194 protein-coding genes (1 of these 194 only partly in view) are annotated in these 230,686 nt (G+C 49.6%); 78 read left to right on the top strand and 116 right to left on the bottom strand.

Annotation, left to right across the window (positions count from 1 at the left end; genetic code table 11):
- The first annotated feature begins 106 nt into the window (after positions 1–106).
- The 3 genes from ACXAG2_RS03595 (at position 107) to ACXAG2_RS03605 (ending at position 3,067) form a co-directional block, all read left to right on the top strand.
- Positions 107–1,003 (top strand): DUF2608 domain-containing protein, encoded by an 897-nt coding sequence (locus tag ACXAG2_RS03595; protein WP_474864624.1) that lies wholly within the window; start codon positions 107–109, stop codon positions 1,001–1,003.
- A 5-nt stretch (positions 1,004–1,008) separates the two neighbouring features.
- Positions 1,009–1,422, top strand: a complete 414-nt coding sequence (arfB, locus tag ACXAG2_RS03600) for an alternative ribosome rescue aminoacyl-tRNA hydrolase ArfB (protein ID WP_474842383.1) — start codon at positions 1,009–1,011, stop codon at positions 1,420–1,422.
- A gap of 139 nt (positions 1,423–1,561) precedes the next feature.
- Positions 1,562–3,067, top strand: coding sequence for a S10 family peptidase (locus tag ACXAG2_RS03605; RefSeq protein WP_474864625.1), 1,506 nt, complete (start codon positions 1,562–1,564; stop codon positions 3,065–3,067).
- A 93-nt stretch (positions 3,068–3,160) separates the two neighbouring features.
- Here the strand turns inward: ACXAG2_RS03605 and ACXAG2_RS03610 are convergent, their stop codons facing one another.
- The 3 genes from ACXAG2_RS03610 to ACXAG2_RS03620 form a co-directional block, all read right to left on the bottom strand.
- On the bottom strand, positions 3,161–5,494 hold the full coding sequence (locus ACXAG2_RS03610) for a glycosyltransferase family 61 protein (RefSeq protein WP_474864627.1): 2,334 nt from the start codon (positions 5,492–5,494) through the stop codon (positions 3,161–3,163).
- A 118-nt stretch (positions 5,495–5,612) separates the two neighbouring features.
- Positions 5,613–6,905 (bottom strand): NAD(P)/FAD-dependent oxidoreductase, encoded by a 1,293-nt coding sequence (locus ACXAG2_RS03615; protein WP_474841785.1) that lies wholly within the window; start codon positions 6,903–6,905, stop codon positions 5,613–5,615.
- 295 nt (positions 6,906–7,200) lie between these two features.
- Entirely contained in the window at positions 7,201–9,294 is a 2,094-nt protein-coding gene (locus ACXAG2_RS03620) for a TonB-dependent receptor (RefSeq protein ID WP_474864629.1), read from the bottom strand.
- A 371-nt stretch (positions 9,295–9,665) separates the two neighbouring features.
- On the opposite strand from ACXAG2_RS03620, the gene ACXAG2_RS03625 reads away from it, so the two are divergent.
- From ACXAG2_RS03625 to ACXAG2_RS03655, 7 genes are all read left to right on the top strand, one after another.
- A complete protein-coding gene (locus ACXAG2_RS03625; protein ID WP_119502933.1) occupies positions 9,666–10,832 on the top strand; it encodes a porin in 1,167 nt (388 codons plus the stop codon).
- A gap of 141 nt (positions 10,833–10,973) precedes the next feature.
- Positions 10,974–12,491 carry an acetaldehyde dehydrogenase ExaC gene (gene exaC / locus ACXAG2_RS03630; RefSeq protein ID WP_474864631.1) on the top strand — a complete coding sequence of 506 codons (1,518 nt, stop codon included), beginning with the start codon at positions 10,974–10,976 and terminating at the stop codon, positions 12,489–12,491.
- Between the two features lie 116 nt (positions 12,492–12,607).
- Complete coding sequence (locus ACXAG2_RS03635; RefSeq protein ID WP_474864634.1) at positions 12,608–13,576, top strand: ABC transporter substrate-binding protein; 969 nt, start codon at positions 12,608–12,610, stop codon at positions 13,574–13,576.
- The gene (locus ACXAG2_RS03640; protein WP_474864636.1) at positions 13,518–14,354 is read left to right on the top strand and encodes an ABC transporter permease; all 837 of its coding nucleotides are present in this window, start codon (positions 13,518–13,520) and stop codon (positions 14,352–14,354) included. The genes ACXAG2_RS03635 and ACXAG2_RS03640 overlap by 59 nt, the downstream gene beginning before the upstream one ends.
- Positions 14,351–15,082 carry an ABC transporter ATP-binding protein gene (locus tag ACXAG2_RS03645; protein WP_474864638.1) on the top strand — a complete coding sequence of 244 codons (732 nt, stop codon included), beginning with the start codon at positions 14,351–14,353 and terminating at the stop codon, positions 15,080–15,082. The genes ACXAG2_RS03640 and ACXAG2_RS03645 overlap by 4 nt, the downstream gene beginning before the upstream one ends.
- Before the next feature lie 67 nt (positions 15,083–15,149).
- A complete protein-coding gene (gene nosP, locus ACXAG2_RS03650) occupies positions 15,150–16,361 on the top strand; it encodes a nitric oxide-sensing protein NosP (RefSeq protein ID WP_474841797.1) in 1,212 nt (403 codons plus the stop codon).
- A complete protein-coding gene (locus ACXAG2_RS03655; RefSeq protein WP_474864640.1) occupies positions 16,327–19,020 on the top strand; it encodes a hybrid sensor histidine kinase/response regulator in 2,694 nt (897 codons plus the stop codon). Before nosP ends, ACXAG2_RS03655 begins: the two co-directional genes overlap by 35 nt.
- A 21-nt stretch (positions 19,021–19,041) precedes the next feature.
- On the opposite strand, the gene ACXAG2_RS03660 is transcribed toward ACXAG2_RS03655, so the two are convergent.
- Positions 19,042–19,929 (bottom strand): LysR family transcriptional regulator ArgP, encoded by an 888-nt coding sequence (locus ACXAG2_RS03660; protein WP_474864642.1) that lies wholly within the window; start codon positions 19,927–19,929, stop codon positions 19,042–19,044.
- A 112-nt stretch (positions 19,930–20,041) separates the two neighbouring features.
- On the opposite strand from ACXAG2_RS03660, the gene ACXAG2_RS03665 reads away from it, so the two are divergent.
- The 3 genes from ACXAG2_RS03665 (at position 20,042) to ACXAG2_RS03675 (ending at position 21,290) form a co-directional block, all read left to right on the top strand.
- Entirely contained in the window at positions 20,042–20,650 is a 609-nt protein-coding gene (locus ACXAG2_RS03665; RefSeq protein WP_474864643.1) for a LysE/ArgO family amino acid transporter, read from the top strand.
- A 92-nt stretch (positions 20,651–20,742) separates the two neighbouring features.
- On the top strand, positions 20,743–21,000 hold the full coding sequence (locus tag ACXAG2_RS03670) for a type II toxin-antitoxin system Phd/YefM family antitoxin (RefSeq protein WP_474864645.1): 258 nt from the start codon (positions 20,743–20,745) through the stop codon (positions 20,998–21,000).
- A complete protein-coding gene (locus tag ACXAG2_RS03675; RefSeq protein ID WP_474864647.1) occupies positions 20,988–21,290 on the top strand; it encodes a type II toxin-antitoxin system RelE/ParE family toxin in 303 nt (100 codons plus the stop codon). The genes ACXAG2_RS03670 and ACXAG2_RS03675 overlap by 13 nt, the downstream gene beginning before the upstream one ends.
- Before the next feature lie 57 nt (positions 21,291–21,347).
- On the opposite strand, the gene ACXAG2_RS03680 is transcribed toward ACXAG2_RS03675, so the two are convergent.
- The 5 genes from ACXAG2_RS03680 to ACXAG2_RS03700 form a co-directional block, all read right to left on the bottom strand.
- On the bottom strand, positions 21,348–22,013 hold the full coding sequence (locus ACXAG2_RS03680; protein WP_119502941.1) for a response regulator: 666 nt from the start codon (positions 22,011–22,013) through the stop codon (positions 21,348–21,350).
- 74 nt (positions 22,014–22,087) lie between these two features.
- The gene (locus ACXAG2_RS03685) at positions 22,088–22,885 is read right to left on the bottom strand and encodes an ABC transporter permease (protein ID WP_474841804.1); all 798 of its coding nucleotides are present in this window, start codon (positions 22,883–22,885) and stop codon (positions 22,088–22,090) included.
- On the bottom strand, positions 22,882–23,619 hold the full coding sequence (locus ACXAG2_RS03690) for an ATP-binding cassette domain-containing protein (protein WP_474841806.1): 738 nt from the start codon (positions 23,617–23,619) through the stop codon (positions 22,882–22,884). Before ACXAG2_RS03690 ends, ACXAG2_RS03685 begins: the two co-directional genes overlap by 4 nt.
- Positions 23,616–24,572, bottom strand: a complete 957-nt coding sequence (locus ACXAG2_RS03695) for a YVTN family beta-propeller repeat protein (protein WP_474841808.1) — start codon at positions 24,570–24,572, stop codon at positions 23,616–23,618. Before ACXAG2_RS03695 ends, ACXAG2_RS03690 begins: the two co-directional genes overlap by 4 nt.
- 2 nt (positions 24,573–24,574) lie before the next feature.
- Positions 24,575–25,822 (bottom strand): ABC transporter substrate-binding protein, encoded by a 1,248-nt coding sequence (locus ACXAG2_RS03700; protein WP_474864649.1) that lies wholly within the window; start codon positions 25,820–25,822, stop codon positions 24,575–24,577.
- 230 nt (positions 25,823–26,052) lie between these two features.
- On the opposite strand from ACXAG2_RS03700, the gene pedF reads away from it, so the two are divergent.
- The 4 genes from pedF (at position 26,053) to ACXAG2_RS03720 (ending at position 31,839) form a co-directional block, all read left to right on the top strand.
- Positions 26,053–26,499, top strand: coding sequence for a cytochrome c-550 PedF (gene pedF / locus ACXAG2_RS03705; protein WP_303572225.1), 447 nt, complete (start codon positions 26,053–26,055; stop codon positions 26,497–26,499).
- 5 nt (positions 26,500–26,504) lie between these two features.
- Positions 26,505–27,392 carry a substrate-binding periplasmic protein gene (locus ACXAG2_RS03710; RefSeq protein ID WP_474848418.1) on the top strand — a complete coding sequence of 296 codons (888 nt, stop codon included), beginning with the start codon at positions 26,505–26,507 and terminating at the stop codon, positions 27,390–27,392.
- Between the two features lie 446 nt (positions 27,393–27,838).
- A complete protein-coding gene (locus ACXAG2_RS03715) occupies positions 27,839–29,605 on the top strand; it encodes a methanol/ethanol family PQQ-dependent dehydrogenase (RefSeq protein ID WP_474864651.1) in 1,767 nt (588 codons plus the stop codon).
- A 104-nt stretch (positions 29,606–29,709) separates the two neighbouring features.
- Entirely contained in the window at positions 29,710–31,839 is a 2,130-nt protein-coding gene (locus ACXAG2_RS03720; protein ID WP_474864653.1) for a 4Fe-4S binding protein, read from the top strand.
- A gap of 21 nt (positions 31,840–31,860) precedes the next feature.
- Here ACXAG2_RS03720 and ACXAG2_RS03725 read toward each other — a convergent pair whose 3' ends face one another.
- The 3 genes from ACXAG2_RS03725 to ACXAG2_RS03735 all read right to left on the bottom strand — a co-directional run bounded on the left by ACXAG2_RS03725 (position 31,861) and on the right by ACXAG2_RS03735 (position 34,517).
- Positions 31,861–32,880 carry a proline iminopeptidase-family hydrolase gene (locus ACXAG2_RS03725; protein ID WP_474864654.1) on the bottom strand — a complete coding sequence of 340 codons (1,020 nt, stop codon included), beginning with the start codon at positions 32,878–32,880 and terminating at the stop codon, positions 31,861–31,863.
- Positions 32,881–32,927: 47 nt separating this feature from the next.
- Positions 32,928–33,401 carry a LabA-like NYN domain-containing protein gene (locus tag ACXAG2_RS03730; protein WP_474864656.1) on the bottom strand — a complete coding sequence of 158 codons (474 nt, stop codon included), beginning with the start codon at positions 33,399–33,401 and terminating at the stop codon, positions 32,928–32,930.
- Between the two features lie 210 nt (positions 33,402–33,611).
- Positions 33,612–34,517, bottom strand: coding sequence for a LysR family transcriptional regulator (locus ACXAG2_RS03735; RefSeq protein ID WP_474864658.1), 906 nt, complete (start codon positions 34,515–34,517; stop codon positions 33,612–33,614).
- Between the two features lie 100 nt (positions 34,518–34,617).
- On the opposite strand from ACXAG2_RS03735, the gene ACXAG2_RS03740 reads away from it, so the two are divergent.
- On the top strand, positions 34,618–35,790 hold the full coding sequence (locus ACXAG2_RS03740; protein ID WP_474864659.1) for an MFS transporter: 1,173 nt from the start codon (positions 34,618–34,620) through the stop codon (positions 35,788–35,790).
- Between the two features lie 256 nt (positions 35,791–36,046).
- On the top strand, positions 36,047–37,303 hold the full coding sequence (locus tag ACXAG2_RS03745) for an aminotransferase class V-fold PLP-dependent enzyme (protein WP_474864661.1): 1,257 nt from the start codon (positions 36,047–36,049) through the stop codon (positions 37,301–37,303).
- Between the two features lie 24 nt (positions 37,304–37,327).
- On the opposite strand, the gene ACXAG2_RS03750 is transcribed toward ACXAG2_RS03745, so the two are convergent.
- Complete coding sequence (locus ACXAG2_RS03750) at positions 37,328–39,199, bottom strand: metallophosphoesterase family protein (RefSeq protein ID WP_474864662.1); 1,872 nt, start codon at positions 39,197–39,199, stop codon at positions 37,328–37,330.
- Between the two features lie 227 nt (positions 39,200–39,426).
- Here ACXAG2_RS03750 and ACXAG2_RS03755 point away from each other — a divergent pair, with 227 nt between their 5' ends.
- Both ACXAG2_RS03755 and ACXAG2_RS03760 read left to right on the top strand, forming a co-directional pair.
- Positions 39,427–40,482 carry a Ca2+-dependent phosphoinositide-specific phospholipase C gene (locus ACXAG2_RS03755; protein WP_474864663.1) on the top strand — a complete coding sequence of 352 codons (1,056 nt, stop codon included), beginning with the start codon at positions 39,427–39,429 and terminating at the stop codon, positions 40,480–40,482.
- 36 nt (positions 40,483–40,518) lie between these two features.
- Positions 40,519–43,269, top strand: a complete 2,751-nt coding sequence (locus ACXAG2_RS03760) for a TonB-dependent receptor (protein ID WP_474864664.1) — start codon at positions 40,519–40,521, stop codon at positions 43,267–43,269.
- A 104-nt stretch (positions 43,270–43,373) separates the two neighbouring features.
- Here ACXAG2_RS03760 and ACXAG2_RS03765 read toward each other — a convergent pair whose 3' ends face one another.
- From ACXAG2_RS03765 to ACXAG2_RS03800, 8 genes are all read right to left on the bottom strand, one after another.
- On the bottom strand, positions 43,374–46,313 hold the full coding sequence (locus tag ACXAG2_RS03765) for a TonB-dependent receptor (RefSeq protein ID WP_474864665.1): 2,940 nt from the start codon (positions 46,311–46,313) through the stop codon (positions 43,374–43,376).
- Between the two features lie 11 nt (positions 46,314–46,324).
- Entirely contained in the window at positions 46,325–47,311 is a 987-nt protein-coding gene (locus tag ACXAG2_RS03770) for a FecR family protein (protein ID WP_474864667.1), read from the bottom strand.
- Between the two features lie 69 nt (positions 47,312–47,380).
- Complete coding sequence (locus tag ACXAG2_RS03775) at positions 47,381–47,950, bottom strand: RNA polymerase sigma factor (protein ID WP_474841838.1); 570 nt, start codon at positions 47,948–47,950, stop codon at positions 47,381–47,383.
- Between the two features lie 48 nt (positions 47,951–47,998).
- On the bottom strand, positions 47,999–49,276 hold the full coding sequence (locus tag ACXAG2_RS03780; RefSeq protein ID WP_474864669.1) for a sensor histidine kinase: 1,278 nt from the start codon (positions 49,274–49,276) through the stop codon (positions 47,999–48,001).
- Position 49,277: 1 nt separating this feature from the next.
- Positions 49,278–49,949, bottom strand: coding sequence for a response regulator transcription factor (locus tag ACXAG2_RS03785; protein WP_474864671.1), 672 nt, complete (start codon positions 49,947–49,949; stop codon positions 49,278–49,280).
- Positions 49,927–53,088 carry an efflux RND transporter permease subunit gene (locus ACXAG2_RS03790; RefSeq protein WP_474864673.1) on the bottom strand — a complete coding sequence of 1,054 codons (3,162 nt, stop codon included), beginning with the start codon at positions 53,086–53,088 and terminating at the stop codon, positions 49,927–49,929. Before ACXAG2_RS03790 ends, ACXAG2_RS03785 begins: the two co-directional genes overlap by 23 nt.
- Positions 53,075–54,343 carry an efflux RND transporter periplasmic adaptor subunit gene (locus ACXAG2_RS03795; RefSeq protein ID WP_474864675.1) on the bottom strand — a complete coding sequence of 423 codons (1,269 nt, stop codon included), beginning with the start codon at positions 54,341–54,343 and terminating at the stop codon, positions 53,075–53,077. Before ACXAG2_RS03795 ends, ACXAG2_RS03790 begins: the two co-directional genes overlap by 14 nt.
- Positions 54,340–55,683, bottom strand: a complete 1,344-nt coding sequence (locus tag ACXAG2_RS03800; RefSeq protein ID WP_474864677.1) for a TolC family protein — start codon at positions 55,681–55,683, stop codon at positions 54,340–54,342. Before ACXAG2_RS03800 ends, ACXAG2_RS03795 begins: the two co-directional genes overlap by 4 nt.
- A gap of 196 nt (positions 55,684–55,879) precedes the next feature.
- Between ACXAG2_RS03800 and ACXAG2_RS03805 the strand changes: the two genes are divergently transcribed.
- Positions 55,880–56,323, top strand: a complete 444-nt coding sequence (locus tag ACXAG2_RS03805; protein WP_119502960.1) for a DUF2721 domain-containing protein — start codon at positions 55,880–55,882, stop codon at positions 56,321–56,323.
- A 360-nt stretch (positions 56,324–56,683) separates the two neighbouring features.
- Here ACXAG2_RS03805 and ACXAG2_RS03810 read toward each other — a convergent pair whose 3' ends face one another.
- From ACXAG2_RS03810 to ACXAG2_RS03825, 4 genes are all read right to left on the bottom strand, one after another.
- A complete protein-coding gene (locus ACXAG2_RS03810; RefSeq protein WP_474864679.1) occupies positions 56,684–57,916 on the bottom strand; it encodes a diguanylate cyclase in 1,233 nt (410 codons plus the stop codon).
- Positions 57,917–58,017: 101 nt separating this feature from the next.
- Entirely contained in the window at positions 58,018–59,061 is a 1,044-nt protein-coding gene (locus tag ACXAG2_RS03815) for a 5'-methylthioadenosine/S-adenosylhomocysteine nucleosidase family protein (protein ID WP_474864681.1), read from the bottom strand.
- A gap of 123 nt (positions 59,062–59,184) precedes the next feature.
- Positions 59,185–60,012, bottom strand: a complete 828-nt coding sequence (locus ACXAG2_RS03820) for a DUF4198 domain-containing protein (RefSeq protein WP_119502963.1) — start codon at positions 60,010–60,012, stop codon at positions 59,185–59,187.
- Positions 60,013–60,558, bottom strand: a complete 546-nt coding sequence (locus ACXAG2_RS03825) for a DUF2271 domain-containing protein (protein ID WP_474841857.1) — start codon at positions 60,556–60,558, stop codon at positions 60,013–60,015.
- A 286-nt stretch (positions 60,559–60,844) separates the two neighbouring features.
- On the opposite strand from ACXAG2_RS03825, the gene ACXAG2_RS03830 reads away from it, so the two are divergent.
- On the top strand, positions 60,845–61,729 hold the full coding sequence (locus ACXAG2_RS03830; RefSeq protein ID WP_349590303.1) for a LysR family transcriptional regulator: 885 nt from the start codon (positions 60,845–60,847) through the stop codon (positions 61,727–61,729).
- A gap of 46 nt (positions 61,730–61,775) precedes the next feature.
- Here ACXAG2_RS03830 and ACXAG2_RS03835 read toward each other — a convergent pair whose 3' ends face one another.
- A complete protein-coding gene (locus ACXAG2_RS03835; protein ID WP_474864683.1) occupies positions 61,776–61,952 on the bottom strand; it encodes a hypothetical protein in 177 nt (58 codons plus the stop codon).
- 376 nt (positions 61,953–62,328) lie between these two features.
- Between ACXAG2_RS03835 and gpmA the strand changes: the two genes are divergently transcribed.
- The 4 genes from gpmA to ACXAG2_RS03855 all read left to right on the top strand — a co-directional run bounded on the left by gpmA (position 62,329) and on the right by ACXAG2_RS03855 (position 66,405).
- On the top strand, positions 62,329–63,075 hold the full coding sequence (gene gpmA, locus ACXAG2_RS03840; RefSeq protein ID WP_119502966.1) for a 2,3-diphosphoglycerate-dependent phosphoglycerate mutase: 747 nt from the start codon (positions 62,329–62,331) through the stop codon (positions 63,073–63,075).
- A gap of 128 nt (positions 63,076–63,203) precedes the next feature.
- On the top strand, positions 63,204–63,923 hold the full coding sequence (locus ACXAG2_RS03845; protein ID WP_474864685.1) for a glycosyltransferase family 2 protein: 720 nt from the start codon (positions 63,204–63,206) through the stop codon (positions 63,921–63,923).
- Between the two features lie 19 nt (positions 63,924–63,942).
- The gene (locus ACXAG2_RS03850) at positions 63,943–64,671 is read left to right on the top strand and encodes a TVP38/TMEM64 family protein (RefSeq protein WP_474864687.1); all 729 of its coding nucleotides are present in this window, start codon (positions 63,943–63,945) and stop codon (positions 64,669–64,671) included.
- Between the two features lie 3 nt (positions 64,672–64,674).
- Positions 64,675–66,405, top strand: a complete 1,731-nt coding sequence (locus ACXAG2_RS03855) for an ArnT family glycosyltransferase (RefSeq protein WP_474864689.1) — start codon at positions 64,675–64,677, stop codon at positions 66,403–66,405.
- A gap of 6 nt (positions 66,406–66,411) precedes the next feature.
- On the opposite strand, the gene ACXAG2_RS03860 is transcribed toward ACXAG2_RS03855, so the two are convergent.
- Both ACXAG2_RS03860 and ACXAG2_RS03865 read right to left on the bottom strand, forming a co-directional pair.
- Positions 66,412–67,971 carry a serine hydrolase domain-containing protein gene (locus tag ACXAG2_RS03860; protein WP_474864690.1) on the bottom strand — a complete coding sequence of 520 codons (1,560 nt, stop codon included), beginning with the start codon at positions 67,969–67,971 and terminating at the stop codon, positions 66,412–66,414.
- On the bottom strand, positions 67,964–69,760 hold the full coding sequence (locus tag ACXAG2_RS03865; protein WP_474864692.1) for a glycoside hydrolase family 3 protein: 1,797 nt from the start codon (positions 69,758–69,760) through the stop codon (positions 67,964–67,966). Before ACXAG2_RS03865 ends, ACXAG2_RS03860 begins: the two co-directional genes overlap by 8 nt.
- 296 nt (positions 69,761–70,056) lie before the next feature.
- Between ACXAG2_RS03865 and ACXAG2_RS03870 the strand changes: the two genes are divergently transcribed.
- Positions 70,057–71,256, top strand: coding sequence for an anhydro-N-acetylmuramic acid kinase (locus tag ACXAG2_RS03870; RefSeq protein WP_474864694.1), 1,200 nt, complete (start codon positions 70,057–70,059; stop codon positions 71,254–71,256).
- A gap of 102 nt (positions 71,257–71,358) precedes the next feature.
- On the opposite strand, the gene ACXAG2_RS03875 is transcribed toward ACXAG2_RS03870, so the two are convergent.
- Complete coding sequence (locus tag ACXAG2_RS03875) at positions 71,359–71,922, bottom strand: cytochrome b (RefSeq protein WP_474864695.1); 564 nt, start codon at positions 71,920–71,922, stop codon at positions 71,359–71,361.
- A gap of 242 nt (positions 71,923–72,164) precedes the next feature.
- On the opposite strand from ACXAG2_RS03875, the gene ACXAG2_RS03880 reads away from it, so the two are divergent.
- Entirely contained in the window at positions 72,165–73,472 is a 1,308-nt protein-coding gene (locus ACXAG2_RS03880) for a methyl-accepting chemotaxis protein (RefSeq protein WP_474864696.1), read from the top strand.
- A 65-nt stretch (positions 73,473–73,537) separates the two neighbouring features.
- Here ACXAG2_RS03880 and ACXAG2_RS03885 read toward each other — a convergent pair whose 3' ends face one another.
- A complete protein-coding gene (locus ACXAG2_RS03885) occupies positions 73,538–74,665 on the bottom strand; it encodes an S-(hydroxymethyl)glutathione dehydrogenase/class III alcohol dehydrogenase (RefSeq protein ID WP_474864698.1) in 1,128 nt (375 codons plus the stop codon).
- Between the two features lie 127 nt (positions 74,666–74,792).
- Between ACXAG2_RS03885 and ACXAG2_RS03890 the strand changes: the two genes are divergently transcribed.
- Complete coding sequence (locus ACXAG2_RS03890) at positions 74,793–75,671, top strand: LysR family transcriptional regulator (RefSeq protein WP_474864699.1); 879 nt, start codon at positions 74,793–74,795, stop codon at positions 75,669–75,671.
- A 36-nt stretch (positions 75,672–75,707) separates the two neighbouring features.
- On the opposite strand, the gene ACXAG2_RS03895 is transcribed toward ACXAG2_RS03890, so the two are convergent.
- Positions 75,708–77,045 (bottom strand): patatin-like phospholipase family protein, encoded by a 1,338-nt coding sequence (locus ACXAG2_RS03895; RefSeq protein WP_474864701.1) that lies wholly within the window; start codon positions 77,043–77,045, stop codon positions 75,708–75,710.
- Between the two features lie 88 nt (positions 77,046–77,133).
- On the opposite strand from ACXAG2_RS03895, the gene ACXAG2_RS03900 reads away from it, so the two are divergent.
- Positions 77,134–78,000, top strand: a complete 867-nt coding sequence (locus ACXAG2_RS03900; protein ID WP_474864702.1) for a polyphosphate kinase 2 family protein — start codon at positions 77,134–77,136, stop codon at positions 77,998–78,000.
- Here the strand turns inward: ACXAG2_RS03900 and ACXAG2_RS03905 are convergent.
- From ACXAG2_RS03905 to ACXAG2_RS03915, 3 genes are all read right to left on the bottom strand, one after another.
- Positions 77,997–78,722, bottom strand: coding sequence for a sulfotransferase-like domain-containing protein (locus ACXAG2_RS03905; protein WP_474864704.1), 726 nt, complete (start codon positions 78,720–78,722; stop codon positions 77,997–77,999). The two genes, ACXAG2_RS03900 and ACXAG2_RS03905, sit on opposite strands and share 4 nt — an antisense overlap.
- Complete coding sequence (locus ACXAG2_RS03910) at positions 78,722–79,630, bottom strand: D-amino acid aminotransferase (RefSeq protein WP_474864705.1); 909 nt, start codon at positions 79,628–79,630, stop codon at positions 78,722–78,724. Before ACXAG2_RS03910 ends, ACXAG2_RS03905 begins: the two co-directional genes overlap by 1 nt.
- Positions 79,631–79,735: 105 nt before the next feature.
- A complete protein-coding gene (locus ACXAG2_RS03915) occupies positions 79,736–80,515 on the bottom strand; it encodes an AsmA family protein (protein WP_303572265.1) in 780 nt (259 codons plus the stop codon).
- A gap of 207 nt (positions 80,516–80,722) precedes the next feature.
- Here ACXAG2_RS03915 and ACXAG2_RS03920 point away from each other — a divergent pair, with 207 nt between their 5' ends.
- Both ACXAG2_RS03920 and ACXAG2_RS03925 read left to right on the top strand, forming a co-directional pair.
- The gene (locus tag ACXAG2_RS03920; protein WP_474864706.1) at positions 80,723–82,624 is read left to right on the top strand and encodes a M1 family metallopeptidase; all 1,902 of its coding nucleotides are present in this window, start codon (positions 80,723–80,725) and stop codon (positions 82,622–82,624) included.
- 219 nt (positions 82,625–82,843) lie between these two features.
- A complete protein-coding gene (locus tag ACXAG2_RS03925; protein ID WP_474841888.1) occupies positions 82,844–83,455 on the top strand; it encodes a Yip1 family protein in 612 nt (203 codons plus the stop codon).
- A 123-nt stretch (positions 83,456–83,578) separates the two neighbouring features.
- Here ACXAG2_RS03925 and glf read toward each other — a convergent pair whose 3' ends face one another.
- Positions 83,579–84,700 carry a UDP-galactopyranose mutase gene (gene glf / locus ACXAG2_RS03930; protein WP_474864708.1) on the bottom strand — a complete coding sequence of 374 codons (1,122 nt, stop codon included), beginning with the start codon at positions 84,698–84,700 and terminating at the stop codon, positions 83,579–83,581.
- 67 nt (positions 84,701–84,767) lie between these two features.
- Entirely contained in the window at positions 84,768–85,643 is an 876-nt protein-coding gene (locus ACXAG2_RS03935; protein WP_474864709.1) for a LysR family transcriptional regulator, read from the bottom strand.
- A gap of 168 nt (positions 85,644–85,811) precedes the next feature.
- Here ACXAG2_RS03935 and ACXAG2_RS03940 point away from each other — a divergent pair, with 168 nt between their 5' ends.
- Both ACXAG2_RS03940 and ACXAG2_RS03945 read left to right on the top strand, forming a co-directional pair.
- Entirely contained in the window at positions 85,812–86,501 is a 690-nt protein-coding gene (locus ACXAG2_RS03940) for a haloacid dehalogenase type II (RefSeq protein ID WP_474864710.1), read from the top strand.
- Between the two features lie 163 nt (positions 86,502–86,664).
- Positions 86,665–88,614, top strand: coding sequence for a HAMP domain-containing methyl-accepting chemotaxis protein (locus ACXAG2_RS03945; RefSeq protein ID WP_474864712.1), 1,950 nt, complete (start codon positions 86,665–86,667; stop codon positions 88,612–88,614).
- 4 nt (positions 88,615–88,618) lie between these two features.
- On the opposite strand, the gene ACXAG2_RS03950 is transcribed toward ACXAG2_RS03945, so the two are convergent.
- From ACXAG2_RS03950 to ACXAG2_RS03965, 4 genes are all read right to left on the bottom strand, one after another.
- A complete protein-coding gene (locus ACXAG2_RS03950; RefSeq protein WP_474864713.1) occupies positions 88,619–89,650 on the bottom strand; it encodes a TonB-dependent receptor domain-containing protein in 1,032 nt (343 codons plus the stop codon).
- A gap of 27 nt (positions 89,651–89,677) precedes the next feature.
- On the bottom strand, positions 89,678–91,582 hold the full coding sequence (locus ACXAG2_RS03955) for a TonB-dependent receptor plug domain-containing protein (RefSeq protein WP_474864715.1): 1,905 nt from the start codon (positions 91,580–91,582) through the stop codon (positions 89,678–89,680).
- A 123-nt stretch (positions 91,583–91,705) separates the two neighbouring features.
- Positions 91,706–92,578, bottom strand: coding sequence for a FecR family protein (locus tag ACXAG2_RS03960; RefSeq protein ID WP_474864717.1), 873 nt, complete (start codon positions 92,576–92,578; stop codon positions 91,706–91,708).
- A gap of 35 nt (positions 92,579–92,613) precedes the next feature.
- Entirely contained in the window at positions 92,614–93,213 is a 600-nt protein-coding gene (locus ACXAG2_RS03965; RefSeq protein WP_474864718.1) for an RNA polymerase sigma factor, read from the bottom strand.
- A 234-nt stretch (positions 93,214–93,447) separates the two neighbouring features.
- Here ACXAG2_RS03965 and ACXAG2_RS03970 point away from each other — a divergent pair, with 234 nt between their 5' ends.
- Positions 93,448–96,216, top strand: coding sequence for a TonB-dependent receptor (locus ACXAG2_RS03970; RefSeq protein ID WP_474864720.1), 2,769 nt, complete (start codon positions 93,448–93,450; stop codon positions 96,214–96,216).
- 88 nt (positions 96,217–96,304) lie between these two features.
- Here the strand turns inward: ACXAG2_RS03970 and ACXAG2_RS03975 are convergent, their stop codons facing one another.
- Together ACXAG2_RS03975 and ACXAG2_RS03980 are read right to left on the bottom strand one after the other, a co-directional pair.
- On the bottom strand, positions 96,305–97,858 hold the full coding sequence (locus ACXAG2_RS03975; RefSeq protein WP_474864722.1) for an ATP-binding cassette domain-containing protein: 1,554 nt from the start codon (positions 97,856–97,858) through the stop codon (positions 96,305–96,307).
- On the bottom strand, positions 97,858–99,444 hold the full coding sequence (locus ACXAG2_RS03980) for an ATP-binding cassette domain-containing protein (protein WP_474864723.1): 1,587 nt from the start codon (positions 99,442–99,444) through the stop codon (positions 97,858–97,860). The genes ACXAG2_RS03975 and ACXAG2_RS03980 overlap by 1 nt, the downstream gene beginning before the upstream one ends.
- A 301-nt stretch (positions 99,445–99,745) precedes the next feature.
- Between ACXAG2_RS03980 and ACXAG2_RS03985 the strand changes: the two genes are divergently transcribed.
- The 6 genes from ACXAG2_RS03985 (at position 99,746) to ACXAG2_RS04010 (ending at position 106,369) form a co-directional block, all read left to right on the top strand.
- A complete protein-coding gene (locus tag ACXAG2_RS03985) occupies positions 99,746–101,854 on the top strand; it encodes a TonB-dependent receptor (protein WP_474864725.1) in 2,109 nt (702 codons plus the stop codon).
- Between the two features lie 88 nt (positions 101,855–101,942).
- Entirely contained in the window at positions 101,943–102,653 is a 711-nt protein-coding gene (locus ACXAG2_RS03990; protein WP_474864727.1) for a TetR/AcrR family transcriptional regulator, read from the top strand.
- A 66-nt stretch (positions 102,654–102,719) separates the two neighbouring features.
- The gene (locus ACXAG2_RS03995) at positions 102,720–103,649 is read left to right on the top strand and encodes an ABC transporter permease (protein ID WP_474864988.1); all 930 of its coding nucleotides are present in this window, start codon (positions 102,720–102,722) and stop codon (positions 103,647–103,649) included.
- Positions 103,646–104,596, top strand: a complete 951-nt coding sequence (locus tag ACXAG2_RS04000) for an iron chelate uptake ABC transporter family permease subunit (protein WP_474864729.1) — start codon at positions 103,646–103,648, stop codon at positions 104,594–104,596. Before ACXAG2_RS03995 ends, ACXAG2_RS04000 begins: the two co-directional genes overlap by 4 nt.
- Positions 104,593–105,357: an iron ABC transporter ATP-binding protein gene (locus ACXAG2_RS04005; protein WP_474864731.1), complete on the top strand. Its 765-nt coding sequence runs from the start codon at positions 104,593–104,595 to the stop codon at positions 105,355–105,357. Before ACXAG2_RS04000 ends, ACXAG2_RS04005 begins: the two co-directional genes overlap by 4 nt.
- A gap of 13 nt (positions 105,358–105,370) precedes the next feature.
- Positions 105,371–106,369: a siderophore ABC transporter substrate-binding protein gene (locus ACXAG2_RS04010; protein ID WP_474864733.1), complete on the top strand. Its 999-nt coding sequence runs from the start codon at positions 105,371–105,373 to the stop codon at positions 106,367–106,369.
- A gap of 122 nt (positions 106,370–106,491) precedes the next feature.
- On the opposite strand, the gene ACXAG2_RS04015 is transcribed toward ACXAG2_RS04010, so the two are convergent.
- Positions 106,492–108,750, bottom strand: coding sequence for a TonB-dependent receptor (locus ACXAG2_RS04015; RefSeq protein ID WP_474864735.1), 2,259 nt, complete (start codon positions 108,748–108,750; stop codon positions 106,492–106,494).
- Positions 108,751–108,873: 123 nt separating this feature from the next.
- Here ACXAG2_RS04015 and ACXAG2_RS04020 point away from each other — a divergent pair, with 123 nt between their 5' ends.
- The 8 genes from ACXAG2_RS04020 to ACXAG2_RS04055 all read left to right on the top strand — a co-directional run bounded on the left by ACXAG2_RS04020 (position 108,874) and on the right by ACXAG2_RS04055 (position 118,358).
- Entirely contained in the window at positions 108,874–109,722 is an 849-nt protein-coding gene (locus tag ACXAG2_RS04020; RefSeq protein WP_474864736.1) for a helix-turn-helix domain-containing protein, read from the top strand.
- Positions 109,723–109,843: 121 nt separating this feature from the next.
- Positions 109,844–110,374 (top strand): RNA polymerase sigma factor, encoded by a 531-nt coding sequence (locus ACXAG2_RS04025; protein ID WP_474864738.1) that lies wholly within the window; start codon positions 109,844–109,846, stop codon positions 110,372–110,374.
- The gene (locus ACXAG2_RS04030; protein WP_474864739.1) at positions 110,374–111,375 is read left to right on the top strand and encodes a FecR family protein; all 1,002 of its coding nucleotides are present in this window, start codon (positions 110,374–110,376) and stop codon (positions 111,373–111,375) included. The genes ACXAG2_RS04025 and ACXAG2_RS04030 overlap by 1 nt, the downstream gene beginning before the upstream one ends.
- Before the next feature lie 82 nt (positions 111,376–111,457).
- Complete coding sequence (locus ACXAG2_RS04035; protein WP_474864741.1) at positions 111,458–113,953, top strand: TonB-dependent siderophore receptor; 2,496 nt, start codon at positions 111,458–111,460, stop codon at positions 113,951–113,953.
- 87 nt (positions 113,954–114,040) lie between these two features.
- Positions 114,041–115,603 (top strand): PepSY-associated TM helix domain-containing protein, encoded by a 1,563-nt coding sequence (locus ACXAG2_RS04040; RefSeq protein ID WP_474864742.1) that lies wholly within the window; start codon positions 114,041–114,043, stop codon positions 115,601–115,603.
- Positions 115,600–115,944 (top strand): hypothetical protein, encoded by a 345-nt coding sequence (locus ACXAG2_RS04045; protein ID WP_474864744.1) that lies wholly within the window; start codon positions 115,600–115,602, stop codon positions 115,942–115,944. Before ACXAG2_RS04040 ends, ACXAG2_RS04045 begins: the two co-directional genes overlap by 4 nt.
- Positions 115,944–116,210, top strand: coding sequence for a DUF3325 family protein (locus ACXAG2_RS04050; RefSeq protein WP_474864990.1), 267 nt, complete (start codon positions 115,944–115,946; stop codon positions 116,208–116,210). The genes ACXAG2_RS04045 and ACXAG2_RS04050 overlap by 1 nt, the downstream gene beginning before the upstream one ends.
- A gap of 252 nt (positions 116,211–116,462) precedes the next feature.
- The gene (locus tag ACXAG2_RS04055; protein WP_474864746.1) at positions 116,463–118,358 is read left to right on the top strand and encodes a metallophosphoesterase; all 1,896 of its coding nucleotides are present in this window, start codon (positions 116,463–116,465) and stop codon (positions 118,356–118,358) included.
- Between the two features lie 178 nt (positions 118,359–118,536).
- Here ACXAG2_RS04055 and ACXAG2_RS04060 read toward each other — a convergent pair whose 3' ends face one another.
- Positions 118,537–119,181: an HAD family hydrolase gene (locus tag ACXAG2_RS04060; RefSeq protein WP_474864748.1), complete on the bottom strand. Its 645-nt coding sequence runs from the start codon at positions 119,179–119,181 to the stop codon at positions 118,537–118,539.
- 232 nt (positions 119,182–119,413) lie between these two features.
- Here ACXAG2_RS04060 and ACXAG2_RS04065 point away from each other — a divergent pair, with 232 nt between their 5' ends.
- Complete coding sequence (locus ACXAG2_RS04065; RefSeq protein WP_474864749.1) at positions 119,414–119,950, top strand: pilus assembly FimT family protein; 537 nt, start codon at positions 119,414–119,416, stop codon at positions 119,948–119,950.
- 50 nt (positions 119,951–120,000) lie between these two features.
- Here the strand turns inward: ACXAG2_RS04065 and ACXAG2_RS04070 are convergent, their stop codons facing one another.
- The 30 genes from ACXAG2_RS04070 to ACXAG2_RS04215 all read right to left on the bottom strand — a co-directional run bounded on the left by ACXAG2_RS04070 (position 120,001) and on the right by ACXAG2_RS04215 (position 146,823).
- Positions 120,001–120,552, bottom strand: a complete 552-nt coding sequence (locus ACXAG2_RS04070) for a hypothetical protein (protein WP_474848488.1) — start codon at positions 120,550–120,552, stop codon at positions 120,001–120,003.
- 77 nt (positions 120,553–120,629) lie between these two features.
- Positions 120,630–122,054: an alkaline phosphatase PhoX gene (locus tag ACXAG2_RS04075; protein ID WP_474864751.1), complete on the bottom strand. Its 1,425-nt coding sequence runs from the start codon at positions 122,052–122,054 to the stop codon at positions 120,630–120,632.
- Positions 122,055–122,214: 160 nt separating this feature from the next.
- Positions 122,215–123,000, bottom strand: coding sequence for a twin-arginine translocase subunit TatC (gene tatC, locus ACXAG2_RS04080; protein WP_474864752.1), 786 nt, complete (start codon positions 122,998–123,000; stop codon positions 122,215–122,217).
- A 16-nt stretch (positions 123,001–123,016) separates the two neighbouring features.
- A complete protein-coding gene (locus ACXAG2_RS04085) occupies positions 123,017–123,361 on the bottom strand; it encodes a Sec-independent protein translocase subunit TatA/TatB (RefSeq protein ID WP_474864754.1) in 345 nt (114 codons plus the stop codon).
- Complete coding sequence (tatA, locus tag ACXAG2_RS04090; RefSeq protein WP_474864756.1) at positions 123,354–123,596, bottom strand: twin-arginine translocase TatA/TatE family subunit; 243 nt, start codon at positions 123,594–123,596, stop codon at positions 123,354–123,356. Before tatA ends, ACXAG2_RS04085 begins: the two co-directional genes overlap by 8 nt.
- A gap of 172 nt (positions 123,597–123,768) precedes the next feature.
- A complete protein-coding gene (locus tag ACXAG2_RS04095; RefSeq protein WP_474864758.1) occupies positions 123,769–125,016 on the bottom strand; it encodes a hypothetical protein in 1,248 nt (415 codons plus the stop codon).
- A 16-nt stretch (positions 125,017–125,032) separates the two neighbouring features.
- Positions 125,033–125,578, bottom strand: coding sequence for a hypothetical protein (locus ACXAG2_RS04100; protein WP_474864760.1), 546 nt, complete (start codon positions 125,576–125,578; stop codon positions 125,033–125,035).
- Positions 125,568–127,199, bottom strand: coding sequence for a hypothetical protein (locus tag ACXAG2_RS04105; RefSeq protein WP_474864762.1), 1,632 nt, complete (start codon positions 127,197–127,199; stop codon positions 125,568–125,570). Before ACXAG2_RS04105 ends, ACXAG2_RS04100 begins: the two co-directional genes overlap by 11 nt.
- Before the next feature lie 52 nt (positions 127,200–127,251).
- Positions 127,252–128,037 (bottom strand): lytic transglycosylase domain-containing protein, encoded by a 786-nt coding sequence (locus tag ACXAG2_RS04110; RefSeq protein ID WP_474864764.1) that lies wholly within the window; start codon positions 128,035–128,037, stop codon positions 127,252–127,254.
- Positions 128,034–128,501 (bottom strand): hypothetical protein, encoded by a 468-nt coding sequence (locus tag ACXAG2_RS04115; protein WP_474864766.1) that lies wholly within the window; start codon positions 128,499–128,501, stop codon positions 128,034–128,036. The genes ACXAG2_RS04110 and ACXAG2_RS04115 overlap by 4 nt, the downstream gene beginning before the upstream one ends.
- 148 nt (positions 128,502–128,649) lie before the next feature.
- Complete coding sequence (locus ACXAG2_RS04120) at positions 128,650–130,935, bottom strand: SUMF1/EgtB/PvdO family nonheme iron enzyme (protein WP_474864768.1); 2,286 nt, start codon at positions 130,933–130,935, stop codon at positions 128,650–128,652.
- A gap of 27 nt (positions 130,936–130,962) precedes the next feature.
- The gene (locus ACXAG2_RS04125; RefSeq protein ID WP_474864992.1) at positions 130,963–131,745 is read right to left on the bottom strand and encodes a serine/threonine protein kinase; all 783 of its coding nucleotides are present in this window, start codon (positions 131,743–131,745) and stop codon (positions 130,963–130,965) included.
- Positions 131,746–131,803: 58 nt separating this feature from the next.
- Positions 131,804–132,667, bottom strand: a complete 864-nt coding sequence (locus ACXAG2_RS04130; protein ID WP_474864770.1) for a hypothetical protein — start codon at positions 132,665–132,667, stop codon at positions 131,804–131,806.
- Positions 132,667–133,128, bottom strand: coding sequence for a hypothetical protein (locus tag ACXAG2_RS04135; RefSeq protein WP_474864772.1), 462 nt, complete (start codon positions 133,126–133,128; stop codon positions 132,667–132,669). The genes ACXAG2_RS04130 and ACXAG2_RS04135 overlap by 1 nt, the downstream gene beginning before the upstream one ends.
- Positions 133,128–133,622 (bottom strand): hypothetical protein, encoded by a 495-nt coding sequence (locus tag ACXAG2_RS04140; RefSeq protein ID WP_474841940.1) that lies wholly within the window; start codon positions 133,620–133,622, stop codon positions 133,128–133,130. The genes ACXAG2_RS04135 and ACXAG2_RS04140 overlap by 1 nt, the downstream gene beginning before the upstream one ends.
- A complete protein-coding gene (locus tag ACXAG2_RS04145) occupies positions 133,622–134,017 on the bottom strand; it encodes a hypothetical protein (protein WP_474841942.1) in 396 nt (131 codons plus the stop codon). Before ACXAG2_RS04145 ends, ACXAG2_RS04140 begins: the two co-directional genes overlap by 1 nt.
- A gap of 10 nt (positions 134,018–134,027) precedes the next feature.
- The gene (locus ACXAG2_RS04150; protein WP_474864773.1) at positions 134,028–134,909 is read right to left on the bottom strand and encodes a hypothetical protein; all 882 of its coding nucleotides are present in this window, start codon (positions 134,907–134,909) and stop codon (positions 134,028–134,030) included.
- Between the two features lie 10 nt (positions 134,910–134,919).
- Positions 134,920–135,450: a hypothetical protein gene (locus tag ACXAG2_RS04155; RefSeq protein ID WP_474864775.1), complete on the bottom strand. Its 531-nt coding sequence runs from the start codon at positions 135,448–135,450 to the stop codon at positions 134,920–134,922.
- A 75-nt stretch (positions 135,451–135,525) separates the two neighbouring features.
- Complete coding sequence (locus ACXAG2_RS04160) at positions 135,526–136,743, bottom strand: hypothetical protein (protein ID WP_474864777.1); 1,218 nt, start codon at positions 136,741–136,743, stop codon at positions 135,526–135,528.
- A gap of 63 nt (positions 136,744–136,806) precedes the next feature.
- The gene (locus ACXAG2_RS04165) at positions 136,807–137,385 is read right to left on the bottom strand and encodes a hypothetical protein (RefSeq protein ID WP_474864778.1); all 579 of its coding nucleotides are present in this window, start codon (positions 137,383–137,385) and stop codon (positions 136,807–136,809) included.
- A gap of 273 nt (positions 137,386–137,658) precedes the next feature.
- Positions 137,659–138,546: a hypothetical protein gene (locus tag ACXAG2_RS04170; protein WP_474864780.1), complete on the bottom strand. Its 888-nt coding sequence runs from the start codon at positions 138,544–138,546 to the stop codon at positions 137,659–137,661.
- Between the two features lie 138 nt (positions 138,547–138,684).
- Positions 138,685–139,584, bottom strand: a complete 900-nt coding sequence (locus ACXAG2_RS04175; protein ID WP_474864781.1) for a hypothetical protein — start codon at positions 139,582–139,584, stop codon at positions 138,685–138,687.
- A gap of 67 nt (positions 139,585–139,651) precedes the next feature.
- Positions 139,652–140,671 (bottom strand): trypsin-like serine peptidase, encoded by a 1,020-nt coding sequence (locus ACXAG2_RS04180; RefSeq protein ID WP_474864783.1) that lies wholly within the window; start codon positions 140,669–140,671, stop codon positions 139,652–139,654.
- Positions 140,672–140,687: 16 nt separating this feature from the next.
- A complete protein-coding gene (locus tag ACXAG2_RS04185) occupies positions 140,688–141,140 on the bottom strand; it encodes a hypothetical protein (protein WP_474864785.1) in 453 nt (150 codons plus the stop codon).
- 9 nt (positions 141,141–141,149) lie between these two features.
- Complete coding sequence (locus ACXAG2_RS04190; protein ID WP_474864787.1) at positions 141,150–141,476, bottom strand: hypothetical protein; 327 nt, start codon at positions 141,474–141,476, stop codon at positions 141,150–141,152.
- On the bottom strand, positions 141,470–142,930 hold the full coding sequence (locus tag ACXAG2_RS04195; RefSeq protein WP_474864789.1) for a S8 family peptidase: 1,461 nt from the start codon (positions 142,928–142,930) through the stop codon (positions 141,470–141,472). The genes ACXAG2_RS04190 and ACXAG2_RS04195 overlap by 7 nt, the downstream gene beginning before the upstream one ends.
- Positions 142,931–142,987: 57 nt before the next feature.
- The gene (locus tag ACXAG2_RS04200) at positions 142,988–143,788 is read right to left on the bottom strand and encodes a hypothetical protein (protein ID WP_474864790.1); all 801 of its coding nucleotides are present in this window, start codon (positions 143,786–143,788) and stop codon (positions 142,988–142,990) included.
- A 92-nt stretch (positions 143,789–143,880) separates the two neighbouring features.
- Positions 143,881–144,627 carry a hypothetical protein gene (locus ACXAG2_RS04205; RefSeq protein WP_474864792.1) on the bottom strand — a complete coding sequence of 249 codons (747 nt, stop codon included), beginning with the start codon at positions 144,625–144,627 and terminating at the stop codon, positions 143,881–143,883.
- Between the two features lie 13 nt (positions 144,628–144,640).
- Entirely contained in the window at positions 144,641–145,540 is a 900-nt protein-coding gene (locus ACXAG2_RS04210) for a hypothetical protein (RefSeq protein ID WP_474864794.1), read from the bottom strand.
- Positions 145,528–146,823, bottom strand: coding sequence for a hypothetical protein (locus ACXAG2_RS04215; protein ID WP_474864796.1), 1,296 nt, complete (start codon positions 146,821–146,823; stop codon positions 145,528–145,530). Before ACXAG2_RS04215 ends, ACXAG2_RS04210 begins: the two co-directional genes overlap by 13 nt.
- Positions 146,824–147,069: 246 nt before the next feature.
- Between ACXAG2_RS04215 and ACXAG2_RS04220 the strand changes: the two genes are divergently transcribed.
- The gene (locus ACXAG2_RS04220; RefSeq protein ID WP_474864797.1) at positions 147,070–148,413 is read left to right on the top strand and encodes a DUF1593 domain-containing protein; all 1,344 of its coding nucleotides are present in this window, start codon (positions 147,070–147,072) and stop codon (positions 148,411–148,413) included.
- A 22-nt stretch (positions 148,414–148,435) separates the two neighbouring features.
- On the opposite strand, the gene ACXAG2_RS04225 is transcribed toward ACXAG2_RS04220, so the two are convergent.
- Positions 148,436–149,596, bottom strand: a complete 1,161-nt coding sequence (locus tag ACXAG2_RS04225) for an ROK family protein (protein ID WP_474864798.1) — start codon at positions 149,594–149,596, stop codon at positions 148,436–148,438.
- A gap of 245 nt (positions 149,597–149,841) precedes the next feature.
- Between ACXAG2_RS04225 and ACXAG2_RS04230 the strand changes: the two genes are divergently transcribed.
- Entirely contained in the window at positions 149,842–150,762 is a 921-nt protein-coding gene (locus ACXAG2_RS04230) for a carbon-nitrogen hydrolase family protein (protein ID WP_474848500.1), read from the top strand.
- A gap of 22 nt (positions 150,763–150,784) precedes the next feature.
- Here ACXAG2_RS04230 and ACXAG2_RS04235 read toward each other — a convergent pair whose 3' ends face one another.
- The 4 genes from ACXAG2_RS04235 to ACXAG2_RS04250 all read right to left on the bottom strand — a co-directional run bounded on the left by ACXAG2_RS04235 (position 150,785) and on the right by ACXAG2_RS04250 (position 156,556).
- Positions 150,785–152,530: a P-loop ATPase, Sll1717 family gene (locus tag ACXAG2_RS04235; protein WP_349590424.1), complete on the bottom strand. Its 1,746-nt coding sequence runs from the start codon at positions 152,528–152,530 to the stop codon at positions 150,785–150,787.
- Positions 152,531–152,823: 293 nt separating this feature from the next.
- Positions 152,824–154,656, bottom strand: a complete 1,833-nt coding sequence (gene glmS / locus ACXAG2_RS04240; RefSeq protein WP_474864800.1) for a glutamine--fructose-6-phosphate transaminase (isomerizing) — start codon at positions 154,654–154,656, stop codon at positions 152,824–152,826.
- A 2-nt stretch (positions 154,657–154,658) separates the two neighbouring features.
- A complete protein-coding gene (locus ACXAG2_RS04245) occupies positions 154,659–155,444 on the bottom strand; it encodes a DeoR/GlpR family DNA-binding transcription regulator (protein WP_474864801.1) in 786 nt (261 codons plus the stop codon).
- 65 nt (positions 155,445–155,509) lie between these two features.
- Positions 155,510–156,556: a Gfo/Idh/MocA family oxidoreductase gene (locus ACXAG2_RS04250; RefSeq protein ID WP_474864802.1), complete on the bottom strand. Its 1,047-nt coding sequence runs from the start codon at positions 156,554–156,556 to the stop codon at positions 155,510–155,512.
- A 223-nt stretch (positions 156,557–156,779) separates the two neighbouring features.
- On the opposite strand from ACXAG2_RS04250, the gene ACXAG2_RS04255 reads away from it, so the two are divergent.
- Positions 156,780–157,262 carry an acyl-CoA thioesterase gene (locus ACXAG2_RS04255; protein WP_119503009.1) on the top strand — a complete coding sequence of 161 codons (483 nt, stop codon included), beginning with the start codon at positions 156,780–156,782 and terminating at the stop codon, positions 157,260–157,262.
- A 43-nt stretch (positions 157,263–157,305) separates the two neighbouring features.
- Here the strand turns inward: ACXAG2_RS04255 and ACXAG2_RS04260 are convergent, their stop codons facing one another.
- Complete coding sequence (locus ACXAG2_RS04260; RefSeq protein WP_474848507.1) at positions 157,306–158,061, bottom strand: hypothetical protein; 756 nt, start codon at positions 158,059–158,061, stop codon at positions 157,306–157,308.
- Positions 158,062–158,197: 136 nt separating this feature from the next.
- Here ACXAG2_RS04260 and ACXAG2_RS04265 point away from each other — a divergent pair, with 136 nt between their 5' ends.
- The gene (locus ACXAG2_RS04265; protein WP_474848509.1) at positions 158,198–159,316 is read left to right on the top strand and encodes a sensor histidine kinase; all 1,119 of its coding nucleotides are present in this window, start codon (positions 158,198–158,200) and stop codon (positions 159,314–159,316) included.
- Entirely contained in the window at positions 159,313–159,957 is a 645-nt protein-coding gene (locus tag ACXAG2_RS04270; RefSeq protein ID WP_474848511.1) for a response regulator transcription factor, read from the top strand. Before ACXAG2_RS04265 ends, ACXAG2_RS04270 begins: the two co-directional genes overlap by 4 nt.
- 36 nt (positions 159,958–159,993) lie before the next feature.
- On the opposite strand, the gene glmU is transcribed toward ACXAG2_RS04270, so the two are convergent.
- A complete protein-coding gene (gene glmU, locus ACXAG2_RS04275; protein ID WP_474864804.1) occupies positions 159,994–161,352 on the bottom strand; it encodes a bifunctional UDP-N-acetylglucosamine diphosphorylase/glucosamine-1-phosphate N-acetyltransferase GlmU in 1,359 nt (452 codons plus the stop codon).
- A gap of 234 nt (positions 161,353–161,586) precedes the next feature.
- Here glmU and ACXAG2_RS04280 point away from each other — a divergent pair, with 234 nt between their 5' ends.
- A complete protein-coding gene (locus ACXAG2_RS04280) occupies positions 161,587–163,008 on the top strand; it encodes a sensor domain-containing diguanylate cyclase (RefSeq protein ID WP_474848515.1) in 1,422 nt (473 codons plus the stop codon).
- Between the two features lie 16 nt (positions 163,009–163,024).
- On the opposite strand, the gene ACXAG2_RS04285 is transcribed toward ACXAG2_RS04280, so the two are convergent.
- The 7 genes from ACXAG2_RS04285 to ACXAG2_RS04315 form a co-directional block, all read right to left on the bottom strand.
- Entirely contained in the window at positions 163,025–163,927 is a 903-nt protein-coding gene (locus tag ACXAG2_RS04285; RefSeq protein WP_474848517.1) for a DMT family transporter, read from the bottom strand.
- A 3-nt stretch (positions 163,928–163,930) separates the two neighbouring features.
- A complete protein-coding gene (locus tag ACXAG2_RS04290; protein WP_474864806.1) occupies positions 163,931–164,401 on the bottom strand; it encodes a methylated-DNA--[protein]-cysteine S-methyltransferase in 471 nt (156 codons plus the stop codon).
- A complete protein-coding gene (locus tag ACXAG2_RS04295) occupies positions 164,394–165,821 on the bottom strand; it encodes an Ada metal-binding domain-containing protein (RefSeq protein ID WP_474864808.1) in 1,428 nt (475 codons plus the stop codon). The genes ACXAG2_RS04290 and ACXAG2_RS04295 overlap by 8 nt, the downstream gene beginning before the upstream one ends.
- A 112-nt stretch (positions 165,822–165,933) precedes the next feature.
- Positions 165,934–166,350, bottom strand: a complete 417-nt coding sequence (locus ACXAG2_RS04300) for a group I truncated hemoglobin (protein WP_474864810.1) — start codon at positions 166,348–166,350, stop codon at positions 165,934–165,936.
- Positions 166,344–167,180, bottom strand: a complete 837-nt coding sequence (locus ACXAG2_RS04305) for a DUF3034 family protein (protein WP_474864811.1) — start codon at positions 167,178–167,180, stop codon at positions 166,344–166,346. The genes ACXAG2_RS04300 and ACXAG2_RS04305 overlap by 7 nt, the downstream gene beginning before the upstream one ends.
- The gene (locus ACXAG2_RS04310; protein WP_474864813.1) at positions 167,177–169,510 is read right to left on the bottom strand and encodes a putative bifunctional diguanylate cyclase/phosphodiesterase; all 2,334 of its coding nucleotides are present in this window, start codon (positions 169,508–169,510) and stop codon (positions 167,177–167,179) included. The genes ACXAG2_RS04305 and ACXAG2_RS04310 overlap by 4 nt, the downstream gene beginning before the upstream one ends.
- On the bottom strand, positions 169,510–170,148 hold the full coding sequence (locus ACXAG2_RS04315; RefSeq protein ID WP_474864815.1) for a methylamine utilization protein: 639 nt from the start codon (positions 170,146–170,148) through the stop codon (positions 169,510–169,512). Before ACXAG2_RS04315 ends, ACXAG2_RS04310 begins: the two co-directional genes overlap by 1 nt.
- Positions 170,149–170,372: 224 nt before the next feature.
- Here ACXAG2_RS04315 and ACXAG2_RS04320 point away from each other — a divergent pair, with 224 nt between their 5' ends.
- Complete coding sequence (locus ACXAG2_RS04320) at positions 170,373–171,521, top strand: serine hydrolase domain-containing protein (protein WP_474842389.1); 1,149 nt, start codon at positions 170,373–170,375, stop codon at positions 171,519–171,521.
- An 83-nt stretch (positions 171,522–171,604) separates the two neighbouring features.
- Here the strand turns inward: ACXAG2_RS04320 and speA are convergent, their stop codons facing one another.
- Positions 171,605–173,521 (bottom strand): biosynthetic arginine decarboxylase, encoded by a 1,917-nt coding sequence (speA, locus tag ACXAG2_RS04325; protein WP_474842000.1) that lies wholly within the window; start codon positions 173,519–173,521, stop codon positions 171,605–171,607.
- Positions 173,522–173,863: 342 nt separating this feature from the next.
- On the opposite strand from speA, the gene glpK reads away from it, so the two are divergent.
- From glpK to ACXAG2_RS04340, 3 genes are all read left to right on the top strand, one after another.
- A complete protein-coding gene (gene glpK, locus ACXAG2_RS04330; protein ID WP_474864817.1) occupies positions 173,864–175,390 on the top strand; it encodes a glycerol kinase GlpK in 1,527 nt (508 codons plus the stop codon).
- A gap of 108 nt (positions 175,391–175,498) precedes the next feature.
- Positions 175,499–177,097 (top strand): M28 family metallopeptidase, encoded by a 1,599-nt coding sequence (locus ACXAG2_RS04335; protein WP_474864819.1) that lies wholly within the window; start codon positions 175,499–175,501, stop codon positions 177,095–177,097.
- Between the two features lie 378 nt (positions 177,098–177,475).
- Entirely contained in the window at positions 177,476–179,875 is a 2,400-nt protein-coding gene (locus tag ACXAG2_RS04340) for a TonB-dependent receptor domain-containing protein (protein ID WP_474864821.1), read from the top strand.
- Positions 179,876–179,936: 61 nt separating this feature from the next.
- Here the strand turns inward: ACXAG2_RS04340 and ACXAG2_RS04345 are convergent, their stop codons facing one another.
- Positions 179,937–180,569, bottom strand: coding sequence for a nitroreductase family protein (locus ACXAG2_RS04345; RefSeq protein ID WP_161599193.1), 633 nt, complete (start codon positions 180,567–180,569; stop codon positions 179,937–179,939).
- 196 nt (positions 180,570–180,765) lie between these two features.
- Between ACXAG2_RS04345 and ACXAG2_RS04350 the strand changes: the two genes are divergently transcribed.
- Genes ACXAG2_RS04350 through ACXAG2_RS04360 form a run of 3 tightly spaced genes read left to right on the top strand, consistent with a single transcriptional unit; the run spans position 180,766 to position 183,102 of the window.
- Positions 180,766–181,602, top strand: a complete 837-nt coding sequence (locus ACXAG2_RS04350) for an arylamine N-acetyltransferase family protein (RefSeq protein WP_474864823.1) — start codon at positions 180,766–180,768, stop codon at positions 181,600–181,602.
- Positions 181,602–182,525, top strand: a complete 924-nt coding sequence (locus ACXAG2_RS04355; protein ID WP_474864825.1) for a DMT family transporter — start codon at positions 181,602–181,604, stop codon at positions 182,523–182,525. The genes ACXAG2_RS04350 and ACXAG2_RS04355 overlap by 1 nt, the downstream gene beginning before the upstream one ends.
- On the top strand, positions 182,494–183,102 hold the full coding sequence (locus tag ACXAG2_RS04360) for a Crp/Fnr family transcriptional regulator (RefSeq protein WP_474864827.1): 609 nt from the start codon (positions 182,494–182,496) through the stop codon (positions 183,100–183,102). The genes ACXAG2_RS04355 and ACXAG2_RS04360 overlap by 32 nt, the downstream gene beginning before the upstream one ends.
- Positions 183,103–183,165: 63 nt before the next feature.
- Here ACXAG2_RS04360 and ACXAG2_RS04365 read toward each other — a convergent pair whose 3' ends face one another.
- From ACXAG2_RS04365 to ppiC, 6 genes are all read right to left on the bottom strand, one after another.
- On the bottom strand, positions 183,166–184,350 hold the full coding sequence (locus ACXAG2_RS04365; RefSeq protein ID WP_474864828.1) for an FAD-dependent oxidoreductase: 1,185 nt from the start codon (positions 184,348–184,350) through the stop codon (positions 183,166–183,168).
- Positions 184,351–184,582: 232 nt separating this feature from the next.
- Positions 184,583–185,269, bottom strand: coding sequence for a hypothetical protein (locus tag ACXAG2_RS04370; RefSeq protein ID WP_474864830.1), 687 nt, complete (start codon positions 185,267–185,269; stop codon positions 184,583–184,585).
- Between the two features lie 397 nt (positions 185,270–185,666).
- Entirely contained in the window at positions 185,667–187,055 is a 1,389-nt protein-coding gene (locus ACXAG2_RS04375; RefSeq protein ID WP_119503052.1) for an NAD(P)(+) transhydrogenase (Re/Si-specific) subunit beta, read from the bottom strand.
- Between the two features lie 12 nt (positions 187,056–187,067).
- Positions 187,068–187,352 (bottom strand): NAD(P) transhydrogenase subunit alpha part 2, encoded by a 285-nt coding sequence (locus ACXAG2_RS04380; RefSeq protein ID WP_119503053.1) that lies wholly within the window; start codon positions 187,350–187,352, stop codon positions 187,068–187,070.
- Positions 187,353–187,354: 2 nt separating this feature from the next.
- Complete coding sequence (locus ACXAG2_RS04385) at positions 187,355–188,506, bottom strand: NAD(P) transhydrogenase subunit alpha (RefSeq protein ID WP_474848547.1); 1,152 nt, start codon at positions 188,504–188,506, stop codon at positions 187,355–187,357.
- 579 nt (positions 188,507–189,085) lie between these two features.
- Positions 189,086–189,364, bottom strand: coding sequence for a peptidylprolyl isomerase PpiC (ppiC, locus tag ACXAG2_RS04390; protein ID WP_070123477.1), 279 nt, complete (start codon positions 189,362–189,364; stop codon positions 189,086–189,088).
- 164 nt (positions 189,365–189,528) lie between these two features.
- On the opposite strand from ppiC, the gene ACXAG2_RS04395 reads away from it, so the two are divergent.
- Both ACXAG2_RS04395 and ACXAG2_RS04400 read left to right on the top strand, forming a co-directional pair.
- Positions 189,529–190,353 (top strand): phosphate/phosphite/phosphonate ABC transporter substrate-binding protein, encoded by an 825-nt coding sequence (locus ACXAG2_RS04395; protein ID WP_474864832.1) that lies wholly within the window; start codon positions 189,529–189,531, stop codon positions 190,351–190,353.
- A 5-nt stretch (positions 190,354–190,358) separates the two neighbouring features.
- Positions 190,359–192,005: a sensor histidine kinase gene (locus ACXAG2_RS04400; RefSeq protein WP_474864834.1), complete on the top strand. Its 1,647-nt coding sequence runs from the start codon at positions 190,359–190,361 to the stop codon at positions 192,003–192,005.
- A gap of 114 nt (positions 192,006–192,119) precedes the next feature.
- Here the strand turns inward: ACXAG2_RS04400 and ACXAG2_RS04405 are convergent, their stop codons facing one another.
- The 4 genes from ACXAG2_RS04405 to ACXAG2_RS04420 form a co-directional block, all read right to left on the bottom strand.
- On the bottom strand, positions 192,120–195,692 hold the full coding sequence (locus ACXAG2_RS04405; RefSeq protein WP_474864836.1) for an FG-GAP-like repeat-containing protein: 3,573 nt from the start codon (positions 195,690–195,692) through the stop codon (positions 192,120–192,122).
- 164 nt (positions 195,693–195,856) lie between these two features.
- Entirely contained in the window at positions 195,857–196,537 is a 681-nt protein-coding gene (locus ACXAG2_RS04410) for an HAD family hydrolase (protein ID WP_474864838.1), read from the bottom strand.
- Between the two features lie 15 nt (positions 196,538–196,552).
- A complete protein-coding gene (locus ACXAG2_RS04415) occupies positions 196,553–198,580 on the bottom strand; it encodes a phosphocholine-specific phospholipase C (protein WP_474864840.1) in 2,028 nt (675 codons plus the stop codon).
- Positions 198,581–198,672: 92 nt separating this feature from the next.
- Positions 198,673–201,009 carry a TonB-dependent receptor gene (locus tag ACXAG2_RS04420; protein ID WP_474864842.1) on the bottom strand — a complete coding sequence of 779 codons (2,337 nt, stop codon included), beginning with the start codon at positions 201,007–201,009 and terminating at the stop codon, positions 198,673–198,675.
- Positions 201,010–201,209: 200 nt separating this feature from the next.
- On the opposite strand from ACXAG2_RS04420, the gene ACXAG2_RS04425 reads away from it, so the two are divergent.
- Positions 201,210–201,965 (top strand): DeoR/GlpR family DNA-binding transcription regulator, encoded by a 756-nt coding sequence (locus ACXAG2_RS04425; protein ID WP_474864844.1) that lies wholly within the window; start codon positions 201,210–201,212, stop codon positions 201,963–201,965.
- A 72-nt stretch (positions 201,966–202,037) separates the two neighbouring features.
- Positions 202,038–203,348 carry a DUF5690 family protein gene (locus tag ACXAG2_RS04430; RefSeq protein ID WP_474842037.1) on the top strand — a complete coding sequence of 437 codons (1,311 nt, stop codon included), beginning with the start codon at positions 202,038–202,040 and terminating at the stop codon, positions 203,346–203,348.
- Positions 203,349–203,369: 21 nt separating this feature from the next.
- On the opposite strand, the gene ACXAG2_RS04435 is transcribed toward ACXAG2_RS04430, so the two are convergent.
- The 4 genes from ACXAG2_RS04435 to ACXAG2_RS04450 all read right to left on the bottom strand — a co-directional run bounded on the left by ACXAG2_RS04435 (position 203,370) and on the right by ACXAG2_RS04450 (position 209,404).
- Positions 203,370–206,102 (bottom strand): TonB-dependent receptor domain-containing protein, encoded by a 2,733-nt coding sequence (locus tag ACXAG2_RS04435; protein ID WP_474864846.1) that lies wholly within the window; start codon positions 206,100–206,102, stop codon positions 203,370–203,372.
- A 545-nt stretch (positions 206,103–206,647) separates the two neighbouring features.
- Positions 206,648–208,294 carry a chaperonin GroEL gene (gene groL, locus ACXAG2_RS04440; RefSeq protein WP_474842047.1) on the bottom strand — a complete coding sequence of 549 codons (1,647 nt, stop codon included), beginning with the start codon at positions 208,292–208,294 and terminating at the stop codon, positions 206,648–206,650.
- Positions 208,295–208,335: 41 nt separating this feature from the next.
- Positions 208,336–208,626 (bottom strand): co-chaperone GroES, encoded by a 291-nt coding sequence (locus tag ACXAG2_RS04445; protein ID WP_119503059.1) that lies wholly within the window; start codon positions 208,624–208,626, stop codon positions 208,336–208,338.
- Between the two features lie 262 nt (positions 208,627–208,888).
- Positions 208,889–209,404: an FxsA family protein gene (locus ACXAG2_RS04450; protein WP_119503060.1), complete on the bottom strand. Its 516-nt coding sequence runs from the start codon at positions 209,402–209,404 to the stop codon at positions 208,889–208,891.
- 296 nt (positions 209,405–209,700) lie between these two features.
- Here ACXAG2_RS04450 and ACXAG2_RS04455 point away from each other — a divergent pair, with 296 nt between their 5' ends.
- Entirely contained in the window at positions 209,701–211,518 is a 1,818-nt protein-coding gene (locus ACXAG2_RS04455) for a protein-disulfide reductase DsbD (protein ID WP_474864848.1), read from the top strand.
- 77 nt (positions 211,519–211,595) lie between these two features.
- Here ACXAG2_RS04455 and ACXAG2_RS04460 read toward each other — a convergent pair whose 3' ends face one another.
- Positions 211,596–213,119, bottom strand: a complete 1,524-nt coding sequence (locus ACXAG2_RS04460; RefSeq protein WP_474864850.1) for a TonB-dependent receptor — start codon at positions 213,117–213,119, stop codon at positions 211,596–211,598.
- 298 nt (positions 213,120–213,417) lie between these two features.
- Between ACXAG2_RS04460 and aroQ the strand changes: the two genes are divergently transcribed.
- From aroQ to ACXAG2_RS04490, 6 genes are all read left to right on the top strand, one after another.
- A complete protein-coding gene (aroQ, locus tag ACXAG2_RS04465; RefSeq protein ID WP_303572374.1) occupies positions 213,418–213,849 on the top strand; it encodes a type II 3-dehydroquinate dehydratase in 432 nt (143 codons plus the stop codon).
- 20 nt (positions 213,850–213,869) lie between these two features.
- Entirely contained in the window at positions 213,870–214,343 is a 474-nt protein-coding gene (gene accB / locus ACXAG2_RS04470; RefSeq protein WP_474864852.1) for an acetyl-CoA carboxylase biotin carboxyl carrier protein, read from the top strand.
- 13 nt (positions 214,344–214,356) lie between these two features.
- A complete protein-coding gene (gene accC, locus ACXAG2_RS04475; protein WP_119503065.1) occupies positions 214,357–215,700 on the top strand; it encodes an acetyl-CoA carboxylase biotin carboxylase subunit in 1,344 nt (447 codons plus the stop codon).
- 126 nt (positions 215,701–215,826) lie between these two features.
- On the top strand, positions 215,827–216,324 hold the full coding sequence (locus tag ACXAG2_RS04480; RefSeq protein WP_474864994.1) for a DUF3750 domain-containing protein: 498 nt from the start codon (positions 215,827–215,829) through the stop codon (positions 216,322–216,324).
- 129 nt (positions 216,325–216,453) lie between these two features.
- Positions 216,454–217,008, top strand: a complete 555-nt coding sequence (locus tag ACXAG2_RS04485) for an outer membrane beta-barrel protein (protein WP_474864854.1) — start codon at positions 216,454–216,456, stop codon at positions 217,006–217,008.
- Between the two features lie 334 nt (positions 217,009–217,342).
- Positions 217,343–218,263: a hypothetical protein gene (locus ACXAG2_RS04490; protein ID WP_474864856.1), complete on the top strand. Its 921-nt coding sequence runs from the start codon at positions 217,343–217,345 to the stop codon at positions 218,261–218,263.
- Between the two features lie 116 nt (positions 218,264–218,379).
- Here ACXAG2_RS04490 and ACXAG2_RS04495 read toward each other — a convergent pair whose 3' ends face one another.
- Positions 218,380–220,503, bottom strand: coding sequence for an exonuclease domain-containing protein (locus tag ACXAG2_RS04495; RefSeq protein WP_474864858.1), 2,124 nt, complete (start codon positions 220,501–220,503; stop codon positions 218,380–218,382).
- Between the two features lie 151 nt (positions 220,504–220,654).
- Between ACXAG2_RS04495 and ACXAG2_RS04500 the strand changes: the two genes are divergently transcribed.
- From ACXAG2_RS04500 to ACXAG2_RS04510, 3 genes are all read left to right on the top strand, one after another.
- A complete protein-coding gene (locus tag ACXAG2_RS04500; RefSeq protein WP_474864859.1) occupies positions 220,655–220,846 on the top strand; it encodes a zinc ribbon domain-containing protein in 192 nt (63 codons plus the stop codon).
- A gap of 1 nt (position 220,847) precedes the next feature.
- Entirely contained in the window at positions 220,848–221,504 is a 657-nt protein-coding gene (locus ACXAG2_RS04505; RefSeq protein WP_474864861.1) for a flavin reductase family protein, read from the top strand.
- A gap of 183 nt (positions 221,505–221,687) precedes the next feature.
- Positions 221,688–221,981 carry a high-potential iron-sulfur protein gene (locus ACXAG2_RS04510; RefSeq protein ID WP_119503070.1) on the top strand — a complete coding sequence of 98 codons (294 nt, stop codon included), beginning with the start codon at positions 221,688–221,690 and terminating at the stop codon, positions 221,979–221,981.
- A 21-nt stretch (positions 221,982–222,002) separates the two neighbouring features.
- Here ACXAG2_RS04510 and ACXAG2_RS04515 read toward each other — a convergent pair whose 3' ends face one another.
- The 10 genes in view from ACXAG2_RS04515 to ACXAG2_RS04560 are tightly spaced (at most 60 nt apart) and all read right to left on the bottom strand, a layout consistent with a single transcriptional unit that may run on beyond the window.
- Positions 222,003–222,341, bottom strand: coding sequence for a DUF3325 domain-containing protein (locus ACXAG2_RS04515; RefSeq protein WP_474864863.1), 339 nt, complete (start codon positions 222,339–222,341; stop codon positions 222,003–222,005).
- Entirely contained in the window at positions 222,338–223,960 is a 1,623-nt protein-coding gene (locus ACXAG2_RS04520; protein WP_474864865.1) for a PepSY-associated TM helix domain-containing protein, read from the bottom strand. The genes ACXAG2_RS04515 and ACXAG2_RS04520 overlap by 4 nt, the downstream gene beginning before the upstream one ends.
- Before the next feature lie 13 nt (positions 223,961–223,973).
- Positions 223,974–224,270 (bottom strand): hypothetical protein, encoded by a 297-nt coding sequence (locus ACXAG2_RS04525; protein WP_303572385.1) that lies wholly within the window; start codon positions 224,268–224,270, stop codon positions 223,974–223,976.
- On the bottom strand, positions 224,270–225,640 hold the full coding sequence (locus tag ACXAG2_RS04530; RefSeq protein ID WP_474864867.1) for a tetratricopeptide repeat protein: 1,371 nt from the start codon (positions 225,638–225,640) through the stop codon (positions 224,270–224,272). Before ACXAG2_RS04530 ends, ACXAG2_RS04525 begins: the two co-directional genes overlap by 1 nt.
- Positions 225,640–226,263, bottom strand: coding sequence for an energy transducer TonB (locus tag ACXAG2_RS04535; protein ID WP_474864869.1), 624 nt, complete (start codon positions 226,261–226,263; stop codon positions 225,640–225,642). Before ACXAG2_RS04535 ends, ACXAG2_RS04530 begins: the two co-directional genes overlap by 1 nt.
- Positions 226,264–226,272: 9 nt before the next feature.
- Entirely contained in the window at positions 226,273–226,680 is a 408-nt protein-coding gene (locus tag ACXAG2_RS04540; RefSeq protein WP_119503075.1) for an ExbD/TolR family protein, read from the bottom strand.
- Positions 226,673–227,056, bottom strand: coding sequence for a MotA/TolQ/ExbB proton channel family protein (locus ACXAG2_RS04545; protein ID WP_119503076.1), 384 nt, complete (start codon positions 227,054–227,056; stop codon positions 226,673–226,675). The genes ACXAG2_RS04540 and ACXAG2_RS04545 overlap by 8 nt, the downstream gene beginning before the upstream one ends.
- Entirely contained in the window at positions 227,056–228,384 is a 1,329-nt protein-coding gene (locus tag ACXAG2_RS04550; RefSeq protein ID WP_474842078.1) for a MotA/TolQ/ExbB proton channel family protein, read from the bottom strand. The genes ACXAG2_RS04545 and ACXAG2_RS04550 overlap by 1 nt, the downstream gene beginning before the upstream one ends.
- A 1-nt stretch (position 228,385) precedes the next feature.
- Positions 228,386–229,198, bottom strand: coding sequence for a DUF3450 family protein (locus ACXAG2_RS04555; RefSeq protein WP_474842080.1), 813 nt, complete (start codon positions 229,196–229,198; stop codon positions 228,386–228,388).
- 60 nt (positions 229,199–229,258) lie between these two features.
- Positions 229,259–230,686 carry the 3' portion of a FepA family TonB-dependent siderophore receptor gene (locus ACXAG2_RS04560; RefSeq protein WP_474864871.1) on the bottom strand. 789 nt of this gene lie beyond the right edge of the window, so 1,428 of the gene's 2,217 nt are visible here — the last part of the coding sequence; the start codon falls outside the window, past its right edge — the gene reads right to left on this strand; it ends in the stop codon at positions 229,259–229,261.

The raw sequence follows: 230,686 nt of genomic DNA on the forward strand, positions 1-230,686 counted from the left end.
AGTCAATACACAGACAGCCCCGGTAAATTTGTTCTACCGGGGCTTTTCACTCCTGAAGACAACCTGATAGAGTAATGGGCTTTGCCATTTTAAATTGTCATTTTTCATGTTGAAGCAACGGATTTACTCATCATTAATGCCGCTGATCGTGGCGGCAACCTTATCGGCCTGCAGTGCCACACCACCGCCCCCGGTAACCGGCTCTGCGACCATTACGGAAACAGCAAATTTCGCTGAAGTGAACCTGGCTGTAGAAACCCTGAATGCCCGCTACGGTGCGGCGAATGTACTGATTGTGTCGGACATTGATAATACCCTGCTGACCAGCGCCTCCGATCTGGGTGGCGATATCTGGTATCAGTGGCAACGGGGAAAGCTGGATGTAAAACCCACACCGGCGCAGAAAGTATCGTGTTTGTTTGAAGATACCATCGGCATGTTATATGAACTCAACCCGATGACAGTCACCGACCCGCTGGTACCCGAAATTGTGGCCAGCTGGCAGCTTGCGGGCAATACGGTGATGGCACTGACATCGCGGGATCCCCGCTACCGCTCAGCGACCGAACGGGAACTCAAAAGTAACGGTATTGAGCTTGGTCAGTCTGCTTTGACGCTGGAAAGCGGCGTCATGCCGGAATACCGCCACCAGATGGACCGGGAGCTGACTTACAGTCAGGGCGTAATGATGACCACCGGCATGGACAAAGGAAAAATGCTGCACTGGATCCTGAATAAAACCGGCAGACATTTCGATGCCGTGATTTTCATTGACGATTCACGCAAAAATATCGACAACATGTATACCGCCTGGAAAGACGGCAACACAGACATGGATATTTTTTATTACACCAGTGTTGAAGATGCCAGAATTGCCCGTCACGGTAGCGTACTCACCCAAGCGCAGGCGGATAAAATGGCTGCAGACTACGATAAGCTGAATAAAACCCTGCTGGACGTGTTTCCGGGCCGTTCAGATGGTCTGTGTCTCACGGTGAACTGATGGCAATGCTGGAAATCACACCGTCCCTGCGTATTGATGAAGCCGAATTGGAGATGACGGCTATCCGCGCGCAGGGTTCGGGGGGACAGAACGTCAATAAGGTGAGCAGTGCTATTCATTTACGTTTTGATGTGAACGCCTCCTCGCTGCCGGACAATATAAAGTCCCGTTTGTTGTCGGTGGCCGACACCCGGCTGACGTCTGACGGCGTGTTTGTGATTAAGGCGCAAAACTTCCGCACTCAGGAGCAAAACCGGCAGGACGCACAGGCACGTCTGATTGAGTGGATTGCTCAGGCGACAAAAGTGCAGAAAAAACGCAGGCCTACACGCATCGGTAAAGGCGTTAAACAGCGCCGTGAAACCTCTAAGAAACAACAAAGTGAGCGTAAACAGATGCGCAAAAAAGTGGACTTCTGACCCCCTGCTCTGCTGCACAACTGTAATTAGCCGCACCCACAGGTAAAGATAAAGATTCCCCCTGTACGCCCGTTTCCGGCTGTGATTATCTTATTGTTTTGTGCCGGTATGGCACGGGTTCAACAACCGGAATATAACAATGAAAACACTTTTCCTCGCCGGAATGCTGGCTGCAAGCCTGTGTTCTCCTGTGTTCGCCGCAGACAAACCTGCTGAGGACACGAAGACGGAAGTCCCTGAACTGACGTCCTTTGTCACCAAACATAAAGGTAAGTTTAACGGCAAAACTGTCTCATACACTGCGACGGTGAGTAATATGCACCTGACTAACAAAGAGGGTGACGTGACCGGCGATGCAGTGACAACGTCCTATGTGGCAGAATCAGATGAAAACCGGCCGGTTACCTTTGTTTTTAACGGTGGTCCGGGCTCATCTTCAGTATGGCTGCACATGGGTATTTTCGGCCCTAAATATGTGGAAGTACCCAGCGATGCGCAGGATGCAGGCAATGCGCCTTACAAAATTCTTCACAACCCGTTAAGCCCGCTGGATAAAACCGATTTAGTGTTTATTGATCCCATCGGCACAGGCTTCAGCCAGCTTGCCGGAGAAGGCACGGCTAAAGATTTCTGGAGCATTGCTGCCGATGCTGAAAGCGTCAGTGCAGTGGTAAAGCAGTGGATAGCGAAAAACAACCGCTGGAATTCACCTAAGTTTATCGCCGGTGAGAGTTACGGTACCACCCGTGCCGCCGCCATGCTGCCGTATCTTAACGACAGAAAAAGTCCCCTGCGCATCAACGGCCTTATTCTTATCAGCCAGGCACTGGATTACGCCGGCAGCACCCCAGAAGCCGACAACATGATTTCATTTGTGACCTACCTGCCAACGATGGCAGCGACCGCCTGGTATCACGGGAAAATAGACAAGAACAGTATTTCACTGGAAAAACTGGTGGAAGATGCAAAAGCGTTTGCCACTGACGAATACCTGCCGGCTCTGTTTAAAGGCTCAGCCCTGCCTGCTGCAGAATTCGATAAAATCGCAGCAAAACTTGCCTATTTTACCGGATTGAATGAGACGCTGATCAAGCGGGGTAACCTGCGTGTGGATGCAACCCGTCAGCGCAAATTGTTACTGGCAGACCAGGGCATCGCACTGGGCCGCAGTGACTCCCGCTACACCATTGATGAAATTGACGATCTGGACATCACGCCCAAGTATGACGCCTCAAGCACTGGTGTTTCCGGTGCCTACAATGCGGCACTCAGACACTATCTGATGAATGATTTAAAAGTGACCTGGGACAGAGACTACCTGGTCAGCAACCGTGATGTAGGCCGCAACTGGGTTTACTACCGCGATTCAGGCAGAGAACCTCATACAGTCAATACCTCTGCAGATCTGGCTGAGGGAATGCGGGTTAATCCGTCTATGAAAGTGATGCTGGCCAGTGGCTACTATGACTACGCTACGCCACTGTTTGACGGCGATTACACTTTCGGCCGTTACGGTATTGATAACAGTCGCGTTATCAAACACAACTACGAAGCGGGCCATATGATGTATCTGCACAAGCCGGACATGGAAAAGCTGGCGAAAGATATCAGCGCTTTTTACGACGACATGAAAGGCAATCGCTAATCTAAACCTCGATTACCTGTATTTGTTGACTCAGATGTCCGGCGAAAAACCGCCGGGCATCCCTGTCCAGTGTCACTGGCAGTGTTTACAAGCTCAGTTTTTCCAGTTAGCGGGAAGGTCCAGCTTACCCTCACCTATCATCACGTTAACCCTCTGCTCAAAGCGGCTGAGATATTGTTTCGTCGCCGGCTTTGTGGCCAGCGCAGTGGCATACTGCCTGTAGTAACGCACCACATCCCCGGCTGAGGCCTGCCTTAAAGCAGGCACATCAAGGGTTTCGCATTTAAGGCGTTCAGCAAGAAAATCTGCCAGCGCATCCGCATCAAGAAATGACAACGCACTGCCGTGAGCGGCACTGTTTTGCTTTGGCGGCACATACAAAGACTGCAATTCAACCAGATCACCAAAAAAGGCCACATCCTGACAGCGTGCAGTTAATAACGGCCGGAACAGCACATCAGTCTGATTACGCCGTTGCAGAACAGTAATTTTTGCTTGGATTTCGCCCATCAGCTCGAGCACATGCAAAGCCGCCCCTTCGGCAAATACGATTTCTTCTGCGCTTTTGTAGTATTTCAGCTGAGTCACAATATCTGCGCTCTCAGGCTTAAAAATAGTGAAGCCCTGTCGCGCCATGAATGCAGCAAGATAACCTTCTCCGGCAAATGCTCCTCTCATGAGGAATGATTCACGGCTGACGTATAACCGCTTAGGAAGAGAAGGATCCGCCACCACCCCCGATGCTTTTTCACGTGCAGTTAAAAAAGACAAATATTCCACTGAAACCGGGTTCCTTGCGCGGAAAAAACTCTGCTGGGGTGAGACCCACAGTGATTCCGTACGAATATTTTTACCGGGTAAGACGATATTTTTTTTACTTACTCCAAGATATTCGAGAATTTCGTAAAAACGGGGAGGCAACACCGCTTTTTTAATAAATGATTTTTGTCTGAACCTTTGTGGCAGGAAGATAACCGGCATGTCACCGTAGCTTTGTCTTATCTGCTGTAGCGGTGCCAGACGATGAACCGACTCTGCCAGAAAATGCCCGAAGTTACTGAAAACCGGACCGCCGTAGAAGAACTCTCCCTTCTTAACCGCGTGTGTTTCAGGCTGAGCAGCTAAAAACTCCCCGTCAGTCACGTTTTGAGGAACAGGATCCTCAGAGCGGGCATTGGAACACCGGAACTGGGCGGCGAATTGAGGAACTTCCTGCGCAGAGCGGATCCCGCCTTTGACAATACCCGGGTTGGATCCCGGGCCTTGTCTGATAATCTCTGCCCGTTTCACGCAAGCCAGCTTCCCTTTAACCGGTTTGATTCCGGCCAGGGCACTGCGTCCCGACAGTGCGTCTTTCAGGCGCTTAATCGTGCCGGCTGCAAGCATCTTTCCTGTTCCCAGCACATAATGAAAACCTTTAAGGCGAAACTGCGCTCTAAGCTGCGCGTCTCCTTCAACAGATTCCGCCGAAGAAATAACAGATGCAAGAGACCGGAAAAGACCGGGCTTGTCCTGCTTCAGTTGTTGCAGCATATCACTGACAACAGAACCGTTCTCCTGCTGATCCCGCACTGGTAAAGCTTCAATTTTTTCATGCGCCCCGGCTAACCATTCCCACTCATGTTCGCTAAGCAGCGAACTGAAACCGGAGGCAGTCGAAGACAACTGGCTTTTATAGTCTGCCAGCAGGTTGTCATCAATGAGACGGTAACGTGATTTGCCATCACTGACTGACTGCAAATAAGCATCCAGTTCAGCCTGAACAGCAGAGATTGGAAACTGATTTAACCAGCGTTTTAATTCCAGTGCCGGATATGAGTATGAAGTGTTAATCGCGCCCCGGCCTGTGTCTGCCGGCATATCAATATCCAGCACACCGAGTAAGTCCTGAATGATGCTTCCGTTGTCTTCAGGCAACTTAAATGCGAAACAGTGAAAACAGGACGGACTGACCCGCTTCTGAAGACTCTGCAATCGCTGCCACTGCCCGAGATTCAATCTCCTGCCGGCGCTGAAATGCTTCGTATTGCCGTGTCTTTTCACCGACTGATTATAAATTGAGAGCTGATACTCGATGGGATTACGAATAAAGCAAAGGATCTCAACATCGGGAAGCGCATCGACAATGTCTGTGGCAATTCTGAAAAAGGACTCTGAACTGAAAAGCAAAATTTGATGTTCAGGCGAAGCGCGAAATTTGTTGATAACAGCCTTCAGCTTTTGCTCATCGAGCGCCAGTTTCCCGTGCTCATCAACCCTACAGACAACTCTGGCATTCCCTGAACTGATACCATTCCCGTCTATGTCGTGTTTCGGATAATCCACCCCGAGACGGGAAAGGGTATCGCGACGGGAATGAAGAAAATGTTGGATCGCCGAACTTCCTGTTTTCGGAGGACCAATATGAAAAATAACGCGCTTACTCAATACTTCTGCTCTATCCGGTTTGAACGGCGCAATATTAGCACATCCCTGTTTGAGGTGGATGCTCTGACTTCAAACATAATAAAAAAATGCCGGGTGGTTCACCCGGCATATCTCACTATCAATGCAGCTTCAACTTCGGCCCCACAAAGTTACTCACTTTGCGGCCCAGTAAGGTCATTGTGCCTTTAAACCACCCGTGCACTGAATACTGATGCATGTTGTACAAAGAGATATACACCAGCCGCGCCAGACGCCCTTCAATGAACATACTGGAGTTAACCAGTGCGCCCATCAAACTGCCCACAGTACTGTATTTACTGAGGTGTACCAGCGAACCATAGTCACGGTATTCATAGTTTTTAAGGGGCGCGCCTTTAAAGATATTGATGATATTGGCCGCCGCCACACTGGCCATCTGATGGGCTGACTGGGCACGTGGCGGCACCCAAGAACCATCTTTCTGTTTAAAGCCGCAGCAGTCGCCAATCACAAAAATATCGTTATCGACGGTGCTTTGCAGATGTTCATTGACCAGAATCTGGTTGGCACGGTTAGTTTCGAAAATATCCATCTCAACAAGGAAATCCGGCGCTTTTACCCCTGCTGACCACACCAGCAGATCGGCATCGATTTCTTTACCGTCTTTAGTTTTAAAGCCATTTTCTGTGGCTTCAGACACCATGGCACCTTCCAGTACGTCGATCCCTAAGTCTGTCAGCGCTTTTTTCGCTGACCCGGCAATACGTTCGGGCAATGCAGGTAAAATACGGGGACCGGCTTCTAAAATAGACACTTTTAAACGTTCAGCAGACATCTCCGGCATGCCGTAAGCACGGGCAAGATTGGCTACGTGGTGAAGTTGTGCCGCCAGCTCTGTGCCTGTGGCACCGCCACCAACAATGGCCACATGAATAACTTCCTGGTCAGTACAGGATTGATTCACTCTGAGCAATTGATTGAGCAGTGCCTTGTGAAAGCGCTCGGCCTGCGACAGGGAGTCGAGGAAATAACAGTGGTCTGCCACACCCGGCGTGCCAAAATCGTTACATACACTGCCCATGGAAAGTACGAGGTAATCGTATTCGATGGTACGCTCCGGCAGAATTTGATGCCCGTCTTCGTCATAGAGAGGGTCTAACACAATGCGTTTGTTCTCTTTGTCTAGACGTTGCATATTACCAAGCTGGAATTGATACTTGTTGCGCACCGCATGCATACGGTAATCGACACCGTCTGAGTTTTTATCGATAACGCCCGCAGCGACTTCGTGAAGTAATGGCTTCCACACGTGAGTTTTACTGCGATCGACCAGAATCACCTCAGCTAACCCTTTCCGGCCCAGTTTCTTACTCAACCGGGTAACCAGCTCCAGGCCTCCTGCACCACCGCCTACAACGACGATCTTTTTCATAATGTTTCCTTAAAGCAATTTTTCCAGCTATTGAATGTCTTGAGGACGGTGTCATCCAATAGCTCGAAAAACTGCAGGTGGCCGTGTTGCGGAAACTTATGGCGCTTCTGGCTGAGGGGAGCGTTGATTTTCAGAACACGGCGTAAACCCATCCATGGGGCCTCGGCAGCCGCTTCCCTGCGGCTGACGGTTCTGAGAAATCAACGCTCCCCCCATCCGCGCGCCAAACGTACTTCGAATCAACGCCTTCCCCGGCCAGAAGCGCCGGATACCACCTTACATACGGCTGGAAATATTATTCCCAACGATAAACGAGACTAACCATATAGTTTCTCAGACGACCGGGAAAATAACGGTCGCCGCTGAACGACGTGTAGTCTGCCCGCTCTGCATATGCTTCATCAAACAGGTTATTAATGCGGCCGTAAACCGTCAGTGCCGGATTAATGTCCCAGCTTGACCGTAAATCCACCACATCATGGCCGTCATATTTATGTGCATTTTCGGGGTCAGTATAATAACTGCCCATGTGTTGCCATGCTAATTCCGCCGTAATGGCTTCCGTGGGTGTGTACCGCAATTGGGTATTCGCGACGTGGCGGGGAGCGGTATCCATATCATTGCCGCGAATATCAATATCACCGGAAAGTTCTGAATGGCGATAGGTGTGCTTTGCCACGGTTCCGGCCACAATCAGCGCCCATTCGGGGTTTATTTGCCATTCCAGTTCTGCCTCTGCGCCCACGTGACGGCTTTTACCATTGTTAACGTAATAGTAATCACTGTCGCGATAGATAAAGTTGTCTTTATCCATGTGATATACGGCAATATTGTAGCGCAGCGACCCGCCCTTTCCTTTCAGGCCAAGCTCAATATTGTCGGCCACTTCAGGCTTTAACTCTGCAACGGTTTGAGCGCGCTGAAGGCGATACAATTCAGTCGCCTGGGGGGCACGGTAACCACGTGAAATGTTGGCATAAACCAGCGTATTATCATCTATCGAATAGGCTGCACCGAGTTTCGGTGAGAAATTGCTGAACGTGTCTTCACGGCTTTCCGGGCGGGTATAACGACAGCCGCCCATTCCGCATGCTGTGCCGTCTTCACGCACCCTGCCGCTGTTCATGTTGTTGGTATAATCGTAGCGCATGTGCTCGTAACGGGCACCTGCCGACCATGCCCAGGGGCCATACTCCCGGGTCACCATGGCAAAAGGGGCAATCACAGCAGCATCAACGCTGTAATCGTAGTGCTTACCCGACGGGATAGTTTCTATCAGAAACGCGGAGCCAGTTGTAGCGCCGTCCTGATATTGCAGTAAGTTACCTTCGGTGAATTCACCGTCAATACCGGTGCGCAGGGTTATATTGTCAGAAATGCTGTGCCGCCAGAGGGACTGTATACCGGCGCCGCGCTGGCTATTTTGTTCAACCGGCTGACCGGGCAAAAAGTGCATGAGAAAGTCCATGTCCTGGTCTCTCACAAACGGGGTCACAATGATGTCGTCACCATTGTCCAGCGACAAAGACACTTTCGACCACAGTCTAAACGATCGCGCATTGCGGTAAGCTTCGGGGTTTTCATTCCCCTGTGCCAGCGCCTTGTCTTTATAACTGTCTGTACCGCTGATGTAGCCGGCGGTGTCCTGCTCCAGATTAGTATAGGTGAGACCGGAATTGACCGAAAAAGCCTTACCGTCATAGCGATGTCGTAAGTTTACTTTTTCCTGATCGACGCCTTCATCAACCCGGTATCCCGTATCACGGGTCACACTGGCGTTGATGCCTGCCCCGGTGTTTCCGGCATCATAGCCGGAACGTAATTTATAACGGCTGTATCCGTAAGAGCCGTAATCAACACCCGCCATACCACCGCCACGGGTAGTATCAGGCGTGATCACGTTAATCACGCCATGTACGGCGTTAGAGCCGTACAATACAGAACCGGGCCCTTTTAGTACTTCGATGCGCTGCGCCATTTCGCTGTGAGCTTCAAACAGCTCGTTAATGTTACAAAAGCCAGCGGCTCTTAACGGAATACCGTCTTCAGCGGTAAGCAACCCGCCACAGGCGCCAGCGCCTGAAAATACCGGTGAACGTAATGCCGGCAGATATTCCTGTCCGTTACCCCGTTGTAATTGAGCACCGGCAATCTGGTTCAGGGCTTCTTCAATATGGGTGGCAGAAAGAAGTGTCAGAGCGTTCCCATCCACCGCACTGACGGAAAAAGGCTGTCTGAAGGCTGAGGTCTCTGTGCGTGTTGCCGTGGTGGTAATGCGTTCAATGGAAGACTCGCTCTCTGCAGCGATTGCCGGTGAGACCGTTGCGGCAAACAGTACGGCCTGAGCAAGCACGGTAAGCCGTGATGTGAAGGGATATCTTGCGGTCATAACTCTCTCATACATGGTGTTCTGACACTATGAATCAGTCTCATAGTAGGTGGAAAAATTCAGCCGGAGAAGCCCGTCTCACGGGCACTTTATGGCATTTTGTCCTGCTACTTTGCAGTCCCCCCGGAAGCCACTGACATAACTACTACTTTGGAACTACTCCTTCGGATGCATTTCACTGGCGGACTAAAGTGTAACGGATTCCACCCTATCGACGAGTTTCCAATTTTGCCCCTGACAACAATACTCGAAACATCAAAAAAGTTCGCTGGCAACGAATCAGCGGACAATGGGCATGAGTAACCCGGGATCGATGTGAATTGTTGCTCCGCCTATACGAAAACTAAACAATCAGAAGATAGGTGAAACACATGAACAACAAGAACGTAAGCCTCAAGCCTCTTGCCTTAGCCGTATCCGCACTGGTTTGCTCAAGCGCAAACGCTGCCGTTACTTTGTACGACGACAAAGAAGTCGCCACGGTATCAGTAGACGCGTCTTTCAACACATTTTACGTGAACAGCAGCTCTGAAAGCGATGCTGCCGGTACTTCACGTGATCAGTCACGGGTCAAAATGGGCTTTCTGCCAAACTGGCTGGGCATGAACTTCAGCAAAGAAGTTAACGGTCTTAAAATCGGTGGCCGCTCATCTTTCTGGGTCACAATCAACGACAGTAACACAGGTGTTACCTCTACCGGTATCGATGTGCGTCAGTTCTACGCCACTTTAGGTTCAGACTGGGGGGAAGTGTTGCTGGGTAAAGATTTTACATTGTTTAACCGTAACAACATCTTCCTCGACGAAATCCTGCTTGGTTACGGCAACGTGAATGACACACTGGGCCTGATTGACGGACAGGGCGTGTCATTCGGTAACATCGGCAGCGGTTATACCTATCCGATGCCGGCATCTCAAATTCGTTATACCTCACCTACTTTCGCAGGTGGCCTGCAAGTCGCCATCGCTGCAATCGATCCTTCACCAGTTAATGCCGCCGACGACCGTCAGGAATCAGCTCCGCGCATTGAAGCTCAGGCAACGTACAGCACAGACTTTGACGGCGGTAACGTGACAGCCTGGGTGGGCTTCCTGAATCAAACTTCAGAGTCAGACACCATGGGTGACATCGACTCTACAGGTACTTCTTACGGCGTCAAAGTAGGTCTGGGTGACTTTACTCTGCACGCATCAGGTTACACAGGGGAAGGCATCGGCATCCTGCTTGGCCCAACCGAAGCAGCGCTTGGCCTTGGCCCTGTGACCATGTACGACATGAATATGAATGAGCTGGACAGTTCGGGTTACCTCGTTCAGGGCTCTTACAAAATGGACGCGCACCGCTTTGTTGTGTCTTACGGCGAAAACGAAATCGAAAATGCCGACTATATTGGACATGAGGGGATGCAGGTTGCGTGGTTCTACAACTACAACAGCAACGTGACATTTGCCGTTGAATACGCCACCAGCGAGTTTACCGGCATCTTAGGTGATGAAGAAGCCGACACTATCGCAATCGGCGGTATCGTGAATTTCTAAGCCCTTAGTTTCAATGCCAGAGAAACAAAGGACACGTATTTCCGGTCACTGGGACCGGAGCCGCGACAGCGCATTCTCTGCCTGCAGGCTGAATCCCGGTATCTGGCAACGCTTTTAAAATTGAAAACCGGAGTAATAACTATGATTTACGCAGCACCTGGACAACAAGACTCGGTTGTAACGTTTAAAGAACAGTATGGCAACTACATCGGCGGCGACTGGGTCGCGCCTGTAAAAGGCCAGTATTTCGATAACGTTTCACCGGTAAACAACGAAGTATTCTGTTCTATCCCGCGCTCTACCGCTGAAGATATCGAACTGGCGCTGGACGCCGCTCACAAAGCAAAAGCTGCCTGGGGTTCAACCTCAACGACTGAGCGCTCTAACCTGCTCCTGAAAATTGCAGACCGTATCGAAGCGAATCTGGAAAAGCTCGCAGTGGCTGAAACCTGGGATAACGGAAAGGCTGTACGTGAAACCCTGAATGCCGATATTCCTCTTTCTGCTGATCACTTCCGTTATTTTGCCGGCTGTGTTCGTGCACAGGAAGGTTCAATCGGTGAAATCGACAACAATACTGTGGCTTATCACTTCCATGAACCTCTGGGCGTTGTAGGCCAAATCATTCCGTGGAACTTCCCGCTGCTGATGGCTGCATGGAAAATTGCACCGGCACTGGCTGCAGGTAACTGTATCGTTCTGAAACCTGCAGAGCAGACACCTGCTTCAATTCTGGTACTGATGGAAGTAATCGGTGACCTCCTGCCTCCTGGCGTACTTAACGTGGTCAACGGTTACGGTGCTGAAGCGGGTCAGGCACTGGCAACCAGTAAGCGGATCGCAAAAATTGCTTTTACCGGATCCACCCCGGTTGGTTCTCACATCCTGAAGTGTGCGGCGGAGAACATCATTCCTTCAACCGTAGAACTGGGTGGAAAGTCGCCTAACATCTATTTCAGCGATGTTATGAAGCACGAAGACGAATTCCTGAGCAAGTGTGTGGAAGGTATGGTCCTCGCCTTCTTCAACCAGGGTGAAGTATGTACCTGTCCTTCACGTGCCCTTATCCAGGAAGATATGTACGATGACTTCATCTCTCTGGTTATCGCCCGTACTCAGCAAATCAAGCGTGGCAACCCGCTGGATACAGAAACTCAGGTAGGTGCGCAGGCATCTGCTGAGCAGTACGACAAAATCCTGGGCTATCTGGAAATTGGTAAGAAAGAAGGCGCGGAGGTACTTATCGGTGGCGGCCCTGCCAGCATTGAAGGCTTCAACAAAGGCTTCTATATCGAGCCTACGTTGTTGAAAGGTAACAATAAAATGCGTGTGTTCCAGGAAGAAATCTTCGGCCCTGTGGTTGGCGTAACAACCTTTAAAGATGAAGCCGAAGCTCTGGCCATTGCCAATGATACTGAGTTTGGTCTGGGTGCAGGTTTGTGGACCCGTGATATGAACCGTGCATATCGCATGGGTCGTGGTATTGAAGCTGGCCGGGTCTGGACCAACTGTTACCACCACTATCCTGCACATGCTGCATTCGGTGGCTACAAAAAATCTGGTGTAGGTCGTGAGAATCATAAAATGATGCTGGATCACTACCAACAGACTAAGAACTTACTGGTTAGCTACGACGTTAACCCGCTGGGCTTTTTCTAAAAGCGTTGCCTGAAAAGGCGTAAGTCCGGTACCCGTCGCTCTGGCGGGTACCTTTTTCAAAATCTGGTCTACGCTTTGTAAGGTATTCCAAGCATTTTCGACACGTAACCTATTCTATGACGTCACTGTTCAGAATCCTTATCATTGCCTGCTTTCTGCTGTTTTCCGGCCTCACTGTGGCCAAAGAGACGGTGCGCGTGGGGGTACTGCAATACGGAACGGTGAACTGGGAAATGCAGGCCATCAGCAACACCGGTTTGCAGAACAATTATGATATTCAGGTAGAGACTGTTCCTCTGGCATCCACTCAGGCATTACTGGTTGCCCTTCAGGGTGGCAAAGTCGACGTTATCCTCAATGACTGGCTATGGGTCGCCCGTCAAAAAGCCCTCTCCCGCGACTACCGTTTCGCGCCCTGGTCAACTAACGGCGGTCAACTGGTGGTGCGTAACGATCGTAATATTCAAACCCTGAAAGACTTAAAAGGGAAAACCTTAGGCATCGCGGGTGGCAAAACCAACAAGAACTGGGTGTTGTACAAGGCATACATTCAGCAGACCGCCGGCCTCGAGCTGGGTAAAGATATTCAGGTAAAATTTGCTGCGCCCCCCATGTTAAACGCACTGGTTCAGCAAGGTGAACTGGACGGCGTGATTAACTTCTGGCACTTTGCAGCGCAACTTAACGCGCAGGGCATGCGCACTCTGCTCACCATGCAAACCCTGCTGAACAACAGTGGAATAAAAGCACCTGCACCGTTACTGGGCTGGATATTTTCTGCAGCATGGGCCTCACAGCACAGCAAGGCAATTAACGACTTTCTCGCCATGTCGGCAGAAATCAGGCAACGCATGCAAACCGATGACAGTCTTTGGGCGACACTGCCGGCTTTTACGAAATACCCGGCTTCGTCGCAGCCCTGGCTGATGGACGGATTCCGCACCGGTGCGATGACAACAACGCCCCCGGACACACAGGCATCGCTGAATGCGGTGTTCGAAATGCTTTCCCGCAATCAGGAAGAGAATGATGTCACCGGCCCGCTCAACGCACTGCCAGCAGACATACTCTGGCAGCGACACTGACGTGCATTGTCTTCCTGAAGACACCGTACGCTGGTATCAACTGCCGTTTTTCAAACGGCTCACATCCGTTGTGCTTTTGCTTATCAGCTGGCAACTCGCCGTTGCCGTTTTTAATCCCGCTTTGCTTCCGGCTCCCTCTGAGGTATTCATCAGACTGGCAGAAGAGTGGCAGGGAACCATGCCTCTGCATCTTTCACAAACCCTGCTCAGGGTCGCCATCGCTTTCTCTGCCGCCATGATACTTGGCACTGCACTGGGGCTGGCGATGGGCCACAACCGCAAAGTGGACGCATGGACTGACAGTTTACTGACGCTGATGCTGAACGTACCTGCTCTGGTTACTATTATTCTGTGTTTTATCTGGTTTGGTCTGAACGAATCAGCCGCCATTATTGCAGTCATCCTCAATAAAGTGCCCAATGTTGCCGTCACGTTACGGGAAGGCGCCCGGGCCATCGACCCGAAACTCATGGATGTTGCCTGGGTTTACCGTCTGGGGCGGCTGCGCACTTTCAGAAAAGTATATCTGCCTCAAATTACGCCATATCTGATTGCCGCGGCACGGGGCGGACTGGCGCTGGTGTGGAAAATTGTGCTGGTGGTTGAACTGATTGGCTGCAGTGATGGCGTCGGCTTTCAGTTATCCAGCTATTTTCAGCTATTCGATATCACAGCCATTCTGGCCTACACCCTTGCCTTCGTTACTGTGGTGTACGGGATTGAAGCCCTTGCCCTGCGCCCGCTGGAAAACAGGCTGTCGGGGTGGCGTAAATCATGAACATTCATATCCGCCACAAGGCATTTGCAGCAACAACACTGATTTCAGACCTGACTATTCATACTGGCGAGAATGAAATTGTTGCCCTGGTGGGGCCATCCGGAGCGGGGAAAAGTACCCTGTTAAACATTATTGCCGGTCTTGATAAAGACTTCAGCGGCGACATCATTTTTGATGATCAACGTCCGCCCGGACTCATGTTTCAGGAAGCCCGCCTGATGCCCTGGCTCACCGTGCTGGAAAACGTCACTCTGGTCGCGCCGCCTGACCACCAGGATCCCACCGGCGAAGCCTTGTCTTTACTCACACTCACCGGCCTCGAGTCACAGGCTGAGAAGTATCCGTCACAGCTCTCCGGCGGTATGAGCAAAAGGCTGGCACTGGCACGGGCGATGATGTTCAAACCCGGTGTCCTGCTGATGGATGAACCCTTTTCGTCTCTTGACGCACCGGCTGCAGAGAGTTTGCGCCAGTGCGTACTATCGCTGAAGGCAACTTCGCCTTTCAGCATTATTTATGTTACCCACGATTTGAAGGAGGCCGTTGCTATTGCCGATCGCGTACTGATTTTAGACGCGAATCCTATGACATTGAAACATCAGGAATTTATCACTTTGCCCCGCCCCAGATATTTACATGACAAAGCCGTCAGCGATGTTTGTGAGCCTTTGTATCGTGCCTGGCCGGGACTGTTGTACGGGAATGCTGATGAACGCAAAACCATGTAAACCAACACATCATTGTTGTTAAGCAATTGTGAAACAGATATTATTCCTCCATACCTCTGGAGGACACATGAGTCGTCAACAAGCACAACTGGCTGTCGCGCAGGACATCGTCAGCGGTGTAGCCCGCGCCGGGAGTGAACAACAAGACCCGGTGAGAGCTGCCGCGGAGATTTACCGTGCACTTGCTCCCTGTGAGCCAACCTGTGTAGTTTTTTACTGCTGCACCCGCTATCCGCTGGAATTATTAGCGCGGGAGTTATCCCGTTATTTTCCGGACATTACGGTGATCGGCTGTACTTCTGCAGGTGAAATTACCCCGCTGGGCTACAAAAAACACAGCATCAGTGCATTCGGGCTGAGTCAGTCCCTGTTTGCTGTGGAATCTGTGCTGATTGAAAATCTTGCTGCGTTTACCAAAAGCGATGCGGATACGCTGGTTGACGGTATGCTGAATAACCTGCGCAAAAAGGCTGTCACGTCTTCACCCATTGATAAGCAATGTTTTGCACTGTCGCTGCTCGACGGTTTATCTGTGCGTGAGGAACTGGTGATTAATGCATTGAGCGAGAGCCTGCATGAAATCCCGCTGGTAGGTGGTTCCGCCGGTGACGATCAACATTTTGTTGATACTCAGGTGTTTTACAACGGCAAGTTTTACAGCGACGCTGCGGTGTTTATGTTGGTGAATACGGCCTGCAATTTCGAAGTATTCAGTCAGCATCATCTTGCTCCCATGCAGGAAAAGCTGGTCGTGACTCAGGTCTCGCCGGATTTACGGGTAGTGCAGGAATTTAATGCCGAACCCGCTGCGCTGGAATACTGCCGTATTAACAATCTGAAGCTGGAAGATTTGAATTCCCGCACCTTTGCCATGTATCCGCTGGCAGTTCAGATTGGTGATCATCTGTATATCCGCAGCATTCAACAGGTAAATGATGATTTAAGCCTTACCTTCTTCTGCGCCATCGATGCCGGTGTTGTGCTTACCCAGATGACATCGCCGGGCTTGCTGTCGCATACATCAATGATTTTCAATTTGCTGGAAGAATCAGTCGGTGAAATTCAGTTACTCATCGGTTTTGACTGTATTCACCGCCGGGCGGAAATCGACGAGTATCAGCTTGAAGAAGATATGTCTGAACTGTACATGGAACACAATGTCATTGGCTTTAGCACTTACGGTGAACAAATCAACGGGTTACATCTGAACCATACCTTTACCGGTGTTGCTATAGGATATCCACGTGACCAGGCCAACCCAGACCTTACCCTCACATAGCCCTTATCCGGCAGTCAATAACGACGTCGCTTCAGACGAGCTGGAGCGCCTGCGTTACGAAAATGAAAAGCTGACCAAAATAAACGCAGTGCTGATGCGCCGTGTTGAAATGGGATGGGGCAACCACAGCGATGCCTATCAATCTTTCGAAGATGCCGCTCTGCTTGCTGACAAAGTCAAAGAACGGACATTTAAGTTACAGCAAACGCTGCACCGTCTGGAAGAATCGAACCAGCAGTTAGACCAGGCCCGCCATGACGCTGAATTAAGCCGGATTTCTTCTGATCAGGACCGCCAGCGTCTTACAGATGCCATAGAAAGTATCTCCGAATCCTTTGTTCTGTTTGATGCCGACCGCAAAATGGTACTGGTGAACAACCGCTGCCGTGAATTCTGGACCCGCTTTGGCATTGCTTTTGAGATTGGCGTTACCACCTTTCAGCAAATTACCGCAGCATCACTGCCTCTGGTTGATCACAGCTGTAAAGTACAGAGAAAAGTCAGTGCTTTTCCTGAGTCCATTACCCAGACCATTTTCAAACTGAAAGACGGCACATGGATCCAGATGTCTGAGCGTAAAACCGCTGAGAACGGCCTGGTGGTGGTATACACCGATATCACCAACATCAAAAAGACAGAAGAGTTGCGTTATCAGACGGCCATGGCTGAGCAGGCCCAGTTGCTGAAGTCGACGCTGGAAAACATGACAGAAGCGGTGGCCCTGATCAACGAAAACAACGAGCTGGAAACCTGGAATCAGCAGTTCCTGGAGTTCGCCGGCTTGAAAGAAGCCGACGTAAAACGGGGTGTAAAATACAACCAGTTGCTGGCAAACAGCGCCCTGCGTGAAGTGCCGGCCTTACCCATGGACGAATGCCTGAACGATGATGGCTTTGGTGAAACAGAGGTGGTGCTGGAAAACGGCATCGTATTGCTGTTCAAAAGCCACCTCATTCCTTCCGGCGGCATGCTGAACACCTTTACCGACATCACTGAACGCAGTCATCATCAACGTGCGCTGCAGGAAAGTGAGCAACGCATCCGTCTGATTACCGATGCTATGCCGGCACTGATTTCTTACGTCAATAAAGACATGTGCTATGAATTCGTGAACCGGGAGTTTGAAAAATGGTATCACCGCTCCCGCTCGGAAATCATCAGTCACCATCTGCGTAACGTACTGGGCGAGCAAACGTTCAGTAACCTGCAAATATATATTGAACGGGCAATGCTAGGGCAATCAGTCAATTTTGAAGTTGAAAGTACACTGGATAACGGCAACAGCCGGATTTCCAACAAAACCTACATTCCTCACTTCGATCAGGAGCGCAATGTAGTCGGCTTCTTCGCACTGGAGCAGGACGTTACCGAGCAGCGGCGCACCGCTAAGGCACTTAAGCATGCTTACGATTACATGGAACAGCGTGTAAACCAGCGTACCAAGAAGATTTCTGAGATAAATGCCCAGTTGCGCAAAGAAATTGAAGACCGTCAACTGGCGCAAATCCACTTGCTGGAAGCCAAGCGGGAAGCAGAGCACGCTAACGAGTCAAAAAGTAAATTTCTCGCTGCAACCAGCCACGACCTGTTGCAGCCAATGAATTCAGCCCGTTTATTTGTCAGTGCACTGGCAGAGCAGACGCTGCAACCGGAAGCACAGAAACTGACCAGTTCACTGAGCTATTCGCTGGAGAATCTGGAGTCGCTGATCACGGCACTTGTGGATATCTCCAAGCTTGAGGCCGGTTTGATAGAGCCGGTGCTGGACGACTTTGCTGTGGAAGATCTCATGAACAACCTTGAGAATGAATTCCGTCAACAGGCAGAAGCCAGAGGCCTGAAATTCCGTTTCCGCAACTCTTCCCGTGTAGTGAACTCGGATGGCTATCTGCTCGCCCGTATTCTTCGCAACCTGCTCAGTAACGCTATCCGGTATACCAATGAAGGCGCAATCCTTTTAGGTGCCCGCAGACGGGCACATGGTCTGGAAATTCAGGTGTGCGATACCGGGATCGGCATTCCCGAAGATAAACTGAGTGATATCTTCCAGGAATTTAACCGTGTTGAAGCGAAGAAACGGCGTCATGACCAGGGACTGGGCTTAGGTCTGGCTATTGTGGATAAACTTTCCACCGTGATGAACCATAAAATCCATGTGACGTCCGTTGAAGGCAAAGGCTCCTGCTTTACCGTTACCCTGCCCTACGGCACCCAACGATTAACGTCTGACTTGCCCCGTAAATCCGCCGTACAGGACAGATTTAACAGTCATCTTGAAGGCGCAAACCTGCTTATCATTGATAACGATGAAGCCATTTGCGCCGGTATGGAAGAGTTGCTTGGCGGCTGGGGAATTCAGGTGACCAGTGTGCAGACACTTGAAGATTTGGGTAAAGAGGGCTGGCTGAAAGACTTGCAACCCGACATCATAGTCGCTGACTACCACCTTGATGACGGCGACACCGGTTTCGACGCCCTTGAAATCGTTGAGCGGGAACTGGGAACCGGCACGCCGGTCATTATGATTACGGCGAATTACACCAATGAATTACGACAGTCTGTGCGGGCAAAAGGCTACTCATTACTTAATAAACCGGTGAAACCCCATAAAATGAAACTGGCCTTAAGCAACCTGATGTCGAAGAAGGCCGGGGAATAACTTCAGGCGCCATGACGTGAACTAAGCCAACCGCTTTGCAGATTCGCGCAGGGCAAACTCCCGAAGTGTTTTAAGTTGCGGGCTTTCTGTTTGCCAGTAATGCCAGTACAGAGGCGTATCCACGTGATAACCCGGCATCAGGTCGACTAACTCGCCGTTTTCCAGTTCTTTATTCAGTTGCAGCACAGGTAACAAGCCGTATCCTATACCCGCCAGCATAGCTTGTTTAAACCCTTCAGAGGATGGACACAGATGCACCAGAGAGGGTGTGGTGCCGTTTACTTCCTGTAAAAAATCGTGCTGAAGCCTGTCGTGTTCATTAAACACCAGGCAAGGGGCATCGCTGAGCTGTTCAGGACCGGAAATGTTGTACCGGCGAATAAACGCAGGGCTCGCAATCACTTTATACCGGAGTGCGCCCAGTGAGCTCACTTTGCCCCCGTTTACCGCTTCTGCTGATGAGCATATGCAAACCATAACCTCTCCCGCTTTCATGCGCTGCAAGGCGATGGACTGATCTTCCGTGATGATTTCAAACTGAAACTGACACCCCGGTTCTTCTTCCGTAATTGCCAGTGCCGCCGGTAACCAGGTGGCCAGTGAATCCACGTTAGCCACAAGCTTTACAGTCAACGGACCGGATTGAACATCGTGACCGGCAATACCCTGAACGTTCAGAGCCACTTCAAGTTGTCTGACTTGCTGCAGATGATTAAGCAGTCTTTTGCCCAGTGCCGTTGCAGAAGGAGGCTGTGTCCGCACCAGTACCGGCTGTCCCAGCAGTGCTTCTAACTGATGAATGCGTTTACTGACCGCCGACTGGGTCAGAAACATTTTCTTCGCCGCTCTCTCAAAGCCTTTTTCCGCAACCACATGGGACAGCGCATCAAGTAACTGATAATCGATCATGAATTTCAGGAATGTATAGATAGATATAGTCATTAGATTAATAGTAAAAATGCCATTAATCTAGCGCCTGTGTGTTGTCATCAACTGTTGAATTACTGACCGGGAGCCCGTTGTGCAATCATTTTTATCCGGAATGGGATTAGGTATGAGCCTGATCATTGCTATTGGTGCACAAAATATCTGGGTGCTCAGTCAAAGCATGGCCGGTGCTAACCGGCTGGCAATTGCCCTGACCTGCATACTCTGTGATGCCGTACTGATTTTTCTCGGCGTTTTTACCGCCAGTGAAATCAAAACCTGGATCCCGGGACTCATTCCCTGGCTGACCTGGGCAGGTGTAACATTTCTGCTTTATCTTGCTTTTGGTGCGGCCAAACGGGCTTACGAAGGGTCGTCGGGCCTGACTCTTCATGCAGAAAAAGCTGCCAAAGCATGGTGGAAAACCAGCCTTGCCGCGCTGGCAATCAGCTTACTCAACCCTCACGTATATCTGGATACCGTTGTTCTGCTGGGCAGTATCGGTGCGCTGCAACCTGAACCGCTGGTATTTGCATTTGGGGCGACAACCGGTTCAGTATTGTGGTTCGGCAGTCTGGTGCTGTTTTCTCCGGCACTGAAAAAGCTGCTGAAATCCCCGCTTCGCTGGCGTATTTTCGACAGCATTATTGCTGTAGCACTCTGCGCCATCGCCTGGCAGTTATACAACACACCTGCTGGCTGAACCCGGCAAAGTCTCTTTCCAGTTTGTCAAAGTGTGAGCGATAGAATAGTATCACTTAAGTGATACTTGAGGATCCACCGGAGACAGAGTGTATGAAAGTAGAATTGGTCACATCGCTTAAGCGGCAGGCGACAAAAATTCTTGCTGATTTACGTGATACAAAAGAACCTGTTTTGATAACAGAGCATGGCATACCTTCAGCTTATCTAGTAGATGTAAGTGACTATGAGTTTATGCAAAACCGCTTGTCTCTTCTTGAAGGCATAGCGCGGGGAGAGCGTGCTCTCTCTGACGGTAAAATTATCAGTCATTCAGAAGCTCAAGATAGCATGTCAAAATGGCTGAAATAATATGGACAGAACCAGCGTTATCAGAGCTGAATGATATTGCTGAATATATTGCGTTAGAAAATGTCGCTGCGGCTAAACAACTTGTTCAATCAGTTTTTTTTAAAGTAGAGCGCCTGGAAGCCTTTCCTGAATCCGGACGAATTCCGCCAGAACTTGAGCATTTAAATTATCGTGAAGTTGTTGTGAGTCCCTGCCGGATTTTTTACAAACGGGAAGAAGACAAGGTGTTTGTTTTATACGTCATGCGGGAAGAACGGGATTTACGTAAATTTCTCTTAAGTAATAAATAATACCTAAGCGACCAGCCATGCCGGCCAGCCACTTCCGGTAAATTCTATTCTGTTTTTTCAACGCATCAGATAGTGATTGAAATCGATACTCGCCGCACACAATGCAGCCTGAATCCGGTTATGTACATTCAGCTTATTTAAGATGGCCGAAACATGGGCTTTAACGGTGGTCTCCGCAATATTCAGCTCGTAGGCGATTTGCTTGTTCGATTTGCCTTTCGCAATACACTCAAACACCAGCAGTTGTCTGCGAGTCAGTGCTGCAATTAATTTAGGGTCAATTTGCTGCGCGCTGTTCTCATCTTTCGGCTTGCCGGTACCACTTTTACGGATAATATCCGGTGGCAGATAAACCTGGCCGGAAAGCACCTGCTCTAACGCAGCGACAATCTGTTCACAGCTGGATGACTTGGTGATAAAACCCACTGCCCCATATGTAAATGCTTGCAGCACCACATTTTTATCTTCTTCCGCAGAGACAATCACAATAGGGATTTCGGGAAATTGATTACGAAACCGTACAATGCCGTTCAGGCCGTCCATACCCGGCATGTTCAGGTCTAACAGCACCAAATCAATATCAGGATTCTCTTCAGCCACTTCAATTGCAGCATCAAGGTCTGTACAGGTAATGGTTTTTGTTTCTGCTATATTCCGCTCGACAAAGTCGGTAATGGCATAGCGAAACAGTGGATGATCATCTGCAACCAGGATTTCTACCATAATTGTAAACCTTTTGTTAATTCATGACTGATAGTAGTAAATTCCGCACAGGCCTGTCGAGCACTATGCACGGGTTATTTACCCGGCTTCTTCTTTTGTTGCATTCCACGTTTAGGATCGTAGCCCCAAATTGCAATCCCGCAGAATACGACGGTAGTTGCAAAGGTGACCCAACCTGCGGTGGGATTCCAGCTCTCATATAACGCAAAGCGAATCAGTTCTACTGCATGGGTAAAAGGATTATGTTGCGAAATCCAGTATAACCACTCGTTCGACTCTTTCAGTTTCCACAACGGATACAGCGCAGATGAAAGAAAAAACATGGGAAACACCACGAAATTCATTACACCGGCAAAGTTCTCCAGTTGTTTGATGAAAGATGACAGCAAAAGCCCCAAAGCGCCAAGCATTAATGCACCAACCAGCAATGCCGGTGCTGCGTATATGTAGCCCATAACCGGTACTTCGATACCCAGCAGATACGCCAGCAAAAAGAAGGCATAGGCCTGCAGTAACGAAATAATAGCGCCGGCAATGAGCTTACTTATCAGTAAAAACGGGCGGGGAAGCGGGCTGGTGAGCAGCACTTTCATACTTCCCATTTCACGGTCGTACACCATGGACAGTGAGCTTTGCATGCCGTTGAACAGCAAAATAATGCCCGCCAGACCCGGCATAATGTACACGTCATAAGTAATGTAGGTGTCATATGGCGGGATAATAGCGATACCCAGTGCAGCTCTGAAACCGGCGGCAAAAACAATCAGCCACAATAACGGCCTCACAAGGGCACTGACCAGCCGCGCCTTCTGATGCCAGAAACGCCACATCTCCCGCACCACAATGCCTTTGAATGCCATCCAGTACTTCATGCTGCGTCATCCTGTGTAGTCAGTTGCCGGTACAGGGCTTTTACGTCACCGGCCTGATATTCAGTGAGTGCAGTCTGACAGGGCATATCCAGTAAAATGCTCCCCTGATGTAACAGGATAAGATTATCTTCAGGCAAGACTTCATCCACCAGATGGGTAGATGACAACACCGTAATGCCCTTCTCAGAGCACAGGTCGCGAATATGGCGGTTTATGCTGTCTCTGGTGGGCATATCCAACCCCACACTGGCCTCGTCGAGCAATAAAATGGCGGGTTCATGCAGCAACGCGCGGGCAATTTCTACTCTGCGGCGGTGGCCACCGTTTAATGAGCGCACTTTCTCATGCTGCCGCCCGGTCAAATCAAATCTGGCCAGTTCCCGCGCTATGGCGTCTTTCGTTGCAGAGGCAGACATGCCGTGCAAGCCAGCGTGGTAATTCAGGTTCTGGTAAACGGTTAAATCTAAGTCCAGCGTGCTTTGCTGAAACACGATACCCAATGCCGCTAACGCCTTGCGCGGGGCTTTGGCTGTATCATAACCGCCGACAAAAATGTCACCTTCCGCACTTTGCAGCAACTGACAAAGCAGGTTAAACAGCGTACTTTTACCCGCGCCATTCGGCCCAAGTAACGCGTAGAAACGGCCCTGTTCCAGGTTCAGGTTCACATTGTGCAGTACTGCCTTTTGCTGATAACCGAACTGCAAGCCAGCGACAGATAACGCTAAACTCATGGCTTCACCGCCACGCCCCAGGGATAACGTCCCACTTTCAGGGTTTTGATTACTTTTAATTTATCTGTATCGATGACTGATACATCGCCACTCACACCATTGGTGGTAAACAGTAAAGACTGATCGTTGGCGAAGGCCAGTTGCCATACGCGACGTCCCACCAGCAGATAATCCAGCACTTCATAGGTTTTCGCATCGACCACCGCTACGTGATTCGCCGGACCCAGTGCTACAAACGCATATTTACCGTTATCAGTCAGTTTCACGCCCACAGGCTGAATTTTATCCCTGTGTACACCCGGAATTTTGAAATTAATCACCTGCGTAATCGCTTTACTGTCCACATCAACAATGGAAACGGTTCCGCCAATTTCTGAAGAAGCCCAGACAGTTTTGCCGTCTTTGGTAAACTCCACGTGGCGGGGACGCTGATCGACCAGTGTGTTGTCTACCAGTTGCTGATTTGAGGCGTCAATCCAGTGCAGCATATTAGTGGTTTCAGAGGTATTAATAACCCATTTACCATCGGGACTGGCGGCCATGCCTTCAGGCTCTACACCCACGTCAATTTGTGCAATCACATCCCGTTTTTCCGTATCAACAACGGTGACTACGGCATCGTCTTCATTGGCGATATACAGATGATGGTTATTAGGATGCAGCGCGAACTGCTCGGGATCTTCGCCGGAAGGCAGGTTATGGATGATCCTGTTGGTACTCACATCCAATACCTGCACTGCGTCGGAATCGCTGGCGCAGATATACAGATATTTGTAGTCATTGCTGAAAATAATCCCCCTTGGCCGCATACCCACTTCGATGGTTTCAATTACTTCCAGTGAACCGGTATCAATGAGGGTCAATGTGTCATCTTTTTCGTTCGACACATAAGCAACACCCGCCAAAGCAGGGGTGGCGAACAGCATCATTGCGGGGAGAACCAACGACTTCATACTTACTCCTTGACCATGGAACAACGAACTTCCGGCTTGTCATACCCCAGCGTATCTAAATCCGTCACGGGATGAAGAAAACCTTCCTGAGGAGATTGGGAAACCAGAGATTCCGGCTGCACTAACGGGATGGGCTGACGCAGTTGTCCGTTCCACTGGCGGAAGGTCAGTTTGCGTCCTTTGAACGCTGCCAGCTCGAAGTTATCGCTCATAAGGTATTGATAAAGCGTAGCAGAGTTATTCGATTTTGTTCGGGTGACCGCTTCAGCAACGGCTCTGACAGCAAGCCAGGCGTTAAAGTCGTCGTCATTCATAGGGCGCTGATTCGCCTCAAAAAAGCGGTTTTGCAATTGGATAGCTCCCCACTGCTCAATACTGCGATGCCAGGAAGCGGCTTTGAGTCCGTGGGTACCGGCTACCGGACGGGGCAACCAGGTGTTATAGGGCAAATAAAAACCAAACAGGTTTTGTGTATCTGCCACCAGCACCACGTCATAATCTTCCCCCTGCGTCAGGGCGGGCACTTCCTGCTGGGAAGTACGGCGTAAATCCGTGTCGAAGGTCCAGGTTTTACGCCCGGTAATTTTGGTGCCAAAGCGCTTTGATGCCCGTTCAAAGGCCTGCGCCATGGCTGTATCGCCTTCACCGCTGCCAGAAACTAAAAACCATTCCCGCCAGCGTTTTGCCATCAGAAACTGACCCAGCGCATCGCCCAGCATGGCGTAACTCGGGGAAGTGTGCAGTAAACCGGCCCGGCATTGATTTAGCCGCCAATTGTCAGATTTGTTTGTTGCATTGAGCATCAGCCCGGCGTCCGCACCGGGCAGGGCCAGAATTGCCTGCAAGGTACTGTCGGGCACATCCAGGATCAGAGGCCCGTTATTGGCTGTCAGCCACGCCTGTACTTTGCCGGTAAGGGCTTCCCCGCTGGCATCTTCCAGTACCGTCAGCGCGTAGTGATGTTTAAGAAAGCGACCGGTGGTATTGGAATCATCCGTCCCCAGCAAAGCGCCGGCAACACCATTGTTCGCAGGAGTTTTAAACAGCGCCAGTGAGGCAGAAGACGTCAGTCCGGTTTGTTTTACATAGGCTATATTTACCGGTAATTCGTCAGCAAAGGATTGTGTGACGGGCACCAGCAGGCTTAGCAGACACGGCATAGCCAGCAACCGCATCACATAACTTGATGCAGCTTTCAGCGGTATTGCCAGGCCTGGTGTCGCCATTATCGTTATTAGTGGGGCGAACATACCGGTACTCCTTTTGCGAAGGTGAACTAAATACTAGTTGATGACCAGTCCATTATGAATGAGCACAAAGGATGAAAGGTTTACTACCTTAGTACAATTGGACGCATCCGGCATATCACCTACCTTTTAAAACGTGTCTGGTTATGTCGCAAACACAACAAAACCTACTCAAGTTGTCCGCCAACTCTAACCAGCATTGACACTATCTGACAACTTTTGGAGATGTATAAATGAAAAATTTCTCAACCATATTGCGTAGTACGCTGGCAGCGGTTATCGCTGTATCTTCAGCGCAGGCCCTTGCTCATGGCGATGTTACACCACAGGCAGTGGACACCAGCGCGTTACCTCAACTGGGCGAGGAATGGAAAGCCACAAACCCTTACACTGGTAATGAGCTGGCAATTAAAATTGGTGACTCTGCCTACAACCAGAACTGCGCCCGCTGCCACGGCCTGGAAGTTATTTCTGGCGGTATCACTCCGGATCTGCGTAAACTGAATGACGAAAACGAATTTTTTAGTCCGGAAGAAGCTGACGACTGGTTCATGATGCGTATCCGTAACGGTGCAGTTATCGACGGCCGTGTTTACATGCCGCCATTCGAAGGCATCCTTAGTCAGGAAGCAATGTGGGCAATCAAATCTTACATCGAAACTCGCGGCACCCCCGAGTAACAGCTATGGCTCGCTTATTACGTTGCTGGATAACGGGCCTTGCGCTGGCTGCCTTTATGGCAGGCAGCGCTTTTTCTGTTCAGGCCCGAAGCTATGACGATATTATTGAGTCAGGCTATATCACCATTGCGGTCTACAATAATTTCCCCCCTTATTCTTTTCTGGACGATGAATCTCCTGCCGGTGTCGACATTGAAGTAGGAAAAGCCATCGCTGCAGGATTAGGTGTTGAGCCACGCTGGATGTGGATTAATGCCGATGAAAATCTGGAAGATGATTTACGACAGGCAGTATGGAAAGGCCATATCATTACCCGCCAGAAAGCGGATTTGATGTTGCGTGTTCCTTACGACCGTAAATTCAGTTACGGCATTGACGGATACGGTCTGCCCCGTAATGAAATGGTGGTGATGTTCGGCCCTTATCACCGTGAAAAATGGGCCCTTCTGAAGAACACTGAAAAAACTAATGGCATCGACACACTGGCGATTTTCCAGTACGAGAAAATTGCCGTGGAAATCGACTCACTTCCCGACACCTTTTTAGGTTCGACCATTGGCGGCCGTTTGCGCAAGAACATGGTACACACAACAACCACCTTCGATGGCATAGACCTGTTCAAAAAAGGGGAAGTCGCCGCAGTCGCGGGCATGCAATCTCAGCTGGAGTGGGCACAGCCAGCCACTGATACTTTCACTATCAATGCTACCGGTCTTGCAGCAATGAGCATTAAAGCCTGGGATATTGGTATGGCGGTGAAAACGGATTACCGGCAGTTGGCTTATTCTATTGAAGACATCACCGTCCCTATGATCGAAGACGGTCGTATGAAGGCCATTTTTGACGACTACAAAATTACCTACACGGTACCCGGGTTATACGCCGGAGAATAACCGGGATAACGGGGAGCGTGGTCCCGGCATCAACACGCTTCCCATTTTTATATTAGATATTTCCCGTCTTTTTCAGTACTGATTCATCCCCAAACACACTGTTCCGCGATCATCATGATTTGTTATGCAGACCACATATTCTATTGACCTGAGGTTATTTACCTGTGCTTCTCACCCTCCCTTTTTGACCCGTTTTTCAGGGTACTACTACCAAGGGAGTAAAAATGATAATCCAAGGTTTAATGGTTGTTAAAAAAACATTAGCTAATACTGACCATGTCGTCGTCCGAAGATGTTCTATGCTTAGGGTCCGGAGGGCGGATTAACAATAATGCAAGGCCGTAAGAAGAACGTTCCCAACTAATACAACTGTTTTTCAGACGAGCCGCTTGTGTAAAAAGGTGGAAAGACCACCGAAGCACCTGTTGAACTACTGGAGAAACCTGATGAAAAGTCGAACAGTTTCACGTCACCTGATTAGCTCTGCTGTCGGTCTGGCCTTGTCTCTTAGCACCTTAGGCGGTGTTCAGGCGGCAGGCGTTACCGATAAAGACATACTTAACGACGCTAAAACCACCGGCGATATTTTAAGCTATGGCATGGGCCCGCGCGGACAGCGCTTCAGCCCGCTGGACACACTGAATACCAAAAACGTTAAGAAAATGCACCCTGTGTGGGCTTTCTCGCTAGGCGGTGAGAAGCAGCGCGGTCAGGAATCACAGCCTCTGGTACACGATGGCGTGATGTTCGTAACAGGTTCTTATTCACGTATTTATGCCATTGACGTTAAAACCGGTGATGAGCTGTGGCAATACGAAGCCCGTCTGCCAGACGGCATCATGCCTTGCTGTGACGTTATCAACCGTGGTGCAGCACTGTATGACGACCTGGTTATCTTCGGTACGCTGGATGCGATTCTGGTCGCCCTTGACCAGAAAACCGGTAAAGTGAAATGGCGTAAGAAAATGGGTGACTATAAAGCAGGTTACTCATTCACTGCTGCGCCTATGATTGTTAAAGGCATGGTTGTAACAGGTATCTCTGGTGGTGAATTCGGTATCGTAGGTAAAGTTGAAGCCCGCGATGCGAAAACCGGTGAACTGGTATGGACCCGTCCGACTGTTGAAGGTCACATGGGTTACCTGAACGGTGAAGAAAACGGCATCACCGGTGGTGAAGCAAACAAAACCTGGACTGGCGACCTGTGGAAAACCGGTGGTGCAGCAACATGGCTTGGCGGCACCTACGACCCTGACCAGGATCTGATTTTCATGGGTACAGGTAACCCTGCACCATGGAACTCTCACTTACGTCCCGGCGACAACCTTTACTCTTCTTCACGTCTGGCTATCGATCCTGACACAGGAAAAATCGTTTGGCACTTCCAGACCACACCACATGACGGCTGGGATTTCGACGGCGTAAACGAATTGATTGCGTTTGACTACAAAGAAAAAGGTAAAACCGTCAAAGCGGCCGCAACGGCTGACCGTAATGGTTTCTTCTATGTACTAAACCGTGAAAACGGCGAATTCCTCCGTGGCTTCCCGTTCGTAAGCGGTATCACATGGGCTGAAGGCCTGAATGATGATGGTACGCCAATTTACAAAGAGGGCGGTCGCCCGGGTAACCCTGCTGAAAGCGAGAACGGTGAGAAAGGTGAAACGGTATTCTCAGTACCTTCATTCCTGGGTGGTAAGAACTGGATGCCTATGGCGTATAGCCAGGACACCGGTCTGTTCTACGTTCCGTCTAACGAATGGGGCATGGACATCTGGAACGAGCCGGTAAGCTATAAAAAAGGTGCAGCTTACCTGGGTTCTGGTTTCACTATCAAATCTGTTTACGAAGATCACATCGGTTCACTGAAAGCCATCGATCCTAAAACCGGTAAAACCGTTTGGGAATATAAAAACAACGCACCTCTGTGGGGCGGTGTTCTGGCCACTGCGGGTAACCTGGTCTTTACCGGTACACCTGAAGGCTATCTGATGGGCTTCGATGCCAAAACAGGTGAAGAAGTTTACCGGTTCAATACAGGTTCAGGCATCGTAGGCTCTCCGGTTACATGGGAAATGGACGGTGAGCAATACCTGAGTATCTTGTCTGGCTGGGGCGGCGCAGTACCTCTTTGGGGTGGTGAAGTTGCCAAACGCGTAAAAGACATCAACCAGGGCGGCACTGTCTGGACCTTCAAGTTGCCTCGCTCGTAACGCGGGCATCGTAGCAGGGCTTTGGTCCCACAACCCTGTTACGAGTTTTTCTTCAAAGAGCTGGTATGGACCTGACGCCGGCTCTTTTTTTAAGGACCCGCCTCATGACAGGATTCATCCATACTGCCTTTTTAAGAACCTTCTTCTTTATTTCACTCTGCTTTAGCGCATGTGCTGTTCTGGCTGAAGAAGTCAGTATCGATGATTCCCTTATTCAATCCATTTTTCCTAAAGCCACGCTCATTGGCGAAAAGCAAACCGGTGTCCCCGTGCAACCGGTTTATCAGTTACAGGAATTGCTGGGCTATGTATTTGCCAGTAACGACCTGGTGAATCTGCCGGGCTTTTCCGGCACCCGCATCAACCTGCTAATTGGCATCGACACCGCCGGAAATGTAAAAGGCATTCGGATAATTAATCACCACGAGCCCATTTTCCTGCACGGGCTCGGCCCGGAACCCATGCTCAATTTCATAAATCAGTATGAAGGTCTGAATGTGGGACAGCGGGTGATTGTGGATTCCGCCGCAAAGAATAATCCCGACGACCCCTCTACGGTGCATGTGGATGGCGTAACCAAGGCCACGGTGTCGGTGATCATCATCAATGACACCATTTTGTTGTCTTCGCTGAAAGTCGCACGTCAGTTATTGTCCGGGTTCGCCAGCTCCCCGCTGGCCACACCGAAAGAGATGTATGAAGAAAAAAGCTGGCAGCAGTTACTGGAAGAAGGTCTGGTTCGTCAATGGCGTATCAGCCAGCAGAACATGGCTGACGGCTTCAACATTGAGCTTGATACATTCCCCGGCGATACCTTTGACCTTTCCTACGATAACTTCGACGTGTATTACGCCTACCTGAACGCCCCGACTATCGGGCGTAATTTGTTGGGTGACAGCGAATATCAACGTTTAATGGGTATTCTCAAACCCAATGAGCAGGCATTTCTGGTGATGTCGGAAGGTTTCTTCAGCTACCAGGAAGACGACTTCAAACCCGGCACGGTAGCCAACCGCATTTCGCTGACGCAGAATGATTTGCCCTTCCCCATGCGGGATTTAAACTTCTACAGTTATGCCGACCAGCAATTGAGCGCAGGCATGCCTGAGAGCGACGATGTACAGGTATTCGTGGTAAACACCCAGTCCGGATTCAACCCCGGCGATACCATGTCGCTGAATCTGAACATTGATATTGCCCGCAACCACCTCATCCGCAATCAATTGCACCTGCATGACGACTACAGCCTGCCTGAAAACCTGTTTGATTTTGCCGAAGCCGCGGTAGAGGAAGCGCCGAAAGCGCCCTGGGTACGCATCTGGGAAAACCGCATCGTCGATATTTCGGTACTGGTGGTGAGCCTGATTCTGGTCACGTTGATTTTTATCTTTCAGCATCGATTATCGGCGAATGAGAAGCTATTCCGCCGGGTTCGCTGGAGCTTCCTGACCTACACACTGATTTTCATCGGCTGGCTGTGGCAGGGACAGCTTTCTATCGTCAATATTTATCCAATCTTGCAAAGTGTGATCAATGGTTTCGACATCAATATGTACCTGATGGACCCCATTTTGTTCGTCCTCTGGAGCTACGTATTCGTCAGTCTGTTTATTGTTGGTCGCGGTATTTTTTGTGGTTGGCTGTGCCCGTTTGGCGCACTGCAGGAAATGGTGGGCTGGGTGGCGAAAAAGCTGCGCATCCGTCAGAAGAAAGTGCCTTTCGACGCTCACAGTAAACTCTGGTGGGTTAAGTACGCCATTCTGATTGGCCTGGTAATCACCTCTTTCGCCTCAGTGAGGGTAGCTGAAATTGCCTCAGAAGTGGAACCGTTCAAAACCGCTATTACACTCCAGTTTGTGCGTACCTGGCCATTTGTGCTGTATGCGGTTGCCCTGCTGGTCGCCGGGCTTTGGATCAATAAATTCTACTGCCGCTATGTCTGCCCGTTGGGCGCTGGTTTAGCGGTGCTCGGTTACTTCCACGCCGGTGAATGGCTCACCCGTCGCAAGGCCTGTGGCAACCCCTGTACGCTCTGTCATCACAAATGCGACATCAAAGCCATCACGCCTAAAGGTGATATCAATTACAACGAGTGCGTGCAGTGTCTGGAGTGTATTGTTTATTACAACAACGATGATTTATGCCCACCGCTTAAGAAAGCAAAGCGGCAGGAGAAAGCGGGGCGCAATGAAAAACAGCGCAAAGGCGATGTAGAAATTTATACGCCGGCCTGATTTCTGCCAGGGCACTTTTTGTTATTCAGGCTTAGCAGCTTGAGGATCTTTTCGGTCCAACCAGCTTTTCAACAATGCAAAAGTAATGCGTGGCCGGTCGTTATAGAAACCGTGTGCACCACCTGGCACCACAGCCAGTTCTGCTCCCGGTGTCAGAGCCAGATAATCCTGTACGGTATCGATACGAGCTGAATCGTACTGGCCAATCATGAACAAAGTATTCATCGGGTCAATGTCTGCCAGTAAATGGGTGGCATCGTAGCTTTTCAGCACGCCAGTAGATGAAAACTCACTCGGTCCCCACATCTTGTTGTAGATAAGCGGATTAAAGCCGTTGCCGCCTACGTTCCCGTAATAGGCTCTGGCCGCTTCGGTGCCAATACCCCGAGTGTAATAAACAGAATAAAGTTTGGTGTAAGCCTTACGACAAACGTCGCCTTCCGGTGGCTTCGCTGATTCACACTGTTTCAGCGTTGCCTGTACGTCTTGCGGGGCGGCTTTTACCAGCAGGTTTGCATCCATGATCCAATGTGGCGTCGAAATAAACGTGCCTCCTAAAACCGTAGATACGGTGTACTGCGGATATTTAGCCGAGTATTCCAGAGCCAGCGCCGAGCCCCAGCTATGGCCCACAACATGCCATTTGCTCAGCCCCAGCGTTTTGCGGATAGTTTCCAGAGCATTAACGAAGCGTTCTACCCGCCAGTTGACCGGGTCATTTGGCTGCTCTGATTTACCGCTGTCGAGTTGATCGTACATTATTACCATACGGTCGTTGGCCAGCTCCGTCATACCGGCAAAGCCATTATGCGTGCCACCCGGACCACCGTGAATAAATATCACAGGTATCGCGTTTTTATGTTCAAGGCCATTTAAGCGCACATAAATTTCGCCGCCTTCTACCGGTACCATCAGTTCCTTTTCAGGCTGAGCCCAGGCTGCGGTTTCTGCCACCGAATTGAAAGACGTTACACAATAAGAGAGAACAGTGAGTACTGATAAAGCCACAGCTTTGGCTGATGACGGGAGTTTGAAGCGCATGAACTAATCCGGTTTGTAGTCGTTATTCTGGGAACAAAAAAAGGCGCTTAGAGTAGCAGATTATCCATTACCGGCACAAAGCGGTCAGCCGCACGTTTCAGACTGTCGGCAGTCAGCGCTTCAACACCGTACACCTCCACTTCACATTGGTGCTTTTCCCGCGCACGCTGAACCAGCAAATCAAAATCACCGTCGCCGGATACCAGTACAAGTACGTCGCAATATTCCGCTGCTTCCATCATATCCAGCGTTAGGCCCACGTCCCAATCGCCTTTGGCACTGCCGTCGGCGCGTTGGATAAACGGCTTAAGCTTCACCTCAAAGCCAATAGCCCTGAGAATATTCTGAAACTGTTTCTGCTTTTCGTCGTTACGATTGATGGCATACGCATTGGCAGTCATCACTTCCCTGTCGTGAGTCACCTCAGCCCAAAAACGGTTGTAGTCGAAGTTGCGCTTAAACGCACTGCGGGTGGTGTAATAGACGTTTTGTACATCGACAAAAATACCGGTTTTTTTCACAACAGACCTTAAATACTTAAATACTTAAATACTTAAATACTTAAATACTTAAATAGCGTTAACCATCAGCAAACCCGGAGCAACCTGCGTAGCGCATACTGACTATAAAGGTTGTCATTCTAACAAAAACGCTCTCTGTCCGTTGCAAAAGAAAACCTTATTTGCAGTTCATGTGAAAACAGGCAGAGTGATATAGGCGATGAATGATCCTTAGGAATTAGAAGCCATTTTCTCAACCAGATAATCCACAAACACCCTCACTCTGGCCGGCATGTGTCGCCCGCCAATAAACACAGCGTGGATAACTTCTTTGTCTTGTGGATTGAAGTCTTCCAGCAGTGGAACAAGTTGTCCCGATGCGAGCGCCTGTTCGATATGAAAGTTGCCGACCCGGGTAATGCCAATATCAGCCATGGTAAGTTCAACCAACGTTTCACCATTGTTAGACGTCATATTTCCTTCTATGGGCAAAATATAATCTTCACCATTTTCACGAAAAGGCCAGCCGGGCTCTATGCGCTGGAAGCTGAAATCCAGGCAATTAAAGTGCTTTAAGTCGGCGGGGGTTTCAGGTATACCCGCCTGCGCTAAATAATTGGGTGATGCGACCACAGTTCTGCCGGTTTCACCTAAGCGCCTGGCGGTTAAATTGCTGTCAGGTAAAGGACCAAAGCGTATTGCGACATCGATGTGTCCGTCGGCCACATTACTGATTTTATCGCTCACTTCGACTTCTATTTTGATGTTGGGATAGCGCTCTAAAAACTCTTTGTACAAGGGAATCATGGTTAGACGACTGTAAGCCGTTGCGGTACTCACTTTAATCAAACCGCTTGGGCTGGCGCGATCAGCAATGGCGCGCTCGGTCTCTTCGACATCTTTTAAAATCCGCCTGGCAGCCAGGGCGTAAGATTCGCCTTCACTGGTTAAGTAAAGTTTGCGGGTAGAACGGACAAGCAGCCGTACACCTAAACGCTTTTCTATGCGGGTCATCATCCGGCTCACTGCCGATGGTGTCAGGCCCAGTTCTCTTGCTGCTCCGCTTAAACTGCCGAGTGTCGCCACCGTTAAAAAGGTTTCCATTTCAGCCGTTTTATCAGCTTTAACTTGTTTCATTTGTGAATCCAATGCAAAACAGATTAGCTTCTCACCCCACTACTCGGTGATTCTTTATGTCGTTATATTCCCTAACATCATAAATAAACCTGAGTTCAACATGAAGATTAACTTTCCACTGATGGCACTGGCCATTGGTGCTTTTGGAATTGGTGTAACGGAATTCTCTCCTATGGGAATGTTGCCTGTGATAGCAGATGACTTAGGCGTCTCTATTCCAACAGCGGGCATTCTCATTAGTGCATATGCTTTCGGGGTACTGGTGGGTGCGCCGGTCATGACTTTACTGTTTGCCAATATGCCGCGCCGTCGCCTGCTGGTTTTGTCCATGGGCATTTTTACCCTGGGTAATTTAATGAGCGCGCTGGCCGACAGTTACAGCGCATTGATGATTAGCCGCATTATTACCTCGTTCAATCATGGCGTATTCTTTGGTGTTGGTGCTGTGGTAGCAACTCAGTTAGTGCCGCCGAATCAACGCGCCGGGGCGGTTGCGGCAATGTTTTCAGGGCTTACTATCGCGACCGTTGGCGGTGTGCCGCTGGCAAGCTTTGTAGGCACAACGCTGGGCTGGCGAAATGCGTTTCTGGGCATTGCGGCAATCGGCTTAGTGGCAATGATAGCCTTGCGCTTTAGTTTGCCTCCGTTGGTGAATCAGGAGAAGGCGAACATTCGTAATGAATTAGCCGTGTTAAGCAAGGGTTCTGTATTGGCAGCGCTCCTGTTAACAGTGGTAGGTGCCAGTTCTATGTTCACGGTATTTACCTACATCGCGCCTATTCTGCAACAAGAAACCCATGCTTCAACCACCTTTGTAACGGCCATGCTGGTGCTTTACGGCGTGGGGCTTGCAGTAGGCAATGTGCTGGGCGGACGCTATGCCGATCGCACTTTGTACGGCACGTTAATCGTGTCATTAATCGCGGTTATTCTGCTGCTGGTGATCTTTACCGTTACCATGTCTTCTTCCGTTATCGTTGTGCCACTGATTTTCCTTTGGGGCATTGCCAGCTTCGCTGTGGTTCCACCGCTGCAATCACTGGTGGTTCAGGAAGCCAGCGAAGCGCCGAATCTGGCATCGGCAATGAACATTGGTGCGTTCAATCTTGGCAATGCGGTTGGCGCAGCTTTAGGTGGCGGCGTTATAAGTGCAGGTCTTGGATTACCTGCGGTGGCCTTAGCTGGCGCAGGCACCGCACTACTTGGGCTACTCATGGTGTTAGTTGCCAGCAGAAAGAAAACAAGCTTTGCTTTAAGCACCTGGCCGGAATGAATAATTAGATAACCGGCCAGCAACAGGATGCACCTGCCTTTCGTGCAGATGCCTTCAAGGGGCTGACAAACTTCTTCTCTCCCATACAACTTCCATATCCATCTCTCCGGCTACCGCATCTTCGGCTAAATTTTCCGCACATCCGTCTCAAAACCGGGACTTTTACATTTCAGGGTTATAGCGTAGGCAATGCAACACTATAACATTACTAAAAATAACAAGGTTCGGGGAACACATGTCATCCAGAAGACAGTTTTTGAAATATTCAGCGGCATTTGCCGCATCATCTACCGCTTTATCTTTATCTGCTCAGCAATTTGAAAGTCCGCTTGGTTCAGCTGCAACCGTGGCCCGAGATGAGAACTTTTGGCAAGTCGTACGCAGTCAGTTTGATGTGCAAAACGACATCATCAATCTGGAACAGGGCTACTGGGGCAAAATGGCTAACCCGGTTCAGCAAGCCTTCTTTGACCACACGAAGAAGGTCAATCATGCCATGTCCTGGTACGTGCGTAAGCAGTATAAAGCCGATTTTCTTGCCGCGCGGAAGTCTGTTGCTGACGCTTTAAAAGTTAAAGATCATGAGATCATGCTGACCCGCAACGCCACTGAATCATTTGTGAATTTGCTCACTCAGTTCAATGATTTTAAGGCAGGTGATGAAATCTTGTGGGCAGATATCGATTACCCCGCCTACCAGGACATGATGGTCTGGTTAAGTGACAGCAGAAACGTTAAAGGTCACGAGTTATCACTTCCGGCCTCCGGTACAGATGATGATTATATTGATGTGTATCGCAAAGCATTTGAGCGCAATCCACGTATAAAACTGATGCTGCTTACTCATGTGAGCAATCAGCATGGCCTTGTTATGCCGGTTAAGCGTATTGCACAACTCGCGCGGGAACATGGCATCTATGTTATCTGTGATACCGCTCAGTCCTGGGGATTACTCGACTTCACGCCGGATGAACTTGGTGTCGACTGGGCAATTTTCAATTTGCACAAATGGATTGGTTCACCGGTGGGTGTAGGCGCTCTGTATATGCGGGAACAAACCTTAGCTCCTGTAATGCCCTTTCCGGGCGAAGACCCGGGCGACAATGACGTGGCTAACCGCGTACATCTTGCAACGTCTGACTTCGCCAGTTTCTTAAGCGTGCCGGATGCACTGGCATTTCACCACAAAATTGGCGGCAAAAATAAAGAAGCGCGGTTGCGGTATTTGTGGGAAAGCTGGACGCTACCGCTGAGGGAAAACCCTGAAGTTGAAATACTTGGCGCAGCCAGCTCAGCTAATGCATCTGGTATGGGTGGCTTTCGTTTAAAAGGCAAAACCAGCCCCGAAGAAAATCAGGCGTTACAAAAACGCCTGGAAGAAGAATTCGATATTTTTACCGTTGTCAGAAACGACTTATCCAGCGGCAGTAATATTAGGGTGACACCGCAAATTTTTACGCCGGTTGCCCACATGCAGAAGCTGGCAGAAGCGATCACCACAATCGCAGGCTGATAACAGGGCGCACCAGCGCCCTTGTTAAACGCCCTTCACCGTAATTGACGTGACATCCCGTGATACCGCCACGTCGCTGAGCAGTTCGACAAAGCGCCTCACCTGTTGCGATTGCACAGGGGCGGCTTCTGGCAACTCACAATGTAACGTGGCATCACTAAGACGCTCGTACACGACTTCCCGTCCACCAAGGTCAGCAAACTGACCGGCATTCCTGATACGGTAATAATCATTAGCCAGTGTGATGGCGGGCATTGTAAACAATCCTTCATCTGTAACGCGACTGACATTGGCACATACCAGCGTTTCCAGTGCGTCACCAACCGTTTTGCTTTGAATGAAAGTAGCCAGCGGCTTAGGCCATTCACGACCCACATAGCGCTGTCGCACCACTTCTTTTAAATGCGCGTCGGTAAATCGCAGATAGTCCGGTGCATCCAGAATGGTGTTATCCCAGTTTATCAGTCCCGCCTGCTTGCGGTATTGCCACTCTTTAGCATACACAGGGAACAAAGTATCAAAACGGGCAACTTGCTGCTGAATGATGGTATCTACCTGAGCGCTGCCATCATTGTTCAGGGTAACCACGCTGTAACCCGGCTGATAGGCAGCCAGCGACGGCACCTGCACATTCACCAGCCCGCCGGTGTCTTCAGGTTTTGCAATGTCGTACAGGTGCATGTGCCCTGCCATGTGCAGCCGCAATCCGAGATCAGAGAGGATCTGCGTTGTCGATGCTGACGGCATACGTTTTAGTTGCATACCGGTGTCTCCGAACAGCTCAGCCAGTTGTTTTTGTGTGTTGTCGTAGAAGTCCGCCATGGGAAAATGGCTGAATGCAATCAGGCGCTTGTCTAGCTCTTCTGCCCGCTTTACCACGCCGGCGATCCAGTCAATGAGCTCAGGTTTATAGTCCATCAGCGCGTTGTAACCTGCATTCCCTGAACCATTGAACTCCAGCGACGAAACCTTACCTTTGGGCGTGTACACATTGGCGTCGATAGCCAGTAACCAAAGGCCCTCTACCGGTTCAATCAAATAGCTGGCATCCGGCATAAAAATACAAGATTCCCCGTTCTCTTCAGTCGGGTTGCTCTTCTCGCCCGTATTGCTTTCCTCACTTCCGTTGCCGGGGTCGCACCAGCGCCAGCCGCGCTTACTGACATCGGCTGTCCCAAAGGGTGTTTCATACAACACATCCTGCGATGACGGGCTGAAGCCCTGTGATTTGAGGGTTTCCATGATGTCAGCGTAGCCCCATTCCCGCAGTGCATTGCTGCATTGCCATGCAGATTTATTCAGGCAATCAGGGTGATCAGGACTCATCACCGCCACTTCTTTACCGTTGCGATGCAAGAAGTCTTTCTTTCCTCCGGCACGGGAGAAGGGTCGCACGGGGTCGTGGTTGCCGGTAATGGCAAAAAAGCGCATGTCGTATTTGCCCGAGTATTCAGCCAGAATGTCAGCCAGCGCCTTCACATTGGCGGGCTGGCCGTCATCAGAAAAATCTCCGGGCAACGCCACCAGCTTAATACCTTTGGCAGCAATCTCATCCAGAGCTGCGCGAAAAACAAAGTAGTTTTCATTAAACAGCCGGGTACTGTTGAGCTGTGCCTGCATACTGCGCATCAACACCGGCGTTTGTGCTCCCTGCGAGCTGTCACCTGAGATCGGGGTATCAGCTATCAGTGGCAGTTCAGATGCATCCAAATCTTTAGCTGCAGCGAAGAAATCATGCAAGTGAATGTCTGCAAGAAAGGCAATTTTTACTTCCTGTTCTTTCTCCTGATAATTAGTTTCCGGCGTTTCCGTTTTTGCCACATCTACGTCGCAGCCAGAAAGTAACAACATGGCAACCGTGCCAGCCAGCCATCTCATCAACAATGCACTTCCCATTTTTAGTCCTGAAAGCTGATAAACCAAAGTTAAAAACACATAAAAACTGCGTCCCAATTCACATAGACGCACACTTTGAGAAAACGGGGACAAATATTACCCAATGTCACAAAAACTTCATCTGCAATGTGACAATTTTATGAATATTAATAGGTTAGCAAGTTTTTGTTGTCCCCGAAATTTTGTTTTTCGCATCTTCCTCACACATGACCTGTGAGAGAAAACCAATGCGACTTTTAACTACCCTGCTTTTATCCATTGCGGCCACGCAACCCACGTTTGCAGATGCGCTGACGGACTATCAATGGATTGGCTCGCACAACAGTTATAAGCAAGGTTTACCAGCGTCGGTTTATCAGTTTTTGGCCAAAAACAATCCGCGAGCTGCCAAACAAATTAATTACGGCCATGGCACTCTTGAAGCACAGCTGGATTCCGGTTTGCGTCAGTTAGAAATTGACGTGGTGAATGACCCCACAGGCAATCAATATGACAAACCGGAACTGGCCACTCGCCTTGGCGAAACCTGGCTAAGTAATGAGGCTCAACGGGAGCTGGCACGACCGGGTTTTAAGGTACTGCACATACCTCACGTTGATGTGCAATCTCACTGCACCGGTTTTGCCGCTTGCCTGAACAAGTTAAAACGCTGGTCTGAGGCCCATGCTGACCACTTCCCTGTCGTGGTACTGATGAACACCAAAGAGAACCAGCCTTCTTTTGTAAATAGCCCTGCGCCTGCGCCGTTCACCGCCGCCACTTATGACCAATTGAATGACGTCATCCGCACAGTATTAAAAGAGCGCGTAATCACCCCTGACGATATCCGTGGTGATTTCAGCTCTCTGCGCGAAGCTGTGCTTGAACGCGGCTGGCCCGACGCTGACAGCCTGCGCGGCAAATTTATCTTCGTGTTCGATGGCAACTTTGAACAAAACGCGCGCTTCATGGAAAACCATGCAGGACTGAAAGGTCGCGTGATGTTTGCCTCGTTACCAGCAAGCGATGATGGCGCCGCTTTCATGATCATCAACGCCCCGATCACGCAACACACTGAAATTAAACAGCGTGTGGCAGAGGGGTTTCTGGTTCGCACCCGTGCCGATGCTGACTTTAGTGCCAGCAATGAAGAAAAAACAGCGCAAAAAATGGCGGCGTTTACCAGTGGCGCGCAAATGATTTCCACCGATTTTTATCCGGGTTCCCCTCAGGCAAAACGTGACGGCCACGTCGTCAGTTTTGCCGATGGCGCCCTGCGCCGGAATAACCCGGTTTCCCAATAATTCACATCACTCGACATTAAAAAATAGGAACACACTATGACAACCACGTTTAAAAAACACGTATTGGCGGCTTCCGTCATCAGCGTATTAGGCTCCGTTTCTTCTGCTGCCATGGCGCAAGAACAAGCCAGTGCCGACGACATTGAAAAAATTGAAGTGTCAGGCTTTCGTAGCTCACTCATTAAAGCAAAAGATCTGAAAAAAGATGCGCTGGGCACACAAGATACTATTCTTGCAGAAGACATTGCCGACTTCCCCAGCCTGAACCTGGCAGAATCCCTGCAGCGTGTACCGGGTGTCACCATTACCCGTGAAGCCGGCGAAGGCCGTCAGATTTCATTACGAGGTCTAAATGCTGACTTTACGCAAGTACAACTAAACGGCATGGAAGCGCTGGGCACGTCTTCTTCACCCATGGACAGCCGCGGTACCACAAACAACTCACGTTCTTTCGACTTCAACATTTTTGCGTCTGAACTGTTTAACCAAATCGACGTGAAGAAATCATACTCTGCAGACATGGATGAAGGCGGTATCGGCGGTACTGTTGGTCTGCATACTGCCAAACCTTTTGATTATGACGGCTTTAAAGGTGCTATCAGTGCACAAGCGGGTCAAAATTCAAATACCGAGGACACCAGTCCGCGCATCGCGGCTCTGGTTTCGAATACCTGGGACAAGTTCGGCGCACTGTTCTCCATTGCATACAGCAACCGCGATACCAGCGAACAGGGCTATAACACCTATCGCTGGCGTCCTCGTGATGCTCAAGGTTCTGATATTTCTGCGTTATCAGCGGAAGATCAAGACGCGGTAAACAGTGGTGATTTGCGCTTCTCCCGTGGTAGTCGCTATTCTTTGTTTAACAGCGATCAAACCCGTCTGGGGGCAACGGTTGCTTTGCAATACCGTCCTACCAGCGACCTCTCGTTCGGCTTAGATGCGCTGTACGGCAAACTGGATAACAAGCGCTCTGAATTCCACCTGCAAAGCCGTGGTTCCAGCTCAACCGCATTAGGCTGCACCGGGCCGGACTACGATGACGGTGCGCGCTACTACTGCTCTGAACTAACTGACATTGAATACAACACTAATAGTGAAGTGGTGTACTCAGAATGGCAAAACACGGCGCTGCATTCAGAAAGCCGCGATCAAACAGCGAAAACAGAAATTACCCAATTTGTATTCAATGCAGACTGGACAGTGAACTCTGATTTATCGCTATCTGCACTTGCTGGTCACATGAAAAGCGAATATGAAGACAACAGCGCTAAAGTGTATCTTGAGTCCTTCGCCGACATGACACTGGATTTCCGCCCAGACCGTTTCTATGGCCAGAACACCTATATCAACGATTACGATCCGACTAACATCGATGAATTCCGCTACCATGAAATTGACCTGCTTGAAAACGAAGTAGAGAACAGTTTCGACGTGGCTAAAATCGATGCCGATTTTTTCCTGAATGATATCAGCAGCGTGAAGTTTGGGTTGTCGTATAAGAAGTTCAAACACATGGACAACTACCTGCAGACCAATAACCTGCTGCGCAGTGAATGGCAGTCGGGTGAAGTGTCTGACATAGTTGACCCTGCCACTGTGTACGTGAACAACGGGCACGAGCGTCAGTCGTGGCTGAGTACTGATGTGAACGCCGTGCTTGCCGACTTCAATATCGACCGCAATGGCACCATGAGCCGTACGCCAAACAAGGTGGAAGAAGAAACCAAAGCAGCGTACGCGCTTTACGATGTGAACATGCTGTTAGGCGATACCGAACTGCGAGCAAACTTTGGTGTGCGTTATTACGAAACAGAAATTGCGTCTACCGGCCTGGTTAACGACACCAATTACGTTACCATTGAGAGTGACTACGACGGTTTCCTGCCAGCGATGAACCTGGCGTGGTATGCCACCGACAATCTGGTTTTACGCGCAAGTGCAGGTAAAAACCTTACTCGCCCAACACTGAATAACCTGGCCGTTGGCGGGAGCATCAACACCGATCCGCTGGCCGGTTCAAGTGGTTTGTCTATCAGCTCTGGTAACCCGTCACTGCGGCCATTCGAAACCCTGAACATGGAAACCGGCGTTGAATACTATTTTGATGATGTAGGCTACGCAGCCCTGTCTTACTTCCGCAAAGATATCGACAACTTTATTGCCACCACCACCATTCCTACACCTTACGGTGAGACCGGTTATCCTTCAGCCCTGATTGAAGGCGCGGTAGACGAAAACGGCGTGGCGCAGTCTGCCAGCACGCTATACAACGTGTCGCAGCCGCAGAATCTGGAAGACAGCGATTTCAGCGGTTGGGAAGTGGCGTTCCAGCGCGATTTCGACTTCCTGCCAGCTCCATTTGATAAGCTAGGCGCGATTGCCAACTACACCTATGCGGATGGCGAGTCGGTACACAATGTGCTGGTAGACGGCGAAAACGTGCAGGTATCCCGTCCGTTCTATGGACTGTCGAAAAACACCTATAACTTAACGGTTTACTATGAAACAGAAACCTGGGGTGCACGCATATCTGCTGCTCATCGTGATGACTACCTGACACAGGTAGAAACTTCCAGTGATGATCAAGATGAAGCGGGTTTCCACGGCACGACTTACTATGACTTCTCTGCGTTCTACAACATTAACGAGAAACTGAAAGTGAGCCTGGAAGGCATTAACCTCAGCAATGAGCGTGAAGAGCAGTACTCTGACTCTGATGACCGCCTGTACAACACCACACTAAGTGGCCGTACTGTATATCTGGGCGTGACTTACGTTATGTAACGTTCTCACTGAACAACCCAAAAGGGCCGGTTTCACGGCCCTTTTTTGTTTGTATCTGTTTTGTTTTTACCTATCTAGCCTTGATACACATTTTGTGTAGTGATTCAAAAACGATACGTTACGCCAACGTAGTAATCCCGCCCGCTTAGCGTGGTGTTGTAAGGGCGGTGAGAAGAATCCGAATACTGAATTTCCCGTTGATTGGTGAGGTTTGTAGCTTCCAGTCGTAGCTCCCAGTTATCCGCCACATACCAGGCAACGACGGCATCAACATACACGCTTTCTTCAAAGCCGGTTTCGTCTTCATCCTGCAAAGTCTGGCTATCGACCCTTGCGAGATAGTCGTCGCGATAGGTAGCGGAAAGACGAATACTTAAATCGTAGCTTTCCCAGTATGCAGTGATGTTTGCCAGCCAGGGCGAAAGAAAGGGTAAGCTTTTTACCGACAGCATTTCGCCGGTATTGGCATTATGGTAAGTAAGATCGCCCTGGATGTAACTCACATTCCCCACCACACCAAGATGATATTGGGGCGACCATGGCCAGAGTGTCTCAAGCTGAACACTGGCTTCTACACCGTAAAGCCAGGTTTGCCGGGCATTCTGTGCAGTGACCAGTGTCACATTGTCGCTTGCAGATAGCGAAAACAAGCCTTCGTATTCCGGAAGCTGACTGATGAGTAAGTTATCACTTACATAAACTATGTAGTCATCCAGATACTTTGTAAAGGCGCTCACTGCAAACCGGTTGGTGTCGGAAAGATATCGCTCCCAGGCCACATCGATGTTGTAAGCACTGTAGGGTTTCAGGCTGTCGTTGTAGCCATAGAGCGTATTTTCTTCGCTGTCATAGCGTACAGCAGCGGCCAGATCATCTAACTGCGGGCGGCCCAGCGTTTTACTCACACTCAGACGCAATGTGTTGTCTGTGGCCAGTCGATAACGCAGATTCACCGCAGGTAGCCAATGGGTGTGACGCAGTGTGCGGTTGCGGGCGAACTCGCTGTCAGAATCGCTGACACGGGTTTGCTCGCTTTCAATGCGTAAGCCTGCATCCAGCAACCAGTTTCCCCAATCTGTGCTGAATGACGAATACAGCGCCAGGCGCTGCTCGATGATGTCGTCTTGTTCGGTGCTATATTCACTTTCAGCGGCAGCATGGGTGCCCTTCAGTGCACTTACCTCATTGGGCAATCCGAAATAACCAAATATCGCGTTGGTATTGAGTGTCAGCCAGTTCAGCTTTGGATGAGCAGTGAGAGGGGTGCTGTAGCTTTCAGGCACCGTGCTGTCTCGTTGCCCGCTTGCCCAGTCTGCAGACAGGAGATCCTGAATATCATAGAAATCGGTCTGATTGCGAAAATGAACCAGCTCAAGGCCGGTCTTCCAGGTCGTGTTATCAGTCGGCTTGTAGGCTACCGTGTAGCGGGCATTGAAAAAATCCGTAGTGGCGAAATAGGCTTCCGCGTCCAGCTCTTTCATTTGCCAGAAAGTGGGTTGCGTCAGGTCGTCCTGATAGGTGATGTCAGCAAAGCGATCGTCCTGACGATAATCCACCGTAATATCGGTTTCCCCTTCCATATAGGCCTTGTTGCTGAGGGGCATATCGTAGCGGGCATGCTCCCAGCCAATCACACCGCTGCCGGTTAGCGACTCTGCCCAATGATGCTCAAAATTCATCACCCATTGGTTGTAAATGGTGGCCACTTGCTGATAACGGCTCTCTGTGCCAACCTGGGCCTGTTCATAGGCCGCGTAGATCAGTTCGTTCTGGTCGTTCACAGCGGCATCAACGATGCGGGTTTCCCCTTCAATCACCGGAGTCGAATTAAAGCCTCTTGGATATAAGTGATACTCGTAACGCTCACCAGCCAAACGTCCGTGCAACCAATCCAGGGTAACGTGGGCAAAGTCGGTTTTATATTCAATGGAGGCTCCCACTCCGGCGCGGTCCATGTCACTCTGCCATACCGAGTAGCGATTCCCCCGAGGTATGGTTAACTCGCCATTTTGCCATGCACTGGCAAGCGCTGTTGGTAAGGCGGAGATATCCGCCCCATCAGGCGGAATACTGCGCCACCGAAAGGTATTTGCGCCCATTTCCTGATAAGAACGGGTGCCGTAGGCCACAGAGAACAATGCGCCCCAGTGACCACGGGTATTCGACACCATGGCAGATACCCGCTTCGATAATGCGTCGGTAAACTGGTTCTCACCGGTTTGGGCAGACAGGTTCCAGTGTAAACCGGGGTGGTCGAAAGGGTGCGCGGTTTTAAGCGCCACAATGCCTGCCATTCCCCCTGTGGGTAATTCAGCATCGTAGGTTTTCAGCACTTGTATTTCACTGAACAAATCGGTGGCAAACAAATTCAGATCGAAAGAACGGTCCCGCTGCTTCTGAAGTCTGCTATCCATGGGCGAATCGTTGTTCGCCAACACTATCATGCCGTTCAGGGTAACCAGGGTGAAATCCGGGTTGAGCCCCCGCAGCATGATTTGACGGCCTTCCCCAGCTTCACGGGTAATCGACATACCGGGAATACGCTGCATCGATTCAGCCAGGTTACGGTCTGGATAACTGGCAATATCGTTTGCTGCAATCACATCGGAAATCACGTGATTCTCACGCTTACGCTGACGGGAGACATCCAGCGAAGCCCGTAATCCGGTAACTGCCACCTCTTCAATAGGCGCTTGGGGGAGCGATTCATCTGCCGGACTAATTACGATACCCTCGGCGGTGATGCGGTATTGCAATCCCGCGGGATGTAGCAGCGCTTCTAAGGCTTGCGGCAAGGTAAACTGGCCATTCAACGCTGGGGTGCTCATGGCCGTATTAACTGCAGCGTCAGTGACAAAAGACTGACCAAACCGCTCAGAGAGCGCACGCAAGCTGTCTTTAAGCGGTTGGGATGCAATAAAAACAGGAACAGGAGACGATGAAGAAACCGCAGCGCAGGTGGGTAAGGCAATGCACAAACCTGTCGCCACTGCGATGGCAGTGAACGAGAAGCGAGATAGCGTTAACGGCTTAAACACTTTCACAACCCGCCCTGCTAGTCGGACACCGTTATGACGTAGGCGTCATCCTTTTCCTCCAGTGAAAGCCCATCTGTCTGCGCCAACAATCGCAGGCTTTTCCCTGCTTCATTAAGATTAAACCGTCCGCTAATGCGTTGGTTACCGTTCCCTAACACGTGCACCGGCTTATTCAGATAGCGGGACAATTGCTCGGTTACAATGCCAAGCGGCTGATTATCTACATCCAGCCAGCCACTTCGCCATTCAGGCAGCAGGCTGTCGTCGATTCGGAATGTACGGCGCCAGTTGCCATCTTCCAATATCACGCCCTCACCTTTCACCAGCGTGAGCGACTTGTCAGCAAACACACGAACAACACCTTCGTACACTCTGATCACGGTTTGATGCGCAAGCTTATCGATATCGAACGCGGTACCGACGACCTGCACCCTGGTGGTATCGACATTAACTACGAAGGGGCGCTCCGGAGCGTGGGCAATATCAAAATAAGCCTGTCCCCGGGTAAGGCTCACTTCACGCAACGCCTGCGTGTGATTCACCTGCAATGATGAATTGCCGCTCAGATAGACCACCGAGCCATCTCGCAACACGGCCGATTCAGTTGAGCCTGCGGGCGTTTCGACGGTCAGCGTCTGAACCTGAGCCACAGTCACTGGCGACTCTGCTTGACCGGCATTATTGTGTTGTAATCCCAACCAGATAACCAGTACTGCCGCCACCGCCATGCTGGCTGCAATGGCAAACCACGGGCGTGCTGTACGGCGTATTTCGACGACCTCAGACGCAGTGGTGGTTGTTTTATTGTTTCGCTGTCGGTTGACAAGCTGTATTGCTGCCGCAGCCACCTCGGGTTGGCCAATCGCCGCTGCAATGCGCGTGAAAGCTTGTTGATGTTCAGGCACAGCAAGCCACAGCGACAATTCAACCTTGCCCTTTTCGTCCAGTTCATCAAAACGATCAAACCAGTCTGCGGCCTGATCTAAATGATCTGCGTGTGTCATCTGTGCCTCTGTTACTTACATTCAATTATATAGATGGTGATTCTATGCTTTCGGGGACAAAAAGAATGATTATTCTGCCGATTCTGTCCAACCTGCTTCTTCCAGTTTGAGCGTAAGCTCTACCATGGCCCGGGTAAGGTGCTTTTTCACCGCTTCGACGCTCAAATCCAGCGCGGCGGCGATGTCATCCCGGCTCATACCGTCTACCCGCCGCATAACAAAAACCTCCCGGCGCAACGGCGACATTTGCGCCAATACGCTTTCAATAAACGCCAGTTTGCTTGCATTGTGATAATGGGTTTCGGGACTGTCGTTGGCGGCTTCCAGTTCTTCATTCTGCCAGTCCACGGCATTCGGCACGGCTTTACGCTGAAAATCATACAGCACCGACTTCGCCACGGTAATCATGTAGGCAAGTGGATTTTCCAGTTCGGCGAAGCGCACACTTTTACTGGTGCGCAGCAGGGTTTCCTGCAGCACGTCTTCGGCTACCACCGGATCATTGGTAAGCCCGCGGATAAACGCTTTTAACGCGCTGCGGGACTGAACGGCTGCCGGGTCGGTAATGCCCTGCCAGTCAGCCGGAGAGTTGCTTTCGTTCAATGTTGCCTTCGCTGAAGAAATGAGAGATGACAACATTAATGCAGATTTATGACAGTGAGATGATACTCAAACAGCAAACTTTAATCAGGAAAGCACAATACTCACTTCACAGCCATCAGCAGTAAAGCGATGCTGATAGGTCCAGCCAAGCTTGGCTGTGACCCTTTTTACCAGTTCCAGGCCGAGACCGTAACCTAATTCGTCGTTTCCTGCAGGATCATCACACTGTTCCGCATCGTCTTCACGGTTGACGATCGTCAGGGTATGACCAGACTGGCTGATGGTAACTGTACCACTTTGTGTATGCTGAAATGCGTTACGGATAAGGTTACCGCATACAATGCGAAGGGCTGTCGGCGAAATAGAGCAAACAGCCTCATCAGTGGCAAGTTCCACGTTCACCTGTTTTCCGGTAAGCAAATACTGTAAATCCTGCACCAGCGCAGACAACATCCCTCCCGGCTGAATGTCAGATACGGCCAGGTCATCGTGATCCTGACGGCTAAGCCAGAGCAGGGTTTCAGTAAGATCGGTCATAGTGTGGGAAGCATGGTCAATGCGACGGATGGCGTTTGCGCCTTTTGACGGCCCTTTTTCTTCCAGTTTATGCAACAGCTCCACACTGGAACGGATCACCGCAATAGGTGTGCGAAGTTCATGGCTGGCGTGGGAAACAAACTCCCGCTCTCTCACCAGTCCTTCCCGCACATGTTGCAGGCTGGAATGGACAATACCCGCCAGCTCATTAAGCTCCTGATATTTGAATTCCGGCACGGGTTGTTCCAGTGTTTGCTCATTAAGCCCCTGTGCCCATAACCGCAATCGCTCTACAGGTCTCGATACGCTGCGCAGCAGGATCATCAGCACCCCGGCGAATAACACCAGCACACCCAGCCCCAGGAGCATGGACCAGCCTTCATGGGAAATCATGAATTCAGGTTCGTCATCGAGTTTAAGAGAGTCAAACACCTGAGCTACGTACCGGTCGGGATATCTGCCATGACGATCGGCAATTTTTACCACAAATACGGCACTGGACGGCCTGAAGAAGATAAACGATCGCTCAACGGCTTTATGTAAATGAAATGGCCGGAGTTTGTCCGGGTTGAATTTTGATTTCACGCTGTCCGGAAAGTCCTTCCAGTCGGCGACAATGACAAAACTTAAGACTTTTTGAGGTTTGCCCGGCTCAACTTGTGCCTCTCTGGCGGCAGATATCATGGTGCCACGCATGACGCCGTCCATGCCGGCAAAAAAATTCATCATTGCGAGCACACTAAAACCTGAGATGACGACTGTTCCCATTACCAGCAGGGCAATGAGAATATAGCGTCTCAAACTCAGACTGAAGCCACGAACCATACTATTGCGCTCCGGAAACTAATTTGAAACCTACACCGGTGGCAGACTGCACATCCAAACCGCTTTCTTTCCCCAGTGCCTTTCTCAAATGATAAATATGTACTTTCAGGCTATTGGAGTCCGGCCGGTTTTCTCCCCACACGGCCTGGGACAGCATTTCACGGGATACCGGCGCAGGATACGCCCGCACCAGCTGCTCGAGTACGATAAACGCTGTAGGACTTATTTTCACCGGCTCACCTGCCAGCGTAGCCGTTTTTCCGTTCACATCAACACACAGTTCACCACATCTCAGTTGCTTTACCTGCCCGCTTCGTCGTAGCGACAGCGCCTGCAAACGTGCCACCAGCTCGGCCATGGCGAAGGGTTTTACCAGATAATCATCAGCACCTTTAGCAAACCCTGCCAGCTTGTCATCTAACTGATCCCGTGCGGTGAGCATGATAACCGGCGTATCGTCACCCTTTTCACGTAGCCGTTCACACACAGACAGACCATCCAGTCTCGGCAGATTAATATCCAGGATCACCACGGCATATTCGTTTTCAGCCAAAAAATTCAGCGCCGCCACACCGTTACTGGCATGATCGCAGTCGAAATCTTCCAGTGCCAGATAATCAACAATGTTCCCGGCTAAATCTAAATCGTCTTCAACCAGCAGTAATGTGGTCATCACGGTCTCCGAAACGTTTTTTTAAATGCTCACGGCCACGCACCATCAGGCTTCGCACATCTTCATTAATTAACACCAGTGCAGGAATTAACAACAGGGTGATGACAGTAGCAAACAGAATACCATAGCCCAGCGATGCTGCAGCAGGGATCAGAAACTGTGCCTGTTTCGAGGTTTCCCCGAGAATAGGATACAGCCCGGCAAACGTCGTCACGGATGTCAGTAATACTGCCCGCAGGCGGCTGCTACACGACTCGATAATGGCGTCCTGCACATCGGCACCAAAACGGCGTAACTCGTTATAACGGGAAACCAGCAGCAACGAATCGTTCACCACCACGCCGCTGAGGGCAAGAATACCGTTCAGAGACAACAGACTCATCATCAAACCGTTACTCCAGTGACCGAGGATAGCGCCTACCACACCAAAGGGGATTGCCATCATAATGATCACCGGCTGAACATAAGATTTAAGCGGAATGGCAAGCAAAGCGTAAATGGCCACCAGTGCCAGGATAAACACCGTTTCCATAGAGCTTTGTGTTTCTTCCTGCTGTTCTGCTTCACCGGCAAAATGCACTGACAAATCCGGATACTGGCGGGTAAGCACCGGCACCAGTTCACTGTTCAGTTTTTCCACCAGCTCAGTTGAGGTGATTTCATCACTGACAACGGATGCAGAGACAGTAAGCGCCCGCAAACCATCAATCCGCGTGATTTGTTTCTGCTGGCTGTCAGGAATAATACGGGCAACCACATCCAGCGGCACCACGGTACCGTCGTTCAAACGCACACGGGCGTTCAGAATATCAGCAGGGTTTGCGCGATCAGCTTCAGGGTAACGTACCCGCACTTTTACTTCGTTTTTATCGCGCAAATAGCGCTGTACAATTTCACCGCCAAATGCCCGCAGCAGCTGCTGTGACAAGCTCTTTGTGTCCATGCCCAGTGCGCGGCCCTGCGGCGTCAATTCGAAACGCAACATAGCTTCACCTGGCGTCAGTGAGCTTTCTACACTGTGCACACCATCGATGTTCGCCAGCGCCTCGCGGAATGAAGCTTCTGCTGCCGTCAGCGTACTGTCACTTATGCTCTTCAGCTCCACCTGGAAGGCGTTTACCATTTCCCTGCGGGACTGAATTTTTAATTGCTTCACCCCCTCAGGTTCACCGGCAAGCTCACGCCATTTCGACGCCAGTTCATCCAGCGAGTAAGGTTGACCCTCTGCCAGTGAAACAATGATGCTGCCACTCTGATCACCCGACGCCGTCACCTGCAAATTGGCGATGCCTGAACCTTCAAGGCCCAGATTGTTCATCAGAAAATCATCCGCTTGATTAAGCGTGTTTTCGAGCCGAGTCAGGTTTTTCTCGTTCTGACCGAAGCTGGCATCACTCTGCAACGTCATTGACGCTTCCACTGTGTCACCGGGCATACTGGGGAAAAAGCCTACCCGCACCACACCGTTCATTGGCATACCAATCACCAGAATAAACAGGGCGACAAACAGCATGACGGCGGCATAGCGATATTGAATGGCTTTGCGCAGTGCCGGCTGATACATCCGTTCGTTGAAGAAACTTAAGCCGCGATCAGCACCCCGCTGCACTTTGCCCCACAGATCAGCAATGCCCTTACGGGGTTTTCTGTGCGTAGGTAAATGGGCCAGGTGAGAAGGTAAAATGAGTTTTGATTCCACCACCGACAGCAGCAGACAGATGGTAACAATCATGCCGAACTGGGAATAAAGCTTACCCAGCCCGCCTTCCACGTTAGACAATGCAAAGAATGTCGCAACAGTCGTCAATACCCCGAATAATGTGGGTACGGCAACCCGCATGGTGCCTTTGATGGTGTTTTGCAGTGTGTCTCCGTATTTTTGCCTGGTGGCGTATACACTTTCCCCCACCACCACGGCGTCGTCCACCACGATACCCAGCGCCATAATAAACCCGAAGGTAGTCATTTCGTTGATGGTCATATCAACGAAGCTGTCAGTCATGAAAAACAGGGTACCAAAGAAGATAAACGGCAGACCGGCGGCCACCCAGAATGCCACGCGAAGATTCAGAAACACTGCCAGCGTGATAAATACAAGCACGATGCCGGACAGCGCATTTTTAGTCAGCAGGGCGAGACGGTCGGTAATCATGGTGCTGCGGTCATACCAGGTTTCCAGCTCTACGCCTTCCGGTAACAGACCCCGCTCATGCCACTCTTCTACCACGCTTTTCGCCTGTGCCACCATGTTCACCACATCGCCGTTTTCATCCATCACGATTTGGATCCCATAGCCGTTCACACCATTGTACCGGGCCAGCGTGTAGGCATCATCGGCAAACATGTCGGTCACGTCAGCCACATCACCGATTGTCAGGAATGTGCCGCTGTCGTCGGCCAGTAGCGGAATGTTGGCAAAGTCCTCTGCATAATAGGCCTGCTCAGAGGCTTTAAGCCGGATCACCTTCTCTTTGTTCCGCAGGCTGGTTGTGAGGGCGGTAGCCGACTCCTGATTAATGGTATCGGCGATATCAGACATGGTCAGTCCGTATGCCTGTAACTTAGCCTCATCAATTTCGATGGACATCATGGGGTCAATAAAATTAGGCGTACTGACCTCACGAATTTCGTCTTTGGCGAGTAAATCCCGCTCCAGCTGATCGCCCAGTTGTTGCAATGTGGCGTGGTCAGTATCACCGTAGAGCTGCACCCAAATCACGTGATCCTGCCGCCGTCCTTTGGAGATCACCGGCTTTTCTGCATCAGACGGAAAATTGAAGATACTGTCTACCTTGGTTTTCACGTCCGTAAGCAGCGTATCGAGATCGTAATCACTTTCCTTTTCAATCTGGACGTTACTGCCACTGGCCGTAGACGTAGAGGTAATGCGCTTAATCCCGGGCACACCTTCCAGCGCATTTTCGATGTTAATCGCAATGCCCTCTTCGGCCTGAACCGCGTCACCGCTGTCGTAGGTCATGGAAACATTGATAAAGCGGGGATCCATACTGGGGAAAGCCTCTTTACGGATATCACCCAAAGACGCCAGCCCGACAATGATCATTCCCAGCATTAACAGATTTGCCGCCACCGGGTTGCGGGCAAACCAGCCGATGATACTGCTGTTATTCGCCGCCATTGCCGACCTCCGCTACCGGATTTACTTTCATATTGACCAGGTAACTGTTCAGCGGCCGCACGACCACTTTCGCGCTCTCCATACCGGCAACCGGCGTAATGTAGGCATGACCGTTTTCCATAAACAACACCTGCGGGGTAAATTTATCCAGCGTGTTGCTTTGCGTGACGTACCAGACTTCCTGCTTCTGCGAAATCGCAGAAGACGGAATTTGCCACACATCCTGCCATTCACGGCCGGCAATTTCTGCCACCACATACGTACCAAAATACAGCGGAGATGCCTGAGCAAGCGGGTCGTTGACCACCACGATCGCGCTTCGCTGTCGGGATGTGGTGTCCAGATGCTGCTCTACCCGCTCAACCACACCTTCCCAGCGGGTTAAACCGTCCATGTCGGTCAGTGTGACCGGCCAGGGCGCTTGTTTCAGTGTCGCCGGTGACGGCAGATTGTTCCACTGTGTCGCTGACAGCGGTATGGCGATTTCTGCCACATTCGTGGCATACAATGCGGCAACTTCAGCGCCGGATTGCACAAAGCTGCCGGGCTGAATGCTACGGGTTACCACCACACTGTTAAACGGTGAAGTAATTTGAGTAAAGGCCAGATCACGCTGCGCTTGCGCCAGCGCTTTTTCTGCCTGGGCAACTGTAGCTTCTGCCGCAGCGAGTTGCGGTCCGCGCAGAACCAGAGAAGATGATGGCTCTCCTTCCAGTCCGGAGCGTTGCCATTCAGACAGTGCCTGCTGGCCCTGTAAGCGCTCTTCTTCCAGCGCTACTTTTGCGTCTTCCAGCGTAGCCTGTGCTGCCGCTACAGCCTGTTCATAATCGGTATTATCGATGGTGGCCAGTACATCCCCTTTATTAAACTGTGCGCCGGTTTCAAACCGTTTGCTCAGCGACTGTACCTGTCCGGATACCTGCGCAGATAACGTCAGATTAAAACGGGGGTTTACCTGACCGTAACCTTCTACATTGGCCTTATGAGACTTTGTAGCCACACTGACCACACCCACTTCAGGAATGGTAGTGGTTTGCTGTTGCCCTGCGCCCGGCATCCTGCCTGCCGGTGCAGCCTGTTGTGTCTTCTCGTTACCATTTTCTGTGCCGGCAGTCTCAGGCTTTGCCGCAGTAGCAGAAGACGGCGCGCCAGGCGGTCCCGGTGGTGCACCATTCCCACCAATTAACATAACAGCGAGAATGACCACGCAGACTGCGCCCAGAGTGATGAAAAGGGTTTTACGTTGCTGACTCATGACGATACTCCAAGGCCGAGTGCCAGCCCTAAATCGATACGGTTTGAAAGTTGATTGCGCTGAAGCTGAACCAGTTGTGCTTCCAGAGAATAGGTAGTCTGGGTAACTGACAATAAATCGAGAATATCACTCAGCCCCTGACGATACTGACTGGTGTAGTTGTCCTGACTACGCCGTGAATTGCTGTAAGCCTGACTGATATGCTGTTGCCGGCGCTGATAGCTGTTTTCCAGATCCAGTGTTGCCTGCACTTCCTGTACCGCGGTAAGCAGTGTGTCCTGATAGTTCCACCAGCTGTTCAGTGTATCCAGCTCTGCCAGCGCGATATTTGCCCGCAGCTCACCGCCCTGAAACAGCGGTGCCGTAATACTGCTCAGTAAGCTCCACACGGGGTCTTTGAACAACGACAGCGCGGGTGTTGTACCAGAGTCACTCAGGGCTGCGGTAATATTCAGTGACGGCAATAATTGCTTGTACGCCACTTTTTCAGAGGATTCGTTAGCTTTAATCTGATAATACGCCGCCATCAGATCAGGACGCCGCGCCAGGTCCTGTTCCGGTAACGCAGCCAGCGGCAACACCACATCGGGGAACGACTCGCTGATGGCAACATCAGCCAGTGACATATCGCTGCGCCCCAGCAAGACCGCCAGTGCACGTTTTGAACTGGCCAGATTATTTTCATATTCAGCAATATTGGCCCGTGACGTTGCACTGCTGGTACGGGCTGTATCTAAATCTGCCAGCGTGCCCAGACCGGTACGGTAACGGTTTAAAATGATGCTCTCGCTGTTCTCAAGCGCGGCCAGCTTCTTCTTTTCAATATCCAGAATTTTCTGCTGGCTGATGATATCCAGGTAACCCTGCATCACACTGGCCGCCAGCGTGGCCCTTGCCGACTGCAACGCCGCCGCATTACTGCGGGTAGTAAAAGCCGCGGCATCAACACTGTCACCGATGCGGTTCCAGATATCAATTTCCCAACTGACATTCACCGAAGCACTGTAGGAGGTGTCAGTATTTTCACTGTTATTACCGGACAAGCTGGCCGATGCCTGTGGCAGGCGGGACGCATTGGCAGATGTCTCCCGTATTTTTGATTGCTTCAGTGTAATGAGTGTTTGCTGCAAACCGGGGTTATGCGCTATCGCTTCATCCACCAGCGCCTGCACGGCTTCTACCGGCAACAACTGGTCAAGACTGGCCGTTCTCACAGCGGAGTCTGACTGAGGCAACCAGGAAACCGTGTTCCCCATTTCCTCAGTCACCCGTTCACTTAATGCATTATCAGTAGTGTCTCCGGTGCTGGCACACCCCGACAGTATTAATGCGATGCTCACTGTGAGCACCGGCAAATTCCTCTTCATTACTACACCCAGTTTACTCGTATGCTGCAACATTACATCAGGCAGGGTTAAGGCCGGGTTAACGCCGGGATTGCGCCGTTTAACATGAGCCAGTCAGAACCCGGGCGGGTGAAATTACACGGGGCATAGGATAAACTTGCGCGGTTGTTGAATTAGCAGGTTTTATTCATTGGATACTTTAATCACCCCCCTTTCTGAACTCATTAAAATTGCCGTTGCGCCGGTATTTTTACTTGCCGGTATCGCCGGCTTTCTGAACGTGATGTCTGGCCGTCTGGGTCGTATTTCCGACCGCGTACGGGTAGCTGAACGGAATATCCAAACCTTTGCTGATGCTGAGCGGATCCAGAAAAATAAACGTGAAATTATTATGCTGTGGCGAAGAGTGGGGGTGATTAACTGGGCGATCGGCCTGTGTGTGACCGCAGGTTTACTGGTGTGCTCGGTGATTGTTACTTTGTTTTCCGGTGAATTATGGCGCATCAATCTCGATACGCTGGTCATCACACTGTTTATTCTGGCAATGGCGTCACTGATATCAGCCTTACTGGTATTTCTGGTAGAGGTGCGGCTTGCTACCAAAACCATCGAATATACCCGTAACGTACACTGAAAATGCGGGCTGACTGACAGCATTGCGCTGTCAGTCCTTACTGCTTATGTCCAGGAAACGATACCGGCAGCACTAAAATACGCAAGATAAGCGGCAACCATCAGCTGCAGCACAATGAATATCAGCACAAAACCCTTCAGCCAACGGGATGCATCTGAACGGCTGTAAATTACCGTTTGAATACAGGCACACTGTCACCGGCAGCACTGAGAGCAGGGAAAAGCATAATAAAAGCGAGCCAGCACATCGCCGGCAGACGGGAAAGACGGGTCATACAAATATCCTTTTGCAAATTGTAATTCTTTTACTGGTCAGTCCCGGACCAAAGACACCGCTATCTTTGCTGCTCAGAGAACAGCATCAATCCATATCGACAATCTGATCCTTGCCTGAATATTTAGCACGGTATAACCGCGCATCAGCTTTCTCTACCAGTTGTTCCAGATTCTGCATCTCTTCCGCACACACGCCTATGCTGCAGGTAAGATTGAGACGATGCTCGGTGAACTCATGCTCGCGGACTTTTGTCAGAAAGAGATTTAAATCGTCCAGCAAAGCAGCGTAATCGCGGGTGGAAATCACTGTGAATTCCTCGCCGCCATAGCGGGCATAGAGATCTTTACCGAAACAATCTCCCATCAGACTGGCAAATTCCTGCAGCAGATGGTCGCCTGCTTTGTGTCCGTAGGTATCATTAACCGGTTTAAAGTCATCAACGTCAATCATGGCTACGGTAAGCCCGCCCAGACGCCCTTCATTTTTGAACAGTGCTTCACCCTGTTCAAACAGGTAGCGCCGGTTGTACGTTTTTGTCAGTGCATCCAGATTCGCAGAATCACGGATGGTAACCAGCATCTCCTGGGCTTCGAGGTTTTGTAGCACCCGGCAGAAGAACTCTTCGTGATAAAACGGCTTACTCAGGAAGTCATTTGCGCCGCTTTTAATGAACTTGGCGGATAACACACTGTTACCGTTGGCAGATAAACCAATAAACACCAGGTCCTGGAAGTTACGATCCTGACGCACGGCTTTAACCAGTTCAAAGCCGTCCATATTCGGCATCATGTAGTCAGAGATAACCAGCTTGATATCCGGATTTTCAGCCAGTACCTGCAACGCTTCCACTCCGTCAAATGCTGACAACACCTGAAAACGGAATTTACGCAGAAAAGCACATAAGTAAGAGTTGCTGGTAGTGGAATCATCAACCACCAGTACTTTGGTGGTCAGATTTTTACGCAGGCGGTCAATCAGCTTGATAACCTGCATGTAAGAATAGCGGGATTCTTTGGTTATGTAGTCCAGTACGCCTTTGTCGATGAGAGAGGTACGTAATGTTTCATCAAAGTTACCGGTCAGTACGGCCGTGGGTACGTCATGAGAGAGCATCAGCTCTACGATTTCACCACGCGGAGCGTCGGGCAAATTCAGGTCGACAATCGCTGCCAGAAATTCTTCGCCGCTGTCCAGCTTTTGCCTTGCTTCAGCATAATCCGAACACAGCACACTGTGAAAGTGGGGGTTATCTTCCACCAGCTTATTTAAAATTTTACGGACTATCTGACTGTCTTCGACAACGAGAATTTTAAACATAACTACAACCTGAACAACTTGTCATACCAGCATAACCAATAAAAAAGAATAATGCGTTAACAAAATACGAAAGTTATACTGATGTATAACCTTCGCAGCCATTAATCTTCCCTGGCTAATGCGTCGAGTACAGCAAACAATACGTTTGCACCCACCCGCGACACTTCCTGATCGTAGATATGTTCTACATTTACGCCTTCCTGCCCGCCGGCAAGATCGCTGATTGCACGAATTATAACCCAATCTACATCATTTATCGTGCAAACCTGACCGACTGCAGCAGATTCCATTTCTGTCACTTCGGCCTTGAATACATCACGTGTCCACTGGCGGTATTCGCGGTTATCCAGAAATACCGAACCTGTCACGCCGTTACCGCCTACCGTTAATCTTGCTTTGCGTTCGCCCAGAATCATCTGGTCCGGTAAGGCCAGCATGGCACTTCTTGCTGCATCCAGCAAACGGGGGGTCGCAGAGAAATAAGCCGTATCCACCGGCTCATCCAGGCCGTCTTTAATGATCAGCACTTCGTCGGGCTGGATGAAGTGAAAGTTCTTGTATGCCGGCAGATGCGGGTCCACTTGTCTGCGCTCCGGCTGTTCTTGCAAAAATCTGGCGTAATATTCGGGCAACACGTAATTGCCCGGGTTTTGCTTATCCGGATTGGTGTACACGCTTTCATCATGATAGTACCAGCGCTCAGGCACGATCACGTCACCGGGCTGCCAGTCAGGATTCACCGCGCCGGCAATCCCCATGTACACCACCTGTTTCACAGGAAAATAATCGAAAGCCATCTGCATGGTCAGTGCAGCATTGGCGATACTCATGCCCGTCGCAAATACAAGAATGGGTTCATCATGGTATTTACCTATACGGTAAGTCACACCTTTGTACTTCACGACCTGCGTGATCTGAGCGCCGGGATCAGCCTCGATACGGCCCAGAATCCCCTTCATTTCAGGCCCGTATGCCACCACCACGGCAGTAAAACCTTCCTGTTGAAACTGCTTTGGTCCGAAAGCTTCTGTTGAAAGCGTGTTATCTGCGGGGGCTACTACGGCGGGCGTTGCACAGCCACCCAGCATCAGCAACGAAAATAATGCAAAAACCAGTGAGCGGGCACCGGTGATGGAAAGGGTCATAGATAAAATCCGGATGTGTAAAAAGAATTAAGGATTTTAAGCGGAAATACTAAAGAAACACAATGCGCAGTTACCCCGTCAGTGAGCGGTAACTGCGCTGCCATTTAGCAAAAAATAAATGGTTTACAGAGGTAATACTTCCATTACCAGAACGAACATACCACGGCGTTTCTGCGCCGGTGCTTTTGCGTTGTCATCTTCAAACTCAGCTTCCAGCCAGTACATGCCCGGTTCCTCAAAGGTAACTGCAATCTGGCCGTCAGCGTCAGTTGTAAGGTTCATCGCATCGTCAGTATCACGATACTTTTCACCGTCTTTTACAATAGTCACTTTCGTGCCGGTGGCTGCACCGCCATCCATCAGAAATCCAAGGCTGATTTCTTCACCGGTATACAGGTCATTCGGATGCGTTTTACCATCCAGCTCTAGGCCTTTACCTGAAGGTTTGATGGCATCTTCTGAAGGTTCACCCAGAGTAGCAAATACATTAATACGGCGTGATGATTCGACCACTTCCAGACCGTCTGCTTTTTTCGGTACTGCTTTGTTGAATTCTTCCAGCGTGCCGGTTTTACCGCGACCGGGCCACATCTGGCGCTTACCGTCTGCGTCTTTCCAGAATGCCATCAGCGACTGGGATGCTGTTTCAACACGGTACGTGCCTTCTTCCTTCACATTGATGTCGAAAACACTGCGGTAGCGCAGTTTCTGTTCGTGCTGCTTCGCCACTTCTTTACCGGAAGGCGAAGTTACCGTAATACCTTCTGTGCCCAGTGCGAAGTGATCAGGGGTAAAAATGCCATTTGCCACTGCAGCATCGAAGCTGATCCACTCGTCATCGCCGGACACAACAGTGGTTGTCGGCTTAATCCATGCACGGTGAGCCAGTGCCGGTGTTGCGATTAAAGACAAAGCAACAACGCCGGTACCGATCAGATGTTTAATTTTCATTTATGGCTCCAAAGTTAATTCAATTTCAGACAGTTCCTGCTCACCTTCTGCAACCTGATGTTGCGATGCAGAAACAGGCAATGTGACAGGCACGCTTAATACTTCACGGCCACCCAGTTCCCGGGCAGCTTCAACGTACAGGGTGTATTCTCCGGCAGGAATATCATCGAACTGTCCTGACAAGTCGATGGTGTGCTCACCGGGACGACGGGTAGCACCACTTACACCGTCCATAGGTAAATCGGCACTGCGGCCACTGCGACGCCACCACAGGCGCAAATCTTTCAGCCATTTTTCGCCTTTACCGTTTTCCATTTCCACGTCATACCATACGGCGACGTCTTTTACCCGTTTCTGCTTCGCATCAGCCAGCCAGACGGCAACATAAGGTGCATGGTATTCAGCCACAGATAAACGGGGCAAGGTAACCTTTACTTCACTGGCATGAGACACAACAGGAAAAACAGCGAGAGATAGAGACAGAACGGCACCAGCTAACCCACGGCGTTTTGCTGATGACAATTGGCGTACCACGGTACATCCCATTAACAGACACTCCTTAAATGAACAATTTTAATGTCAGCGCACATTCATATTCCCGGTATATTCCGGGTCGGAATCTTCCCCTTTCTCCTGATAAGCCCGCCGGAACAAGCTATTTATCCCGTTGTCCTACAGATTGAACGTGATGGAATCGACTCTTTCAGCCCGCACCCTTATTCTGGCTGAGTAAGGATTATCAAGAAATGAGAATTATTTCCATTTAGACTAAACTGACTCGCATGAATTCTCAACTCATTTCTTCTGAGATTTCACAGGAATCATTCGCTATATGAACACCAAGCTTCTCCGTTCGCTGCAAATTTTCGTTGAAGTTGCTAATACCAGCAACATGAGTATCGCAGCCAAAAAACTTCACATGACCGTGTCTGCCATCAGCCAGCAGTTGCGCAAACTGGAACAGGAAATCGGACTCAGTCTGTTTAACCGTAACACCAGACACATCAGCCTGACAGAGGCCGGTCACATTTATTATAAAACCAGCATGGAACTTATCCGTGTAGCAGAAGAGGCTCAGCACCAGATTGAGCAACTTCAGGAAACACCCTCAGGCCGCTTACGTATTGTCGCGCCGGAAGGGTTCGGTGGTGGTCTGCTGAGTAAACCTTTGCAGGCATTACTGTCTGAATTTCCGAAAATTAAAGTGGCACTGGAATTAACCAGCCAGACTACTGATGTCATTGCCAGCGGTGCGGATCTTGCGATTTCATTGCAGGAAGTAAACGACGTCAATCTGCACTGCCGTCATCTGGCCACCTGGGATCTGATTGTCTGTGTGGCAGCAAATCATCCGCTGGCAGATCTGGATACCGTTAACAGTACTGATCTGGCACCCCATGCGTATATTTCTCATCCGGGAATGCGGGATTATGTGGAATCACAGGAAGGAAAAGATAAAGCGCTCCCTAATCCGCCCCGTCTGATGGTGGACTCGGTACAAGCTTTGATCCGTCTGACTCTGGATGGTCTTGGTTATGCCGTGCTGCCTGAGCCGGAAGTCAGAGAGTACATTGAAACTGGCAAACTGGTAAACATTCTGCCTGAATGGAAAGCGTCGAAATATGATGTCTACGCGGTTGCACCGAAGCATGATGCAACACCAGTAAAAACACTGGCTGCGGTTAAGTGTTTGCAGGAATCTTTTTCACTGATATAGAACGCTTTGTTCTAAATGAAAAAAGGCCGGTTAAACCGGCCTTTTTTCATTTATTGGCGTAAACGGGGTGAGATACCGCTTTGTTCACTAGTTGTGAAGTTCGTGTGCCCCGTGCCTTATAGCGATATTGCTTACCGGTACGGGTTTCATTTTCAGCCCGGCTTTCGCCTGTTTTAATGGCTTTTCCACGTTTACGTTGAATTTTGATCGTATCAAGACACATAGTTATCACTCCTGACTAACTTAGACATGCCTGAGCTATTCGCCCGCGGTCGTTAAACCGCGCATATTGTATAGCCCGGGATGATAATCCTTACTGCCGGTTTGTCGCTCAGTTTATGCTGACTGGCGCATCCGGAAATTCATACTCACTGTTGATAAAGCACATTTCAGACCAGACTGATTTTTGACACATGCCTCATTCTCCCGAAACGCCCGTATGGTCAAGCTTTGAGCAAAACCATCTGGTATAACATCTTTCCTCAAACTGGATTTTTAACCGCGAATAAAGGATGATAGCGGCACTTTCGAATGTAAAATTGGCATAGCAGTGTGTATGCCTTTACCATTTATCTATTACCAGGACTTAGGGAACTTCTATGTATAAATTGGTACTTATCCGTCACGGCGAAAGTCAGTGGAATCTGGAAAACCGCTTCACTGGCTGGCACGATGTGGATTTGACTGAAACCGGCGTTGCGCAAGCACAGAACGCGGGTAAACTGATGAAAGATGCAGGCTTTGAGTTTGACATCGCTTATACCTCTGTACTGCTGCGCGCAATCAAAACACTGAACATCGCGCTGGAAGAAATGGGACAGCATTACCTGCCTGTACAACGCCACTGGCGCCTGAACGAACGTCACTACGGTGGTCTGACAGGTCTGGATAAAGCAGAAACTGCAGCAAAACATGGTGAAGATCAGGTGAAAATCTGGCGTCGCAGCTTCGACGTACCACCTCCGGCAGTTGAAGAAAGTAGCGAACACTTCCCGGGCCACGACCGTCGTTACAGCCATGTTGATCCAAGCATTCTGCCCCGCGCAGAGAGTCTGGCGCTGACCATCGACCGCGTACTGCCGTACTGGCATGACGTTATCCGTCCGACCATTCAGGATGGCAAACGCGTTGTTATTGCCGCTCACGGTAACAGCCTGCGCGCGCTGGTTAAGTATCTGGACGGAATGTCAGAAGAAGAAGTACTGGAACTGAACATCCCTACCGGTGTACCTCTGGTATACGAACTGGATGCCGATCTGAAACCAATTTCTAAAGAATACCTGGGCGACCCTGAAGCGATCAAAGCGATGATGGATGCCGTTGCCAAACAAGGTAAAGCGAAGTAATTCTTATCTATCAGGCACACGCTGAAAGACAGCGTGTGCCTTATCTTCATTCTTAAGCTTTTCTTAAGTTTCTGTCTGTATGATTCCATCTGATTCGCAGTACAACGTTATGTTGAAGAGGAACTCAGTTGGATCTTTCTGTCATTATTCCTGCCAAAAATGAGCAGGACAATATTGCCCCTCTCGTTGAAGAACTTATTCAGACTCCCGGTCTGCAATGCCTTTACGAAATTATTTATGTTGATGATGGCAGTACTGATGACACCGCCGGCAGGATACTGGCTGTGAGCAGAACCGCTTCTGTGCCTGTACGACTCATCCGGCACAAACGCTCTGTGGGACAAAGCACCGCCATATTTACCGGCGTAGCCCATGCAAGTGGAAAACTGATTGTCACCCTTGACGCTGACGGCCAGAACAATCCTGCTGATATACCCGCCATGCTGAAAGCCGCTGCTGCATTTTCTGATTCAGAACATTTCTGTATCGCCGGTTACCGCAAAGCCCGTAAAGATACAGCCTGGAAGCGATTTCAATCAAAAGTCGCCAACAAGATTCGCAGCTCACTGCTTGGTGATGACACACCTGATACCGGATGCGGGCTGAAAGTTTTTCCCGCAGAAACATTCAGACGCCTGCCGTATTTTGATCACATGCACCGGTTCTTACCTGCCCTCATCCGCCGGATGGGCGGTAAAATTGTGGTTATTGAAGTCTCACACCGCGACCGTCAAACCGGTACATCCAAATACAATATGCTGGGCCGTCTGGGTGTAGGGATAGTGGATTTATTTGGTGTGCTCTGGCTGCAAAAACGCTGCAAACATGCGGACATCATCAGTGAATAACCCAGCCGGGAAATTCACTGTGTCGCAGATCAGGCCAGTCTTACTTAAGCTCTTTTTTGTTGTGCTGATAATCTGTGGTGTGAGCTATGCCATTGATGTTCTGCCTTCTTTTTCCGAATTTAACCAGCAGTGGATTGATGCGCACACCCGCAATAACGGCCTTAAGGGTGCTTTGCTGTTTTTAGTAGTTGCTGTCTGCTTACTCTCTGTCGGCGTGCCGAGGCAAGGTGTTGCCTTTCTCGGCGGCTATGCATTCGGGTTCACTGAGGGCTTTGTGTATTCAACCCTTGCTGCAACAGCGAGCTGCTCCCTTTGCTTTCTTGTCTCGCGCCTGCTTGCCCGGAAACTTGTACAGCGACTGTTCCCGGTAAAAATTATCAGGATCAGTAGCTTCCTGTCCGGCCAGACCTTTTTGAAAGCCTTTGTGATTCGCTTGCTACCGCTGGGTAACAACTTAATTACCAATGTAATAGCCGGAGTAAAGACGGTTAAACCCCTGCCTTTCATTACAGGATCTGCACTGGGTTATATGCCGCAAATGGCAATCTTCGCGCTGATGGGTAAAGGTATCGTCGTACAGTCAGGTTGGAAACTCGCTTTCAGTGTGTGCATGCTGGGTGTCTCAATGCTGCTCAGCATCTATCTGTATCGTCGCTACAAAACAGATAAAATGTTGAATAACTCTCCGCCTTCCTGTCCGGCAAAGTCAGCTCACAGCAGTACGTCATACAGGGCAGAGGTAAAGTAAATCATGTGCAGCACAAAAGCGGTCTCTCAGCCATCAACAGCATGGCTGGCGCATCCTTACTTACCCTGGCTTTTCTTTTTGTTCTCAGCAGTGCTTATACTGGCCGGTACCGGTTTACGCTCCCCATGGCCCGCAGATGAGCCCAGGTTTGCCCTTATCTCAAAAGAAATGGTGGAGTCGGGGCAATGGCTCTTTCCACTAAGGGGCGGCGAGTATTATCCGGATAAGCCACCCGTTTTTATGTGGTCTATCGCGGTGTTCTATGCGCTTACCGGCTCACTGAAGCTGGCCTTTCTGCTTCCGTCCGCCCTCTGCAGCTTACTGACTTTATTTTTGGTGTATAACCTGGGAAGCCGGTTATGGAACAGGCAAACCGGTCTGGTAGCAGCAGCAACTTTGTTGTTCAGTTTTCAATTCGTCTTGCAGGCAAAGTCTGCACAGATTGATGCGATGGAGACATGCTGGATTACCCTCGGTTGCTACGGTATGTTGCGCTTCATGCTGACAGAGCGGCGCTGGCGCTGGTACTTCACGGCCTTCTTTTTCATGGGCGTGGGAGTGATAACCAAAGGGGTCGGATTTCTGCCTGTATTCATGCTGATCCCTTATGCGTTATATGTTTTCAGGTTTAAGCAAAGCGGAACGACTTCTTTTCGTGATATTGGCAAATGGCTCGCCGGCCCGGCGATTATGCTTGTCACTATCGGCTTGTGGTTAGTTCCCATGTTACTGGTTGTCGACAACAGTCATGACCCGTTGCTGCAACAGTACCGTGACAACATCCTGTTCCGCCAGACAGTCACCCGTTATGCAGACTCCTGGCACCATATCAAACCATTCTGGTATTACGTGCTCAATGTGATACCCGCATTCTGGATGCCCTTAAGTGTTGCATTACCCTGGTTGGTCCCGAACTGGATAAAAGCACTCCGTGCCGGTGACGGCAGAATACTTATTCCGCTGGGCTGGGTATTGCTGGTTTTGATTTTCTTCAGCATCAGTCCGGGCAAACGGGGAGTGTATATATTGCCGGCACTTCCTATGCTGGCACTGATTGCCAGTCCATACGTTACAGAGATTGTAAAACGTAGCGGGTTTAACAGGTTAGTCACAGTTATCATCAGCGCACTTTCTCTGGTGTTGCTAACGGCAGGTGTTGCCGGACTTACCGGTGTCGAAAAGTTACTCACATTGCAGGAAAAATTTGAGGTTACGCCCTGGTGGTGGTTTATCTTTACCGGCAGTTGCGGGCTGGTAACCGTGCTTTTTGTTCGCGGAAAGAATACTCCGTTGCGCTGGCCGGTTTTTATGTCCTTATTGTGGGTTTCATGGAGCACATGGGGATATGTGCTGTTGGAAAATGTGAAAACACCGGTTAATGTTTACGACAATATCCGTGCGCACCATGGCGATAACATCGAAGTCGGCCTGGTAGATTTTGCTGAACAATTTATATTATTTTCGCCATATCCGGTTACCCATTTTGGCTTTCACACACCCACTGAAAAACAACTGGCCAAAGCCTACGTATGGCTGGAAGAAAACCCCTCCCGGTTTGTTCTTACAAGCAAAAATAATCTGAAGGGGCTGTGTTTTGACTCAGAGAAAGCAGAGCCTGCCGGTTATGCACACCGTAACGAATGGGTTTTATTGTCGTCTGACAGCAAACTGGGGCAGTGTACAATTTCCGCTGACGGGATCCCTGAATACCATTACCGGCCGGCAGCCAGGTAATGCTGGTTACCAGAAACTGTCCACCACACTCAGAATTGCCTGCCAGGCAGGTTTTACAGACGGATAGGTACCGTCCTGCCGTAAACCGTTGTGCTGGCGGTTTGTCAGCATAATGACAATCAGATCATCGTCAGGCCGGAACATCAGTTGAGTACCGGTAAAGCCGGCATGACCGAAGCTTTCCCGTCCCTCCCCGTCTTCGTAACGCCAGAAACCCAGCGCCTGACCTGTATCGTAAGGCGTATTCAGAAACGCAGCCAGCGTCTCAGGCCCGGTCAGCATGGCGTTACCATAACCACCACCGTTGAGCAGCGTCTGGCAATAGATTGCCAGATCCGGCAGAGCAGAAAACAGACCGGCATGACCTGCCACACCTTCCAGTGCGTACCAGGCGTTGCCGTCGTTCACCTCGCCAGTTAACGTGTAATCGCGGTAGCTATCGAAATTGCGCTCAAAAGGCGGATTTTCTACTACAGGGTATGGTGTGGATGAATTTACCATGTGTTGCTCGTAGGGATTGCCCTGCGACGTGGCGGCGATATTATCCAGCCAGCTTTCCGGTGGTAAATAGCGGGTTCTGTTCATGCCCAGAGGACGATGAACGAACGTGTATACGTAGTCGTTAAGCGGCATTTTACTGATCTGTTCAACGATTTTACCCAGTAACATAAAACCAATATCAGAATATGCCCGTTTTTCAGCAATCCCGTAACGTCGTTCCAGCGACGCCAGCCAGGCGAAGACAGAATCACGGCTTTGCCTTTTGTGCAGCCAGAGTGGTTGCCACTCCCATAGGCCGCTGCGGTGGGTCAGCAGTTGCTGCACAGTGATACCGGCTTTATCTGTTTGACTGAAGCCGGGCAGCAAGTCGCCCAACGTGTCGTCCAGTGACAACCGGTGTTCACTGACCAGATGCATCACCGCAGCAGTGGTAGAGACCACCTTCGTCACGGACGCCAAATCAAAAACCGTGTCTGCCGTGACCTTGCGGGGAGATGACAGCGAATGCAGACGCCCGGAGTTCATTAACTGATACTTCGCCATACCCTGCCCCGCGGAATACAGCACCTTGCCTTGTCTGGCGACAAGGAGAGCGACGCCGGGAAACAGGTGTTTATCGGGGTCAGTGCCAATAAATGGCTGCAACGTTTGTTGCAATGCCTTTCTTTGCGCGGCGTTTAATCCTTCTTCAGGACTTGCAAATTCCAGTTCCGGATAGTCTACCGACACCGCTACATCGCCGGTTTTCACCTGTACTGACAGTGCATTTTCACCGGTTTTCACCGCATCTTTACTGGTCAGTATATATTGCGCATTTTCAGCCGGATCCAGTGTGCCGTCAAAGACCACCCGGTCATTCACTTTAATGCGCGCTTCGCTGACAACAGCCGGCATAATACGCAATCTGGCGTGGTCACCGGGCACTGAAAATACACCAGTGAGAGGTGTTGAGGTTGCTTCAGACTGCAATACCAGTTGCCCCTGCAACTGTGCGGCATGGGCTGACACACTGGTCGCCATGCCGATAACAGCGGCTTTCAGAAACATCCGGAATGGTTTAGTCATGAGCCCCGGGCGTGCTTACCTCGTCCAGAGATACCGGGATCCCGCCCTGCGGCTTTAACATGCCGGTAAGTACTCTCACCAGGCTGTCCATCGTGCCGCCAGTATAGGGCGCGTCAGGTTCATCAGACAGGGCATACACATTGGCGTTATAAGTCGCCAGCACCGCATCGCTGAAGGTATTCAGTTGCATGGCGTCGTAAGGCATCCGCAAATACACCAGGATACTGCGTTTTCCTGTTTCTTTGACTTGTTCGAGTAATGAAGGCAATAAAGCCTGCGCCTCATCAAACCCCATGATCTGCTTTTTATTAACATCCATATCTTCCATACCGCCCAGTTCTACCAGACTGGGCGCCGGTGTCATGCTGCCAACCACTACGGTATCTGCCTGCGCCATGGCACTGTCCAGCGAAGGCCTGTTAAGTTGCTGCAAGCTCATGCAGGTAACCTGCTGCTGCGGACGGTACAGTGACATGTGATAAGACACCGCACGGCATACGGTTTCTTCCGGCATAAGGACCAGTACGTTGCCGGTTTCCGGAATGACAAAGTCAGCAGGTTTGCCTTTAACAACCGCGATGGCAGCATCGGCAAGTAACTGGGCACGACGCTTGTTGTCTGCCAGAGAAGCCGCCAGTTTTTCAGGTGACGGGGTAAAGTGTGCAGCCAGCCCGAAGTCAGCTTTTGTTTTCCGGATCCTTGCGGCAGATTCTGCAATTAACTCTCTGTCGAGCTCACCCTGCAATACCTTTTGTGTAAGGGCATCGAGTAATTCATTGAAGGCGCGGATACCACTGTCACTGTGGACCGGCAGTGGCATCACGACGATATCCGTACCGGCAGAAAATGAAGCCGCTACCGCATCAGTCTGGTCAAAGAATTTTGCGATGCCGGCCATGTTCATGGCATCAGACACGATGAGCCCTTTAAAACCCAGCTCATCACGCAGGATCCCGGAGAGGATTTTTTTCGACAATGTCGCCGGCTTAATTTGTAGCTGACCGGACTTGTCGTTGAGTTTACTGTCATCTAATTGCGGATACTGAATATGCGCCGTCATTACCATGGCCGGCGACACCTCACGGATAATCGTTTTAAACGGGTACAAGTCCACCGCATCAATTATTTCGCGGCTGTGATCGACCACCGGCAATGCCAGATGGCTGTCTGTGTGAGTATCACCATGGCCGGGAAAGTGCTTCAGTGTGGCCAGAATCCCCTGCGACTGCATGGCTTCAACCTGCGCTTCGCCGGCCTGCGCCACCACTTTCGGATCCTGCCCGAAAGAACGCACGTTAATGACAGGATTCGCCAGATTGGCGTTTACATCCACATTGGGAGCGAAGTTGGTATTAATACCTAACAGCTTAAGCTCCTGCGCCATGATTTCAGCGCTTTCACGGGCAAAGCGGGTACCATGTTTTCCGATGGTTGCGCCAATCGCCATATTGCCGGCAAAGTCAGTTGTGAAGACCCGCGGAGTTCTGAATACACGCCCCCCTTCCTGATCAACGGCAATAAACAGCGGCTCTCCGTCACTTTTCCCCGTCGCAGCCTGCTGCAAATCGCTGGTCAGCGAGGCAATCTGGCCTGGCCAGGATAAGTTTTCACTGAACAAAATGACGCCGCCCACGCCGGACTCAGCGACGAAGTCTTTTAACTCCTGCGGTAAAACCGTTACCGGCTCGCGGCATTTTTCTTCGTTGCCGGCACAAAAATAGCGGAAGTCAGGCATGAGTTTTTGCGCAATATCGCGCCGTATACTTTGCGTATCAGTGTCAGCAGTCATAGCATTAGCAGGAGTCAGGTTAAGGCAGCTTAAGCATACCGCTATTTGAAAATATCGTCTGCTCAAGTGGCGGATTAGTGGCATAGAATATCTGTACCCCGATAGTCAGTAATCGTAATTCAGGAATTGGCTGAGAGATTTTTTATCCCATGTTACATTTTTGATCAAGAATATTTTATTTTTATATGCTAGGTTTGTCATGTGTATTTGCCCTGAAACCTGCTTCCGGATAAGTAGTAAAAAGCGGTTTCCGGCACCCTGTACCGGCACAAATACCTAACCGGCAAAAGATGATTATGAATAAATTTATTGAGCGCCTGTACCATATTGGTAGCAAACCACAGCGAAAAATTCTCGGACTAATGAGCGGTACATCGCTGGACGGCCTGGATATCGCCTTGTGTAACATCACTGGCTCAGGAAAAGAGACTGAAGCCCGTATCGAGAGGTTTATGACTGTCGATTATGACGTCAAATTCCGCCAGGCAATTCAACGTGTATTTGCAAAGCGTGATGTAGACTTGCAGGAAGTCACGTTACTGAATGCGTGGGTTGGCGAATATCATGCGTCTTTAATCAATAAGGCATTGAACCAGTGGCAAGTGGGTAAAGAAGAAATCGACTGTATTGCCAGTCACGGTCAGACCATTTATCACTGCCCGCGGGAACAGCACGGTTTGCCTGAATACGGCAACGGCACATTACAAATCGGCGATGGTGACCGGATTGCTACAGGCACCGGCATTATTACACTCTCTGATTTTCGTCAGAAACACATCGCCGCAGGTGGTGAAGGCGCGCCACTGGCGGTTTACGGAGATTTCCTCGTATTCAGCCACGAACAGGAAAACCGTGTTTTACTGAACATCGGCGGCATCGCCAATTTCACCTGGCTGCCCGCAGGTAATCATCCCGCTAAAGTATTCAGCACCGATATCGGCCCGGGCAATACCATCATTGATGCCTTTGTATCCCGGCACTATGCACGGCAGCGCTTCGATAAAGACGGCGCCATCGCATTGTCAGGAAACGTGAATGAAAATCTGCTTAATGAATTGCTACGCCATGATTTCTTTTCCTGTCCTGTGCCGAAAACCACCGGACCCGAGGTATTCAACCTGGATTATCTGAATCAGGCACGATTACACAGTCAAACCCTGTACATTCCTAACGAAGACGTTATAGCAACACTGACAGCATTTACTGCTAAAGCGATTGCCCACGGCATTATCATGACTGCCACCAGTACATCAGCGATAATGGTGTACGTGAGCGGGGGCGGCGCGCGAAATAAAGCACTCATGGCAGCTATCGCGGATGAACTGCCGGACTTTATCAGTCTTAAAAATTTGTCTGAACTGGGCATAGATGCTGATGCGAAAGAAGCCCTGCTATTTGCCATTCTCGCCAATGAAACGCTGGCCGGCAGCCCTTGCTTTGAAGGCAATCTGTTCGGTATTCCCAATACCAACATGGGGAAAATAAGCCTGCCATAGACGAGTGTTCAACACGGGTTTACGTCAGCACAGGTTTACGGGTAGCAGTGTGACAGGGAAAAGAGCGTGCCCGGTGAAGGGCACTAAGTATTTGTTATTCCCTTAGCCGATATTCTTTCCGCGCATTCGCTGCAACGTACCGTCTTTATCTATGATGTGATGTTTAAGCGCCCCCGCCACATGAAGAATGATGGCTGCGATGAGCAGATAGCCCACTATCTCGTGCACTTCACCTGCCACCTCTGAAAGGCCTTCGTTTCTTGGCAGCACATCCTGAGGATTAACGGGGTCATGGTTAGCGGGAAATAAATCAAACCCGAAAAACGGAACGTTATGCCCGCCCATCGATGACATGATGATGCCGGACACTGGCAGGATAAGCGTACCGGGGATCAGTACCCAGTGAATCACACCGGCCAGCATATGCTCCCACGCTTTATAGTTTCCCGCCGGCACCGGCCAGCCATTTTTCACCCGCCATACGGCACGGGCAAAAGCAAATACCAGAACGACCACACCAAAAGATTTGTGTAACGGATACAGGCTGTAGTCATGATTCTCTGTCATGTAAATACCGACAGCTAATAAAGCGATCATCAATATCGCCACTATCCAGTGAAGAGACACGGTGATTTTACTGAACTGAAATTTCGAATCTGCACTCATAGGCTTTCCCATCCTTATAATTTGGGGTCTGAGTTAAACCGGACCGGGCGGTCAGACACGCTACTAAAGTCTGATATTTAATGCATATTTATACCTATAATAACCACTTTAAAAGCATGGAAATAGATAAATTTCATTTTATTTCAGCTAATTAAGTAAAACTAAACTTTTGACTAACTCACATAGCTGCCGAATAAAAGTACCATAAATATGAATACTAATAACAATGCGCGAGAAATGAGATGTTAGCTTTTAAGTCTACATACGAAAAAGAAATCGCCGGATTAACACAGGCGATTAACGAACATAAAGCCTTTTCTGACGCAGTAAAACGTCACAATGCCTACGTTATTTTCACGCCGGATGGCAACGTGATTGAATGCAATCAGATCTTTTCGTCTATTTTCGGTTTTCAAGGCAGTGATTTGATTGGTCAGCACCACAGTGCACTGTGTTTCAGTGAGCTAACAAACAGTACCGCTTATGCAGCATTTTGGCGTGACTTGCGCGACGGCCATGCCCAAACCGGTCAGTTTCACCGTAAACACCGCAGTGGTGAAGGTGTGTGGTTGGAGGCTTCTTATGAACCCATTCTGGATGAAAACGGAAAAGTAACTGCAGTACTTAAAATTTGCTGCGACATCACTGAGCAAAAAGAAACAGCAGAAGCCAACAAAGCGATTTCTGATGCCCTGGACCGTTCAATGGCAGTGATTGAATTTACCCCGGACGGCACAATCCTTAACGCAAACGGGAATTTTCTGGCCACCGTGGGCTACAGCCTGAACCAGATTCAGGGTCAGCATCACCGCATGTTCTGCTACGAAGATTTCTACATCGACAATCCTAATTTCTGGGACATTCTCGCAGCGGGCAATTTCCAGTCCGGCCAGTTTAAACGCAAGAATGCAGCGGGCGAAGTGCTGTGGCTTGAAGCCACGTACAATCCCATTTATTCCGCTGATGGCAGAGTTTATAAAGTTATCAAGTTTGCCTCAGACATCACACAAAAAGTGATTGAACAAAGTAACATTGCCAGTGCATCAGAGCACGCGGTGTCGATTTCAGAAGAAACGTCACAAATTGCATTACGGGGAACAGAATCACTGACCAATTCCGTGGATGTATTTAACGCCACTTTGAAAGAAGTTGATCAGGCAAACGTACTGATTGAGCAACTGACTGCCCAGTCAGCCAACATTGAGTCCATCGTTTCTACCATCCGCAGCATTGCTGATCAAACCAACCTGCTGGCGCTGAATGCGGCTATCGAGGCAGCCCGTGCCGGCGATCAGGGACGTGGCTTTGCCGTGGTAGCAGACGAAGTACGCCAACTGGCTAAACGCACCAGTGATTCCACGGTAGAGATTGAATCAGTAGTAGGTGAAAACAAAGGTCTGGCGCAGCAAGCCAGTGAGAAAATGACCGAAGTGAAATCCAAAGTTGACCTGAATGCTGAGCAAATCGGCAGTGTGCAGGCTGTGATGGATGAAATATATCAGGGTGCGGTAAGCGTAACAGAAAACGTTGCCCGTATCATGAACCAGTAAGTCCAACCGACTAGGGGCAAGGACGCCCCGAACTTCGGGACGCCATACCGTATGACTACGACGTTTTATGGTGCCATGTGGATCACAGAACGGATGCTCTTTCCTTCGTGCATCAAATCAAACGCTTCGTTGATTTCTCCCAATGGCATAGTGTGGGTGATGAAGTCATTCAGGGCGAATTTACCCGCCAGATAATCTTCAACAATGCCGGGCAGTTGCGAACGACCTTTTACGCCGCCAAATGCAGTACCACGCCATACACGACCGGTCACTAACTGGAACGGGCGGGTTGAAATTTCCTGGCCGGCACCGGCTACACCGATGATCACTGATTCACCCCAACCTTTGTGGCAACATTCCAGTGCAGAGCGCATCACATTCACGTTGCCGATACATTCAAAAGAATAATCAACGCCGCCGTCGGTTAGTTCAACAATCACCTCCTGTACCGGCTTGTCATAGTCTTTAGGGTTGATGCAGTCAGTCGCCCCTAATTTCTTAGCCAGTTCAAACTTGGATTCATTCAAATCGATACCGATAATGCGGCCTGCTCCCGCCATGGTTGCACCGATAATGGCAGATAAGCCAATACCGCCAAGTCCGAAGATAGCAACGGTGTCACCTTCCTGAACTTTCGCCGTATTGAGTACCGCGCCCATACCTGTGGTCACACCGCAACCCAGCAGGCACACTTCTTCCAGTGGCGCATCAGGATTAACTTTAGCCAGCGAAATTTCAGGCAGAACGGTGTACTCGGAGAACGTGGAGCAACCCATATAATGATAAATTGGCTTACCATTACAACTGAAACGGGTTGTACCGTCAGGCATCAAACCTTTCCCCTGAGTTTCACGTACCGCGCTGCATAAATTGGTTTTACCTGATGTACAGAATTTACATTCTCCGCACTCGGCGGTGTAAAGCGGGATAACATGGTCGCCCACTTTCAGAGAGGTTACCCCTTCGCCAACTGACTCAACAATACCACCGCCTTCGTGGCCCATGATGGCAGGAAATACGCCTTCAGGATCCTCACCCGACAGGGTAAACGCGTCGGTGTGACACACGCCTGTGGCAAGAATTTTTACCCGCACTTCACCCGCTTTAGGTGGTGCAACCTGAATTTCTTCAATAGACAGCGGCGCTTTCGCTTCCCACGCTACCGCGGCTTTACAAGTAATTACGTCAGCCATGTTGTTTTATCCTTTATTCGATGTGTGTCGCACTATTCTAAACAGTCGCAGTTATGTAACAATACACGCAATATGAAAATCACTTTTTCATAAATGCAATAATAGACCCATTTACCAGCAGGGCTTTATGAACAGAGACGGTATTGTTGAATTTGTGGCGGTTGTTGAGCAGCGCAGCTTTACGCTGGCAGCGAAAAAACTGCGTATCTCTACCGCAAAAGTAAGCCGCCAGGTCAGTGCACTGGAAACCCGTCTGTCATCGAGGCTGTTAAACCGCACCACCCGTGTGGTGACGCCGACAGAGCTTGGTCAGCAGTTCTATCATCAATGCCGTCACATTCTCGACCAGCTTGATGACGCAGAACGTTTCGTCTCCGAACAACAGCTCACGCCTTCAGGTAAACTCATGCTTACTGCCCCCGTAACTTACGGTGAGCGGATCATCGCACCGGTCGTTAATGACTTTCTTACGCTGCATCCCCGCATTGAGGTCAGCCTGAATCTGACAAATCAGGTTGTGGACTTAGTACAGGAAAACTACGATCTGGCTATCCGGCTTGGTCACCTCGAGAGCTCATCACTGATTGCACGCCGGTTAGGCTCGCGGACGTTATTCACCTGTGCCTCACCGGAATACTTTGAGCAGCATGGCCTGCCTCAGTCGGTAGCCGACCTTGCCAGACATCAGTGCATTGCCGGCACATCGGCCCACTGGCAATTTAATGTAAATGGCAGAGTCGTCACCTACCGGCTTCCTAACGCACGACTGCGTTGCAACAGTGGCGTGGGGATCCGCGATGCAGCACGCAAGCATCTGGGCATCATTCAACTGCCTGATTATTATGTCGCTGATGATATCGAAGCTGGCCGTCTGAAAGTGATACTGCCGGCCCAACAAATCGATGATGACGGGATATGGGCGGTATACCCGCAAACCCGTCATGTATCAACCAAAGTCCGGTTATTGCTGGACTATCTGGTTACCCGCTTAGGCCCCGGCGCGTAAATCGGCACCACAGGGCCGGCTTTGCCGGTTCACGCCTTATGCCGGAATTCCCGGTTCAGGGCTTTCAGGTTCGGGTTCAGGGGGCTGTCCCGTAATGCTGGCAATAAGGTCTGCCGCATTTTTATGTCGGAATGCACGATACTCTTCCCAGTCAAATGACTTCAGAAACGCCACAGCCGCATCACAGCCATTTACAATCAGTTTTTCTTTGTCTTCCGGCGACATATCAAAGTCGAGCCAGCCAATGTCTGTTGTATCAATTTCCTTCACCACCCGGTTGTAGTCTTCAAAATGCTCATGGCGGTATTCTTTATCAGTGTTGCCTTTGGCAATATCCACCACATTAGAGATAAAGTTCAGCAGCGATGAGTTGTCGAAGCGATCTACATCAAAGCCCAGCTTGGCACCGAATGTGGGCATTGAAGGCACCTTGCTGGGTTTCGCGTGAAATTCGTCAAAGGGAAAATTTGATAACAGGCCGCCATCGACGAAGGACACCGACTCGCCATACTTCTGAGGGTCTTTCAGCGTCACCGAAAAATCCCGTTGAAGCCGGTCTTTCACATCGCTGTAAGGGGGGATGTTTGTCAGCGTGAAGGGATCAAAAAAGATGGGAATAGACATGCTGGCACGGGCAAAATCTGCAACGGGCGCATCGTTTTCCGGGCGGTAGAATAAATCGGCGTCTTTAGGAAAGGTCACCTCAACACCCACGGCCATACAACTGGCTTTTACTGCCAGTCCGCCGAACGGGGCGGATTTATCATATGCGAACCGCGACGGATGGTTCAGGGTAACCGTTTCCGGCAGTGTCCATTTGGATGCCAGGCCGGTGAGATGAGACGCGCCGAAAGGCTTCAATACTTTACGTTCCATCCAGTCGTAAAAGGTTTGACCGGGGTTTAACCCCCGCTTTGCTTTCAGCCGTTTGTAACCGGAAATTACACCCTTCGTCCAGCGCCAGCCTTTGCTGAACATATTACCGCCACCGGGATTCTGCACCACATCCCTGACGGCTTTAGGTCCGTCGACAAAACTGAAAAATGCCACTTCATCCAGCACATCTGCAATCGCCATGGTTTTAGGCTGATCCGGTGTACCGGCTGCACTCAGCCCTATCGCATTGATTGCACCGGCAGACGTGCCGGCTATTTTACGAAAACGAACATTGCACTGTTCAAGCACATAGGTATAGCCCACGAGGCCAAGCCCGAGCATGCCGCCGCCTTCCATCACAAGGTCGACGAAATAGTACTTTTCACCGTCTTTTTCGAAATATACATCTGACCAGGCTTTGCTTTTCAACTCAGCCGGGATTGAATAGACCGACAATATGTCCTTCACAGACTTAGCCGGTGTAGTTTGCGCGTTCATTACAGCCTCCCTGTCCATAATTTGTTCAATATGCTAACGCAGGGTAGGATTAATGCAATGGTCATTCTGTACTAAGCCAATACCATTTATGAATAAAACCGTCTCTGAGATTGAATTAAGACACAGAACCCTGCGTTTACCCCCCGGTGAAAATGCGCCACTGATTGGTTCAAAGCAGCACTACCGGGAAGAACTGAAAAAGTGGCAGAAAAAACTGCTGCATGTTCAGCAGGCCATTTATCACCAGAAAAAACGGGCAATTGTGGTTTTCGAGGGCTGGGATGCATCCGGTAAGGGCGGCGCCATCAGGCGTCTGACCGGCCATCTGGATCCCAGAGGGTTTGCCGTGCACCCCATTGCAGCCCCCACCACTGAAGAACAGGGAAGGCACTATTTATACCGGTTTCAGACAAGGTTACCCAAGCTCGGTCGTATCGCCATTTTCGACCGTTCCTGGTATGGTAGGGTACTGGTGGAAAGAGTGGAACAACTGACACCTGATGATGCCTGGCAACGTGCCTACCGGGAAATTAATGAGTTTGAACGGATGTTGTCTGATGATGGCGTCCGCATCATTAAGCTGTTTTTACACATCTCTCCCAACGAGCAGCTACGCCGCTTCGAAGAGCGGCTGCACAATCCCTACAAACGCTGGAAGCTTACAGAAGAAGATATCCGCAACCGCAGTAAGTGGACTGATTACGCATCAGCAACCGAAGACATGTTTGATGAGACGGATACCCGCCCGGCTCCCTGGCACCTGATACAGGCAGAACACAAATGGTATGCACGGGTGGAAGTTTTAAAGAAGGTTGTGAAGGCATTGCGAAAAGGCACCGACATCACACCACCGCCACCGGATGAGAAACTCATCCGTCTGGCAGAGCAAAAATTGGGGATAAGCGTGCCGGATACAGACATGCCGGAGCCGCAACAGTCAGAGCAGGATAACTAAAACGTCAGCTTGTATTTCTCAAGCTGGTAGTAGTAAGGAAGCGCTTGCTCACAAACTTCCTGTAATGTCTCTGAAAGTACCGGTACAGGTTTCCGTGCCGTGGCTTTAAGCCCGGTACTTGCCCACACCGCATTGTACCAGTGCTCTGCCCAGACGCCGTCAGCTTTGTTGCCGCCAGCCGGCCAGCTGAGCATGCCCGCATCGTAAGGTATCCCGATGGCTTCACACAGCGCCTTCAGCCCCGTCGCCGGGTCAGTCAGCAAATCGTCACTGTCAATCACCACCGGCGGTTCGCCGTTCAGCGTCATCTGGCGGTTAAATAACTCCGCTTGCTGACGGATGCCGATATCATCCAGCACCGGCTTTTCCCGTTTTTCATTGTAGCTGGCAATCACCCTTGCCGGATGACGTAGCAGAAACACGTTAATCACATCGTCTGTCCAGGCCAGCGGAAATGCCGGTAACATGTGATGTGACATGTGCTTCTGATAGAAAATATCTTTACCGTCAGGGACCGGACCCAGGCATTGCGCAATAACCTCAGAAGCACGCTGTGGTTGCGATGCCAGTATCGCTTCCTGCATCGGGTGCACTTCCCCGCTTTCCTTCAGATACGCCGCGTAAAAGGGCTCGTCAACTACCGCGCAGTCGCTGCGGGCGGCAAACGCATACATCATCGCTGTCGATAAGTTTCTGGGGCCGGACCACATAGCAATACGCATCAGTGTGTCTCCTTAACCAGTTGATAATATGCCTCTCTTATCTGCTGCGTGACCGGTCCCGGGTGCACATCGCCAATTGCTCTGCCATCAATGTGGGATACCGGCGTCTGTGCGCCAAACGTGCCGGTAAGGAAGGCCTCGTCAGCACCATAGGTTTCAACCAGCGAGTAATTACGCTGATGCACCTTCAGTCCAATCCGCTCACACACGTCGATCACTTTCTGCCGGGTAATACCGTTCATGCTGTAATCGCCGGTAGAGGTCCAGACCTCGCCTTTTCGTACAATAAAGAAATTACAGGCGTTGGTGGTGTTTACAAACCCGTTTACATCCAGCATCAGCGCTTCATCGGCACCGGCTTTTTCGGCGGCAATACAGGCCAGTATGCAATTGAGCTTGGAATGAGAGTTGAGTTTAGGATCCTGCGTCATGGGCAGGCCACGCATATGCGGCACAGTAGCCAGCTTGATAGGCCGCGCAATGGACGCTTTGGAGTGCTCACAGATGATAACCAGCGTGGGACCGTGCACAGAAAGCGCCGGATGCTGAAACGGCTTTTTCTTTTTGCCCCGGGTAAACATCAGCCGTGCATGTACATCGGTATGCATGTTATTGGCTTTACGGGTGGCTTCCAGCGCCTCTGTAACCTGCGCCCTGGTCATGCCTAAATCCATGTCGACCACTTTTGCAGCTTCAAAAAGCCGGTCCATATGCTCATCCAGAAAAGCCCATTTGCCGTCGTATAACCGCAAGCCTTCCCAGATGCCGTCACCTAACATAAAGCCACTGTCGTATACCGACACTTTGGCTTCGTCGCGGTGAACAATGTCACCGTTCACATAAATGAGAATATCATCATTACGCGCATCTTCCGCTGCGGTATGGGTAGAGACATCCGCCATACTCATTGATTGTTTTTCCTTTTTTTGTACAGCCAGAAAAACAAAAATACCGGCTGACGACCCGTAAAGTAAAGTCGTACCGCCGGTATTTGCGATGATATTAAGCGATGATTAGTTAAACAGATCTTTCAGCTTGTCTTTGCCTTTCTCCATTAACTTCTCTTTTTCTTCATCGATTTTTTCCTGCACTTTCTCTTTGGCTTTTTCTGCCAGCACTTTTTTCGCTTCTGCTTTTGCCTGTTTGATGGCGTTATCCAGCATCTGATTTACGATAGCCGCACCGACCTGATCAGCCGGTAAACCGTCAGGCTGACCAATGGCACCGGCACTGAACGTTGGCAGAGTGACTTCATACGCTTTTTTATCAATTTTGAAATCACCGGTTTCCAGGTTTTCAAAATTCAGTTTCAGCTTCGCGTTACTCACCGTTACCGCATCCACAATCAGTTTTGGCGCCGGAGCGGAAGATGGCTCTGCAGGCTGGCTGTCGCCCTGGGGCAGGTTAGCCATCAAATTCTTTTTAATGACCATCAGGTTGCCCTGTCCGGATGCATCTACTTCGTACAGGATTTCCGGACCGTCTACAGTCACTTCCTGAATGCGGTAAGGCTCTTCGGTAGCCCCTGCGAGATCTAATGTCACACCGTCAAGGCTGAACGCGTCTTCTTCACTGAATCCGTCAGGATTTTCCACATCAATGTCAGTGATAGTCAGGCGTCCGTCACTGAAAGACAAATCCACAGCCGACACGGTAACCGGCGTAGCCAGATATTTTGTACCCTGTGTTTCAATTTGTTCGCGGATAAAGTCATTGGCACCACTGGCCAGATAAACCACACCGCCGGCAATCACCACAATAACCAGCAATAAAATAACCAGAACTTTCTTCATTACTTCTCCCTGCATAAATGAGATTAAATACCGCACGGTTCACGGCATTTGCGCGTATTCCCTGTATCAGTGTTTGAACGACTGCTTTACACGGTTTACGGCGTTTAGGTTTTCCATACGACCACTGCCTGTTATTGTGATCACAACACTGCATCAGACAACGTCTTTTTGCAGTCACAAGACTAATTTGAAGAGTAAAGGAAAGCAATGAATAAACTCTCATGGGTGCTGGCATCAGCACCGCTGTTATTTGCTTGCTCCCAGCCGGCAGACAACACCACAACGACAGAATCAAAACCAGCCAGTGCACAACACACTGAGCACCAATCCACGATGGCATCAGGTACGGATTATCATTCATTTTCGAACCCTGACGCAGTGCGGGTAACACATTTGGATCTGGATTTAACCGCAGACTTCGACAACCGTGAGCTTACCGGTACAGTAACGCTGGACTTCGACCGTATTCAACCGGATGCGGACACGTTAATCGTTGATACCCGCGCACTGGATATCAAACAGGTAACCGCAAATGGTAAAGCCGTTGAATTTACCCTGGGTGAAGAGGACGAAAATCTGGGTTCTCCCCTGTCGATAGCCTTACCTGCATCGGCCAGTGCTGTCACTATCGACTATGTGACTTCACCGGAAGCATCCGGCGTGCAGTGGCTTACTCCGGCACAGACTCAGGGCAAAGAACATCCGTTCCTGTTCACTCAGGCTCAGGCCATTCATGCGCGCAGTTTCATTCCGCTGCAGGATTCACCTCAGGTCAGAGTCACTTACGACGCCCGTATTCATACTCCGGCAGATTTGCTGGCAGTCATGAGTGCGTCGAATGACCCCGATACGCCCCGTGACGGCGATTACAGCTTTACCATGCCTCAGCCTGTACCTTCTTACCTGATTGCTCTTGCCATTGGTCACCTTGAGTTCAAACCTATGGGTGAACGTACCGGCGTGTACGCCGAGCCTGAAATTCTCGATGCAGCCGCCGCCGAGTTTGAAGATACGGAAAGCATGCTGGAGCTGACAGAAAAAACCTACGGCCCCTACAGCTGGGACCGTTATGACCTGCTGATCCTGCCACCCTCCTTTCCTTTTGGTGGTATGGAAAATCCCCGTCTGTCATTCATCACCCCTACGGTGATTGCCGGCGACAAAAGTCTGGTTTCCCTGATTGCCCATGAGCTGGCGCACAGCTGGTCGGGTAATACTGTGACCAACGCCACCTGGCGGGATTTGTGGCTGAATGAGGGTTTTACCACCTATCTGACTTACCGCATTATGGAAATGTTGTACGGTACAGACCGCTTTAACATGGAGGCGGTACTGGGCTATCAAAGCCTTGAAGCAGATATCGCTGCGCTGCCGGCCAATGATGAAATACTTGCGGTAGATTTACGCGGGCGCAACCCTGACGATGTATTTTCGGATATCCCTTACGAGAAAGGTGCGCTGTTTCTCCGTGAACTGGAGCAAAAGGTAGGGCGCGACAACTTCGACGCTTTCCTGATGCAATACTTTAAGCATTTTGCTTTCCAAAGTATCACCACAGACACCTTCATGGCGTATCTGGAAGACACGCTGCTGAAACAATATCCGGACAAGCTCGACAAGCAACGCATTGAAGAATGGGTGTTTAAGCCGGGCATTCCTGATGGTGCACCTGTGCCGGCGTCTGATGCCTTTGATAAAGTGGACAGTCAGCGCACTGCCTGGTTAAATGGCGATAAGCCTGCTGCAGACATCAAAACAGCAAACTGGACAACCCACGAATGGCTGTATTTCCTGAATAACATGCCTTCTTCACTGTCTGCTGCGCAGTTAAAAGATCTGGATTCTGCCTTTGATCTTACCAACAGCCATAATAACGAAATTGCGCACAGCTGGCTGATGATTGCCGTACAGAATGAATACAAGCCGGCCTGGCCCCGTTTGCATGATTACCTGGTTGAAATAGGCCGCAATAAGCTGGTGAAACCGCTCTACCGGGCGCTGTCGCAAACACCGGAAGGGAAAGCGTTTGCGAAAAAGGCATTTGAAGAAGCAAAACCCGGCTATCACCCGCTGACGGTGCATGCGAATGAAGGCTTCGTAGAGGACTGACATCCTTATTTAGCATTAAATAAATGTCAGAAGGCCGTATCAGCGTAACGTGATACGGCTTTTTTTATCACTTTTGTTCTGAAAACGCCGCCCGTCAGCCTTCTTTATAACCAAAGCGAACAAAAACCTTCCCTGATAAAATGTTAAAAACTATAGCCACATGTTTATTTTATGTTAATACTAAGAGTGTACGTTCTTTGACCAGCAGGAGTGTTGACTATGAGCAATCACATATGGGGACTGATCCATCATCCCGATAAAGAATGGCGTTCCATTAATGAAGAACATGAAACGGTCAGCCATTTATATACCCACCATGTACTTTGGTACGCGCTTATCCCCGTGGTTTGTTCCTTCATCGGCACCACACAGTTTGGCTGGACTTTTGGCGGTGAGGAAGTCTTTCAGGTTTCTGTCGCCAGCGGACTGGTGCTGGGCGCCGCATTCTATGCATTAATTTTATTAGCCGTAGCTGCGGTTGGCAGTATTATTCACTGGATGGCAAGACGATTCCCTGAACGCCCGTCACGGGCAGAATGCATCGTATTTGCCGGCTACACAGCAACCCCGTTATTCATGAGCGGCGTGTTTGCTATTTACCCAGTGTTCTGGCTTTGCGTAACAGCAGTGGCAGCGGGCCTGGTGTACACGGCTTATCTGCTTTATGCGGGTACGCCAAGCTTCCTGGGTATCAGCCATAAAGAGGGCTTTATCCTTTCCACGTCGACGCTCTGCATGGGTGTGCTGGTGCTGGAAGCCTTAATGATAGTGGCCGTTGCTCTGTGGAGCATGGGCTCGGAGCACAGCATTATGTGGTACTTCTTCCACTAGCATTAAGTGCATTATTCATCACGGATTGAACAATAGTTTCATTCCTCTGTTACTGCGGGCCCCGGGCCCGCTTTTTTTGATTCAGGCTCCGGGTGCAGTTACGCCTGTTGCGGCAACTATTTTCTATCCGCCGAACACCTGGTCAGTCAGTGCCAGTGCGGCTTCAACGGTATCATCCATATCGTAGTATCTGTAGTCTGCCAGCCGCCCGCCGAAGAGGTACTTAGCTGCATTTTCAGGCTTTGCCGCCAGCGCTTTGTATTCTGCCAGCATAGCGTTATTTCTGGCATCGTTGATGGGGTAGTAAGGTTCGTTATCTTTGCTGAATTCATGTGGAAACTCCCGCGTTATCACGGTTTTTTCCTGTTTACCTAATTCAAAATGCTTGTGTTCAATAATGCGTGTCCAGGGCACTTCAGCTTCGGTGTAGTTAATTACCGCGTTACCCTGATAATTCTCGCAGTCCAGTACTTCGGTTTCAAAATGCAGGCTGCGGTATTCCAGCTCCCCTAAGCACTTATCAAAAAATTCATCAATTTTGCCGGTATAGAGCACTTTACCGGCCAGCGCTTCCCAATCCTCACGATTTTCAAAGAAGTTCACACCGGTTCTCACTTCTATACCTTCGAGCAGCCCGTCAATCAGCGCGTTGTAGCCGCCATGAGGGATCCCCTGATAAAGGTCGTCAAAGTAGTTATTGTCGAAAGTAAACCGGAATGGCAAACGTTTAATGATGAAGGACGGGATCTGCGTCGCCGGTCGCCCCCATTGCTTTTCCGTATAGCCTTTAATGAGTGTTTCGTACAAATCTTTGCCACCGAGATATAACGCCTGCTCTTCCAGATTTTGGGGCTCAGTTTGACGGTAAGGGGCACGTTGCTCTTCAATTTTTGCCTTTGCCTCTGCAGGGGTAGTGACTCCCCACAACTGGTAAAAGGTATTCATATTAAATGGCAGGTTATAAAGCTTGTTGCGGTAATTCGCGACAGGAGAATTCACATAGCGGTTGAAGCTGACAAACTGATTCACATAATCCCATACCCGCTGATTACTGGTGTGAAAGATATGTGCGCCGTACTTGTGCACATTGATGCCTGCCACGTTTTCACAATAAATATTACCGCCTTTGTGATCACGCTTATCAATGATCAGAACGGACTTCCCGGCAAGGCGCGCTTCTCTGGCAAACACGGCACCGAACAGGCCCGCACCGACAATCAGATAATCATATTGTTGTTTTGTCATCAGACAATCCGCTGTTTTGTATATCCGTTAACAGTATATACCCAAAGTTGTTGAAAAGACTGCGCTATCAGGCAAACAGCCCTTTCATAAAATCATAAAAGGCTTCGGTTTTGCGTGTGGTTAAGCTGTTCTGCGGCTTGAGAAACCATACCGGCGCATCATTATCTGCCAGTGCTTCCGGTAATACTTCCACCAGCTGCCCGCGGGCTAATTCATCTTTAACCGCAATATAAGACTTGATCCCCAAACCGTGACCGGCCAGCACAGCCTGCGTCATATTGTCGGAATTAGACACGGTAAACCGCGCGTTCACATTCAGTGTCCGGCTGTGTTCGCCTTCCTGTATTTTCAACTGGCGCTGCCAGGGAAGTACAACCCAGCGGTGATTTGCTAAATCATCAATACTGCGGGGATGGCCGGCCCGGGCCAGATATTCAGGTGCAGCGCACAACAAACGGGTATTGTTCACCAGCTTTCGGGCAAGTAAACCCGAATCAGCCAATTTGCCCACCCGGATTGCTACATCCTGCTTATCTTCAACCACATTGACGAATTGATCGTTGATTAGAAAATCCAGCTTTAAATCCGGATACGCCTGCTCGAATTCCATCAGTTTTGGCATCACAAACTTAGAAAACACCCACGGCGGCATGGTAACCCGCAGAATACCGCTAATAGATGAGCGCCGGGCACCAATCTGATATTCCGCATCCTTTAATGCTTCCAGAATGTCCCCCACCCGTCGATAAAACACCTCGCCCGCCGGCGACAACCCAAACTTTCGGCTGTCACGGAATATCAGTACCGTCGATAACGCCTTTTCCAGCTTACTTAACCGCAGGCTTACTGTGGCAGGTGACACTTGCTGCGCTGACGCAGCAGCTTGAATTCCCTTGCTTTCCACAATGGCGATAAAGGTTTCTAGTTCATTCAGGCTATACATAATTTAAAAATATTAAACGTAGGTTTCAATTTACAATGCTTCTTTTAAGAAATTAAAACAATAAAATCGCTATGTACACCATCATCGTAGGAACAAACATTGCGACACATATTTTTTATAGCCATCACCCTTCTATTTACAGGTATAAACAACGCGGAGGCTAAGACCATGCCCTCACAACCCAAAGTGATTATTTTTGACGTTAACGAAACCCTTCTGGATATGGAAGCAATGCGCGAATCGGTAGGCGAAGCCCTCAATGGTCAGCAATCATTACTTCCCCTGTGGTTCTCAACCATGTTGCACCACTCACTGGTATCCACCGTCTCAGGGGAATACCAGGACTTCGGAAAAATAGGCGTGGCAGCTTTAATGATGGTGGCAGAAACCAATGGCATTGACATCACGGAAGAACAAGCAAAAACAAGGATTGTGACGCCACTGCTCAGTTTACCGCCACACCCTGACGTAAAATCAGGGCTGAGGGATTTAAAAGCACAAGGCTATAAGATTGTCAGTTTAACCAACTCGTCCAACTACGGTGTGAAAACACAGTTTGAAAATGCTGGCCTGACAAACTTTTTTGACGCCCGATACAGCATCGAAGATATTCAGATCTATAAACCCGATGTTCGCGCCTATGCCTGGGCGCTGAAGCAATTGGGTGTTAAACCCGAAGAAGCCTTGATGGTAGCGGCTCACGGCTGGGATATCGCCGGTGCAAAAGCGGCAGGCCTGCAAGCCGCCTTCGTTAGCCGTCCAGGTAAAGCCCTTTATCCTCTGGCACAGAAGCCTGATTATGTAGTTAAGGACTTAGGCCAATTGCTAGAAATTCTCGACAAGCAGTACGGCCAGTAAATTGAGAAATCTGAATTAAGACAACCGGCCCAGGCTTACGACCAACCTGTGGCCGGATACTAAAAACGCAGGACGTATATTCACAAATAACTACAAATTCTTTACCTCTAAACATAATAAATTAAACTAAAGTCTAAACACATAAATTACTAGACTGAATGCAATGTTTAAAAATCTTAGGTTAGGGGTGAAAATCGGTTCTGGTTTTGGTGTCGTGATGCTGCTGATGTCGTTAGTCTTAGGGATGACTATTTTCGCACTTATGTATGCAGATTCAGGCATAAAGACCTATCGGGGTTTGGCAACCAGTACAAACCTGGCGGGACGACTACAAGCCAACATGCTACTAGTACGAATGAATGTAAAAGATTTTCTTATTACCAGTAGTGACAAAGATGTTGAAGAATTCAACGAGTATGTGCACCGCATGGATGGTTTTTTGAATCAAGCTGAAGGATCAATTCAAGTTCCCCAGCAAATATCAAAAATTGAGAAAATCAGAGAATTAATAACGCAATACAAAGAGGCATTTCCGAAAGTCGTTGAGGCCACGCGTCAGAAAGATAAAATCCGCGACGAACAACTTTATGCTTACGGTCAATCAATGGGCGATTTAATATCGAGCATTGTAGGGTCTGCGTATCGAGACGGTGATACCGATGCGGCATTCTTTGCGTCTGAAGTATTGCAAACGTTACTCAATGGCAGGTTACAAGTTTACCGATTTTTGCAAATGGGCAATATTAAGGACTATGAGCGTGCGTCCCAGATATTGAATGCACAGTTAACCGAGAAATTAAACGCGTTAGGTGTACAAATTCAAAACCCTCAACGCCGGGAACAGTTGGACCAGATAAAACAAATTCAACGAGACTATCTCGCCGCACTAAATCAAGCGCGCGATCTCATAATTTATCGCGCTGACATTGTTGACAATACGCTAGATGCTATCGGTCCCGAGGTAGCAATGCTGGCTGAAGATGTTAAATTATCCATTATGGCAGAGCAGGATTCCATCGGTCCGAAACTCAAAGCAAGTACCGAGAACAGTATTTTGTACTCCGTCATTATTGCTATCATTGCGCTTTCAGCAGGCATTATTGCCGCACTGAAAATTACCCAAAATATCGTTAAACCGTTAAGACACGCCGTAGATTCAGCCAACCAACTCGCACAAGGCGATCTGCGGGTTAACGTCACCCCAAATAGTCGCGACGAAACCGGACAACTGCTTACCGCCATACAAAACATGGCTGCTAAATTAAGAGAGATGATTTCAACTATTTCAGCGGCCAGTTTGGAGCTTTCCTCCGCATCCGAAGAATTAGCAGTTATTACTGAGCAAACGAGCAAGGGAATCGCCAAACAGCAAACCGAAACCGAGATGGTTGCCACATCGATGCACCAGATGACCACTACCGTCGTGAGCGTTGCAAATGACGCATCACACGCTGCCGATGCAGCAAAGCAGGCAAGTCAGGAAGCCATTGAAGGCGGAAAGGTAGTTGAAAATACGATTAGCTCTATTAATGCACTGTCAGAGAATGTGCGGCGATCAGCCCAGGAACTCAGTAAGGTGCAGCAAGATGTTGTTAATATTAGTTCAATTCTAAGTGTTATCCGAAGCATAGCCGAACAAACGAACCTGCTGGCTCTCAATGCTGCAATTGAAGCGGCGCGCGCCGGAGAACAAGGCAGAGGATTCTCAGTCGTTGCCGATGAAGTCCGTTCACTTGCATCAAGAACCCAGGGCTCTACAGCGCAAATTCAAACCATTATTGAGCAACTACAAACGGGTACGCAGTCAACAGTGGACGTCATGTCCCAAAGCGAGGAAGAAGCGGGTCGCTGCGTGCTCCAATCGGAAAAGGCCAATACTGCTCTTCTCGCCATCAATGACAGAATAGCGGTAATTAGCGATATGAACACGCAAATCGCTAGCGCGGCGGAGGAACAAAGTACTGTGGCAGAAAGCACTAATCAAAGCATAATGTCTGTCAAAGAGGTCGCCGAAGAGAATACGGAGGCTTCTAAGCAAACTCGCTCTTCTACAAATGAGATAGCAACATTAGCCGTGTCGTTAAATACTCTCGTTACTCAATTTAAACTATAAGACGCTAAAACATCAGGCCGAGACTCACCACGAATCTGCGGCCAAATTCCTCGGTCTTCATCAAGGCCGAGGCCTCACCTGTTGCGACCGTACGCTCGACTGTCTCATTGGTGGCATTGTAAATATCCATACGCAACGTCGCGTTGGCTGAGAATAGCCAGTTCAAACTAAGGTCAACGCCGGTATATTGATCCACGTAAACATCCGCATTGTTGGTTAAATCCCGGTGTTCAAGAAAGCGACTTCGATAGTTAATATTGACGGCCGCCTGCCATGCACGCCAACTGGATAACAGCCTTACATTCCCCGTCCAGTCATATACGCCTTCTGCAGGCCAGAATACTTTGGTAGCAGCTTGTTGTATGGACGATATCTGTGCTGTAGTGACCCGTGTTACTGTTGCCGACAGGCGATGCTGAAGTTGCTGATTGTTAGGTTGTCCAAAGGCAATTTCAGCCCCCGCCTGTACGCCTCTAATCCGTCCCTTACTATTGTTGGTTCGTTGCAGAGTTTCATACTCTGTACCACGGTAATCAAGAGTAAGCGCTTGCTCCGATATATAATCAGTGAGGTGGTGGGAGAATGCCAGCAACTCAGCATGCGTGTTTTGACTATTTACGTTCACAGATGTGGTGAAAGTATCTGCGACGACAGGTTTAAGCAGAGGATTTCCGGCTTCGGCATAGGGTAGCTCGCCGGAGTTCACATGGATTTTCGGGTTTAAATCTGAATAGTTCGGTCTGTTGAGTGAGCGGGTGTACCCTGCACGCCATTGCCAGTGCGGCGTAAATTGCCACTTCACCGCAACAGAGGGCAGCCAGGCGCTGTCGGTGCGAACGAACTGCTGTGCCATAACACTTCCCTGGTCGTTGATACCGGACCCAGTCGTCTCACTTTCTGTGTGACTGTAACGCACGCCGCTCTCAATCACGAGATCCGGCCCGTTATTCATAGCACCAAACGGCCGCCAGATAGCCGATAAATACGCCTCCATAGCGGTAAACCTAACTGCATAGCTATTCAGCAAATCATTCACTGAGGCCTGACCATCAGCAGGAAAAGACTACGAGATATCGTATAACTGGAACAAATCACTTTTGGGAATGAGCCACGCCTGTCCGAATGTAAAAAACGCCGCATCGAATCCGTTGGGAAGAGGCATCAGCCACCGACCATCCAAATCCGGTAATGCCGACAGTGCCGCTTCACTTAATTGAATGTCCCTGCGTGTGTACCTGTGCTTTTGCGTGGCATCTAACCACCCGGCTTGAATTTTTGACAAACGACCAGCACCCTGGGGCGTATACGCTACGTCGCCGCCCCACTCTGTCGCCGAATTCTCAACACTGATCCGCCGTTTACTCATTTGCGTGATATGGGAATAGCTGCTGACAAGTCCGGTATTTTCATTAACAACAAACTGATTGAGCCGATAACCTGACACATCCACATCCACCCGGGCAGGTTGCATTGCTACGTGCACCCGCGAAATAGGGTCGCGGGTGTTGCTGGTTGCGAGGCTCTGGCTGTAAAAAGGCGTAACAGTGAGGGGCAGACTGTCACTTTTCCATTCTAGCGACGCCTGAAAGGTATCTGTGGCATAGTCGAGTGTTGACTCCTCTCGGGTAGATTTCATCTCTGCGCGACTGAAATGAAGAGCAGAAATGCTGTTGTTCTGTCCCGTCACGGCAGTTGCCTGCTCATTCACAGGGCTCACCGACAGCCGGTGTTCATCGAAGGAAAAACCGGTATCCGAGCGCAGCCATAAAAGTGATGTTCGCAATGCGTCCAAAGGCTGCCAGACCACGTTGGCGTAGTAAGTTGCCCGGGTACGGTCTTCGTTTTCGATAGTCAGTGCCAGACCGTCTGTGGGGACCAGTGTATTGTCTGCCAACCCCTGCCACTGAAACTGTTCCGGTGCGCCACCGTTTTCACCCCAGTGCCAGGTTTCAAATTGATACTGACGCTGCAAACGGTTCTCGTAATTCATCCGGAATACCGCACCCAGCGTGCCGCTGTGGCTACGCAGGTTACCGATTGCGGCAAAGCCAGGCTGATAATTGATGCCGGCCTCCGGTGATGCCGCGGTAAGGCGGACCTGCGCACTGTCAAATTCATAAGCCAGGGGATCATCACTTAATAAATCCACCGTTGCACCAGCCGCACCGGCGGGCTGAGCGGTTGCAGCGGTTTTGAACATGGTCACCTGATTAAACAATCCGGCGCTTAACGTATCAAAACGATATTGCTGACCGTATTGGTTGGAATTGCGTATATTTTCTGTATTCGCCAGACGGTGCCCGTTAAGCAGTGTCATCTGATATTCCGCACTTAAGCCCATCGCATTGATGTTAAGTGCTTCACCGCGATCACGGGTGATACTCAGTCCGGGCAAGGCCTGCAGCGCCTCGGCTAAATTTCCTGCTGGCAGGCGGTTTAGCATAGCCCCGACCAGTACCGCTCTCTCCCCTACCGCCTCAGACTTGATTTGTCTGGCATACCGGGTGGCATTGTCATAATGCTGATTGTAAGCCTCAGGCGAGGTCGTCGACATGTGCCCGGTCACCATCACCTCTTCCAAGGCAATGCTGTCTTCACCTGACTGCGCATTGCGGTTTGCAGGTGTCTCAGCGGGCTTGATGATGATGCCTGACTCAGTATGTTGCCATACGAGGCCCAGCGGATGCAGACAGGCAGAAAGCTGTATCTGTAAAGGCTGCGACGTATCGTAACAGCGCTGTATCTCACTATCAGAAAGCGTGTTGAAAGCGCTGTTACTTACGGTATGAGCAGAGTAAATGACAGGAACAGAAAACTGTTCAGACAATGCGGTAAGTCTGGCAGGCAGACTTACGGGGCCAGTGATGGTTGATGACGGAGCGGGAAATTCAGTAACGGAGCCGGCGGCAAACAATAAACGGGGCAGCAAGGCCATCGATATTGCTGTCAGTCCTGCCCTTACCCACATGAATCCGAATCACTCTTAATGCTTAGCTAATTAATCCAAAACAGTGTGAAGTGATTAAATGAAAGATTTATGACAACAGCCGGCGCTGCTGCCATCAACCGCACTGAATACGCTAAATTGCAGCTATTTGCCGTTTTCCGGCTTCGCCAGCACAATACTGTCCTCGTATTCATGCATCGCCAGACCGTTCATTTGTGCTAACAACCTGGCGGAACCGGCAATGTCAGCGGCTTTAAAGCGGCCACTGATATGTGCGGCATTATCATCAACGTGCTGCAAAACAACGGGTTTGTTGCTATAGCGGTTCAGTTGATAAAGCGCGTCATTTAACGACACATTGTTCAGGTCAATCCAGCCTGCCTGCCAGTCAGGTTCTGTTGCCGTAAAGGCTGACACGGTAATGCCCCGGGCCGTCACACTGGCACGCTGTCCTTTAATCAGTTCCACACGGTCACTGCCGTCGGGCATAGACACAGCGACTTTACCGTGAAAAACGTCAATTTGCGTTTGCGAGAGTGATTTATCCACATTAAACGCCGTACCTAACACCTGAATATTGGCGTTACCTGTCTCTATGGTAAATGGTCTGGCTTCGTCTCTGGCCACTTCAAAGTACGCCTCACCTTTGGTTAACTTTGCCTGGCGGCGTCCGGATGACTCCGCAAAGTGCAGGCTGGCCCCGCGGTTCATGGCCACCTCAGAGCCGTCAGACAGTTTTATATCTTGTGCATCAACGCTGCTGAATGTCTGCGGTGACGCATAAACCACTTTCACCGGCGGCTCATCAGGGAATGATTGTTCCTGAATAACGTACCAGCCAATAACGCCTGCACAAAAGCATGCTGCCAATCCGCCTAACCATGTCCACATTGATGCATTGCGCGACGTCGTGTGAGACTGATGATCAGCCAGCGCCTCCAGTAAGGCGGGATCGTCCCAGATAGCTTGCTTAATCGCATCGTTTCCGGCGTCATGGTTTTTATTTATTTCTGTCATAGTAATTTGACCTGCTGTCGTACTGTAACGACGACTCAAATGCCGGAACGGGGACGGGGCTTATCAGAAAAACGCGCCTCTATGGCAATTTTTAATGCATCCATTGCACGGGTAATGTGTTTCTTTACCGTTTCTTCATTGAGTCCAAGGGTGGTTGCGATATGTTGTCTGCTTTCATTTTGCAGTCTGCGACGGATAAAAATATCCCGGCGCAGCGGCGACATTTCGCTTAATACCTGTTTGTACAGGGCAACACGCTGCTGATTGTCCAGCATGGTTTCCAGAGACACCGCTTCGCATTGCGGCTCATGCTCAAGCTCTGCCGGAGCACGTTGTTGCTCCCGGTGATGATCGATAACCAGATGCTGCGCCATGCGATAGCCATAGGCCAGCGGATTATCCAGATGTTCATGAAAGCTGGTATTCATAGCCTTCACCAGTAATTTCTGAAACAGATCATCTGCGTCAGCACGTTGCCCTACCGCTTTTATCAGATAGTTTTTCACAGCGTCCTGATTTGCCATCAGGCATTGCAGCAGAACACGATTCTGCTTAGCACAATGCTCAGGCATGTTCATATTCGCAGCCTGCATCTGCGCAGGTTCAGCGCTGTCAGTGGTTTTGGCCAGTGCCATAGTTACTCGGTTCTCAGTAAAGTTCAGACAAAACGGGTCACGTTTAAGACGGGCATAATACGTGATCGGGGACAGCTTTTTATATGACATTTCAATGACATATTTATGAATCCCTTGTCTTTAAACTGACACAAAAACTTCACCATAAAATTCGTCCCCGAGGCGTTTTTCCTGTCGTCATGGTTGGCGAATTTCAAAAATTAGTCGCAAAGACATTTACAGGAAAACACACTCATGAAAAAACGCTTATTCCCGTTGTCGCCACTTGCTCTGGCACTGAGCACCCTGATCACCGGCACTGTTGTTGCGCAGGAAGCCCCGCAGGAAAAGGACGATAGTGTTGAGAAAATCGAGGTAACAGGCAGCTACGTGAAGAGCCTTGAAAAGGCGATTGATATCAAACGTACCACGGTTGGCTTTTCTGACTCGATTGTAGCTTCGGATATTGCTGACTTCCCCGAGCAAAACCTGGCTGAAGCGCTACAACGTATGCCCGGTGTTACCATTGAGCGAAACAAGGGTTTAGGTCAGCGCGTTAATGTACGCAGCCTGCCGACTGAGTTTACTTTTGTGTCTATTAACAACCTTGCTACTGCGTCAGGCAGCGGCGGCCGTGATGTTGAATTCGACAGCTTTGCTTCTGAAATTATCCAAAGTGTTACCGTTAAGAAATCGCCGACGGCTGCAGATGAAGAAGGGGGTATCGCCGGTTCTGTCGCTATCAGTACAGCCCGCCCGTTTGACTATGACGGCCGCCAGATTGTTACCTCCGTTGAAGGCGCCTACAACGATATTTCGGAAGAAACAGATCCTAAATTCTCATTCCTGGCCAGCGACACTATGGGTGACTGGGGCGCGTTAGTGTCTTTTGCCTATTCAGAACGTACCAACCGCACAGACAGCAACTCAGGCATTAATTTCCGTCCGCTTTCGCGCTTTTTAGAAAAATCAGGCTCATCACAGTGGCAATCAGACCAGGCTGCTGATGTACTGGCCCGCGATACCGGCATCACGATTGCTGACCGCTTCGACAGTGACGAAACCAGCCGCGTTGTATTTATTGATAAAGTGGGTGACCGCTCTTACTTGAGCGAGCAGGAAAAATGGGGCGCCACGGCATCTGTTCAGTATAAGCCTTCACGGGATTTCAGCTTAACCTTCGACAGCATGTGGAGCACCTTCGATAACCACGAAGACGAATATGATGCGGCAGCGTATTCCGCCTCAAGTATCAGTTCGTTAGAGCGTATCAATGCTTACGACAGCACGACATTAGCAGATTACGGAATGACGGTGCTGACTGATGTAGATTATGCTGCCACACAGCACGAATTTTTGAGTAAAGAGTACAGCCGTACTACGGATTATCAGCAATACAGCCTGACTATGGACTGGCAGTTTGGTGAGTGGGATGTTTACGGCGTTGTGGGTTACAGCGGTGCTGAGAAGACCGAGGAATCCACCAACCTGAAGCATACGGCTTATCGCCCTACCCGTACCCGTTACACCAGCACAGGCGGTGAAACCATTGCCAGCGATAACCCTGAATCCTTCGATATGTACAACTCGCCGGAAGCGTACACCTTCGATTACTACGAAGTGAATCTTGAGGACATTTCAGACGACAAGTACGCCGCCCAGCTGGATTTCACCCGTAATATGGATTTAAATTTCTTCCCTGCGCTGGCAAAAGTGCAGTTTGGCGGACGCTATACGGATAAATCGAAAACCCGTGATTACGGTACTAACCGCGTAACCGGACCGGCTGAGGGGGACTCGTCATGGGTAGGCACCCGCACACTGGCTGACAGCGACTTAACCACCATTTCTGACTTAGTGTCGGGCGGTGAGTATTTACCGGAAGTGGCCTCAAAATCAGACTGGGCACAAATTTCAAATGCCTACGCCCGCAGCGAAATGCGCTACGACGGCTTTGCAGTGGATTTTGAACCGGATCAATTCTACGAAGTAGAAGAGAAGGCAACGGCGTTGTACGTGATGGCGGACTTCGAGTTTGATATTGGCAACATGCCGGCTTCACTGAACACGGGTTTGCGTTATATTGATACTGACGTAAATTCATCAGGTTACCACCAGGTACAGAATGACGATGGCTCAACCGGCTATACCTCTGCGCCAGTCTCCAAATCCGGTAATTACAAAGAAACCCTGCCAAGTGTGAACTTCACGCTGGATATTACCGACGAGTTATTGTTCCGTGCTGCCGCGTCAGAAACCTTCATCCGCCCGGCACTGACTGACATCGCTTACAAACGTACCGTGAGCTTAAATGAGTTTAAATACCGCGACGGTAACCCGGATCTGAAACCTACCTATGCTGACCAGTGGGAAGTGGGACTGGAATATTATCTGGAAGAAGGTGGTTTGCTGGCCGTATCTTACTTTGAAAAAGAAATCGAAGGCGTTGTGCGTGAATCACTCACCGGCGTGGTAACAGGTGTGACCAAGTACAACGACAACGGCACTATTGACGGTGTTTACGACTTCGACGTTTACCAGAAAGTTAACGCTGAAGGTTCCTATGATGTCAGTGGTCTGGAATTTATCGTTCAGGTGCCTTTCGCCCGTTTCCATGACGTGCTCGACGGGTTTGGTGTGAATGCCAACTACACAACGCTGGATAACTCTTTAACAGGCGCTTCTGATTTAGGTATTCCTACGCCGCCGGAAGGACTGGCTGACGAAACCTATAACGTGACGTTCTACTACGAAGACGACGTATTTGATGCCCGCGTGTCTTACAACTACAAAGACAAGTACGTGGAATATATCGAGCGTGACATGTATCCGGTATACCGCGATGCCTACGGCCAGTACGATGTGTCTTTAGGCTATCGCATCAACGAAACCTTCAAAGTGACGCTGGAAGGCATCAACATTACTGACGAAGCCACCAAAGGTTACACCATGGACCCGGCCTTCCCGACCATGTATGAGTTCTCCGGTCGCCGCGTCTCTCTCGGCCTGCGGGGTAACTTCTAAGTTTACTGCGTGTTTCTTCCCTGAAACTGTTAGCCGGGCATTGCCCGGCTTTTTTATCTGACCCTTTGAGCAGGCTTGCGTCTGATTTTCAGATGTATAGTACATTTGTTGGCTGCCAGACTTTATGATCCCGATGAGAAACGACAACCAGTACACGGGCTTTTTCACAAATTGCTGCGGCCACATGCTTTTCGGTTGCCTCATCCAGAGCAGATGTTGCCTCATCGAGTACCAGAACCGGTGCATCTTTAAGTAAAGCCCGCGCTAAAGCGATTCTTTGTTTCTCCCCACCGGAAAGTGTGTCCCCCATGTTTCCTGTTTGCTGATAAATGCCTTCAGGGGAGCGGTCAATGACATCGCCCAACTGTACGAGACGCGCCAGACGCTCAATGGTGTAATCATCAGCATCCGGTTTACCAAGCCGGATATTGTCGGCGATGGTCCCGGAAAATATGGATGAATTTTGAGGGACATAGGCAAAGTACCCGCTAAGTTTATCCCGTTCTATTAATGGAAGAGGCACATTGCCCAATAGAATTTTACCTTGTCCGGGATCCTCAAATCGCATGATGCAATTGAGTAGTGTGGTTTTGCCTGATCCACTGTCACCTGATATCAGCCAGCGCTCTCCCGGTTTTATTGTTACGCTGATACTTTGTTTGTGAGCATCAAGCCGCACGCCTTCTATCGTCAGAACACTGTTGTCCGGTTGTTTGCTAATTAAAGGATCCGGCTCATCTATTGTCGGAGAGCTATCAAAAAGACGGAATTGTGCAATGGCGGCACGCTGATCATTCATACTGAGAACCGCCAAAGCCAGACTATCCAGAGGAGCAGTTGCACGCATGCTTAATATAAGCAGCGCTAAGGTAAACTCTGCAGAAACATGGGAAGTGAAGCAATATATTAATATGCCAGCTACGGGCAGACACCCTCCCGCAGCAGCAGTGAACGTCGACCACGCAGCGTTGCGGCTAATTTTTCTTAACAGGGTGTCCTGTAACGCCCAACTTTGCGAAATGCGGGAGGTCGCAGTCTGATAACCTCCGGCAGTACGCAAAAGCTCCAGGTGCCCGACGAGCTCTAATGCTGTTTGATTGACTTGCTGATTAGTTTCGCTCCGCCGGATGTCTGCATGTTTAAGCTTTCTTTGCGAGAAACCCAGCATTAAAAATGCAACTGCAAGCAGTCCCGATAAAACCAGCATCATTGCAACATCCGCTAAGAACCCGACGCCAATTATGATCACTAGGCTAACAACCGGTCCGTGGATAAATACCTGAAGTTGATGTGCCGGTATGCTCATAAAGCCGGGGATATTGCGGCAAACAATGGTATTGAGGAGGGCTTTCTTATCCGAAGTAAACCACTTAATTTTCGTTAAGTGTAGTCTTTCTCCAACCAGCAAATACAGTTTACCGGCCAACGCGGCACCGGCCCTGAAGCCGGATCGTGATGCTAAAACAATGCTTAAAATCGCCAGAACAGCACAAGCCAGTACCCTTTCAGGCGTTTGATGTTGCATAATCGCCATAACCAGTAAAAGGTAGGTCACCGCCTCTAAAATTGCAGCTGTTGCCCAGCCTGCCGCTGAAGGAATAAGAAGACGTGTCACCGCCGTTTTCAAACTCAGCGTTTTCATCAGCAAACTCCCTCCAGGTAATAATCGTTCATTGATAGCTTTACATCGCCCTGAGACGCCATGTCATTGTCATGTGTAACGATCACGATGATTTGTTGCTTGTCATTGGCTTCTTGCTTTAGCTCAGCCAAAATAGCCATCGCCGAGCTCCGCTCCAGTGCAGAGGTAGGTTCATCGAGTAAAACGATACGGTGTTCAGACAGAAAACTACGGGCAATATTGACGCGCTGCGCTTCTCCGCCGGACAGTGACTGGGCAGAAGTATTCAGTGACTTATTAAGCCGGGCGCGTTGTAAAGCACGCTGCATAGCTTTTTCATCTGCATCTGGTGCAGTCAGCGCCAGGTTATCGGCAATGGTGCAGGGCAGCACGTCTCTGCTTTGTGGTATTAACAAAATAGATTGCTGACGGGACAACGGATTGAGGTGCTCAACATGTCTTCCTGCAATCACTATTTCGCCGCTCTTCAGTGTTTCGAAGCCGGCAATCAACCGCAATAGAGTCGACTTACCGCTACCGCTCCTTCCGGTAATGACACCTACCTGCCCGGCAAAAAAGGTGACATTCAGGGGTCTGATTCGACAAACGTCACCGACAGTGGGAATCACACCAGATATAGTTAGTTCAAAATGCTCTGTATCTTCTAACGTTTCATCACCACCGATTAATTCGGGTTGTTTCAAACAATTGTCAATTCTCTTTAATGCATTTCTGCCACTGGCCACGTAGTCCAGGCCATGCCCTAATTTTAGCGCAGGCGTAACCAGAGCCAGACTGAATAGCAGAACAATAGCCAATACCTCAACAGGCCAGTCGTACCCGATGCTATAGACAATTGCATAAGTGCCCACTGCTTGCAGTAGTGCCGTTGCGATAGCAACCACGGTCGCCACGCTGCCGACCCGTTTAGCGATACTGTCAGTAAAGCGCGAGGCGGCGCTTTTATACTGGTATAACGCACCGGCCCGCTCATCGTAAATGCGAAAAACGGCGGCCCCCTGGCTGTAGTCCTGAATAACGGTGGACATATTTTCCAGTTCTCCCATCATCAACTCGCCGTTTCTCGCAGCAAGCTTTGGCACAACTATCAGGTAAACCAATATCGCCAGAAGCCCCGGAACAAGGGTGAGCAGGACGACCGCCCCGGCGGTTTTGATAAGTATCACGACAGATATGACGGGGATCACCAAAAAAGTGACGAATTCCGCGGGTAAGTGCGCCATCATATGATGCAAAGCTTCTATGTCTTCGACGAGCAGTTGCTTTAATTTTTCACGTTTAAACTCCGCCAGCTTACCCGCCGGTAATCTCACCAGATGGTTAGCTACAATCTCTCTTATTTTTCCGGAAAAAGTCGTTTCCATCACATGACTTAGCCACGAAGCGAAAGCTGAAAGCAAGGCTGAGGCGGTCCAGAATAGCGTCATTAAACCTACCCACTTTATATCCGGATCCACAATAAGCTTTACGGCAAACCACAAGGCTGCAAGATTCGCAAGCCCTGACGAAGTGGACAATATAACCGAAACGATTAGTGCCGGAAGTGCATCATAAAATGCCGCTTTTAATGACGAATGAATTTTCATGAATGAAAGCATCAGGAGACCTTGCGTGAAAATCGAGCCCAGAATCTCAATCCGTGCCACCTACACCAAAACCCAACTAACCACTTGAAAATTTCATGTATTCCATTTTCACTCTGAGAGTTTCCGGATACTTTCATAATGACGCTGACCTTATTTCTGATATCACTTTAACTGACAGGCGAGACATTATCGGGGTGAAAAATTATTTTTTCAACATAGTGTTGATAAATAATTTTTTGAGCTTTAACATTATTGCGAATTATTCGTATTGCTTTTTATTGGGTATAAAGGAGTTGCATAAATGCCCGGAATTATTGAATGTCAGTTCAAATTGAAACTGCTGGCCGGCTCAGTAGCCGTGTTATTTGCTACCAGTACTGTTGCAAATGAGAGTTCACATCCGTCATTTCCTTCAGACGGCAGTGAAAGTGACGACGGCGTGGAATCTATTGTTATCTACGGACAGAAAATAGAGCGGACGATGAAAGATACCGCCAGCTCAGTGTCGGTTATCGGTGCCGGTGATCTGCACAAGAATGCAGATCAGTCGACAATTTCTGAAGTGATTAACGGTATACCCAACGTTATATACGCAGGCAGTACAGACGCGCCTATTATTCGGGGAACGGATACGAAAGGACCAGTAAGTGCCGGAAATGCCTATCTGGCTAAGCCTGTGCCAGGAGCCACCATCAGTCTTGATGGCAGATACCTGACCCCGGCAGAGTTAAGCCTTGGGGCAGCAGGCGTATGGGATGTTGGTTCAATTGAAGTTTACCGCGGCCCGCAAACAACCAGTCAGGGCGCAAACAGTATTGCAGGTGCTGTTGTAATCAATACGCGTAACCCAAGTTCAACGCCTGAATTTGCATTTCAGGCTCTGGCCGGAAGCCGCGATAAACAGCGCTTTTCAGCTATGGCCTCGGGCGCTGTTGGTAGTGATATTTCTGCTAGAGTCAGTGTTGATTACAGTAGCCGGGACACCTTCGTAAAGTACGTTAATGCTGATTTTACAGCGGATAACTTTGATTTCGGCTTTAAAAACAAAAATATCCGGGCAAAGGTGCGATGGGAGCCTCAGCAATTCAGTAATTTTTCTGCAATGTTGACGTATTCAACGACTGAAGCCGACCGGCCAAGTAGCGAGGTCGTTTCCGAGCCCTATGACGATTTAGAAAACGGAGCCCTTTATCAGGATAATCAACAGGTAAAAAACGATGTTGGCATACTCGATGTAGAGTACGAGTTTGATAACGGTGCAGTGTTATCAAATCAATTACAATATTCAAAAGGATACTTCGACTTTGTTTTCGCTCCCCCGTATGAGGGGACAGCTAATCGAGACAACACCAACTTCTCTAACGAATTGCGACTGAATTACGGAGACAGCTCATCTGAACTTAGCGGTGTGGCGGGTCTCTTCTATTTCAACGATAAGACGAACAATCAGTTGGACAACACTTTTGGTAATGCCGATGCGGATATTCAGCAAGAAAGCATTGCGCCATTTGCAGAGCTTGTCTGGCGCCCCGACACCCGCTGGATGATTTCTGGTGCACTTCGATATCAGGTAGATGCCATTACCCATGACGGCATCAATAGCTATGTGCCGGATGTGGAGCATCATTACGATAAAACATTCAATGCGCTGCTGCCCAAGTTAACCGTTTCTTACGATATCACTGACGATATCCTGTTAGGCGCATTAGTCAGTAAGGGCTATATACCTGGAGGGACCGGCGTGAATTTTCGGGGAGGCGAATACTACAGCTTTGAGGCTGAATACGCCTGGAACTATGAAATGTATACTCGCATGGCATTGCTTGAAGAGCGGCTGATTATTAACAGCAATGTATTTTATACACGCTTTACTGATTCTCAACGCTCAGTGACAGACTATTTAGATGGCCGCGCCTTTGGCGCCGTCATTATCAATGCGGATGAAGCTAAGTCTTATGGCCTTGAGTTAGATTTGAGTTTTGAAGCTACCGATAATATTAAACTCACCGGTGCACTCGGCCTGCTACACAGTGAAATAAGTGAATTTAACGACTATCGTGGCGAGCAGTTTGTAGGCATGGAAATCAGTAAATCCCCGGGTTACATGTATAGCTTAGGGGTCGATTTTACAATTACAGATGCACTGAAGGTGAATGCAGGTCTTCGTCACGTCGACAGTTATTTTTCTTCTGACACCAATGAGGTTGATCTGAGGGTAGACGCTTACACCACAGTCAACGTCAATGCGACATATCAATTTAACCAAAACATCGAAACCTTCGCGTACGCCCGCAACTTAACGGATGAGATCGCGCCTGTTGCCAAAGTTGCAGATCGCAGCACTGGCGGCATTAACGCGTACTTGCTGGAGCCAAGAGAGCTGGGGGTCGGGATACGGGTAAAGTATTAGCGAGTCGGGTGTACTCCGGAGGGCGGGATATGCAGTCAGTTAAAATAGCCGTTAGAATAGCTTTTTTTAAACCGGAATTAGTAAAGCTATGACAGACGCTTCAGAACAGGCTGCCCCCCGGCGTCCCCGTGGACGCCCCAGGAAAATATCTCGCGACGCTATTGCGCGTGCAGCCCTGACAATTGGTATTGAGAACGCCACGATTCCTGCGATTGCCGCGCATTTGAAGGTCGATCATTCGTCTCTTTATCATCATGTGAAAGGACGAAACGATCTGATCAGTGTTGCGGCAGAGTTGGCCATTGAAGAACTGGAGTGGCGTCCACCGGCAGCGACAAGCTGGCGTGACGAATTGATTGTTCTAACTGATGCGTTGTGGGCGCTTTACGACCGTAATCCTGGTTTGGCCGATGCAATTCACCGGGCTGATATCACGCCATCGTCGGGAATTCACTCTTTTGCTGAGTCTGTGAAAAAGTTGCAAGACCAGGGCTTCTCACTGGATAACGCGCTGGTGGCCGTCGACATGCTTGTGGATATGGTTGGCGAGTGCTTTCTGGGATGGTGGGCAACAACGAAAACGGAACCCGATGGACGTACCCGCAAGGCACGAATTATCGAAATCTGGCAATCAGAGGCGGAAAACGTCCCGGAAAATGCCGGGCAGATTAACGGCATGATAGACATCATGTCCCGCGGCTCCCGTCTCTGGTGGGAACGAAAACGTGATCTGGTATTAGATGGCATTGCTGTATCCCATGCCAGAACCACCGAAACACAACAACAGAGTAAAACATAGCGCTATCTTCAGATAAAACCTGTCCGTAGCGCTTTCAATAAGGGCTGGTTTTCTTTGAAAGTAGTAGTGGCACTTTTGTGCCTTTTTATTTTGTGTGTGCTATCGCTGTTGCTTGGTGCGAAAACCACATCGCTATCAGAATTTTTAGCACTATCAGACAATTCCTGGCTAGTGCTATCCGCGAGTCGAATTCCACGGTTGCTTGCTCTGCTTTGTGCAGGGACAGGGCTTGCAATATGCGGTGTCATTCTCCAGCAAATCGTGCAGAACCGCTTTATTGAACCCGCCACATGCGGTGGGCTGGACGCCGCTAAGTTAGGTATTCTGGTTACCATCACTATCGCTCCGGAAGCCGGTTTGAGCGGTAGAATGGCAGGTGCACTTATCTTTGCATTACTCGCCTGTTGCCTCTTTATTTTTATCATCCGCTGTTTGCAATTTAAAAACGCAGTTCTTGTGCCGGTTGTCGGACTAATGTTTGGTAGCGTGCTCAGTGCGGGGGCAGAATTTTATGCCTTTCAGCACAATATTATGCAAAGTATGCAGGGATGGCTGCTGGGCGATTTTTCAAAAGTCGTTCAGGGTAACTACGAAATCATTTACCTCATTCTGCCGGTCATTGCGCTTACCTACCTCTATGCACAGCGCTTTACGATTGTGGGCATGGGAGAAGGCATGGCAAGTAGTCTTGGCCTGCACTATTTCAACTTCATTGCTCTCGGATTAATGCTGGTGGCAATCACCATTGCCGTCACTGTCATCACCGTTGGCAGTATTCCCTTTGTCGGACTCATTGTGCCTAACCTGGTTGCTATGCGGTATGGCGATAACCTCCAGCGCACGTTGCCCATTATTGCATTCTTTGGGGGAACACTATTACTTCTCTGCGATCTACTTGGGCGTATTCTCGCATACCCGTTTGAAATCCCGATAGGTATTACGGCCAGTTGTCTTGGCGGCCTGACTTTTCTGTATGTAGCGTGGAAGACAAAATGAAGCTGAGTTTAGTTCAAGCGGGTATCTGTATTGCCTTGGGTTCTTTGAGCCTGTTTTTTTTACTGTATGGCTCAAACCTGGATTTCGAGTATGTAATCCCCAACCGGGCTATACGGTTGAGCACCATGTTTCTTGCCGGCGTCAGTGTGGCTTTTGCATCCATCTTATTTCAAACAATCAGTAATAACAGAATACTCACACCGTCTGTTATGGGGTATGAAGGCGTTTATGTCTTATTACAAGCGCTGCTTATATTAGTCTTAGGCACAGCAAGCAGTGTCATCATTGATATGCAGAGTAACTTTCTACTATCCATACTCGTTTTATTGTTGTACTCCTTTGCACTTCAGCGATGGCTATTCAGTGGCGACAGGCAGAATATTTATTTCTTACTGTTAGTGGGGCTGGTACTCACAGTGATCCTGCGTAGTTTCAGTCAATTGCTGGAGTACTCGATCAATCCCGGCGAGTTCTCGGTGCTACAGAGTTTCAGTCTTACATCATTCAATCGCGCTCAACCCGACCAATTGTGGATTGCACTATTACTGGTTAGCGGTGTGAGCGGGTGCATCTGGCGATACCGTAAAGTGCTCGATGTGCTCTTGCTAGGAAGAGAGCAAGCGATTTCTCTGGGGATCAATTATCACAACGTGATACGACTCCAGTTGGGGCTCATCGCCATTCTGGTTGCGGTTTCCACCAGCCTGGTTGGGCCCACAGCATTTATGGGGGTATTCGTTGCCAACATCGCCTATGCATGTCCCAAACATGCTAATCATCAGGCTATTTTGCTTACCGGTGCAAGCATCGCCGTGTCGGTTATGCTCTGTGCACAAATTTTGGTAGAGCACCTTTTCAATTATAAAACCAGCGCAGGCCTTCTGATTAACCTGTTTTGCGGATTGTACTTTTTTATCTTACTTGTCAGGCCCGGGAGAATAGCGTGATAAAAGCAGTAAGCGTAACGAAATCATACGGTGACAAAGTGGTACTAAACAATGTGACAGCAGAGTTTCCCGCAGGCCAGGTGACTTCCCTTATTGGTCCGAACGGAGCCGGTAAAAGCACACTACTGATGACACTGGGAAAGTTACTCAACGCTGATTCGGGCGACGTGACGCTTAACGGACAATCTATTGAAAGTATACCGGCTAACAAATATGCCTGTCAGGTCGCCACTATGCGCCAGTTCCAGCAGCTCAATTTACGCCTGACAGTCAGGGACTTAGTGGCATTCGGGCGCTTTCCATACAGTAAGGGCAACTTAACGAAAAAGGACTTTAGCGCCATTGATGAAGCTATCGAACTGTTAGCGCTAAAGCCTATCGCAAATACATTCATCGATGAACTCAGTGGGGGGCAGCGTCAAATGGCCTTTCTGGCACTGGCACTTGCACAGCAAACGGACTACCTGCTACTTGATGAGCCGCTGAACAACCTGGATATGAAGCATGCGGTAAACATCATGCAAACACTCCGCTACCTGACCGACGAAAAGCAAAAAACGGTGATTTTAGTCGTGCACGACATTAATTTTGCCGCCAGTTATTCAGACCGGATTATTGCGATGAAGCAAGGCATGGTGCATAGCACAGGTACGGTGAAAGAGGTGGTGACAGAGGCTAATCTGGAACAACTCTTCGACCTTAAGTTAGAGCTGGTTACTACCCGAAAAGGCACACTCTGCAATTTTTTCAATGTTGAATAAAAGGACACTATCCATGACACGGAAAATTTATCCCAGACTAAAAAATAACATGATACTCCTGTTGAGCTTGCTGATCCTCGTAGCCTGCGATGGTAAGCGAGTATCCAGTGAGTTTCAGGAAACGACAGCAATGAATGAAAGTGCTGCGGAGTTCAAAGCACTGACAGTTACCCATGATTTGGGCACAACCACTATTACAAGACGCCCTGTTCGTGTAGCGGCTCTGGATATGAACGAAGTGGATGCGCTAGCCCGTCTGGAGGTTGATATTGTTGGTATGCCCAAAGACTTTGTACCGCATTTTCTTGAAAGGTATGGCAACGACGGGGACATTGCTGACTTAGGTGCCATTGTGCAACCGAACATGGAGCGTATATATGCACTTAAACCTGATCTCGTGTTGATATCACCAATGCAGGCAAATCACTACGATGCCTTATCAAACCTGGCGCCGACCATTCTATTAGACGTAGATTATCAGCAAAGTAAGCAAAACCACTTTGAAGCTGTAGGGAAGCACCTGTTGTTTTTAGGTGAACTGTTTGATAAGAAATCGCGGGCACAACAAATAGTCGATGCACTGAATCACAAGTTGTCGCTGGCACAAGAGAAAATTGCAGCGCGGCCGGAAAAAGCCATGGTGGTTTTACACAATAATGGTGCGTTCCGCTTTCTCGGCGTAAATTCGCGTTACGGATTTGTATTCAATGTGCTGGGTGTGAAGCCAGCTAAAATGTCTGACAAGGAAGGGGTTCACGGCCAGCCAGTGTCCAGTGAGTTCTTACTGGAAAATAATCCTGATATTCTCTATGTAGTAGATCGAACGGCCGTTATGGAAGGGCGCCCGACGCTCGATAAAAGTGCGATTGCGAATCCTTTAATTGAACAAACTAATGCGTGGAAAAACAATAATATTGTCTTTGTCGATCCCGATGCCTGGTACATAACTGCCGCAAGCGTAAGTTCACTTGAAATAATTATTGATGATGTACTCAGGGGGTACAATGACTGATATTCAGAATACAGAGTAACTAGCAGTAACGTTACGGAGAGCTCAACTCGATATAAGGTGTGATTTGATCTGACCGGGCATAAAACAAGCCCGGTCCTATAGTGAAAATATTAATACGCCCGCTACAACCAAACCTCCACTTCAACACCGATGATACGCGGCGCATCAAGCGGACTGTAAAATAATCCGTCGGTGCCAAAAGCCATGTTTTCTATGGCAAGCCCGCTGGCAATTCGCTCGTCTGTCAGATTTTCGCCAAACACTCTCACAGCAGTCTGACCGTTATCGTATCCTAACTGTAATCCCAGCGTTGTGACCGCCCGCTGGACGGCGTCGCCTTTTGCCCGCAGCGCGGTATTTCCGGTAAAGTTAGCTTCAGCTCTGACATAAAAGTTCTCATCCAATTCATACCGGACAGCCACTCCGGCATCATAGTCGGGAACAAACTGAACCGCCTGTCCCGCAGCATTCAGTGACTCACTAATCTGAAGATCGGTGTATTCAGCGTCCACAAACCCGTAGTGGCTATTTATAGAGAGCGAGTCAACCGGCCGCCAGACCATTTCAAGTTCAGCGCCTTTGCTTTCAACTGAGGCGGCAGAGCCGATATAATCCGAGCTGACAGGGCGACCATTCGCATCGGTAGCGACCTGAATCTCCTGCCAGTTATCTGATTCTATAAAAAATAGTGCGCCGGAAGAGCGCCACTTTCTGTCTGCGGACATCCACTTGAAACCGACTTCTCTGCTGAGCAGCGTTTCACTGTCATAAAACAATATGCTGTCATCTACCACATCGTCCTGTATGGCAGTAAGGTTGAATCCGCCCGGAATATAGCCCTTTGAAACTGACGCATGAAAAGACAGGTTGCGATTAAATTGGTATAAAGCGCTGATGCGTGGCAGCCAGTTTTCAAAGGTGTTCGAAAGGTCCGCATCCTGATAGTAGGTAATGGCTCCAAGACCTAAATCCAGCGCGCCGGCGGTTTGTACCGCAGATCTTTCTGCATGCTCATAACGCAACCCTGCGCCAAATTTAAGCTTATCAGTTACATACCAGTTCAATGATCCAAAGAGGCTCTTGTCTTCACCTTCTTTGTACTGCAGAGGTGCTGCCAGATAGCTGTCGAGATCGCCGCTGCCCATAAACGTCGACTTAGTGTTTTCTTCACTTTCCGCGTAATAGGACATGCCAACGATATAATCGAACACGTTATTTTCGGGCGAGCTGTAGCGCAGCTCTAAGTTTTTGTAGTCTTCGCTTTTTTCTTCGCGTCCGGACACGTACGGTGTGGCAGTAAGATCAAAATCCAGCCCTTTGGAGTCTTCTTCCAGAGTACGATAAGATGCGGCCAGATCAATGTTGCCAAGATCAGTCTCATAGGTCACACTCACACCGGCTACAAATTCTTCCGAATTGGTATATTTGGGCGCATCTTCTAACGCCGTCCACTTATCAATCTTGCGTTCCCCGTTCATCGTGTCTGCATATAACTGATTGTACAGATTGATATTTAGCGGCACATATTGCTGCACGAACAGACCCGGTGCATCCTCATCAAGCCAATAGGACGTTGCGTTAACGGTAAGTGCGTCAGTTGGCGTCCATTGCAGCTTACCCTGAACGAAGTTCTCTTTAATTTCACCGCTTTCGCCCGTGGATGTCCCCTCATTTTTTACGTAGGCATCCTCCATCGATGTACTGAACGCCACGGATCCACTAAGTGAATTTTGAGCCAGTGGGCCGCCGACGAATCCGGTTCCCACATATCCCTGGCCAGAGGCGTAACTTGAAGCCGACACACGGTAGTTCTGTTCCATGACTTCCGAAGGTGTTTTTGTGGTAACTAAGATGAGACCTGACTCTGAATTTGCACCGTAAAGCGTTCCCTGCGGGCCGCGAAGCACCTCGATGGAGTCAACCTGACTAAGTACTGAGTTACTTAGCTCACGAAACGGAATGCCATCTATGTACACCGCGGCTCTGTTAACAACAAACGGATTGGACTCAACGCCACGAATGGTAATGTAAATACTACCCGTCTGCCCTGACTCGTTAAATTGGACGTTGGGAACAAGCTCATCTATCCGGGTAAAATCACGTATTCTCGCTTCATCAATCATTTTTGAATCGATAACCGTTACCGAAACATCGGCTTTTAACAGCTCCGTCCCCCGCTTAGTCCCCTTAACCACAATTTTCTCAATAGCATCTCCGCCATCAGAACCCTCGCCGTCTTTATGCTGTTTTTCTATACGTTCAGGTTCATCTTTTCCGGTAGATATTGCATACTCGCTGGATATCGCTGCGAAAGAAATGAAAGCCAGCCCGAGGCCAGAAGATACAGATAGCGTTTTTGTTAGCCGTCTCTTTTCAAACATACTGATGATATTCCCTTACTGATTGCAAAGTGACGTAGTTTAAAAAGCCGCTGAATGAATACCGCTCCAAAATGTCCCACCACTCCATTTTGGTATATTTATTATTTTTACCAGGTGAAACAAATGGATAACGGAAACCTTATTGTCGACAGCCTGAAAAGTAGCACTGCACAACCGGCTATAGTGAGTCTGGCCTGTGAGAGCGCTGTACTCGTTCGCTCACACTTCCCGGCAACTGCAGGAAAAATGGTTGCGGGAAGACATCTCAAAATCGGGGTTTGCTTGTCTGATGGTGGTATCGTCAAATATGGAAATCGATCGTGGCGCTGGAAGAAAAGGAGTATTTTGATCACTGCTCCCCACGAAAGTGCTGAGTTTTCTTCTCCTGATGTCAATATGCTGGGCATTGCCATTGATACTGAGAGGTTTTGTAGTATTTGCCAGTCAACGAGTTGCTATCAATCTACTGTGCTGGAAGATGAAATAATCAGTTCTGTGGCGATAGCAATGTGGGAATGTGCTGAACGGCAAGATACGTACTCAGCTTTCCTGGAAGAGGGCATTGTCGTTATTTTGCGACGCATCGCTGAGTTATCTAAAAACCACGCGCAACACCAGTCCGCATCACAACTGAGTCCACGGCAATTAACTTGCCTTTCTGAGTATATTCAGAGGCAGATTGAGCAGGAAATCAGAACAGACGAACTCGCTGAACTTTTAGGTATGGGGGCCAAGCAGTTTTATCGAGCAATCGAAAGCACCACTGGAACAACGCCTTACAAGTATATTCTGATAAATAGAATGAAAGAAGCCAAACGGTACTTACAGCAGGGACACAGTGTTACACAAGTTGCTGGTATGGTGGGGTACAGTAATCCGAGTAAGTTTGCTGCTGCATTCGCACGCGTGGTCGGGTGTACTCCATCTCACTGGAAGCAAAAGAATCCCAGTCACTACTATTTACTGTCTTAATGGTTCAAAGAGCTGTGTTAGCGACTTCTTCATAAACCTTGTGATTTGAACAGGGACAAACAATGAACACATTGACTTGATAATGATTATCATTAAGATTGCGTGGCGGAGTACACCACGGATGGCCCTTTTGTCTTACTCAAAGAAACTGGAATCATTATACTATGTCTATGGCGAGCGTCTTCGGGCCTACGTTACCCGAAAGCTATATCGTAATTTTAATTCCAGAGAAGATGCTGATGATGTAGTGAGTGAATCTTTCCTACGTTATTCCATAAAGTTAAAGAGCGAGGAACCAAAGGAGCCCGGCGCTTATTTATTTAGTATTGCAAATAAGGTCATCTGGGGAAAACGAGAAAAAAGACAGGATCACGTTTCATTTACCGAAAGTGAGCATGAAAACGGTTTTGTAACCGCGGGCCCGGAAGATACGCTACAGCCTTGCCAGGAAGTTAAGGCGCTAATCGGTGCACTGAATCAGTTATCTCACAAACAAAGAGACATTTTTATACTACGACGGGTTCATGGTTTAAGCCATGAAGAAATCGCTGACAGGTATCAGATGTCGAAGGTCGCTGTAGAAAGGCAAATTACCCGCGCATTCAGGCATTGTCGAGAGGAAATGCGCAAAAATACAGGACAGAATCGATAATGGGAAGCCCTCATGACACCGACAATGCAAGCAGGTGTGATCAATCTGAAACGGTGAACGCTAAGGCTGAAGAATGGGTGGTTATAATGACCGCACCTTCTGTACCGGTGAGCGATAAGAGGGCTTTTAAAAGCTGGTACACTGAAAACGAGCATAATAAAGCTGCTTATGATGCTGCAATTGCAGAGTGGTACGAGCTGCCATTTGAAGCTGCTGCAGAACATATTCCAAAGTCAGCACCGGCGTTTTCAACATCGAGGTTCCGCTTCCGACAGATGCTGATGCCCGTTGCCGCTACAATATTCATTGTGTTAATCATCGCCGGTCTACTACAGCCCTATCAATCCGGCTCATCTCAGGAAATGGCAAGTTACCGTACTCAAGTCGGGGAAAAGCAGGTAATTACATTGCCAGATGATTCTATTGTTACGCTTAATACCAACTCTCACATTACCGTTTCCTACACCGAAAATTATCGCCGTATTGACTTGTTGCACGGTGAAGCGCTATTTAATGTCACTAAAGCCCGCGATAAACCATTTTTAGTCAACACTCACAATGGAATCATTCGCGTTACCGGCACTGTTTTTTCTGTAACATCTTATACTTCCGACAAAACCGCCGTAGCGGTAGAGCACGGTAGTGTAAAAGTGCAGGTTAAAGAGAGAAAGTGGTCAAAGGCAATACTGAAAGGGGATCAATTGATTGAGATTACCGGGAATGCATTGGGGCAGATTACTCAAGTAGATTCAGAAGCTTATCTTGCCTGGCAAAATGGTTGGCTGGTATTCGACAGAACCCCGTTACATCAGGTGGTGGCGCAACTTCAAACTTATTCCGCTTCACAAATCAGCATAGATGCTTCAGACATTGCCGAACTGCCCATTTCCGGAAGCTTCTCAGCAAGAGATGTTGAAGCCGTGCTTCGGGGAATAGAGCATGTTCATCCGATAAAAGTGACAGTGTTAGATAACGGACAGGTAAAAATTGCAAAAAAATAGTTGTTAGGTTTTCTGCAGAATCGAACTCTCTATATGTGTGAATAAGAATTATTGCCTTTTAAAAAACACACATGGAGTTTTTATGCAGCAAATACGCTTCGACATCAGGAAAAAAATCGTTGTCAGCGCAATAGTCAGCAGTTTATTTTTTAGTCTGCCCAGTATCGCTCAGATGCCAGACTCAAATAAGAACGATGTTTCTACAAAAAATGTACCTTTCAATTTCGCGCTGCCTTCAGGAAATATACTAAAGACAGCGGGAAAAATTTCTTCACTCACAGGACAACAAATCATTCTGGAGCCGGACATTGCTTCCAGTTTGCAAACACCGGAAATTGAAGGTTCTTATACATTAACGGCGCTTTTGAATAAGCTGCTCCCACCGCTGGGATTGTCTTACCGACAGGTATCTGAGAACACCATAGTTATCAAACATAGGGTTGAGCAGTCAAAAAGTAGTCAACAGCCGACCTCGCCTCAGTATATGGAAAAGCCTGACGACATTGAGACAATTGTTGTGACAGGTTCATATACCGTACAGTCGATGAACGGCGCGACTGGCCTGCATATGGCTCTGCGTGAAACGCCTCAGTCAGTCAGTATTGTTACCTCGCAAATGATTGATGACTTTGCACTCAATGATATGGTTTCCCTGCTTAAAAACGTTCCCGGAATATCTGTGCGGGGAAATGCATCAGAACAACACGATATATTCGTGCGCGGTTTTAAGATGGATGCAGGCATTCAGGTTGACGGTATGATGACTAAAACAGCCGCTTCTGGTACCACAGATCCTCTTGGACAGAGCATTGACCCGGTGATTGCAGAGCGGGTAGAGGTTCTTAAAGGCGCAGCTGGCATTCTCAGCGGTATGGGAGAACCGTCAGCGACAGTGAATATGATTCGTAAGCGACCTACTGCAGATACTCAGGCTTATGTACTCGGTCGCGTTGGTCGCTGGGATACTTACCGGGTCGAGGCCGATGTCTCCGGGTCGTTAAATAGTTCGGGTAGTATACGGGGGCGGGCGGTCGCAGCCTATCAGGATAACGATACTTTCCGGGATAACTATGCCAGTGAAAAATCGATTTTCTACGGTATTGTCGAATCCGATTTATCAGATTTTACTCGCATGTCTGTTTCGTTAGATTATGTTGATTCCGACAATACCGGTGCTTATACCTATTCTTCTAATCCTGCCTTTTTTACAGATGGCACCCCTCTGAATGCTCCCCGGTCATTTAACACTGCCCAGCCGTGGCATTACAGTAAAGCCAATGAGCTAAGCGCGATGACGGAATTGCAGCATGAGTTTTCAAATGGTTGGAACCTGCATGCTTCTTATCGCTATTCCGATGGTGATTTAGACGGTATGAACGGTGGAATAGGACCTTTGATAGACAAAGAAACCGGCGCATTTTATTCGCCTTATGCGGATGGCGGCTACATTTCTGCGCGGGACAGAACATCCCGTACAGAAAGTATCAATATGTATATGACGGGTGATTTCGAGTTGTTCAGCAAAGAGCATGAGTTTGTGGCCGGCTATAGTTCAAATTCGAACAAACTCGGCATAGACAGCAGAAGTTACGAAGATGCGGGCATTTATAATTATTATACAGGCGCCTATCTAGTAGAACCTGATTTTTCATCACCAGACTCTGTCTCATACTCCAGAGAAAAGCAAACACAGGAAGGTTATTACGGCACCCTGAGATTCCATGTTTCCGAACCGTTAACGATTATGGCTGGTGGACGAGTCAGTAACTGGGAGAACATCAGATATGGTGATATCAGTCTGGGAGGCATATCACAGAGCTTTGAAATAAAAGACGACAACATTTATACGCCCTATGCAGGGATCGTATATGACATTAACAGCTACGCCTCGGTCTACTCTAGCTACACGGGCATTTTCCTCCCTGTTCGTAGTCGCGGCGCAGATGGAATGGTACTTCCATCTACGGAAGGACTAAGCTATGAAGCCGGAGTCAAGCTGGCTTTTTACGATAATCGTCTGAATATTTCCAGCGCGGTCTATCGCTCCGAAAAAGACAATGTCGCTCAGTTTGCCAACCTAGGTCGCCTGCCGAGTGGTGATTGGATTTATATGAGTATTGATGGGGTGAAGACTGACGGATTTGAAGTTGAAATTGCGGGAGAAATTACGCCTCGCTGGAACATCAACGCAGGTTACACCTATAACGATGCTGAAGACGAATCAGGCACTCCCAGGGATACTCAGATCCCTCAACACCTGTTCAAGCTCACTTCAATTTACCAGCTAACAGGTAGTTTTGAAGGCTTATCTGTCGGGGCCAGCATAAAATGGCAAAATTCAACCTATGAGGACAGCGGCTCATTAACAGTTCCTGATGGCTCACTGGTATCTCTTTACCAAGAGCAGCCCGCCTATACCCTTGTCGATCTTATGGCAAATTACCGTGTATCTGAATCACTGCTTGTTGCTCTGAATGTTACCAATTTGTTTGACGAAACCTACAACCGTTCAATGTGGGGTTACAGCGATTACGGCGAGCCATTAAATATAGCTGCTAGTGTGAGATGGAATTTCTGATCCTCTAAAAGCAACATTTCTGTGCCGGTCATCTTAGGATTGCCGGCGATTTTTCATCTTTATCTTCGCTAAAAATCAGGAGTTTTTGTGCGACCAAAGTTCAGGGATAACATGGCATGGCTGCATACATGGTCAGGTCTGGTCGTTGGGTGGATCCTATACGCCATTTTTTTAACTGGCACGCTGGCCTATTTCCAAAATGAAATTACCGAATGGATGCAGCCTGAGCTCTCAGTGAAAGCCAGGCCTGAAACGGCACTTGAGCAAGCACAGGCGTATCTTGAGAAAAATGCTATGAATACCGAGGGCTGGTTTATCGCCCTGCCTCACGAACGCTATCCACTAACGCAGCTATTCTGGAGAAATAAAGAGCCGGACGGCAACGGCCGTAATTTCACTATTCTTACCTTGGACGGTAATGGGGAAGAGACAAAATTACGTGATTCTGAAGGGGGGATGTTTCTATACCGCTTTCATTTCGATCTGCACTATATACCAGCGTTATACGCACGATGGATAGTCGGGTTCTGTAGCATGTTCATGCTGGTGGCTATCGTTACTGGTATCGTCATACATAAGAAAATATTCAAAGATTTCTTCTCATTTCAGCCGGGTAAGGGGCCAAGAAGCTGGATGGATGCACATACCGTGACGTCCGTGCTCGCATTACCCTTTCATCTCATGATTACTTATACTGGACTCGTTACACTGATGTTCATGTATTTAAACTGGTCCGTCTCTTTAGCTTATGAAGACCGGGGCACCCTGTTTGACGAGTTGTTTAGTCAATCGACACCGCCTGAAGCGGCAGGGGAACCCGGCAATATGGTCTCTTTGCAATCGTTGTACAATGATGCGCTTCGGCGGGCTCCGGATATCACTATCACTAATATGCAAATTGTTAATCCTGGTGATGCCAATGCTCAGGTCATGCTCAGAGAAAGTGAACGGGGTAAACTCGTTGCACAAAAGCGTACGTTCCTCTATGCAGCGACTTCCGGTAAATTACTTCAATACAGTGATTCTGATATTGCTTCCGAAATTACCCGACAGACGATGGTCAATCTTCATGCCGGGCGTTTCGCAAGCCCCGGACTTCGCTGGTTATATTTTATTTCAGGCGTTCTGGGCACGTTAATGGTTGCCACTGGCCTTTTTTTGTGGAGCAAAAGCAGGCAAAAAAGGCTGAAAACCAGCGTTATTCCGTTTAGTCACAAGCTGGTCGCTCAACTTAACGCGGGATTTATACTCGGCATGCCAGTAGCTGTGGGCTGCTATTTGCTGGCCAATCGTCTAGCTCCCATTAATATCGACGAACGTCATCACATTGAGATTAACGCATTTTTCCTCGGTTGGCTGTGTTTACTCATCTACCCGCTTATGGCGGGCGTATCGCGAGCATGGCGACACGGTAGTCTGCTGCTCACTGCAATTTTTGCAGCACTACCACTGGTCAGCATATTTTTCTCCCCTCGCCATATGTTGAATTATCAGTACCGCGAAGATGCTTCATTGATTGCTATGGACCTAACACTATTTGCTTTTAGCGTTTGCTGTTACCTCTGGTGGCGATGGCTTCACAGGCAACACTCAACGAAGAAAGCAGAGGCCAGAGTCGACATTTCAGACGGCCGGGAGAAGAAATCATGAAAAAGCTGCGTGATAACGGTAGATTCCGTAATGCTTTAAGTGTTGGTACGAGAACATTTGTCGGAATAATAGGTGGTTACTGCACGATGTCTCTAATCGTGGCGGGATTACCTGTGCTCGGGAATTACTTTTTTGAGTGGCAAAAAACCTCATTATTTATCTGGATGATGCTTTTAAGTTTTCCAATATATTGCGCTTTTGTGATGTGGATTTTTGCCTCAAAAAAATTGTTAACGCACTCACTGATCGTTTTTATTCTAAACCTGTGCCTTTACATTGGTATTCAGGCCACTCAGCCTGATATTGCACAACATGGACAGCCTGTGGAGGATTTACAATGATGTTAATCTTTGGGTGGGTCTTCAACGCGATCGCTTTCGCAGCTTTCTTGCTTGTCACTCCGGGACACAGAAAACTGTTTAGCCTTTCAATGTTGTCGGGAAGCCAGGAAATCCAATATCGAATTGTCGGAGGGATGACACTAGTAATATCTGGCTGCTTTTTTTCCGCTGCGACAACCACTTCTTATGGGCTACTATTGTGGATTGGCGCAATGACCATATCGTCGAGTGCTTTTGTCGTTGCACTGACATTAAAAAAGCGTTGAGTATGAATCCCTGATCAAGCAAGTTAAATGCAGCGGCCTTCACCGGAAATTAAAAGGTCTCTGCAACAGGGATTTTCCGCCCGCGAAGAATAAAAAATTCCAAACAAATCACACCACTGTAATAAAAACATCTTACTACCGTCACTCAATCCTGTAACGCTGGTTTGCGCAGTACTCCATTTATTTTTTCTCTCTATTCGTTCAAAAGGAATGTATCCATGTTGTGGAAGTTACGCGTCGCGGGCACCCTCGGTGCTCCTGCTTACTCTTACCGCTTGTGATGACGATGAAACGGTTGAAATTGAAGTTCCCGTTGAAGTAGAAGTGCCTGTTACCGTGAACCCTGAGCATAAAATGCTCACAGACCCGTTTTTACAATTACCCACAATCTCCAGCGTGAATGTGGTGTGGTTTACCAATTTCGAAGGCAGTGAACATGCATTAACCTATGCTGACCAGACCATCACGGATGTTACCACTACGAAGCTGGAACGTATGATGGAAGACTCTGGCTCTGCTATCGACAATCAGACCTTCGAAACAGTGACGTATCGTGACGTTTACCGCCATGAAGCCACTGCGACCGGGCTGACGCAGGGAGAACGGGTAGATTACTCGGTGTCCAGTACTGACGAAGACGGCTTTGCATTTACCAGTGACACCTTTACCCTGGCTCCGGCACCAGCTGCGGGCCAGCCGTTAATGATTCTGCTGACTTCTGATTTGCAGTCGAAAAAGAACGTTGTCGCAAACTATCAGAAGGTAGTGGAAACCGTTGGCACGCCAGACGCAGTATTCTTTGCCGGTGATTTTGTGAATGTATCCGACCGCGCTTCAGAATGGTTCGATCAGGCCAAAGACAATGCGCCGGCATTCTTTCCTGCCCTGCAGGGACACTACCAGCAATACATGCCGGGCTTTCCCTACAATGGCGGTGAAATTCTCCAGCATGCGCCAGTGTTCGGTACTATCGGCAACCATGAGGTCATGGGCCGTTATACGCCAGATGAAGAAAGCTACTCTCTGAACGGCGGCTTTGGTGATCCTCAACCGGCATGGTTTGCAGAAGTCGCCTATGAACAGGTTAAAGCTGACGTTAACCCGTCTGATGATGAAACAGTTAAAGCACAGTGGATTGCCGATCACTCTCACAACCAGATGAGCTTTCTGGATATCTTTTCCTTCCCCAATGATGGCCCCCGTGGCGAAGAATACTTCGCGGTATCTTTTGGAGACGTGTTCCTGATTTCTATGAATGTCTCCCGTATCTGGCGTTCGTGGAGTGTTACCCCGAACAACAAAACCAAATTTGTTGAAAACGCAGAAAACTACACCGACCCGACACAGTGGGGATTTGGTGAATTTTTGTTTGAGCGTTTCGATGCTGAGTCAGAGCAATACACCTGGCTGACGGATGTTATGCAGACTGAAGCATTTCAAAATGCTAAGTACAAGGTGGTGATGGCGCACCAGGGCGTTTTCGGACTGGGTGACAACACCGTTCCGGTGCTTGCACAGCCGGTGCTGCAGGTTGTACAGGACAACGGCAGTGGTGGTGAATCTGTTGCTGAATACACCTTCCCCATTGAGCCGGCCACATGGACTGACACCATCGCGCCGTCACTGGAAAGCGCGACGGAAATTCGTTACCAGTATCCGCTTACCGGTGATGTGTGGCTGAACGATATTGAACCCCTGCTCCTTGAAAACGGCGTAGACCTGGTGCACATCGGCCATTCTCATTTGTGGAACCGCGCGCAGGTAGAAGATCTGCACTACCTGGAAAGCTCTAATGTGGGTAACAGCTACGGTGCATATTACGATGATACCACCGGCACTTACACGGCAAACCGGCGTCCGGCTACAGCTGATTTCTGGGAAGATGTTTATTCAGCCAATCCGCGCTGGTCAGAAACGAATTATCCGCCTAACGGTGATCCACAGGGGCGTGCAATGAGCTTCCCTACGCAGTTCAGTCCCATGAGCATGGAAAATGACAGCTATCCGAATTTGCCTTTTGTTGCCAGCAATGTACTGTCGGTCTTCTCTGTCCTTGATACCAGCACAGGCACAGTGAAAAGCTATGTGTTTGACCCGAGTGATTTGGATTCTGAAGTGACATTATTTGATGAGTTTTCGATTGAGTAAGTAGTTACTTTCGACGAAAGACATACTTATAAAGAATAAGCCCCGGCAGTACTCCCGCTTCTGGGGCTTATTTCAGTGCAGTTAAACCCGGCGATCAGAAATCGAAACGGGCACCTGCCCTTTTTGCCACATTGGTGTTCGTAAACGAATTGAAAATAGCTGTTCAACTACTTTGAAATTACACCCCGGCGAGTTTTGCAAACTCATGCAAACCGGTAACGTGATAGTCTGCCGAAGCATGCCTCTCAACACCGGCACGCAAAATCTGTACGGTCTTCATCCCCAAAGCATTTCCTGCTGCGATTTCAGACTCTGCACTGTCTCCGATCACCCAGACATCTTGAGGGTCGACCCCGTACTTATCGCAGGCGAGCGCAAAATAATGCCCTTTTCCTTTACGTGGAGGCTCACCCGGGTCGTCAAAATATATATCGCTGAAAGCCGCTTCCACGTCCAGCCCTTTGATTTTAGAACGCTGAAATTTTTCAAAGCCCGATGTCACCAGAACTTTCGTGCCACCCATCTCATTAACAAACAATGTATCTTCATACCCTGACATTGACCCCGTTGATTCCAACTGCCTGAAATAGTCGAAACTGCGCTGCTCAGCCTCCTCAGAAAAAGAATAGGCAGCAGCAATCTTATCCAGTGGCTTGCGCCAGAAATCGAATTTCATCGCGGAAAATTGTTCACCTGATAAATGATGTTTTTCCAGTCTTTCCAGCTCGTCAAACAAAGGAGCGAGCAAGTTTTCCCCCACCGCATTACCGGGAGCGAGACAGTTGTCGAAGTCAAAAATGATAAATGGGCGGGATGTCGTCATAAAACCTCATCAAATCTGTGTATCTGCGGTAAGCCGGGCTTATGTTTCCGGCACGCAGGCCGTTATCAGAATAAAGCACTTAGCTGCAAAACTTAGTCTCAGCGGCTTAAAGGCAACGTGCATAGGTATATTTACAGATAACCCTCTACGCCGGATTCTGCTCTACCATAAACAAGTAGTATTACGGTGTATTTAAATTATCGACTGACAGGGTAAGAAATCGGGCAGGCCAATGCGTTATCAGGTATCCAGACAATCCGGATTCACGCTTATTGAACTGATCATCGTCATCATTATGCTTGGCGTATTATCGGTCACGGCATTGCCGCGCTTTGTGAACCTGTCATCTGAAGCCAATGCTGCTGTTATTAATACCCTTGCCGGCTCACTGAAATCCAACGCGAACATTGCCCACACGAAAGCCATCATCGCCAAACGGAACGGCGGATTTAATAATGGTTTCGATTTTGATGGTGTCTATTTCGACAAAGGCTATCCGCTGGCGCTTTCGTTCGGTGACAGTGACGGCATTCCGGAAATCATGGAACTGATGAGTTTTGGTGCCGATGATTTTACCTGGGCCGATAATTTCAACGGCCAGTCTGCCAGCGGCAATCTCACCCGTGAAATTTACATCACCGTTCGCAGTAAAATTAACCAGGGTGTGGGGCATAACGAAGTGGTTGCCACGGCCTGCTATGTTTCCTACGAAACTTTTGTTAACACTTACCAGCCACCTGAAATTATTGTTGATGTATCAGGGTGTTAGAATTAAAAAAGAGGCGCCGGGCGCCCCTTTGAATTTATTGAAAGCCGCGTTTAGTTGCGACCTTGACGGCGTGTCCAGCACAATCCTGCCAGCATCATCAGTGCAACAACAAAAGTGGACGGCTCTGAAACAGTGGTGGTTACTGCGTCTGCATTCAGCGTGTAACTGAATGAACCAAAGCTGAAACCTTCATTCCCACCTACAGCCAGCGTGTACCAGCCACTTGTAAGTAATCCCGCATCGAGGTCATTAGTCCCTGCCGCAGGTACGAAAGCGTCGGTACCAGTGATATACGTTAAGCTGCTACCCCAGAAATCAGAGAAGTCACCTGCATTGTCAAACAAGAAACCGGGATCTGTCGCCAGTTCGCCTGAATACAGGCTCATGCCCATTGATGTAAGAAGTGTATCCAGTGAGAAGCTCAGTTCAGTGTCAGCAGATAATTCGAACGTGTAAAAATCAATTGCTGAAGTATCACCGTTTAACCAACCGCTTTCGTCACTCAGAGAGCCGCTTGCAGTACCCGGAATGCTCAGGTTCATAATGGCTGCATTCGCCTGAACAGCGAGTAACATTGATGCTAAAAATACCAGTGCTTTCATGTTTATTCCTTAAAGTCTGAAAAGGGGCAGCAACGTGCCCCCGTATTGTTTTATTAAATTTTTATGCTTATTCCGGTTTACAGCGCGCCGTTTTCCCACGGGCCGGTAATCGCGAACGTGACCCCCGGAGACTGGATATTCACGAATAACCAGCGGCCATAGAAACATGCACCACACCACTCACGACTGGTAAAGCTGCGGCGGGCAGAACCATCTGTGCTGGTGCCCACGCTGTCAGTAAAGTTGGCTGAAACGCCGGGGTAAATGTTGTCGATAACAGCTAGATCACCCTGATCCAGCTCCATGCGGTTTTCACAGAACGTGAAGGTTTCGCCGCTTTGCGTTAAGCCCACCAGACGCTTGGGATCAGAGCCACCGTCTTCACACATCAGGATGCTTCCACGGGGACTGACAGCAATATTGTCAGGACCATCGACTTCTGACGTGCTGGTAGATTCAAATACAACCGTGAGTTGCTGACGACGGGGGTCGAAACAGAAAATTTGTCCCAGACCGGCTGCGCCACCTGAAGTAGAAACGAAGTAGATTTTACCGTCGTCATACCAGCAACCCTCACCGCGAAGAATGATGGCAGCGTCGCTGGCCTGACTGAAACAGGATTCACTGAACGCGTCCGGATCAGGGATTTCCTGCCAGCTTACGTTGTAGGTTGAGCCTTCAACCAGTCCGCCACGCAGGTCAACACGTGGTGTGTTATCCAGCACCATTGCGTAAAGCGTACCGCCTGATTTCAGATCACCCCACTGGCCTGCAGGTTCAAATTTATAAAATGCCGAAGTACCCGTGTCTTCTGTCATGTAGACAAAGCTTGTTGCAGGGTCCACTGCCACAGCTTCGTGGGTAAAGCGACCCATCTCACGGATTGGCTGACCGTCTGATACACCAAAACCCGGAACTTCGAAAATGTAGCCGTGATAAATTCCCTGAGCAACCTGGAAGGTCTCTTCACAGGATAACCACGAACCCCATGGTGTGGAGCCACCAGCACAGTTACGGATTGTGCCGCCAAGGCTGTTGTAGGAAGACAGGAACTTACCATTTACTACATCAAACATCAGGTTGGTAGTGCCGCCATATTGCGCCGGATTATAGATACCACGGCCGCCCACTGGGTCGCATTTATGGCCTTCGCCCTCACTTAACTCATGGTTACGCACCAGGCATACAATATTTTGCTTTGCAGCAACCACTGCCATACCGTCATGATCGGTTGGTGTCGGGTTACGGTCAGACTGGATCTGACCTGTCCAGCCGTAAGAGGTATATTCAAAGCCGTCCGGTAAAGCCAGCAACTCCAGACCTGTTGCTTTACAGGCTTTCATGCTCAGTGGGCCGTAAGAAGAAGAAAATGGCAGAGTCGCAGCCTTGGCAGACAGCGATGCCAGTGCTGTACTGGCAGCAACAACAGAACCGCCTTTTACAAAATCACGACGGTTAACCGTCGCTTCGGACAGAATCATCACGGTTGTTTCTTTAGACATTTTTTTGCACCTGTTCGATTGGTTTTAGAAGTAGAAACCCCGACCTCTGAAAGGGGACAACATCCGGTCTTGCGGGGAACCAATCTACTGAGCAAAAATGACACTCAGACGCCATTTTCTTGACGGGCAGGCTACATGTTCGTGACAGATTTTTTTTAATTTATATTTCAGCAGCTTCCTGCGCCGCCTGTGCCCGCCGCTCTGTCCTAGCAACAAGGTAAACAGATACTTCATAAAGCAACACTATGGGCGTACCCAATGCTATCTGGGAAATTAAATCAGGTGGTGTAATAAAAGCAGCGACAAGGAATATCAGCACAATAGCGTGGCGCCGGTAGTGTCTTAGTGTTTCAGCCGTTACCATGCCGGTTTTAGCTAGGATAAGCAGAAATACAGGTAGCTCAAAACTCAGTCCGAATGCCAGAATGAGCTTAATTACCAGCGACAGATATTCACTGACTTTTGCTTCCAATTCGACTCTGATGGCCTCATTGCCACCTGCGGTTTCGAAACTCATAAAAAACTGCCATGCCATCGGCATCACTACATAAAACGCAAGCGCAGCGCCGGTAATAAACAAAACCGGGGTCATAATAAACAGCGGTAAAAAACCTTTTCTTTCGTGCTGATACATACCAGGAGCAAGAAAGCGCCAGACCTGGATCAGGATTAGCGGCACCGAGAAAAACAGAGCAGTAAAAAATGCCAGCTTCAGGTAAGTAAAGAATGCCTCCTGCAAGCCGGTATAAATCATTCGCCGTTCACTGCCTTCACCGAATTGCTGAAGCAATGGCTGTTGCAGGAAATGGTATATGTCAGCAGAGAAATAGTAGCCGGCGCCGAACATCACCATAAAAAACGCCAGGCAGTAAAGCAGGCGGGTACGAAGCTCAATAAGGTGAGTAAGTAAAGGCGCAGTGGACTTATTGATCTGTTCGTCATTCATTGCGCTGCTCCTTCGCCTAACGCGCTTCATCAGCCTGCTTGCGCGCCTCGTCAATTTTGTTCCGGCGCTCAGCATATTGCTCTGCAGACATTGAGCCCGGCGTAAAATCTGCCGGCAGATTTCTTATATCTTCAGGCAAAAACGCTTTCCAGCTTTCGTCACCCGGTTGCGCTTTGCCGTTCACAATATTCACTTCTTTCGTAAGCTGGTTCATGCTGCCCTGCATGCCAGCGTACATGCGCTTCAGCTTTGCGGTAAAGCGTCCGAAAATTTGAAACAGCTCAGGTAAATCTTTCGGGCCGATGATAATGAGTGCCAGCACACCCACGAAAAAGAGCTCAGTCCAGCTAAGATCAAGCATGGGGTTGGCCGGCTTTCACCGGTTGCTCTGATACACGATTGGACTGTACGGATTCTGACTCTGTCTGCCCAGCAGATGCTGCTGTATCCAGCTTTTGTTCTTCCTCCTGCAAACCCTGTTTGAAACTGCGCATACCGGAGGCAATATCGCCCATCAGGGCAGGAATACGGCCACGACCGAACAGTAATACTATGATTAGCAGTACCAGTAAAATCTGCCACAGATTTAATCCCATGTTTTGTCTCCACTTTACTTATTCTCCTTTTATGTTGAAAGTAAAGTGTGACCGGACCGTGACGGTTAAGTGAATACTTGATGAGAATATCTGGTTGACTTAAATCTCACGGCCAGAGCTGAAGGACCAACCGTCATGTCATGGAAATACTGAGCGTGCAGAGTTCTGTGATTTAAAACGGTGTCAAAGTGTGGGTATAAACATTTGCAGCATTGCCCAGTTCGGCGACATGGGACTGCAGTTGTTCCAGCGTTAACTGCTTCGGCTCCCTGAACTCAAACAAAAAACGCTTCAGGGACCGTTGTTGCTGTTCTGTTGGGGCATCATCAAGCGTGATCATAAAATACTGTTTCGGTTTGCCGTTCATGGCAGGCAAAGGCACATCAAACATGAACTGCCTGAACGTTTTAACCGTGAACCGCTCTTCACCTACTCCGATAAAAATGACTACTGCAATATCTCGGGAAAACTGCGCCTTGATATCGCATAAATCGTTTCCGGCAGCGGTGGATGCGAAGCGATTGTCTTTCAGGTCGGGGATTTCCAGTGATTCTGCCGCGGTGTTGCAATGGCGCTTCACGTAGAGTGACAACGCCATGGGTGTGCCCTGCGCGACAGGCTCAATCTCAGTGGGCCCGGCGTCAGAAGACGCGCTTTTCACCGGTCCGCTTTTGACAGGCAGCTGGGCACCAATTCGGGTATCGGTCACCGTTTTTTCCTGTAAAAACATCGGCACTGAAATCACAGCAACCAGTATCAGCGCCAGTACGTGCCATAACTTTACGGAGCGTTTCCGGGGCATTTCTGATTTTACAATGGGTCGGGGAAGAGCATTGATCACAACGTCATCTAATGGTGGCTTAATACCTGCCGGGTCAGGAAGATATAAGGCCAGGTAGTCGACATTGTTAATGGTACGAAATGTCACACCATCGATATCAGTAATATCACCTTCGTGTTCCACAGGCAGTAGAAACAGGATGTCGCACTGTTTTTTCCATGGTGATAGCTGTTTGTCGGCCAGGGCAATTTTCTCCGGCACATGATTAACCGGCGCCACGGTTCCGTCAGCCGTTCTTATGCTGCCGGTGGCCACGATAATTTCGTCCCCGGGCTGCGGATTACCGTCACCGAGAATTTCCAGGAATTTGCAGGCGTGAGCAATATAAAAGCCCAGTTGCCAGCTGTTTCCCTGTGAAATTTTCGCACTCAGATCGATGCGGTATGGCCCCTTGCTGAAATGCGCCTCGATAATACCGGAGCCTAATTTTACAAAGCTGTCGTAACCGTTGGTAATGGGACAGGGCTCTGAAAACCCGCCTGCGGTCACCATGGAATTCGCCACGGCTTCAGGTAACTGATAGAGGTTGTTAACGGCAACCAGGCCCCGGGTTGTGGCGATGAAAACGTGAATAGTCACAACAATCCCTTACTGATTAATTCATGATCACGATGTCAGCACTGGCATCGAGCAGCGCCTGCAAGGCAGGCGAGGTTTCTTCCAGTAAACTCTGCGTTTTATTGTTAGTCAGCGGCGGAAAATGCAGCAGATAAATACAGCTACGACTTTCCACGTGCAGATTCACCCCTTTCTCGCAGTGTGCAGCGGTGGGGAAATTCACCGTAAGGATCACGTAAATCTGCGATGTCTGTACCGGATCACGGGTGAACGACAGAGTAAATTTATCTGACTTCCGGGGCTCCAGCTCATCCGTTCCACTGGCTGCCGCCTGTGCGCCACTAACCTCATAAGCAAAGGTTTTCACCAGTTGCATAAATTGTCGGCGTAACGGCAGCGACTGGTTGATCTGTGCCATAATTTCAAGCCTGCGCGGGTGTTCGCCACTTTGGGCCAGTTTAACCAAATCGTTATAAAGCACCGCGCTGCCGCCGGTAAAATCAGACTCCGGGCGGGTCAGTGCATTGTACTGCCGTCTGGCAGCAAATATCGCCTGTGCCTGCTCATGATTGTTATGCGACATGAACTTCTCCATACATGTTTTCAAATCTGCCTTTGAATATGGAAATATCAGAGGCAAAATTCTGTGCGGCGTCATTTTTTTCCGACAGGGCATTAATGGTGGCGAGGTGATTACTAAGAAGCAATTCCAGAGACACGATGTGACTGTGTGCGAGCAGATAGGCGTCCTGCTCATCCTCTTCCGGCAGGGTTTTAAATCCTGCCTTGTTATTCTGTTTAAATTTGCGGGCGTTACTGTCGAGCACAATACGCAGTGCCGGCCAGCGCAGCGCAGCCTCAGTGATGAGTGTCTGCAGCTCCTTAGCTGTTGAACCTGCCACATCACTGAGCAGCCACGCCGTTACTGCCGCCTCCGGGTTTGGCAATGCTTCTATCAGTTCTGCGAGCACGAACTGGGGCGTCAGCGGTAGCAGCGCGTGCAGCAGACAGGCTCTGGCAGACTGAATATCGGCAAGGGTATCTGCCAGCGTTTCTGCATACAGCACATAACCATTTTCCGGAACACTTTGTAATTTTTCAGCGACCATCTGCACCGATTTTCGTTTCGCCTGTGACAGTACCGCCTGCCAGGGGCTGAACACCTGCAGGCGCATAAAGGTTTGGGTAAACCGGTTCAACTGACTGCGATGCCTCACCAGCGGCCCGGCCAGCACCTGCTGACTCTGATTAATACATTTTGGAAATTTGGTAAGCGCGGCAAGGCAGATGTCGCCCTGCAGCCCGTTAAACAGCGAAGAACAGGCCATGCCCGGCCCGTCATCACTACCGTTCTGCACGCCCGGGATGCGCTCAAGATCGATTTCACCCAGCTCTTTATCACCACCCAGGCGCTCCCCTACCCGTCCGGCTTTCTGCTGCTGTACAACTTTCAGTGCAAAGAGGGTGTCGAGCATATCATCCACCGCCGTGTCGAACCGGATATGACTGGGTTTGGAGGGCGACGGATCGTCATTAGCCTGTTGCCAAAACGTCAGAATAGTGGCGTCGTTCACCGCTTCGGGAGACAGTGCCGCGCTGGACAGCCAGTCAGCCACATAGCGATAACGATTGTGTTCCTGCGCTTCCGGCAAATGATCCTTCAGATAATCATACAGGGTTTTCTGTATGACTTTAGACAAGTCATCAATGGCACTTATCGTCCCATGTTGAAGGCCTTTCAGTTGTTGCACCATGGTAGGATCGACAGTGGCGACAAATTCCATCATCACCGCCAGAATGCCCGCCCGGGTAGGCGAAATATCAAACTGCGTATTCCCCAGACGAATATGCAGAAAATTGTCTTTCATGGTGACCGAATGCGTATCGGCCTGCCAGTCAACTGCAAAGGCCTGCCTGAATCCACTGGCCGAACTCACGCCATCCAGCCAGAAATAACGGTAAAGCGGTTCCTGATACAACTCGTCGGGATAAGCGTGATTCACCGCCCAGCTCAGAAAACACAGTTCCCGGCAAACAAATCCGTAATTACGGCAGCAGATATACTGCGCCACTTTATCGATATCGGTGTCGTGATACTTTTTCTGCGCTTCGGCCTCGTCCTCCCCGAACCGGGTAGCCTGACGAAGGCCGTCAAAGATACTGAGCAATGACTCACTGATGCCATATCCCACTGTGCTTATCATGATTTTCGCTGTCCTTTCCCTGTTGCTGCGATGAATCTCTGGCCGCGGAATCCTATCGGTAGACAGATTCCCACTGCGCCACTTTTTCCTGCTTATTCATTTTGCGCACCGGTATGGTGCCCGTAGCAGGTAAATACTGGTTATTTTTCGCACGCCCGGCGTTTCTGGTCAAGTTATGAACACGTAACTGCTGCAGTTTATTCACCCGTGGATCATCAGTGTAATAGGTATCGACGTTGATGTCTGTTATATCCGGGATGTCTGATACCACGCGGGAACGGCTGAAATCGTCCAGACTTGCTACCATGGCCTGCTGACGATCTGTCTGCGACACACCTTCGTCATAGCCCAATGCCAGGTACTCCCGCTGGTATGCCAGCACCTTGTTCACATAGCCCCTGGTGGCCGGAATAATGCGGTAGTTATTGTATTCGTCTTTAACCCGCGAGCCGCCATTGTAGTGCGAAAGGGCAATATCCACCCGGCCGCCGTAGGTGTTTATCAGCTGCTTAATAAACTGCACCCCTAATGAAATGTTTACTCTGGGATCGTACAAGCGGGACGCCGTCACCGAAAATTCCCCTTCCGCCGTGGCGGGCATAATCTGCATCACCCCTTTTGCGCCCACATGGCTTAATGCGTACGGGTCGAAATTCGACTCCACCCGGGCAATGGCCAGTGCCAGCGACGGCGAAACGCCCTGACGCACCGCCTCGTCAATCACCATCTGCTCAATATCAGATTGCGTGTAAGGGCTGTAAGCATTTACGCCAAGGCTCATCAGTGAAAGTGCAACGATAAGCCAGCACTTAACGAAAAGGGTTAAACAGGTTTTCATGGTAATTGCTCCAGTCGTGATTGCCATGCATCGTTAAGCAAGGTTATGGAAAGATTTGGATGATTTATTTGCGCTTTAGCCGCCATCACATACTGCATGGGTAAACTAGCCGGTACCGCAAGAAACACTGGCTGATCATTTTCCAGCGCATCTGCTGAATATACCGCTAAAGACTGGGTGTAAATTTGCCCTTGATGCAGAAACAAAAACTGGGCTTCCTCCTGCGCAGCGGGCGATACCGACTCTGATGTCTCGGCAGATGTGGTGAGCTTTATGTGTTCATCGATTTGTGGTGCGGTTAGCTGAGCACTTGTATCCGCGGTTACATCAGCTGCTGACTCACTCCCCGGCATGCTCATAGACAACAGCGCGACGATAAGAATGGCGAAAAATGCCATCGATAAACCCAGCGCGACCTCGGTCATCGCCTGGGTGGTTGTATCCTGATTGATTGTGCTTTGCATAGTCACCTCCGAAGAGGGCTATGAGAAGATTTGGGGGATTTTTTTGCGGTATGGCGGCGCAAGCGCTGGGAAAAGAAAGAGTAAAAGGGGAAAAAAGTGCCTGCGGCACCACATTGCGCTGCGCTCAAAAAGGGAAGCGCCTGTGGCGCTAGTCCCGGGCTAAACGGAAGCCATATAAAGTGTCGCGGTTAGTCACACCATCATCTTCACGGTACGATGCACGCAGATATCGCGGAGAATCGAGCCACGAACCGCCCCGAGCCACGCGCCGACTGCTGTCTCCGCGCTGCCAGGCTCTACCATTGGAGGGTGCGCCGCTGTAATCCTCATTCCAGTAATCAGCAGTCCATTCCCATACATTGCCCTGCATGTCGTATAGCCCGTATGCATTTGCCTGATATTGCGCAACGGGTGCCGTAAATACATAGCCATCATTACATTCTGTTTTTTTATTCCACGTCATACCATCGGGGTGAGTTTTGTCATCAGCCACATTGCCGTAACGGCAAAGCGCACTGGCATCGTTGCAAAATGAAAACTTAGCATTACTTCCTGCTCTGGCCGCATACTCCCACTCGGCCTCACTGGGAAGCCTGTATCGTTCTCCAGACTGCTCATTCACCCATGTGATGAAAGCCTCTGCGTCATTGTGACTTACGCATACAACGGGATGGTTATCACTTTGCGTCAAACCCTTGTATTGTGCATTTTGCCAGTTTACGCCTGCCGACCATTGAAACTGTCCGTCGTTCCATGTAGAGCACCCTTGGTTTTCCCCAGCATTCTTTTCGGCATCAGTTCGATAGCCAGTGGCATATACAAAACTGGCAAATTGCCCCTTTGTCACCTTAGTTGCCATCAAAGAAAAACTGTTAACGTTCACGTTATGGCGGGGTTTTTCATCGTCATAACATTCCGTATCGCCGGTGCTACACCCCATCATGAAGCTACCTGCCGGAATAGGCTTCATGCTATTAATCAATGCGATAATCGGTTCTGGTAACGCACGCTTCAGTTCATAGCGAAAGGTGTCATTCTTACTGCTTAGCAGAACTGTATCCGTTCGATTTTCATAACCCTTCTGGCTAATTTTTACCGTGTATTCGCCAGGGATGAGTTTGATGCCATCGCGGTATTTTTCTTTGATGTTGGTAATCTGAATAGTGGCATCAGCCGGGCTTACCACGATATTGAGCGGTACCTTGCTGTTTTCCAGCTTGATGCCATCAATGGCCTTATTTGCCTGAGTGAGATACTGCCCTTGCGGCTGGTTGGCGATATATTGCTGGTAGGCATTGATAGTGCCGGATGATTTTGCGGCATTCCAGGCATCACTGTCCTGCTTTTTTGCTTTCGCGATAGCAGCGGCTTCATGTTTAGCATCGAGTACAGCTTCCAGTTTTGACAGCAGGATAGTATCCACTGCACCGGTCACCATCAGGTCCTGGCTTTCCTCAAACGCTTCAATGGCTTTTTGGGTACGGGCATCGAGCTGTCCGTTTTCTGCAACCACATAATCCAACTGTTTAAGATAGCCCTGTGCCTTTTTTATTTGCTCTGCACGTTGTTTTTGACTAATGACCTCAGCTTGTCGCTCTTTTTCATTCTGTTCATTAGTTTCAGCATTCGCAGGAGCCAAACCCCTGAATTCAAGTGCATACTCCAGATTCCGTAGCAGTAAGGCGTCCACTTCCCCGGTTACCGGCAAGTCCAGCCATTCCTCAAACGCTTTGATGGCTTTTCGGGTGCGGCTATCAAGCTTGCCGGTTTTAACTACTTCGTAATCCAGTATTTTTAGATACTCCTGCGCTTTCTTTATTTGTTCTACATACTGCTCCTGCTGATAGTTGGTAAACCCGAAATAGCCGCCGCCTGCCAATACGATAAGTAATACTGCAATGCCTATCCACTTTCCCGCACTGCCTGAGCCTGACTGCTCAGGTTTAGCAACCAGAGTTACGTCGTCATCTTTCGCTTGTGATGAACCGGCGTCCTGCTGAACCGGAACCTCCTTAACAGCAAGAATGGACTGGAGTTCTGGCGTTGTTTTACCCGTGCTTGCTTCACCGGCTTCCACCAGCACTTGTATTTGCTGAGGAGATAGCTCATCACCCCGGGCGACGGCGCTGTTGATATTCGCCACCCATTGCTGAAAAGCTTTTTGCTGCGGACTTTGGTTTGCTTGTTTTTCTTTTACCTGCTCAATGAGTACTTGCAGCTCATCACTGTTCAAGCCGCCAAGGTCAGCCAGTGCCTGCAGGATGGGTAAATCAGTGTCTTTAACTTCACCATTGCTTTGTAAAAGCTGAATGATTTTTTGTTCCAGGGGCTTGAGTTCAGGCTTTATGTCATCGGTGCCGCCCCCCCAAGTGCCAGTGTTTTCGTCTGCCCCGCCGCTGTTTTTCCCTTCTAGTGTTCTCAGGGCACTGAGCATAGCGGCGCCATCGGCAAAGCGGTCATCTTACTGCTGACTTAAGGCTTTTAAAATGAAGTCATTCTGTTCTTCGGTCAGGCCGGGCTGGTACTGGATTGGGTCGGCGTACCGGCCTTCCGGCAGGGTACCGGTTATCATTCGGTAAGCGAGGACGCCGGCACTGTAAATGTCGCTTCTGGCGTCGACATGCTTGGCGCTCTGACGTTGTTCCGGCGCCATATAATTTCGGCTGCCCATGCCGATGCCACTGTAGCTGTGCTCACTGTCCGGGACTTTGGCGATACCGAAGTCACACAGCTTTACCGCACCGTGTTCGTCGAACAATAAGTTGGCGGGTTTAATATCACGGTGGATAAGCCCGGCTTTGTGCACATTTTTTAGTGCAATCAGCAGTTGTTCGAGGTATAGCCAGCATTGGGTAAGGGATAATCGCCTGGGCTTCTCTTCCGGGTCGAGTTCGGCAATCACCTGTGCGTCGGTGGCATCGCTGCCCAGCTCGTTCTTCAGAGAGCGAGGCAGATAAGGCATTACATAGTAAGGAGTGCCGTCTTCAAGCTCATCGAAGTCAAACACTTCAACAATGTGGGGGTTGCGCTGTAGCTTTCTAAGCGTGCGGGCTTCGTTAAGAAAACGCCCTTTTAACACTTCACCGGCATCACCCGTGGCCGTTGTGGCTTGCTGAGCAACATTTTCATCGCGTATGTGGAATACTTTAATCGCGACCTGTTCGCCAAGTCGCGGATCTTCAGCCAGATAAACAGCACCAAAGCCGCCAGCGCCGAGTTCTTTTATGATTTTATATTTGTTTATTAATTCAACTCTACCGAATGATTGTTAATTTTCAATAAATAATAAGGTTATTTTTCCTTCAACACGCCGTTTTACTTCCCCCAGTATGCAAAAGCCATTTAGGTTGAACTGATTCACCGTTTAGCTGGATGTCAGTCAGGTACAATTGCTTTCCGAACAATTGGTAACGTCCGCGCAGGGCTTGCAGTGACTGCGGTGTATTGCCGGATTGACTTAATGCTGAGGCAATGTGGTTAGCCAGGTTGTAATCAAGACTCTCCGGTACCAGGCGAACCGGCGTACCCGCGGCATTGGCCGCCCTGAGCCAGTGCTTTTCCTGACGACTCATTTCGCCTTGGGCTACCCTTAGCCACCGGCTGCGCGCCTTGTAACGCTTAGGTGAAACAATAGTGAGTGCCTGCCCCTGTAAGAGCGCAAATTCTGCTCCAACACACTGATACAAATATGTGAATAATGCCTCGCGTTCAGCATGCCCTGCCGGCCAGGCAAGCTGAATACTCAGTGATACGTCTTCGCTAAGTTGCGCGTAAATTTGCTGGCTGTATTGTGCTGGCCGTTTTTCGACTTTTACTATTTCCTGAGGCTGCACCGGTGCAATATCATTTAGCTTTGTAAGCAGCTCTGGTTGATGTTCATCTTGTTGTTGCGGCTTTGTCCCGGGCTCCGGCTGCGGTTTTAAAACGGGGGGCCCGGCTGTGACCTGTTTTAACGGAGCAGGAGGCGGTAAAGGCAAAGTAACCGAAGCCAGACGTGTTGCCGACGCATTATCGGGCAAGCTTTCAGCAGGTGCCGACAGGATGATTTGCCGGGTGGCTTGCTTAAGCACGGTGTTCTGATGATATTTCGCCCACAATACCAGCAAAAGCCAGACCAGCAGTATTCCTGCCAACAAATACGCACCTGCCTTCAGCACCCGGTTCATTAGTTGTTCCCCAGTGCACTGCCAAAAGACAGTGCCTGCATTCGCTCACTGATATCCCTCAGATTTGCCTGCTTAACCTGGGTGTTATTCATGGATACCACTTCCCGCTGCTCAGCCACTTCAACAGGAGGCTGAATTTCCACCCCCTGCACGTCACGGGGGGCAACAAAGGAAGGAATATCATCAGAAGCGTTTTGCTCGCGGGCATTAAGCTCTGCCATTTCCTGTTCAAGTTCTGTAATTCGCTGACGCAGCTCTTTTATGGTGTTTTGCTGTTCAGCGTTGCGTGCATCGCTGAGCTGTTGAATACGGTTTTCAACTTCATTAACCAGCTCGTCAGCGCTTTGCTGAATATCATGTTGACTGAAAAAATCATCTACCCAGGCGATACCTGTTTCGTTCTGCGAAGCCAGATACACGCCCGCCCCCGTTACTAAGACTAAAAAGAATAAGGTTTTCATTACGTTTCTCCTTTATTCACAGTAAGCGCCTGTAAACGAATACTACTCCACGCACGAAGTAGCGTGGCCGTTGGCAAACCCACCACTGTGGTCATAAATGCAGTTGAAAATTGTGCCGTTAACTCGCCGATAATGTTTTGAATGGTATCGGGGGTTAAAGGCTGTTCTGACAGCGAACCAATTCCCAGGCTGATCCCCAGCAACGTGAAAGTTAGCGCCAGAGTGGCAATGCCGTTGCCCGCCTGTTGCGCCATTTCCCAGAAGTAGGCGGCCTTGCCATCTGGCATCATCGACTTACACGCATAGATACCTGCTATAAGCAGCAGTGAATAAAGGCCAGCAAATCCCCAGCCGAACACCTGCTGCGCCCACACTAGAAGATCGGGTAATGCTTTGTTGGTGAGGTAGCTTGCCAGTGCTAGCAGAATAACTACGCTGCCGATGCCGGTAAGCACCCAACGACTCCATTTCACCGGTTGCTGTAGGGTATCCATTAGCGTACTCCCGCGTTACTCCGGCTGATGGTTTCCGGTGTGATGTTAAGGGCATACAGCCAGTGGCTGTACGGGTCTCTCTCGCTCTCTGCACTTGCGTGGGCTAAGAAAGTGAGGTCGTAATTAGCAAAGGCTTTTTTCACAATCAGCTTGTCGCTGCTGGCGATACGCTCGTCACGCAGCACCATGCGCTCAATATCGACCATGCGACGATATATCATTTTTGCCTTGCGCTGGCGCTCGTCCATGGACAATGCGGGGTCGCTCATAGTGCTGATCAGCGATGCTCTTTCTCGCTCGAGATTTTCCAGACTGAACAGGCTGTCAGCACTGGCACCACCGGTTAGCAAAACACTGGTGAGTAAAACACTTTTTAAAATCTTCTGAGTAAACATGGTGACCTCCTTAAAGGGTAAATAAATCAACGGCTTCACTGGCTTTATTCACACGGCGCGGGGTGGTTCTCTCGCCGTCATCGCCATACGCAATCTGGTATTCCAGTTCCTGTGCATCCAGCGCCACTAAGCGCGCCATGTAGCTGAGCATTAAACCTTCCTGATCCAGCAACGACTGATGCATTGAGATATCCAGCAGCAATTGACGAAGGTATTCTTCCGAGCTGACTTCGGCCCCGTTTAACATAGGCGATGCGTTAGCTTTATGACGGGCAATGGCATCTTTCAGCTGGGTAATTTGCGACACGTTTTGCGCGTATTCATCAGCATAGGGCGAAGTCTCGCTGAAGCCGGCATGCATCAGGTTCTGATCTACCTGTTCCATCACCTGCTCCATTCGCGCTAACGCCGTTTGCTGCTTTTGTTGTAGCTGTAAACGTTCGGGGTTCTGCACTTTTCCATACTGATTACGAAACTGCTGCAAAATATCCTGATAAACGTGCTGCTTCTGTACCGATGCCTCTTCTCGCAGGTGGTGACTTTCCTGCAAAAGATCCAGATAGTCGGATTTCTGCTGCACCAGTTCGTATTCAATGTTCACTTTGGCTTCACCGGAGACACTGTTTAAGTCATCCTGCAGCATGGCAATGCGTGAGGTTTTATCACTCATCTGGCTGTCAAGGTCGGCCAGACGGCGTGCCATGGGCGAGGAATTAAAATCCTGCTCAACGCGCTTTTCAATAATATTGGCTGGCAGCTTGATAAGGCGGTCACTGGCTTCTGGCTGCCAGTCAGTGGCAGCGGCTATCGACGACATCAGCATGAAGGCCGGAGCGATAAGCAGGGCTTTGCTGATAGCGCGACGGGTTTTACTTTGCGTGGCTGTTTTCATGGCTTGCTCCTTAATGGCTTAACCAGTATTGCTGGCGTTCGATTTCCTGGCGCAGTTCGCGACTGATATTCAGCGACGCCAGTTCCTGTGTGCTCAGATGATTGCCACCTAGTAGCGCGACGGCTGTATCACGGAACGAGGTGTAATCAGGCAGATAGAGATCTTCCCCCGGAAATTGTGTTTCAAAACGGCGAAGCTGCGCGTTAGCCGCATCCGACTCGCCCGCTTTCAGATAAGTGAGTACGGTAGTTGCCATCACCTGCATGACCTGCTCCCGCTCATCCTCTTCCATGTGAAGCGGTAAGGGGCTGGCAATACAATGTTGCATCGCATTGGCCGACGACAGTAACTGAGCCGGTGACTGGCTGGTTTCTGCATGGGCACTCATGGCCTGAGCCTGTTGCAGGCAGACACCATCAACCGCTTTTTCAGCATTGATTTCCGGAGTGCCTTTGCAGGCGGTTAACAGCAAGGCCAGCGCAGCGCCTACGGCTAGCTTGCTGCGACGGTTATGTAAAATTGAAAGGGCGATTCTGGTCATAGTCATATCCTTTTCGTTGGGATACTGACGACTATGAAAGGATTAGGGGAATTTTTTGGCTAAATGAGACTAACCCTACCAGGTAACCGTTTTTTCTTGCTGAAACAAAGTTTCATTACGACGGTTGATTCGAGTTAACGTGTAGGTATTACCCTCAACTGTCAGCATTGCACGCATATCCAGTTCATCGAGCATTTTGTCCAGGTTTCGGCTCAGTTTGGCTGTGCCAATTCTTGAACGATACAAAACGATTGTACTGGTATGGCGTTGCTCAATGGGGCGATGAGTCCAATAGCCACTGAAGATAACCAGATATTGTTCTATATCCATATAGTCTTCTACGCTGAAGCCATTAAGTTCCAGATAGTAGTCCTTTACCATATCGTTAGTACCGCCGTTGTCCTGGCCTTCTAACAGCCAGTCGAGCTTTTCAGCAAGAACAGCACCCAGCTCTTCGCCGAGAATTTTCGCTTTATCGCCAACTGATTCCAGCACACACTCACGATCACAATTGGTGGGCACGTTCCACGCGTTACCGCTGTTTACTTCAAAATAGTCGTAAATTTGGCCTGACTGCACGTTCAGAATACGCCCCGTAATGTGGGTATGTATTTCTGAGGTGTCACTTTGATTCTCCAGCGACGCATAAATAGTAAATACGACTACTGCGTCAATAGACGGGCGGGTCATTGAGCGGGCTATATCAATCAGTTCAGCGTTAGAACGCCGGGAAACACCCGGTTTAAAGCTATCCAGTGTGATGGCTGTTTCGTCATAAACATTGAAGCCATCTGAACTCAACGGCCCTTGCAGCTCAGTGATAACACGAGTAAAAACACGACTGCTCTGGGGTACCGTATCTCTGTCAACATCTTCACCAAATACCAGAATATTCCGATTATGTGTTAACTCAACAGCCCAGCTCGTCACAAATTTCCCTGTGCAAGGGGTTCCCTTTATTTCTTCATTCTTCTGTTTCCGGATAGTTGAAAGCGACTTGAGAATTGGCTGAAATTCATTGCTGGTTTCCACCATATCCTTCAGCTCATCTTGTTTTTTCCTACGTTCAATTAAATGATGAAACCACTCCTCAAAGTCACGGAACTGTGGGCGGCCCTTCGCTTCAAATAATTCATTGTGTCCGGTCTCTGTCTTGTCTGACTGCTTCGGGCCAGACTGCTTGACCGCTGTATTATTTAAGCTGTCGCCAACCGAGGTGTTAGCAGCATAGTGATTGCTGAACCAATAGAGACCAATCGCCGCGGCTAGCACCAGCCAGAAAAACGCTTTCACAGGTGTTGTTCCTTTACTGAACATACTGAAGTCGTCCACTCATCAATCTGCTAATTTCAAACGCTAAAGCACCGCATTCACTATTTTCTCAGCCCACTCAAAACCCAGCAGGTTAGCGCCAACGACGACAATGGCACCATAAAATAAGAAACCGAAAGCCACCTCCAGAATACCCACAGCCAGCTTAATAGCGTAATAAATGATATATAGCCCCACAAAACTCAAGCCGAAGATACCAGCGCCGACAAGCCCAACATGAAGAATGGTTTCAGCTTCCGGGAAAGCAACGAACATGGCAATAACTGCCAGCACCATTGAAATGCCCTGGATGGTTTCCAACACCGACGATGAGTTTTTCGCTTTTGCGCTGGATTTTCCAGTGGCAGTGGTTGGCGCTGTTTTCTTTTTAGTTTTAGGCGGCTGTGGTGTAGGTAGATCGGGTTTATAAATGGTGCCGCTGCCATGGCAGTTCCAGCAGGTTTCCTTAATCGTGCTGTACGACTTACCGCTACCGCTGCAACTTGTGCAGGCCACATTGGTGTGACTGCCGTGTCCGCTGCCGCCGCAGCTGTAACAGTTTTCGTGATTGCCGGTATCGATATTGCCCATGCCGTGGCAGATTGTGCATTGTGTAGTAGCCATTTTCCCTTCCCCTTTTTTATCAGATGGGTGAAACCGACAGCATTCCTGGTTTGCGTATTGAGGCGTTATTGCCTTATGTGAAAGGGATTATGAGAGGATTTGGGATTATTTTTGTGATGAATTGGATAGTTTGTTAGGACTTTGATGTTTCAGTAGCCCGACGCTGGCGCCGGGAAAAGAATAAGCAAAAGGGAAAAACGTGCCTGCGGCTCAATGTTGCACTGCGCGCACGCACATCCCTTGAAATTGCAGCCGTTTACCCGGCCGTCAGTGTTACTCTTCCCAGCTGTTCAGATCATCCTGACGTGAGCTTCGGGGCTGGCTTTTGGAAATTGTTGCCGAGTTACCACTTACTCTCACCGTTCCTTCAATTTCCAGCTCATTCAGCACCCGGTTCAGATTCTGACTGAGCTTGTTACGGCTGATGGCTGCGCGGTACATAACCTCAGCGAACTCCCGGCTTTTATTCGCGTAACGCATACTCTGGTAACCAGAGAAAATTGTCAGATATTCCTCGATGTCGGTCATTTCCTGATTGCTGAAACCATCAAAGGTAAGCATAAACTCAGTCGGTGCAGGGCCATCAGCATCAGGCGCTTTACGCTTACGGGCCTGTTTGCCAGCGCTGCGTGACGGCAAGCTAGACAGGATTTGTTCTGTCACTTCACCGGTGGTGGACATCAGCGAATCACCGATGTTTTCGTGAAGGCAAATACTGGTGCAGTCGGGATCGGTATTCACAGTACGCCCATCGACGGTGAACGAACCGGCATAGCGGCCGCTGCCCGGAGCAAGGGTCTGCCCGGAGACAATGGTAGATACCCGGTTGCTGTAGCGGGTTTCATCCACCATTCCCACCGCGGAAAGTATGATCACATAGTCAATGGGCGCGCGGCTGTAGCTCCGGGCCATATCCAGAATGGCGGCCTTGCTGGTTTCGCCGGAGTAGGTGAATTCCGTTGATGCGTCATACACATTCACACCGGCACTGTCGAGATCACCGGACACCGCGCGAACGAATCGCTGCATCTGACTGCTTGTGGCAGGTATGGCATCGCTGATGTCGTCCTGCACCATCACCAGTACATTAACTGGCTTATCTTTGGTACTTGCACAGGCGGTAAGCAAAACCACCATCAGGCTAATCAATAATTTTTTCATTGTCCTTCCCAGGTTAATCATGTCGTTACTCTGACTATGCAAGGATTTGGCGATTTTTACGGCGAAACGGCAACCGCACTGCCAAATAGCAGTGCGGATATCAGAGGATTTTTTATGCTCATCGCCGTGTCCCGCGACTTACCAGCCGTCGTTCTCAGCAGGCTTACGCTTTTCACCGCGACGGGTGATACGGTTAAGGGTGTAGGTATTTCCCTCTACCGTTAGCGTTGCACGCATGTCGAGTTCGCCCAGCATTTTGTTCAGGTTGCGGCTCAGTTTGGCTGTGCCGATGCTTGAACGATACAGAACCTTAGTGCTGGTATGACGCTGTTCAGAGGGGCGATGTGAATCGTAGCCGCTGAAGATAACCAGATATTCTTCGATGTCCATGTAGTCTTCTGCGCTGAAGCCATTAAATTCCAGATAGTAGTCAGTAACCATGTCGTTGGTACCGCCGTTGCCACGGCCTTCTACCAGCCAGTCGAGCTTTTCAGCCAGTACTGCACCCAGCTCTTCACCAAGAATTTTCGCTTTATCACCAACCGATTCCAGCACACACTCACGGTTGCAGTTAGTCGGCGCGTTCCAGGTTTTACCGCTGTTTACTTCAAAATGGTCGTAAATCTTTCCTGACTGCACGTTCAGGATACGCCCCTGAATACGGGCATGAATTTTTGAGGTGTAGCTCTTTTTTTCCAGCGACGCATAAATAGTAAATACCACCACTGCGTCAATCGGTGGGCGGGTCATGGAGCGGGCAATATCAAACAGTTCAGCGTTCGCACGGCGGGAGACACCCTGTTTAAAGTTATCCAGCGTGATGGCGGTTTCATCATAAACATCGAAACCAACGTAACTGAGTTGCCCCTGCAATTCAGTGATGACGCGGGTAAAAACACGGCTGCTCCGGGGAACCGAATCTTTGTCGGCGTCTTCACCAAATACCAGAATATTTGGGTTATCAGCTGCCTCAACAGCGGGAACGGCACTCAGGCCGAGTGACAACGTTAAAACCAGGGTTTTGAATAAATGACGCATAATAGTTCCTTTAAATGTTGTGTTCTTTACTACCACTACTTATAAAAACGTTTGGTGAATTTTTCTTTCACCATTGCACACAGGTGACATTCCCATCGTCATCCACCACTTCCATTCCCTCACCATCACAGCTTGTCTTTTTGGGAGCCGGTGCAGGTGCCGCTCGAGCCGGGGCAGGCTTTGCCGGAGCGGCTGCTTCAGGTGGCTCTGCCGTCCTTCGCGTTGAAGGTGCTGGTGTTGGCTTCGGTGCTGCCGGGGCAGGGCGGGCAGAACGGGAGGCAGGAAGATAAGCGCTGATTTCCTGATATACCTTTGAGGCCAGAATGCCCTCGTTATACACGCCCCTGCCCTGATTGCTTATGCCTGCATGGTGCAGGGCAATGATGCTGGTTCCGTCAGCAGAGAATACCGGTGAGCCGCTGGATCCCCCTTCAGTATCAGCGAAATAATGTACGAGGCCAAGGTCGAGGTCTGCAGATTTAAGCGCGGTATTTTTCAGTGCGACTTCCTTGGAGCGTCCTGCCGGATGCTGGATAATCTTTACACCAGTGGACGCCCTGAGTTTATCGTCAGTACTTTCCATTTCCAGCCAGCCAAGCTGATTACCAATCGGCCGATCAAGACGGTAGAGAGCATAATCAAGCTGGGCGTTATATTTCACCAGCTCTTTCGCTCGCAACACGGGGTAGGTTGCAACCACTTTGAAATCTTCAACGTAGTAATTGAAACTGAATAAATAGTCGGACAACGGTATCTGCTGACCGCCGGAAAAAGCGCAGTGCTCGTTGGTAAGAAACAAATCAGGCCCCACCAGACTGCCGGTACAAATGGGCATGCCCTTGTAAAACACCGCGCCGATTTTGAGGCTGAGTTTGTAGAGATCGCTGGAGGGCGGATAGTCGCGCATTTTTTCGAAATCAGCCTTTCCTACCACTGCCTGTGTACCATAGTCCATTTCAGTCTGAGTGACCGGTGCGAAAAATTCAGAGGTTGGAAATTCAGTGGCAGCCCGGAATTCCTGCGCCTGCGAGATAGCAGCCGAACACAGTAATCCGGTTACATATAATAAAGTCAGAATTTTCACCATACTCTCCTTAGTTGGTTTAACGTTTTCTGAAGCGTACTGACTCTGGCGCTACCGGCTGCCATTCATCGCCTGATCGATTTTTTACCCTGAACGTCGTGCCATCCAGCTCGAAGGCAGCAGCAGCCTGCCACTTATCGCCGTTCGCTGTTTCTGCAACGAAGCTTTCATTACTCATAGAAAGCGGCGATTCAATCTCGGTGACCGGATAGGCGAGCTGTTCTTCACCGTGATAGAAAGTGGCTTTTACCTTTGGCGGCAGACTTTCCAGCATGGCATTGTCGCCGGCGTAAGCCGGCCACAGATAGCCGCCCTTTTGCACCATAAACAATGAATTCTGTGCCATCATCGCCCATTGAAAATCGGTGTAGGCAGGTTGTTGAAATACCAACACCGGTTCATCTTCGGTAGTCTGGCAGCCAGAAAGCAGGGCCAGAGCCATTGCAGGAATAGCGGTTTTAACCAGTCGCATAATCAGCTCCTATCTAAGGTACTGTTTGTCTTTCTGAATTTTTTCCACATCCTGACGTTCTGCCAGGGCATGAAACTGTTCTGTGGTTATCTCCACCAGCACCTGATCCGTCACCTCGAATTCAAGCAGAATATCTATGCCTTCATTTGTCAGCCATTCCCTGAACGCTGACTTGTCGGCCTTCAGTGAAGTTGTCACTATCACCAAAGCAGGATCCTCACGGTCCAGCACCTCGCAAACATCAGGAAATCGCTCACAGTGTTCGCCCCGTTTATCACCGCAGCCAGACAGGCCTGCGGCAATCAACAGAAGCATGGCGAATCGTTTGACTACCATTGGATGTCTCCCTGTTCGGATGGGCTGCACTCATCGTCGCTGATGATGATACCGTCGATATTGTCACTGCATGTGTCATCGGGCTTTGTTGGTGCGCGAGGGCGCGCCGGAGCAGGCCGGGTGGTATTCTGAGCCGCCAGCCAGGTGATGGCTTCAGGTAACCACAGCGCGGTTGTCGTGAGGCGGTTTCTGGGATCGGTAAAGCGTTTGCCATGGCTGAGTGCCGCTATGAGCTGCGCCGCAGTCGCATCGGGAAAACCGGAACGAAGTAACGCAACCGCACCTGCTACCTGCGGCGTGGCCATGGATGTACCGGAAGCCACCTTGTACTGTCCGTTCAGCGTAGATGAATTGATTTTTCCGCCCGGTGCGACAATATCGAGAGCGGTATAACTGTTCGAATAGGCTGAAATGCTGCCGTCTGGTTCGGTGGAGCCAACGGTCACTGCGGTCGAAATACAGGCCGGACTGGCTACACCGGCTGTCTGTCCGTCATTGCCGGACGCAACGACGGTGACCACGCCTTTATCTGCCAGCAAATCAATAAAGCGCTTCACCGGTGAATCATCGCAGGTACGGGTGAAATAGCCGCCGCCAAGGCTCATGTTTACCGCTGCGATTTTGCGTTCTTCAGCGTGTTCGTATACCCATTCCAGCGCCTGCATAATGTCGCTGTCACGGGTGATGACACGTTGTCCTACGTTGGAAAAGGTATTGAGCGCAATCAGGTTTGCCCGTGCGGCAACGCCGCTGAACTCTGCATTCTGCCCCGCCACTATACCGGCTACATGCGTGCCGTGATAACACGATGCGTTGCCACGGCAGGGTTGCCCTGCAGCAATACCTACCGCTCGTTTCTCACCACCGGGACAGGAGCCGTTAAAAGAGAAGCAAGCACCGTCGACCACCCGGTTTTGCAGGAACGGATGGGATACCTCTACGCCAGAATCGATAATTGCCACGGAAAATCCTGAGCCGGCAGGACTATCAGCGGCTATCAGCGGCAGACCAATATTCCGCGCACTGTTTACCAGAGAAACCTGATTTGCCCTGTCCGGATAGATGCCCGCGACCAGATTCGACTGCTTCAGGCGGGCAAACTCAGTGGCAGAGATTGATTTTGCAACCGCTGGCACATTTTTGTACCTCACCAGTTCATTGAAGTTCACCCAACCCATGTCACCGGCCAGTTCAGTCTGGACCTGGTCGATATAGTCCTCCAAATTGAGCCAGCCGCCTGATGACGGTGCTTTTTCCTTTGTCTGTTCAGTACTCTTTAACACCACAATCACTGGCGCAGTTTCCGCATTGCTGTCCCAGGATTCAAGACTGGTGGCGGAAACGGCGGCAGCCCCACCAAAGCTGCTTAGCATCAGCCATAGCCCCGGGACTAACCAGGCAGGGCCTGTCTTTATTCGTCGCTTCAGTCCTAAACCTCTGTGCTTCTTTTCCATGATGCATTGCTCTTGAAAGGTTGGTTAACTTGTTTATGCAAGGGTTTGAGTCATTTATTACCAATCTGGTGAGACATCTTTGACACCAGTCCCGTTCTTTCTCTTCTGTTTTTTTATGAAGCTGTAGGTATTTCCCACTGAGTTAAATCTGACACCAGGAACATGCTTCATGAGTAGCGTATTTAAGTACTTATTGAGGTCTGCAGAGTTCGCACTGGATTCCAGCCAGTACTCAGCCTGGTGGCCCACGACTAATGCAGGGCGATGTTTGTAATACCCTGGCAGGTCTGGCAGTTCGGATTCAATCGCGAACAGCTCTTCGTTGGAGAAATCATTGAAAATGAGGCTGTAGCCGGTAACGAAACTATTGCTGCCTGCTGGCGAGTCACCGGGTTCCATCAACCATTCGAGTTTCTCCGCCAGTACAGAGCCCAGTTCCTGCGCCAGTTGTTTACTGTAGGTGCCGACCACTTCACTCTGACACCCTTTTTCGCAGTTAGCTGCAATGGTCCAGGTCTGGCCGCTTTTAACTTCGAATTCGTCGAGGAACTGCCCGGAGTTTACGTGCAGCAGACGGCCAGTGGCTATCGCACGCACCTTATGCACCGCCGTTCGCTCATCTACCCGAGCATAGAGTGTGAAAATCAGCATGACATCCAATGGCGGTTTGTATATTCCCTTGGCTAAACTAATTAACTGAGCATCACTGCGTCGGAAATTATAGTTCTGCGGCAACAGCGCGGACTCTTCGTACACGTTAAAGCCCCGGTTACTCATCTGCCCCTGTAATGCTGCCAGCATTCGTTTATAGGCACTGTGATCCCTTCCAATGGCATCCGGGTCGATGTCTTCGGTCATAACAATTATGTTGGGATCGTCAGCAGCAGAACTGAATGTGCTGCAAAGCAAGACAAGTGTGAAGACGAAGAACCGGAGCGATATCATCACGATTAAATCTCGAAGCCATCCAGTACATTTTCGGTTTCTGCGGGAATTTCGAGGTTTTTCTCCTTACAATAATTATAGATATAATAAAGTGAGTTAGCGTGGGCGCTGACAAAATCCCAGCCGTTGTAAAGTAAGTATCCGAAAACACTGCCTTTTTCTATTTTATTATTCACATTATCAAGCGTAATGGATCCTTTTGTTACATAGTCATAATAGTCACCAGCGCCCATAAATACTTTTCTCGCCTGTAAAACGCCGAGGCCACCAGGATACAGACCTTTGGTAAAAAGCGCTTTCGTTTCATCGTTCAACTCAGCTTCAGTAATCTTCGATTCATTTAATAACTTCTCGGATTCCACACTCATTTCCACATGCCGTGCGATAGAATCGCGATCGATTACTGCACCGTTTTCGAGGGCTATCCGCTCCGTTCTCAGCTTTGCTGCAGCCTCATCCTTACCAATGGCTTCTAACCAGTATTCATGAGCCGTGAACGTCAAAATGACTGAAGTGCCGTAAGCAGCCAGAAGCGGATCCTGCGATGACAGTGACGCATGGATTGTCATATCTTTGGTGAGGTTTGCGAGCTTTTCCTCGTACTCTGTCTTCTGCGCTGATGCCAGACTACCCATCGCCCCCTGGGTGCTTTCAGCGATATTTTTTGTACTATCAACAAGATTCTGCATCGTACTTTCACACCCGGATAACAGCACGGTGGCGATAATCAGAGACGAATACGCATATTTCATAATAAAACTCCGTTTAATAAATATGTTGTGAATTTAAGTTGTCAGTCAGGCTTTCTGCTAACTGCCGCGCGGCCTGTTGAACGGCATATTGTTTTGCCTTTTGCTTGCTGGTGTCCTCACCATGCCCCGGTTTCTGGCTAGTGGTAACAGTCTGATAACCCACAGGATTAATGACGCTGCCACGAATAGTGGCGGAATATACCTCCATTTTCAAAAACTTGTTATATTCTTCCGGATGCAGTTCGAAACTGCCCACCACAATGAAGAATTTATCAGCCCGGGTATTGCTCATTGCAGTTGCCACCTCAACCTGTCGCCAGTCGGTGGTGCCGGTTTGCACATACAAATCAGAAAGGCGCTGTTTATCAAACACGCCGCCAGTCATGGCGTTGAACTGATAGGTGGAGAGCACGTTGAAACCTTTGTCGGTAAATATGCGATTTACCTCCGCTTCAACCTCTGCAGACAGGCTCACCGGAATAAACCCCTTGTTGGTAGCCTCGCGGCCTACAAACACAACTGCAAAAGCCGAACGGCTTTCCAAATCCACCCGCTTTACGGTGGCAAACTTTGAAAGTCGGTTTTTTAGCATTGCGGGGTCAAACTTCATGCGTATAACAGTAACCCAGTCACCATCCTCCTTAGCCTGCTGTTTGATCTGGTAGTCATCCACCAGCTCCTGCCAGCGTTCCATCAGTTGGTCTCTGGTCACATATTGCTCATAAGTCGGGCGAAAATCCGGTTCCTGCTTTTTGAAATAGCGGTCGATAGCATCCACAACAGCCAGATCGACAGACAGTGCTTTTTGCGCCTCATCAGCAGGATCTACCCGTGAAATGCCTTCTACCGTCATGTCTTTAGCGAGGATAGAAAATGAAAGCAGTAAACAACTAATCAGAATCAGATTGCGCATGATTTATAAGCCTTTTCCAGTTGAATCATCTGCCGCAGCTGTGCCCGGTTGAATTTCTGCATCCTGTGCTTCGCATGACCCGGTTGATGAATGGTTGTCACCGTTATTTCCAGCAGCTCATTAAGGGATTCACGGAATGCCGCCCACTCATCAACGGACAATTTAGAGACAGGAATCACTTTCAGCGCGCCATTTTTAATTCTGCTCTGAAACAACTGCTGCTTCCGCACACCCAATTGCTGTACTTCAAAATCAATGGCACTGACATAGTTGAATGCTTTGCCGGACGGCTTTTCATCCTCCAGCTTTTTACCAAAGCCACGCAGATGCAGACTGACGCCGAAAGCAGGTTCGGGGAGTGTAAGGTTGTATGTCACGTCCTGGCCGTAAAATCGCCCTTGCATGGCAATGATACTTGAGTCCACTACATAAGGTTGTATCGCGACATGACGGGCCAGGTGCAGCTGGGTGATAAACTTGTGAGCGATGAACTGTTTGAGCTGATAATTATCGTCGGCTTTCATCTTTTCAGGCAGGAAGGGATCGGATTTTTCAGCATTAACGGTGACATCGGTTACGGCTATCTGAACCAGTTTTGTGGTAGGTGAGCGTAGCGATTTAACATGACTGATAAACTGCTGAGCAATGCTGGGCTTATCGAGGTCTGGCGCCATCAACATTTCATTGATGTTCTGACGAATGAGATTCTCGGTATCCCCACAAGCTCCCAGTTCTCTGATATCTTTTCTGACAATTTTTGGATTCATTGGCAGGGAAGCAACGATCTGCGAGTCCTTCACGTCGAAAACTACCGTTTGCGCGGATAGCTGAATATCGATTCTGCACATTCCCTTGCCGATACGAGAAAACTGGTTATCGCCATAACCCGTTACCATGAAGTCTTCACTGTATTTGCTGATCTCCACAAATTCGCGGTCAATCATCAGCGCCACCGCATACCGGTGGCCAGAATCCTTATTCAGACGTCGCCCGGAGATGATCACGTTGTCAGGTTCAACAGCCTGCAATTTTTCATACAGCGCTACTGCGAGGTCATTTTCCTCAACCAGTTTTGCGCTGTATGGATAACGTTTACCAATGGCAGACGTAGACCCCTGAAACGTCACGCCTGCAAATGCAACTGTATCTTTCAGTTCACCTGCACTGACAGACGGCACGAATAAACCTCGAATCGCCAGACTCAGGAAGATGGTTAACCAGACTATATTTATATTAAGCGGCGTCGAACGACGCCGGAAGAGCTGCCAGAACATAATACCCATTGCCTCAACTATCCTTTGTAATTGGCTATAAAAGCATTTGCTCGATTTTCGTCCTACCAGACTATAGCAAGGATCGTTTTTGTGCAAACTTTGATCAATTTCGCAGGCGATAAAATGTTGAGATACTTAAAAGATACATATTTCGCTTATCAGATTTGGAAATGAGATTTTTCGATGATTTAATTCACCAAGTAAATTAACTTATTTATCACATTTCCAGTGTTGTGATGAATAAGGATCCTGTCATTGAAACGGTTTACTTCTGTTGTATCGAAAAGCAGTCTGGCGCTGCTGGTTTTTGCGAGCTCTCATGCACTCAGTAACACACCGCCGCCGGTGGATGAATTTACCGGCAAGCCCAGAGTGTTTGTTTTCACTGATATGGGCAACGAGCCGGACGATCAGATGTCCATGGTGCGCCTGCTGACCTATTCCAATGAACTGGACATTGAGGGCCTTATTGCAACTACGTCTACCTGGCAGAAAGAAAAGCGGGAAACAGACACCATAGCCGGTATTATTTCCGCTTACGGCGAAGTACGCAGCAACCTGATGAAACATGCTGACGGCTGGCCGGAAGCAGCATATCTGCAAAGTCTGGTGAATGTGGGTCAGCCGGGCTACGGCATGGCCAGTACAGGCAAAGGGCAATCGTCCCCGGGTTCTGAAGCGCTGATTGCCGCCGTCGATAAAAGCGATCCCCGACCGGTTTGGGTAACAGTGTGGGGTGGCGCAAATACGCTGGCACAGGCACTGATGGATGTGAAAGCGAACCGCTCAGAGGCTGAACTTAAAGCATTTGAGAAGAAGCTTCGCGTTTATTCTATTTCTGATCAGGATGATGCCGGTCCGTGGATCCGCAAGCACTTTCCTGATGTCAGCTATATCGTAAAGCCTTCGTCTCCCGACGGCGGTGAATATGCTTACGCTACCTGGACAGGCATCGCCGGTGATGAATATTATCAAAACGGCAAGGGTGCTGACTTCACCACCGTATCGAATGAGTGGCTGGAAGAAAATATCCGTAAAAAGGGCCCGCTGGGTAAGCATTACCTGAGATATGCATTCATTATGGAAGGTGACACTCCGGCCTTTCTGGGATTGACCGCTAACGGACTGAACAGTTTCCGCAGCCCGTCCTGGGGCGGCTGGGGAGGACGCTATGTTTACCGTCAACCCTACGGAGAAACACATTCAATCTGGACTCAGGGCGGTGACTGGTTCCCCCGTGTCACGTCTGCCGATACGGTTACAGGCAAAGACGGTGAAACTGTAGTCTCGGATCATGCGACCATCTGGCGCTGGCGTGAGCAGTTTCAGCATGATTTTGCAGCCCGCATGGACTGGACTATCAAGCCCTATGAGGAAGCAAACCACCATCCCGTCGTTTCGGTTAACGGAAACACAGGCACAGAGGTGATTTACGCTGATGTCAAACAGGGGGAGACGCTGGTTCTGGACGCTTCTGCCACAGAAGATCCTGACGGAAATAAACTGTCCTGGCACTGGTTCCATTACGAAGAAGCAGGCTACAGCGGCACACCGGCACTGACCAGCTACCGGCGGATCATCATTAAAACCAGAGAATAATAATTCAGCAACGTTGCCGCAGCTAAACGGAGAAGCTGCGGTTGGTCAATTCCAGTAAGCCCCGCGTGGCAACGTCAGTATCCGGCTCGTAAGTAATTGAAAGGCGGGATGCAATGGCCTGGGTACTGCCATGACGCTCAAGCGCTTCTTTAATGGCGGCCCCCAGGTACTCGTGCAGAATGGCCGTTTCACCGTTTAAGTAGATGTGCCGCACATCCAGCATGGCCATTAGCTGCACGGCAATTTGCCCGAGGACATCCCCTGCCTGATTAATGATGGCCTGCACAGCCGGATTGCCTGCATTGAGTAGTTCACTGATATGGTTCAGCTTTTCAACTGGCGTTGCGCCTTCCAGCGCAATACCGGCTTGTTCAGCCTGCTCGAAAATCGCGTTGTAGGTGACGTACTGCTCAGCACAACCACGGGCGCCGCAATAGCACACAGGGCCGTGTTTATCGTAAGTCAGATGGCTCACTTCCGGAGCAAGGCCATCCGGTCCGGCAATTAATCTGCCATCAACGCAAATACCGGTGCCCAGACCATAACCCAGAAGCAATGCTATATAGCTTTCTTCAAACTGATTAAAGGCGTTGAAGTAGAATGTCGAGCACCAGGCAATGTTATACAAATGTACAGGCACACCCAGCGCATTTTTTAACATGGATGCCAGCGGCACGTTTTGTTCATCAAGTAATTGTGACTGATAAATAATGCCGGTGTGCTGCGCTATTTTACCCTGAGTAGCAATACATACCGATTTAAGTACATTTACTTCAATACCATGGCCGGCGCATAGTGAACCAACCAGCGCCTGCAGCTTTGCGGAAAATACGGACGGGGAAAACAGGTTTCCTTGTTTGAATGATACCTGCCATGGCTGATTCAAAGAACGGTGAACTTTGCCTGAAACATCCTGCAAGTAAGCACTTACGCCTTCAATCGAAACATACATTGCAACACTGAAGTAATGTCCCTCATTCAGTGCCAGCTCTGTTGCCGGCCTGCCTGTACGATCTGAGGAGTCAGTGTCAGCGCCTGGGTTCTCACGAATAAGACCCTCTTCAGCCAGCATTCTGGTTACTTTAGTCAACGCCGGTTTACCCAAACCGGTAGCCTGCGCCAGCGCTACCCGCGAGTATGGTTGTTGACGAAGTAGTGTGACGACTTTATTTTTTCCGTTCAAAAGCTGATATTTCGATAGTGTCTATAGTTAAAACAAGGCCGTTTTCACAAGCCACGCAACAGGCGAAAAACCTGCGTAGGCCTAGAATACCTTATCCGCCGCTTTTCAAAACCGGAAATTCACATTCAGTTCATCTGATCTACGATGGCGCTGAGCATCTGTGTATGTCTTCCCGATAAGCGGCGTACTATGATTCATATCACACAAACCGGCAGAAACTCTGTTCAACACCGTAAAGGAATTCTATGAAAAAGCGTATATCGGCTTTGCAAATTGGCACTAAACCACAGGGCACTCAGGCGACATTGGAGGCCATCCTCAGTTTTGAAAACGCTATTGAAGAAGCACAAACCGATTTAGTGGTGATGCCCGAGGCTTTGCTGGGTGGCTATCCTAAAGGAGAAATCTTCGGAACCCGTCTTGGCTACCGTTTACCGGAAGGCAGAGAATCCTTTAAGCAGTATTTTGATGAAGCCATCGCCGTCCCGGGACCGGAAACCCGTGAACTGGCAGATTTGGCAGCGCGCCTGAATACGAACCTGGTCATTGGCGTTATCGAAAAGCAGGGTTCGACGCTTTACTGTTCCTCCCTGTATTTCACGCCGGAAGATGGCCTGGCAGCAAAGCACCGCAAACTCATGCCCACCGGCACTGAACGTCTGATTTGGGGACAGGGAGACGGCTCCACCCTGCCCGCCATCAATACCTCAGCCGGGCGGATATCCGGTGCTATCTGCTGGGAAAATCACATGCCCCTGCTTCGTATGGCACTTTATGGCAAAGGTGTCGATATCTGGTGTGCGCCCACCGTGGACGAGCGGGAGATCTGGCAATGTTCCATGCGCCATATCGCTCACGAAGGCAGAATGTTTCTGGTCAGTGCCTGTCAGGTGCAACCGTCTCCGGACGCATTAGGCATCAAGGTAGAAAACTGGGACGCACAACGCCCGTTAATTGCCGGCGGCAGTGTTATTGTCAGCCCCATGGGCGACATTCTTGCAGGGCCACTTAAAAACGAAGAAGGTCTCATCACCGCAGACATTGACCTTGAAGATTTAAAACGCGCCCGCTACGACTTCGACGTAAACGGCCATTACGCCAGACCAGATGTGTTCAGCCTGCAGGTTGATGAATCTGAGAAAAGGTCGGTGGTATACTCTGGGTAAGAAGCACTAATCAGGCAACCAGTTACACGAAAAAGCACCGCAATAATTCTCTATCAGCGGATAAATCAGGATCTGCATCGTGGGGATAAACGCCTATGATGTTTTTTCCGATAGCGTCCCATGCTGTTGCTTTCCTCTGCCCGGAAAATACCGGATGAATGACTAATTCATCATTCTCGCACAAATCCAGACTACCGGGCATGGAGTACTCAAACTCTGCGTTTATATAGCCGATATCATTTCCTGAAGGTTTACTTATAACTCTTCCTATAATTCCGGTCTCTAATAAACATCTCTCAAATCTGTCAGGAGATACTTCGACTTCTCCTTTCATACCCTGCAGAACTGACTTGCCGGTGTTTAGAAACTCCCTGCTGTCATAAAATTTTCGTAAATCCTTATACGTAAAAAGCAGGGGAATATTAGGCAATACCTTTTTCCTTATAGAGGAGGCTTCAGGAAACATTTTACTGTAGGCGACAATAATTTCTTCGGCCATCAGAGCTTCTTTACGTCTTACCGCTCCGAGAACAATCTGTGCATCCAGGTTAGTAATAGATTTATTGTTTCTTATCGACATAGCTAGAATTTCGTTAAATACGTCGACAATTTGTCTTGGCAGAACTTGAAAGTGTCTTAAGAAATAAGCTTTAGTACTTTCTTCAAGACCCCTGCCGTTCTTTATTTTAGTAGGTAAAATTTTGTCGAAAAATTCCAAAGCCCCCTTCCGGGTGTAAATTGGAAACTGTATTAACTCGTCGTATGGACCACCCAGAATTGGCTTCTCGTCTTTCCAAACATGCAAGTGAAGTAAAAAGCGATGCGCAACTAAAGAAAGTAGTTCCCCTACAGTCCAATGTAGTAAATGTAAGCGACCGAAATCTTTGACGGGGTTCTTTGCCAACTCCTTAAACGCGAAGAACTGTTCAGCAGGAATGCAGTATCTAAGCTGCACATTTATCGCGCCTTCATTTATCCTTCCAGCTAAATTTAGAAGACCCTTAATCGCGATTGCCTTAGCAATCTGCAGGTTTGGAGCGTTCTCAATATTAATGTCATCTAAGACATCTTCTTCATTATCAAAGAGAATAATAGCTGTCAGATTATGCTCTCCCAGAGTATTCGAGAGCTTCATTTCTAAATCATCAATTGCCTGTGTTTTATCTTCCAGTAACCATGCTACAGACGACAATTCTGCGTGTTCCGCGCCCAAATTATTCGTTACAAGCTTCGAAAGCTTATTCTTTGCAAAAGAAGTAACAGCAGAAATACCAATGTCTTTAAATTCTTTAACTGGGAGTAGTTGGTAGAAGTCTTTAAGAGTTTTATCGGAAAATAGGGTTTCACCACACTTTAGAATGACGGCGGAGAGAAAGATCCATTGCCAGATATATGATGCTCTTTCAGCTCTTATATCAATGCCGTTATCCAACAGGTTTGATATAATTTGCTGGACTTCGCCAATAGCTTGCCACTGTCTGATAGGTAGAGCTGTCACACCACTTTTAAAAGATAAATTATTCAAATAAGTTGTTTTTCCGGCTCCTTTTCGCCCTACAATGATTGAAGGACGCTCTCCCTTCTGTTCGTAAATAAATCTCGAATGGCCATCAAATAAGTATTGATAAAGCTCTTTATCCTGATTCCCGTGTAGCTCGAGCACCGAACCGCCAATCGGCTTTTCTGACGTAAGAACTTCATCTCTGAGCCTTACTTTTATATTATTTTCAATAGAAGTTGTCGCATATCTAAATCGTTCTTTGTTCATATCAACGTCCTTGTCATAAACAACTGTCATCAAATCAAAATAGATTAAATTTTAGACTACATCCTGTTAATGAAATGATCAAATATCAGCTCTTTGTATATACGTGGAAGGCAATGAAACACAGCTAAAACTAAACTCACGCCGGCAAAGTTCACTAGTATTAGAGGACAGCTAGCTATTTCACTTTGTTTTTCCGTAAAAAAAAGCAGGTCTTCAATTCAAGACCTGCTTCCGGATATAAAACTATTTTCTATATTTGTCTAAATTAGAGATTTTTGCATTTTCCTGATCCTCTACTCCACTGTCACCGACTTCGCCAGGTTACGGGGCTGGTCCACGTCGGTGCCTTTGATCAGTGCTACATAGTAAGAAAGCAGCTGCAAAGGCAGGGTGTAGACGATAGGTGCAATGGGGGCTTCGCAGTGGGGAACGTTGATTACCCGCATGGTTTCGTCGCTGGCAAAGTGTGCATCCTTATCAGCGAATACATACATGATGCCGCCGCGCGCACGTACTTCTTCCACGTTGGATTTCAGTTTTTCCAGCAGCTCATTGTTAGGCGCTACCACGATGACAGGCATTTCCTCGTCAATCAGTGCCAGCGGGCCGTGTTTCAGTTCACCTGAGGCGTAGGCTTCGGCGTGAATGTAGGAAATCTCTTTCAGCTTCAACGCGCCTTCCATTGCGATTGGATACTGGTCGCCACGTCCCAGGAATAATGAATGGTTCTTGTCGGCAAACTCTTCCGCTAAATCTTCAATACCTTTGGTGATCGCCAGGGTTTCTTCCAGCTTGGCTGGCAAACTGTGAAGGGCGCTGACGATGCTGCCATGCTCTTTGTCTGACATGCCGTTGTGCTTACCCAGTGCCAGTGTGAGCATGAGAAAAGCAGTAAGCTGAGTCGTGAAAGCCTTGGTTGAGGCAACGCCAATTTCTGCGCCTGCACGGGTCATAAAGGCAAGATCGGATTCCCGTACCAGCGATGAACCGGGTACGTTACAGATGGTCAGGCTGGCCATATAGCCCAGATCTTTCGCCAGACGCAGAGCGGCCAGCGTGTCGGCTGTTTCACCGGACTGGGAAATAGTCACCAGCAGGCTGTTTTCATGTACTACCGATTTGCGGTAACGGAATTCAGAAGCGATTTCGATACCACAGGATACATTCGCGTACTGTTCCAGCCAGTAGCGGGCAGTCATACCGGCATGGTAACTGGTACCACAGGCGATGATCTGAACGTGTTTGACCTTTGAGAAAATCTCATCGGCACCGTTGCCGAAAATGTCCGGTAACAGTCCTTTTTCGTCCACCCGCTGTTGCAGCGTGTTACGCACAACCGTTGGCTGCTCATGGATCTCTTTGAGCATGTAATGACGGTAACCCGCTTTATCACCTGCATCGTGTTCGATATTAGATTCAATAACTTCACGCTCAACCGGATTGCCGTTAACGTCAAAAATGCTGACTTCCCGACGGGTAATTTCAGCGACATCACCTTCCTCAAGGAAGATAAAGCGGCGAGTCACCGGCAGCAGCGCCATCTGGTCTGAGGCAATAAAGTTCTCGCCCAGGCCAAGACCAATCACCAGCGGGCTACCGGAGCGTGCCACAACTACCCGTGACGGGTCTTCACTGTCCATGATCACCGTACCGTATGCACCGTGGAACTGCTTCACACTGTTTTGCACTGCTTCAAGCAGGCTCACGCCTTTTTGCATTTCAGCATGTACTGTGTGTGCAATGGTTTCTGTGTCGGTGTCACTGGTGAAGGTAAAACCTTGCGCTTTCAGTGATTCTCGCAAGGCTTCGTAGTTTTCAATGATGCCGTTGTGTACCACGGAGATACGCTCACCGGAGCAATGGGGGTGCGCGTTACGTTCAGTTACGCCGCCATGGGTTGCCCAGCGGGTATGCGCGATACCGGTAGAACCCAACGCTTCACCGTTCGCCACAGCATCTGCCAGTTCCTGTACCTTACCGGTACGACGGATGCGGGTAAGTTCACCGCCTGATTGTAATAACGCCACACCGGCGGAATCATAACCACGGTACTCAAGGCGCTTTAAGCCTTCCAGTAAGATTTCGACTACATTACGCTCTGCTACAGCGCCGACTATTCCACACATGGTTATTCTCCGTTTGCCGGGGCAATCAATACGGTGACGCCCTGCTGTTCAATTTGTTGTTTAATTGGTTCGCTGATGTGCTCATCGGTTATGAGTACATCAATGTCTTCCCACGCCAGTTCAAGGTTAGGCATGCGGAAGGTAAATTTCTCTGACTCAGCCAGTACCACGACTTTTGCCGCAACACCGGCCATGGCTTTGGAAAGCCCGGTCAGTTCGTTAAACGTGGTACTGCCTCTTTCGACATCCAGCCCGGACGCACCGATGAAGGCCAAATCAAAGCTGTAGGCACTGATCATTTTCTCCGCCATGTTGCCCTGAAACGCCTGCGAGTGTGCATCCCACGTTCCGCCGGTCATGAGTACGGTGGGTTCGTTATCTGCGATCGTTAATGCGTTGGCAGCACGCAAAGAATTGGTCATGACAACCAGCTTTTTGTGGTTAAGAAAAGGCACGACAGAAGCGGTGGTGTTACCGCTGTCGAGGATCACTTTCGCGCCGTCTGTCACGAGCGACGCAGCTTTAAGACCAATGGCTGTTTTCGCTGAAGCCGGTGTGGCTGAGGTTTCGCTGTCAGATCCTTTATCCGCCCCGGAAGACGGAAAAGGCGCAGCACCGCCAAATTCACGCAGCACTCGCTTCCCGCCGGCAAGCACGGCAAGATCTTTACGGATAGTCACCTGTGAGGTATTGAATCTGGTGGCCATCTCATCCACATGGACATGGCCAGCCTGATTCACCCATTCAACGATTTCATCGCGTCGTTGGCGGGTATTTCGCTTTTGCATTTCGAAACTTATAAATTACGACTTGAAACTAATAAAGCAGTTAAGGTTTCGATTTGCAAGATATTTTAGTTATTTCCTTTCATATTTACGTATACAGGCATGACTTTGCCCGTTTCCGCACTTTCGATGGCCAGTTCGATAAGTTTGATCACCGGTATGACCGTCTCCCCGTCTGCGGGCAATGCGGCACCGTTACTGACAGCTTCACCCAGCTGGCGGTAGAAGGTGACATATTCACCGGCGAGTGTAGGAACAATATTCGCTCCCTGCGCCGTAGCCAGTTCACCGAAGGCCTCTTCCGGCTCACGGGCCCATTGCCCGTTATCGAAAGTGAGCCCTTGCTTTAACTGATCTTCCTGAGGATCCAGCCCGAATTTCCGGAAACTTCCTTCCGTACCCTGTAATTCAAAGCGCAAGGTACGGTTGGCCTGAAATGGCGAACTGCCCAGTTGTACTGTCAGCTTGTTGTAAAACAGAGTGAGGTCGAAGCTGTCGTCACTTTGTCCACCTTCACGGGCAATCTGAACAACACCGTGGATCTGTTCCGGCACACCGAACAGTTGCAACGCCTGGTCGATAAGATGCGGACCTAAGTCCCAGAAGATGCCTGCACCCGGACCGGCGTTTTCCCGCCAGCGGTCCCGTGGTTGCGGGCGGAACCGGTCAAACCGGGAAACCAGGCGCTTAACGTCGCCCACACTGCCGTCGCTGATCAGTTTTTTCAGCGTAAGAAAGTCACCGTCAAAACGGCGGTTATGAAATACGCAGAGTTTTTTCTGTTTCTGCGCTGCCAGTGCAACCAGTGCTTCTGCCTCATCACCGGATAAGGTAAAGGGCTTTTCCACCAGCACATGGCAGTCGTTCATCAGCGCCTGCCGGCTTTGCACTTCGTGATAGGTATTCGGAGTAGTGATAACAGCCAGGTCAAAGCGCTGATCAGCGAACGCCTTTCCCATTGAGGCATACACCGGTACGCCCGGTAACACGGCAGTGACGTCGTCAGGTCGGGATGACACTACGCCGCTTACGGTAAATTCAGATAACTGATTTAAAAAAGGGAGATGAAATGTAGTGGCGGAAAAACCGAAGCCCACCAGAAGAGTGCGGATCATGAAAAGTCCTGTGAATCTGTCAGTGGAAGCACCTTACCTTAATCAGCCCGAAGCCACAAAGCACAATGCCCGCTGGCGGTAACAGTAAACAGCGTTTCATCGATAAACACCGTAGTTACGTAACAAAAAATGATGACAAGCGTTGAAAAACAAGGCAATAGTAAAAAGCTAATAAATAGAAAAGAACAGGCAGACGGATTGATACCGTCCTGAGGAGAAGTAGATGGCAAGCAGCAGAGAAGTAACCTTGCGTTTTCTGGCAGAACCGGGTGATCAGAATTTTGGCGGAAAAGTACACGGTGGCGCAGTTATGCGCTGGATTGACCTTGCGGCCTACGCCTGCGCGGCAGGCTGGAGTGGAAAATACTGTATTACTGCTTATGTCGGCGGGATCCGGTTTGTAAAACCTATCCTTGTAGGCAGCCTGGTAGAAGTGACAGCGAAGATTATCTATACCGGCACCACGTCAATGCACCTTTCCATTGATGTCAGTGCCAGAGATCCCAAAGAGCAGGATAACGCGAAGACGACACACTGTATTGTGATTATGGTGGCCGTCGATGAAAACGGAAAGCCGGCTCCCGTCCCGGAATGGAAACCGGAAACGGAACGGGATATTTATCTGCGGGATTACGCTATCCGTCTTGCCAAAATGCGTACTGACATTCACGAGGAAATGTCGAATACGTTGGCTACTTTGGAATAAGCTGAACCGCTTTACGGCTGACTGCCGGTGCATGATGCGCCGGCTATTGTTGCACAGACCGGCGGGCAGATTTCCCGGTGAACCGTCGTACGGCGTAAACTATACCGAAAGTTCCCACCACGGACGGTAATACCCAGAACACCACCTGCCATTGAGCCAGCACGTCCAGTAATGCCCGTCCACCAAAAGCCAGGAATGCAGTGTAAATACCGATACCTGAACCCAGCATGTGACTGATATGCTGTTTCATCCAGTCACGGCGCTCAGCCTGGTGGGAAAGGCAATAAAGTACGGTTCTGATCCCGCTGAACCCGCCGATGCAGGCAAAAATTTTAAACAGGATCATATCTGCAACCATACCACTGTAAAACAGCCAGAAACTGGCCAGTGTCAGTGTTACCGGCAGTATTACGTGCCCGTTGGTCAGTAACTTACGTGTCTCTTTACCTGCTTTCAGCACCATTACAGCGTGACGCACGTTAGTCAGTACCAGTAAGCACAAATAAATCAGAAACAACCAGAACCGTCTGACGGCCTCTGTCATCCCTGCTACATCGTCAGTACGGGCAAAGTGACCCGGTTTAAATAGTTGCGGATCAGTAATAACCATTAAGGATGAAATGAATCCTGTGGCGGTAAGAAAGTACAGGAACCATACATAGCCTTTTCCCGCCTGTATGTGCAGGCGGCTTCCTTTTTTACTGACTACAGGTACCCAGAACAATATTAGTGATACGGCACCGGCCGCAATATGGCAAATAATGATTGTCCGGTAGAGTGTTAGCATCAGCTCAGTCATGGTGTTCTCCTTCCCTTTAATGAAGACACAACCATTGTTCCTTCTCTCTGGTTTTGCCGGTAGTGCCGGAAGTCACGTTGTCAAAAGTGACTTCCGGCCTATTGAGCCGGAAGTGGAAAAAGGGAATAGTAATGTAATGAACCGCATATTTTCTTTTTCCACTTTACAGGCTTTCGCACTGGCAACCTGGGCACTGGTAACCTTGCTCAGCCATGTTCATGTGTTCACCGGCGATGCTGCCATTCAGTGGCCGTTGCTCACGCTGCAACTGCTTTTCGGTGCAATCCTTTTCATGGCAACCGTTCCGGATGCAGCTGACGGCCGTCGTTTCGGTTTACTGCTCACTTGCCTGTACCTGCTTTATGTATGTATTTGTCTCGTTTCGCCGTTTGGTTTTTCAGGGATTTATCTGGTGCTGCTGTCTTCCCTGCTGGTATTGATACTCCCGATCAGAACGGCACTGTATCTGTCCCCTTTCATGGCGGTACCGCAGGCACTGAGTCTGACCATCGTGTGGGAACAATCTCAGGGCTGGCTGACCGCTATTCTGTTCTGGTCATTTAATCTGTTTGCCATGCTGATGACGGATTCGAGAAAGCAGGCACTGCGTGCAAAAGAAGAGGCTGAATCACTGAACCGCGAGCTGCAGGCAACTCAATCATTACTGGCCTTGTCGGTGAAGGAAGCAGAGCGTACCCGCATTGCCCGCGACTTACACGATGTGGCCGGGCATCACCTGACGGCACTGGCAATTCATTTACAGGTTGCAGAGCATAAATCTTGCCCTGAACTCAAACCGGTGATTGGTCAGTGCAGAACCATCGCCGCGGAATTATTGAGTGATGTACGCCAGGCGGTTTCAGATATCCGCACAGACACCTTTCTGTCCCTCCATGCAGCTTTATCACTGCTGGCAACCTCTACAGAACGCTACACGGTAACAGTAAACACAGGCCATGCACCGGCGTTACCTGCACCTCTGATTGAACCGGTTTTCAGAATTGCGCAGGAGGCCGTTACCAACAGCCTCAGGCATGGCAGAGCCTCACATATCACGGTGACAGCTGACACCGGAAAACAGGCAGGGCTGGAGCTGACCATATGTGACAATGGTACCGGCAGCAGCGCACCGGTTGCCGGAAACGGGATGAAAGGAATGAAAGAACGGGCAGTCTCTGTCGGCGGAAACATCGCATTTAACAGTTCTGAACACGGCTTCGAGGTAAAACTGTCATTGCCGGGAGATGCAAAATGATTCGTGTCATGCTGGCAGATGATCAGATCCTGGTTCGTCAGGGAATAAACAGTCTTCTTAGCCTTACCGACCACATTAAGGTAATTGCAAACGCCGCCAACGGCGAAGAAGTACTTGAGCTCCTCAACCGGGGGGAAAAGCCGGATGTTATTTTAATGGACATCAGAATGCCAAAAATGGACGGCGTGAGTACCCTGGAAGCAATGGCCGGATTGCCGGACATGCCACCGGTTCTGATGCTGACCACATTCGATGACCATCAAACCGTGATCCGGGCACTGAAAAATGGTGCTAAAGGCTATTTACTGAAAGATGTGTCACTGGATGTACTGGTAGACGCCATTGAACGGCTGGCTGCAGGCGGCAACCTCTTTCAGCCCTCGTTATCTCACACATTACTTACTCAGTTGCAGGCTGGCAAACAGAATTCAGAGCTTTCACAGGATGCCGAACCGTTATCAGACAAAGAAACAGAGGTACTGAGGCTGGTTGCTGCGGGATTGTCTAATCAGGAAATTGCTGAGGTGACATTTAAATCATTGGGCACGGTAAAGAATCAGATGTCGTCCATTTTGTCCAAGCTCAACGTGCCAGACCGTACCCGCGCTGTCCTGAAAGCCCTTGAGCAGGGCTGGATTTAGCCTGCCACAGAATAGGACAGGCTAAAAAGTAAGCACTTACTTTTTGACCGGTCTGGGCCAGTTGGCAATCACACGTTGCTTGCTGCGTGCAATTGCCAGCGCTTTGTCTTCTACGTTTGACGTGATGGTTGAACCGGCACCTACCGTTGCTCCCTCGCCAATCGTAACCGGCGCCACCAGCGCTGAATTAGACCCGATAAAAGCATTTTCACCGATGATCGTTTTAGATTTATTTACCCCGTCGTAGTTACAGGTAATCGTACCTGCACCGATATTCGCACCGGCCCCCACTTCAGCATCGCCAAGGTAAGTCAGGTGATTAGCTTTCGCACCTTCTCCTAACACGGCTTTCTTCATTTCCACAAAGTTACCTACTTTGGCGTTAGCTTTCATCACTGCGCCCGGGCGTAAACGGCCGAAAGGCCCTACAGTACAATGCTCGCCTACTTCCGCTTCTTCAATGATTGAATTGGCTTCAATTACCGCACCGTCAGCTACCGAACAATTCCGTAAAATACAATTCGCACCGATTTTTACGTTGCTGCCAAGCGTTACCTTGCCTTCGAAAATTACGTTAACGTCTACCGCCACATCATTGCCGGTAATCACTTCGCCGCGAATATCGACACGGGCAGGATCCGCCAGCGTCACACCATCCATCATCAGCGCATGTGCCTGACGGGCCTGTAAGGCTCTTTCAAGTGCTGCCAGTTGGGCGCGGTTATTCACGCCTTCCACTTCTTCAACAGCATCCGGATGGGCAGACTGAATTTGTTTGCCTTCCGCTGCCGCCATGGCAATAACGTCTGTAAGATAATATTCGCCCTGAGCATTATTGTTGCTCAGATTACCCAGCCAGCGTTTTAAATCACTGCCCGCCATCATCATCATGCCGGTATTGATTTCTTTAATTTCACGCTGGGCATCAGTGGCATCTTTGTGCTCAACAATCGCAGTGATGTTGTTGTTCTCGCGAACAATACGCCCCATACCTGTAGGGTCGTCGAGTTCAACGGTCAGCAAAGCAAGATCGCATTCTGCTTTCACCGCTGCCAGCCGCTCCAGCGTCGCTTTCTGAATTAACGGCGCATCACCTACCAGCACCAGCACATCTTCGTCGTCTTTGATGTGAGGCACAGCCTGCTGAACCGCATGACCTGTACCCAGTTGTTCTGCCTGCAAACACCAGTTCAGATTTTTACCCGTTACCGCTGCCTGAAGCTGATCGCCGCCATGTCCGTAAACCAGATGCACAGCACTGGCATTAAGTGCCTCAACCGTATTGATTATACGCTGAACCATCGGGATCCCACCGACAGGATGGAGGACTTTAGGTAATGAGGACTTCATACGGGTGCCTTTACCGGCGGCGAGGACGACTACAGAAAAAGCCATGGATTATCCTTAAAACAATGCTGCACATAAAAATTGACGGTCTAGTGTAACCACATGCTGGTGACAAGTCAGCGACATCGTCAGTTATTTTCGCAGGGGAAGCGTTATTCTTTAGTATCGGGCAGCCCGGAATCGACGAATCCGGGTAGTAGTTTCATTGGTGAAAAGGTATACTGCGCGCTCATATCTTAGTCATCTATCTATACAGAACAGGCCAGGGAGAGCAGGTAGTCTGTGAAAACGTTCAGGACACTTCACCGCAGTATTTTACTGTTATTTGCAGTGGTGGTGATAGCCATCGTGACGCTCGTTCACTTCAGTGTAAATAAAATTGTGGCGGAACAAAGCCGTGCGCAACAGCAATCGTTGTCGCCCGCAATTTCTCTTATCGTTAATCAGTTACTTAAACCCCTTCATGTGTCTGAGGCTCTGGGCCATTCACGTGAACTGGTAGAACTGATGGATAAAGATCAGGTGAACGAAGAAGACATTTTCACAGCGCTCTCCCGCCTTGAGGAAGAGTTCGGCCTGTACTTCTTTATCGCCAGCGAAAAAGCCCGCATGCAGTACAACTCAGACGGCTCCACCATTCCTCTGGTGAAAGGTGAAGTAAGCTGGTATTTCAAATACAAAGAACGTCCGGAAGACCGTGTGGCGGATATCGGTAAGTGGGAAGACACCCATTTTTATATCGATATTAAAATTTATAACGAGAAGAAAGAATTTCTCGGCTTCTTCGGTGTAGGGAAAAGCCTGAAGAGCTTCGTCAGCATCTTCGATTCCTACAAACAGCAGTATGGCTACGACTTTTTGTTTGTGGATGAAAAAGGCGATATCATGTTGTCGTCAGATGCCAACCTGATGGCTGAATATTCCGATTTTACCAACCTGAATGAACTGACCTGGTACGCCAGTCTGCCTGTTGATGTAAAAGATCAGCGTGCATTGAATAACCGGCTGGTGACAATCAATCAGCAGGAGTATCTGATTGCAGAGGTAAAACTCAACCAGTTCAACTGGACCGTATTCCTGCTGAGCCCGCTGAATAAACGCCAGGCGGATATTTCACAAGCGTTTGTCATCAGCGTAGTGACTCTGCTGGTTGTGGTGTTCTCACTGTTTTTGATGATTTATCACCTGCTGTATTATTTCCGCAAAGACATGCAGCCGGACATGGTCATTCGCAACACTCAGCGCTTGCCGGATCGCCAGAAAATGGAGGCTGAGTACCGTACCCTCCTCGACAATCACTCGTCTGTCAGCGTCATTATAGTGGGCGTGGATAACTTCCCGACAATCAATGATACCTACGGCCGTAATACCGGTGATGAGGTGCTGGACAAAGTGTCAGGCCATCTGCTGACCAGTATCCGCACAAAAGATATTCTGGGCCGCTGGAGCAGCGAAGAGTTTATAATACTGCTACCGGAAACCGGTCCCCACGAAGCCATGGATATTGCTGAATCCTTACGTTCGGGCATTGCCAGTATGGACACCAGCGACATGCAACCGCAAATTCAGCTGACCGGTTCATTTGGCGTGTCCTTCTCGGCATCCAGTAAGCCGCTGAACGAATTAACAGCCAACGCAGAAGATGCCTTGTATCAGGCCCGGCGCGACGGCAGTAACCGTGTGTGTAAGCAGTTAATCAGTTAAATAAGAAACGCCCCGTTCAGGGGCGTTCTGCCGCAGTCTGCTTTTTCCCGTTCCGGACCAGCCGTCCTGCCACACCGGTAGTCAACGCAACCCCGAATAGTATAAGCACACCACCTGTCATCGTTTGTAGGGAAAGGGTTTCGTTGAGGAATAATATTCCCCAGATGATGCCGAATAAAGGGACCAGATAGCCGACAGATATGGCTTTGGCCGGACCGGCACTGGCGATGAGATGGAAATACAGCAGGTAAGCGATGCCGGTACCGCCTGCTGCCAGCGCCAGCGCATTCACCCAGGCAATGGCAGATGGCATGGCTTCGGGCAGAGTTGCCAGGGAAAACGGAAGCAGGAAGAGGGATGCCCATATCTGACTGCCGGTGGCAACGACCAGGGGACGCACACCGCTTAACCATTTTTTCATGGCGCAGGCTGCCACACCGTAGCAGGCAGTAGCGGAACAGGCGGCCAGAATTGGCACAATACTTACGTCACCGCTGCCGGTTTTATGTGCGCTCAATACCACCACGCCGATAAATCCGGTGAGCAGTCCGGCCAGAGAAGACAGGCGCAATTTATCTCCCAGCCACAGCAGTGCCACCAGAGCACCGAACATAGGCGCAGTGGCATTCAAAATGGCATTGATTCCGGCTTCCAGATACAGGCTGCTATAGTTGAACAGCACGAAGGGTATTGCCGTATTGGTTAAGCCGATAAAAGCAATTTTCCAGCCGTGAGCCCGGATATCCCGCCATCCTCCTGCGGCCAGCAAAAACGGTAACATGATCAGCGTTGCCATTACGGTTCTGACTTCCACCAGCGCAAATACACCGAACTCAGGTGCAGCCACCCGCATAAAGATAAATGAACCACCCCAAATCGCCCCCAGTATTACCAGGGCGAACGTATCTCTGGCTGACATGCGTTACAGCGCTCCTTCTAAAGCTAATAGTTGTTGTTTTCTGTTCAGTCCGCCGGCATAGCCGGTAAGTTTACCGTTAGCACCTATCACACGATGGCAGGGCACAACGATGGCCAGCGGGTTTTTGCCATTGGCCAGTCCCACAGCCCTCACACCTTTGGGATTTCCGATTGCTCTGGCAATATCACCGTAGCTGCAGGTTTTGCCATAGGGAATGTTGAGTAATGCCTGCCAGACCTGTTGCTGAAAGGTGGTACCGGCTGCGGCCAAGGGTAAATCAAAGGTTGTCCGTTTACCGGCAAAGTATTCCTGTAACTGGGCACAAGCCTGCGATGTCAGTGCAGAGGGTGTTTCTGCGATGTCGTCAGACTCTGTGAAGCGGATAGCGGTTATCCCCTTTTCGCAGGCTGTAACCTCTACCACTCCGCAAGGGCTGTTTGTTGTTTCGTTATACATGCGGGTTTCATTATGCATCCGGTTTTTCCTGTTTTAGCTGATCGGCCATGTGCCAAAGTTGTAACGTCAGGTAACTGCGCCAGGGCGCTGCTTTTTGCGGTTCGGGATTGAGCTTGTCTGCCACCTTACGGACAATCAGATCACCGCTCAGGTAACGGTCGGGATCACTCACGCCCCGCATCATCAAATAGTCAATGGTCCAGGGACCAATCCCTTTCAATGCCAGTAAGGTACTTTCTTTGTCACCCTGAGCGCCGGTTAAACGATCCTCCTGAGCATAAAAGCCGGCCAGATTACGCAGCGCCTGCTTCCGGGCACCGGGCATCCGTAAAAAAGCAAGCTCGCTACCGGCTACCGCATGCGGTAAAGGAAATGCTCTGCCTTCTCCGGCAGTCTCTCCAAGCTCGTTCACCAGTAGTGCCACGTTGTTGACTGCTGCTTTAACTGATACCTGCTGCCCCAGCACCGCCCGACAACCGGCTTCGAACTCACTCCACACGCCGGGCAGCCGTAACCCCTGAACAATGTCGCCGGAAGGGATCCCTGCCGCAATCAGTGCCTGATTGATTAAATGCGGGTCGGCATGTAAATCCAGCACCCGGCTGAGGTTATCCAGAACGGATCTGGCTCCCTGCAGAAAATCAGTGACCAGCGTAACTGCAAAGGCAGAGCGTTGCGGCTGATGCTCTGCCACCACGGTTCCTTTACCATCAGGGCCGCTGAATATTCGACGGTAAGTGTTATCAGTCACCGTCTCTGTACCGGCTATGGCACGGCCGGAAAGAAAATGCTGAACATGCTCCCAGTTGTAAGGCGGACGGTAATACAGCATAACCTTGATTACCGGAGTGACATCCCGATCTGACGCTTTGCTTCCCCGTATCTGGCTGGGTGACATAGACCAGGTTTGTTTCATAGCAGCCTGCAAGCGTCTGGCAGAACCAAAACCGGCGGCAGCGGCAACAGACTCCACAGACATATCAGACTGCTGTAACAGCCGTTTAGCGAACAGTAGTTGCTGATATTTCTGCCACTGTGCCGGTGGCATGCCAAGCCGTGAACTGATGAGTTTGCGCAGGTAACGCTCTGAAATACCCAGCCGTTCAGCAATTGTCGTAACCGGTTGCGGGGGAATGGCACTCAACAGGGTTTCTGCACGTTTTACGGTCGTATTCACACCATTCCATGCACCCGATAAAGGCGCACTGTCGGGGCGGCAGCGTAAACAGGGGCGGAATCCGGCGTGCATTGCCTGTGCGGCGTGGTAATAGTAATCCACATTTTCTTCTTTAGGCAGCCGCGCGGGACATACCGGGCGGCAGAAAATACCGGTGGATTTCACCGCAACGAAAAACTGGCCGTCAAAGCGGCTGTCCCGTGACAGGCGGGCCTGACGGAAACGTTCAGTATCTTCGGGTTGTATCGGTGTGGCGGTCAAAGCCGGTGCTCCTGCCATTATCTTCAATAGCAGGCAGTGTATAGTATTTTCATCATCCGGGTGCGACGAAACCGGCACTCACTGATAAACGGTGTGGCGCCGGGTTTACAACTCAGCGGTACAGCATCTGACCCCGCATCTTTGCCAGTTCAGCCAGCAGACGGTTTTGCAGGGGGTGAGGGACGCCGGATTTGTCCATGGCGTTAATCAGCAAATCGACGGTGTGATTGAAATGGGTTTCGGTAATGTTCATACCGGCATGAACCTGCTCCATGGTGTCACCGGTGTAACTGCAACCACCGCCGCTGACCATACAAATCTGCTCCTCCAGTTTGGCGCGGAAGCGGTCAATATCACTGCCTTTAAAATAAGGAAGGATAACGGGGTCATACTCAACCTCTGTCACGAAGTTATTTACAATCTCCTCAACTTTCTGTTTTCCGCCAAGCTCTGAATACAGTGTCTGATTGTGACTGGCGCACCCGTTTAAAAGCAGCAGGGTAAAAATACCGGTTAGCAACTTCACCATAACTGGCCTCCGAGAGATAAGTAAATGCCATTCTGATCCGGTGCGCCGGCGATACTGCCAAGTTCTGCCCACGCCAGGGTGACATTGAAAGATTTAGAAGGAATATAGGTAACGAATACGTCCCACCAGTCTTCTTCTCCCAATCCCAGGTTATCTGGTTTCTGCCGGTATTCGGCCCCCACAGCAACATGGCGGTTAAGCAGAACCCCTACCGAACCTTCCATCATCACTTCATAGTCATCATCCGCGGTGTGACCGAAGCCCAGCAACCCCATCTGGTTCGCATTTGTCATTCTGGCGGTGAGATTCCACACCAGGTTATAACCTGCCACTGCGCCAAGGTGCACTTTAGTAGCCGACACATAAAAGTCGGTACCAGTGTTGTCAGCACTGCCGAGGGCGTAGGCAATAGCATCATCCTGCAATTCTTTGAACTGCACACCGGCACTGATTTGCGGTAAATCAGAATACACCACATCACCCCACAGCCTGACTTTTGCGCCGTAGATGTTCTGCGAAATATCTCCGCCGATGGTGGACAGGTCGAAGGTTTGTCTGGCAACAGATAACTCAACGCGGTCATACAGTGACACACTGGCGCCGGCAACCTGTAAACGGTAATCGTCCAGATTCACGCGGGTGAGAAAGGCATTGACTGACACTTCGCTGTCGGTGTCGTAGCCGGACAAGGTGGCCCAGGGCACAATACCGCCCCCGCCGCTGCCCTCAACCTGATTCAGACCGGCGGTACCGGTGAGTTTGCCGGAACCGGCCAGCGCCGGCAGTGACACACTCAATAACAAAACACAAACCCGTTGCAGCAATGTCATGTTGTCTCCGTTCGTCGTATACCGTAGTGCGTGGAACCCAGCCATTCGTACATAGCGGGTACAGTCAGTGGCCGGCTGATGAAGTAGCCCTGTGCAATGTCACAGCCACCGTCTTTTAAAATTTGCAATGAGCGTTCATCCTCTACCCCTTCTGCCACCACACAAAGATGAAAAACCGCTGCCAGATTCAGCACGGTACGCACAATTTGCTGATCGCTGTCGTCGCTGGCCAGTTTGAGCACGAAGCTCTTATCAATTTTGATGGTCTGCACCGGTAAGGTTTTTAAATAAGCCAGTGACGAATATCCCGTGCCGAAATCATCAATAGCAAAATGAAAGCCCATGGCTTTAAGTGTATTCAGATTCCTGATTGCCAGCGCCGCATCTTCCACTAAATCACTTTCTGTAATTTCCAGTTCCACATCAGAAGGAGTAAGCCCTTTAGCGGCAATCTTTTCAGCCAGACTCTGCATCAACTCAGGGCGCTGAATATCCTGAGTGGATAAATTAATCGCCACAGAAAAAACATAGCCCTGCTGCCGGAATCCCGCAAGGTCGTCTAAAGTGCGGTCCAGTACCCAGGTGGTCACCTGCTCAATCAGACCGGCCTGTTCGGCAATGCCGATAAATTCATCCGGTGGCACAAATCCCAAACTTGCACTGTTCCAGCGGATGAGTGCTTCCACGCTGCACACCCGGTTAGTTTGTAAGTGGACTTTGGGTTGATAAACCATGGACAGCTCTGTCTGGTCGCCGGTAAGCACTTTTTTCAGTTCGGTGATAATAGTAAGCCGGCGCAGATACTTGGTTTGCATTTCTTCTTTGAATGCAATGAGCCAGTGATCATGTTGCTTGCTTTCATCCGACAGGATATTAATTTTTCTGAAGACCTCTTCGGTGGTATCTCCGTCTGACGGGCAACTTAAATGAGCAAAAAAGACTTTCATGGGGATCACCAGACCGTCGAACTCCACCGGTGCTTCCAGTTGCTGACGAAAGGCATCGATAGCAGTTTCATCCAGCGGCACATCGGGGACAAAGAGAAAATCACCGCCAGCGAGTCTGGCCGCCATGCCGGGCCATGACAGGGTTCTCTGCGCCATGGTTTTTATGCAGAAGTCTCCGGTGGTATAACCATACAAATCGTTGATGGTACGGATCCCCATAATATTGATACCAAGGATTTGCAGTGTCTCGCCTGCATCCAGGCGCAGATTGAGCTTTTCTTCAACAAAATGCCGGTTATAGAGCCCGGACAACATGTCGTGCTGAGCCTGGAACAGAATGTGATCTTCCCGTGAGCGGATACGGGCTTGCATGGTGTTAAATGCACGGGCCAGTTCGCCGATTTCTGACACTCTGTCGTCCGACTTGACTGGCTCCTGATAATGGCCCTCTGCTATCTCATTAACAGCAGTCACCAGCTGGTTTACCGGCGTGCTGACCCGCTTGGCTAAAACCATCGAAATAGCCAGCGACAACACAATAATGCCCAGAGCAATCACAATCACCACCGTTTGCAGATCCAGCACACTCAGATACTGTTCACTGACATCCAGCGCGATGCGAATTTTGACCGGGATATGGTCAATTCCCGGCAATTCCAGTTCTCTGACTTCATACAGGCTTTCATCCTGCGCCATGATCCGGAACCAGTTGATTTCCCGATCGCTGCGCACAATAAGCCTTGCCGCAAAATCATGGGGAAGGCTGCTGTTCAGCACACGGGCACTGTTGTCATCGGACGTAATGATCACTTCGGCCTGCACCACTTCGCTTAACAGGGCGAGGAAGTTGTCGTCCAGTGCAAACGCCGCCCCCAGATATCCGATAACTCTCGGTGCCGCCACCGGCGCTACCACGGCGTGGTACAAGGTGTCATTCATAAACACATAATCACGGGTTATTTCACTAGGGTCTATATTGCGGTAGCGTTCGCCAAAGGAGCGGTCAGCTGACACCAGAATATCGTCCGGAAAGGAAGTAATCGTTTCATCCTGAAGATTCAGCATCACCAGAAAATCAAAGTCCTGTCTGGCATCCATAGTCTGCAGGGCGCTGTTGATGGTGGGCGGATCGTAACTGGCAAATGCGGCTCTGAATTCATAGGCCGTGGATAACGCTTTGGTTGATGCGTAAAGGGCTTTGGTGCGTTCCTCAACAATGTGCTGCAAAATGTTAGTGTCGATGGCGAGTTCTTTTTCCAGATTCTGCTGAACCAGGTCGTCAGTGGCATTCCAGACAGACAGCAGAATTAACCCTGCGGTCAGCACGGTGCTGCCAAGCAGAATGCGAAACAGGCTGTGCCGCAGAGACAACGATCTCATCATCAGCTTCCGAACTTCTTACTACCGAAAGTGCGTGACTTTTTCACAGGCTCAGCCGGAATGGCAGCTTTAAGTGTCAGGGTAATGCTTTCACTTCCGGCAGACTCATCCAGACTGACCGTTTCCTGCCGGCTTTGCACAATATCCAGTTCCGGGTGCCATAACGTGACGGACTGAACGCCGTCGGGGATCACAACACTGCCATCGTTTCCAGTGATAAATACCCGGGCATTTTCATAAACATAGACGTACCCAATCATCTGGTCATGAATATTGCATCCCAGCGCGACGATACCGGGTTTATCAAATTCCACAGGATCCGCTGACAATCCGCTATACAGCTTAATTTCGAAAGGTTTCGCCTGCGAAAAGCTGTATACATGGTGGCGGATATTGTCGCTGTTTGGAAACGTAACAGACGTACCGGCAGGTACGGCCAGCACGTGAGGCACGAACTGTTTGTCGACCTGATCCATGATCGCTGTCCCGGCTGAAGGAGTGCTGCCAGAAGTCATACTGACTACGGCATTGACCACCGGCTTGCCAGCCGGGTCGACGATGGTCAGGTTTTTCGCCTGCACATCGCAGGTAATCAACGGCAGGTAAGCGGCTAAGGTAAGCGCGAAGGTTTTCAACTGCATAAACACGGCACCGGGCATCAGGGCATGGGTTATCTTTTAAACATAATCCATGGGGTCAAAGCGCGCAAACTGTGGCAGGGTATTTTGTCAAAGTTGATAAAATCTTTGCCCGTAAGCATAATACTGCGCAAATAATAGCGCAGTTTCACGGAACGAAATTGTCATATAAAACGACGGAGTTTTACTTGTCTACAGGCCTGTCAAAATTGGTTATCCGCGCATGCATGGCGTTGATGCTGGCGTGCTCATGTGTTGTCGCCGTGGCTGCAAATGAAGCCTGGCTGGACGACTATGCCCGCTATGTGAAGCGGGAAGCCATTAAATACAACGTGCCGGGCTATGCCTTTGTGTATTATCAGCAAGGGGAAACGCCCAAGGTATACGTGTTCGGCCGCACAAAGAAAAACGGTGAGATGATTGACGGCGATACGGTGTTCCGGCTCGCATCTGTATCGAAATCTTTTACCGCCCTGCTCACTGCAAAGCTGGTACAGCAGGGGAAGATGCGCTGGGACATGCCGGTAAGCGAACTGGTACCGGATATTCCTTTCACCGGTCAGGGCATGGATACGCTGCAACTACAGCACATTGTCAGTCAGTCCAGCGGCTTTATGCCCAACGCCTATGATAATTTAATAGAGGCCGACTACTCACTGGAGCGGGTGCTGCAACAGCTCGCCATTCTCGACCCGTTGTGTGCTCCGGGTGCCTGTTATACCTACCAGAACGCCATGTTCGGAGCGATTGCCTATTATCTCGGTATGCAAAATACGTCTTATCACCGTCAGTTGGATGAACAGGTGTTTATTCCTCTCGGAATGAAAACGGCCAGTGCCGGCAAAGCTGCACTCATGGCTTCAGAGAGCTGGGCCAGACCGCACATTGCCATTGCCCGCGATAAGTGGCGTGAGGGCATGGTTGAAAGCAATTACTACCGGTTCGCACCGGCAGCAGGTGTTAACGCCAGCATTAAAGACATGACCATCTATCTGCAGGCTATGCTGGGGGAATTCCCCACTGTTGTGCCGCCGGAGCTGATTGAAGAAATAACCACGCCGGTGGTGAAAACCACCCGCGAAGTTTACCGTCGCGGCTGGCGGGAGCATCTTAACAGCGCATGGTATGGAAAAGGCTGGCGAATTTACGACTTTGACGGCAAACGCCTGAATTATCACAGTGGCTGGGTAAAAGGTTACCGCGCTGATGTGGCGTTCTCACCGGAATACAAAGCCGGCTATGTAATGCTGATGAACGCCGAATCCAACATGATTAACTCCACCACAGCGGAGTTCTGGGACCGGTACTTTGAGCAGGCTGATGAGAAGAGAGCGCTCGCACAGACAGAAGAAAACAGGCCGGCAGCCGGCCAGTAAGCCGCGAAAAAACAACACTCACAAAAAAGGCAATGTTCACCGGAACATTGCCTTTTCTTTATCTACTTAAAATGCCGCGCTGTTTACGAGCGGGTTTTCATATAAGTATAACCACTTAAACAATTTTCGTAGAAGTCAGTCCATTTCACCGCTTCACGGGGGTTTAAGTTGCCGCTTGAAATCTGACGGTCAATCATACGCTTCACATCAGACGCCATAGCGCGGGGGTTGTACTGCATGATTTCCAGTACATCCTGCACCGACGATCCTTTCACCACTTCCTCGATGTAGAAGTCTTGTGGATCATCGTCGTAGCTGAAGATGTGCACTTCGTTCAGACGACCGAACAGATTGTGCATGTCACCCATTACGTCCTGGTACGCACCGGTTAAGAACAGACCAACGTAATAAGGCTCGTCTTTCTTCAGCTTGTGCATAGGCAGAATATCGGTGATTTCGCGGCCTGCCGTGAACTGGTCAATCTTACCGTCACTGTCACAGGTAATATCCACCAGCGAACAGTTAACCTCCGGCTTCTCGTCCATGCGCGTTACCGGCACGACAGGCAACAACTGGTCGATAGCCCACGTATCAGCTGCTGACTGGAATACAGAAAAGTTAGCCAGATACTGGGAAGATAAGCTGTAATCCAGACCCTGAATTTCTTCCGGCACATACTCCGCTGTGGAATAGTGAGCCTTCAGGCGCGTCATGATGCGCCAGTACAGGGTTTCGATTTTACCCAGTTCGTCCAGAGTCAGTACGCGCAGTTTAAACGCATCCATTGCCTGCTCTTTCCACTGGGAAGCATCGTTAAACACTTCCTGCATATTCTTTTGTTCATCGAAGGTTTCTGACAGCTCACGGATATTGCTGACAAATACATGTTCACCTTCTACCGGAGTCACATCCACTTCTGCCATATCTGAACGGATTTCACCCACGATTTCAGTAATTACGCAGCTGTGGTGCGCGGTAATCGCCCGGCCACTTTCGCTTACCAGATTCGGATGCGGCACGCCTTCCAGGTCGCATACTTCTTTCATACCGTATACAACATCAGAGACATATTCCTGCATGTTGTAGTTGCGGGATGATTCATTGGTTGATGCACTGCCATCGTAATCGATACCTAAGCCACCACCCACATCAACATAATCCAGCGGGAATCCTAACTTGTGCAGTTCAGCATAAATCCGTGCGCCTTCGGTCATGGCTTCTTTTACAGAACGGATGTCTGTTAACTGGCTGCCGATATGGAAATGCAGCAACTTGAAGCAATGCTCCATACCTTCATCCCGCAGGAAACGGGCTGCTTTTAAGATTTCAGCGATGGTCAGGCCGAATTTGGCTCTTTCACCACCGGAGCTTTCCCACTTGCCCCGGCCTTTAACGGTCATTTTTGAGCGCATGCCGATTATCGGGTCGATATTCAGCTCTTTGGCCGTTTTAACCAGCAAAGTGAGTTCTGAATACTTTTCAATCACCACAACAACGCGGCGACCCAGCTTACGGCCAAGCAGTGCAAGCTTCATGAACTCTTCGTCTTTATAGCCGTTCAGTACGGTCAGTGAATCTTCGTTAGTATTCAGTGCCAGTACGGTGATCAACTCTGCTTTAGAGCCGGCTTCAAGGCCATAGTTGAACGGTTCGCCGGCATCAACGATTTCTTCTACCACTTCACGCATCTGGTTTACTTTTACCGGATAAACGCCCTGGTATTCACCGTTATATTCCGCCTCGGCAATGGTATTGCGGAAGATAGTGTTTAAATTCGCAACCTGCGAACGCAGCACATCGTGGAATCGTACAACCACAGGAAACTGCACGCCTTCTTCGCGGATTTCGTCAATTACCGCTTTAAAATCAATTCGAATGCTGGGATCAGAGGGGACAGGAGTAACATGCACGTTACCGTTGTCACCAATGGTAAAGTAACCGCCGCCCCAACGTGAGACGCCGTACAATTTTTCCGCTTCTTCGATGCTCCACTCAGCCAATTGTTTTCACCTTAAAAAATTAAACGCCCTGTCTCAGATACTGGACAAGGCGAGTTGTGGATTATTCGTCATATTTTGGAGCGCCATTATAATCGTCTTGTAAGTCAGTGCTATGAAAATCGTCATAATTTTATGTCACAAAAAACGAATATCTATTCACTGGCATTATGATGCAACGCACGCTGGCTGCAGACCAAAAAACAAACTGCCGGTCTCTCACCATACCGACATTTCTCTGAAGCGCAAATGTTAAGAAAAATCGCTTTCCCGTTCTCATCCGTAAGCTATTGTTATAGAAAAGGCTCAGCGTAAGCCTGCCAGAGATAACACGAGGAAAGTAGCATGAGTGCCCCTGCAGATAATCCGCAACGCCCCGCCATTTTAACCATTGATCAGGGCACCACATCCACCCGCACAATCGTGTTTGACGGGCAATTTTCACCGGTCTTCACGGCGCAGGAAGAATACCCTCAACATTATCCTAAACCGGGCTGGGTCGAGCACAATCCGGAAGATATCTGGCAAACCACGCTGAGTACTGTGAAAGAAGCACTGACATTCAGTGACAAGGAAGACTATCACGTTGCCGGTATTGGCCTGGTGAATCAGCGGGAAACCACCGTGGTATGGGACAGACAAACCGGAGAAGCGATATATCCAGCCATTGTATGGCAGGACCGGCGCACAGCATCCCAATGCAATAAAATGAAAGACAAAGAAGAATGGCTGCATCAGCGCACGGGCCTTCGCTGTGACCCTTATTTTTCTGCCACCAAAATCCGCTGGATTCTGGATAACGTGGAGGGTGCACAGCAAAAAGCAGATAAGGGCGAACTGGCTTTTGGCACCATAGACAGCTTCCTTATCTGGCGTTTAACCGGCGGAAAACACCACCTTACCGATACCACCAACGCCAGTCGCACAAACCTTTTTAATATCAATACTCTTACCTGGGATGACGAGTTACTGGATTTATTCGGTGTGCCTGCTTCTATGCTTCCCGAAATAAAAGATTGCGCCGGTGATTTTGGCTGTCTTGATGAAAGCATGTTCGGCTGTGCAGTGCCGGTTTATGGCGTGGCGGGCGATCAGCAGGCTGCGCTGATTGGTCAGGGTTGTTTTCAGTCCGGAGAAGCAAAAACAACCTTCGGCACCGGATGTTTCGCGCTGGTGAATTCAGGCGATTCACCGGTATTTTCCGGCCAGAATTTACTGACTACCGTGGCTTATACCATTAACGGTAAAGCCTGTTATGCCATGGAAGGGTCAATCTTTGTGGCTGGCGCGGCGGTGCAATGGCTTCGGGACAGTCTCTGTATTCTTGAGCATGCGGCAGACTCAGAAGCACTGGCCAGTCAGGTAGAAGATGACCATCAGGTTGTTGTGGTACCGGCGTTTACCGGCCTGGGCGCACCTTACTGGGAGCCGATGGCGCGGGGCGCGATTTACGGTTTAACCCGTGGTTCCACCGATGCCCATATTGTTCGCGCTACGCTGGAATCCGTGGCTTACCAGACACAGGATCTGGTTGACGCGATACACAGTGACGGCATATGCACGACGGCAATAAACGTCGATGGTGGCATGGTACAAAACAGCTGGTTCTGTCAGTTTCTTGCCGACACGCTGGACATTCCGGTGAACCGGCCTGAAATCATGGAGACCACTGCGCTGGGTGCCGCATTTCTGGCCGCCCTGCAAGCCGGGTGGCAATCAGATTTACATGCATTTGCAGGTATGAACCCCTGCGATTCTGCATTTACGCCTGCGGCAAACAATGCCTTAAGAGTAAAACGTAAAGCCCGCTGGCAGGCAGCGGTGAAAGCCACGCTGATGATGGCAGAAGCAGAGAGTGTGCTATCGGAATAAATAAACATTTGTCTATACCATTGCTCCGTTAGCCTGTTCCTGCTTGTACAAAACAGGGGATTTGCGTAGTGTTGGTCCCCTCTTATAAAGACAATATTTCCGGGAATCATGTTAAAACAGCTCTTTTTCGGCAGTGCACTTCTTACTGCCACCGGTGCTTTTGCCGCCACACCGGTTTCACCTGTGGGTGAAGCGGTGAATCTGAATAAATATCGTGAAGATGTAAAAATTCTGGCCAGCGATGCCTTTGAAGGCCGCGCACCGCTTTCTGCCGGTGAGCAAAAAACCATCGACTATCTGGTCACACAGTTTAAGAATATCGGGCTCGCTCCGGCATTCGGCGACAGTTACATCCAGAAGGTCCCGCTGGCGAAAATCAGTGCTGACCAGGATATGACACTGACCATTGGCGATCAGTCTTTCGAAAACGGGGCTGAGTTTGTGGCCCGTACCGAGCGCATATCTGCTGATATCACGCTGAATGACGACGTTGTGTTTGTGGGATACGGTATTAACGCGCCGGAATACCATTGGAATGACTACGCGGACGTTGATGTAAAAGGCAAAACCGTTATCGTGCTGGTTAATGACCCCGGTTTCGCCTCACAACGCAAAGACTTCTTTAACGGTAATGCCATGACCTACTATGGCCGCTGGACATACAAGTACGAAGAGGCAGCCCGTCAGGGTGCTGAAGCCGTATTTATTGTGCATGAAACCATGCCGGCGGGTTATGGCTGGGGAGTCGTACAGGCTGGCGGCACCACCACCAAATACTCGTTAATTGATGACAACAATAACCAGTCAAAAGTGGGTGTGATGGGCTGGATGCATCTGCGTGCTGCGGAAAAAGTATTTGAAGCAGCGGGACTTAACTACCGGGAAATGAAAGCAAAAGCTTCAGCACCGGGTTTCAAAGCCGTAGATTTAAATGCTAAAGCCACGCTCAAACTGCACAGCACATTCGAAATGGCGGAGTCGCAGAATGTTGCCGGTATCCTGCCCGGACACACTACACCGGATGAGTGGGTTGCTCTGCACGCACACTGGGATGGTTTAGGAAAAGGCACTGAAAATGGCAAGGAAGTGATCTTAAACGGTGCCGTAGACAATGCTTCAGGTGTTGCCGGTGTACTAAGTCTGGCCCGCGTAATGAAAGGAATGAGCGAGAAACGTCCTAATGCCAGAACCATGATGTTCGGCGCGTTTACTGCCGAAGAAACCGGCCTGATTGGGGCTGAGCACTTTTCACTGAATCCGCCGGTGCCAGCTGAAAATATTGTGGCCTTTCTGAACATTGACGGCATGAACGTGAATAAAGCCACCGACTATATTCTTCAGTACGGCGAAGGGTTGTCGGAACTGGAAGATTATGTGGCGAAAGTAGCCAAATCACAGGGCCGTTTCGTGAAACCGGATCCCCGTCCGCAAAATGGTTTGTTCTTCCGTTCAGATCACTTTGCTGCGGCAAAACAGGGTATTCCGTCTTACCTGTTCATGAGCCTGGGAGACACTGACCCGTCGTTTATTGCACAGCGCTATCACAAAGCAGCCGACGACTACCTGCCGGAATGGGATTTAGGTGGCGTAGAGCAGGATTTGGATCTGATTGGTCAAATTATGGCGCAACTGGCGAATAACAGCGACTGGCCGGAATGGACCGGTGAGTCCGACTTTAAAGAGGCCCGGGAAGCGTCTAAAAAATAACCCAACCTTATCACAGGCGCTTGCGGTGATACCCTGAGCGCCTTTTATCTTCCTCAATCTACGCTTATCTGCCTCCTGCCGGTAATTTTTGCCGGATAAAGTCTTTCACTAAAAGCCTTTCACTGCAAAGAATTCACATTCACTACCTTTCAATTCATTAGATTACTTTAATGAAATCCCCATTCAGCATTAGAGCAACAAAATTGCGCTTTTTTCATTCAATACACAACATTTAAAGCAAAGAAACGTAAAGATACGTAAAAACACTAGACTAAAGACGAATAATAATGTTTCGCATTTAGATAATCGCTTTGGTAGACTCCGTCCCGATTTTTATATTACGGATTATTTATTTACCGCCAATCGGGATATGACTCAATGAAACCTGGAACTGTGAAAACACGTTACACCCTGCTCGCCTCTGCCATCATTGCCTCTTTTTTTCATACCGCTTCTTTTGCACAGGGTGAAGCGCCGGCTACACCGGACGGCAGCGATATCGAACACATTGTTATTTCAGCGACCGGCTTCGAACAAAAACTGACAGAAGCACCGGCCAGTATTTCCGTTATTTCTCAGGAAGACTTACAGTCACGTCAGTTCATTACACTGCTGGATGCCGTACAATTTCAGGAAGGTATCGACATCGGTACGACCCGCGACAAAACTGGCCAGGGCACAGTCAGTATGCGTGGTCTTACCGGCGAATATACGCTGCTGCTTATTGACGGCGTTCGTATGAATAACCATGGTGATATCTACCCGAATAACTTTGGCGGTAACGCGTTCGGTCACGTACCACCAATGGAAGCAATTGAGCGGATTGAAGTGATCCGTGGTCCGGCTTCTACTCTTTACGGTGCCGATGCACTGGGCGGCGTTATTAACGTCATCACTAAAAAGCGCTCTGAAGACTGGACCGGCTCTATCAACTTTGGTCGCAGCATTCAGACTGACGACCAGTTCGGTGACGACATCACCACTGACTTTTTTGCACAAGGCCCGCTAATCAAAGATTTGCTGACACTGGGTGTACGGGGCAGCATGTACGAGCGTCAGGCATCCAACCCTGAATTTGCACCTGATGTGGACCCTAACGGCGATATCCATATCCGTGAACTGGGCTTCGGCAGCGGCGGTAAAACCGTAGACAGCGACAGCAAACAGTTTGGCTTTACGCTTTTCTTCACGCCATTTGAAAACCAGAGCTTCAAGTTTGATTACGACAACTCGAATCAAACCTACGACAACACCCCGACTTACAACATCGATACCGGTGCGATTTCTTATCCTCTGGGTACTAAAGATAACATTGAGTCTATCTGGGCAGATCGTCGTGGTGTGGTTAATCCCCGTGCCGGTTACGCTGCGGACCAGGAGTTCAACCGTGAGTGGTGGTCGATTACTCACCAGGGCCAGTTTGACGGCTTCTCATCAATGGTGGCCTTGTCTCACGTAGACACGACAAACGATGGCCGTACGTTACCGTTGAGCGTAGCAGAACGTTTATTACTGCAGGAAATGTATGACGGTACAGGTGCTTACGAAGGCATGACAGAAGAAGAGCGTAAAGCACTGGCAGAAGATACTTTCCTGCCGCGTCCAAAGCGTCCGCTGGAAAGCAGCCAGTATACGCTTGACGTGCGCGTCGATATTCCTGTGACAAATGTTATGGGCGACCACAACATTGTGCTTGGTGGTCAGGCGATCGACGGTGAACTGCTTGACGGCGTATTTGGCCTGGAAGACAGCAATGCCGGTGGTGTTCAGGAACAGAAAATGTGGTCTTTGTTTGCTGAAGACAACTGGAGCCCGAATGACTATCTGACACTGACAGCCGGTGCCCGTTATGACGAGCATGACGTCTTTGGCAGTCAAGTTTCTCCGCGTATTTATGCAGTTTACACCTTCAATGATAACTGGACAGTTAAAGGTGGTGTGAGCACGGGTTATAAAACGCCGAACACCACTGACCTGTACGACGGTATCACCGGATTCGGTGGTCAGGGTACCTCACCGTTCGCAGGTAACCCTGACTTACAACCTGAAACCAGTGTAAACAGTGAAATTGCTGTTTACTGGAACAGCGATGCAGGCCATAACTTCAACCTGACTTACTTCAATACACAGTTTGAAGACAAAATTGCCAGCGGTGATACGGTTTACAGCTGTGAAGTCACCGGCGGCGTGCGCCCTTGTGTTAACTTAGGTGATTACGACCAGCTGGGTTATCAGACTTACAGCCAGAAAATCAACATTGATAAAGTTGATTTGCAAGGTATTGAAATGGCCGGACGCGTACAGATCAGCCCGGAGTGGTTCGTTACCGCTAACTACACCTGGACGGACAGCGAACAGAAAAGTGGTCCTGAAGCCGGTCAGCCACTGACCAACACTGCAGAGCACATGGCGAACATTACCGTAAACTGGGATATGACCGAAGACTTCAGTGTTTATCTGCAGTCGCAAATCCGTTCAGACCGCTACCGTGGCTGGGACAGCACACTGGATAAGCCGCTGTACTACAAAAACTATCAGCTGATGACGCTGGGTGCCCGTTACCGTATTACTGAATACGTGTCGGTTAATGCCCGTATCAACAACCTGCTGGACGAAGATTTCACGTCTTACACCACCGAATACAACGATTTGAATGGTGACGGCAATTACGAGTATCTCACCGGTCGTGGTGTGGTAAGTGAAGTCGTATTCCTCGATGACTACAACATCAAAGACCGCGCCCGTAACCTGTGGGTAGGCGTTAACGTGAAGTTCTGATGTAAAACATCACTAACGTAAAACAAAATGGCCGGTATCCTTCGATACCGGCCATTCTTTTTTAAACGGCTTCTAAACCGCGCAGCGTAAATTCATCTGCCGGCACCCGGACCTTCTCAGGCACCACAGCATCTTCAAGGCGGTAACCGGCCGCGCATATGACACAGGCATTCAGTCCGCGCTCAGTGAGCCCCAGTGCCTTGTTAATTCCGGCAGGACTAAATCCTGTCATCGGGCATGTGTCCACACCACGAAGCGCCCCTTCAGCAATCAGCGAACCCAGTGCGATGAAAGCTTGCTGCTGCGCTACCTGTACCTTTTGCTCAGGTGTCTGACCCGCATAATAAGACTTAATGTAATCGGCGTAGCCCGCCTGACTACCTGCTTCCGCGCTGGTCTGAGAATAAATGCGGTCAAAGTATGCATCCACCGTTTTGTCAGTAATCTCAGTTTCGTTGGCAAAAATAAACAAATGAGAGCAGCTTGGCAGCTGAGTTTGACCAAAGGTGTGCGCCGCCAGTGCATTCAGCGTGTCTCTATCGTCAATCACGATAAGACGGTAAGGTTGCAGGCCAAAAGCAGACACCGACAGACGGGCCGCTTCAGTCATACCGTTGATGTCTTCATCACTGACTTTTTGTGACGAGAATTGTTTTAACGAAAAGCGTTGGGAAAGTGCAGGAATTAAGCTCACAGGTGTGTCTCCGTAAAGTAGATGATGGGGCTACTTTAACCGGTTAGCGACAAGATGAAATTAACATTAGTTAAAAACACAGAAATTTGTTCTGAATGGCTGCCGTGTTTATTTCGTTACACTTAACACCGGTTAATTTCATCATCTGAACGATACCTTAGAGTACGGCTTACTCTCTTTAAACAGGTACTTCACAATGTTCGATGTCTATCTTTCACAACTCAGTTTAACCCCGCCGGAAACGCCGGATGTTGATTTCCTCAATAAACTGGTTGAACGTCACGTCGCCACTTATTCGTTTAACAATACTGGTGTGTTGCTCCGCGAGACTTTGTCACTGGAGCTCAGCGCCATTCTCCACAAACTGGTTACACGTAAAGCCGGCGGCTTCTGCTTTGAGCACAATAAACTGGTTATGCATTGTCTGGATTCGCTCGGTTACGACACCCGGCTGGTGATGGGACGCGTCTTCAATAATCATATCCGCGATGTACCCCGTACTCACCGGGTAACACTGGTAACCCTCGACGGTGAAGACTATCTGATTGACTGCGGATTCGGAGCGTCCGTTCCTCAGGCGCCACTTAAATTGAGTGAACAGGGTATTCAGCAGACCGGAAGCAGGCAATACACGATTAAACCACTCCCCAACGGAGAATACGACGTGGCGTTGATTAAAGAAGGCTGCCCCTTCGTGCTCTACCGTATTGACTCCGCCGTCTATTCGGAAGCGGATTGCACCGCTGGCCACTTATATTCCATCGCCCATCCGCAGGCTGTTTTTGTCAATAATTTAGTGGTCAGTATCAACAAACCTGATCAAACTCATGCGCTGATTAATCATACCCTCACCAGCACATTTCAGGGGCGACAAGAAGAAACCCGGGTGACATCAGCAGAGCAACTCACCCACATTCTGCAGCGTGTTTTCATACTGCCGGTGGATACCGCAATATGCCACTTTTTGTTTGAGCGCTATGTGCAACCGCATTTACATCAGGACGGGCAACCCGCTGCACCGGAGCAATCCTGATGAAGTCTCCGTTGCTTCCGGCTATTCTCTGGTCGTGGTTGATGGCATCCTCTTTTGTTGTCTCTGCACAGGTGACCGCTTATGCCTCACCACTACCGGTGACATTTCTGCGGTTTCTGCTGGCCTTACTCATAATGACCCCGTTTTATATTGCCGGCCGCAGAAGTCATCCCGCCCCGTTAATTTCGTCAATGAAAGCGGGTGCGCAACTAGCCCTGGTCAGCGGGAGTCTGACCGGATTCTTTGTTTGCCTGTTTACCGCTTTGAAGACCACAACATCCTTGAACACATCGGTGATGTACACCTTCGTTCCGTTTCTCGGCGCACTTGTCGGACTCTTTTTTTCCATCCGTACCACCTCCCGTCAGTGGTTCGGCTACCTTTGCGGCGCAGCCGGCGCTATTATCGTGTTGCTGTCTACACGCAGCGGTGGACTGGTATGGCATTCAGGGGATGCGATTTATCTGGCAGGATGTATTCTGCTCGCGATACATGTTGTCTCTGTACAGCGTTGGTTTGGTCAGTACACCGCATTTGGCGGCGCATACCGTATCATGTTCGCCGGCACCTTATGGTTATTACCTTTTACACTGCTTGCCGGAGACTTATCTCAGGTGCAATGGCAAGCCGTCACCTTCTGGCAGATGATTAGTTACCTTACTATCGCTACCACGCTCTTAACGTTTGTACTGCAACAGCGTATTGTGGCGCAGGGCGGTGCGCGGTGTCTGCTCGGGATCAGTTATACCATTCCGGTCTGGGTGGCCTGCTATGAAAATATCAACGCACCGGTAGCGTTATTTTTATCAGCGGGATTTGTTGCTGGCAGTAGCCTGGTTGTCATTGCGTTAGTGCTGATCGACAACGGTTTTAATCATAAGGGAGCCGTAAATGGACAAAGCTTGCCTGAGAAAACAGCTTGAGGATTTCTTCGGACATTATCAGTCCGGCATAGACTGGTCGGGCTTAAACTTAACGCCGGAAGTACATGTACTTCCCAAAGGTGAAACCTTATTCAGACAAGGTGACTGTTCAACCAGAGTTTATTTTCTTAACACCGGCCTGGTGCGGTATTACAGTGTGTCAGAGGAGGGAAAGGAGTATACCCAGACGCTGGCTAAAGCTCCCAGAATCGTTGGTTCGACCCGCGCAATGACAATGGGTTTACCGGCTCAATTTTCCATAGAAGCACTGCAGGACTCTGTGGCCATTTCGTTTCACTGGCCATCTTTCTTTGAAAGTATGAAGAATAACCTGGCGTTTATGCAGGCTTATGCGCTGTTCCTTACCGATATTTTTATCAGTAAGGAAGAAAAAGAAAGCATGATGGTGAAGCACTCAGCAACACACCGCTACGTGACTTTTTGCAGCGATTTCCCCGAGCTGAACACCGTACTCACCAAACAACAAATTGCGTCTTATCTGGGAATAACGCCGGTAGCATTAAGCCGCATCCGCGCCAGGTTGAATGACAGTGAATCCCCTGAGAAAACCTTCTGACAACGGTGAAGTTGCCACCGGCTGCGCTTCACCGTTACGCTCTCTCCGGACAACGGGAGAAGATTACACCGTCTTCATGGCGGCGATGAAATCTGCAAGGCGCGCCACTGCGCTCAGCGACTCTTCAGGATCGATATTGGCTGCCGGATTACCAAAGTCGTGATCACCACCCGCCTGCACCAGTAAGCCGTCGCGCCGCGGATAAACAGATACATGCTTATTGAAATACTGAATGCCGTACTTCACTTCCGGCTGCGGGATGAGCTTACAGGTTTGTCCCCGGACCGGCGTGATACTGTCATCACCCAACAGGGCCCTGGCACCGTAACCTGTGCAATTTACCAGTGTATTCTCATCGAAGTTGGCAAAGTCAGACGGGCTGGTCAGTTCCCGCGTCACAATTTCACCGCCATTTTGAATAAACTCGCCCATCAGTACCCGTGAATACTCGCTGATATTAAACATCAGTAACGGGTAACGACGAACGTAAGGTACCGGGAACGGATTCATATGAGCCGGGATATCCCAAGACTGAGGCGTGATATCTCCAATGAGATCCCGTTCAAAAGTCGGATACGCAGGCTCACCTTTCGCCTCGTAGTGCCCCGTTTCTGAAAATGGCGTATCTGAAGCACGGAATATAGTCGTCCATTCTACCGGCGTTCCTGTGAGTCCTAATAAGGTCTGGTACCGGCGAAAGGAAATTCTTGCCATCATTTCCCATTTTTGTGCAAACGAATCCGCATGGGCCAAATCTACAATACGGGAGTCCGGCGACCAGATCCCCGTTGCAAATGACGAGCGCACATACGGCGGACGCTCTTTGGCGTAGATTTTAACCTTGTAGCCTGCACGCTGACATTGGATCGCAGTGGTTAAGCCAATCGCACCGCAGCCGATAACCGCAATTTCTTTGTTCATTGCCTCAGCGACCAGAGATTCCGCCAGTACAGCGGTCCCCCAGGACAGTGACCAGCCACTGCCGCCGTGCCCGTAGTTATGAACAATCGACTTTGCCCCCGCCTTTTCCAGCTCAATTCTCGGCCCCTGAGCACGAAATGGCCGTGTACACACATTCATAGTGATAATGCGGTCAGGACGGGCTTCAATGCGCTTAAGTGGTGGCATCTGTACCGGTAAACCGGTGTGTAATTTACCTGATGAAGATTGGGAGGACGAAACACATGCGCCAAGCGCAACACTTGATGCTAAACCCGCAGATCCCTGTAGAAAACGTCTTCTTTGCATAGCTGCTCCAAATTAACGTGTCCCGGGGAAAGATTGATAATAAATTGAAATATATCTAAATTTCAGAGCATGCTGTTCTTTGCCAGCTTAAATGCCAGCATATCTCTTTGATTAAATAACATGCAATACCTTTGCCCTGAATTTCCGGTAAATGACGATAATCAGAGCATTAAACTGCGTCTCCACCAGACGCAATGACTGCGAACCTTAAGCTTATTGCCGGCAGTGGAAATCAAAACCGGTAACCGTTCAATACGATTTCCCGCGAAAATGCTCGCTCAATCAAGGCCTTCTGTTTGTCCGTATATATCTCCCGGTAATCCGGTTTGCTCTGCCGGACTATCCTGCCGGCGTTAGTAATCACGCCCCTTCTGAAAGGCACACCCAGAGCGGCAAACAGATCCGCCAGTTCATCTTCCAGGTTTTCATAATGCAACACCCTGTCGACCAGCACATTCCCGGAAGGGTCACAGTAGCTGGGGTAGTTAAAACAATATTCTTCCCGTGACAGGTAATCTTCAAAATCGCCCGGCGGATTGCGGTAATGCCTGCAGGTATTGTAGTGCGATACCGTTTTCTCCCATGGATTTCTGTCTACACAGAACGTCGTGTATTCCCGCCAGATTTCCGGATTAACCCTGGCTTTAATCTCCGCTGCCGTAGAGTGATTCCGGAAAGGACGCTTCCCAAGCCAGTCCAGCACAGCCTGTACTTTGCCGGCGTACCCGGCAGCTCCCAACTCAGACCGGATATCCCAGCGACGCTTATAATTACGCGGCCGGTGGCCCGGTTCAGGCGGGAAAACCGGCGTAAACACATCACGGCAATCACACAAAGAGGATAAATAAGTTTCAATACTTCTCCCCGCCGTCCTGCGGGTTTTGATAAAGATAAAGCGGTACTTGTGAGAAATAATCATCTCGCCCCCTGCCAGTTCTGAACAATGTCACGGTGTTATTTCATTGACCGCCATCCAGCACAGGAATCTCAGGACTTACGCGTTTCTTACAATATTCACGGGAGGTTGATGGGAAAAGTGAGCGCGGGGATGGGTTTACAGCGTGTTTCTGATGGCTGTAAGACAAAGTGTGCCCCGACAGCGGTTAAGTCTCTTCCGTTTCCAAACCGTCTGCCGCAGGGTATTAAATTGAGAGTTGAGAGTCAGGAAGCGTGAGCCCGCGATGGGAAAAGGAGCTGTGTTTTCAAACCGTCAGCCGCAGGGACGCGGCTGTCGAGCTCCCAGGGATGGGTTTACAGCGTGTTTGAAAACACAGCTCCGCTCCCATCCCGGAGGGCTCACCTTCGCACGAAAGCGTTTAGTCGTCGCCGAATTCGCGGATGATGGTGTTGATGGTGTCTTTGGCGTCACCCAGTACCATTCTTGTGTTGTCTTTGAAGAACAGCGGGTTGTCGACGCCGGCAAAGCCTGCGTTGGCTGAGCGCTTCAGTACAAACACAGTTTTTGCACGATAAGCTTCGATTACCGGCATACCGTAAATCGGACTGCCTTTCATCTCTTTCGCAGCAGGGTTTACTACGTCATTAGCACCAATAACAATCGCTACGTCGTAGTTTTCCATACGCGGATTCACATCATCCATCTCATACAGCTGATCGTAAGGCACATCCGCTTCTGCCAGCAGTACGTTCATGTGACCCGGCATACGGCCCGCTACAGGGTGAATAGCGTATTCCACCGTACAGCCGTTTTCTTCCAGCAAGGTTTGCAGTTCACGCACCGCGTGTTGCGCCTGAGCAACCGCCATACCATAACCCGGAATCACCAGCACAGCCTGAGCCGCTTCTAATACATAGAATGCATCCTGCGCTGCCATAATTTTCACTTCGCCTTCGATTTTCTCTGCCGCTTCCACAGGCTTAGAGAAGCCTGACAGCAGTACATTCATTAGCGAGCGGTTCATCGCCTTACACATGATGTTAGTGAGGATCAGACCCGATGCACCAACCAGCAGACCGGTAACAATCAGAATCGTGTTGCCCACCGCCAGACCAGCCGCAGATGCTGCCACACCCGAGTAGCTGTTAAGCAGTGCAATTACCACCGGCATGTCGGCACCACCAATTGAAATGGTCGCCAGTACACCAAAGCTGAGCGCCAGTGCGATAGTCACGTACAACCACATCAGATTTGTCGGATCGGTAACGAACAAATAACCTACCACCACAAAGCCAATCAGATGAGCAATACTGAGTTCACGCAAACCGGTGAAAATAACCGCTTTGGCCCCCATACGGCCAGACAGCTTGCCCCAGGCAATCACCGAGCCGGAGAACGTAACACCACCGATCAGAATCGTGAGGATCACCGTAATCAGCACAAAGTGCGTGGCCCCCATGAAGCCAAACGTGGCCAGCTGACTGATGGTCGCCCAGCCCAGCAACAGCGATGCCAGACCACCGAAGCCGTTAAATAACGACACCATTTCCGGCATTTGCGTCATTTCTACCGACTTTGCTTTCCAGGCTCCATAAGCGCCGCCAATCACAAAGCCCAGTAATATCCAGTGGTAGGAAATGATTTGGTGATCAAGCAGTGTCACCACCACCGCAACCAGCATACCCACCGCAGACACCAGATTACCTTTTCTGGCAGTAGAAGGATGACTCAGTAATTTAAGTCCGGTAATAAACAGTCCGGCAGCCAGTACGTAAGCCAGATTGATAATCAATGCTACAGATTCCATCTTCCTGACCCCTTACTTCTTGTCTTTCTTTTTAAACATGCCAAGCATGCGGTCGGTTACCAGGTAACCCCCCACCACGTTAATGCTTGCCAGTGCCACCGCAGCGGTACCCAGCACAGTGGTAAGCACGTCGTTATCTGCACCGGAAGCCACCAGCGCGCCAACCAGGGTAATACCTGAAATTGCGTTAGAGCCCGACATCAGCGGCGTATGCAACGTAGCCGGTACTTTACGGATAAGCTCGAAGCCTAAAAATGCCGCCAGCAGCACAATAAAAATCAAATAGATATTTTCCATGATCAGGCCCCCTGATAAGCGTTTTTAAGCATGTCGTTGGTGATTTGCCCGTCGTGGGTGATCACGCAGCCTGCCAGGATCTCATCCTCAAGATTAAGGTTGAATTGCTTCGATTCATCATCAAAAAATTCATCCAGCAGGTTGTACACATTGTTGGCATACATGTCGGTGGCATCTTTCGCCACAGCCTGACTCCAGTTGCCGGTACCAATAACAGTGACACCGTTCACGGTCACCACTTTACCGGCTTCAGAGCCTTCCACGTTGCCACCGGATGTGGCAGCCATATCGACAACCACGCTACCCGGACGCATCAGCGCAAGGGTATCTTTGCTGATCAACTGCGGCGGACGGCGTCCGAACAACTGCGCTGTGGTAATCACAATGTCAGAATCAGCAATGGCATCGCGCTGGGCATCCTGCTGCTTCTGCTTTTGTTCTTCAGTGAGCTCTTTGGCATAGCCGTCTTTCGTCTGGCCGGTTTCACCCAAATCAATTTTCAGGAACTTACCGCCCAGCGACTCAACCTGCTCGGCTACCACCGGGCGCGTATCGTATGCCAGTACGTTGGCACCTAAGCGCTTTGCAGTTGCAATGGCCTGCAGACCGGCAACGCCGGCACCGATAATGTAAACTTTCGCCGGCTTGATGGTGCCCGAAGGCGTCATCATCATTGGCAGAATGCCCGGCAGATGCGTAGCAGCCTGCATCACCATGACATAGCCAGCCAGACTCGCCTGCGAACTCAGCGCATCCATTTTCTGGGCGCGGGAAGAACGCGGGATCATTTCTACCGACAAAGTGGTCAGTTTTTTCGCCGCCAGTGATTCCACTAATTCCTGCTGGAAAAAGGGGTCAATGTGTCCAATCACCAGGGCAGACGGTTTCAGTCGGGCGTATACCGCTTCGACAGGACGATTCACGCACAATAACGCATCCGTTTCCTCAAGCGCAGCGCCGGCATCTTCAACCACCATAGCACCAGCTTCAGTAAACTCTGTGTCCGCATAACCTGACAGAACACCAGCGCCCTGTTGCATGACCACGGTCATACCTCGCTTCACCATTCGCTTCACACTGGATGGCGAAACCGCACATCGCTTCTCTGTGTAACCTTGTTGTTCGAGTCCTTCATTTAATATCAGTACTTTCAATGTGTTCTCCTCAGGCACGGGATACTGAGACTCATGATCCGAACACATGCGTGCTCGCATTGTTAATTTATAATTTTTATTGTTAACCAAATCTAATATCTATTGCCACCGGTGGCAATATACATATTTATATCAAAAAGGAATATACAAGGGGTCAGTTAGCGCTGAATGTTTAGCCAAACTTCCCTGTATATTTAGAATATTTTAAACACACTATCGAATGAAAAATTTGAGCTTAAAGAACGAAAAATTATTAAATACAATAAGTTATGCTATATAAAAATTTGACTATATCTAAGTCTATGATGTGAACAGACTATTTATGGTCCTGCCAATAAGTGAAATGATTGACGAGATAATGCTCATTCACAGAATCAATAAAAGCATTCAATTGTGGAACTTTTAAACAGGGAAAATGACACGAAACAGATCAGAGGAGAATAAAAAACAACCAACTGTCAAACAAAATGCACACCTGTGGTTCAGCATTTTACTCATGAATGGTGCGTCTGCACTTATTATGTGATAGCGACTGAGGGAATGGATAGTCTTCCGGTTCGGGAAGACCTTGAATTGAAATCAGCTGCGGTACAAGGTTTTGATCAGGTGATAGCCGAACTTTGTTTTTACCGGTCCGTGCACTTTAAGCACTTCTTTTTTAAATACTACGTCATCAAATTGTTTCACCATCTGTCCGCGGCGAAATTCACCCAAATCTCCGCCCCGCTTTCCCGACGGACACGTTGAGTGTTTCTTTGCCAGTGTGGCGAAATCTTTGCCTTTCTTCAGTTGTTCAAGAATGGAAAGGGCTTCTTTTTCGGTCTTAACCAGAATATGAAGAGCAGATGCGGTAGCCATAACAGATGTTCTTATAAAAAGTGATGCAGAGAATTATAACGAAAGCGGGGCGAAAAAGGCATTTCTGCACACAATGCCCTATCATCATATTTTGTTATAGAATTACAGAAAGACGATGGTGATGACGGCACGAGTGGACGTTACGGGGCGGGAGAAGAAAAAATATGTCTGAATTGTTGGTCAGGCGGGTCGTTGCAATACTATTAATGCTCATATCACATTCCGCTGCTGCTGAGTCCTTTTCTGTGGGCATTGTTCCGCAGCACTCGCCGAAAAAGCTCGCTGAGGCGTGGCAACCTTTGCTCAGCTATATCGGGTCTGAGACCGAACACACTTTTCACTTTGAAACCGCGAAAGATATTCCGACATTTGAAAAAGCACTGTCAGAAGGCAAATACGACATTGCTTACATGAACCCTTATCACTTTGTCGTTTTTCAGAAAAATCCCGGTTACCGCGCGCTGGTCCGCCAGAAAGATCAAACCATTCAGGGCATCATCGTTGTGCCGCGTGACAGTCCTTTTACACAATTGTCTGATCTTAATGGCACCAAAATCGCCTTTCCGGCCCCTGCCGCTTTTGCCGCCAGTATTATTCCCCGTGCGACCATGCAAAAAGAAGGTATCAACTTTACACCCGTTTATGTGCATTCCCATGATTCCGTCTATCTGAATGTAAAGAGGGGATTCTTTAAGGCCGGAGGCGGGATTTTCCGGTCTCTGCAAGCCACAGACGGCGACGTTAAAGAGAACCTGAAAGTGCTCTGGTCAAGCCCGGCCTATACGCCACATGCCATAGCGACGCATCCCCGGCTGTCAGAGGAAGTTCGCGGACAACTACTGAATGTTCTCACAACCATGACGCCAGGCGGAAAAGGCAATGACGCATTAAACAGTCTCAAAATGAAAGGATTCTCGGAAGCATTTTCTGCAGACTGGGATGACGTCCGGGCGCTGAACATAGACTTACTGCAGCAAGAGAACCCGTAGTTCCTATGCGAATATCATTAAAATTAAAAACAATACTGGGTGTGGCCTTAATAGAGGCAACATTGCTCGCACTGTTGCTGACGACAACCTTTAACCTGCTGACCAACCTGGTTAACGATGCGGTGGTAAAGCGCGCGAGTACAACGGCTAACCTGTTTTATTCAACAACTAAAAACGCATTTTTGTCATTCGATCTGGCCGGCATTGAGGCTGATGTCAACGAACTGCTTACTGATTCCGACATTCATTACGTCAAAATAACTGATACCTCCGGCAGAGTCTTCGCATCAGGTGGCAACGAACAATCACTGAACGCAGACTTTCAGGCCGATACGTCTGTCAGCCTGGCCAGTGACGGGATTTACGATATCCGCCGCCCGATCATGGTTGATGATACCTTGTACGGTTATATTGATCTTGGAATTGATATTGCGGCGGTGAAAGCGTCGCTGAGCGACATTCAGCAGTGGGCTTATACCATCGCAGTCATTGAAATGGTTCTTGTTGCGCTGTTTTCCTATTTTCTCGGAAGTTATCTGACTAAGCAGATCAACATTCTTCAACAGGGTGCCCGCAGACTCATTCAGGCTTCAAAAGAAAACAAATATGAAGATATTAAAGTAAATGTGCGTACCAACGATGAGCTCGAAGAATTGGCAACAGTATTCAATCATTTAATCTCGCACCTTGAAGAAGAACATATCCGCAGAGCCGAAGCGGAAAATGCCATACTTAATCTGAATCAGTCTCTGGAATACAGAGTCCGCGAACGCACCACAGAATTAAACAGAAAAAATGAAGAGCTGTCGCAGTCAAACAAATCGCTGAAAGAAACCCAGCAGCAATTACTTCAGGCAGAAAAGATGTCGTCAGTGGGTCAGCTTGCTGCCGGTGTAGCTCACGAAATCAATAACCCTGTGGGATTTGTCAGCAGTAATCTCGACACGCTGAAAGAGTATTTAGCCAGTTTTGAAATACTCTACAGAGATCTGATGGAAGTCACACAAGCACCTGCCAATGAAGTTGCACTGGAAAAGTTAGCTGCATTGAAGAATTCTCAGGCTTACCAGTCACTGGATTTCATAAGTAATGACGTTTCCCATCTCATCAAAGAATCTGAACACGGTTTACAGAGAGTGGAAGAAATTGTCAGCAGCCTTAAACAATTTTCCAGAATCGACACGGATCAGAAGCAACTTTTTGATTTGAATAACTGTGTGAAAACCACATTAGCGCTGGTGAACAATAAGCTCAAATATGCCTGCGATGTAGACATTAATTACGACGAATTGCCCCGCGTTATGATGAACGTTGGCAAAATTTCTCAGGTTATTACCAACCTGCTGATTAACGCCGCGCAGGCAATTGAAGAAACCGGGCGGCGAGGTAAGCTGGAAGTGCGCACCAGAGCAAACAGCAACGGCACCGTAGAACTTATCGTCCGTGACAATGGCTGCGGGATTTCAGACGAAAACTTGCAGAAGATATTCAATCCTTTCTTCACCACCAAAGACGAAGATACGGGTACTGGCCTGGGCCTTTCTATTTCGTATGAAATTGCGAGAGAGCACGAAGGAATGCTCAGCGTTGAAAGCGAGCTCTATACCGGTACTGAATTTACGCTGACCTTACCTGTTTACGGCGCAGCATAAAGCAGGAGCGCTCCGGCAGGGTTCACGGAATAACCGTGGCAACTTCCTCACAGCCGGGATGATCTGAACTCAGGTGAAAACAGGTATCTGAATTCACCTGAACGCCCTCATCAATCAGTGGATCAAGTACATCCCTGCTGACGTACCAAGCATAACTTCTAAATCGCCGGATTCAGAGCGTCGGGCACGCAGCGCACCTTTGCCTGCTCTGCCGTTCAATTTCGGACCGGACCAGACAATATTGCCATTAGTTGCGATGCTGCGCAGAACAGAATGAGAGCTGTACCAACTGCTGTCATCGCCGGTTACCACCAGCATGTTAGACGGGGTAACAGGGTCCACAATCATACCGGTGATCTCAAACGGGAAGTTGTATTCCCCCACCAGTTCCACACCACTGTCTGAAAATGCCAGCATGTTCATTTCCTCGTCGTTACCACCGGAACAAACAAACTGACGGCTGTTTTCACCGCCGGTAAACAGTACCTGCGGACATTCAATGTCATACGAGCTGCCGGTGATAAATGCATTACTTCCCAGCGTCAGCAACTGTACCTGTTGGTAACCGCTGGTCACGACCAGATTCAGTACATCATCAATAAATACCGCATCAAAATCACTGACTCCCTGAGGGCTGGTATACGATGCCACCAGCAGCTGATTCTGAATGTCAACAACCTTAATCGCCGATCCGTCCTGATAGACCGCATCCTCATAGCCGTCGCCGTTGACGTCTATGGCCATTATCTTGCCGATAGTGCTGTCGTAGTCACCGTCAATGGAATACTGAACTGACATATCGCTTAACTGCACCGCACCGAATGCGCCGTCATACAGGGAAGTCAGAGGCAGGAAAATATCCCCCGCGCCATCGTTATTGAAATCAGTTGTCACCGCCTGAGTACTGTGGTCCCAGTTAGTAGACAGCTCTTCACCCACAGTTATGGTGCCATCGCCGGTGAGCGTAACGATAACGGAGCCGTCATAACCGCTTTCAGTACTGGGCACAAAGAACACGGCGCGCTCATCACCGGAAGTGATTTCAGACCAGCCCGCAGCATAGAAATGGTCAAGCTGAACACCGGTGGTATTTTCTTTTACCGTTGCGCCACCGGCAGTGTAGTCCGCAGTGATCAGGCGGTCTGCACCGGAACTGCTGGTGCCCGAACCCCATAAGATTTCCGCACTGCCGTCGTTGTCGATATCACCCATGGTAAGCGATGAGGAACCATGGTCCTGCAGCCCGACTTGCCATACAGTATCCAGCTGATTACTGCCGTTAAGAGTGTACGCAGTTACATTGCCCCACTGACAATCACTCACCACGATCTCATCTGTCGCATCATCGTAGAGATTGTATGCATGCATATCGCAGGTATCGTCAAGCGACAATGACGCCAGCTGAGATTTATCAACAGCGGAATACACGTAAAGCGCATCCCAGGCACCGGCACCAATGATCTCATCGATACCATTCCCGTTGAGGTCGCCAACTGTAACAAATGAACTACCAAATCCGGAGCCGAAAAACCATTCATTCGCACCAGTGGTCAGGTCGTACACCAGACCGGTGTTCATAATCAGCTCTACATTACTGTCGGCATCCACGTTACCGGCAGCGATTGTCTGAAAGTTGTTCGTGCTGAAGCTGAGTGTTGTGACCAGCTCACTTCCCAACTCACTCACAAAAATGGTTGTTTCACTGGCGTCGTAATCAGCATTTTTAACAGAATAAATCAGTTCATTGACGCCATCGTTATCGGTATCAGCCAGTAACGCTTCACTGAAATAATCGTCGGTTTCCAGTAAAACCCGTGCATCTTTAGTTAAATCATCAATCAGCCAGAAGGTTTTTTCAGTGATAACTAAAATTTCAGGTGTACCGTCCTGGTCCATATCTGCGGGCAATACCTGCTGAATATTTTGTTCATCAGACAGCGCGTAGGGATATGCCCATTTCTGTTGATATTTACCATCAACCAGCGTCAGTAAAAATACCCGTGAGCCATTGTCTGTTCCCAACAATTCATTGCTACCGTCGCCATCAAAATCAGCCACCCACTGGGAATTATTCCGGTGAGGCACTTCTACGCCAGAACGGAACAACGGCAGCTCCTCATCGGCATTCACCGTCATTTCAAAGTATTCCTCAATGGTGTTATTCGGGTTCTGACTGTTGCTCACACCGAAGGAATACACCATCTGACTGAAAAGCTGATTGTCCGGTACAACCCAGGTCACCGTGCCGTCCGAAGCAAACGTTGCCCCCTCAGGCGCACTCGCCAATGCCGCCAGGTTTTCATTGCCAGGTACATCTGCATCGGTCAGTGATAATGAGAAGGTAATGGTATCGCCGGCACGGACATTTTCCGGCACATTACTAACCGTAACAACCGCAGGAGTATCTTCCACATAGATACTGATGGGATAGGACTCCACCGTGTTGATTGAGTCAGACACCACCATGGACACTTCAAGCCACTGATCAACCGTCACTGAGTATGCAGGCAGCGTGTTACCGTGAACGCCTTCAAGCAATTTGCCGTTCAGATACCAGTTGTAACTGACCGTCAGATCTTCATCCTGGGTATCGAGGTCGTAATAATTACCGGGCAGCACAACAATGTCCTGTGCCACAGACAGCCCTTCAGAATTTTGCAGATAAGGCGACTCTACATAGGGTGTTAAAGAGATTTCAGCGAGATTATATAAATCAGTATCACTTACCGGTGTTGTAACGAAGCCGTATACACTTTCAAAGTACTTACCGGCATCCGCCTCGCCGTCATTATCGAGATCCTGCGTGTACATCACCATACCCTGCAAGAACTTCAGCTGTGCTTCACCGTCGTTGAACACAACGGTACTGCCGTAAAAGTACGGCATATCCAGCTCGTCAGTATCCAGCGACACATCTACATAACCTTCAGACCCCACACTGACACGGCCTTCAATCCTGAGTTCTGGCGACTCCCAGTCATCTTTGGTGGTCATGCTGGCATCAATCAGATAGCTTTCATCGCCAACCGTAGCACTCACATATTGCTCACTGACCGACGTCGTCACACCGGTTTGCATTGAAAATGAATCACTGAAGGTGATCAGGCCTGACATAGACACCGGGACGTCGTCTTCCCAGTTAAGATTGGAGAAATACAGGGTGTATTCCATTTTGCTGTCGGTGACGACATCAATAGAAACCGCCGCCACTCCGGACAACGCAAAGCTGTTGTAGTAAGACTGGCAATCACTGAAATCCATGGACAACTTACCGGTACCGTTGTCATTAAACTTCCCAGTGTATTTTACTGTACCGCTTTCATCACACTGAAGAGTACTGTTAATTGAACCGTCACTGCTGAGTTCATTTTCAATATCGTGTTCACCGATATCAGGCACAGTGAGAATATTGTCGTCAAACAATACACTGTACACGTGCTGGGCCAGGGCAATATCTATCTCTGCCTTGCCGGACTCACCACTATAACGGGTATCAGCCTGCGTTTTTGCAGCTGTGGTTAACTGTGATTTGGAATGAGATTGTGCGTCAGAAATGATCTGTACAGGCGTTTTTGAAGGCGTTTGTGTGCCGCCGCCGGAAGAGCTGTCAGAGCCACCGCCGCCACCGCATGCAGACACAGCCAGCGCCAACGCAGAAAGAGAAAAGACACGTACAACGTTATTCATGTTTTCATCCTTGAACTTTAGATACTACAACTACAAAGTCCGGCTAATTTAGCGTCTTTTATTTGGACGGTCGAGAAAAATGTAAAGGATGTGTCAAGACTTAATCTTTCGACTAATAAGCCGCTATCTCTCGCTAAGTAGCTCGTATTTCTCTATAAATGTTGCTAATCCAATGCTGGGACCTGCCAATGAACTTGGCGCCATGCATTCTGCTCAGCGAGGCCAGCGATATGCCTATCACCATTTACTACAATCGGCGTATGCGCAAATTCAAGTAGCGATCTGTCGTTAATAGAATCGCTGTAGGCATAAGTCAGCGACGAGCCCGTCAGGCCATATTGAGAGAGCCATTTTTGTAAGCATGTGAGTTTACCCGCTCTGTAACTAAGCGGTTTAATCAACGTACTTTGAATTTGTTGGTGTTGAATGTGTACGTTTAAACCGATGACATGTTCTATGCCAAGCATTGCAGCAATGGGGTGAACAATAAGTGAAGGACTTGCAGAAATAAGTAAAACCGTATCCCCCGCCTTCCGGTGACGTGACACCCGTGCGACGCCTTCAGGAAAAAGTCGTTGTCGAATGGAGGTTTCAGCAAATTCTATGGCGAGGTCATTAATGTCTGACACCGACATCCCTTTGATGGGCATCACCCAATGACGCATGTATTCATGCATGTCCATGCGACCTGAGTCGTAGTTTTTCATAATTGCAGCGCAATTTAACTCGGCTTCAACTGCTCCTGGAAATGTCTTTTCCCGCAAAAATATCAACCATTCCTGCGCACAATCAGCGTCGATGAGCGTGCCATCTAAATCAAATACGACTATTTCAGACTGGGGCATATTGGATCCGAACTATCAGGCGGGAAGCCGTCCCGCCATTTGTATATAACTAGTTTTATTGCCACCTAAAAATACAGTGACATCGTACCGCCCGTTGCTATCAACCGGCACAGTCACTTTCATGTCCCGGGGAAGCGACTGGGCTGACGGTTGAGTATGATTCAGCGTTAATGTCATACCGTCAACCTTCGCTGTAACTGCACAATCTTCAGCCGTCACATCAAATACGAGTTGACTAAATAGCGCCCAATGCTGCTTCTTCATCTTAATTCTACGATGAAAGCCTTCTGGTCCCATTACCTGAACATCAATACGTTCATCCGATGCCGCTATGGTGTCAGTAAACTGCTGATGCTGATCAATGGTATACCGCTTGGGCACGGCATCTAAGTTGTAGCGATCGTAAAGATGAAAAACAATCGCTTTACTTCCCTCATTCATAAAAGTTAGGCGGAGATTACTGTCCTGCTCACCGAGTGATACTGCAGGCCGGTACTGATTAGGCCGCTGTGGACGGAAGCCTTTTTCTTGTACTGGTATTGTAAATTCTTTCGGCATGATGGGCACCGTACGCTCGGGAAGTGCGGCAGCCAAGCGGGCTTCGCTTCTGGGATCTGGCATTGTCGGAAGTGTCGATTTATTGGGCGTTTCAAAATCGAAAGCACTGGTGAAATCACCGCAAACTGCTCGTCGCCACGTCGAAATATTTGGTTCTCTAACACCAAATCGTTGTTCAAGAAAACGAATGACAGAAGTGTGATCCATGACCTCAGAACATACAAAGCCACCCCGACTCCAGGGCGATATAACATATGCAGGTACACGAGGGCCTAATCCGTATGGGTTACCCATTAAATCCTCACGCTCAAGATCTTTGTCAGCTTGAGAAAAGTGCAAATGGTACTCACCTTCAGTGGAAACCTGAGAATGGCCGGCATAAGTACCATCGCGCTCTTTTGAAGGGGGTGCCGGCGGAGGCATATGATCGAAAAAACCATCGTTTTCATCAAACATGATAAATAACGCAGTTTTTGCCCAGACCTCTGGGTTTGCGGTTAATGCATCCAGCACATCTGCAATATAGGCAGCGCCCTGCGCCGGGCTTGACGGACCCGGATGCTCAGACCCTTGTGCTGTAGCGATAATATACGAGACCTCAGGCAAACTATCGTTAGAGGCATCTTTGCGTAGTTGGTCCAACGCTCTTGTGGTGAGTGCGCGCTGTGCTAGCGCCGGTTCACTGTCGTCAGCGCCCGAATATGAGGCCTGAAACGCGTGAAATCCTACCAACGGATTATCAGTAAAGTTATCCGCCATGTCTTGATAAATGGTCCAGCTAATACCAGTTTCTTGCAGTCGTTCGACGTAAGTTGTCCAGGTATAGGCTTCTGGATACCCACCATTTTCGGGCAAATTATCGTGGGAATTACCAATAGCGGGCCCTCCCTGATCACCATCACCATTGTTCGTTCCCGACCACAGAAATAGCCGGTTTGTGTTAGTACCCGTCTGCGATGAACAGTGGTACGCATCACATAATGTGAATGCCTCAGCCAGCGCAAATTGAAACGGCATGTCGTCGCGCTCATAATAGCCCATAGCATGTAAGTACTTGGCATCGGGCCAATGACTCATGCGCCCATGGTCCCAGGCATCTTGTGCATCAGGCCAGGAGTGCGGCGTACCTTGTACCCGCATGTGAGCAAAATGCTGGCGGGTATTTAGAGGAAAAGGTGTAACCCATTCAGGCCCTTCTTTTGTTGTGTTCCGTTGTAGAAAAACATTCCTGTTCTGCTGTTTTTCCCAGTTTTTGGCTGGGGCAGGATACGGATCAGAAAAACCTCGAACACCAGATAATGTGCCAAAGTAATGATCGAATGACCGGTTTTCCTGCATCAGTATGACAACGTGCTCTACGTCCATAATGGTACCGGTTTTTACCTTGGCAGGAATAGACAACGCCCGTGCGATTGATGGAAAAGCAGCGAACAAGCTGGTGGCGCCAGCGGCGGCAATAAACTGACGGCGATTAAAGTCGGCCATGAAATTACCTTGATAATTAGTGAAGAAATATGCCCCCGCGGGGTAAACAGGGGCATAGTGGTCATGCTTTATGACAGCATTGATGCTAAAAATTAGAAGTCTGCACCAACTGTCAAGGACACTGTGCGCGGAGATCCAGGATAAACGCTGTTCGTGCCTACGCCTATGATGTACTCGCGATCGAGTAAGTTATTAACGTTCAAGCGAACATGCACTTCTTTAAGTTGTGGCGTTACATTCACAAAATCTGCGCCAATGTATGCATCTACAACATCGTAAGCTGGCGCGGACGCACTATTTTCAAAATTAATAAACCGGTCACCGATATGTCTTAATGACAAACCCGAACTCATCGCATCGCCCATATAATCAAGTGCTAACGAGTAGAAGGTTTCAGGGCCACCGTACACCTGATTGCCCGCCACAATGCCCGAGTCAGCATCCAGACCTGCATCCCCTGTCCCCAGGTATTCGGAATCGTCATACGTGTAAGATCCAGACAACCGCAGTGCTCCGGTTAGCTGATAAGAAGCCAATAGTTCCATACCTCTGCTTTTCTGACCACCTGCATTTATGTACGAGCCATCCACTTCTTCCTTGTAGTCTATGCCATCAAGCACGCTGGTATCCAGTTGTACGATGCGGTTATCAAACTTGATGTCGTATAAGGTCACAGCAGCATTAAAGTCGCGGTTGTTATAGCGAAAACCCACTTCAATATTGTCGGAGGTTTCAGGGTCGATAGTCCCCAATTCATTGTTCGATAATCCCGAGTCAATGATCCCCGGCGTGATTGATTTGTAGTTTTCTGAATAACCGGCAAAAACTTCCAGACCATCAAGGGGCGTAGTGTATGTCGCGCCAACGTACAGCAGAGGGTCTGACGTGTTATCCAAATTCGCGGTGCGATCATCGTTGTAGAAATGGTCGACTTGAGTATCAACCTGATATTGCTTCACACCGACACTGGCAGCCAAAGGCCCGACTTCCAGGTTTTCCTGAATGTAATACATGAGCTCTTTGGTGTTAGATTCTGTTTTGTATTGCACCCAGTAAGGAGTCTGACTAAATTCAACACTGGTTTCAGGATTATTAATAAGGTGCCATTGTCGTGTAACGTCGGCATCGTAATATTCATACCAAATACCCGCACGCACGGTATGCGCCACCGAACCCGTTACGAAATCGTAAGATATATCCCCATTTAAACCGAAGCGACGGTTACTATAGTTTGAAGTACGATACGAACTCACCGGCTCTACATTGCCTTCATAACAGTTGGGATCTTGTGCTGCACTTAATCCATAACGTCCTTCACAACTATCAATCAAAGTGCCTGGTGTAGTGGTACCAGCATTGACATAATAGATATCATCGCCTTCGTAATCACCGTAAATGGTATTTCCTGATAATTCGGCTTCTAATGTACCATCGCCATCCACATCAGTGACGTAAGGCGGGATCCAATCACCACGACCATCCATGCGATGAAAATAAGCAGATGTAGTAAAAGCGAAATCGCCAAAGTCTTTGTCTAACTTCAGGCTGTAAAATTTATTTTCTCGTAGTGCTCGCCAGCCATTTCTGTTGTTTTCATCTAGTCCAGGAATGCCCGTCCAGTTAGCATGAAGTGCATCATGACGCGGGTTTTCATAGTAATCTTCCAGCGATACATACTCATATTCGTTTTCGTTAGAGTCGTTAAAAGTGGCAAAGGCAGTAAGGTTATAGCCGTTGATATCGCTAATAAGCTTTCCTGTTAAATAATCTTTTTCAGTAACCGCTTCATTGTCCCACACATCTTTGTTTTCTGCAGATGAACCACTGATAAAGAAATAGGTATTCTCAAACACCTCTCCTGAATCGTAACGGAAGCGATATTTGCGTGCATCCTGGTCCCCGGCCATGTAGTAAACACTAACATTTTCATCCATTAGTGGATCAGTTGTGATGAAGTTTAGCGTACCGCCTAGCGCCTCATTTGAGCGCGAACTGATATCAGCAGTTCCCTGACTTACCTCAACGGTTTCTAAATCGAATACGTCGATGAATTTATTCGCTTTGCTACCACCACCGTAGCCGGAGCCGCCATTTGGTAAACCATCTAAAGTGGTACCAATTTGTCCATTGCTGGTATTAAAGCCACGCATGCGAATGTTGGTCATCCAGTCAGATGACCCAAATGTGTCCGCTTCCTGAACGATCACGCCCGGTAACTCCTGCACAACAGTATTCACTGAAGCGTTGGCTGGACGGCGGGAAATCATGTCCATCGAGACGGTATTAGATGCAAAGGTTTGCTTCTGACCAATGACAACGATCTCTTCGGTTTGCTGTTTTTCTTTTTCTGGTGCTTCTTCTGCAAGTACTGAAGGACCTGCCATTGCGAGCAATAATGGTGAAAGGGCAAAGCAGTTAAGCTTTTTCATTTCGTTTCCTTGTGTGTGGTTTTATGTGAAAAGCGAACGTCGGGCAAGACAAGCCCGATAGGTCGATGAGGCTGAGAGTAAGGAAATAATGTGACAATTTGTGTGAATTGATGTGACATTTTGTGGATTAATGTGGTTTTCACTTGAGTACCTCAAGGAAGTGCATATACTTATCTTCGATAAAAACTCGAGACAACACCATGACAGACCGGCAAACAGCAATTCTAGAATTAGTAGAACTTCACCGTTCTCTTACCGTTACTGCGCTATCACGTCAGTTTGATGTATCAGAAGAAACCATTCGCCGCGACATACGCCAATTAGAATCGGCTGGCAGGGTTGAGAAAATTCATGGCGGAGTAAGATTACCTGCGTCTCAGTTGGAACCGCCCTATTACCAACGTGTAAATCGCAATGCCGGGAGTAAAAAGCGAATTGGCGAGAGGGCGGCAATGTGCATCACTGACGGAATGACAATATTTATAGACAGCGGCACCACCAGCTTTTGGCTGGCAAAATCACTCGCAAAACAAAGGAACCTCACTGTTATTACTAATTCTTTAGAAGTCGCTGGAGAAATTGCCGGTAAGCCCGACTTCAACCTGGTAATTATTGGCGGTGTGGTGAATATGGATTATCGAGCCGCATTTGGTATCGATGCAATTTGTCAGGCTCAACGCCACTTTCCAGACATTCTTTTTTTATCAACGGGCGGAGTGAGTGCAGAAGGTGGATGGCTGGACTTCAGTACGGAAGAAGCTGAATTTAAGCGTGCCTTACTCACGCTTGCCAGAAAAAAGATCGTACTGACAGATTCCTCAAAGTTTGACGCTGCGGGCACCGTTCAATTTGCGCAGCTTGAACAAGTCGACACGCTCATTTGTGAACAACAGCCATCAAACATATTAATTAAAGCACTAGCGTCTTCACAAGTAGAGGTAATTTGCACAGGATAATTACTGGCTCAATAAATTGTTCACACTTTACCGTTACCCTGTCGTCAGAAATGTAAGAAGGGGTCGCTTTTTATGTGTGAGCGCATTTTTCCTCGTTGGAAAAAGGAACAGATCGTCTTTATTTTAAGTACTGCTGTTGCCGCCTTCAGTACCTATTTTTGTATGTATGCCTTTCGTAAACCCTTTACGGTGGCGAATTACGCACAAGCAGAAGAATTATTCGGTCTAGACTTTAAAAGCGTGCTTATTATTGCTCAGGTGGTGGGGTATGCAGTATCAAAATTTATTGGTATTCGCGTTATTGCAGAAATGAGCACAGCCCACCGGGGCAAAGCTATTCTCTTGCTAGTCATGGCATCGCAAGTCGCGCTCATTACATTCGCCCTTCTCCCGGATGACGTTAAATGGGTGGCGCTGTTCTTCAACGGACTACCATTAGGAATGATTTGGGGACTCGTTTTTAGTTACCTGGAAGGTCGACGCACCACAGAGATCCTTGCGGCCATTTTATCGGTAAGCTTCATCGTGTCGACGGGAGTAGTTAAATCGGCTGGACTGTTTATTATGCTCCACCTTGGCGTAAACGAATACTGGATGCCCGCAGCAACCGGTCTGTTATTTACTGTGCCACTTTTTTTGTCCGTTCGATGGCTGGCCAGCACCCCAGCGCCGTCAACACGAGATATTGGTGAACGACGCAAACGCCAGCCCATGTCCCACCATGATCGCTTAACATTAATCAGTTACTACTTCACCGGCCTTGCCTGCTTAACTCTGGCCTACATGTTACTTTCTGCTATTCGCGACTTCAGTGACAATTTTGCCACTGAGTTATGGCAAGAATTGGGATACGGAGATGCACCGGGCATATTCGCAGTTTCCTCAATCTACGCCTCTTTGGTTGTGCTTACACTCCTTGGTTGTGTAATGTGGATAAACAATCACTTTCGAGCGTTAATGGTGAACCACATCATGGTTGTTGCAGGCTTTGTTGGCATGGGGGTCAGTTCGTTGCTTTTCCAGCAAGGTATACTTTCAGGGCTTAGCTGGATGATAAGCCTGACCGTCAGTATTTATTTGGCCTATGTGCCTTTCAACTGCATTGTTTTTGAGCGACTGGTTTGTTTGGTCAATGTGAGAGCCAATGCTGGATTCCTCATTTACATTGCCGATGCAGCAGGCTATGCAGGAGGCGTGGCGATATTACTATTTAAAAGTGGGTTCGAAGGCGATGTGAGCTGGGTACATTTTCTAATCGACAGCGCCTATTTTGTATCAATTATCGGCATGGTGCTGATGCTATCGGCTGCGACCTTTTTCAGGCGAAGGCTTGCGGGAGGAACGCACAACACGTTAAAAGACGCACCCGGGCGCGCCTTTTAACGGTTGAGACAACCTATTGACTTACAGCGACGGACGATATCGCAACGATACCCCAATGGAACGACCCACCACATCATAACCGCTGACCGTATTGAAGCGGGTTGCGCCTGCAGACGGAACCGGCGGTTCCTTGTCGAACAGGTTGTCCACACCGGCGCTCAGCTCCAGTTCACCGGTTGCCTGCCAGGAGGCCGCCACATCGATGTAATTCTGTGCGGAAATCCCGATACTGCGGTCGCTGGCATAGTCCACATCACCAATCCGGCGCCAACTGACCTGCACGTTCCAGGCATCCAGCCCCCAGCCGAGTGACAGACGATGCTTATAGTCCGCCTGCAATGAGCTGGCGTAGTCACCGGTACAGGCTGTGCCATAGGTGCCTTTACAGTCTTCAAATGGCAGGGTCGGATCAAGCTTTTTCTTAGCTTCAGTAACCAGGTTAGCTGAGTAGTTTAGGGTAAAATCACCACCCATCGCTTCCGGCGCTGCAAACTGATACTGAGCAGAGATATCCAGACCTTCCTGAATAAAGGTACTAACGTTGAAGTCATTGACCAGAGCCGTAGTGATAAAACCAGTTTCCTCATCACGCAGCACTGCGCCACACAACGGGTTGCCCGCAACAGGGTTATCGATATAACAGTTCTGCAGCGCCGCTGCTGGCTGAATAACCCAGATAGCATCATTAATCTCAATGCTGTACCAGTCAATGGTCACGTCCAGGCCGTCAACGTATTCCGGTGTATAAACCACACCGATGGTAGTGGAATCCGCTTTCTCCGGTTTGATATCCGGGTTACCACCGTAGGTATACAGCGCGGTAGAGGAATCCCACTCAGTTCCCACTGCCGGTGCGCCGTAGCGGGCACACTGATCGGCATCGCCGGTACCTAACAAGCAGGGATCACCCTCAAAGCGTCCCGCCAGACGGCTGATAAACTGGTCACTGTACGGGTCAAACAAGGCCAGAGACAAACCGGAAACCGGCCCTGCGAATTCGCCAAGGTTAGGCGCACGGAAGGCGGACTGACGAGTCCAGCGCAGACGCCAGTCATCATTCACCGACCAGTTCAGACCCAGCTTGTGAGTGTTGTCAGCATCCGTATTGGAATAGCTGGAAATGCGGTATGCACCCTCAAAATCCAGCTGCTGCACGAAGGGCATGTCGGCGAGCAGGGGCACCAGCACCTCGGCAAAGGTTTCTCTGCTGTAGAAGCTGGCGTCTATTTCTGCTGAACTGCTGGATGAGAAAGTGGTGCCGAGGCGGAACGCGTCGCCCGGCATCTGCACACCGGCTTCACGACGATACTCATAGCCGATGGCGTAGCTTACCGGCCCTGCCGGCAATTCAAACAGCGGCGTTGATTCACCGGAGAAAGTGATGGCGGCCACGTTCTGCGTGCGCTCGCGATCATGATAAATCAGAGTGGTTTCTAAACTGCTGAGCGCTACTGACGGATCGAATAGATCCACGGTATTGGCGATGGCGGCAAAAGTGCTGCTGCCCGACGCGCTGGTGTCATAACCGCTGCCAAAAACCTTATCGGTTTCTTCGGTCTTGCCATGCTGGGCATAAACGTCGTAACGCAGATAATCGGTGATATCACCCTTAAAGCCCGCCTGGAACTGCACCGTGTCACGCATAGTCCGGGTGCGCTGAAGGCCAAGACCCAAATTACGGTTCACCGTCACCTGAGCCTCACCATTGTCATCAAAGGTCAGGCGGCTGGCGATATCGTCAGTAATGTAAGGGTTGTCCGTGGTCAGGGTAACCGTCTCATTCACAGAAACCGGCGTCTGACCCACACTGCCTGCTGACATTACCTCAACCTGAGAGTACATAGCGCGGCCGTAGAAAGTCACATTGTCATGCAGATCAACGTCCCAGAATAAGCCGGTTGATTTACGGGTCATCGGCGATACCAGATACGACGCTGCGGTCACATCGTTGGTGTTCATCTCTCCGGTGATGTTGCCGTCATCAGCGATGCCGAAACTGTTGCCGCTGGCCACATCGGTGTAATAACCGCCCGTGTTAACCACACTGGTGCTGTTGAGCATGGCAAAATCACGCTCGCCGGCCAGCAGGGCATCCCGGTCGGAGTAGCTGACAAAGCCAGTCAGGTGACCTTTACCGTCGAGTATATCGCCACCAAATACCGCTTCAGCATTGAACTGCTCAGCGCCGCCATCGGGAAATTCGTAGCTGGTAGAGAACTCCATCCCGGAGAAGTTATCATCGAGAATAAAGTTAACCACACCAGACACGGCATCTGCGCCATATACGGCTGCCGCGCCGCCGGTCAGCACGTCTACCCGCTTAATAAGTCCGGCCGGAATAGCATTCACGTCAACAGCATTACGGAAGCCGAAAGGCACTGCCCGGGTACCATCCAGCAGAACAAGCGTCCGGTTCTGGCCCAATGCACGTAAGTCGATGGTGGTGGCTGAACTGCCACTGGCACCGTCACCCGGCGCCTGGGGCAGTTTGAAAATAATGTCTTCAACGTTTACTGCACGGTCGAGCTGAAGCTGGAATTCATCAATGGAAGTCACAGGGCTCGTAGCCACTACCTCTGCTCTGGGGATTCGCGTACCTGTGACGCTGACCACTTCAACATCTGCTGCATCATCACTGGCAGCTTCCTGCGCATATACGCCAGCAGAGCCCAGACTCGCGAATAACGAAAGATTGATTGTGAGCGCCAGCTTAGTCAAGCGGCGATTCGGCCTTACATCCGTGTTCATAGTCATAAAAACTCCGGGTTGTGTGTTCGAAAATCAGTTTGGCCCGTCGACGCTACAGCCGGGTATCAGCGCAGAGAGCAGAAAGTTGAGATGCGGAAGTTTGTTCTGAGGCATTACCACCACATAACAATTTTTTATCTCATATGAATTGCAAATTCAAGAATATTTTATTATTAAGTCCAATTTCTCAGCTTTCTAACGTTCGATAAAACATCGATTCAAACAGGTAGCAATTTTCTATAAAAGTGTCCGGTTTACGGCTCTGTAAACTCATTTAGTGCGGGATGAAAAGGTGCTCCAGCAATGATGTGAAAAATGAATTTGTAATAAAGCAGTAACCTGCGATTAAGTTCCGCAATCTCAAAGAGCAACACAGGGCTTAATTTTTAGGGTAGAGGAAATAAAAGACAGCTATTGGGAAGCTGATGGAATATCGTTGGAAAAGATTAAGGGAAAAGTGTGAAACTAACCGTGATACAAATCGTACCACAGTTAGTTTCAATAGGCTTCTAACTCATTGAATTATAACGAGTGGCTGAAGCGGAGAATGATTACATCATTCCACCCATGCCGCCCATTCCGCCCATGCCACCCATATCAGGTGCACCAGCAGCTTCTTCTTTAGGCAGCTCAGCTACCATCGCTTCTGTGGTGATCATCAGAGAGGCGATAGAAGAGGCGAATTGCAGCGCAGAACGGGTCACTTTAGTCGGGTCAAGGATACCCATTTCCAGCATATCGCCGTAAGTGTCGTTACCTGCGTTGTAGCCGTAGTTACCTTCGCCGTTCTTGATTTCGTTAACAACAACCGATGCTTCTGCACCAGAGTTGATAGAGATCTGACGCAGAGGCGCTTCCATCGCGCGCAGAGCCAGCTTGATACCGTGAGTCTGGTCTTCGTTTTCGCCAGTCAGGTCTACCAGTTTAGCGGCTGCACGAACCAGAGCAACACCACCACCAGGGACTACGCCTTCCTGAACCGCAGCGCGGGTAGCGTGCAGTGCATCTTCAACGCGGTCTTTCTTCTCTTTCATTTCAACTTCAGTAGCAGCACCTACTTTGATCACCGCAACACCGCCAGACAGTTTAGCCAGACGTTCCTGCAGCTTCTCTTTGTCGTAGTCAGAAGTAGAATCTTCGATTTGACCACGGATTTGCGCGCAACGACCTTCGATAGCCGCTTCGTCACCTGCACCGTCAACAACCGTAGTGTTGTCTTTATTGATAACTACACGCTTCGCAGTACCTAAGTCTTCCAGTTGAACTTTTTCAAGCTCCAGACCAATCTCTTCAGAGATAACAGTACCGCCAGTCAGGATTGCGATGTCCTGCAGCATAGCTTTACGACGGTCACCGAAACCAGGTGCTTTAACAGCAGCGACTTTCACGATACCGCGCATGTTGTTAACAACCAGAGTTGCCAGCGCTTCGCCTTCCAGATCTTCAGCGATGATCAGCAGAGGCTTACCGGCTTTAGCAACGCCTTCCAGTGTAGGCAACAGTTCGCGAATGTTTGATACTTTCTTGTCAACCAGCAGGATGAACGGGTTGTCTAATTCAACAGTGCCGTTTTCCTGGTTGTTGATGAAGTAAGGAGACAGGTAACCACGGTCAAACTGCATACCTTCTACTACGTCCAGCTCGTTTTGCAGAGCCTGACCTTCTTCAACAGTGATAACGCCTTCTTTGCCTACTTTTTCCATTGCTTCAGCAATGATTTGACCCACTTCTGAGTCAGAGTTAGCAGAGATAGTACCTACCTGAGCGATAGACTTGCTGTCCGCACAATCAGTAGACAGTGCTTTTAATTCTTCAACAGCTGCAGCAACGGCTTTATCGATACCGCGCTTCAGATCCATCGGGTTCATGCCCGCAGCAACAGATTTCAGACCTTCAGTTACGATAGCCTGTGCCAGAACGGTTGCAGTAGTAGTACCGTCACCGGCTTCGTCGTTTGCTTTAGACGCTACTTCTTTAACCATCTGCGCGCCCATGTTCTCGAACTTGTCTTCCAGCTCGATTTCTTTGGCTACAGATACACCATCTTTAGTGATGGTAGGGGCACCGAATGACTTATCCAGTACTACGTTACGGCCTTTAGGGCCCAATGTTACTTTTACTGCGTTTGCAAGGATGTTAACGCCTTTCAGCATCTTCGTGCGGGCGTCATCACCAAAACGTACTTCTTTAGCTGCCATGTTTAAATTCCTCTAAATACGGTTAAAACGTTAAACGTCTATTACTCAACGATTGCCAGAATGTCGCTTTCGCTAACGATAAGCACTTCTTCACCTTCCAGCTTCTCGGTTTTTACACCGTAACCGTCGTTGAAAATAACGGTGTCGCCAACTTTTACGTCAAGAGCTTTAACTTCACCGTTATCAAGGATACGGCCGTTACCCACAGCGATAACTTTCGCACGGGTAGATTTTTCTGCAGCAGAACCGGTAAGCACGATGCCGCCGGCAGATTTGGTTTCTTGCTCAGCGCGCTTAAGGATTACGCGGTCGTGTAAAGGACGAATTGCCATTTTCAAGTCTCCTGAAAATTCCAACTATCTAAATGTTAGTTAACAAGGACGTACGGTCTTGTGTACGCCATTTACTGTATAAAGAAAGCAGTCTCCTGCCTTCAAATCGTGTTCTGCGTGGATAGATGGGGGAGTCACCCTACAACTTCAAGGGGATTTGGTGAAAAAAATGCAAATTTTTTTACTTTTCTCAGGGGAGCGGGATAAATAATTAAAGAATAAAGTAATCAGGCCACACGACGGAGCGTGCGGCCGCAGAAGCTTATTTAAGGCGGGGCTTATCTTCACCGGCTGATTTGTCGGTGTACTGACCTTCAAATACATCGCCGTCAGCATTGTACTGGCCACCCTGAGGACGCTGACCGAATGGATCGGCGCCACCGGCAAAAGGCCCCTGTTGCTGAAACGAACCGGCCGTGACCACACGCATCTTCATATGCTTGCTGACAAATCCGGCGATAAGGTGACGGGTACCGGGCAACACCAGCAAAATACCGAAAATATCCGTGATAAAGCCCGGCGTTACCATTAACACACCGGCCACGGCCAGCATCAGGCCCTCCACCATTTCTTTGCCCGGCATTTCACCGCGCTGCATTTTTTCCTGCGCTATCTGTAAGGTGTGAATGCCTTCCCGCTTCACAAAGTAAGCGCCGATGAAGGCGGTTAATAACACAATTCCAATGGTGTTCCATCCGCCGATGATGCCGCCAACTTTTACCAGTAAGGCAATTTCGATGATGGGCATAATGGCGAACAGCAAAAATAAAAGTCGCAAAACTAAACCTCGTTGCTTAAGTTTAATGCCGGCTGCAGCACAAATTTTCGTAGACTGTTACCAGCAAACTGAAAGGGTAAAGTGGGGTTGCTCACTTTAAACACAAGTTATTTCTTATGAGTACGACAGTTTTCACGGTAAGAGATTCGTTCTTAACAGAAAAATCTGAAAGAATATCGCTACTGTCGCGGTCAGTTATGGGAAATGTCCGTTGCACCCTGATAATTCAGTATCCGGAGCGGGACGGCTGAGCCACCATCCGCGATATTGCGCTTTTTCTGAAGGATAAGCTTGTTATGAAGTATATTTCGTCTCTGCTGTTTATTTGCCTGTATTTATTGCTGCCCGCACAGGCCTCAGCACAAATTCCGGATTTCAATCAGGGAGACGCCTTCCCGCAACAGGAAGAGCCTGACTTTCTGCCTGTTGATGACGCTTTCGTGTTTGATTTTCAGCAAAACGACGATGAACTCACCCTTAACTTTACTATTGCAGATGATTACTACCTTTATAAGCACCAGTTCAAACTGGTGGGGAAAGACGTCGAATTAGGTGAGCCGGTATTTCCTGAGGGCAAAGAAAAAGAAGATGATTTTTTTGGTCTCACCGAAGTGTACTACCACAATGTTTCCTTTACCGTACCGGTAAACCAGGCCAAAGAGGATGGCGTGGTAAAAGTCCGCTTCCAGGGGTGTGCCGACGCCGGCCTGTGTTATCCCCCGACCGTAAAAGTGATTTATCTGTCTGCTGTGGGTAATGCAGAACCCGCTGAGCAGGACAGCTCGTCTTCAGAAGCCAGCGGCGAAGCGGTAAAATCTGAGCAGTTCGGGCTGGCTGAAAGGCTGGCTGACAAAGACAATCTGCCTGTGACTCTATTACTGTTTCTGGCGCTGGGCATTGGCCTTGCCTTCACTCCATGCGTATTCCCCATGTACCCCATTTTATCCGGCATCGTGCTGGGTCAGGGTAAAGGCATGAGCTTAAGCCGCGCCTTCACCTTAAGCTTTGTGTACGTGCAGGGCATGGCGATCACCTACTCCATTTTAGGTCTTGTGGTTGCTTCGGCGGGCGTACAGTTCCAGGCAGCCCTTCAGCACCCGGCCATTCTGGGCGTGTTTATTGTGCTGTTTATTGCGCTGGCTATGGCCATGTTCGGCGTGTATGAAATTCAGTTGCCGTCGTCCTGGCAGAGTAAACTTAACGATGTAAGCAATAATCAGAAACGCGGCAATTTTGCCGGCGTGTTTGTGATGGGTGTGCTGTCCGGTCTGGTGGCTTCTCCCTGCACCACCGCACCGCTTACCGGTATTTTATTGTTTATCGCACAAACCGGCGACATGACATTAGGCTTCATTTCACTGTACGTACTTAGCCTGGGAATGGGTATTCCTCTTATTCTGTTTGGTATGACTGGCGGAAAACTGCTTCCTAAAGCCGGGAACTGGATGAACGTGGTAAAGGTAAGCTTCGGCTTTATGATGCTCGCCGTTGCGATTCTGTTTATCGAGCGCCTGTGGTCTTCGTCCTGGACTAATCTGCTATGGGCATTAACGGGTCTTGCTACCTTCTCTTACTACAGCGTAGTCAATCAGCCCACACAGCCCTCTTTCATGAAGGGTGTACGCACCTTGCTTATTTCACTGGGCTTATTCGCCAGCGCCATGACCGGTTATGTCACGCTGTTTGGCGGCACGTCATCGCCGGTTGCGCAACAAAGTGGTCAGCACGGGAATGATGCGGGTCATCCGGAATTTATGGTCGTTAAAAACCTGGATGACTTTGAGCAGAAGCTGGCTGCTGCAAATGCCGAAGGCAAAACGGTGATGGTCGACCTGTACGCCGACTGGTGTGTGGCCTGTAAAGAATTTGAGAAGTACACCTTTCCCGATGAGGCGGTCATCTCGGCGCTTTCACACACGGTATGGATGCAAATCGATCTCACAGAGAACACGCCGGTGAATCTGGCTTTCCAGGACGAGTTTGATGTACTGGGGTTGCCCACCATTTTGTTCTTCAATACTGCCGGTGAAGAAATCAATCAGTCCAGGGTAACGGGGTTTATGAGAGCAGACGCATTTGCTGACCACGTGAACCGGGCACTGGGCAATCAATAGCGGACCGGCCCGCTAAACCGCAGGCATAAAAAAAGCCCCTTGGGAGAAGGGGCTTCGGGTCCAGGTGAGACGTTATTTTAGTAACGCGCCTCGAACGTTAATCTTACTGAGCGCGGAGCCTGCCAGCTGTAAGCTGCGCCATACCACTGGTTAACTGTACCTTCACTACTTTCGTAATGTTCATTCAGCGCCAGCGCTTCTTGTGTATTTAACACATTGAAGATGTTAATGGACGTACGCATATCGACACCCTCGTAAGAGAATGCGTAAGCTGCTGACAAGTCAACCTTGAAGGTCCACGGTGTACGACCTGCACTGCCACGTGGTGCATAGCGGTACAGCTTGTCTTCCTGTGCACAGGTATCACCCTCTACAGCACAGCCCTGATAGATGTAGAACGTATCGCCGTAGCTGCCACCACCGGAGAAGATGCGGTCTGAAACCAGATCCTGTGCAGCACCGGTGTTGTTCACGTACAGCGAACCGGAATCGCCCTGAATGTTACCGCCGGCAGCCAGCGTTTCATACGTCCATGAGTGACCGGCAATCGGCTGAGTGATACGGATGGATTCACGGGTTTGTTTATCCAGACCGGCGTTGATTTTGTGATCGCCCCAGTAGTATTCGATATCGAACCGATACTGGGTATTTTCATCTTCGTTAGCGCCGAAAGAGCCGCCGGGACCACATGAAGAAACACGCTCTGCATCGGAAATGCCGTCACGTGCATCAGTAACGCTTGAACAATCCAGGTTACTGGGGTCAGAGCTGTAATCAGTCTGGATGTTCCCCCACATTGCGCTGACAGACAGGTCGTCATTCAGGTAACCGGTATAGGTCACACTTTTCGCTTCACCGCCGCGCTTACGCAGGAATGAACCGGAGTAGTCACCAATAGTTCCGGTTTCAGCATCGTAATCATAGACGGTACGGGTTGTTTCATTCTTGTCTGAGTAACCGAAGAAGCTCAGGCGGTGATTTTCAGTGATATCCCAGTCAATTTTAGCGCCCCAGAACAGATTATCTGAGCCGGATGACTCATCAACGTTCATGATATTCGCACCGGCAAAGCGTTCAGTACCGTTAGTGCCACCAAACTGGTTATGCACATCCCGCGGATTGATCAGCGCATAGAAGAACAGCTTATCTTCAATAATGGGACCTGATGCAGAAACGGTATAATCAAAGGAATTGTCGAAATCGTTTGTGGTATCACGGAAAATAGCGCCGGTGCCCTGACGGGTATTCGTTACTTCCAGACCGTTTATGTAGCAAGAGTTTTCAGCAACCGATGCACCACCGAAAGAAGCGGTATTACCAAATGCCGAATCACCGGCTACTGCACCCGGTGCCAACAGTGCAACCGATGTAAGGTCACGGGCAATAGGCATGCGGTCAATTTCGGTTTCGCCCATTACAAGGCCGGAATCCATAGAGGTTAAATCGATGGCTGAAACACGGGCGCCGGTAACTTCAATACGCTCTGCGGTTAATTCGTCGAGGTTAAAGTCAGCTTCTTTGTTAGAACCAAGGGACACGCGCAGCTCGTCTTCAGCTAACACTTTGCCATTGGCAATGATCTGGATGTTATATAGGTACACGTGGCTGCCGGGGATAAAGTGCCGGTGACGACATTAAGTGCAAACAAATGTTCGCGGAAGAATGGAAAAGCGACTAGCTGGTATAGAGAGTGTTAAAAAACCATAGATTATCATCTAATCTTGCGTCTATTTCCCCTGATTAGACCAGTATTTTGCTGCGAAAACTATCTCATCCTCTATAATCTGCCGTTAACCTGGTGGAAATCCACAATTCATGGTCCAAAATTCGTGCAAGCAGAGTTATTTTCTGTTGAAATGCGTTGTAAGCAATCATTTTAAGAAAGATAGCAGCAAGTTTATGGAAATTTTGTTACTTAATGGCCCCAACCTGAATATGTTGGGCAAGCGTGAACCGGAAACCTACGGTTACCAGACGCTTCAGGACATTGTCGATAATCTGGTAGAAAAAGCCAGCGCGGCAGGTGCATCGCTGAGCCATTTCCAGTCTAACGCAGAACACGAATTGATCAACCGCATTCATGATGCCATGGGAAAGGTCGATGCTATCATCATCAATCCTGCGGCATTTACACATACCAGTGTCGCCCTTCGTGATGCACTGTTAAGTGTAAACATCCCTTTCATTGAAGTGCATTTGTCTAATGTGCATGCAAGGGAACCTTTCCGCCATCATTCATATCTATCTGACGTTGCTGCAGGTGTCATCCTTGGCTTAGGTGCCATTGGTTATGAACTCGCATTGACGGCAGCCCTGAACCTGAAAAACTGAATTAAAAACGAGAAATGACAATGGATATCAGAAAAATTAAAAAACTCATCGAACTGGTTGAAGAATCCGGTATTGCCGAACTGGAAATCACTGAAGGTGAGGAATCTGTACGCATCCACCGTGGTCCTACTGGTGCTGCTGCACCAATGGCTTACAACTATGCTGCACCAGCGCCTGCTCCTGTAGCAGCGCCTGTAGCAGCACCTGTTGCTGCCGCTGCGCCTGTTGCTGAAGCACCGGCTGCCGAGCAAGGTCCTACTGGCCATCAGGTTAAATCTCCGATGGTTGGTACGTTCTACCGCGCTTCTTCTCCTACTGCCAAGTCATTCGTTGAAGTCGGTCAGTCTGTAAACGTTGGCGATACCCTTTGTATCATCGAAGCAATGAAGATGATGAACCAGATTGAAGCTGACAAAGCGGGTGTTGTTAAAGCTATTCTGGTTGAAAACCAGGAACCGGTAGAGTTCGATCAGCCTCTGTTCATCATCGAATAATCAGGCGGCCGATATGTTAGATAAAGTACTCATAGCTAACCGCGGAGAAATCGCGTTACGTATTTTGCGTGCCTGTAAAGAACTGGGCATCAAAACCGTAGCCGTGCACTCTACCGCGGACAGAAACTTAAAACACGTACTGCTGGCAGATGAATCCATCTGTATCGGTGGTGCTTCTGCAACTGAAAGTTACCTGAACATTCCGCGCATTATTGCTGCGGCAGAAGTGACCAATTCAATTGCAATCCACCCGGGCTACGGCTTCCTGGCGGAAAACGCAGCGTTTGCTGAAGCGGTCGAGAAAAGCGGTTTTATCTTTGTTGGCCCGAAAGCGGACACCATCAACCTGATGGGCGACAAAGTGTCAGCGATTAACGCCATGAAAAAAGCCGGTGTACCTTGTGTACCGGGTTCCGATGGCCCGCTGACCGACGATGAAGAACGCAACAAAGCCATTGCTAAACGCATTGGCTACCCAATCATCGTTAAAGCTGCCGGTGGTGGTGGTGGTCGTGGTATGCGTGTTGTACGCAGCGAAAGCGAACTGATCCAATCTATCGCAACCACACAGGCAGAAGCCGGTGCGGCGTTCGGTAACCCGGTTGTGTACATGGAAAAGTTCCTTGAAAATCCCCGTCACGTGGAGATTCAGGTACTGTCAGACGGTCAGGGCAATGCGATTCACTTAGGTGAACGTGACTGTTCAATGCAACGTCGTCATCAGAAAGTTGTGGAAGAAGCGCCGGCGCCTGGTATCTCAGAGCAAATGCGTAACAAAATTGGCGAGCGCTGCTGTAAAGCTTGTGTAGAAATTGGTTACCGCGGTGCAGGTACTTTCGAATTCCTGTACGAAAACGGCGAATTCTATTTCATCGAAATGAACACCCGTATTCAGGTAGAACACCCTGTTTCTGAAATGATCACTGGCGTTGATCTGATTAAAGAACAGCTTCGCATTGCTGGCGGTCAGCCACTGTCTGTTGACCAGTCACAGGTACAAATTCGTGGCCACGCCATTGAATGCCGTATCAATGCGGAAGACCCTGACACGTTCATTCCAAGCCCCGGCACAATCAACACTTTCCACTCACCGGGTGGTCTGGGTGTACGCTGGGAATCGCATATTTACAGCGGCTACACCGTACCGCCGTATTATGATTCCATGATTGGTAAACTCATCACTTACGGTGAAAGCCGTGATGAAGCCATTGCCCGTATGCGCCACGCGCTGGACGAACTGGTAGTAGACGGCATTAAAACCAACATCCCGTTACAGCGCCGTATCATGGCCGATGAAAACTTCTTTGCCGGTGGTACTAACATCCACTATCTCGAGAAGAAACTCGGCATGGCGTAAACGTCAAAAATCGATAAAACACCCGCTTTTGCGGGTGTTTTTGTTTGTGCTGTTTTCACCGTCCTGAGAGTATGAAACTAAGAAAAGGAGAAAACTGTGCGAAAATTTCTGTTACTCACGCTCATCATGATCACCGGTGGATGTTCCAGTCAGGACTGGCGCAGTGCGTCCAGAGAGCCTGCGGGCATTGCTTATGCGCCGGATAACTTTTCTGACGCGGTTATCGAAGTCTATGCGGCTGATGCTTACAGCTGGCGTGGCTGGTTTGCCGTGCATACCTGGATTGCGGTAAAGCCGCAGGATGCACCGGAGTACACAGTGTATGAAGTCACAGGTTGGCGGGTAAAAAGTGGCCTGCCTGCGCTGAGGGAGTACACCACGCCGACGCCGGATCGCTACTGGTATGGAGCAAAGCCGGAGAAAGTCCTTTCGGTTACCGGTGAAAAAGCCAGAGCTTTGTTACCTAAGGTGCAGGAAGCCGTTGCCCGCTATCCCTGGGCAGATGAATATACCCTTTTTCCGGGACCGAACAGCAATACCTTTCCGGCCTGGGTAGGCCTCCAGGTTCCTGAGCTGGAACTGGATATGCCTTTTACCGCAATTGGTTCAGGTTACGCCAGGTAATGTTTGGTTACACTTCACGGGTGGCTTAACAACGCATCAGCATCTACCTTATGAGTGCACCGGACGGACTGGTGCATCAGATTCCTGCTCTTTACAGGTGTATCTGTTGATTCATTAAGGAGTTGTTTTATGTCGTCTTTTTTCAAAGCTGCCCCGCTGTTAGCTTCTGCAGTTGCCGCCGGTTTGTTTGCTCCCTCTGCTTTGGCTGATCAAGACAGTGGTCTTTACGCCGGAGCCGGTTTTTTCACAACAACGTCTGAAGATTGCAGTAGTTGCGGCTACTCCGGTCAATATGTGGAAGCCGGATACGATTTCAACGAAATTACCTCTGTAGAATTCAAATATGGCCGTGAAAAAGGGATGATTACCATTGCTTACGCCGGGTTAAATTTGGGTCACGATTTCAATACAGACTGGTTTCGTTTCTATGGAAAGCTGGGGGTATCGCGGATAGATGAAGACAACGCAGTGATAGGCTCCGTTATCTGCAATGAATTTGAATGCATTCCCGGCTCTTACACGAGTACCTATCGCAGAAATGAGTTTACTGCCGGAATAGGCGCGAGATTCACCTTTTCGGGTAAAGCGCAGGGCTTTTATGCCAAGCTCGAATCAACAGCAGTATCAGACTCTGGCGATGACGTTTCTGCGGCATTGATGGCAGGTATTGGTTACCGCTTCTGATTTTGCATGCAGGGAGGTGGTGCTTCCGCCTCTCCCCCAGTCCTCGTTAAATCACTCGCAAGATCATTCGTAAAATACGATTTCACTCATCGCTTTTTCCCGATATCCGGACCAGCTGGTCAGCGCTATTATCATCTCAACTTCAAACGGGAAGGCCTCTTCCTGAACATCTCTCCCGATGATGTGTTTGAGTTCCCAATCTCATTGCGTTCCACTTCTATGCCAGCCCCGTGCTGGCTTTTTTTTGCCCCGAACATTTATCGCCTGAGCTAATGTAATAAATTCATCGTATCGTGTTTGGTTTATTTGTGTCCGGTATATGGAAAGCAGTGTTATGTGGCGGTATTTTTCAGGTTTGTGTATTGCTCTTTTTATCAGCACCAGTGCTTCGGGTCAGAGTGAATGGTCTTTTAACGACAAGCTGGATTTACAGGTTCGTTCAGATGCCCGCTCAGACAGAGATCACCGCACGCAATACCGGATCCGCTATTATCCTCAACTCGCTATGGGGGAAAACTGGAGCCTGAACAGTTTTATTGTCACCGGGAATGACTTCTCTTCCAGTCATAACACCTTGTTTGACGGTAGCAGCCAGCAGCTTCAAGTCCGTCGTTTATATGTCAGACGTACGTCATCTGCAGGCAAGACGGAGATTGGTATTATTCCCACCTACAAAGGACGGGTATCTTCCACCGGCTTGTCGAAAGACGGGTGGATTGAAGGTATTCGCCATGTGGTTAATCTGAACAGTCATCATGCTGTAGAGCTGGTTGCCGGACAACTGGATAATCAGGATCCCTCAGATGCTCTGCAACTACCGGCGAAACTGGATTATGCAGAGCTGGAATATTCGGGCCGTTTTTCAGATAAAGCCGGCTTTGAGATCAGTCTGGAGCGCATGACAGGCGGTAATTTTGTCCGCAGTGAATACCGCTATGCCTGGCACCCGCAGCACGAAGTATTTATTGAGTGGATCCAGCGTCTTGACCAGTCCCGCAATAAAGCCATTATTGGCGTTGCCGGGGAAGGTGCCATTAAAAACTATCCGCTGTCTTACTTTGTCTACGCTTCCCGGGTTGATGAAGGATTGGGTTCCCGTGCGGAACTCACCGAGGACTTTCTCGGATACGGTCATGGCTTTTCCGGCGAAATAGGCGGCAGTGCGCTGTTCGCAGAAGATGCTGAATGGTTTATCCGGCTGGACGTGGTGGACAACGTAGAGCGTGTTCTCACCGGTTTAAAAATGAAGTTATAAAAAAAAGGCCTTCCCGGAGAGAAGGCCAAACAGCAAGAACGCGTACACACTTCAACAGTGCATAATAAATACGCAGGAGAAAACCCGCGGGTTCAGCAACGATGCATTAAGCATTTTTAATCCTGCTGTTGCGTCATCACCAGCAGTTCGCCTGACGCCCTTGCATCAGATAATGCCCGGTGATGCTGTTCCATATCAATGCCGAAGTGTTTTGTCAGCGCCGCCAGTGAATATGAGGCAAGTCCGGGAAAGGCTTTTCTGGACTCTCTGACAGTACACAACTTGGGCCGCCGGAAAGGCTGCTCAAGACGGGCAAATTCCTGCTTGATAAATCCATAGTCGAAATTAACGTTATGGGCGACAAACACACAGTCGCGGGTAAACGCTTCGATGGATTCAGCTACGTCGGCAAACACCGGTGCACCGGCGACCATGTCATTACTGATCCCGGTCAGCCGGGTAATAGACGAAGGAATGTGTCGCTGCGGATTGATTAGAGACTGCCACTCATCCACCACTACCCCGTTGATAATTTTCACAATGCCGACTTCGGTGATCCGGTGATACTGGCTGTTGCCGCCCGTGGTTTCGATATCAACGACAGCATAGGGCTGCTCCGGGTCACGGTACCAGCTTACCTGCGTTATTTGCACATCAAATCCGGCCTGCTGCAGCTTCTGAATACTGACAAGCTGGTTGCGGCGAAGCTGATCGCCGGGCGCCTTAATTTCTTCAAACCGCAGCGCCCCGTTTTCCACCACCATAATATCGGGAAAACCGTCACGCAGACTGGCAAAGTCCTGCGCCATCATTTTCAGCATGGCTGTCACCTGTGTAACCGGCGCATGTGTCAACAAGCCTTTGACCGGATCCAGCAATTTCGATCCCCACAGGAACAAGCTGTTCGATTCACCATAATGGGCAGCGGCCATGGCCGTTACATGCTTCATCAGTGCGTCTGCAGTAGTAAAACTTGCCAGCAGTTCATCAATTTTTACCGCAAATGAATCATAGAAAGCATTATTCTTCAGGCTTTGGGGACGCCGGTCGAAGGCAGTTACCGGCGCATCCTCTTCAAACAATAATGTCCAGAACGTGAGGGCAAACAGACTCCGCCACAAGCGATTCTCGGTTCGCCAGGCTTCAGCGCCGTGACGCTGATACCAGGCAATGACGCCCCGTTCAACAGACTGATTCTGACTCTCATCCAGTTGCAATGTGCGGGACGCGTTGCGCAACATATCAGTCACTATACTGGTACGCTTCTTATGATATTTGCGCTGATAAAAATCTTCTGCGAAAGCCAGCAATGTATCTGAGGGCGGGGTATCGATAATGCTTTCCAGGCTTTGCTTTACCTCGTCTTTCAATCCCTCTTTGTAAGCTTCCCGAATCCATTTTTCTTTTGCTGTGTCGCCGGGAGACTGCTCAAGAAAAGTCAGTGCAGCCTGCCGGTCGACAGAAAGCAGCTTTGACCCCAGTTTTGCGTGGTATTTTTCCGCCAGCACTGCTGAAATGGTGGAGAAGGTTTCCGGCACGGGGGCTTTTGCTGCTGCCAGACAGGCCTCATCATCAAGAAAATCCAGTTCGCCGGTGCGTGAAGCATAGTAAAAAGCAGCGCCGGCATCCTCCGGCAATTCGAAGCGTGCCTGATCAGACACAGCCTGGCCCCGCGTACGCATAATACCGAGATCACGCATGGAAAACTGATTCAGCCGCCCTTTAATGTTGCCGAAGAACAGAAACAGCAAATAACGCATAGTGGCATCGAAGCGGCAAAACAGTAAATGCTCCACCGACAATGACGCCGGCCAGCCATGACGTTTTATGCCATCGAATAAGTCTGCCATCAGTACACTTTTTTTAGCTGAAGCAGGCTGACCGCTGATCCCGAGATCATGCAGATATTGAAGAATATCAGCCTTGGTCAGCATACCGGCCAGTTCCTGCAGCGGCGCTTCTGTTACACACCCGAACCAGCCGGAGGCGGAAAGCGCATCTATTTGCTGCTGCGGATGCGGTATTTCTTCGTAGTAGAAATGCTCACGGTTGATGATGGCGTATTTGCGGTTTGCTGCACGGGCGATGATGCATTGCTGCGGTTCCGGCAGTGCATTGAAATCCTCAATAAAACGCCGCGCACTGTCGTCCAGCAATGCGCCACTGGCACCGTCGAAAAAGGACAAAAACTCTCGGAAGTGATCAAGATAATATTTTTCAGGCAACGTTTTACGCATCATCTGCACCGGATACTGTACACCTGACCAAGTGTATATTTATACAGCCACTTTAATCAACCCGCCGGATGCAGTTTCCTTACAATCCGGTTATCTGTTTTCTTCGTATATCAAAGGTTAGCAACATCATTTTAATCAGTTATCCGGAGTGGTTATGAGTCTGACGACACCTAAGTTATTTCACTGCCCCTATTGCATGGAGCCGAATGAAGTAGAAATTGATGAGCAGAACGATATCAATGTTATGCAGGTACTGGATTGCCAGGTCTGCTGTCAGCCTATTGAAATGACAGTGTTCAGTGACGGCGACAACCTGACCGTGCAGGTTGAGCAGGAGAATGCCTGATATGACTGACCCGTCCATGCGGCATTTTTCCTCTGCTGCTATTAATGAGCTGGAAAAACAGACCCGAACGAACCTGATCAACTGCTTGTCAGGCTACAAAGGGGCCAACCTTGTGGGCACCACTGACGGTAAACGGGATAACCTGGCCATTATCAGCTCTGTATTTCACGTGGGGGCGCATCCTCCTCTTCAGGGCATGTTGTTACGTCCGCATACTGTGCCACGGCAAACGCTGGAAAATATTCGTGAAACAGGTGTGTACACCATTAATGCAGTCAGCGCCGGCTGGACAGATAAAGCTCATCAGACTTCCGCCCGCTATGATGAACACACCAGTGAGTTTGATGCCACAGGCTTAACACCGCTGAAAGAAGACGGATTCGCCGCGCCATTTGTCGCCCAAAGTCCTTTGCGTATGGCCATGGCGGCAGAAGAAATAACCACGCTGCAATGTAATCAGACAGTACTGGTCATTGGCAGGGTGCTTGATATTTACGTGATGGAAGGGGCCACCGGTGAGGACGGACAACTGGATTTGGAGAAAATGAATCTTGCCTGTATCAGCGGGCTGGATACATACCACCTTGCGGAACCCATCGCCCGTTATGCCTATGCGAAACCGGACAAACCCGTCACGCTGGCAGGTAAAAACGCGTAAATGCACAGGTCCTGCGGTGAAGAAAAGTTAATCTACATCAAATATGTGACGGAACGATTTGGCAGTCCCGTAAATGTGTCGTATAACTATCGTCATGGTAAACCTGTCATCGCGGCAGGTTTTTTACGTTATAAGACCAAATAAAAACAAATCATTCTCGTTTAAGCTTTATGGGAGCAAATTATGAGTAATGTGAACCGTCGTGATTTCCTAAAACTGTCAGGCACCACACTGATCGGTTTGACGTTAGGTGGCACTGCACTTCGCGCACAGGCACAGGAGCAACTGCAGACCGACGACCCCACAGCACAGGCATTGAAATATACCCCGAAATCAACGGTGGAAGGGTCTCAGTGCGGTAATTGCATGTACATTCAGGGTGAGGACGGACAAGCTCACCGTCCCTGCGCCATTTTCCCGGGTAAACTGGTTAACACCAATGGCTGGTGCAGTGCCTGGGTAAAACGTCCGGGCTAAGTTTGAACCCGGGTAGTTGGATCAGCGGGGTAATACCCGCTGAAGCCAGCCTCCCGGCACACACCAGCGCCATACAAATGCCAGCGCATCCTGCTGATAAGTAAACAGCAAAGATACCAGTACCGCTGCCACATGCAGCAATCCGCACCACACAACCAGTCCGATTTCAGTTTGCCAGCCGGCTATCGCCGGAAACGTCCCTACAGTCAGAAAACACAGTGCCAGCGTCTGAAATATCAGCCTGCCCCCGGGCACATTTTCAATCTCATCACCGGTGACCGCACGGAAATGTTTCGGATTAGCCATAGAAAAGTGCAGGAAACCGGCAATGCAAAGCAGTAAACACAAAAATGTCATCATGCTGTCTGCTCCCCGGTGCTGCCCGCTTCCGGTGCAGGCCGTCTCCGGCGGGCAGGGCTGTCTTTGCGGCCTGACGGCGCGCGTTTTGACTTAGGTTCTGCCTTAAGCTTACTCACCGCATACCAGGCCAGCGCGGCCAGGATAACACAGGCTGCATCGAATATGATCCTTAACGTATCAGGCACCGGGACAGGTGATGTAGCGACATCCAGCAACGGAATAAAGGTGAAGAGCACTGCAGCCGCCAGCGTTTGCCAGAGCCAGCCTTTCCGGTCGCGTCTGAACAGTCCGGCTACCACACAAAGCCCCCACACAATGAAAAAGCTACGTATTTCCCAGTCACTGCGCGTCGCTAATTCTGCAGGCAACAGGCGGTTCGCCCAGAAATAAGCACCGGTAGCCACCATCAACCCGGCGATAGCGCCAATGTTCGTGCCTCTCACCAGTTCGAAACCTCTGCGTCCCATTTGCTTTTTGGCGCGCTTCTCTACCCAAAGGATAGAACCGGTCCCCACCATTAACGTGCCCAGGATACCGGCAAAAAAGAGCAGCCAGCGGGTAATACTGTCGGCAAAACGGGCCTGATGCAGCATATCCATATAGTTATAAATTGCCTGGCTGGTATTCGGTGCAGAAGACGCCTCTTCTACTTTAAGAATTTCACCTTCAGAGTTAAAAACCAGCCCGCTGTTCCCGCCACGACCGGCGGATAACTCAACACGGTTGGGACCGGATACAGAAAATGTCGCTTTATCTGTGCCCGGATTTTTAATGGTGATGCGGTCAGCAGGTACGCCCCATTCAGCAGAAGCACTGGCCATAACCTGTGCCAGCAGGGCGCTATTGTCCACAACTGGCGCTGCCGGCTTATGTTGTATTGCCCGCGCTTGCGGTGCGCCCCGTTGCGGCCCGCCCTGTCCCTGCGGACCTCCGCCACCGGGAGGACCACCATGTCCACCACCACTGCCGTTCCACGGAAGCAAAGTGCCTCCTAACAGTAACAAGCCGGAGAATGTGATCATCAGATGAAATGGCAGCGCCAGCACGGATGCCAGAACGTGCCCGTCTATCCAGGAAAGCAGCTTCTTCTTTGGCCTGAACATGAAAAAATCTGCAAAAATTTTACGGTGCATGATCACGCCGCTGACAATACCAATGAGCATCATCATGCTGACAATGCCGACAAAGGTCTCACCGGCAGCCCGCGGTACACCGTATAGTTCAAAGTGGAAGCGGTACAGAAAATTGCCACCGGCGGTTTCTCTCGGCGTCAGCTCCTCACCGGTAGACGCATTCAGCACGGCACGCTGCGAACGCATTTGCTGGCGATCTTCCCCGCCATTGCGCCAGCTTGCACTGACCGTTTCTTCTCTGGGTCCCGGTAAAGAAATTTGCCATTCCTGAGCCCCCGGGGCCTTGCCCTGCAGATAGCGGTACGCCACTTCAGCGCTGTTCTCAGCCGGCACAGACACATGCAATTCAGGCTGCATCCAGTGAGTAATTTCACTTCTGAAAAATGCCAGCGTACCGGTGAAAAATATCGCGAAAAGGATCCAGCCCGCGGTGATGCTGCTCCATGTATGCAGCCAGGTCATCGACTGTCTGAGTGAACCTTTCATTGCCGTCTCCCCTTCATGACGCTACACCGGACCACACCAGTCCCCACGCCGCTGCGTTAATTGCCAGCGCGGTGATGAAGGCTTTTACATGGTTATTGATGGCGAATATCCAGATGATATAAACCGTCCATGCAAGGAAAAACACCATACGGATAAAGGCAATTTCCTGGCGGCCGGACACCTCTGACCCGGCCGCCAGCAACAAACTGATTGCGGTAGCCGCCGCATAACCACCCGCCACCGCCAGAATGACTCTGACAGTTACCGTAAACGCAGGTGCTGAATAGAAAGGGAGATGCTGTGTTGTCATTATGATGAGTTCTTCACAATATTTTCCAGAGACTGAATATTGCTCAGTAAATCACTGCGTCCCGGATTCGATTTGTACACCTGACGAAGCAACGTCAGTGCATCAGCGTAAGCGTTCTGATTAATGGCGACCTGTGCCCGTCCCAGCATGGCCCGTTCTTTATATTCGGGGAGTGCTTCGGCACGCAGGTAATACATTTTTGCACGTTCGTCTTTCTTCTCTTTACGCAGAAGTGCTGCCAGCGTCATCAGCGCATCACCGTTCGCCGGCGCGGCTTTAATAGCAGTCAGCAGGTAGTCCTGCGCTTTACTGTTCTGATCCTTCGCAATGGCGAGGTTCGCCTTCATAACGTTCAGCATTGCTGTGTTACTGCTATCAAGGCGTTTAGCGTTTTTATCCAATGTACTGACCAGAGCACCCAGGTTTTGCCAGTCCTGACTGGCCGCCAGCCAGTTAGCAATACTTAACATGGTCTCTGCGCCATCACTGTTGCCGGCCAGCAACGTACTGACGTTATCGTTAAGCAGCGCAACCGCACGATGCGGACTGCCGGACTTCACATGAAGTTTTGCCAGAGTCGTGAGATTTTCCGCACGCTTTTCCCCCAGAGACAGCGCCGTTTCCAGGCTGCTGATAGCAGTGAGATCATCCTGACTTTTCATCGCAATCTGACTGCGTTGCAGCCATAACCTTGCGCTGTCTGGCTTTTCACTGAGCATTTCTCCCACCAGTGAAGACGCCTGGGGAAGTGCGTCACTGGCAATCAGCGCAAACAGCAGACCCTGCGCCCACTGGGCATTACCGGGTTCCAGCATCATGGCATTCTGATAGGCTGCGGTAGCACTGCGGGGTTTTTCCAGTTGCAGATTAAGGTATCCGAGCTGGCCATACACCTGACTGTCAGACACCCCGAGTGCCAGCGAAGCCACCACATGTTCACGGGCCTTTTCGTAAGCTTCATCAAGCATATAAATCATGCTCAGGCCACGGTGTGAAGTTGACGATGAAGGATCTTCCTTCAACGCCAGTTCGAAGTGTTTTTTCGCTTCACTGTTTTTCTTTAAGCTTAAAAACACCTGGCCCATCATTTCATGCAGCATGGCACTGACTTTTTCGTGTTCCTGACGGTAGGTGTTCCAGGCTTGCTCTACGCCTTTGAAATCCTGCTTTTGCAGCAACGGCTGTACGTTATGAAAGAACTCACCTTCGTCACGGTTTACTCTGTTCCTGTGGGCATCGCTTTTACCGGCGCGGTAACTAAATTCCCAGACCGGCTCTTCCAGCGATACTTTAACCTCTGCCTGCGCGCCCGCTGTGAAAGCAAGTAGTAACGCACAGCATCCTAATCGTTTAAACGTGAATTTTTTCATTATGCTTCAATCTCCACAGGCCAGATAAATCTTGCTCTGACAGCGTGATCGGCTTTGTGCGGAGCAGTGAATTTACTGCCTTTCACAAAGCGCTGAATTTCCTTATTAAGTTCATGATGCGGGTTGTCGACAATATCAATCAGGGTGACGTCACCCTTCTCATCAATCATTACATCCAGCTTCACCACAACCCGTTCAATACCGCGATGTTTCAGTTTTTTCGGGAACCGGATTTTTACCGGAGTCAGCAAGGTAGGTTTGCCGTCCAGTTCACTGAGAGCATAAGCCTCCCAGTCTATTTCCGGTGCAGCCCAGTCAGGTTGTGCCATTGCCACGTCCGGCCGCTCCGGTTTATCAATTTCAATTTCCGGATCCACCTGAATATCGGCCATCGATACCGGCGCACCAGCACCTTCCACCTGCATATTCACATCTGCCTGTTCAGTCACCTGCTGACTTTGAGGGGGCGGCGGCGGGGGCGGCTGTGCAATGGCGATATCAAGCTGTCTGACTTCAAGCTCAGGGCCGTCTTCACTGTTAAAGTAATAACCCAGAGTCAGTATTCCCAGCGACACCACCATGACACCGCCGCTGAGTAAAAATGCTGAAAGTTGCTTTTTCATTCTGCATCCTCACAATTTTGCTGTGGCAATGTTGACGTCAACAGCACCGGCCATTTTGGCGGCATCAATCACTTCCACCAGCAGATCTGTCGACACGGTTTTATCGACCTGCAGTACCACCGGACGCACTTCCTGCACCATCAGTTGCTCTACCGTTCCCCGTACCCCGGCAACACCGATGTTGGTGCTGTCGTACATCACCTCACCATTTGCAGTGATGGCAATAAGAATGGACATCTGGTCCAGCTTTTGTGCCGAGATGGCCTGGGGCTTATCTACTTCGACCCCGGTTTCTTTAACGAACACCGTGGAAACGATGAAGAAAATCAACAGAATAAACACCACATCCAGCAGTGGTGACATATCAATAGACTGAATGGGTTGTGCTTCCAGCCGGCGTTGTAATCGACTAGCCATGTTTCACCTCACCTTCCTGCGTATCGTGCAGATGTCCTTTCACATATGACAAACATAACCAGCCCGGGATGGCCATCACCAGCCCCAGCTGAGTGGTAAATAACGCATCGGCAATACCTGCAGACACGATTTGACTGTCAGCCCCGTCGGTCATCATGCCGGTAAAGCTGCCCTGTAATCCCATGATGGTGCCAAGCAGCCCCATCAGCGGCAACGCCCCTACCAGCACGGACGGCGTCATTAACGGGTCGCTGTCTTTACTGCGAACGTCCTTGTCGAACCGGTTCAGGTACAGCATCCAGATTTGCTGAAAGGCAAACCAGCCGGTCAGTACCATGACCCAGCACAAGGGGTTGCCGGTGAATAATTCAATCATCAGCCTGCTCCGGATGGATGTCCGGCCCCTGACAATTCAGTGTCAGTATCCCGCGCCTGCGCATCAAGCTCTTCCTGATGACTGTTGCCCTCGTCGCCACTTAAAATAAGTGCAAAGTTCTCCAGTTCTGTGTAGTACTGGCGCGCTTTGCGGCTAAGAAGAGCGTTCAGGATCAGTGCAGGAATAGCGACGATCAAACCCAGCTCCGTCGTCACCAGTGCTTTGGCGATACCGCCGGAAATCACTTCAGGGTCGCTTGAGCCGAATGATGTCATCATGCGGAAGGTTTCGATCATTCCGCTTACAGTGCCCAGCAGTCCCAGCAGCGGAGCCACAGCGGCAGTAACAGCCACAGCATTGATCCACTTATCCAGGGTCTGCCGGTCTTGTTGCAGTTGTACGAACAGCTGATCGTCACGGTCACGGAACGTTACCGCCTGCTCAGCAATTTTAAGTAAATCTTCCTGCATGCCTTTAAATTGGGCACGGGCCGCGCCACCTGACTGCAGAATCTTATCCAGCATCGCCTGGGACCGCACCGGAATCACTTTAGGCAGACGAAGCAGTTGCACTACTTTAAGCAGACCGATAACCGTAGCAATCAACGCGAACAGTAAAATAGGGACTACCCAAATACCGCCTTTCACCACGTGCTCAATCACACCTTCGTTTGCAGACTCACGGGTAAGTGCACGGCCAAGGGTCGGGTCCAGTACAACGGTGCCCGCCTGCTCCTGCATAGTTGCCGCCAGTCCTGAGGGCAACATCCCTTTGGTTTGCAGTCTGCCGGATACGGTTTCAGCCAGTCCTACCGCATCATTATGTTTAAACCAGGTAACCGGTCCTACCGACAGTGACGGTACACTGGCCAGTTCACCGTTTTCCAGCACCAGCGTACGGGGCTGCCAGCCGGGCAGAGAGGCGGTTTTCACTGCAGCGTCAGACACTGCCGCCATTTTCGCGGCGGTGTCCATGGCGTTGACTTCATTAAACGGTAAGCCCTGCTGTTGCAGGAATCGGTTGAGCAGGTTCTGTTGATAGGTTTGCTGTTCTTTCCATTCAGACAAGCGTTCTTCCAGCTTACTCAGACTCAGTGTTTTTTCATCTGCGAGACGGCGGGCGACCGCAGTCTTGTCCCGTAAAGACATCACGTCTTTTTCTAACTGACTGAGGGTGGAGGACAACGAAACCCGCTCTTTTACGATGCGTGATTCCGCGCTGTTCAGACTGCGCTTCGCGCTTTCAATTTTGTTCAGCATGTCCTGTTGCTGTGCACCGGCACCAGCAGAGGCCCACGCCAGCATAATAAGTAGTAAAGTTCTTTTCATCTTAACGACCTCCGCCACTTACCGGATTTTGCGCAGTAAAAGGCAAAGGCAGTGCAATAAATTCAGGTTGCTGACGGCGCTCGAAAACCGCCAGTGCGCGGCTGATGGCTTCACCATCAACACTGTCATCGAAGTGCCATGTCCATTGTCCGTTCTCCGGGTAGCCGGAACCGGCCACACTACCGTCGTTGTTTGCAAACCAGGCCAGCTGTGACCCCAGGTATAACTGTTTCACCACCACTTCTTTACCGTCAGGCGCCGTGAGCACGTCTTCGTTTACTGTGAGCTTGCTGTCGAATTGTTCCAGCCGGGATAATTTAGCCAGTGCGACCTGCAAAATTTGCGAAGGGTTGTCGCCACCGTCACCGGCCAGCGCAGCATCTTCCTTGTCCCAGTTGAACTTCAGGGGAGGTGGCAGACTTTCATATAAACTATTGATGCGGGTAACCAGAGAAGATAATGCACCTGTTACATCAGCCTGCTGACTTTCAAGGGTGTTTTGTTCGGCCAGCAGAGCATTCCGGCGGGCATCCACGTCATCCTGTGAATCATTACTGGTCGCAAGAATCTTCTGCAACTGCGATTTTTCAGCTTTCAGCAGGTCGATCCGCTGACGGACCACCGGTTCCTGTTCCTGCCAGTCCATGACCAGCTTGCGCTCCTGCGCCTCAATGTGCAGCCACTGGCGGGTCAGTCCGTCCATATCATCTGTCACGGCAGCCATGGCGTTACCGGTCAATAGTGATGCAGTAAGCAAAATACCGGCACTGCATGTAGCCGGTATTCTCAGATGCCCCATTTGCATTGTCTTCATTCCCGTTCCCTTCATTACAAAAAACCGGTAACACAAACACTGTGTTACCGGCTGGTATCATCAAAAGTGGTAAGTTGCCGACAGCAGCCAGTTACGGCCCGGCTCGTTATAGGTATTCGCCCCTGCGTTAGTTTGCGTACCTTCACGTAAAATCGTTTTATCAAACAGGTTCTTCACTGAGATGGTAAAATCGATGTTTTTGTAGGTATACACACTGTTCAGGTTAACGATGGTGTAAGGGTCACGCGGTTCAGGGTTTTCAATATCTGCACCGCTTGTTGTGCTGGTTGTCGGGCTTTCTGTTTCGCCGTAATGCTGGGCGCTGGCAACCAGTTCCCAGTTTTCTGTGACAGTCCATGCTACCTGCGTATTGATCGTGTAATCAGGCACGATTGACAACGGCTGACCGGTTTCTTTGTCTTCCGATTCAATCATCACTGTGGCATTCACAGACCATTCGATGTCGTCAGTAAACGGCACAAGCAGGTTACCTTCCAGACCTTCGATAACGGCTTCCGGCGTGTTGTACCACTGGAAAACCTGAACATTACCGCCACGGCTACCTTCCAGCACATAAATCGGTGCGGTATTTCCGGTCACGATTTTGTTTTTATAATCGTTGTGGAAATACGTTAACCCGGCATTGATGCCATCATCATTACCAGCGTAGTTAATACCGATTTCTTTGTTTACCGACGTTTCATGTTCCAGATCCGGGTTACCCAGAATTGAACAGCCGCTTCCCTGGCTGGGGTAATCCACCGGACAACCGTTACCCCGGGTGGTATAAACATAATTCGGGTTAGTCTGATACAGGTTTGGTGCCTTGAACGCACGGCTGATACCGGCCTGGAAAGAAATTTCAGACGTTGACTGCCAGCTCATGTTCAGGCTGGGAGACGCGTTGTTGCCCGCTACGCTGTGGTGATCTAAACGTACGCCCGGCGTCAGCATAATGTCATCGGTCAGAACGATGTTGTCCTCGACGTACAGGCCGAACAATTCTGAACTCATGTGAGGGTCGCGGTCGGCTGCGTCAATGTCAGTACCATCAATAACAACGCCGTCAGCCACATTAATACCGGCCTGATTAGACGACGCATCATCCTGACGCTCACCACGGAATTCGGCACCCACTGTCATAGTCTGGGCTTTTCCGAACAGATCCAGCGGAATGTTCCACTCAGATTTTGCAGTCAGATTGCGCAGCATGATTGTCACGGTTTCACCGGTCTCGGTGTTGAAGCGACCTTCCGTACCACCGGCCAGCCCTTCGCTCAAACGGGTGTTATCTGTTTCTTCAAACTGGATGTAAGAGAAAGAGTCGCCAAAATCGAACGTTCCGCGATGGGTACCGGAAAGTGTTTTACGTCTTACAACATTGGTTTCCTGGCCAATGTATAACTGACTTTGCGCGTTATCTACGCCCTGGAATGCGTTGTCACCGGCGTATTCATTACCCTGACGGCTGTAAGCCGCTTCTACTTC

This window comes from Alteromonas sp. ABH4_456 (assembly GCF_056160645.1).

Excerpts from the sequence above, each read along its gene's own strand:
- ACXAG2_RS03755 (WP_474864663.1), top strand. The coding sequence starts at position 39,427 with ATGCGACTTTTAACTACCCTGCTTTTATCCATTGCGGCCACGCAACCC.
- ACXAG2_RS04215 (WP_474864796.1), bottom strand. The coding sequence starts at position 146,823 with ATGGGTATTATGTTCTGGCAGCTCTTCCGGCGTCGTTCGACGCCGCTT.
- ACXAG2_RS03795 (WP_474864675.1), bottom strand. The coding sequence starts at position 54,343 with ATGAGTCAGCAACGTAAAACCCTTTTCATCACTCTGGGCGCAGTCTGC.
- ACXAG2_RS04210 (WP_474864794.1), bottom strand. The coding sequence starts at position 145,540 with ATGCGCAATCTGATTCTGATTAGTTGTTTACTGCTTTCATTTTCTATC.
- ACXAG2_RS04105 (WP_474864762.1), bottom strand. The coding sequence starts at position 127,199 with ATGATAAGCACAGTGGGATATGGCATCAGTGAGTCATTGCTCAGTATC.
- ACXAG2_RS04015 (WP_474864735.1), bottom strand. The coding sequence starts at position 108,750 with ATGTTTGAAAAGAGACGGCTAACAAAAACGCTATCTGTATCTTCTGGC.
- ACXAG2_RS03740 (WP_474864659.1), top strand. The coding sequence starts at position 34,618 with ATGAAGATTAACTTTCCACTGATGGCACTGGCCATTGGTGCTTTTGGA.
- ACXAG2_RS03940 (WP_474864710.1), top strand. The coding sequence starts at position 85,812 with ATGCCCTCACAACCCAAAGTGATTATTTTTGACGTTAACGAAACCCTT.
- ACXAG2_RS03830 (WP_349590303.1), top strand. The coding sequence starts at position 60,845 with ATGAACACCAAGCTTCTCCGTTCGCTGCAAATTTTCGTTGAAGTTGCT.
- accC (WP_119503065.1), top strand. The coding sequence starts at position 214,357 with ATGTTAGATAAAGTACTCATAGCTAACCGCGGAGAAATCGCGTTACGT.
- ACXAG2_RS04545 (WP_119503076.1), bottom strand. The coding sequence starts at position 227,056 with ATGATTGAATTATTCACCGGCAACCCCTTGTGCTGGGTCATGGTACTG.
- ACXAG2_RS03725 (WP_474864654.1), bottom strand. The coding sequence starts at position 32,880 with ATGCGCTTCAAACTCCCGTCATCAGCCAAAGCTGTGGCTTTATCAGTA.
- ACXAG2_RS03780 (WP_474864669.1), bottom strand. The coding sequence starts at position 49,276 with ATGGTTCGTGGCTTCAGTCTGAGTTTGAGACGCTATATTCTCATTGCC.
- ACXAG2_RS04115 (WP_474864766.1), bottom strand. The coding sequence starts at position 128,501 with ATGCAAAGCACAATCAATCAGGATACAACCACCCAGGCGATGACCGAG.
- ACXAG2_RS03945 (WP_474864712.1), top strand. The coding sequence starts at position 86,665 with ATGTTTAAAAATCTTAGGTTAGGGGTGAAAATCGGTTCTGGTTTTGGT.
- accB (WP_474864852.1), top strand. The coding sequence starts at position 213,870 with ATGGATATCAGAAAAATTAAAAAACTCATCGAACTGGTTGAAGAATCC.
- ACXAG2_RS03710 (WP_474848418.1), top strand. The coding sequence starts at position 26,505 with ATGGCTCGCTTATTACGTTGCTGGATAACGGGCCTTGCGCTGGCTGCC.
- ACXAG2_RS04320 (WP_474842389.1), top strand. The coding sequence starts at position 170,373 with ATGGCGTTGATGCTGGCGTGCTCATGTGTTGTCGCCGTGGCTGCAAAT.
- ACXAG2_RS03820 (WP_119502963.1), bottom strand. The coding sequence starts at position 60,012 with ATGAAAATTAAACATCTGATCGGTACCGGCGTTGTTGCTTTGTCTTTA.
- ACXAG2_RS03595 (WP_474864624.1), top strand. The coding sequence starts at position 107 with ATGTTGAAGCAACGGATTTACTCATCATTAATGCCGCTGATCGTGGCG.
- ACXAG2_RS04140 (WP_474841940.1), bottom strand. The coding sequence starts at position 133,622 with ATGGATACCCTACAGCAACCGGTGAAATGGAGTCGTTGGGTGCTTACC.
- ACXAG2_RS04315 (WP_474864815.1), bottom strand. The coding sequence starts at position 170,148 with ATGCAGTTGAAAACCTTCGCGCTTACCTTAGCCGCTTACCTGCCGTTG.
- ACXAG2_RS04045 (WP_474864744.1), top strand. The coding sequence starts at position 115,600 with ATGAAAAAGCTGCGTGATAACGGTAGATTCCGTAATGCTTTAAGTGTT.
- ACXAG2_RS03915 (WP_303572265.1), bottom strand. The coding sequence starts at position 80,515 with ATGAAGAAAGTTCTGGTTATTTTATTGCTGGTTATTGTGGTGATTGCC.
- ACXAG2_RS04525 (WP_303572385.1), bottom strand. The coding sequence starts at position 224,270 with ATGACAACACAGCATCTCCCTTTCTATTCAGCACCTGCGTTTACGGTA.
- pedF (WP_303572225.1), top strand. The coding sequence starts at position 26,053 with ATGAAAAATTTCTCAACCATATTGCGTAGTACGCTGGCAGCGGTTATC.
- ACXAG2_RS04120 (WP_474864768.1), bottom strand. The coding sequence starts at position 130,935 with ATGCTCAGTGCCCTGAGAACACTAGAAGGGAAAAACAGCGGCGGGGCA.
- ACXAG2_RS03900 (WP_474864702.1), top strand. The coding sequence starts at position 77,134 with ATGAATAAAACCGTCTCTGAGATTGAATTAAGACACAGAACCCTGCGT.
- ACXAG2_RS03750 (WP_474864662.1), bottom strand. The coding sequence starts at position 39,199 with ATGGGAAGTGCATTGTTGATGAGATGGCTGGCTGGCACGGTTGCCATG.
- ACXAG2_RS03980 (WP_474864723.1), bottom strand. The coding sequence starts at position 99,444 with ATGAAAATTCATTCGTCATTAAAAGCGGCATTTTATGATGCACTTCCG.
- ACXAG2_RS04060 (WP_474864748.1), bottom strand. The coding sequence starts at position 119,181 with ATGACGACATCCCGCCCATTTATCATTTTTGACTTCGACAACTGTCTC.
- ACXAG2_RS03935 (WP_474864709.1), bottom strand. The coding sequence starts at position 85,643 with ATGTATAGCCTGAATGAACTAGAAACCTTTATCGCCATTGTGGAAAGC.
- ACXAG2_RS04130 (WP_474864770.1), bottom strand. The coding sequence starts at position 132,667 with ATGAACCGGGTGCTGAAGGCAGGTGCGTATTTGTTGGCAGGAATACTG.
- ACXAG2_RS03660 (WP_474864642.1), bottom strand. The coding sequence starts at position 19,929 with ATGATCGATTATCAGTTACTTGATGCGCTGTCCCATGTGGTTGCGGAA.
- ACXAG2_RS04165 (WP_474864778.1), bottom strand. The coding sequence starts at position 137,385 with ATGGCTACTACACAATGCACAATCTGCCACGGCATGGGCAATATCGAT.
- ACXAG2_RS03815 (WP_474864681.1), bottom strand. The coding sequence starts at position 59,061 with ATGACCCTTTCCATCACCGGTGCCCGCTCACTGGTTTTTGCATTATTT.
- ACXAG2_RS04185 (WP_474864785.1), bottom strand. The coding sequence starts at position 141,140 with ATGCGACTGGTTAAAACCGCTATTCCTGCAATGGCTCTGGCCCTGCTT.
- ACXAG2_RS03635 (WP_474864634.1), top strand. The coding sequence starts at position 12,608 with ATGACGTCACTGTTCAGAATCCTTATCATTGCCTGCTTTCTGCTGTTT.
- ACXAG2_RS04435 (WP_474864846.1), bottom strand. The coding sequence starts at position 206,102 with ATGACTATGAACACGGATGTAAGGCCGAATCGCCGCTTGACTAAGCTG.
- ACXAG2_RS04260 (WP_474848507.1), bottom strand. The coding sequence starts at position 158,061 with ATGACTGAGCTGATGCTAACACTCTACCGGACAATCATTATTTGCCAT.
- ACXAG2_RS03855 (WP_474864689.1), top strand. The coding sequence starts at position 64,675 with ATGTGCAGCACAAAAGCGGTCTCTCAGCCATCAACAGCATGGCTGGCG.
- ACXAG2_RS04230 (WP_474848500.1), top strand. The coding sequence starts at position 149,842 with ATGAAAAAGCGTATATCGGCTTTGCAAATTGGCACTAAACCACAGGGC.
- ACXAG2_RS03835 (WP_474864683.1), bottom strand. The coding sequence starts at position 61,952 with ATGTGTCTTGATACGATCAAAATTCAACGTAAACGTGGAAAAGCCATT.
- ACXAG2_RS03615 (WP_474841785.1), bottom strand. The coding sequence starts at position 6,905 with ATGAAAAAGATCGTCGTTGTAGGCGGTGGTGCAGGAGGCCTGGAGCTG.
- ACXAG2_RS04150 (WP_474864773.1), bottom strand. The coding sequence starts at position 134,909 with ATGAAAACAGCCACGCAAAGTAAAACCCGTCGCGCTATCAGCAAAGCC.
- ACXAG2_RS04370 (WP_474864830.1), bottom strand. The coding sequence starts at position 185,269 with ATGATTATTTCTCACAAGTACCGCTTTATCTTTATCAAAACCCGCAGG.
- ACXAG2_RS04050 (WP_474864990.1), top strand. The coding sequence starts at position 115,944 with ATGTTAATCTTTGGGTGGGTCTTCAACGCGATCGCTTTCGCAGCTTTC.
- ACXAG2_RS04425 (WP_474864844.1), top strand. The coding sequence starts at position 201,210 with ATGACAGACCGGCAAACAGCAATTCTAGAATTAGTAGAACTTCACCGT.
- ACXAG2_RS04100 (WP_474864760.1), bottom strand. The coding sequence starts at position 125,578 with ATGTCGCATAACAATCATGAGCAGGCACAGGCGATATTTGCTGCCAGA.
- ACXAG2_RS03985 (WP_474864725.1), top strand. The coding sequence starts at position 99,746 with ATGCCCGGAATTATTGAATGTCAGTTCAAATTGAAACTGCTGGCCGGC.
- ACXAG2_RS04420 (WP_474864842.1), bottom strand. The coding sequence starts at position 201,009 with ATGAAAAAGCTTAACTGCTTTGCCCTTTCACCATTATTGCTCGCAATG.
- ACXAG2_RS04505 (WP_474864861.1), top strand. The coding sequence starts at position 220,848 with ATGACTGACCCGTCCATGCGGCATTTTTCCTCTGCTGCTATTAATGAG.
- ACXAG2_RS04510 (WP_119503070.1), top strand. The coding sequence starts at position 221,688 with ATGAGTAATGTGAACCGTCGTGATTTCCTAAAACTGTCAGGCACCACA.
- ACXAG2_RS03920 (WP_474864706.1), top strand. The coding sequence starts at position 80,723 with ATGAATAAACTCTCATGGGTGCTGGCATCAGCACCGCTGTTATTTGCT.
- ACXAG2_RS04335 (WP_474864819.1), top strand. The coding sequence starts at position 175,499 with ATGTTAAAACAGCTCTTTTTCGGCAGTGCACTTCTTACTGCCACCGGT.
- ACXAG2_RS04540 (WP_119503075.1), bottom strand. The coding sequence starts at position 226,680 with ATGGCTAGTCGATTACAACGCCGGCTGGAAGCACAACCCATTCAGTCT.
- ACXAG2_RS04375 (WP_119503052.1), bottom strand. The coding sequence starts at position 187,055 with ATGGAATCTGTAGCATTGATTATCAATCTGGCTTACGTACTGGCTGCC.
- ACXAG2_RS04310 (WP_474864813.1), bottom strand. The coding sequence starts at position 169,510 with ATGATGAGATCGTTGTCTCTGCGGCACAGCCTGTTTCGCATTCTGCTT.
- ACXAG2_RS03640 (WP_474864636.1), top strand. The coding sequence starts at position 13,518 with ATGATGTCACCGGCCCGCTCAACGCACTGCCAGCAGACATACTCTGGC.
- ACXAG2_RS04030 (WP_474864739.1), top strand. The coding sequence starts at position 110,374 with ATGGGAAGCCCTCATGACACCGACAATGCAAGCAGGTGTGATCAATCT.
- ACXAG2_RS04415 (WP_474864840.1), bottom strand. The coding sequence starts at position 198,580 with ATGGCCGACTTTAATCGCCGTCAGTTTATTGCCGCCGCTGGCGCCACC.
- nosP (WP_474841797.1), top strand. The coding sequence starts at position 15,150 with ATGAGTCGTCAACAAGCACAACTGGCTGTCGCGCAGGACATCGTCAGC.
- exaC (WP_474864631.1), top strand. The coding sequence starts at position 10,974 with ATGATTTACGCAGCACCTGGACAACAAGACTCGGTTGTAACGTTTAAA.
- ACXAG2_RS03905 (WP_474864704.1), bottom strand. The coding sequence starts at position 78,722 with ATGCGTATTGCTATGTGGTCCGGCCCCAGAAACTTATCGACAGCGATG.
- ACXAG2_RS04200 (WP_474864790.1), bottom strand. The coding sequence starts at position 143,788 with ATGACCGAAGACATCGACCCGGATGCCATTGGAAGGGATCACAGTGCC.
- ACXAG2_RS04285 (WP_474848517.1), bottom strand. The coding sequence starts at position 163,927 with ATGTCAGCCAGAGATACGTTCGCCCTGGTAATACTGGGGGCGATTTGG.
- ACXAG2_RS03675 (WP_474864647.1), top strand. The coding sequence starts at position 20,988 with ATGGCTGAAATAATATGGACAGAACCAGCGTTATCAGAGCTGAATGAT.
- ACXAG2_RS04485 (WP_474864854.1), top strand. The coding sequence starts at position 216,454 with ATGTCGTCTTTTTTCAAAGCTGCCCCGCTGTTAGCTTCTGCAGTTGCC.
- ACXAG2_RS04180 (WP_474864783.1), bottom strand. The coding sequence starts at position 140,671 with ATGGTGAAAATTCTGACTTTATTATATGTAACCGGATTACTGTGTTCG.
- ACXAG2_RS03790 (WP_474864673.1), bottom strand. The coding sequence starts at position 53,088 with ATGGCGGCGAATAACAGCAGTATCATCGGCTGGTTTGCCCGCAACCCG.
- ACXAG2_RS03735 (WP_474864658.1), bottom strand. The coding sequence starts at position 34,517 with ATGAAACAAGTTAAAGCTGATAAAACGGCTGAAATGGAAACCTTTTTA.
- ppiC (WP_070123477.1), bottom strand. The coding sequence starts at position 189,364 with ATGGCTACCGCATCTGCTCTTCATATTCTGGTTAAGACCGAAAAAGAA.
- ACXAG2_RS04270 (WP_474848511.1), top strand. The coding sequence starts at position 159,313 with ATGATTCGTGTCATGCTGGCAGATGATCAGATCCTGGTTCGTCAGGGA.
- ACXAG2_RS03625 (WP_119502933.1), top strand. The coding sequence starts at position 9,666 with ATGAACAACAAGAACGTAAGCCTCAAGCCTCTTGCCTTAGCCGTATCC.
- ACXAG2_RS04290 (WP_474864806.1), bottom strand. The coding sequence starts at position 164,401 with ATGCATAATGAAACCCGCATGTATAACGAAACAACAAACAGCCCTTGC.
- ACXAG2_RS04405 (WP_474864836.1), bottom strand. The coding sequence starts at position 195,692 with ATGAATAACGTTGTACGTGTCTTTTCTCTTTCTGCGTTGGCGCTGGCT.
- ACXAG2_RS03880 (WP_474864696.1), top strand. The coding sequence starts at position 72,165 with ATGTTAGCTTTTAAGTCTACATACGAAAAAGAAATCGCCGGATTAACA.
- ACXAG2_RS04070 (WP_474848488.1), bottom strand. The coding sequence starts at position 120,552 with ATGAAAGCACTGGTATTTTTAGCATCAATGTTACTCGCTGTTCAGGCG.
- ACXAG2_RS03890 (WP_474864699.1), top strand. The coding sequence starts at position 74,793 with ATGAACAGAGACGGTATTGTTGAATTTGTGGCGGTTGTTGAGCAGCGC.
- gpmA (WP_119502966.1), top strand. The coding sequence starts at position 62,329 with ATGTATAAATTGGTACTTATCCGTCACGGCGAAAGTCAGTGGAATCTG.
- ACXAG2_RS04360 (WP_474864827.1), top strand. The coding sequence starts at position 182,494 with ATGGACAAAGCTTGCCTGAGAAAACAGCTTGAGGATTTCTTCGGACAT.
- ACXAG2_RS04365 (WP_474864828.1), bottom strand. The coding sequence starts at position 184,350 with ATGCAAAGAAGACGTTTTCTACAGGGATCTGCGGGTTTAGCATCAAGT.
- ACXAG2_RS03670 (WP_474864645.1), top strand. The coding sequence starts at position 20,743 with ATGAAAGTAGAATTGGTCACATCGCTTAAGCGGCAGGCGACAAAAATT.
- ACXAG2_RS03825 (WP_474841857.1), bottom strand. The coding sequence starts at position 60,558 with ATGGGATGTACCGTGGTACGCCAATTGTCATCAGCAAAACGCCGTGGG.
- ACXAG2_RS04235 (WP_349590424.1), bottom strand. The coding sequence starts at position 152,530 with ATGAACAAAGAACGATTTAGATATGCGACAACTTCTATTGAAAATAAT.
- ACXAG2_RS04305 (WP_474864811.1), bottom strand. The coding sequence starts at position 167,180 with ATGACATTGCTGCAACGGGTTTGTGTTTTGTTATTGAGTGTGTCACTG.
- ACXAG2_RS04155 (WP_474864775.1), bottom strand. The coding sequence starts at position 135,450 with ATGACCAGAATCGCCCTTTCAATTTTACATAACCGTCGCAGCAAGCTA.
- ACXAG2_RS04135 (WP_474864772.1), bottom strand. The coding sequence starts at position 133,128 with ATGAAAACCTTATTCTTTTTAGTCTTAGTAACGGGGGCGGGCGTGTAT.
- ACXAG2_RS03910 (WP_474864705.1), bottom strand. The coding sequence starts at position 79,630 with ATGAGTATGGCGGATGTCTCTACCCATACCGCAGCGGAAGATGCGCGT.
- ACXAG2_RS04395 (WP_474864832.1), top strand. The coding sequence starts at position 189,529 with ATGTCTGAATTGTTGGTCAGGCGGGTCGTTGCAATACTATTAATGCTC.
- aroQ (WP_303572374.1), top strand. The coding sequence starts at position 213,418 with ATGGAAATTTTGTTACTTAATGGCCCCAACCTGAATATGTTGGGCAAG.
- ACXAG2_RS04300 (WP_474864810.1), bottom strand. The coding sequence starts at position 166,350 with ATGGTGAAGTTGCTAACCGGTATTTTTACCCTGCTGCTTTTAAACGGG.
- ACXAG2_RS04495 (WP_474864858.1), bottom strand. The coding sequence starts at position 220,503 with ATGATGCGTAAAACGTTGCCTGAAAAATATTATCTTGATCACTTCCGA.
- ACXAG2_RS03895 (WP_474864701.1), bottom strand. The coding sequence starts at position 77,045 with ATGAACGCGCAAACTACACCGGCTAAGTCTGTGAAGGACATATTGTCG.
- ACXAG2_RS04175 (WP_474864781.1), bottom strand. The coding sequence starts at position 139,584 with ATGCGTCATTTATTCAAAACCCTGGTTTTAACGTTGTCACTCGGCCTG.
- ACXAG2_RS04025 (WP_474864738.1), top strand. The coding sequence starts at position 109,844 with ATGGCCCTTTTGTCTTACTCAAAGAAACTGGAATCATTATACTATGTC.
- ACXAG2_RS03645 (WP_474864638.1), top strand. The coding sequence starts at position 14,351 with ATGAACATTCATATCCGCCACAAGGCATTTGCAGCAACAACACTGATT.
- ACXAG2_RS03770 (WP_474864667.1), bottom strand. The coding sequence starts at position 47,311 with ATGACACACGCAGATCATTTAGATCAGGCCGCAGACTGGTTTGATCGT.
- ACXAG2_RS03970 (WP_474864720.1), top strand. The coding sequence starts at position 93,448 with ATGAAAAAACGCTTATTCCCGTTGTCGCCACTTGCTCTGGCACTGAGC.
- glmS (WP_474864800.1), bottom strand. The coding sequence starts at position 154,656 with ATGTGTGGAATAGTCGGCGCTGTAGCAGAGCGTAATGTAGTCGAAATC.
- ACXAG2_RS03680 (WP_119502941.1), bottom strand. The coding sequence starts at position 22,013 with ATGGTAGAAATCCTGGTTGCAGATGATCATCCACTGTTTCGCTATGCC.
- ACXAG2_RS04020 (WP_474864736.1), top strand. The coding sequence starts at position 108,874 with ATGGATAACGGAAACCTTATTGTCGACAGCCTGAAAAGTAGCACTGCA.
- groL (WP_474842047.1), bottom strand. The coding sequence starts at position 208,294 with ATGGCAGCTAAAGAAGTACGTTTTGGTGATGACGCCCGCACGAAGATG.
- ACXAG2_RS03760 (WP_474864664.1), top strand. The coding sequence starts at position 40,519 with ATGACAACCACGTTTAAAAAACACGTATTGGCGGCTTCCGTCATCAGC.
- ACXAG2_RS03690 (WP_474841806.1), bottom strand. The coding sequence starts at position 23,619 with ATGAGTTTAGCGTTATCTGTCGCTGGCTTGCAGTTCGGTTATCAGCAA.
- ACXAG2_RS04530 (WP_474864867.1), bottom strand. The coding sequence starts at position 225,640 with ATGAAAAAATTCACGTTTAAACGATTAGGATGCTGTGCGTTACTACTT.
- ACXAG2_RS04520 (WP_474864865.1), bottom strand. The coding sequence starts at position 223,960 with ATGAAAGGTTCACTCAGACAGTCGATGACCTGGCTGCATACATGGAGC.
- ACXAG2_RS04350 (WP_474864823.1), top strand. The coding sequence starts at position 180,766 with ATGTTCGATGTCTATCTTTCACAACTCAGTTTAACCCCGCCGGAAACG.
- glpK (WP_474864817.1), top strand. The coding sequence starts at position 173,864 with ATGAGTGCCCCTGCAGATAATCCGCAACGCCCCGCCATTTTAACCATT.
- ACXAG2_RS04445 (WP_119503059.1), bottom strand. The coding sequence starts at position 208,626 with ATGGCAATTCGTCCTTTACACGACCGCGTAATCCTTAAGCGCGCTGAG.
- ACXAG2_RS03715 (WP_474864651.1), top strand. The coding sequence starts at position 27,839 with ATGAAAAGTCGAACAGTTTCACGTCACCTGATTAGCTCTGCTGTCGGT.
- ACXAG2_RS04245 (WP_474864801.1), bottom strand. The coding sequence starts at position 155,444 with ATGCAAAAGCGAAATACCCGCCAACGACGCGATGAAATCGTTGAATGG.
- arfB (WP_474842383.1), top strand. The coding sequence starts at position 1,009 with ATGCTGGAAATCACACCGTCCCTGCGTATTGATGAAGCCGAATTGGAG.
- ACXAG2_RS03965 (WP_474864718.1), bottom strand. The coding sequence starts at position 93,213 with ATGGCACTGGCCAAAACCACTGACAGCGCTGAACCTGCGCAGATGCAG.
- ACXAG2_RS03865 (WP_474864692.1), bottom strand. The coding sequence starts at position 69,760 with ATGACTGCTGACACTGATACGCAAAGTATACGGCGCGATATTGCGCAA.
- glf (WP_474864708.1), bottom strand. The coding sequence starts at position 84,700 with ATGACAAAACAACAATATGATTATCTGATTGTCGGTGCGGGCCTGTTC.
- ACXAG2_RS04515 (WP_474864863.1), bottom strand. The coding sequence starts at position 222,341 with ATGATGACATTTTTGTGTTTACTGCTTTGCATTGCCGGTTTCCTGCAC.
- ACXAG2_RS04190 (WP_474864787.1), bottom strand. The coding sequence starts at position 141,476 with ATGGTAGTCAAACGATTCGCCATGCTTCTGTTGATTGCCGCAGGCCTG.
- ACXAG2_RS04170 (WP_474864780.1), bottom strand. The coding sequence starts at position 138,546 with ATGAAAAAATTATTGATTAGCCTGATGGTGGTTTTGCTTACCGCCTGT.
- ACXAG2_RS04110 (WP_474864764.1), bottom strand. The coding sequence starts at position 128,037 with ATGAAAACCTGTTTAACCCTTTTCGTTAAGTGCTGGCTTATCGTTGCA.
- ACXAG2_RS04250 (WP_474864802.1), bottom strand. The coding sequence starts at position 156,556 with ATGATCCGCACTCTTCTGGTGGGCTTCGGTTTTTCCGCCACTACATTT.
- ACXAG2_RS03785 (WP_474864671.1), bottom strand. The coding sequence starts at position 49,949 with ATGACCACATTACTGCTGGTTGAAGACGATTTAGATTTAGCCGGGAAC.
- ACXAG2_RS03775 (WP_474841838.1), bottom strand. The coding sequence starts at position 47,950 with ATGTTGTCATCTCTCATTTCTTCAGCGAAGGCAACATTGAACGAAAGC.
- ACXAG2_RS04255 (WP_119503009.1), top strand. The coding sequence starts at position 156,780 with ATGGCAAGCAGCAGAGAAGTAACCTTGCGTTTTCTGGCAGAACCGGGT.
- tatA (WP_474864756.1), bottom strand. The coding sequence starts at position 123,596 with ATGGGATTAAATCTGTGGCAGATTTTACTGGTACTGCTAATCATAGTA.
- ACXAG2_RS04145 (WP_474841942.1), bottom strand. The coding sequence starts at position 134,017 with ATGTTTACTCAGAAGATTTTAAAAAGTGTTTTACTCACCAGTGTTTTG.
- ACXAG2_RS04195 (WP_474864789.1), bottom strand. The coding sequence starts at position 142,930 with ATGGAAAAGAAGCACAGAGGTTTAGGACTGAAGCGACGAATAAAGACA.
- glmU (WP_474864804.1), bottom strand. The coding sequence starts at position 161,352 with ATGGCTTTTTCTGTAGTCGTCCTCGCCGCCGGTAAAGGCACCCGTATG.
- ACXAG2_RS03955 (WP_474864715.1), bottom strand. The coding sequence starts at position 91,582 with ATGTGGGTAAGGGCAGGACTGACAGCAATATCGATGGCCTTGCTGCCC.
- ACXAG2_RS03870 (WP_474864694.1), top strand. The coding sequence starts at position 70,057 with ATGAATAAATTTATTGAGCGCCTGTACCATATTGGTAGCAAACCACAG.
- ACXAG2_RS04490 (WP_474864856.1), top strand. The coding sequence starts at position 217,343 with ATGTGGCGGTATTTTTCAGGTTTGTGTATTGCTCTTTTTATCAGCACC.
- ACXAG2_RS04205 (WP_474864792.1), bottom strand. The coding sequence starts at position 144,627 with ATGAAATATGCGTATTCGTCTCTGATTATCGCCACCGTGCTGTTATCC.
- tatC (WP_474864752.1), bottom strand. The coding sequence starts at position 123,000 with ATGAATGACGAACAGATCAATAAGTCCACTGCGCCTTTACTTACTCAC.
- ACXAG2_RS03885 (WP_474864698.1), bottom strand. The coding sequence starts at position 74,665 with ATGGCTGACGTAATTACTTGTAAAGCCGCGGTAGCGTGGGAAGCGAAA.
- ACXAG2_RS03605 (WP_474864625.1), top strand. The coding sequence starts at position 1,562 with ATGAAAACACTTTTCCTCGCCGGAATGCTGGCTGCAAGCCTGTGTTCT.
- ACXAG2_RS03990 (WP_474864727.1), top strand. The coding sequence starts at position 101,943 with ATGACAGACGCTTCAGAACAGGCTGCCCCCCGGCGTCCCCGTGGACGC.
- ACXAG2_RS03925 (WP_474841888.1), top strand. The coding sequence starts at position 82,844 with ATGAGCAATCACATATGGGGACTGATCCATCATCCCGATAAAGAATGG.
- ACXAG2_RS04355 (WP_474864825.1), top strand. The coding sequence starts at position 181,602 with ATGAAGTCTCCGTTGCTTCCGGCTATTCTCTGGTCGTGGTTGATGGCA.
- ACXAG2_RS04535 (WP_474864869.1), bottom strand. The coding sequence starts at position 226,263 with ATGAAAAAGCAACTTTCAGCATTTTTACTCAGCGGCGGTGTCATGGTG.
- ACXAG2_RS04340 (WP_474864821.1), top strand. The coding sequence starts at position 177,476 with ATGAAACCTGGAACTGTGAAAACACGTTACACCCTGCTCGCCTCTGCC.
- ACXAG2_RS03860 (WP_474864690.1), bottom strand. The coding sequence starts at position 67,971 with ATGACTAAACCATTCCGGATGTTTCTGAAAGCCGCTGTTATCGGCATG.
- ACXAG2_RS04555 (WP_474842080.1), bottom strand. The coding sequence starts at position 229,198 with ATGAAGACAATGCAAATGGGGCATCTGAGAATACCGGCTACATGCAGT.
- ACXAG2_RS04400 (WP_474864834.1), top strand. The coding sequence starts at position 190,359 with ATGCGAATATCATTAAAATTAAAAACAATACTGGGTGTGGCCTTAATA.
- ACXAG2_RS03875 (WP_474864695.1), bottom strand. The coding sequence starts at position 71,922 with ATGAGTGCAGATTCGAAATTTCAGTTCAGTAAAATCACCGTGTCTCTT.
- ACXAG2_RS04075 (WP_474864751.1), bottom strand. The coding sequence starts at position 122,054 with ATGTCTAAAGAAACAACCGTGATGATTCTGTCCGAAGCGACGGTTAAC.
- ACXAG2_RS03720 (WP_474864653.1), top strand. The coding sequence starts at position 29,710 with ATGACAGGATTCATCCATACTGCCTTTTTAAGAACCTTCTTCTTTATT.
- ACXAG2_RS04010 (WP_474864733.1), top strand. The coding sequence starts at position 105,371 with ATGACACGGAAAATTTATCCCAGACTAAAAAATAACATGATACTCCTG.
- ACXAG2_RS04430 (WP_474842037.1), top strand. The coding sequence starts at position 202,038 with ATGTGTGAGCGCATTTTTCCTCGTTGGAAAAAGGAACAGATCGTCTTT.
- ACXAG2_RS03810 (WP_474864679.1), bottom strand. The coding sequence starts at position 57,916 with ATGTTTAAAATTCTCGTTGTCGAAGACAGTCAGATAGTCCGTAAAATT.
- ACXAG2_RS04000 (WP_474864729.1), top strand. The coding sequence starts at position 103,646 with ATGAAGCTGAGTTTAGTTCAAGCGGGTATCTGTATTGCCTTGGGTTCT.
- ACXAG2_RS04455 (WP_474864848.1), top strand. The coding sequence starts at position 209,701 with ATGAAGTATATTTCGTCTCTGCTGTTTATTTGCCTGTATTTATTGCTG.
- ACXAG2_RS04065 (WP_474864749.1), top strand. The coding sequence starts at position 119,414 with ATGCGTTATCAGGTATCCAGACAATCCGGATTCACGCTTATTGAACTG.
- ACXAG2_RS04410 (WP_474864838.1), bottom strand. The coding sequence starts at position 196,537 with ATGCCCCAGTCTGAAATAGTCGTATTTGATTTAGATGGCACGCTCATC.
- ACXAG2_RS04380 (WP_119503053.1), bottom strand. The coding sequence starts at position 187,352 with ATGGAAAATATCTATTTGATTTTTATTGTGCTGCTGGCGGCATTTTTA.
- ACXAG2_RS03960 (WP_474864717.1), bottom strand. The coding sequence starts at position 92,578 with ATGACAGAAATAAATAAAAACCATGACGCCGGAAACGATGCGATTAAG.
- ACXAG2_RS03700 (WP_474864649.1), bottom strand. The coding sequence starts at position 25,822 with ATGTTCGCCCCACTAATAACGATAATGGCGACACCAGGCCTGGCAATA.
- ACXAG2_RS03695 (WP_474841808.1), bottom strand. The coding sequence starts at position 24,572 with ATGAAGTCGTTGGTTCTCCCCGCAATGATGCTGTTCGCCACCCCTGCT.
- ACXAG2_RS04500 (WP_474864859.1), top strand. The coding sequence starts at position 220,655 with ATGAGTCTGACGACACCTAAGTTATTTCACTGCCCCTATTGCATGGAG.
- ACXAG2_RS04035 (WP_474864741.1), top strand. The coding sequence starts at position 111,458 with ATGCAGCAAATACGCTTCGACATCAGGAAAAAAATCGTTGTCAGCGCA.
- ACXAG2_RS04550 (WP_474842078.1), bottom strand. The coding sequence starts at position 228,384 with ATGAAAAGAACTTTACTACTTATTATGCTGGCGTGGGCCTCTGCTGGT.
- ACXAG2_RS04085 (WP_474864754.1), bottom strand. The coding sequence starts at position 123,361 with ATGCTTGATCTTAGCTGGACTGAGCTCTTTTTCGTGGGTGTGCTGGCA.
- ACXAG2_RS04265 (WP_474848509.1), top strand. The coding sequence starts at position 158,198 with ATGAACCGCATATTTTCTTTTTCCACTTTACAGGCTTTCGCACTGGCA.
- ACXAG2_RS03975 (WP_474864722.1), bottom strand. The coding sequence starts at position 97,858 with ATGAAAACGCTGAGTTTGAAAACGGCGGTGACACGTCTTCTTATTCCT.
- ACXAG2_RS03685 (WP_474841804.1), bottom strand. The coding sequence starts at position 22,885 with ATGAAGTACTGGATGGCATTCAAAGGCATTGTGGTGCGGGAGATGTGG.
- ACXAG2_RS03620 (WP_474864629.1), bottom strand. The coding sequence starts at position 9,294 with ATGACCGCAAGATATCCCTTCACATCACGGCTTACCGTGCTTGCTCAG.
- ACXAG2_RS04480 (WP_474864994.1), top strand. The coding sequence starts at position 215,827 with ATGATCACCGGTGGATGTTCCAGTCAGGACTGGCGCAGTGCGTCCAGA.